The 230,686-nt window shown below is 42.6% G+C and carries 201 protein-coding genes, 1 other RNA gene, 1 pseudogene and 2 riboswitches (2 of these 205 running past the window's edge); of the genes and pseudogenes, 29 read left to right on the top strand and 174 right to left on the bottom strand.

Annotated elements, in window-relative coordinates; translation table 11 throughout:
- From uvrA to MAHAU_RS08740, 9 genes are all read right to left on the bottom strand, one after another.
- Positions 1–2,795 carry the 5' portion of an excinuclease ABC subunit UvrA gene (gene uvrA, locus MAHAU_RS08700; RefSeq protein WP_013781356.1) on the bottom strand. 22 nt of this gene lie to the left of the window's left edge, so only the first 2,795 of its 2,817 coding nucleotides appear in the window; the start codon lies at positions 2,793–2,795; the stop codon falls past the left edge of the window.
- Between the two features lie 15 nt (positions 2,796–2,810).
- Positions 2,811–4,778: an excinuclease ABC subunit UvrB gene (gene uvrB, locus MAHAU_RS08705; protein WP_013781357.1), complete on the bottom strand. Its 1,968-nt coding sequence runs from the start codon at positions 4,776–4,778 to the stop codon at positions 2,811–2,813.
- 14 nt (positions 4,779–4,792) lie between these two features.
- Positions 4,793–6,010, bottom strand: coding sequence for a PDZ domain-containing protein (locus MAHAU_RS08710; RefSeq protein ID WP_013781358.1), 1,218 nt, complete (start codon positions 6,008–6,010; stop codon positions 4,793–4,795).
- A 20-nt stretch (positions 6,011–6,030) separates the two neighbouring features.
- A complete protein-coding gene (locus MAHAU_RS08715) occupies positions 6,031–7,239 on the bottom strand; it encodes a S41 family peptidase (protein WP_013781359.1) in 1,209 nt (402 codons plus the stop codon).
- A gap of 88 nt (positions 7,240–7,327) precedes the next feature.
- Entirely contained in the window at positions 7,328–9,562 is a 2,235-nt protein-coding gene (locus MAHAU_RS08720) for a transglutaminase TgpA family protein (RefSeq protein WP_013781360.1), read from the bottom strand.
- Positions 9,563–9,591: 29 nt separating this feature from the next.
- The gene (locus tag MAHAU_RS08725; RefSeq protein WP_013781361.1) at positions 9,592–10,806 is read right to left on the bottom strand and encodes a DUF58 domain-containing protein; all 1,215 of its coding nucleotides are present in this window, start codon (positions 10,804–10,806) and stop codon (positions 9,592–9,594) included.
- The gene (locus tag MAHAU_RS08730) at positions 10,799–11,746 is read right to left on the bottom strand and encodes an AAA family ATPase (RefSeq protein WP_013781362.1); all 948 of its coding nucleotides are present in this window, start codon (positions 11,744–11,746) and stop codon (positions 10,799–10,801) included. Before MAHAU_RS08730 ends, MAHAU_RS08725 begins: the two co-directional genes overlap by 8 nt.
- 72 nt (positions 11,747–11,818) lie before the next feature.
- The gene (locus MAHAU_RS08735; RefSeq protein WP_013781363.1) at positions 11,819–12,676 is read right to left on the bottom strand and encodes an NAD(P)/FAD-dependent oxidoreductase; all 858 of its coding nucleotides are present in this window, start codon (positions 12,674–12,676) and stop codon (positions 11,819–11,821) included.
- A gap of 4 nt (positions 12,677–12,680) precedes the next feature.
- Positions 12,681–13,751 (bottom strand): aldose 1-epimerase family protein, encoded by a 1,071-nt coding sequence (locus tag MAHAU_RS08740; protein WP_013781364.1) that lies wholly within the window; start codon positions 13,749–13,751, stop codon positions 12,681–12,683.
- A gap of 283 nt (positions 13,752–14,034) precedes the next feature.
- Between MAHAU_RS08740 and MAHAU_RS08745 the strand changes: the two genes are divergently transcribed.
- From MAHAU_RS08745 to MAHAU_RS08760, 4 genes are all read left to right on the top strand, one after another.
- Positions 14,035–14,838, top strand: coding sequence for a divergent polysaccharide deacetylase family protein (locus tag MAHAU_RS08745; RefSeq protein WP_013781365.1), 804 nt, complete (start codon positions 14,035–14,037; stop codon positions 14,836–14,838).
- 122 nt (positions 14,839–14,960) lie between these two features.
- Positions 14,961–16,271 (top strand): FAD-dependent oxidoreductase, encoded by a 1,311-nt coding sequence (locus tag MAHAU_RS08750; protein ID WP_013781366.1) that lies wholly within the window; start codon positions 14,961–14,963, stop codon positions 16,269–16,271.
- Position 16,272: 1 nt separating this feature from the next.
- Positions 16,273–16,560 (top strand): ferredoxin family protein, encoded by a 288-nt coding sequence (locus MAHAU_RS16155; RefSeq protein ID WP_013781367.1) that lies wholly within the window; start codon positions 16,273–16,275, stop codon positions 16,558–16,560.
- 97 nt (positions 16,561–16,657) lie between these two features.
- Positions 16,658–17,212 carry a biotin transporter BioY gene (locus MAHAU_RS08760; protein WP_013781368.1) on the top strand — a complete coding sequence of 185 codons (555 nt, stop codon included), beginning with the start codon at positions 16,658–16,660 and terminating at the stop codon, positions 17,210–17,212.
- A 12-nt stretch (positions 17,213–17,224) separates the two neighbouring features.
- On the opposite strand, the gene MAHAU_RS08765 is transcribed toward MAHAU_RS08760, so the two are convergent.
- Positions 17,225–18,172: a uroporphyrinogen decarboxylase family protein gene (locus MAHAU_RS08765; RefSeq protein ID WP_013781369.1), complete on the bottom strand. Its 948-nt coding sequence runs from the start codon at positions 18,170–18,172 to the stop codon at positions 17,225–17,227.
- Between the two features lie 162 nt (positions 18,173–18,334).
- Here MAHAU_RS08765 and MAHAU_RS08770 point away from each other — a divergent pair, with 162 nt between their 5' ends.
- Both MAHAU_RS08770 and MAHAU_RS08775 read left to right on the top strand, forming a co-directional pair.
- A complete protein-coding gene (locus MAHAU_RS08770; protein WP_013781370.1) occupies positions 18,335–18,889 on the top strand; it encodes a flavodoxin family protein in 555 nt (184 codons plus the stop codon).
- Positions 18,890–18,901: 12 nt separating this feature from the next.
- Positions 18,902–19,651 carry a sugar phosphate isomerase/epimerase family protein gene (locus MAHAU_RS08775; RefSeq protein WP_013781371.1) on the top strand — a complete coding sequence of 250 codons (750 nt, stop codon included), beginning with the start codon at positions 18,902–18,904 and terminating at the stop codon, positions 19,649–19,651.
- A 62-nt stretch (positions 19,652–19,713) separates the two neighbouring features.
- On the opposite strand, the gene MAHAU_RS08780 is transcribed toward MAHAU_RS08775, so the two are convergent.
- The 17 genes from MAHAU_RS08780 to MAHAU_RS08860 form a co-directional block, all read right to left on the bottom strand.
- Positions 19,714–20,103, bottom strand: coding sequence for a CoA-binding protein (locus MAHAU_RS08780; protein WP_013781372.1), 390 nt, complete (start codon positions 20,101–20,103; stop codon positions 19,714–19,716).
- Positions 20,104–20,225: 122 nt separating this feature from the next.
- Positions 20,226–21,179 carry an alcohol dehydrogenase catalytic domain-containing protein gene (locus tag MAHAU_RS08785; protein ID WP_013781373.1) on the bottom strand — a complete coding sequence of 318 codons (954 nt, stop codon included), beginning with the start codon at positions 21,177–21,179 and terminating at the stop codon, positions 20,226–20,228.
- 30 nt (positions 21,180–21,209) lie between these two features.
- Positions 21,210–22,130: an ROK family protein gene (locus MAHAU_RS08790; protein WP_013781374.1), complete on the bottom strand. Its 921-nt coding sequence runs from the start codon at positions 22,128–22,130 to the stop codon at positions 21,210–21,212.
- 26 nt (positions 22,131–22,156) lie between these two features.
- Positions 22,157–22,600 carry a ribose 5-phosphate isomerase B gene (gene rpiB, locus MAHAU_RS08795; protein WP_013781375.1) on the bottom strand — a complete coding sequence of 148 codons (444 nt, stop codon included), beginning with the start codon at positions 22,598–22,600 and terminating at the stop codon, positions 22,157–22,159.
- A gap of 3 nt (positions 22,601–22,603) precedes the next feature.
- Complete coding sequence (gene rpe / locus MAHAU_RS08800; RefSeq protein WP_013781376.1) at positions 22,604–23,278, bottom strand: ribulose-phosphate 3-epimerase; 675 nt, start codon at positions 23,276–23,278, stop codon at positions 22,604–22,606.
- 12 nt (positions 23,279–23,290) lie between these two features.
- The gene (locus MAHAU_RS08805; protein WP_013781377.1) at positions 23,291–24,301 is read right to left on the bottom strand and encodes a LacI family DNA-binding transcriptional regulator; all 1,011 of its coding nucleotides are present in this window, start codon (positions 24,299–24,301) and stop codon (positions 23,291–23,293) included.
- A gap of 411 nt (positions 24,302–24,712) precedes the next feature.
- Positions 24,713–25,207, bottom strand: coding sequence for an ureidoglycolate lyase (locus MAHAU_RS08810; protein ID WP_013781378.1), 495 nt, complete (start codon positions 25,205–25,207; stop codon positions 24,713–24,715).
- Between the two features lie 11 nt (positions 25,208–25,218).
- Positions 25,219–28,527: a glycosyl hydrolase gene (locus MAHAU_RS08815; RefSeq protein ID WP_013781379.1), complete on the bottom strand. Its 3,309-nt coding sequence runs from the start codon at positions 28,525–28,527 to the stop codon at positions 25,219–25,221.
- A complete protein-coding gene (locus MAHAU_RS08820) occupies positions 28,514–29,683 on the bottom strand; it encodes a uroporphyrinogen decarboxylase family protein (RefSeq protein WP_013781380.1) in 1,170 nt (389 codons plus the stop codon). Before MAHAU_RS08820 ends, MAHAU_RS08815 begins: the two co-directional genes overlap by 14 nt.
- Before the next feature lie 19 nt (positions 29,684–29,702).
- Positions 29,703–31,835, bottom strand: a complete 2,133-nt coding sequence (locus MAHAU_RS08825) for a type 1 glutamine amidotransferase family protein (protein WP_013781381.1) — start codon at positions 31,833–31,835, stop codon at positions 29,703–29,705.
- A 13-nt stretch (positions 31,836–31,848) separates the two neighbouring features.
- A complete protein-coding gene (locus tag MAHAU_RS08830; protein WP_013781382.1) occupies positions 31,849–32,772 on the bottom strand; it encodes a carbohydrate ABC transporter permease in 924 nt (307 codons plus the stop codon).
- Complete coding sequence (locus MAHAU_RS08835; protein WP_013781383.1) at positions 32,766–33,722, bottom strand: ABC transporter permease; 957 nt, start codon at positions 33,720–33,722, stop codon at positions 32,766–32,768. Before MAHAU_RS08835 ends, MAHAU_RS08830 begins: the two co-directional genes overlap by 7 nt.
- Positions 33,723–33,778: 56 nt before the next feature.
- Complete coding sequence (locus MAHAU_RS08840) at positions 33,779–35,380, bottom strand: extracellular solute-binding protein (protein ID WP_013781384.1); 1,602 nt, start codon at positions 35,378–35,380, stop codon at positions 33,779–33,781.
- Positions 35,381–35,468: 88 nt separating this feature from the next.
- The gene (locus MAHAU_RS08845) at positions 35,469–37,523 is read right to left on the bottom strand and encodes an alpha-amylase family glycosyl hydrolase (protein WP_013781385.1); all 2,055 of its coding nucleotides are present in this window, start codon (positions 37,521–37,523) and stop codon (positions 35,469–35,471) included.
- 214 nt (positions 37,524–37,737) lie between these two features.
- Positions 37,738–38,898, bottom strand: a complete 1,161-nt coding sequence (locus tag MAHAU_RS08850) for a UxaA family hydrolase (RefSeq protein WP_013781386.1) — start codon at positions 38,896–38,898, stop codon at positions 37,738–37,740.
- Positions 38,895–39,182, bottom strand: a complete 288-nt coding sequence (locus MAHAU_RS08855; RefSeq protein WP_013781387.1) for a UxaA family hydrolase — start codon at positions 39,180–39,182, stop codon at positions 38,895–38,897. Before MAHAU_RS08855 ends, MAHAU_RS08850 begins: the two co-directional genes overlap by 4 nt.
- Before the next feature lie 21 nt (positions 39,183–39,203).
- Positions 39,204–40,097, bottom strand: coding sequence for a dihydrodipicolinate synthase family protein (locus tag MAHAU_RS08860; RefSeq protein WP_013781388.1), 894 nt, complete (start codon positions 40,095–40,097; stop codon positions 39,204–39,206).
- Between the two features lie 151 nt (positions 40,098–40,248).
- Here MAHAU_RS08860 and MAHAU_RS08865 point away from each other — a divergent pair, with 151 nt between their 5' ends.
- The gene (locus tag MAHAU_RS08865; protein ID WP_013781389.1) at positions 40,249–41,517 is read left to right on the top strand and encodes a nickel pincer cofactor-dependent isomerase, group 22; all 1,269 of its coding nucleotides are present in this window, start codon (positions 40,249–40,251) and stop codon (positions 41,515–41,517) included.
- Positions 41,518–41,525: 8 nt separating this feature from the next.
- Here MAHAU_RS08865 and spoIID read toward each other — a convergent pair whose 3' ends face one another.
- The 3 genes from spoIID to MAHAU_RS08880 form a co-directional block, all read right to left on the bottom strand.
- Entirely contained in the window at positions 41,526–42,560 is a 1,035-nt protein-coding gene (gene spoIID / locus MAHAU_RS08870; protein ID WP_013781390.1) for a stage II sporulation protein D, read from the bottom strand.
- A 36-nt stretch (positions 42,561–42,596) separates the two neighbouring features.
- Positions 42,597–43,883 carry a UDP-N-acetylglucosamine 1-carboxyvinyltransferase gene (gene murA / locus MAHAU_RS08875; RefSeq protein ID WP_013781391.1) on the bottom strand — a complete coding sequence of 429 codons (1,287 nt, stop codon included), beginning with the start codon at positions 43,881–43,883 and terminating at the stop codon, positions 42,597–42,599.
- Between the two features lie 78 nt (positions 43,884–43,961).
- Positions 43,962–44,696: a YwmB family TATA-box binding protein gene (locus tag MAHAU_RS08880; RefSeq protein WP_013781392.1), complete on the bottom strand. Its 735-nt coding sequence runs from the start codon at positions 44,694–44,696 to the stop codon at positions 43,962–43,964.
- A gap of 133 nt (positions 44,697–44,829) precedes the next feature.
- Here MAHAU_RS08880 and MAHAU_RS08885 point away from each other — a divergent pair, with 133 nt between their 5' ends.
- From MAHAU_RS08885 to MAHAU_RS08895, 3 genes are all read left to right on the top strand, one after another.
- A complete protein-coding gene (locus tag MAHAU_RS08885) occupies positions 44,830–45,039 on the top strand; it encodes a ferredoxin (protein ID WP_013781393.1) in 210 nt (69 codons plus the stop codon).
- Positions 45,040–45,069: 30 nt separating this feature from the next.
- Complete coding sequence (locus MAHAU_RS15070) at positions 45,070–48,597, top strand: glycoside hydrolase family 130 protein (protein ID WP_013781394.1); 3,528 nt, start codon at positions 45,070–45,072, stop codon at positions 48,595–48,597.
- Between the two features lie 96 nt (positions 48,598–48,693).
- A complete protein-coding gene (locus tag MAHAU_RS08895; RefSeq protein WP_013781395.1) occupies positions 48,694–49,860 on the top strand; it encodes a glycosyltransferase family 4 protein in 1,167 nt (388 codons plus the stop codon).
- Between the two features lie 5 nt (positions 49,861–49,865).
- Here the strand turns inward: MAHAU_RS08895 and MAHAU_RS08900 are convergent, their stop codons facing one another.
- The 27 genes from MAHAU_RS08900 to MAHAU_RS09030 form a co-directional block, all read right to left on the bottom strand.
- On the bottom strand, positions 49,866–50,666 hold the full coding sequence (locus MAHAU_RS08900; protein ID WP_013781396.1) for a L,D-transpeptidase family protein: 801 nt from the start codon (positions 50,664–50,666) through the stop codon (positions 49,866–49,868).
- A gap of 67 nt (positions 50,667–50,733) precedes the next feature.
- Positions 50,734–51,216, bottom strand: coding sequence for a GNAT family N-acetyltransferase (locus MAHAU_RS08905; protein ID WP_171804974.1), 483 nt, complete (start codon positions 51,214–51,216; stop codon positions 50,734–50,736).
- A gap of 97 nt (positions 51,217–51,313) precedes the next feature.
- A complete protein-coding gene (locus MAHAU_RS08910) occupies positions 51,314–52,438 on the bottom strand; it encodes a Gfo/Idh/MocA family protein (protein ID WP_013781398.1) in 1,125 nt (374 codons plus the stop codon).
- An 18-nt stretch (positions 52,439–52,456) separates the two neighbouring features.
- Positions 52,457–53,254, bottom strand: a complete 798-nt coding sequence (locus MAHAU_RS15075) for a polysaccharide deacetylase family protein (RefSeq protein WP_013781399.1) — start codon at positions 53,252–53,254, stop codon at positions 52,457–52,459.
- Between the two features lie 9 nt (positions 53,255–53,263).
- On the bottom strand, positions 53,264–56,263 hold the full coding sequence (locus MAHAU_RS08920; RefSeq protein WP_013781400.1) for a glycosyl hydrolase: 3,000 nt from the start codon (positions 56,261–56,263) through the stop codon (positions 53,264–53,266).
- 114 nt (positions 56,264–56,377) lie between these two features.
- Entirely contained in the window at positions 56,378–58,045 is a 1,668-nt protein-coding gene (locus MAHAU_RS08925; RefSeq protein WP_013781401.1) for a response regulator transcription factor, read from the bottom strand.
- A complete protein-coding gene (locus MAHAU_RS08930) occupies positions 58,038–59,645 on the bottom strand; it encodes a sensor histidine kinase (protein ID WP_171804975.1) in 1,608 nt (535 codons plus the stop codon). The genes MAHAU_RS08925 and MAHAU_RS08930 overlap by 8 nt, the downstream gene beginning before the upstream one ends.
- A gap of 219 nt (positions 59,646–59,864) precedes the next feature.
- Complete coding sequence (locus MAHAU_RS08935; RefSeq protein WP_013781403.1) at positions 59,865–61,301, bottom strand: ABC transporter substrate-binding protein; 1,437 nt, start codon at positions 61,299–61,301, stop codon at positions 59,865–59,867.
- Positions 61,302–61,512: 211 nt separating this feature from the next.
- Complete coding sequence (locus MAHAU_RS08940; RefSeq protein ID WP_013781404.1) at positions 61,513–62,511, bottom strand: carbohydrate ABC transporter permease; 999 nt, start codon at positions 62,509–62,511, stop codon at positions 61,513–61,515.
- Between the two features lie 19 nt (positions 62,512–62,530).
- The gene (locus MAHAU_RS08945; protein ID WP_013781405.1) at positions 62,531–63,436 is read right to left on the bottom strand and encodes a carbohydrate ABC transporter permease; all 906 of its coding nucleotides are present in this window, start codon (positions 63,434–63,436) and stop codon (positions 62,531–62,533) included.
- 1 nt (position 63,437) lies between these two features.
- On the bottom strand, positions 63,438–65,750 hold the full coding sequence (locus tag MAHAU_RS08950; RefSeq protein WP_013781406.1) for a DUF5696 domain-containing protein: 2,313 nt from the start codon (positions 65,748–65,750) through the stop codon (positions 63,438–63,440).
- Between the two features lie 13 nt (positions 65,751–65,763).
- Positions 65,764–67,848: a YIP1 family protein gene (locus MAHAU_RS08955; protein WP_013781407.1), complete on the bottom strand. Its 2,085-nt coding sequence runs from the start codon at positions 67,846–67,848 to the stop codon at positions 65,764–65,766.
- Positions 67,849–67,865: 17 nt separating this feature from the next.
- Positions 67,866–68,717 carry a carbohydrate ABC transporter permease gene (locus MAHAU_RS08960; protein WP_013781408.1) on the bottom strand — a complete coding sequence of 284 codons (852 nt, stop codon included), beginning with the start codon at positions 68,715–68,717 and terminating at the stop codon, positions 67,866–67,868.
- Positions 68,718–68,759: 42 nt separating this feature from the next.
- Complete coding sequence (locus MAHAU_RS08965) at positions 68,760–69,704, bottom strand: carbohydrate ABC transporter permease (protein ID WP_013781409.1); 945 nt, start codon at positions 69,702–69,704, stop codon at positions 68,760–68,762.
- 31 nt (positions 69,705–69,735) lie between these two features.
- Positions 69,736–72,642, bottom strand: coding sequence for an extracellular solute-binding protein (locus MAHAU_RS08970; protein WP_041644521.1), 2,907 nt, complete (start codon positions 72,640–72,642; stop codon positions 69,736–69,738).
- A 157-nt stretch (positions 72,643–72,799) separates the two neighbouring features.
- Positions 72,800–75,712, bottom strand: coding sequence for an ABC transporter permease (locus MAHAU_RS08975; protein WP_013781411.1), 2,913 nt, complete (start codon positions 75,710–75,712; stop codon positions 72,800–72,802).
- A gap of 118 nt (positions 75,713–75,830) precedes the next feature.
- The gene (locus MAHAU_RS15080; RefSeq protein ID WP_013781412.1) at positions 75,831–82,397 is read right to left on the bottom strand and encodes a fibronectin type III domain-containing protein; all 6,567 of its coding nucleotides are present in this window, start codon (positions 82,395–82,397) and stop codon (positions 75,831–75,833) included.
- A gap of 301 nt (positions 82,398–82,698) precedes the next feature.
- Positions 82,699–84,078, bottom strand: coding sequence for a right-handed parallel beta-helix repeat-containing protein (locus MAHAU_RS08985; protein ID WP_013781413.1), 1,380 nt, complete (start codon positions 84,076–84,078; stop codon positions 82,699–82,701).
- 10 nt (positions 84,079–84,088) lie between these two features.
- Positions 84,089–84,787, bottom strand: coding sequence for a deoxyribose-phosphate aldolase (gene deoC, locus MAHAU_RS08990; RefSeq protein WP_013781414.1), 699 nt, complete (start codon positions 84,785–84,787; stop codon positions 84,089–84,091).
- Positions 84,788–85,011: 224 nt separating this feature from the next.
- Positions 85,012–85,911, bottom strand: coding sequence for a carbohydrate ABC transporter permease (locus MAHAU_RS08995; RefSeq protein ID WP_013781415.1), 900 nt, complete (start codon positions 85,909–85,911; stop codon positions 85,012–85,014).
- Positions 85,912–85,929: 18 nt separating this feature from the next.
- Positions 85,930–86,886: an ABC transporter permease gene (locus MAHAU_RS09000; protein ID WP_013781416.1), complete on the bottom strand. Its 957-nt coding sequence runs from the start codon at positions 86,884–86,886 to the stop codon at positions 85,930–85,932.
- 69 nt (positions 86,887–86,955) lie between these two features.
- Entirely contained in the window at positions 86,956–88,701 is a 1,746-nt protein-coding gene (locus tag MAHAU_RS09005; protein WP_013781417.1) for a type 2 periplasmic-binding domain-containing protein, read from the bottom strand.
- Positions 88,702–88,843: 142 nt separating this feature from the next.
- Positions 88,844–90,472, bottom strand: a complete 1,629-nt coding sequence (locus tag MAHAU_RS09010; RefSeq protein WP_013781418.1) for a response regulator transcription factor — start codon at positions 90,470–90,472, stop codon at positions 88,844–88,846.
- Complete coding sequence (locus MAHAU_RS09015; RefSeq protein WP_013781419.1) at positions 90,457–92,211, bottom strand: sensor histidine kinase; 1,755 nt, start codon at positions 92,209–92,211, stop codon at positions 90,457–90,459. The genes MAHAU_RS09010 and MAHAU_RS09015 overlap by 16 nt, the downstream gene beginning before the upstream one ends.
- Before the next feature lie 84 nt (positions 92,212–92,295).
- Complete coding sequence (locus MAHAU_RS09020) at positions 92,296–93,561, bottom strand: glycoside hydrolase family 140 protein (RefSeq protein ID WP_013781420.1); 1,266 nt, start codon at positions 93,559–93,561, stop codon at positions 92,296–92,298.
- A gap of 19 nt (positions 93,562–93,580) precedes the next feature.
- A complete protein-coding gene (locus MAHAU_RS09025; protein ID WP_013781421.1) occupies positions 93,581–94,462 on the bottom strand; it encodes a MurR/RpiR family transcriptional regulator in 882 nt (293 codons plus the stop codon).
- Between the two features lie 11 nt (positions 94,463–94,473).
- Positions 94,474–94,806 (bottom strand): FGGY-family carbohydrate kinase, encoded by a 333-nt coding sequence (locus tag MAHAU_RS09030; RefSeq protein ID WP_041644035.1) that lies wholly within the window; start codon positions 94,804–94,806, stop codon positions 94,474–94,476.
- A gap of 109 nt (positions 94,807–94,915) precedes the next feature.
- On the opposite strand from MAHAU_RS09030, the pseudogene tnpA reads away from it, so the two are divergent.
- The 3 genes and pseudogenes from tnpA (at position 94,916) to MAHAU_RS09045 (ending at position 96,966) form a co-directional block, all read left to right on the top strand.
- A pseudogene (gene tnpA / locus MAHAU_RS09035) lies at positions 94,916–95,326 on the top strand (IS200/IS605 family transposase).
- 4 nt (positions 95,327–95,330) lie between these two features.
- Complete coding sequence (locus MAHAU_RS09040; RefSeq protein ID WP_049783356.1) at positions 95,331–96,662, top strand: RNA-guided endonuclease InsQ/TnpB family protein; 1,332 nt, start codon at positions 95,331–95,333, stop codon at positions 96,660–96,662.
- A gap of 7 nt (positions 96,663–96,669) precedes the next feature.
- Positions 96,670–96,966, top strand: coding sequence for an SDR family oxidoreductase (locus MAHAU_RS09045; protein WP_041644037.1), 297 nt, complete (start codon positions 96,670–96,672; stop codon positions 96,964–96,966).
- A 68-nt stretch (positions 96,967–97,034) separates the two neighbouring features.
- On the opposite strand, the gene MAHAU_RS09050 is transcribed toward MAHAU_RS09045, so the two are convergent.
- The 13 genes from MAHAU_RS09050 to MAHAU_RS09105 form a co-directional block, all read right to left on the bottom strand.
- Entirely contained in the window at positions 97,035–98,237 is a 1,203-nt protein-coding gene (locus MAHAU_RS09050; protein ID WP_013781423.1) for an enolase C-terminal domain-like protein, read from the bottom strand.
- A gap of 82 nt (positions 98,238–98,319) precedes the next feature.
- A complete protein-coding gene (locus MAHAU_RS09055) occupies positions 98,320–98,655 on the bottom strand; it encodes a cupin domain-containing protein (protein ID WP_013781424.1) in 336 nt (111 codons plus the stop codon).
- A gap of 27 nt (positions 98,656–98,682) precedes the next feature.
- A complete protein-coding gene (locus tag MAHAU_RS09060) occupies positions 98,683–99,765 on the bottom strand; it encodes a uroporphyrinogen decarboxylase family protein (RefSeq protein WP_013781425.1) in 1,083 nt (360 codons plus the stop codon).
- Positions 99,766–99,851: 86 nt separating this feature from the next.
- Positions 99,852–100,613, bottom strand: coding sequence for a sugar phosphate isomerase/epimerase family protein (locus MAHAU_RS09065; protein WP_013781426.1), 762 nt, complete (start codon positions 100,611–100,613; stop codon positions 99,852–99,854).
- A 586-nt stretch (positions 100,614–101,199) separates the two neighbouring features.
- Positions 101,200–101,373, bottom strand: a complete 174-nt coding sequence (locus tag MAHAU_RS15765; protein WP_171804977.1) for a hypothetical protein — start codon at positions 101,371–101,373, stop codon at positions 101,200–101,202.
- Positions 101,351–103,114: a DUF4091 domain-containing protein gene (locus MAHAU_RS09070; RefSeq protein ID WP_013781427.1), complete on the bottom strand. Its 1,764-nt coding sequence runs from the start codon at positions 103,112–103,114 to the stop codon at positions 101,351–101,353. The genes MAHAU_RS15765 and MAHAU_RS09070 overlap by 23 nt, the downstream gene beginning before the upstream one ends.
- Before the next feature lie 39 nt (positions 103,115–103,153).
- Positions 103,154–104,626 carry a sulfatase family protein gene (locus MAHAU_RS09075; protein WP_013781428.1) on the bottom strand — a complete coding sequence of 491 codons (1,473 nt, stop codon included), beginning with the start codon at positions 104,624–104,626 and terminating at the stop codon, positions 103,154–103,156.
- 74 nt (positions 104,627–104,700) lie between these two features.
- On the bottom strand, positions 104,701–106,170 hold the full coding sequence (locus MAHAU_RS09080) for a sulfatase family protein (protein WP_041644530.1): 1,470 nt from the start codon (positions 106,168–106,170) through the stop codon (positions 104,701–104,703).
- Positions 106,171–106,195: 25 nt separating this feature from the next.
- Positions 106,196–106,966 (bottom strand): alpha/beta hydrolase family protein, encoded by a 771-nt coding sequence (locus MAHAU_RS09085; protein WP_013781430.1) that lies wholly within the window; start codon positions 106,964–106,966, stop codon positions 106,196–106,198.
- A gap of 122 nt (positions 106,967–107,088) precedes the next feature.
- Positions 107,089–108,777, bottom strand: coding sequence for an extracellular solute-binding protein (locus MAHAU_RS09090; RefSeq protein WP_013781431.1), 1,689 nt, complete (start codon positions 108,775–108,777; stop codon positions 107,089–107,091).
- Positions 108,778–108,883: 106 nt separating this feature from the next.
- Entirely contained in the window at positions 108,884–109,774 is an 891-nt protein-coding gene (locus MAHAU_RS09095) for a carbohydrate ABC transporter permease (RefSeq protein ID WP_013781432.1), read from the bottom strand.
- A 19-nt stretch (positions 109,775–109,793) separates the two neighbouring features.
- Positions 109,794–110,753 carry an ABC transporter permease gene (locus MAHAU_RS09100; protein WP_013781433.1) on the bottom strand — a complete coding sequence of 320 codons (960 nt, stop codon included), beginning with the start codon at positions 110,751–110,753 and terminating at the stop codon, positions 109,794–109,796.
- 221 nt (positions 110,754–110,974) lie between these two features.
- Positions 110,975–113,311, bottom strand: coding sequence for a helix-turn-helix domain-containing protein (locus tag MAHAU_RS09105; protein WP_013781434.1), 2,337 nt, complete (start codon positions 113,309–113,311; stop codon positions 110,975–110,977).
- A gap of 267 nt (positions 113,312–113,578) precedes the next feature.
- On the opposite strand from MAHAU_RS09105, the gene MAHAU_RS09110 reads away from it, so the two are divergent.
- Both MAHAU_RS09110 and MAHAU_RS09115 read left to right on the top strand, forming a co-directional pair.
- Positions 113,579–114,421, top strand: a complete 843-nt coding sequence (locus tag MAHAU_RS09110; protein ID WP_013781435.1) for a fumarate hydratase — start codon at positions 113,579–113,581, stop codon at positions 114,419–114,421.
- Positions 114,422–114,433: 12 nt separating this feature from the next.
- Positions 114,434–114,961: a Fe-S-containing hydro-lyase gene (locus MAHAU_RS09115; protein ID WP_013781436.1), complete on the top strand. Its 528-nt coding sequence runs from the start codon at positions 114,434–114,436 to the stop codon at positions 114,959–114,961.
- Between the two features lies 1 nt (position 114,962).
- On the opposite strand, the gene metK is transcribed toward MAHAU_RS09115, so the two are convergent.
- The 27 genes from metK to MAHAU_RS09250 form a co-directional block, all read right to left on the bottom strand.
- Positions 114,963–116,156: a methionine adenosyltransferase gene (metK, locus tag MAHAU_RS09120; RefSeq protein WP_013781437.1), complete on the bottom strand. Its 1,194-nt coding sequence runs from the start codon at positions 116,154–116,156 to the stop codon at positions 114,963–114,965.
- 106 nt (positions 116,157–116,262) lie between these two features.
- A riboswitch (SAM riboswitch) is annotated at positions 116,263–116,367 on the bottom strand.
- A gap of 59 nt (positions 116,368–116,426) precedes the next feature.
- Entirely contained in the window at positions 116,427–117,344 is a 918-nt protein-coding gene (gene murB, locus MAHAU_RS09125) for a UDP-N-acetylmuramate dehydrogenase (RefSeq protein ID WP_013781438.1), read from the bottom strand.
- 16 nt (positions 117,345–117,360) lie between these two features.
- The gene (locus MAHAU_RS09130) at positions 117,361–118,320 is read right to left on the bottom strand and encodes an ROK family protein (RefSeq protein ID WP_013781439.1); all 960 of its coding nucleotides are present in this window, start codon (positions 118,318–118,320) and stop codon (positions 117,361–117,363) included.
- A gap of 20 nt (positions 118,321–118,340) precedes the next feature.
- Positions 118,341–119,069: a phosphatase gene (locus tag MAHAU_RS09135; protein ID WP_013781440.1), complete on the bottom strand. Its 729-nt coding sequence runs from the start codon at positions 119,067–119,069 to the stop codon at positions 118,341–118,343.
- Between the two features lie 23 nt (positions 119,070–119,092).
- The gene (locus MAHAU_RS09140; RefSeq protein ID WP_013781441.1) at positions 119,093–120,163 is read right to left on the bottom strand and encodes a bifunctional phosphoglucose/phosphomannose isomerase; all 1,071 of its coding nucleotides are present in this window, start codon (positions 120,161–120,163) and stop codon (positions 119,093–119,095) included.
- A gap of 15 nt (positions 120,164–120,178) precedes the next feature.
- A complete protein-coding gene (gene hprK / locus MAHAU_RS09145; protein WP_041644039.1) occupies positions 120,179–121,108 on the bottom strand; it encodes an HPr(Ser) kinase/phosphatase in 930 nt (309 codons plus the stop codon).
- Between the two features lie 19 nt (positions 121,109–121,127).
- Complete coding sequence (locus MAHAU_RS09150) at positions 121,128–122,813, bottom strand: bifunctional diguanylate cyclase/phosphohydrolase (protein WP_013781443.1); 1,686 nt, start codon at positions 122,811–122,813, stop codon at positions 121,128–121,130.
- 23 nt (positions 122,814–122,836) lie between these two features.
- Positions 122,837–124,705 (bottom strand): excinuclease ABC subunit UvrC, encoded by a 1,869-nt coding sequence (gene uvrC / locus MAHAU_RS09155; RefSeq protein ID WP_013781444.1) that lies wholly within the window; start codon positions 124,703–124,705, stop codon positions 122,837–122,839.
- Complete coding sequence (locus tag MAHAU_RS09160) at positions 124,702–125,241, bottom strand: 2-oxoacid:ferredoxin oxidoreductase subunit gamma family protein (RefSeq protein ID WP_013781445.1); 540 nt, start codon at positions 125,239–125,241, stop codon at positions 124,702–124,704. Before MAHAU_RS09160 ends, uvrC begins: the two co-directional genes overlap by 4 nt.
- The gene (locus MAHAU_RS09165) at positions 125,238–125,993 is read right to left on the bottom strand and encodes a thiamine pyrophosphate-dependent enzyme (protein WP_013781446.1); all 756 of its coding nucleotides are present in this window, start codon (positions 125,991–125,993) and stop codon (positions 125,238–125,240) included. Before MAHAU_RS09165 ends, MAHAU_RS09160 begins: the two co-directional genes overlap by 4 nt.
- The gene (locus MAHAU_RS09170) at positions 125,993–127,066 is read right to left on the bottom strand and encodes a 3-methyl-2-oxobutanoate dehydrogenase subunit VorB (RefSeq protein WP_013781447.1); all 1,074 of its coding nucleotides are present in this window, start codon (positions 127,064–127,066) and stop codon (positions 125,993–125,995) included. The genes MAHAU_RS09165 and MAHAU_RS09170 overlap by 1 nt, the downstream gene beginning before the upstream one ends.
- A gap of 13 nt (positions 127,067–127,079) precedes the next feature.
- Positions 127,080–127,292, bottom strand: coding sequence for a 4Fe-4S dicluster domain-containing protein (locus MAHAU_RS09175; RefSeq protein WP_013781448.1), 213 nt, complete (start codon positions 127,290–127,292; stop codon positions 127,080–127,082).
- A 17-nt stretch (positions 127,293–127,309) separates the two neighbouring features.
- Entirely contained in the window at positions 127,310–127,987 is a 678-nt protein-coding gene (locus MAHAU_RS09180; RefSeq protein WP_013781449.1) for a P-loop NTPase family protein, read from the bottom strand.
- Entirely contained in the window at positions 127,984–129,198 is a 1,215-nt protein-coding gene (locus tag MAHAU_RS09185) for a CdaR family protein (protein WP_013781450.1), read from the bottom strand. The genes MAHAU_RS09180 and MAHAU_RS09185 overlap by 4 nt, the downstream gene beginning before the upstream one ends.
- Positions 129,167–130,027: a diadenylate cyclase CdaA gene (cdaA, locus tag MAHAU_RS09190; RefSeq protein WP_013781451.1), complete on the bottom strand. Its 861-nt coding sequence runs from the start codon at positions 130,025–130,027 to the stop codon at positions 129,167–129,169. The genes MAHAU_RS09185 and cdaA overlap by 32 nt, the downstream gene beginning before the upstream one ends.
- Before the next feature lie 209 nt (positions 130,028–130,236).
- Entirely contained in the window at positions 130,237–132,060 is a 1,824-nt protein-coding gene (locus MAHAU_RS09200) for a heme NO-binding domain-containing protein (protein WP_013781452.1), read from the bottom strand.
- Between the two features lie 189 nt (positions 132,061–132,249).
- Positions 132,250–132,600, bottom strand: coding sequence for a type II toxin-antitoxin system PemK/MazF family toxin (locus MAHAU_RS09205; protein ID WP_013781453.1), 351 nt, complete (start codon positions 132,598–132,600; stop codon positions 132,250–132,252).
- Positions 132,601–132,608: 8 nt separating this feature from the next.
- Positions 132,609–132,881, bottom strand: a complete 273-nt coding sequence (locus MAHAU_RS09210) for a CopG family ribbon-helix-helix protein (RefSeq protein WP_013781454.1) — start codon at positions 132,879–132,881, stop codon at positions 132,609–132,611.
- 75 nt (positions 132,882–132,956) lie between these two features.
- The gene (locus MAHAU_RS09215) at positions 132,957–134,504 is read right to left on the bottom strand and encodes a bifunctional ADP-dependent NAD(P)H-hydrate dehydratase/NAD(P)H-hydrate epimerase (protein ID WP_013781455.1); all 1,548 of its coding nucleotides are present in this window, start codon (positions 134,502–134,504) and stop codon (positions 132,957–132,959) included.
- Positions 134,505–134,515: 11 nt separating this feature from the next.
- Positions 134,516–134,980: a chemotaxis protein CheX gene (locus MAHAU_RS09220; protein ID WP_013781456.1), complete on the bottom strand. Its 465-nt coding sequence runs from the start codon at positions 134,978–134,980 to the stop codon at positions 134,516–134,518.
- Between the two features lie 211 nt (positions 134,981–135,191).
- Positions 135,192–135,543, bottom strand: a transfer-messenger RNA (tmRNA) gene (gene ssrA / locus MAHAU_RS15400).
- Positions 135,544–135,549: 6 nt separating this feature from the next.
- Positions 135,550–136,017, bottom strand: a complete 468-nt coding sequence (gene smpB, locus MAHAU_RS09225) for an SsrA-binding protein SmpB (protein ID WP_013781457.1) — start codon at positions 136,015–136,017, stop codon at positions 135,550–135,552.
- Positions 136,018–136,118: 101 nt separating this feature from the next.
- Positions 136,119–137,594 carry a stage IV sporulation protein A gene (spoIVA, locus tag MAHAU_RS09230; protein ID WP_013781458.1) on the bottom strand — a complete coding sequence of 492 codons (1,476 nt, stop codon included), beginning with the start codon at positions 137,592–137,594 and terminating at the stop codon, positions 136,119–136,121.
- Positions 137,595–137,675: 81 nt separating this feature from the next.
- Positions 137,676–138,272: a glycerol-3-phosphate 1-O-acyltransferase PlsY gene (plsY, locus tag MAHAU_RS09235; RefSeq protein WP_013781459.1), complete on the bottom strand. Its 597-nt coding sequence runs from the start codon at positions 138,270–138,272 to the stop codon at positions 137,676–137,678.
- Between the two features lie 13 nt (positions 138,273–138,285).
- Positions 138,286–139,599 carry a ribosome biogenesis GTPase Der gene (gene der / locus MAHAU_RS09240; RefSeq protein ID WP_013781460.1) on the bottom strand — a complete coding sequence of 438 codons (1,314 nt, stop codon included), beginning with the start codon at positions 139,597–139,599 and terminating at the stop codon, positions 138,286–138,288.
- Positions 139,592–140,902, bottom strand: a complete 1,311-nt coding sequence (locus MAHAU_RS09245) for a DUF512 domain-containing protein (RefSeq protein ID WP_013781461.1) — start codon at positions 140,900–140,902, stop codon at positions 139,592–139,594. Before MAHAU_RS09245 ends, der begins: the two co-directional genes overlap by 8 nt.
- A gap of 2 nt (positions 140,903–140,904) precedes the next feature.
- Entirely contained in the window at positions 140,905–142,059 is a 1,155-nt protein-coding gene (locus MAHAU_RS09250) for a glycosyltransferase family 4 protein (protein WP_013781462.1), read from the bottom strand.
- Positions 142,060–142,295: 236 nt separating this feature from the next.
- Here MAHAU_RS09250 and MAHAU_RS09255 point away from each other — a divergent pair, with 236 nt between their 5' ends.
- On the top strand, positions 142,296–142,655 hold the full coding sequence (locus MAHAU_RS09255) for a Fur family transcriptional regulator (protein WP_049783401.1): 360 nt from the start codon (positions 142,296–142,298) through the stop codon (positions 142,653–142,655).
- 25 nt (positions 142,656–142,680) lie between these two features.
- On the opposite strand, the gene MAHAU_RS09260 is transcribed toward MAHAU_RS09255, so the two are convergent.
- From MAHAU_RS09260 to MAHAU_RS09270, 3 genes are all read right to left on the bottom strand, one after another.
- Positions 142,681–143,541, bottom strand: coding sequence for a hypothetical protein (locus MAHAU_RS09260; RefSeq protein ID WP_013781464.1), 861 nt, complete (start codon positions 143,539–143,541; stop codon positions 142,681–142,683).
- Between the two features lie 64 nt (positions 143,542–143,605).
- On the bottom strand, positions 143,606–143,797 hold the full coding sequence (locus MAHAU_RS09265) for a hypothetical protein (RefSeq protein WP_013781465.1): 192 nt from the start codon (positions 143,795–143,797) through the stop codon (positions 143,606–143,608).
- Between the two features lie 267 nt (positions 143,798–144,064).
- Positions 144,065–144,259: a hypothetical protein gene (locus MAHAU_RS09270; protein WP_013781467.1), complete on the bottom strand. Its 195-nt coding sequence runs from the start codon at positions 144,257–144,259 to the stop codon at positions 144,065–144,067.
- 278 nt (positions 144,260–144,537) lie between these two features.
- On the opposite strand from MAHAU_RS09270, the gene MAHAU_RS09275 reads away from it, so the two are divergent.
- Positions 144,538–145,833: a S8 family peptidase gene (locus MAHAU_RS09275; protein ID WP_013781468.1), complete on the top strand. Its 1,296-nt coding sequence runs from the start codon at positions 144,538–144,540 to the stop codon at positions 145,831–145,833.
- Here the strand turns inward: MAHAU_RS09275 and MAHAU_RS09280 are convergent.
- The 12 genes from MAHAU_RS09280 to MAHAU_RS09335 form a co-directional block, all read right to left on the bottom strand.
- Positions 145,830–146,246: an acyl-CoA thioesterase gene (locus MAHAU_RS09280; protein ID WP_013781469.1), complete on the bottom strand. Its 417-nt coding sequence runs from the start codon at positions 146,244–146,246 to the stop codon at positions 145,830–145,832. The genes MAHAU_RS09275 and MAHAU_RS09280 overlap by 4 nt on opposite strands.
- 16 nt (positions 146,247–146,262) lie before the next feature.
- Positions 146,263–147,240, bottom strand: coding sequence for a 6-phosphofructokinase (pfkA, locus tag MAHAU_RS09285; protein WP_013781470.1), 978 nt, complete (start codon positions 147,238–147,240; stop codon positions 146,263–146,265).
- Between the two features lie 62 nt (positions 147,241–147,302).
- Positions 147,303–147,536 (bottom strand): trp RNA-binding attenuation protein MtrB, encoded by a 234-nt coding sequence (gene mtrB / locus MAHAU_RS09290; protein WP_013781471.1) that lies wholly within the window; start codon positions 147,534–147,536, stop codon positions 147,303–147,305.
- A gap of 52 nt (positions 147,537–147,588) precedes the next feature.
- Entirely contained in the window at positions 147,589–151,071 is a 3,483-nt protein-coding gene (locus MAHAU_RS09295; RefSeq protein ID WP_013781472.1) for a DNA polymerase III subunit alpha, read from the bottom strand.
- A gap of 3 nt (positions 151,072–151,074) precedes the next feature.
- Positions 151,075–151,473 (bottom strand): HPr family phosphocarrier protein, encoded by a 399-nt coding sequence (locus tag MAHAU_RS15085; RefSeq protein ID WP_013781473.1) that lies wholly within the window; start codon positions 151,471–151,473, stop codon positions 151,075–151,077.
- Positions 151,454–152,437, bottom strand: coding sequence for a DNA-binding protein WhiA (gene whiA, locus MAHAU_RS09305; protein WP_041644534.1), 984 nt, complete (start codon positions 152,435–152,437; stop codon positions 151,454–151,456). The genes MAHAU_RS15085 and whiA overlap by 20 nt, the downstream gene beginning before the upstream one ends.
- 4 nt (positions 152,438–152,441) lie before the next feature.
- Positions 152,442–153,302 carry an RNase adapter RapZ gene (gene rapZ / locus MAHAU_RS09310; RefSeq protein ID WP_041644536.1) on the bottom strand — a complete coding sequence of 287 codons (861 nt, stop codon included), beginning with the start codon at positions 153,300–153,302 and terminating at the stop codon, positions 152,442–152,444.
- 153 nt (positions 153,303–153,455) lie between these two features.
- On the bottom strand, positions 153,456–154,487 hold the full coding sequence (gene mtnA / locus MAHAU_RS09315; RefSeq protein ID WP_013781476.1) for an S-methyl-5-thioribose-1-phosphate isomerase: 1,032 nt from the start codon (positions 154,485–154,487) through the stop codon (positions 153,456–153,458).
- Positions 154,488–155,063, bottom strand: coding sequence for a class II aldolase/adducin family protein (locus MAHAU_RS09320; RefSeq protein ID WP_013781477.1), 576 nt, complete (start codon positions 155,061–155,063; stop codon positions 154,488–154,490).
- Positions 155,064–155,086: 23 nt separating this feature from the next.
- Entirely contained in the window at positions 155,087–155,875 is a 789-nt protein-coding gene (locus tag MAHAU_RS09325; RefSeq protein ID WP_013781478.1) for an S-methyl-5'-thioadenosine phosphorylase, read from the bottom strand.
- A gap of 83 nt (positions 155,876–155,958) precedes the next feature.
- A complete protein-coding gene (gene ubiB, locus MAHAU_RS09330) occupies positions 155,959–157,632 on the bottom strand; it encodes a 2-polyprenylphenol 6-hydroxylase (protein WP_013781479.1) in 1,674 nt (557 codons plus the stop codon).
- Between the two features lie 72 nt (positions 157,633–157,704).
- Entirely contained in the window at positions 157,705–158,010 is a 306-nt protein-coding gene (locus MAHAU_RS09335) for a phasin family protein (protein ID WP_013781480.1), read from the bottom strand.
- A gap of 118 nt (positions 158,011–158,128) precedes the next feature.
- Here MAHAU_RS09335 and MAHAU_RS09340 point away from each other — a divergent pair, with 118 nt between their 5' ends.
- Positions 158,129–158,344, top strand: a complete 216-nt coding sequence (locus MAHAU_RS09340) for a hypothetical protein (RefSeq protein WP_013781481.1) — start codon at positions 158,129–158,131, stop codon at positions 158,342–158,344.
- 34 nt (positions 158,345–158,378) lie between these two features.
- Here the strand turns inward: MAHAU_RS09340 and rnr are convergent, their stop codons facing one another.
- From rnr to MAHAU_RS09365, 5 genes are all read right to left on the bottom strand, one after another.
- Positions 158,379–160,499, bottom strand: a complete 2,121-nt coding sequence (gene rnr / locus MAHAU_RS09345; RefSeq protein WP_013781482.1) for a ribonuclease R — start codon at positions 160,497–160,499, stop codon at positions 158,379–158,381.
- 11 nt (positions 160,500–160,510) lie between these two features.
- On the bottom strand, positions 160,511–161,059 hold the full coding sequence (locus MAHAU_RS09350) for an HDIG domain-containing metalloprotein (protein ID WP_013781483.1): 549 nt from the start codon (positions 161,057–161,059) through the stop codon (positions 160,511–160,513).
- Positions 161,060–161,145: 86 nt separating this feature from the next.
- Complete coding sequence (gene secG, locus MAHAU_RS09355; protein ID WP_013781484.1) at positions 161,146–161,385, bottom strand: preprotein translocase subunit SecG; 240 nt, start codon at positions 161,383–161,385, stop codon at positions 161,146–161,148.
- A 64-nt stretch (positions 161,386–161,449) separates the two neighbouring features.
- Entirely contained in the window at positions 161,450–162,454 is a 1,005-nt protein-coding gene (locus MAHAU_RS09360; RefSeq protein WP_049783357.1) for a carbohydrate kinase family protein, read from the bottom strand.
- Complete coding sequence (locus MAHAU_RS09365) at positions 162,412–162,822, bottom strand: RDD family protein (RefSeq protein WP_041644052.1); 411 nt, start codon at positions 162,820–162,822, stop codon at positions 162,412–162,414. The genes MAHAU_RS09360 and MAHAU_RS09365 overlap by 43 nt, the downstream gene beginning before the upstream one ends.
- A gap of 498 nt (positions 162,823–163,320) precedes the next feature.
- Here MAHAU_RS09365 and MAHAU_RS09370 point away from each other — a divergent pair, with 498 nt between their 5' ends.
- From MAHAU_RS09370 to MAHAU_RS09380, 3 genes are read left to right on the top strand one after another with little or no spacing between them, the layout of a single operon-like run.
- Entirely contained in the window at positions 163,321–163,875 is a 555-nt protein-coding gene (locus tag MAHAU_RS09370; protein ID WP_425357408.1) for a LemA family protein, read from the top strand.
- A gap of 12 nt (positions 163,876–163,887) precedes the next feature.
- A complete protein-coding gene (locus tag MAHAU_RS09375; protein ID WP_013781487.1) occupies positions 163,888–164,700 on the top strand; it encodes a TPM domain-containing protein in 813 nt (270 codons plus the stop codon).
- A gap of 3 nt (positions 164,701–164,703) precedes the next feature.
- Positions 164,704–165,612: a radical SAM protein gene (locus MAHAU_RS09380; protein WP_013781488.1), complete on the top strand. Its 909-nt coding sequence runs from the start codon at positions 164,704–164,706 to the stop codon at positions 165,610–165,612.
- Between the two features lie 32 nt (positions 165,613–165,644).
- Here MAHAU_RS09380 and MAHAU_RS09385 read toward each other — a convergent pair whose 3' ends face one another.
- From MAHAU_RS09385 to ruvC, 16 genes are all read right to left on the bottom strand, one after another.
- Complete coding sequence (locus tag MAHAU_RS09385; protein WP_013781489.1) at positions 165,645–167,252, bottom strand: complex I subunit 5 family protein; 1,608 nt, start codon at positions 167,250–167,252, stop codon at positions 165,645–165,647.
- Positions 167,249–167,596 carry a sodium:proton antiporter gene (locus MAHAU_RS09390; protein ID WP_013781490.1) on the bottom strand — a complete coding sequence of 116 codons (348 nt, stop codon included), beginning with the start codon at positions 167,594–167,596 and terminating at the stop codon, positions 167,249–167,251. Before MAHAU_RS09390 ends, MAHAU_RS09385 begins: the two co-directional genes overlap by 4 nt.
- A 4-nt stretch (positions 167,597–167,600) precedes the next feature.
- Positions 167,601–168,002 (bottom strand): MnhB domain-containing protein, encoded by a 402-nt coding sequence (locus MAHAU_RS16160; protein ID WP_425357399.1) that lies wholly within the window; start codon positions 168,000–168,002, stop codon positions 167,601–167,603.
- The gene (locus MAHAU_RS09400) at positions 167,986–168,264 is read right to left on the bottom strand and encodes a Na(+)/H(+) antiporter subunit B (protein ID WP_013781492.1); all 279 of its coding nucleotides are present in this window, start codon (positions 168,262–168,264) and stop codon (positions 167,986–167,988) included. The genes MAHAU_RS16160 and MAHAU_RS09400 overlap by 17 nt, the downstream gene beginning before the upstream one ends.
- Entirely contained in the window at positions 168,245–168,799 is a 555-nt protein-coding gene (locus MAHAU_RS15090) for a Na(+)/H(+) antiporter subunit B (RefSeq protein ID WP_013781493.1), read from the bottom strand. The genes MAHAU_RS09400 and MAHAU_RS15090 overlap by 20 nt, the downstream gene beginning before the upstream one ends.
- 75 nt (positions 168,800–168,874) lie before the next feature.
- A complete protein-coding gene (gene mnhG / locus MAHAU_RS09410) occupies positions 168,875–169,174 on the bottom strand; it encodes a monovalent cation/H(+) antiporter subunit G (protein WP_013781494.1) in 300 nt (99 codons plus the stop codon).
- On the bottom strand, positions 169,174–169,434 hold the full coding sequence (locus MAHAU_RS09415) for an MrpF/PhaF family protein (protein ID WP_013781495.1): 261 nt from the start codon (positions 169,432–169,434) through the stop codon (positions 169,174–169,176). Before MAHAU_RS09415 ends, mnhG begins: the two co-directional genes overlap by 1 nt.
- 4 nt (positions 169,435–169,438) lie before the next feature.
- A complete protein-coding gene (locus tag MAHAU_RS09420; RefSeq protein ID WP_013781496.1) occupies positions 169,439–169,918 on the bottom strand; it encodes a Na+/H+ antiporter subunit E in 480 nt (159 codons plus the stop codon).
- A gap of 204 nt (positions 169,919–170,122) precedes the next feature.
- A complete protein-coding gene (gene rpsI, locus MAHAU_RS09425; protein ID WP_013781497.1) occupies positions 170,123–170,515 on the bottom strand; it encodes a 30S ribosomal protein S9 in 393 nt (130 codons plus the stop codon).
- 15 nt (positions 170,516–170,530) lie between these two features.
- Positions 170,531–170,965: a 50S ribosomal protein L13 gene (gene rplM, locus MAHAU_RS09430; RefSeq protein WP_013781498.1), complete on the bottom strand. Its 435-nt coding sequence runs from the start codon at positions 170,963–170,965 to the stop codon at positions 170,531–170,533.
- Positions 170,966–171,431: 466 nt separating this feature from the next.
- A complete protein-coding gene (queA, locus tag MAHAU_RS09435) occupies positions 171,432–172,460 on the bottom strand; it encodes a tRNA preQ1(34) S-adenosylmethionine ribosyltransferase-isomerase QueA (protein WP_013781499.1) in 1,029 nt (342 codons plus the stop codon).
- Positions 172,461–172,488: 28 nt separating this feature from the next.
- The gene (locus MAHAU_RS09440; RefSeq protein WP_013781500.1) at positions 172,489–172,710 is read right to left on the bottom strand and encodes a DUF2905 domain-containing protein; all 222 of its coding nucleotides are present in this window, start codon (positions 172,708–172,710) and stop codon (positions 172,489–172,491) included.
- Positions 172,707–173,261 carry an epoxyqueuosine reductase QueH gene (locus tag MAHAU_RS09445; RefSeq protein WP_013781501.1) on the bottom strand — a complete coding sequence of 185 codons (555 nt, stop codon included), beginning with the start codon at positions 173,259–173,261 and terminating at the stop codon, positions 172,707–172,709. The genes MAHAU_RS09440 and MAHAU_RS09445 overlap by 4 nt, the downstream gene beginning before the upstream one ends.
- A gap of 13 nt (positions 173,262–173,274) precedes the next feature.
- A complete protein-coding gene (gene ruvB / locus MAHAU_RS09450) occupies positions 173,275–174,276 on the bottom strand; it encodes a Holliday junction branch migration DNA helicase RuvB (RefSeq protein WP_013781502.1) in 1,002 nt (333 codons plus the stop codon).
- Between the two features lie 12 nt (positions 174,277–174,288).
- Positions 174,289–174,873 carry a Holliday junction branch migration protein RuvA gene (gene ruvA, locus MAHAU_RS09455; protein WP_013781503.1) on the bottom strand — a complete coding sequence of 195 codons (585 nt, stop codon included), beginning with the start codon at positions 174,871–174,873 and terminating at the stop codon, positions 174,289–174,291.
- Positions 174,867–175,355 carry a crossover junction endodeoxyribonuclease RuvC gene (gene ruvC / locus MAHAU_RS09460; RefSeq protein ID WP_013781504.1) on the bottom strand — a complete coding sequence of 163 codons (489 nt, stop codon included), beginning with the start codon at positions 175,353–175,355 and terminating at the stop codon, positions 174,867–174,869. Before ruvC ends, ruvA begins: the two co-directional genes overlap by 7 nt.
- Positions 175,356–175,431: 76 nt before the next feature.
- Here ruvC and MAHAU_RS09465 point away from each other — a divergent pair, with 76 nt between their 5' ends.
- From MAHAU_RS09465 to argH, 3 genes are all read left to right on the top strand, one after another.
- Positions 175,432–176,238 (top strand): lipid II flippase Amj family protein, encoded by an 807-nt coding sequence (locus tag MAHAU_RS09465; RefSeq protein ID WP_013781505.1) that lies wholly within the window; start codon positions 175,432–175,434, stop codon positions 176,236–176,238.
- A 63-nt stretch (positions 176,239–176,301) separates the two neighbouring features.
- Positions 176,302–177,513 carry an argininosuccinate synthase gene (locus tag MAHAU_RS09470; RefSeq protein WP_013781506.1) on the top strand — a complete coding sequence of 404 codons (1,212 nt, stop codon included), beginning with the start codon at positions 176,302–176,304 and terminating at the stop codon, positions 177,511–177,513.
- Entirely contained in the window at positions 177,510–178,901 is a 1,392-nt protein-coding gene (gene argH / locus MAHAU_RS09475) for an argininosuccinate lyase (RefSeq protein WP_013781507.1), read from the top strand. Before MAHAU_RS09470 ends, argH begins: the two co-directional genes overlap by 4 nt.
- Here the strand turns inward: argH and MAHAU_RS09480 are convergent.
- The 16 genes from MAHAU_RS09480 to MAHAU_RS09555 form a co-directional block, all read right to left on the bottom strand.
- On the bottom strand, positions 178,883–183,166 hold the full coding sequence (locus MAHAU_RS09480) for a PolC-type DNA polymerase III (protein WP_013781508.1): 4,284 nt from the start codon (positions 183,164–183,166) through the stop codon (positions 178,883–178,885). The genes argH and MAHAU_RS09480 overlap by 19 nt on opposite strands.
- A gap of 18 nt (positions 183,167–183,184) precedes the next feature.
- A complete protein-coding gene (ispG, locus tag MAHAU_RS09485) occupies positions 183,185–184,243 on the bottom strand; it encodes a flavodoxin-dependent (E)-4-hydroxy-3-methylbut-2-enyl-diphosphate synthase (RefSeq protein WP_041644055.1) in 1,059 nt (352 codons plus the stop codon).
- 4 nt (positions 184,244–184,247) lie between these two features.
- Positions 184,248–185,261, bottom strand: coding sequence for an RIP metalloprotease RseP (rseP, locus tag MAHAU_RS09490; protein WP_013781510.1), 1,014 nt, complete (start codon positions 185,259–185,261; stop codon positions 184,248–184,250).
- 6 nt (positions 185,262–185,267) lie between these two features.
- Positions 185,268–186,428: a 1-deoxy-D-xylulose-5-phosphate reductoisomerase gene (locus MAHAU_RS09495; protein WP_013781511.1), complete on the bottom strand. Its 1,161-nt coding sequence runs from the start codon at positions 186,426–186,428 to the stop codon at positions 185,268–185,270.
- 3 nt (positions 186,429–186,431) lie between these two features.
- Positions 186,432–187,490 (bottom strand): sporulation integral membrane protein YtvI, encoded by a 1,059-nt coding sequence (gene ytvI / locus MAHAU_RS09500; RefSeq protein WP_013781512.1) that lies wholly within the window; start codon positions 187,488–187,490, stop codon positions 186,432–186,434.
- Between the two features lies 1 nt (position 187,491).
- Positions 187,492–188,298, bottom strand: coding sequence for a phosphatidate cytidylyltransferase (locus MAHAU_RS09505; protein ID WP_013781513.1), 807 nt, complete (start codon positions 188,296–188,298; stop codon positions 187,492–187,494).
- 16 nt (positions 188,299–188,314) lie between these two features.
- Positions 188,315–189,055 carry an undecaprenyl pyrophosphate synthase gene (locus tag MAHAU_RS09510; RefSeq protein ID WP_013781514.1) on the bottom strand — a complete coding sequence of 247 codons (741 nt, stop codon included), beginning with the start codon at positions 189,053–189,055 and terminating at the stop codon, positions 188,315–188,317.
- Between the two features lie 25 nt (positions 189,056–189,080).
- The gene (gene frr / locus MAHAU_RS09515; protein WP_041644541.1) at positions 189,081–189,617 is read right to left on the bottom strand and encodes a ribosome recycling factor; all 537 of its coding nucleotides are present in this window, start codon (positions 189,615–189,617) and stop codon (positions 189,081–189,083) included.
- A gap of 42 nt (positions 189,618–189,659) precedes the next feature.
- Positions 189,660–190,367 (bottom strand): UMP kinase, encoded by a 708-nt coding sequence (gene pyrH / locus MAHAU_RS09520; protein WP_013781516.1) that lies wholly within the window; start codon positions 190,365–190,367, stop codon positions 189,660–189,662.
- 109 nt (positions 190,368–190,476) lie between these two features.
- A complete protein-coding gene (gene tsf / locus MAHAU_RS09525) occupies positions 190,477–191,094 on the bottom strand; it encodes a translation elongation factor Ts (RefSeq protein WP_013781517.1) in 618 nt (205 codons plus the stop codon).
- A gap of 18 nt (positions 191,095–191,112) precedes the next feature.
- Positions 191,113–191,946: a 30S ribosomal protein S2 gene (gene rpsB, locus MAHAU_RS09530; protein WP_013781518.1), complete on the bottom strand. Its 834-nt coding sequence runs from the start codon at positions 191,944–191,946 to the stop codon at positions 191,113–191,115.
- 162 nt (positions 191,947–192,108) lie between these two features.
- On the bottom strand, positions 192,109–192,432 hold the full coding sequence (locus MAHAU_RS09535) for a hypothetical protein (protein ID WP_013781519.1): 324 nt from the start codon (positions 192,430–192,432) through the stop codon (positions 192,109–192,111).
- Positions 192,433–192,577: 145 nt separating this feature from the next.
- On the bottom strand, positions 192,578–192,958 hold the full coding sequence (locus MAHAU_RS09540) for a phage holin family protein (RefSeq protein WP_245543910.1): 381 nt from the start codon (positions 192,956–192,958) through the stop codon (positions 192,578–192,580).
- 200 nt (positions 192,959–193,158) lie between these two features.
- Positions 193,159–194,709 carry a sensor domain-containing diguanylate cyclase gene (locus tag MAHAU_RS09545; RefSeq protein WP_013781521.1) on the bottom strand — a complete coding sequence of 517 codons (1,551 nt, stop codon included), beginning with the start codon at positions 194,707–194,709 and terminating at the stop codon, positions 193,159–193,161.
- Positions 194,710–195,351 (bottom strand): endonuclease III, encoded by a 642-nt coding sequence (gene nth / locus MAHAU_RS09550; protein ID WP_013781522.1) that lies wholly within the window; start codon positions 195,349–195,351, stop codon positions 194,710–194,712. It abuts the gene before it with no gap.
- Between the two features lie 87 nt (positions 195,352–195,438).
- On the bottom strand, positions 195,439–196,434 hold the full coding sequence (locus MAHAU_RS09555) for a glycosyltransferase family 4 protein (protein ID WP_013781523.1): 996 nt from the start codon (positions 196,432–196,434) through the stop codon (positions 195,439–195,441).
- Between the two features lie 198 nt (positions 196,435–196,632).
- A riboswitch (cyclic di-AMP (ydaO/yuaA leader) is annotated at positions 196,633–196,768 on the top strand.
- A 27-nt stretch (positions 196,769–196,795) separates the two neighbouring features.
- Here MAHAU_RS09555 and MAHAU_RS09560 point away from each other — a divergent pair.
- Positions 196,796–197,509, top strand: a complete 714-nt coding sequence (locus MAHAU_RS09560) for a CAP domain-containing protein (protein ID WP_049783358.1) — start codon at positions 196,796–196,798, stop codon at positions 197,507–197,509.
- Between the two features lie 46 nt (positions 197,510–197,555).
- Here the strand turns inward: MAHAU_RS09560 and MAHAU_RS09565 are convergent, their stop codons facing one another.
- Positions 197,556–198,203 carry a hypothetical protein gene (locus tag MAHAU_RS09565; protein WP_013781525.1) on the bottom strand — a complete coding sequence of 216 codons (648 nt, stop codon included), beginning with the start codon at positions 198,201–198,203 and terminating at the stop codon, positions 197,556–197,558.
- A gap of 159 nt (positions 198,204–198,362) precedes the next feature.
- On the opposite strand from MAHAU_RS09565, the gene MAHAU_RS09570 reads away from it, so the two are divergent.
- The gene (locus MAHAU_RS09570; RefSeq protein WP_013781526.1) at positions 198,363–199,655 is read left to right on the top strand and encodes a hypothetical protein; all 1,293 of its coding nucleotides are present in this window, start codon (positions 198,363–198,365) and stop codon (positions 199,653–199,655) included.
- Here the strand turns inward: MAHAU_RS09570 and MAHAU_RS09575 are convergent.
- From MAHAU_RS09575 to MAHAU_RS09655, 17 genes are all read right to left on the bottom strand, one after another.
- Positions 199,647–199,898: a putative Se/S carrier protein gene (locus MAHAU_RS09575; RefSeq protein WP_013781527.1), complete on the bottom strand. Its 252-nt coding sequence runs from the start codon at positions 199,896–199,898 to the stop codon at positions 199,647–199,649. The genes MAHAU_RS09570 and MAHAU_RS09575 overlap by 9 nt on opposite strands.
- A gap of 5 nt (positions 199,899–199,903) precedes the next feature.
- Positions 199,904–200,917: a glycosyltransferase gene (locus MAHAU_RS09580; protein ID WP_013781528.1), complete on the bottom strand. Its 1,014-nt coding sequence runs from the start codon at positions 200,915–200,917 to the stop codon at positions 199,904–199,906.
- Between the two features lie 48 nt (positions 200,918–200,965).
- Positions 200,966–201,829, bottom strand: a complete 864-nt coding sequence (locus tag MAHAU_RS15095; protein ID WP_013781529.1) for a DNRLRE domain-containing protein — start codon at positions 201,827–201,829, stop codon at positions 200,966–200,968.
- Positions 201,830–201,840: 11 nt separating this feature from the next.
- On the bottom strand, positions 201,841–203,643 hold the full coding sequence (locus tag MAHAU_RS09590) for a glycosyltransferase family 2 protein (protein WP_013781530.1): 1,803 nt from the start codon (positions 203,641–203,643) through the stop codon (positions 201,841–201,843).
- A gap of 99 nt (positions 203,644–203,742) precedes the next feature.
- Entirely contained in the window at positions 203,743–204,474 is a 732-nt protein-coding gene (locus MAHAU_RS09595) for a DUF6385 domain-containing protein (protein ID WP_013781531.1), read from the bottom strand.
- A 188-nt stretch (positions 204,475–204,662) separates the two neighbouring features.
- Complete coding sequence (gene miaA, locus MAHAU_RS09600; RefSeq protein ID WP_013781532.1) at positions 204,663–205,589, bottom strand: tRNA (adenosine(37)-N6)-dimethylallyltransferase MiaA; 927 nt, start codon at positions 205,587–205,589, stop codon at positions 204,663–204,665.
- Positions 205,589–207,328, bottom strand: coding sequence for a DNA mismatch repair endonuclease MutL (gene mutL / locus MAHAU_RS09605; RefSeq protein WP_013781533.1), 1,740 nt, complete (start codon positions 207,326–207,328; stop codon positions 205,589–205,591). Before mutL ends, miaA begins: the two co-directional genes overlap by 1 nt.
- An 11-nt stretch (positions 207,329–207,339) precedes the next feature.
- Positions 207,340–209,988, bottom strand: a complete 2,649-nt coding sequence (gene mutS / locus MAHAU_RS09610) for a DNA mismatch repair protein MutS (protein WP_013781534.1) — start codon at positions 209,986–209,988, stop codon at positions 207,340–207,342.
- 15 nt (positions 209,989–210,003) lie between these two features.
- Positions 210,004–211,335: a tRNA (N6-isopentenyl adenosine(37)-C2)-methylthiotransferase MiaB gene (gene miaB / locus MAHAU_RS09615; protein ID WP_013781535.1), complete on the bottom strand. Its 1,332-nt coding sequence runs from the start codon at positions 211,333–211,335 to the stop codon at positions 210,004–210,006.
- Between the two features lie 73 nt (positions 211,336–211,408).
- The gene (locus tag MAHAU_RS09620) at positions 211,409–211,852 is read right to left on the bottom strand and encodes a GatB/YqeY domain-containing protein (RefSeq protein WP_013781536.1); all 444 of its coding nucleotides are present in this window, start codon (positions 211,850–211,852) and stop codon (positions 211,409–211,411) included.
- An 18-nt stretch (positions 211,853–211,870) separates the two neighbouring features.
- Complete coding sequence (rpsU, locus tag MAHAU_RS09625) at positions 211,871–212,047, bottom strand: 30S ribosomal protein S21 (protein ID WP_013781537.1); 177 nt, start codon at positions 212,045–212,047, stop codon at positions 211,871–211,873.
- 119 nt (positions 212,048–212,166) lie between these two features.
- Positions 212,167–212,997, bottom strand: a complete 831-nt coding sequence (locus MAHAU_RS09630; RefSeq protein WP_013781538.1) for an alpha/beta hydrolase — start codon at positions 212,995–212,997, stop codon at positions 212,167–212,169.
- A gap of 109 nt (positions 212,998–213,106) precedes the next feature.
- Positions 213,107–214,951 carry an asparagine synthase (glutamine-hydrolyzing) gene (gene asnB, locus MAHAU_RS09635; protein ID WP_013781539.1) on the bottom strand — a complete coding sequence of 615 codons (1,845 nt, stop codon included), beginning with the start codon at positions 214,949–214,951 and terminating at the stop codon, positions 213,107–213,109.
- A gap of 130 nt (positions 214,952–215,081) precedes the next feature.
- Positions 215,082–215,876 (bottom strand): metal ABC transporter permease, encoded by a 795-nt coding sequence (locus tag MAHAU_RS09640; RefSeq protein WP_013781540.1) that lies wholly within the window; start codon positions 215,874–215,876, stop codon positions 215,082–215,084.
- Between the two features lie 3 nt (positions 215,877–215,879).
- Positions 215,880–216,605 (bottom strand): metal ABC transporter ATP-binding protein, encoded by a 726-nt coding sequence (locus MAHAU_RS09645; protein WP_013781541.1) that lies wholly within the window; start codon positions 216,603–216,605, stop codon positions 215,880–215,882.
- Positions 216,606–216,609: 4 nt separating this feature from the next.
- Positions 216,610–217,494 (bottom strand): metal ABC transporter substrate-binding protein, encoded by an 885-nt coding sequence (locus MAHAU_RS09650; protein ID WP_013781542.1) that lies wholly within the window; start codon positions 217,492–217,494, stop codon positions 216,610–216,612.
- The gene (locus MAHAU_RS09655) at positions 217,491–217,916 is read right to left on the bottom strand and encodes a Fur family transcriptional regulator (protein WP_013781543.1); all 426 of its coding nucleotides are present in this window, start codon (positions 217,914–217,916) and stop codon (positions 217,491–217,493) included. The genes MAHAU_RS09650 and MAHAU_RS09655 overlap by 4 nt, the downstream gene beginning before the upstream one ends.
- 237 nt (positions 217,917–218,153) lie before the next feature.
- On the opposite strand from MAHAU_RS09655, the gene MAHAU_RS09660 reads away from it, so the two are divergent.
- Together MAHAU_RS09660 and rsmA are read left to right on the top strand one after the other, a co-directional pair.
- Positions 218,154–219,323: a resuscitation-promoting factor gene (locus tag MAHAU_RS09660; RefSeq protein WP_013781544.1), complete on the top strand. Its 1,170-nt coding sequence runs from the start codon at positions 218,154–218,156 to the stop codon at positions 219,321–219,323.
- Between the two features lie 263 nt (positions 219,324–219,586).
- Positions 219,587–220,486, top strand: a complete 900-nt coding sequence (rsmA, locus tag MAHAU_RS09665) for a 16S rRNA (adenine(1518)-N(6)/adenine(1519)-N(6))-dimethyltransferase RsmA (RefSeq protein WP_013781545.1) — start codon at positions 219,587–219,589, stop codon at positions 220,484–220,486.
- A gap of 10 nt (positions 220,487–220,496) precedes the next feature.
- Here the strand turns inward: rsmA and MAHAU_RS09670 are convergent, their stop codons facing one another.
- The 3 genes from MAHAU_RS09670 to melA all read right to left on the bottom strand — a co-directional run bounded on the left by MAHAU_RS09670 (position 220,497) and on the right by melA (position 222,884).
- Positions 220,497–220,787 carry a PDGLE domain-containing protein gene (locus MAHAU_RS09670; RefSeq protein ID WP_013781546.1) on the bottom strand — a complete coding sequence of 97 codons (291 nt, stop codon included), beginning with the start codon at positions 220,785–220,787 and terminating at the stop codon, positions 220,497–220,499.
- Positions 220,787–221,473, bottom strand: a complete 687-nt coding sequence (locus MAHAU_RS09675; RefSeq protein WP_013781547.1) for an energy-coupling factor ABC transporter permease — start codon at positions 221,471–221,473, stop codon at positions 220,787–220,789. The genes MAHAU_RS09670 and MAHAU_RS09675 overlap by 1 nt, the downstream gene beginning before the upstream one ends.
- A gap of 115 nt (positions 221,474–221,588) precedes the next feature.
- On the bottom strand, positions 221,589–222,884 hold the full coding sequence (gene melA, locus MAHAU_RS09680) for an alpha-glucosidase/alpha-galactosidase (RefSeq protein WP_013781548.1): 1,296 nt from the start codon (positions 222,882–222,884) through the stop codon (positions 221,589–221,591).
- Between the two features lie 115 nt (positions 222,885–222,999).
- On the opposite strand from melA, the gene MAHAU_RS09685 reads away from it, so the two are divergent.
- Positions 223,000–223,827 (top strand): AraC family transcriptional regulator, encoded by an 828-nt coding sequence (locus tag MAHAU_RS09685; RefSeq protein WP_013781549.1) that lies wholly within the window; start codon positions 223,000–223,002, stop codon positions 223,825–223,827.
- A 3-nt stretch (positions 223,828–223,830) separates the two neighbouring features.
- Here MAHAU_RS09685 and MAHAU_RS09690 read toward each other — a convergent pair whose 3' ends face one another.
- The 4 genes from MAHAU_RS09690 to MAHAU_RS09705 all read right to left on the bottom strand — a co-directional run.
- On the bottom strand, positions 223,831–225,927 hold the full coding sequence (locus tag MAHAU_RS09690) for a heavy metal translocating P-type ATPase (protein WP_013781550.1): 2,097 nt from the start codon (positions 225,925–225,927) through the stop codon (positions 223,831–223,833).
- A gap of 191 nt (positions 225,928–226,118) precedes the next feature.
- Complete coding sequence (locus tag MAHAU_RS09695; protein WP_013781551.1) at positions 226,119–228,041, bottom strand: oxidoreductase; 1,923 nt, start codon at positions 228,039–228,041, stop codon at positions 226,119–226,121.
- A 217-nt stretch (positions 228,042–228,258) separates the two neighbouring features.
- Complete coding sequence (locus tag MAHAU_RS09700; protein ID WP_013781552.1) at positions 228,259–229,614, bottom strand: TrpB-like pyridoxal phosphate-dependent enzyme; 1,356 nt, start codon at positions 229,612–229,614, stop codon at positions 228,259–228,261.
- An 89-nt stretch (positions 229,615–229,703) separates the two neighbouring features.
- Positions 229,704–230,686 carry the final stretch of a UPF0182 family membrane protein gene (locus MAHAU_RS09705; protein WP_013781553.1) on the bottom strand. It continues 1,741 nt past the right edge of the window, so 983 of the gene's 2,724 nt are visible here — the last part of the coding sequence; its start codon lies off the right edge, out of view — the gene reads right to left on this strand; the stop codon is at positions 229,704–229,706.

Here is a 230,686-nt window from a genome sequence, read left to right on the forward strand (position 1 = left end):
ATTCGTTCAGCCAATATATCTTTTAAGAATTGGCCGGTGTAGCTTTCGGGATTTGTCGCAATCTCTTCCGGCGTGCCCTGCGCCACTATCTCCCCTCCACGATCTCCACCTTCGGGACCGAGGTCTATTATATAATCGGCCGACTTTATCACGTCCATATTATGTTCTATGACCACGACGGTATTGCCGGCATCGACCAATCTCTGCAACATATCGATCAGCTTATGCACATCGGCCATATGCAGCCCCGTTGTCGGTTCATCCAGTATATACAGCGTTCTGCCTGTGGCACGGCGGCTGAGTTCGGTAGCAAGCTTTACTCTTTGGGCCTCGCCTCCGGAAAGCGTGGTGGCCGGTTGCCCTAGTTTCATATAGCCGAGTCCGACATCATACAACGTCTGGATTTTGGCCTGTATGCGCGGTATATTCTTAAAGAATTCCAGCGCATCCTCTACTGTCATATCCAGCACATCGGCTATGCTCTTGCCTTTATACTTCACCTCCAGCGTCTCCCTGTTATAGCGCTTACCTTGGCACACCTCACACGGGACGTATATATCTGACATGAAATGCATTTCTATCTTTATAACACCATCACCATGACAGGCTTCGCACCGGCCGCCTCTAACGTTGAAGCTGAAGCGCCCCGGCTTATAGCCGCGCATCCTGGCCTCCTGCGTCTGAGCAAATACATTTCGTATTATGTCAAATACACCGGTATAAGTGGCCGGATTAGAACGCGGCGTACGTCCTATAGGCGATTGGTCGATATCTATAACCTTATCCAGATATTCTTCGCCTTTTATAGCATCGTGTTGACCTGGGTAGGTATGCGCGCCGTTTAAATCCCTGGCTAATTGTTTATACAATATTTCATTGACCAATGTACTCTTGCCCGATCCCGACACGCCTGTTACACATGTAAATGTACCCAAAGGTATATCTACATCGATATCCTTGAGATTATTTTCACGCGCTCCTATTATACTGATCCATTTATTGCCGCCACGCCTTGTTCGCGGTATTTCTATCGACCTCTTGCCGCTTAAATACTGCCCTGTCAACGATTCGGGACAAGCCTTTATCTCCTCTACCGTACCGGTTGCCACCACGTATCCGCCATGCGCGCCGGGGCCTGGCCCCATATCTATTATATAATCGGCCGCATACATCGTCTCTTCATCATGTTCTACCACTACCACGGTGTTGCCAAGATCCCTCAGGTTCTTCAATGTGTCCAGCAACCTGCCGTTATCGCGTTGATGCAACCCTATACTTGGTTCATCGAGTATATATAATACGCCTACCAACCCCGAGCCTATTTGCGTAGCCAATCTTATGCGCTGGGCCTCACCACCAGACAATGTAGTAGCCGATCGCGAAAGTGTAAGATAATCCAGACCCACATTCAATAAAAACCCAAGCCTGGCGTTTATCTCCTTGAGTATCTGATCCGCAATCATATGCTCTCGTTCGGTAAGCAATAAAGCGGCAAAAAATTCATCAGCCTCGCGTATCGACATATCGGATACTTCAGCTATCGATTTGCCCCCTATAGTTACGGCAAGGCTTTCTTTTTTTAGGCGGGCACCGTGGCAGTCGGGGCATAATGAAGCCGTCATATAGCTTTCTATCTCGGCCTTTATCCATTCAGACTGCGTTTGTGCATATCGTCTCTCCAGCAGCGGAATAATACCGTCGAACTTGATGTTTCTCTTAGGCACAGCCTTGGTTGCCTTTGTCCCGTAAAGCAACAAATCGATTATATCCTCTCCGAGGTCTGCTACGGGTACATCGGTTCTGAAACCATAAGCATCGGCCAATGACCTGATAGAGCTATTAGCATAATATCCCTCTACAGCGAAATTCCACGGCTCGATAGCACCTTCATCCAATGACTTTTGTTTATCAGGAATAAGAAGCTCCGGATCCAGTTTCATCAACACACCGAGTCCCGTACAAGTCGGACATGCCCCGTAAGGATTATTAAACGAAAACAAGCGCGGCGTTATCTCCTCTATGCTTATGCCGCAATCCGGACATGCGAAATTCTGGCTGAACAGCATCTCCTGGCCATCCACAACATCGACCAGCACCAACCCGCCGCTCAGTTTCATAACCGTTTCTAGCGAGTCAGCCAGGCGGCCCTCTATGCCCGGGCGTATGCTCAACCTATCTACAACTATTTCTATATTATGTTTTTTATTCTTGGCAAGCTTTATGTCCTCTACAAGATCCATCACTTGTCCATCTATCCGAGCACGCACATAGCCAGCTCGCCGCATATCATCGAGTACCTTGACATATTCTCCTTTCCTCCCGCGCGCTATAGGCGCCAACAACTGTATCCTCGTACGCTCCGGCAACTGCATTATGCGGTCTATTATCTGATCCAGCGTCTGCTGCTCTATCAAGCGACCGCAGTTCGGACAGTGAGGTACCCCTATCCTGGCAAACAGCAATCTTAAATAATCATGTATCTCGGTGACAGTACCCACGGTGGAACGCGGATTATGACTAGTGGTTTTCTGGTCTATGGATATAGAGGGCGATAAACCCTCTATATAGTCAACATCCGGTTTGTCCATCTGCCCCAGAAATTGCCTGGCATAGGCTGAAAGCGATTCTACATAACGCCGCTGGCCTTCGGCATATATGGTATCGAAGGCCAGCGATGATTTACCCGAACCGCTTAAACCGGTTATAACCACCAGTTCATTGCGCGGTATAGTCACATCTATATTCTTAAGGTTGTGCTGTCTGGCTCCCTTTATAATAATAGCATCTTTAGACATAAAATCTTATACTCCCTATAGCTTGCTTTTCAACTCCAACATTTGATCTCTGTATTCAGCGGCTTTTTCAAACTCCATCGCAGCGGCCGCTTCTTTCATCTTGCGCTCTAACTCATCTATTATATCGACAATCTCCTGCCTGGTCAACTTGGTCTTGGCAGTATAAACCTCTCGTTTCTCAGCTACTTTTGTAATCTCTATTATATCGCGTATGCCCTTTTTAATAGTTTGAGGCGTTATGCCATGCTTTTGGTTGTATTCTATCTGCAACTGACGACGCCGATTGGTTTCATCTATAGCGCGCTTCATTGAACCCGTTATGTTATCGGCATACATTATTACTTTGCCTTCAACATTGCGCGCCGCACGTCCTATAGTCTGTATGAGCGACGTTTCGGAACGTAAAAATCCTTCTTTATCGGCATCCAATATAGCCACCAATGAGACCTCCGGCAGATCCAAGCCTTCTCTTAGAAGGTTTATTCCGACCAACACATCGAATACACCCAAGCGCAGATCCCTTATTATCTGCATACGCTCTATTGTAGCTACGTCAGAATGCATATAGCGCACTTTTATATTCAATTCTTTCAGATAATCGGTAAGATTTTCAGCCATCCTTTTGGTAAGCGTGGTAACCAACACGCGCTGACCTTTTTCAACGCGCTTCTTTATCTCGGCTATGAGGTCATCGATCTGGCCTTGAACCGGACGCACCTCCACCTCGGGATCAACCAAGCCGGTAGGTCTTATGATCTGCTCTACCACCTGCTGAGAATGTTCCATCTCATAAGGGCCGGGCGTAGCGCTGACAAAGATGATTTGATTGATATGCGCCTCAAATTCTTCAAACGTCAGCGGCCTATTGTCATATGCAGCCGGCAACCTGAAACCATACTCTACAAGCGTATCCTTGCGGGAACGGTCGCCGGCATACATGCCGCGTATCTGCGGCAACGTAACATGCGACTCATCTATGAATATCAGAAAATCATCCGGAAAATAGTCCAGCAACGTATAGGGCGGTTGACCAGGTTGACGACCGTCAAAATAACGCGAATAATTCTCTATGCCCTGGCAGTACCCCACCTCACGCATCATCTCTATATCAAAATTTGTACGCTGAACTATGCGCTGGGCCTCCAGAAGCTTGTTCTGAGCCTTGAATTCGGCTTCTCGTATAGCCAGGTCGCGCTCTATCTGCTCTATGGCCCTATCCAACGTATCCTGCGACGTAACATAATGCGATGCCGGAAATATAGCTACATGATTCAATTCAGCCGTTATTTCGCCAGTCACTATATCAACCTCAGTTATACGGTCGATCTCATCGCCAAAAAACTCCACCCTGATAGCCTTATCGCTCGATGACGCCGGAAAAATTTCCACCACGTCGCCATGTACCCGAAACGTACCACGTACAAAATCTATATCGTTACGCTCGTACTGTATCTCTATCAAACGGTGCAGCACCTCGTCGCGATCCCTCTCCATGCCAGGACGCAGCGATACCACCATCGACGCATATTCGTTCGGATTACCCAAACCATATATACATGACACGCTGGCCACCACTATAACATCGCGGCGCTCCAACAACGCCGAAGTAGCCGAATGCCTCATTTTATCTATCTCATCGTTTATAGCCGAGTCCTTCTCTATATACGTATCGGTAGTCGGTATATAAGCCTCGGGCTGATAATAATCATAATAGCTCACAAAATATTCTACAGCGTTATTGGGAAAAAACTCCTTAAATTCTCCGCATAGCTGTGCTGCCAGGGTCTTGTTGTGCGCTATGACCAGTGTCGGTTTTTGTACCTTTTGTATTATATTTGCCATGGTAAAGGTCTTACCTGAACCGGTGACACCTAGCATGGTTTGAAACTTCAGGCCATTCTTGACACCATCAGCCAACTTTTCTATAGCTTGTGGTTGATCGCCTGTAGGTTTATACTCCGATATTAAATTAAATTCTGCCATCGTTTATCAATCCTTTAACTCAGCCGGCTGCTATTCATAATGTTCCTAAGCGGATCATTATCATCGTGCATATTTATAAAAACAGCAGACCGTTTGGGCATTATAATAGCGCCAAGATTGCTTATTCCATCTGGATAAAATCGATGCTCGCAGCTTTTTGTATGTCCTTTTATATCTACACCGTCTACCCACATAAAATGCGGATAATCCCTTAATATTTCATTCAACATATCCTCGCTGTTTACATCGCGGCCATTAACCGATAATATTGTATCTCCGGCTTTAAGCCCCATGGTCTCGGCAGGCGATAGCGGCAAAACATCAAGCACCATAAGCCCGCGTCTCGGCGCAACAAATATCGGCTCGCCTTTCTGTTGTACCCAAACACCATATTTTATCACCAATTCATGAAGCACCGGCATAGCTATGGCTCCTATATATGCGAATACCTTATAGCGCGATGCGGCATAGGATAAAACCAGCAGCGTTAAGCTATATAAGCCTAGTCTGAACGCCGATGCATGCACCCTATCCTTAACCGGTTGGGTTATAGCGATATCACTGTAACCCAAAGCAGCTATCATGGGAATAAGCATAAATGATGCCGCACCGCTTGCTGATTTAAGCAACGGCCACCACGACGGCATATCCACCGCCTGTCCCACGACTATCATATCGGTGTAAATCAGAAACGCCAGAGGCAACGGCCAAAACTTTTGTATGGCAAACGCTCCTATCACTTCATGCCGGTTATTTTGCACCAACATAGGCAACGGGTCATGATCGCCCTCCATCAACATGAGCATGCTCTCCATAAGATGCAGTATACCCACCAATGCTATTATGCCCGGCACATATGCCTCAGGCCACCCGAATAAAAGGCTTATCATCGCTATTATGCCACCTGCATAAGAGAAGCATACAAACCTCGGATCAAATAGGAGCAGTATGAGGGCCAGCGGCCATATAAGCATTATGGAAATCTCGTCTATAGAAACGCCGATCCATAGAGCCACTATGCTGCCTATAAAACCCGCTACCAATCCGTATAAGCCACTATTTATAACGCGATGCCATATCGACGCCCTCGGCGCCCCCAACACTCGCTCTTCCAACTCCGCATATCGTTTGCTTTGAAAATACAGTATGAATATTACCAACGGGAAGTATATATTGAATATCGATTTTATAAAGACCTTAAATATAAGATTAACCGTATCTAAAAACAACATCAAACCTCACCTTGATATTTTTATTTTATTTTCGACTTCAATACCTCTACAGCCTTTTGCAACTGTGTATCATCCTCCGGTTTTATCTGCAGCGAGCTCTGGTATCCCTCGGGCATCTCTACTACCACATCCGGCTGTATGCCTGTGCCGTGTATGTTTCGGCCTTTAGGCGTATAATACTTGGAAGTCGTAAGCTTCAACGCCGAACCATCCTTAAAGTCGCGTATGCTCTGCACTATACCTTTGCCGAATGTCTTTGTCCCTACCAACGTGCCGCTGCCGCTGTCCTGCACCGCTCCGGATACCACTTCCGATGCGCTGGCGCTGTTTTCGTTTACCAGAATAACCAACGGTACATCTATCTTATTTGCATCGGATGACCAGGACTGCTTCTCGCCGTTTTTATCCATCGTATACACTATCAAGCCCTTCGGCATCAATCTATCCGCTATCTCAACGGCAACATCAAGCAATCCTCCCGGATTATCGCGCAGATCAAATATAAGGCCTTTCATACCTTGTTTGGAAAGGGCATTTAATGCAGCATCAAACTCTTTTACCGAGCCTTGATCGAAAGTGGTAAGCCTTATATATCCTATGCCGCCGTCCATCATAGAATATTCTATTGTCTGTATATTTATTATATCGCGTACCAATTCAAACTCCAACAGTTGAGCTGAACCTTCCCTCAGTATGGTAACCTTTACTTTGGTACCTTTATCGCCTTTCATCATGGCTACAGCTTTATCCAGAGAACTACCGTCCACATCCTGTCCGTCGACTTTTACCACCTTATCGCCCGGCTTTATGCCAGCTTTAGCGGCCGGCCCATCTTTGAAGGCATTTACCACTTCTATAAGGTTATCATCCGGATTAACCGTGACCAATAAGCCCACACCGGCATATTTGCCAGTGGTATGCTCCATAAACTCTTTATACTCATCTTTATCGAAATACTGCGAGTACGGGTCTCCCAAAGCTGCCACTAAGCCTTTTACCGCACCATCCATCAGTTTACTTTCATCATAAGGCAAGGCGAACTGACTCTCTATTGTCTTTTTCACTTCTGCCAGTTTGCTCGTGCTTACCAGCCACTGGTAATCTTCTCTGGAAATCGTTACCTTATCTCCTTGATAAACCTGCCAATAGTCATTTATAGCTAATGTCAACGTAGAAGAAAGTATAACAGCTATTATAACTATAATGATGGTCTGCTTCTTGCTAATCATCCAATTAATACTCCCTAATATCTATAATGTCGTTCTATTTATATCTATTATAACACCTAATCGCCATAAAGAGAATATATTTTCTGATTTATATTGCATTGAGCACATATCTGCGCCATATATAACTTATATAAGTTTTAGGCTGTTCACGTATGGACTCCAGTATGCGCTCATAATACTCTGACATTTGTTCCAATTCCGCTTTGGTCATAGATTGCTGACTATAACGCGCTCTCTGGAATATATCGGTGAGCTCTTTAAAACGCTGGCTACCCATATACCTGCACACCCTGTCAGCGTACTCCGCAGGCGTTTCGCCCGGCCACATGCTCAACCCCCAATGTTCCAACAAACGGCATATAATATCATAATATGTCAGTATACCATCGCGGTATTCGCTTCGGCGCCATATGTTCCGCTGGCGCCATTTAATGATCCATACATACGTTATGCGCATAAGCAAAGCGGCTATAAGTGCTGCTGCCGACCATAATACAGTTGGCCACCAGTTCGTTTCCGGTGGTTCTGCCGGCGCCACCACATCAATCTGCGCAGACGGATCATAGTTGCCGGTCGTTTGATTAAGTTGATTCATATAATCCATATATTGCTGATAATAATCGTTATAATTTCCAGCCGCTACAGCATCGCCTGTTATGGTTTCTCCGAATTGGCTTGCCGCATATGCCGGCGTTGGTTCAAAAGGCAACCACCCGAATTCACTGAAATATACCTCTACCCACGAATGTGCCTGTGAATTCGTTATTTCATAACGATCGCTTTCGACAGGTTCATCCGGCATAACGAAGCCTGTAACATATCTCGCCGGTATACCTATAGAACGCAACATAACAGCCATAGCTGTGGCATAGTATACACAATAACCCTGTTTTTGTTCAAATATAAAATAATCTACAAACTCCTGTCCTCGCGGTGTATAAGATACATCCAGAGTATATGGAAACTGCCTTAGATAGCTTTCCACCGCTTTGACTTTGTCGTAAGGGTTACTGTATTTCTCAGTTATCTTCATGGCTTCCTGCTTCAACCTATCGCTTATGCGGTCTTGAGGCAATTGTAAATATCGATTCATTATAGGTAAAGGATAATTATACCCGCTGGCTTTCAATCTATCCACATCGACTATAGGCACTATGGACTCTGCGGTATACGGCTCTCGCATACGGCCTTCAGGATTCATAATCTCATAAGCATCGCTACCATAATACTGGCCCCCATCCTGCTTATAAATTGCCCAGGGCTGCCACGGAACAAATAACGTATTGCTATGAAGATCAGCCGGCTCTACGGTTATTTTTATTTTATATGTTTCTACATCGCGCGCAAAGCTATTGTCCATTGCAGCGCCGTCGTTATATGCATACCATTTGGACTGAGATCTCTCCCAACCACGACCATCATATATATCATAGGCCACCGCTCTCAGATATGTTTTCTGAGGTGAATGCACTATCAGCGCTACAGAATCGTCTTGTAGGGCCGGCCCTCCCAGAAATTTTTGGCTACGCTGCATCCCCGTTTCTGATAAATCAAACGTACCGCTCAAATCTACCGATGTGAGCGGATGAGCCCTGTCGCCACCACGCCATTCCCTTACCACGGGAAAGGTCTGCACTATTTTATCATTGAGCCACTGCCACGAAACGGGTTCTATATCCATCGGCATAATCATGGTCATAGCAATAGCAGCCGCTGATATAATACCGCCCATACTCACCCAATTGCTCAGCGCATCTTTGCTTTTTACCCTTTGCTGTCGCTCATATGTGCGCAGAGCCATTAAAACCACAGCAACTGCCGCAAATACCACCATATAATATATAGCCTCATCTACAAAACCGTACCACTGTACAACGAAGACTAGCAGTCCTGCCACTATAGGTATAAAAGTCTGTTTCCAACGGATTATCAAGAACGGCATTATAAAACCCGTCAATATATATATACAAAAAAGCAATATCTGAGCATATGCCGCAGAATATTCAACCGAATTATTCATATACAGGCTTGCCCATATCGCCATATTTTTCACAAAATCCACCGCAGAAATCAACTCTTGCTTGTCGCGTATATATACAGCCACTATAATGGCTATAAAGGCCGCGAGCACTATTATATCTATCTTCTTGTAAAAAGCCCACAGCGAAAAAAGCAGCGTTATGATAACCGTCCATATTATGGTCCTATAGAAAGGATAAGGAAAATCGAACCCGTTTGTTATAGAAAGATTCAAGCATAAAACCATAAGCACAGCGACTATAATATATGTCAATAAATATCTTTTACCATGTATATCCTTCATAAGTTTCCCTCCCGGCAAACAACCATCGGCTAAATGGCCATCAAAGCCGAAGATGCGTTTTCGTTAGTAGAAAAATCCATTATCTGTACGCCGCATTCCTTAAGATATGCCAATGCATTGGCCTGTTCATTATCATGTTTATCGCCGAAATATACACATCTTATCTCATATCCCATATCTTTCAGGGATACCATGGCAGACAACGTATCGCTGGCTAAAAGCGGCACCAAAACCAATACCGCGGTACCCCATGGCATTGCCGCCATATCTTTCAACAGCACGTCCGACAATGGCCTTTCACCCTGCATTTTTGTCATTATTATAGAATCCATAAACGCCGTGAATGTCGAAAGATTATTACCCCATAACATTACATGCTCGCGTTCATCATATATCAATCCCGTATGCATTTCGCTGTTGAGGCAGTAATATAATATGGACGCCGCGCATTCAGCCATCCGTTCGCTTAATTCCGCAGTATTGCTTTCAAAATCAGGCTTATAGGTATCAATAATCACGCATACCTGCGTATTGGAATTAAATACAAAGTCTTTTACCAGTAATTCATCGCGTTTAGCAGACAGTTTCCAATGCACGCGTTTTATGCTATCCCCGTCCCTGTATTGACGTATACCGCCTATGTCAGCGAAATCCTCCATAATACGGTGCTTACCGGATATATTGCCCATTTGCTGATAAGACGATAACGATAAGCGATTCAAATTATACCATTTAGGATACACGCGGAGTATCAAATGAGAAGCCAATCGTTTATTTACAGCAAATATGCCAAAAGCGTCCTCTACCCTTAACGTTATGGAATCCATGTCATAAAAGCCGTAATGGCCACATTGCAGTATATCTTCGAAAGACACCTCATGCCTTGGACCCAAACTTATATGGCGCGAGATATGCTTCTGAGCTAACATATCAGATAATAAATCCGCACCTATGGCAACATAAGGTATCGGCAAAAAACTGGGATTCTCTATATCCATACTTATTTGAATGCTATCTCCCACAACAACGCTTTGCTTATCAACTTTTATACTCGTATACAATATATTGACCGAAATAATGGCCCATAAAAACGAAAACAGCATTGAAAACCCATATATATACAATATCATATACGGCAGGCTTCCGCCTGTAAACAATGCTACAAAAAACAGGATGAGCAAAAACGAAACTGCTATTATAGCCTTAATACCAGTTGGTTTTATGCTAAAACTCTTATCACGCATAATTCCTCACCGCAGGAACATTCAAATTAGCCAGTACATCTCGCACAGCATCTTCAGCCGTTTTATTCTGCAATCGATATTCCGGCCTGACTATTATGCGGTGGGCTAAGACAGGTACCGCTACATTTTTTATGTCATCAGGCAATACATATTCCCTGCCACGAATGAAAGCCAACGCTTGAGACGCTTTTAACAACACCAAAGATGCTCTCGGGCTCGCACCCAAATAAATGTCTTTGCTATTGCGCGTGCGATTGGCTATATTCACAATATAATTATACAGGCTATCGTCCACATACACCTGCGATACCGCCTCCTGCATCTGAATAACATCATTGCCATGGAGCACCGGTTCTAAGTGGTCGACTATATTATCGTTTTTATAACTCTGCAATATCGCCTTTTCATGGACAGGCTGTGGATAACCCATATTTATGCGAACGGTGAAACGATCCAATTGAGCCTCGGGCAACGGAAATGTTCCCTCGTATTCTATAGGATTTTGCGTCGCTAATACCATGAACGGTTCACTCACATTATAAGTCATGCCGTCTACCGTAATCTGCCTTTCGCCCATAACTTCCAATAAACTGGATTGCGTTTTAGGCGACGCTCTGTTTATTTCATCAGCTAATATTATATTGCTGAAGATCGGACCTTTTTTAAATTCAAAGCGCTGGTCCTTCTGATTATAAATAGATATACCGATTATATCTGAGGGCAATAAATCCGTGGTAAACTGTATTCGGCTGAAACTACATTGTATAGACCTAGCAAGAGCTTTAACCAATGTTGTCTTACCTACACCGGGCACATCTTCTATCAACGCATGCCCTCTGCATAACAATGCTACCAAGACGAGTTCTACTGCATCAGATTTGCCTATTAAAGCCTTTTCTATATTGTCCTTAAGTACTTTTGCCGATTGATGGAGATCCAAATATACCACCGCCATATAAATATTTGTTTATACGTTTATTTTATATTTAGCCGCAAAATTTGTCAATATATATTATTTTTTCAGCCTGTCGACATATCTGGCCGCTGCCAGAGCCGCCACAGTACCCTCGCCTACAGCTTTGGCCACTTGGTACGGCCAACCAGTGCAATCGCCCGCCGCATATACACCTGGTATATTGGTCTCCATGTCCCTATCCACTTTTATCAGCCCTTTATCCATCTCCAGACCGGGTATAAGCTGCTCCAAAGGCGTAACCTTCTTTAATACAAACACGCCGTCCACCGGCAATGCGGAATTTTTAAGCTTTAATACGCGCACCGCTTCATCGCCTTCTATAGCTATAGGCTTATCATTTATAACCTCAACCCCTTGCTTTACCTCCACAGGCTGATTATACAGTGGTATATAATAAACCTTTTGGCATATGCCGGCCAGATAATCAGCTTCTTCCTGTCCACTGACTTCTTCCGATATTATGGCTACCGTCTTGCCTTTATATAGAGGTCCGTCACAGGTAGCACAATAGCCCACTCCTTTACCCAAAAACTCCTGTTCACCTGGCATAAAACGCGTCTTGGGAATGCCTATGGCCAATATTACCGATCGGCTCTCATAAAATATATTGTTTGCATTTATCATAAAACTCGTGCCCATTGGCATGACATTGGTAACTTTTTCGCGTTTTATCTCCACTGCTTCATGTTGTGCTATATGATCGCGAAAACGCCGCATCAATTCCATACCGTCAGTATTTGGAAAGCCTAGATAATTGTCTATATCAGGGGCTTTGTCCATATAAGTGGTCTCTTCCCTGCCCGCGAATACCACCGTTTGCTGATTTCGTATATCCGCATTAAGGGCCGCAGCCAAGCCTGCCGGACCTGATCCGACTATAGCTATATCGTACATTGCTCTATTTATTTCCTCCCATATCATTTATGAATTCTTGTATGCTTTGTTCCCCGCTCAGCACTGCCAATTCTATATCCACATCTTTAATCTCGCCAGGCTGTATAAACTGCAGCCTGCCATTATTGCGGGCAGCCGCTCTGCCTTCGGGTATACAGTTACCTGGTTCTAAACCTACGACATAATCCTGCTGGCCCATCATCTTCCACTCAGTAAAATACGGCAATTGATTTATATTAAATTTTATGTAAATGCCCGTATTTATTTCTTTATTTATTATACCCACAGACGTATAGCCATCAGCGTCTGCTCTTAAAGAATGGAAAAAGACCTGTTCCGCATAACCTTTGGTGGGCATCTGAAAGCTATCATATATGCCGATACCAGGTTTAGCTGCCTCATCCCTCGCTGCTACTGAAATATCATCGGCATAAAGCCTGGAATATTGGCTGACTATCGGAAATCCAAAATTCATATGATATAGCAGCATAAGCGGCGAAGGTTGATAGCCGATATTTTCCACCTGATCGTGAATATATAGTTTAGAATCTCCCAGTACAGCCTTTATCTCCCGTGTAAGCTTGAGATTTTCGTTAAATGTACAGGCCTCCACCATACTGCCTCTGAGTTTCATTATATATTGTCCACTTTGCCAATAAGCATCCATGTTTACGTGCTCGGCAGGTATATTGCCTATACGCCCATGCTGCCCCAGCATCTCACCTTGATCATCACATGGCGCGCCAGCCTGTGTAAGGCCACAAGTAGTCAGTACTCCGCCAAAAAAACTGCGTAACCACGATAGTCCCTCAGGCTCGTAATACTGTGGAGCCACAATGCCCGATTTGGATATCCATCCCAGCGGTATGCCATTATATTCCGCCCACGCTATATCCATCGCCCTGCCCGGCAGTACAGTGAATTGAAAGCCAGAACCAGTCTTAACATCCACAGCTTCCACGCCCTCAGCGCGTCCCCCGCACAATATATGCCGTTTCATACCGGCCACCTGAGACATCTGCCCTATGCTCTCAATAAGTTGTTTTTCGCTCAATTCCATGCCAAATAGATTCACTATACTTTCATCCCTTCTAGTTGTTATAAATCATTTTTTAAATATAATACGAAAGAACACCTTGATAATTTAAGAATATACCGAATCTCTATTGTTATCTTCACTTATTATATCACAGCTGTATGTTCGGGGAAAGGCAGTAGGGCAAAATAATAGATATATACACCATGTTTTAGTAACTATTCAACTATACCACAGGCTTGATAACTGAATAGATAACATGTTTTGTATGCTTATGTCATTATATGTTGCACAGTATCATATACTTTCTAGGGTGATAATTATGTGGATTGTTATCAATAAAAACAAATTAATTGTATTTATAATATCGGCGATTACTATAATATGCATTCTGTCTATAGGAATATTCGCTAATGCTGCACATACGCCAAAGACACACTATATTGCGATTATTATAGATGATTTTGGCAACAACGGTGATGGAACAAAGGAAATGCTTGAATTGAGCATACCTCTGACAGCGGCAGTTATGCCCAATCTCCCCTATACTGAGCATGATGCAAATATGGCTCACGATGCAGGCCTTGAAGTAATCATGCATACCCCCATGCAACCAATCAACGGCAAACCCAGTTGGCTCGGCCCAAAGGGAATAACCACCGATTTACCCGATGATGAGATAAAAGCGCGTATAAACGAAGGCCTCGAGCAAATAAAATGGGCTATAGGAATGAACAATCACATGGGTTCAAAAGCTACCCAAGACAAGCGCGTCATGAAATCCGTCCTGGAAATAGCTAAGCAAAGGAATATGTTTTTTGTGGACAGCAAAGTTACTGCTAATTCCGTAATAGATGAAGTAGCTTCGTCTTTAAATGTACCGTGCGTTTCTCGAGATATATTCCTGGACAATTCAAAAAACCAGCATGACATACAAAAGCAGTTGGAAAAACTAGGCAATATAGCCGTCGAAAAGGGATACGCCATAGGAATCGGGCATGTAGGACCTGAAGGCGGAGTAGTTACGGCAAAAGCTATAAGGACAGAAATACCGCTTTTGGAAAAACGAGGTATACAATTTACATATATATCAAAAGTTGTAGATATTGCCATGAGCAAAAAATAAGGTTTAACTTATTTTTCCCGTTGAGTATGGGATATTTTCGCCTTTGCCACGGACCTTAAAATAAAATTATAAATATAAAGCAATAATATACACATAAGCATAAGTATTAAGGAGATAAATGCATGAGCTCGGACAGATATGATGCTATAGTAGTAGGTGCCGGCCCTGCCGGTTCATCGGCGGCTCTAACCATGGCTCAAAATAATCTTTCGGTAGCGCTGTTGGAACGCGGCGATTACCCAGGCAGCAAGAACATGTTCGGTGGCACCATATATACGGCGCCTACTGAGGAGATAATACCGGCCTTTTGGCAACAGGCACCGTTGGAACGGCCTGTGGTCAGTGATGAACTGTGGTTTGTGGATCACGATTCAGCGGTAAAGATAGGCTTTACGGGTTTAAGATTCGCTAAGCCGCCTTTTAATAAGTTTACGGCACTGCGAGCTAAATTCGACAGTTGGCTTGCTCATAAAGCTGTGGAAGCCGGAGCTCATCTTTTGACCAAGGCTTTGGCTACCGATTTGGTATATGAACGGACGGGGCTTATGAGTAAAAAAGTAGATGGAGTGCTACTGGATAACGGCGATGTGCTGCGAGCCGACGTTGTCGTACTGGCAGAAGGCGCACCGGCTTATCTTGCCCAAAAAGCCGGCATGCGCGGCAACATGGAGACCAGCAGCATAACCCTTTACGTTAAGGAGATACTGGATCTGCCGGCTGGCAAGATAGAGGAGCGTTTTAATCTGGAAAGCGGCTGCGGCACCAATATAGCCTTTATAGGCTATCCGACGTCTGGCGTTGTAGGCAAGGCCGGTATATGGACTAATAAGGATTCGATATCGCTCATAGTGGGAGGATATTTAAACCAGCTTATAAGCAAAGGGCTGAACCCTTTTCAACTTTTAGAGCGCACAAAGCAGCACCCCATAATAAAATGCTTGCTGGACGGCGCTAAACCGATAGAATACATGGGCGCTACCATACCCAAAGGCGGCTATAAAAATATCCCGCAGTTGTATGGATATGGCATACTGGTGACCGGCGACGCTGCTATGATGATAAGCGGACGGCAGGGTACAGACTTGGCCATGTTAAGCGGTAAATACGCTGCTGAAGCAGTGTGTCAGGCAAAGGCTAAAGGCGACTTCTCTCCTGACATACTCCAAGCATATGAGCGGCGAATCGACAGCAGTTATTTTATGAAGGATATCGAGGACCATAAAAACGTCGGAAATTATTATAAAAAGTACCCTGACGCTGATTACCTTATAAATAAGATGCTCAACGATGCGGCTTATGAGTATTTTAAAACCGACCTTGAACCGGGTAGCCAAAAAATCGATAAAATAATTCAACAGATAAGAAGTTTCCAGCATCCGTGGAAGACTGCAAAAGACATCTACCACGGCATACGAAATTGGGGTGTATTTTAGCGTGGGTAATTTTATAAAAAGCGAAGAGAATCCTCTAAAATACACTGTTATCAAGCCCTATAAAGAATCGCATATAAGTATAAGAGACCAAGGAATATGCGCATCCAGATGCGAGAATAAGCCATGCACATATTATTGCCCCTCGCGAGTATATTGTTGGTCGGACAATGCCATACAAGTAGATTACATGCGCTGCATCGAATGTAAGGCCTGCCCTTTCGGCTGCCCATACGGTAATATCGAATGGCATTATCCCAAAGCAGGATACGGTGTTATATATAAAATATGATATACTCTGTTGACAAAGTGAAGGCAAGCGATATACAATATAATTGTTAACCAAATAAAGATATTGGTTAACAATTATATTGCAAAAGGAGTGTATTATGAAAACTCGCGATATGATACTGGCGGCACTGTTCGCTGCATTGACCGCCATAGGCGCATTTATAAGGATACCCATGGTACCTGTAGCCATTAGCCTGCAGCTTTTCTTCGTAATGTTAGCCGGATTAATACTTGGCCCAAGGCTGGGAGCGCTATCTCAAATAATATACATAGTAATAGGCCTTATAGGTATACCCATATTCACCGAAGGCGGCGGGCCGGCGTACGTATTGAAACCATCATTTGGATATCTGATAGGATTTATAGCCACAGCCTATATATCAGGATGGCTGAGTCGACCTGCAGGCGATAAAAAGGTTGGATTCACCCATACCATGGCGGCGCTGATAGCTGGCATACTGGCCGACTACATAATAGGCGTACCTTATATGTACCTTGTGGTAACATATTATATTGGTAACAATATGACAATAAGTGCAGCTTTAACCAGCGGTTTCCTCATATTTTTGCCCGGCGATATAGCCAAAGCTATCGCAGCATCTTTGATATGGACAAGCATAAGAGGGCGCTTACCGATGATGCGGCGGAGCTGATAACCCGCTGCATCAGTATGCCCTATGCTTAAGGTAATAATCATGTATGAGCATATAGCTTTCCAGCGGCATACCTTTAAAAGCCACATTGGATGTAGAAAATATATATCCTCCCCCTGGCTTGCCATGTTCCATAGCATAAGCTGCACTGGCCAATATTTCCTCTTTAGTGCCGGTCTGCATAAGAGCGCAATTGACATTGCCTATAAGGCATACTTTATCGCCGTACATTTTCTTTATAACCGCTATATCTATGCCCCCCTGCGGGTCTAGGGAGTGCAAAGCATGCGGCCCGCATTCCACTATCTGATCTATAATGGGCATGATATCGCCATCGGTATGCTTTATAACATAAGCGCCCATTTTACGTTGACCGTCTATAAGCCGGGCCAAATATGGCGTTATGAATTCCCGGAACATAGACGGCGACAAAAACGAGCCTCGGTTAAACGCATAATCTGAACATAACGCAAAACCATCAAAACCACCGTCCATTAATTTGCGGCACCTCTCAAGCTGGTCATCCACCATCTTAGCCGCGCGCTCTTTCATTTCATCCGGATGATCATTTAAGGCATATACGAAGTCTAGCATGGTATCGCCGTCAGGTATAGCATAAGTGGCATCGCCATGGCATACAAATAGACGCTCTTCTTTAAGATACTCTTCAACTTTCTGCCGTATCGCTATCAGTGTGTCAGTATTGCTCTGGTCATCAAACTGCGGCACACCGTAACATATCATAGCTACGGCATAATCGAGATAATCGAATACTTTGGCCATTAACCTTGAGTTATGGTCTATGATCTCTTCCTTCGATATACCATCAGCCACCTCCCTACCGCTATAATAGCTCTCACCGAACAGTTCCTCGACCAACTGAAATTCCAACTCCATTGTAGGCACATAATCCGGTTGTTTTAACGTAAGCGCCATTATAGCCCTTTGTTTTGGTGTCATTTATATTCCCCTTCCATTTTAACGCTTTATAATAACCATATTTCATATTATCACCTTGCCGGATGTTTATCCATGTATTTTTTTGCTCAATCACTCGATTTTGCATTCGCAATAGTGTATAATATGCATGGCGTTAAATAAACACAACTTGGAGGTAGGATTATGAAGGTGATGATAATAACCAGCAGTCCAAATATCGACGGCCTTACAGCCGCATGTGGGCAAGCAGCCAAAGAAGGCGTCGAAACCGCCGGTGCTGAAGCTGTTATGGTACGCCTAAACGACCTCGATATAGGCAAGTGTCACGCATGCGATAACGGGTGGGGTACATGCAATAAACAGCACACTTGTCAGGTAGAAGATGATTTTCAAAAGCTTCATGCATCGGTAAACGAGATGGATGCTTACATATGGGTAACGCCAGTATACTGGGGTGAGATGAGTGAAGCTGCAAAAGCTTTCTTTGATCGCCTGCGCCGATGCGAAGCCAGCAAGGAGAACAATACCGCTATACAAAATAAGCCTGTTATATCGGTGGCGGCGGCCGGCGGCAGCGGTGGCGGTACGTTGACATGTTTGTCGTCCATGGAACGATTGGTACACCATATGAGAGGCATTGTATTCGACCTGATAGGCATAACACAGAAGAGCAGAAACTATAAGATTTCAACTATACGCAGCGCAGCTCAAACCATGGTGGAAAGTTATAAAAAATAAGGAGGGTGTTTTATGTATAAAATAGGTTTGCAATTATATTCGATCAAAGAGGAGACGGAAAGGGATTTTTTTGGAGCCTTAAAAAAAGTGGCCGACATAGGTTATGATGGTGTAGAATTCGCGGGCTATTTTAATACACCAGCTCTGGATTTAAAAAATGCTTTGGGTCAATACGGTTTAGATGCAGCAGGCAGCCATATAGGTATAGACCTGTTAACCAATGAGCTCCCATCGGTTATAGAATATAGCAAGACTATAGAAGATCCATTTATCATATGCCCATGGCTCCCCGAAAATATGCGCGATAGCAAGGAAAGTTGCAAACGCACCGCTCAACTGCTCACCGATATAGGCCGTGAATGCAACAAAAACGGCATACAGTTTGGCTATCATAATCATGACTTTGAATTCAGGACAATAGGCGACAATTTGATATTCGACCTGTTATTCGAGAACAGCGATCCCGAAGCCGTAAAGATAGAACTCGATACATTCTGGGTGGAATATACCGGCTATAAATCCGTAGATATAATAGACAAATACGGCAGCCGTTGCATATGCCTGCATATAAAGGATATGAAGAGTTGGGAAGAAAGGGTTAATACCGAAGTAGGCTGCGGCGTTATGGACTTTAAGAGTATTATAGCCGCTGGCAAAAAATATGGCGTAAAATGGTATACAGTGGAACAAGAAGAATTCGAACGCCCGTTGTTCGAAAGCGTAGAAATAAGCTGCAAAAATTTAAAACAACTGCTGGCATAACATTCGTCGCAAATACAGGGACCATGCTATCACTATAAGCTATGGCCCCTGTATTTACATGATTAACTTCTATTTACTTCAAACATCGCGCAAACGTTGCTTATCGTTTTTAGCCCTAAATCCTGAGATAGATTTATCAGATCATCGCTTTCAGCCCCAGGTTGAAACCATATGAACTCACAGCCAAGCGCAGCCGCCTCCCTGACAAAAGCCTCGGATTTATCAGGCGATATTATCACATCTACGACTTCAGGTACCTTTGGCAATGAAGAAAGGTCTTTATAGCACTTTTCTCCGTCTATCTCATCATAAAATGGATTTACTGGATAAACCTCATACTGGTGATCTTTCAGGGCTCTATAAACCTTATATCCAAACTTTTCTTTGTTTTGCGTCGCTCCGATAACCGCCCATATTCTTTTGCTCAATGCTGCATTAACTAAATTATCCACCGCAAAGATCCTCCCTCTAATAGTGTTTTAAAGCTTTAAGCCGTCACATGCATATTATAGCCCTTTCTCAAAATGTTTTGCAAGCGCTGGCCTCTTTTTGCCACAAGCAGCGAAGACAAAAGCTAAATACTGCAGCGAACAAGCGCTTTAATAAAGCCCTTAGGTTTATTTTCCATGTCTGCGTTTGCCTGGTCGAACTCCTCCATAGTATAAATATTATTGGCAAGGCCTTTAAACTGCCACAAACCGGCAGCAAGCAAATCCAGTGCATTCTGGCAACAGTGCACTTGATAAGCTGTGCGGCGTTCGTGCGCGTTGATGACGTTAATTGCTTTAAAATTCCACTCCATAAAATCAACAACCCTATCAGTATCATTATGATAACCGCCGACGCCAAGCGTTCCATGCGCGCAAACCATATCTCCAGCCAACCGAAGCGCGCTCTCGGTACCCGCAAATTCCATAACAGTGGAAAAACCATTGTTAAATATATCGCCCATATGATCCATAGTAACTTTATAATTCTCGGGCAATTCTTCAGGCGAATACACTTCGGTTGCACCAAATCTCAAAGCGTTTTCCCTCGCTTCTTCACGAGGATCAACAGCTATAATCCTACCTGCTCCCCTTAAGCGGAAGAGAGAAATTGCCCCAAGTCCCATATAGCCAGCACCTACAACCGCAACCGGGTCTCCCGCTGTAACAATCGGCATCCTGCTAACAGCGCTGACAATGCAGCTTAATGGCTCAGCTATCGCATCCTCATCAGCTAAAACATCAGGAACATGCACGGTATTTTGAGCCTCCATAATGCAGTATTCCGCATACCCTCCGCCAAGCCCTGTCACCCTGTCGCCAACATGAAACCCCTGTACATTCGGCCCTACCTCTGCCACCACCCCTATAGGCTCATGACCGAATTTATCCCCGGGTTTGGCAACAGACCAAGGATACCATTCCGAATGGCACATGCCCGTATAAGTAAGTTTTACGAGCAATTCCCCATCCTGGGGCCTCGGGACTTCGACATCAATAACTTTGCTTTTGCGCGGGCCTTCCATAATAATCGACTTCATATTTCCACCTCCAAATTTTATATATTTAGTTTATTGTAAATTTTCCCCATAAAGCAACGCCGCTCCTATCATAGGCGCGTCTTCACCGAGATGAGCTTTCTCTATAGCTACCCTCTGCACCGCAAGGCTGTATCCATGTTCCTTAACAAACCGAATTATGGGCTGCACGAATAATTCGTCCTCCATACTCATACCGCCGCTTATAATAATCTTCTGCGGACTTAAAAGGTTCAAAAGGCTGACTAGGCCCATACCTATATATTGCGTAGCATCTTCTATAAGTCGGATGGCATATTCATCACCTGCTTTCGCCATAGCGAATATATCTTTAGTTGTCAGTGAAACTCCTAGGTCCTCGCTGGCTATTCTGGCCATAGCCGCTCCACCGGCATAGGCCTCCAGACAGCCCCTTCTACCGCAATTACAAAGCCGACCACCTCTTTCAACAACTATATGCCCTATTTCGCCGGCAGTATTGAGCCCGCCCCTGTATATATGTCCGCCTATTATTATACCGCAGCCCACGCCTGTACCCAACGTTATACATGCCATTTCGGTGCAGCCGCGTCCCGCGCCTGATAAAAATTCACCCCAGGCTGCAGCTTGCGTATCCTGTGAGATATATACATGATAGGGAGAGCGTTTTTCAATATATTGCACAAGTGGTATATTGGCCCAGTTAAGATTGGGAGCGAAAAGCACTGTGCCTGTACTGCGATCCACGGTACCCGGCACGCCAAATCCTATAGAGGCTACATCGGTTTGCTTTAAACCGCTATTACCAAGCATATCATCCACACAATCCAGCACTTTATCTAAAATATCCTCATAGCTTAATCCTGCAGCAGTAGGAATTTTCATTTTGGTCAGTCTTTGACCCCTATCGTCCATCAAACCCATATTGATCTTCGTACCGCCTATATCTACCCCTATATGGCAATGTTCGCTCATATGGCTTAACCTCCGTAATTTTACCGTTAATCTTGATATTTCTCAATTTCGGCGATCATATCCAGTCTTCTTGCATGCCTGCCGCCATCAAATGGCGTGTCCAGCCATATGTCAATGATCATCTTGGCCAGTTCCGGCCCTACAACCCTTGAACCCAGCGTCAATACATTGGTATCATTATGCTGACGTGAAAGCTTGGCAGAATAAGGCTCGCTGCATACAACGGCGCGTATGCCATTTACCTTGTTTGCGCTTATGCACATGCCTACACCGGTACCGCAAAACAGCAAGCCCTTCTCACATTGGCCGGATGCAACAGCCTTGGCCACTACCTCCGCAATAGCCGGATAATCCACCCTTTCTTTTGAGAAACAGCCGAAGTCATTATATTTTATACCCTTCTCATCGAGATAACCTTTTATTTCCTCTTTGAAATCAAATGCTGCGTGATCTGATCCTATAGCTAACATTGTTTAACCTTCCTTCACTGATAAGATTTGTTTTAGTTTATAAGCAGCCTCCAGCTTGTCCATATCGGCATTGAATATACTCGATGTACCAGCGACAAATATATCGGCCCCGGCTGCTAACATCTTAAACGCATTTTCAAACGACACATTGCCATCCACCTCTATTTCGGCTGATGCACAGGATTCTTGTATCATCTCTTTTACTTCTCTTATCTTGCTTAAAGTAGACGGTACAAGCTTCTGCCCTGCGAAGCCTGGATTCACCGTCATCACGAGTACAACATCCGCTTCGTCTATAACCGGCTTTATCATTATAGCGGGCGTTGCCGGGTTAACAGCAACACCAGTTTTGGCCCCTGCTGCCTTTATAATCTGCAGTGTGCGTTCCAGGTGTACTGTAGCCTCCTGATGTACGCTTACGATGTCCCCCAGTCTAGGTTCAAAAAGGTCTATATAATTCTCAGGCCTTTCCACCATCAGGTGTATATCAAGTGGTATATCGGTCAATCGGCGTATAGACCTAGTGAGATCCGGCCCGATAGCAAAATTAGGGACAAAGTGGCCGTCCATTACATCGATGTGTAAATAGTCCACTCCAGCTTTTTCAAGAATTCTTATTTCATCTTCCAGACGACCGAAATCGGCGCACATCATCGAAGGGGATATTTTAGCTTTCATAAACATGCTCCTTTACGCAATCATTAATTGACGAACAGACTGCCTTTCCACTAATTCGGGAATAAAATAATGTATCTTTTCGTTTATTTGTTCGCCGTTTATAAGCCTTATTATAACATCCACCGCATGATCGCCCATATCGTATATGGGTTGTTTTATAGTAGTCAAAGGCGGATCCATCAATGTCGATAAATAAATATTATCATAGCCTATTATCGAAATATCATCGGGTATACGTAAATCATGTTCTTTTATAGCCCTCGCAACGCCCAAAGCTATAAGGTCATTGCCGCATACTACAGCGGTAAATTGACAGCCGCTGTCCAGCAATGCGCAAGCATCGTTATATCCGCTTTCCACATGGTATGTACCGATGCGTACTAATTTCTCGTCCCTCTCCATACCATAATCGCCCAGCGCTTTATAATATCCTTCCAATCGCTGATTCGGTATTTTAAGCATAACATCTCCGCCTATATAGGCTATACGCTTATGCCCCTTCTTTATAATATATTCGGTAGCTATATATGAGCCTTTGAAATTATCCAGAAATACGCTATAAGTATCGTCATCTATATATCTATCTATAGCTACAAACGGTGTATTACTGTCACGCAACTTCAATATGTGTTGGTTATCCGAAATCGCACTCGACGTTATAATCACTCCATCAACATTGTATTGCAGCAACACGTTTATATAAGCAGCTTCTCTGTCCATATCATCATCAGTATTGCACAGTATTACGTTATATCCGCACTTAGCGGCCTTATCCTCCACGCCCTTGGCCATTTCTGCAAAAAACGGATTCGTAATATCCGATACTATGAGGCCTAATATATGCGTATGATTGCTTACCAAACCCCTGGCCAACCGGTTAGGCACATAATTCATCTCGCGCGCTATTTTCAATATTTTTTCTTTTGTGGCCTCGCTAACGCGGCTGTAATCGCCGTTTAAGACCTTTGACACCGTCGCTATAGAAACATTGGCTTTTTTGCTTATATCCTTTATTGTAACCATCAATATTTTAAAACCCTCTTTAACATGAAATTCGCATAGCCGATTTAATACATATAATCTTAGCAGGCTCTGTTAATTTTATCAACTATATAAATCCATAACTGTGATTCGTAATATGTAACTGAAACGGGTGGCATAAAGCGATGCAAACGATATAAAGCCGGAGAACGCCTTGAAATATTGCGTAGGCGTACTCAATGAGTGCAGCGTAGAGCAAGCGTAGGTCGGGCATGGACGCCCGACCAGCCGGCACTGAGCATGGACGCGAATTGCCGGCGTTAGCTTGCTCAAGCGAAACGAGTTGTAAGTACGCCAGCAATATTTCATGAGCGGATGTAGGCTTTATATCATTGCATCGCTGAATTTGCCATATTACGAATCGAAGATCCATAAGTCACCTTAATATATATTTCATAATATCACCCTAAAGTTTACGTCATCTAATTCTATAATCTCAGTATCGCTTGTCGAAGTAGATTCTTTAAACAATACTAGCACATCGGCACTATCAGCCAATGTCATGGGTGCCCTGTGCAGTACGCCTGCATCAAATGCCACTATCGTATGCCTCGGCACCCAGAATGCCGCAAAGTTATCCGGCCTGCACACTCCGTCGTTTAATGCGTCTGCATCACCTACTACCACGATAATATCATTATTCAATGGCACTAATGCCTCAATGCTCTGCTTATGCCGCTCAAAAATATTCTGGCAAAAATCGCCTGTGTATTTTGCCCTAACCATACCCAGCGATGCTTTACCGCCAAAATCCAGCAATGAGAATTCATTCCACCAGTCGAATGAATTCTCGGAATGGGCCGGCGTGCCCACCGGCCCATCCAGATATATACCATATGGTGAGAAAGCATCTTTGTTTATTTTCTGTAATTTCAAATCGTAATTCATATCAAATTCCCTCACAGTGTAACCTCGTAGCTGTTATATGGTACGATGCGAGCATCGAATATGCCCGATGGCTTTTTAACCCCTTCCAATACGTTGATCAATGTATTGGTCACCTTTAGTGAGATTTTATTCCACCCGGCTTGCACATAAGGCGTGATATCAAATTCATAGGGGTGCCATGGACGCAAGCCAACCCTCTTATCGTTTACATAAAGCTCTGCCAAATCGGTGCCGCAGTCGATCTCCAATTTGAGCACATTGCCTATATAGCTTTCATCTATAAATATATTCTGTGCATATTGGCCGGTGCCTGAGAAATACGGATACCCCTGCTCCGCCCAATCGCCGGTACTAATACTGGATACTGTCTGCCCTATGGCATAACCGCCTTCAATAGACTTGAGAGTAAAATCCCCGGTTATTTTCAATAAATCCAAAATACCATCGGTTTTACCTGAAACCAGAAGTCTTACAGCTATAGTATTTTTGCCTTCTTTAAGATAATCTTTTATATCGATCTCGCCTATCTCGGCATCCAGCCAACTTCTAACAGGTTTGCCGTCGACCCGTCGGCCGTTTATGAATATATCATACGTTTCACCCTTAAATCCATCTATAAGAAGGTTTATATTTTCAGGCACTTGTTCTACATCAAAATATGTTCTATACCACAGATTTACCGGATAATTTTTGGAATCCCATTCAACCGGCAATTGCATCTCCCATGCACCCATCTTAAAATCCATCCAGTTGTTGTCATCAAAAGTGCCTTTGCCATATCCTTTATTAAAGCCGTCATTGTCTTTATCCACAGCGACCTTCCATTGATCTATCAACAAAGCGTTATAACCGTCAGCAGCAAATTCCCATGTGCGGCCAAATTCTATAGGATTTAGAGGATCGGATGCCGGCACGGTGATGCTCTTTTTTTGCCCGTCTTTGACCATCACTAGGTGCGCATCATTTTTAATCCTGCCGTAACCTTGCACTTTATTTTCATCTATACTGGTGATAACCAAATCGCTATGCTCCGCATGTACCTCTCCTTTATACGGGGCTAATGATACGAGTGCCGAACCGTATGGTTGCATATATAGCTTAAATTGGATGCTATCCCCTTCTATTTTATAGCAATTCATTGCTGAAACATCGCCGGTTTCCATATCCCAGATCTCTGGTATACCTTTAGCATGAATAGTTATGGACACATCGCTGCCCTGTTCCACAGGATTCACGATGAAATAAAAATCTTTATCATCTTTCACACGATGCAAATAGAATATCTCAGGATCATCTATTTCTATATCTGGCTGTATGCATTGGCGTATGGCCTGATCCAACAATTCCATAGGCTTATTCGCATTCAGGCCCGGCCCTTCTATGAACAGCGCTTTACCGTTTCTATCATTGGCATTAGCTTTAATTGTATATTTATCTTGTAGCCGTTCTACAAACCTTTGCTGCTCTAAAACGGGATCAACGCCAAACAAGGCCTTTATCCGATCTGTAAAGCCGTTGGCTTCGCCTTCCACGCACCCGTGCGGCAAAAGTGCGTCGGCCAATATACAACCGCCGTCGGCATAGAGCTTTTCCATAATATCTAAGGTGCTCTCTTTTATGTGGGTCACAGGCGGCAATATGAGCAGCGAATAGCTCTCATCGCATATGGATATGTTGCCATCCTTTACTTGGGCATCTTTGAGCACATCCTCATCTATATAGTCGAAGTCCATATGAAGCCTCAACAAAGTATCGGTAAGATAATTGAAGTCCGCTTCTATAGTATCTCCTATAAGTGTATGCGATTGAGGCATATAGTTCGTCCATATGCTGTTTATTGGATAAAGCACGGCTATCTTGGCTACATGACGCCCACCGCTCAACATATAGCTCAAGCGTTTTATATAATCATTGAATACTCCGTAGTGCCGCCACCAAGTATGATGATAAAATTGAGACGGCGGCCAATCGCGTTTACGTTCCCCTTCTATGGAATAATGAAATCCATGGGGATTAAATAGATTGACGCCCAGCACATACTCCCAATCGGCGATCCATTTCATCCGTTCCATGGTAACGTCCCAATACGACCCGCCCAGAGACTCGCACAAAAGCCTCGTGCTGCCGAACTGATGAGCCGCCGAACTGGCCACTTTAAGGGCTACATGCTCATCGGGCATTTCACGCGTTCCTATGCGCGGATAAAGATGATCCACTCCGGTAACATCCAGATGCTTCAGATAATTAAATAAATTGCCGCTGGCACGTGCATGCTTTCTCAGCCATTCTTCAAATAAAAGGTGGCCGGTAAATATCACGCCGTTTTCATGACACCAGTTCTTTATTTGCTCGAAATATGCCTTTTCATACTGTCTGGTCAATGTGCTCCAGAAATCGTAGCGTACCTGTGCTGTATCCCCGCCCAAATCATAATACAATTTTGGCAGATGCGGTTTCAGATCATAGCCGTGATCCTTCTTAAACAACTCAAATATTTTCTTTGACCACGGTATAACGTAATTATCCTTGCCCACCTCGAAATAGTGCATAGCTGGCTCATCGGTATAGAAGCCCTTTATATTGCCGGTAAAGTCATTGTCCATGGCTTTTTTATAACGTTCATGAGTAAGTTCCAAGAATTTCTTAGTCGAATCCTCATTCAAGGTATCTATATACCATGAGGCTTTGCGCTCTATAAAATAGAACAATTTCCACGGGCCTTTAGGGGCCTCCCAGGCGATAACCTTATCAAAGCATAGATTGGGCATAAGGTCTATGAATTTCGGCACACCGTTTTTTAAGTCTTCTTCCAGTATTGCACAGGCATAAACCGGTTCGGACTGCTCCATATCGACATACCGTGAGTCGGTACCCTCTAAAAAGGTAAAAAATTGCCCTGGAATATCCATTTCAACCAGTTCAAGGTATCGTTCGGTGAGCTCCGGATCGACTGCCATAACCTGCTGCCCTGCCGTACCGCTGGGCCAGTTATATTCATCATACACCCATACCTGCAGCCCTATCTCTTTGGCTTTTTTTACCGTAAATTTAACCCTGTCAAACCATTCATCGGAAAGATAAGGCATATAATTTTTTATGCCGAACCTCGCATGTATAAATATGCCAGGAATACCTTTATCGTAATATTCCTTAAGTTGATATTCCATCTCTTTATAATCCATCTGGCCGTTCCAGAACCAGAATGGCATTATACCAAATTCTCGTGAAGTATTTTTAAACTTTTCTACTGAAAGGCTTTCACCGCTTATAATTTTATTTTCTTCCATCTCTCCGCCTCCGCTGTTTTCAATAACGTCCATATGTTCTGGCCACCTCTATCATCTTGAATATATTCTCCTCCGGGGTATCCCGACCGCATTGATCGCCGGTGGAGAGTATAAATCCGCCGCCCTCTGCCGCATCGTCTATAGCCTGTTTGGCTGCCCTTTCCACATCTTCCACCGTACCCATGAGCATAACCTCCGTGGTATGAAGGTTGCCCATAAGCGCTATCTTATTGCCAAATTGCGCTTTGATATCCCTCAAGATACAGTCACCCATCGGCGGTTTCTCCAAGGGGTTTATACAATTAAGATCCGTCTCATCAGCTAACATTTCCACGAGTTTGCGCGCCTTGCCGCAGCTATGGAGCATAGTCGGAACGCCAGCCTCTTTGGCCATACGCGTTACCTTTTTTATGGTGGGCAGGCCCAATCGTCTGAAAATATCCGGCGATTGCAGCGTTATGGTCCCAGACCCTCCCAAGAACAATACGTCCGGCTTTGCATCGAGTATCATCTCGGTTTGTCTGCATATAAACCTATCCTGTACATATCTCCATTCATCCATTATATCCTGATGATCATAATAGGCATATGTCATAGCCTCTAGGTTGCCGTTAAAAATGAATATCCAATCCTGAAAGCCCGGATATCCTATCATATAACAGAATATACCTTTGTCTCCCAGCTCCTCGCGTATGGGTTGATCGAAAGAATCGTCATATCCAAGTATATCGGGATAGAAATACTTTACCTTTTCAAAATCTTTTTCTATATCCTTGACTACCTTCTCGGTCCTTGTAGGGGAATTATCTCTATAGAATACGTCTTGCTGTGTCAGTTCACCTTTAGGCGTAATGTATACCGTACGCATTATTATCCTGTCGTCGGTTTTCGATATTATCTCCATATGACTGCTGACCTGAGAGTTGGTCTTTAAATGCAATCCGCCATACATATACCAGCCGTCGAACTTAAAATGATCCAACGCTTTAAGATAAGCCCTTCCCAATGCCGGATTGGTAAATTCACTGGTGGGATTGGGATTCTCGTATAAGTGTATATCCCAAAACGGCTTACCCGTAAGCTTGCACGGAATCATGCTGGATATATCCGGTGTCACCGGTACCATGTCCGGCTGTCCGAGGCATATGGCCGTCAACAATCTTTCTTTTGATGTCATCTGTTCTTTCATAAATAAGACTCCCTATGCATTACTGCGATATTTCAACTATGGTATATAATGGTACATTATATAGTTCGATGTCCATGCCAATGTCCGTATTATCAACATTATACTCAATCGGACGGCCGCCGAGGACATGTACCGTTACGTTTTTGCCGATAATGTTCCGTACGGTTAATTTAAGCCGTTCTATATCGGCAACCCTGTCATTCTCTTTGGAATAGTTATAATTTATAATGTGGACCGCTGTGCCGCTATCCGTTCTATGCATTTGTATGCCTACATTTGGATCATCCGCTTTGATGCGCCATACGCCGTCATATATGGGCTTAAATGTTTCGTAGAACTTGGCAACCGCAACTGCCTTACTTTGGTCATCCGGGCAGTATATCGCCGCATCTATATCCTTTGGCGCTCTACCAAAAATCAGCAGTTTACCATTTTCTTTAACATAGCGTTCAAGCACATCCATCTGATTCTGCGTCAATGCGTAACAATCAGGCAGCACGATGATATCATAGCCGATCAGATCGTTTAAAGCAAAATCATCGATGCGCAACTTGCCGTCTGCCATGAATTTGACGTCATATTGTACCTGGTGATCGGACAATGATTTTATAATCTCCCAAAAAGGCAGCCTGGGCCCATTCGGGTCATCTATATCAGCCACGCTGTACGATAATATGCCTTCCTTGTTGTCCAATATGCTGTCGGAATATCCGGCCACAGCTTCGCGCCAGTAATAGCTCGGGAAACTGTATAGGACCAAGACGTTAGCACCGGAGCGCTTAGAGTATAATCTATCGTTATCCGCCAAGAAACTTTGCACCTCTTCGGTAACATTGCGCGGAGGCCAGAAAGCATCCTTTATGGTATTTCCCATCCACGCGCCGTATGGTACGGCCATATTGCAGCCGTATGCCGCCGCCTCGATCAGGAATATCCTGTATAAGTCATATGCTTTGCCATCATTGAGCATTTCCACCAGCTCAGGTACTATACCGCCATAAGGGTTTTCAGCCACCACTATGGGTTTTTCTCCTGCAAATCCTGCCGCATACCGATACCAATATGGCTGTTTGAAAAGCGTCTGCTTCATCTCGGTTATGATGACATCCACGTCCGGTTCCATGGGATAGTACTGTGGCATCAAATTGAAGAAATTACCCGATACCTGAATATCTCTGCCTTTACTGCGACCATATGCTTTGGCATGTTCCACAAGCTCATGAAAGTATTTCTTTATGGCGTGCATCTGGAATTCCCAATACTCCTTGAACAGCGGTACGCCGTTCAAGTCATGTGGATAGGAAACATTGCGTTCCTTCAGATATTGCCCGTAATTAAATTCATCCAGATTTACACCTGATAATTCGGGTGGCAACTGTCCTTGAACTTTCAGTTGCTTTAAGTATTCATTGAATTGCTTCATGCAATCCTTGCAAAAGCAGCCACCATAACGTATGGACGTCATAGGTAGTTCACATTCGTCAAGCTGTATGCCGGCCACGCCCGCATCTATCTGTATCTCCATTATCTTTTTGAGATATTGCCGCCATACGGGATTGTTGCGGCACATCTGATATGCTATGTGCTCGTGTCCTTTTACTTCTACCCACGCCGAATGGCACGGCACGCCGTTATAGTCCCTTGCGCAGCATTCTTCCCATATATCGGTTACTTCCTGACCGTCGCTGTTATATAGGCCTTCGGGGAAGTAATCATGCAATTTTTTGCCAAAAATCTGGTAGTATTTATCCTGCGTAAACTCTCTTAATCCGTACCAATCATGTTCTCCTGCTTGGCGCAATACGTTAAGTCCCAGAAAAGCCCTGCCGTCGTCACTTATCAACGTTGGAAATTCCCAGCCCTGGACCTCGAACACTATACCGAATACCTTTATACCGCGCTTATTGCACTCAGCTATAAACTCCGAGTCATTCATATAACCGTAAAAACGCAGCCTCGGATCGACATCTCCGTAAGCCTCATGCTCCAGATACGGCAATGAAATAGACCCTCCGCCAAGCGCCGACCAAACCAGTATATCGGCCTTATAGCGCTCCAAATCTTCTATCATCTGCATGCTGCGCATGGGCAGGCTGGGATGATAACAGTGATTGTTTTTGTACCAGCCGTCGAAATATATTCCTCTTTTCATTTTAACCCCCTGTTTATCCTTTAACAGAGCCTATTATCAGGCCCTTGACGAAATAGCGCTGCAAAAACGGATATATTACAAGTATCGGCACAGTAGATACCATGACCGCAGCCATCTTTAAGCTTTCAGATGGTGTCAATCCAGCTGATGTCGTAACCTGCTTCCTGCCGCCGCGAGCTGTGACCGCCAAAGTCGTAGTGGACAATATCTGCCTTAAAAGAAGCTGCAGCGTATATAAGCTTCTATCGGTTATAAATATGAGGGCTGAATACCATTCGTTCCAATAACCTACAGCTATATATATGATCATAGTCGCCAATATCGGCAAAGACAGCGGCAATATGATGCGAAAATAAACCTGAAAGTCATTGGCGCCGTCTAGTTTCGCCGATTCCTCCAAGCTGTCCGGTAAACCCATGAAGAAGTTTCGTATTATCAACATATTCCATGCGTTGATGGTAGCGGGAACAAATAATGCAAAGAACGTATTGACCATGCCCAATGATTTAACTACCAAATACCATGGTATCAATCCGCCGTTAAACAGCATAGTTATAAAGACAAACATAGTCAAGCCATTCCTATATGGCAAATACCTTCTGGACAATACATAAGCGCCCATAGATGTCCAAAACAATGTATTCGCCGTACCTACCAGCGTCAACAAACTGGTAACCTTAAAAGCATCTATAAATTGGTCACTCGATGTAAAGAGATATTCATAGGCCGAAGTCGTAAATCTCGAGGGCCATAAGGTAAACCCTTTAGCTATTATATCTTCCTCAGGCATAAGAGACGCTGTAGCCACCAGCCAAAACGGTATAAGAAATACCAAAGCAAGCAATATAAGAAATATAGCGTTCAATATTCTAAACCAGAGTGGCGCCGCTGTAGCATCGTAATTCTTTATTCGCCTGCGCGAAACCGTTCTTACCATATCCCTTCACCACCCATCTTTTTAGCCAGATAGTTCGTAGTTACCACCATGATGAACCCCACTATCGATTGGAATAACCCCAATGCCGTACCTATGCTGAACCTTCCACCTTGCATACCCACGCGGTATATATAGAAATCCAGCACATCAGTGGTTTCATACAACGCTGAATTGTAGCCAACCAAAGCATATATCTGGCCGAAATCGCCATACATAAGCCCACCTATACCTAATATGAACAAAATAGAAACCGTGGGCATGATACCCGGTATAGTTACATGCCATGTCTGTTGCCAACGGGTAGCACCATCAACAATTGCAGCTTCATAAAGCGTAGGGTCTATACCCGATATGGCAGCCAAATATATAATAGAACTATAGCCGATTGATTTCCATATATTAGTTATAACCAATATGCTGCGCCACAGATCAGCTCTCCCATACCATTGTACAGGCTCCATACCCATAGATTGAAGCATATTGTTTATTACCCCAAAATTGGTATTTAACAGATTATACATTATACCGCTGACCACTATCCATGATATAAAGTACGGAAGATACGATATGGTCTGTATGGTATTTTTAAAATACTTATTTTTCACTTCATTAAGCAATAATGCTAAGATAATGGGAGCAGGAAATCCCCATATAATCTTATATATATTTATCAGCAGTGTGTTTCTGATCAAACGCGGAAAGTCAGGGCTGGCTAAAATAAACTTAAAGTTATTCCATCCCACCCATTTGCTTCCCCAAAAGCCTTGCCACGGCACATAATCCTTAAAGGCCAGTATAACGCCCCACATGGGCAGATAATTGAATAAAATCAGACATATTATTACAGGTAAAAACATTATATATAGATTGCGATAACGTTTTATATTATATATAAATCCCTTTTGAGATGAATTGTTTTTACCAAGATCGATTTTATTGAGGTCTACCACTTGTTTTCCTCCTCTTTTTTATGTGGGGCTCTATGATCATAGGGCCCCATCACCTTTTATTTACCTTGTTTAGCCTTCCATTCCTGGTATTGTTTTGTCAATTCGTCATACATTATCTTAGCACCACGGCTGTTATAAAAATCGTCGCAGATCTTTTGCCAATCGGATAGCGGACGCGCTTTAGCAGCTATATTATACATGTCAGCCCATATATCCGGCGCCGGATCGGTAGCCGTCATCTCCATCACTTTGGATAAATCTGGATGGAAACCGTATAGCTTCGGTGTTATAACCGACAAGCTCTTGTAATAATCGTCTATCTCCTTATTTATAGGAGGCTCATCCGAACGCAGAGGTATCAGCGCCTCATAGTCGAGCGGCGCAAATACATCGAAATAACCGCGCTTGGTCGGATCCCCGCCTGCTGCTTCAGGCAACTTCCACATCTCTCCGTCTTTAACCCAGTTCTCGCCTTCTATACCTAGTTTGGCCAATGTATAATGCTCTTTGTCTCCCACCAGCCAATCGAAATACTGTACCACTCTCTCAGGATGTTTTGTGTTCTGATTGATCCATACTATCCTACCCACGCCGTTATTCATAGGGAAAGCCGGTCCCCCCGCAGGTCCGCTGGGTACGTGTAGGAAGTTCACCTTTGCGTTTGGATCGGTCTGTTTCAATACACGTTCATAACGATCGGCGTTATGAGGGTCAGTAAACAGGATACCTATCTTGCCGGAACAGAAAAGCTGGTCGTTTTGGGTATCATCTGTAACAAGAAAATCCTTATTCCACCAACCCTTGTCTATCCACTTGTTATATAGCTTCAAAAATTCTTGATACTTGGGATGCGTGAAGGAATTGATCACCCTTTCTCCGCTTTCATCCAATGTATCCCATTCAAAGTTTGGGCTAACATCACCAGTTAAAGCTGACATAAGGACCGGCTCCATATACCATGACTGACCACCGGCTGGAACTATTTTGGAATCCATCTTTTTGAAAGCCTCCATTATGGCCTCAAGCTCATCTAATGTTTCAGGCATTTTTAACCCTAATTTATCTAGCCAGTCCTGCCTTATCACCGCTCCTTGCCAATAATAACGCGCATATGCCGGTATACCCATAATTTCGCCTTTGCTGTTGGTCACGGCGTCCCACGCCTCTTTTGGTATGAGCTCCTTTAAGTGTTTACCGTATTGATCCAAAAGATCATTCAATGGCATGACCAATCCGGGTTTCATGCTCATCGACGACAAATCATCCAGATCTCCTACTCCGGCATCTAGCTGTTCGCCGCCTACCAACAATGTATTGAGCTTTTCTTCAAAATTTTCTCTCGGTATTATAACCCAGTCCAGCGTAACGTTCACGGTATCTTTCATAGCATCTTCCAGGGCTTTTTTGACCTTTTCTATGCCTTCTGGAGTGGATTCATTGGCAAACGGCATGAATATTACCGTTTTTTCGGTAGTGTCATTTTTGACATATTCCCCTTGCTGCTCCTCAGACGTTTGCTCACCTTGCTCCTGTTGTCCTTGCCCAGATTGCTGACCATCGGTAGTATCTTCCTTCGTACCACCGCACGCCGCCAGTAAAACCATTATCATTAAAATAGCCAATGCCAAAGACAAAATCGATTTCCATTTCCTATACATTTAAACACCCTCCTATTTTTTAATCCACATGTAATACGAAATACAAAATTCTTTCAACGTCATATGCCATTCATGTTAATCCCCCTCTCTAACCTTTTATATTAATTATGGCATAACCATAACCTTCCATAGTTATTTTTGAGCCATTTATCTCGCAAGAACCATAAACAAGGCTATTATCTTTTACAAGATCCAATTCGCAGCTTTGAATATCAGGTGAAAGGTTTATTAAAATCAATCTGCTCTTATCCTCGGCGCTCCTCTTAAATGCCATGATAGATGTATTTGTGTATATATACGCAACGTCATACTGATTACCCAACCATTGCTTTCTCGCCCTAAATAAATCTTTAAAAAATCCCCTTAGCTCTGGGCTATGCCCGCCATATATGGTTGGGTCTTCATCGCCTTGGTATATCATAGGCATACCATCTATAAAGCTTATAAGCGCCCATAAAGCTTTAGCCTTATCCACACCATATACATCCACCGCTCGGCTTGCCTGCCATGTCCAGGATACGGTGTCGTGATTGCCCAGAAAGCGTAATTTAACTAATCTTTCAGGTGTGCTAAGCATTTCGGCCTCCAACCAATGTGTCAGACGGCGTACATATTCTTCATCTGTAATATTTGCTTCATCCAATTCCATAAGTACTCTATAGAACGGCATATCGTAAAAAACATCGGTATAAGTATAATAAAATGGAAGCGGATTAAAGTTTTCCGGTAGAATTAAAGGTTTCTTGTCCTTTTGTATAAAAGCATCCCGTATAGCCCTCGTTATAGATACCCCGCCTTTCAAATTCGAACAACTGGGTCGGTTCCCGGGATAAGGATTCCAGTTGGATAAGCCCCCCATAGCGCAATCTATACGGCTTCCGTCTATATTGAATCTATCTATGTGTGTCTTGACCATTTCGGCTATATAACGCTGGTATTCAGGATTAGCCATATCGAAAGACAAACAATCCCATTCCGTCTTATAACGTCCTTCTCTATCCACTGCTGCCCATTGCATGTGTTGTTTTGCAAATTCATCATCCATGCTCGGTCCATGGGGAACAAAATCGAACAACAATGTCATACCCAGGTCATGAAGTTTCTTGCTGAAATATTTCACCCCATCATCTCCGCCATAGCGCTCGTCTATAATTGACATATCGCCAGGATGATATACTCCCCTATCATCATGTTCGAATATCGGAAGAAGCCATATATGATCTATTCCCAAATCTTTTAACGCTTCCAATTCTTCTGCATATTCGAACAAATCGCGTTTAAGAGGAAAGCCCGAGTCCATCGTGCCGGAAGGGTGACAGGAATACATCACACCATCAGTTATGCCTTCAGACGGCGGTACCCAGTTATTTTTAGTATACAATTCCCTTACAGCCAAATACGGATTGCTTTTACCTATCAATTGGACGAACATATCACCGCAATATAACGTCTGACCTGGAGCCAGATAGCTCTCTACCGCCGCCAGATTTATATATTTAATTTTATTATAATCCGTTCTAAATACACCTGTAGACCATTTCTCCTCAGGGTCTAAAAATATTACGTTATAATGGCCACCTTCAGAATATGTATGAACAAATGCAGCTATCTGGCCACTTTGTATAACCTTATTTGTTTGCAAGTCACTTACTTTGAAAATATTATGCGGTACATTGCCGGGGAATTCAAACTCAGCATCATCATCCACCTTAGAGCTCATTTCAAACGCTATACCGTTTATTATGCGCTTATGATCTCCCTTGTTGGAAACTTCGACACCTATTCTTACTACACCGTTTCCCAAACTGTACAGTATAGAAATGTGCAAACCATCAACCTGATAATTAGCTACTAAAGTACCTTCTCTCTTATCAAAGCCCATAAAATTTTTGCTGCTGTCAGAACCTACTTTAGGTACGATAGCAGGTACTTCCCATGTATGCAAATTATCCAACTCCTGAAATGCCAATGTATTCCACTTAAATTCGCCATCGCAGCCTACATCTATGTCAAACGTACAATTATCTAATTTCATCTCTGCACCCGACATAGATATTAAACGACCCGAAGCCTTATCAAAATTGCAATTTATATTGTTATCAAATAGCACGATGACCTTTCCGTCATCTTTTACCTCAGCCATATATCTTCCTCCACATCTTTTGCTCAGAGCCACTCATTGATTAAACGTTTAACCATCAGGGCCTTTTTAACCCTTTACGATAACATCGTTATTTAAGTTCGTAATATTTCACAGAAAAAATGCCTACAATCCTATTTTGCCGTCGCTTATGGTTAAACGTTTTACTATATACATAGTACTCTTTAAACTTGAGGCTGTCAACTACTTTTTTTATTCACACAGAGCAAGCTATTTGATATATACCAGCCTCGCAAAAGCCGAGCATTTCGGCCTTTGTGAGTTTACCGCCGGCTACCTTAAGTATTTCGTCGTATATTTTCAAGCCCATGCTTTCTATAGTATCTTGCCCTGTTAATATAGTACCTGCATTTATATCTATATTATCGAGCATTTTTGAATAGATATCCGGGTTACCGGTTATCTTTATGACAGGTGCTACGGGATTACCTAAAGGCGTGCCTAATCCAGTCGTAAAAGCAATTATCTGGCACCCTCCGGCCACCATACCTGTGACCGCTTCTACATCATAGCCCGGTGTATCCATTATATTCAAACCTCTTGCAAAAGGCGCATCAGCATACCCTATAACATCTACTATAGGCGATAAGCCGCCTTTATGTATGCATCCCAACGACTTCTCTTCTATGGTGGTTAAACCTCCTTCCATATTGCCTGGAGAAGGATTACCGCCACGCAAATCAACACCCAATCGCTTTACCTCTTGCTCAACATTAGAAACTATTTCAAGTATTTTAGCTGCTACCCTTTTATTTATCGCCCTTTTGGCCAATAAATGCTCGGCACCTATAAATTCCGTCGTTTCTGAAAGAATTGATGTGCCTCCGTCGTTAACTATCATATCGCTGGCATAGCCTAGTGCTGGATTAGCAGCAATACCCGATGTGGGATCGGAACCGCCGCATTTAGGCCCGAGAATCAATTGCGAGCTGTCGCATTGAGTCCTCTGCTCCAGCGAGGCCTGCTCCACCATTTGGTATGCATATTCCACGCCTTTAGCTATCGCCCTTACAGTGCCACCCTCCTTCTGTATAATCACCGTTTTTACAGGCTTATGTCCCCTATCTTCTATTTCCTGGGCTAATATATATGGTTGAGCTGTCTCGCAGCCAAGGCCTATCAATACGACCCCGTACACATTCGGGTTTATACCCAAGCCCACCAGCGTCTTTATGGTTTGTTCGGCATCATTTCCGATCTGCCCGCATCCGCGAACGTTGGTAAATGTTGTTGTGCCTTTGACTTGATAGGAGATCATTCGAGCTGTTTCCGAAGAGCATGAAACGGCAGGCAGTATTAGCACATGATTTCGCACCCCTACCCTGCCGTCACTCCTTTTATAGCCCATAAACATCATGATTCAGTGTACCCCCTTAAACTTCTGACATTATGAACATGCACATGCGCTCCAATCGGAATGTTTTGCGTAGCCTCGCCTATAGTTTCTCCGTATTTGATTACCTTCTGTCTTGCCGGTATACTCATTATGGCAAATTTATGATATTTGGGTATGGCTTCTATAACTTTATAATACAATACGTCTTCTCCACATCTTATATCCACAAGATCATCAGCACTTAAGTTATCCAATGCAACAGCCACATTATCGTCTTTGTTTATAATCAACGCCTTATAGTTCATATATATTCCTCCACCCACCTTTTACAAGTATGTACGCAAGATCGTTTTAAGTTCATACAATTTATCGTACGGCATCCTGCCTGCTGGTATGCGGTCAGCCATATTATCCTCACTTATTATGTTGGCAGCTAATAATGCCTCCTTTATGACGGTAGAACCCGGTCTCCACAATCCGTATAGCTTCATCAGATGTGAAAGCGTTCTGTTTTGGCGCTCTATCCCAGTTATATTGCCGTTTCTATACTCTTTGTACAATCCGACCAATACATCGGGCGCAAAGTTCGATATGCCACCGATAACCCCACTCCCTCCCAGGCTTAATGTGGGTAAGAGATAATCGTCAAAGCCGCAAAATACATGCACCCCCCGTTGCACACTTTGAGCCACATCTATAATAGCCCTTATATGGCTTAAGCTATCTATAGTATCCTTTATGCCAACCACCGCCGGTATGTGTTCTATGATATTTTTGAAAATGCCTGGGGTAATACAATAACCTGTAAGGGCTGGATAATTATAAATCATTATGGGGATATCCGAATTATTGGCTAAGAACTCATAGTATCGGTAATATGTGTCATCTTCATAATTAAAATAGTAAGGAGTTATGACCATAGCATAATCGGCCCCTGTTTTGGAGGCATATTGGGTTAACTCAAGCGATTCTCGGCCATATGTGGAGCCTGTTCCCACCAGCACCTTTACGCGATGATTGACCTGTTTAACAGCAAAATCAATGAATTCTTTGCGTTCATCCATTGAAAGATATGGAAACTCGCCAGTGCTACCCATAAACAATATTCCGTTTATGCCCTTGCTTAACAAATATTCTACGAGATGCGATTCTGCATCATAATCAACGTATCCCTGTTTATCAAATAGGGTTACTATCGGTGTTATGACCCCTTCGAGCACGTCTTTATCCTCCTTTTTATCCTCTGATTATCTGTACTTTATTACTTTACAGTAATATTGTCAAGAGCCAACAAAAATTGCTTCGCAATCACCTTGACAATAGGCATTTATATAGATAAACTATATACAACACGAAGGGAGCGATAAAGCTATGTCGTTTATAGACGAAATACTAGAACCTATATACATACCGCCGTTTTATAAGGTTACTCAGCATTTTCCCAGGCCTGTTTTATCAGACCTTGAAGATACAATATCCGACGAACTCAAAAAGCCCGGCACTATCGACAGAATATTGCCCGGCCAACGCATAGCAATAGCGGTAGGCAGTCGCGGCATAGCCAATCTGCCCACCATTGTAAAAGTATTGGCACAGTATATCAAGCAAGCAGGTGCATATCCGTTTATCATACCTGCTATGGGCAGCCATGGCGGGGCTACCGGCCCTGGTCAACAAAAAGTGTTGGAAAGTTTGGGCATTACTGAAGCTTCTGTCAATGCCCCCATAATCTCCGATATGGATGTCATGGAAATAGCCCAATCCGAATACGGCCATCCCGTATACATGGATAGAAACGCTTTTAACAGTGATGGAATTATTATAATAAACCGGATAAAACCTCATACGGCCTTTCGTGGGATTTATGAAAGCGGCCTTATGAAAATGATAACCATAGGCCTGGGTAAACAAAAAGGCGCCGAAACGTGCCATGCTTTGGGCTTTAAGTATATGGCTCAGTTCGTGCCAGCTATCGCGAAAGCTGCTTTGTCAGCAGCAAATATATTATTCGGATTGGCTGTACTGGAAAATGCATATGATGAAACATATAAAATCATTGCTATACCGGCCGAAACCATCCCCGATATAGAACCACAACTGCTCAATGAAGCCAAGGCACATATGCCTTGCATAATGTTTGATCCCATCGATGTTCTTATTATAGATGAAATAGGCAAAAACATCAGCGGCGACGGTATGGACCCGAATATCACCGGTCGTTACCCCACTCCATACGCAAGCGGCGGCCCATCGGTTAGCAAAATGGTGATACTAGATTTAACCGAGGCTACTCATGGAAATGCTAACGGACTGGGAACGGCGGATATGACCACCAAGCGCGCATATGAAAAAATCGATTGGGAACAAACCTATCCTAATGCCCTTACATCTACGGTAACCGGCCCGGTAAAGTTGCCTATGGTGTTAAAAAACGATCGGCAAGCCATACAGGCTGCTGTGAAAACATGCAATGCGCCTGTACTGGAGAATGTACGCATGGTGCGTATAAAGAACACTTTGAAGCTCGAAGAAATATTGATATCACAGGCATTGTTGGATGAAGCCCTGTCCAATCCCAAAATAGATATAGTCAGCGGACCTTTTATGCTCCCCTTCGATAGTAACGGAAACTTATTATAATAGCCATACTACTTTTGGGTATATACACTGGCTATATCTTTTATCTCCACACCGGTATAATAGTGTTTAAGTATCTCCTGATAAGTGCTTCCATTTTTAGCCATGCTATTGGCCCCGTATTGGCTCATGCCCACGCCGTGGCCATAGCCTATGGTTACTATTTTTATGTTGTTACCGTTAAAATATATCTTAAAATTGGTAGAATTAAGATCGTATATGCTGCGAAATTCTGTGCCTTTTATTGTAACGTCGCCTACTTTTATATCCTTAACCCGGCCGCCTTCGCTGGTATCTAAGATGCTTATGGAGTTTTTGATATTTTTTGCATTAATGTTAGCGTTAGGATAGTGGGTTTTAAAGCTGCTAATAAAGTTTTGAACAGATATATCTTTTTCGGCGGTAAACTTGGGCGCGCTCTCCTCCCCATCGCTTGTAACGCTTTTCAGGTATGGCAGGTTCTGCGACCATACGTCACCTGAGTTTTCGGTTTTCCCACCGCTTATGGCATGGAAAGCAGGTAATATAGGTTGATCATCGTATGTAATTATCTCACCCGCCGTATCATCCACGGCTTGGGCTATCTTTTTACTGTATGCGTAATAATTTAACATACCCCATTTCTTTTTTTGTTCGTCCACAGATTCCCACGCCTGGCAATGCGCTGAGTCACTGCATATATCGGCTCCTGGATGTTTATCGCAACCCCCTTTGCCGAAAATTTTCATTTTATTTACCGCATACGTACGCGCTGCTACTGCTTGAGCCTTTAGAGCTTCCGGCTCGAACAACGCCGGCATTTCCGCTGCCACCACACCCTTAATATACTCCTCCAAAGGTATCTCTTCAAGCTTTCCGGCTTTCTCGTTATAAAAGTTTATTTTAATAGACTGAATGTCATCCAGCGACATGCCTATTTTATCATCGTCAGCTCGGTCTTGTTCGGCGGGTGTGAAATGGTTTATAGATATATTAACTATAATAAACGGAAATACGACCGTCGCAATAATGACCAATACAACAACCCATAATATTATTCTTCCCAAGTTTATCCTCTCCCATATAATCATCGGTATTTAATATTATATGATAGATGCTGCGGATTTAACATGAGAAATTTTTATACGCTCTATATCGGCCCCCAGCTCACGCAATTGATCTTCTAAATTCATGTATCCCCTATCTACATGATATATGTCGGTAACCACGGTCTCGCCCTCCGCTATAAGGCCGGCTAATATGAGCGCAGCACCAGCGCGCAAGTCGGTAGCCTTGACTTCGCTGCCGTTCAGCGACTGTACCCCCTCTATAACGGCCATATTACCGTCTATTTTTATATTGGCGCCCATCTGCCTTAATTCGTTGACATGCATAAATCGATTTTCAAATACTGTCTCTACTATAATACTGGTACCAGGAGTCACAGCCAATAGACTAATCATCTGAGCCTGCATATCGGTAGGAAATCCCGGGTATGGCAACGTTTTTATATCTACGGGCTTATAAGGGGGATTCCCCGCAACGCGTATGCTATCCTCCTGCTCTATTATCTGTACGCCCATCTCTTCGAGTTTGGCTTGAACCGCCATTATATGCTCCGATATTACATTGTCTATTATAACGTCTCCGCCGGTGATAGCGGCGGCCACCATAAAGGTACAAGCTTCTATGCGATCGGGTATTACACAATGCCTCGTCCCTCTAAGTTCCTCCACCCCTTCTATCTTTATGGTATCGGTGCCGGCACCTGTAACGCATGCCCCCATAGCGTTGAGGAAATTAGCCAGATCTACTATTTCCGGTTCTTCAGCAGCATTGGATATAACAGTGCAACCATCAGCTAATGTAGCAGCCATCATAATATTTTCGGTAGCTCCCACACTAGGGAAATCCAAATATATTTTAGCACCTTTCAATCGTCTGGCCCTGGCTTCTATAAATCCTTTATCGTTGCTTATCTCAGCTCCCATCGCAGCTAATCCTTTAAGATGTAAGTCTATAGGCCTGGCCCCTATGGCACATCCTCCCGGCATGGATATCCTTACCCTGCCGAGACGAGCAAGTATAGGCCCCATTACCAAAAAAGATGCCCGCATCTTTTTAATCAATTCATAGGGGGCCTGATAGCTGACCAGGTCCCCCATATCTATATAAAGTACGCTGCCGGACAATTTTAAGCGCGCTCCAAAGTGCTGCAGCATTTTCATCATAACGCGCATATCATCCAGCAGAGGTACGCCCTCTATAATGCTGCGGCCCGATGACAGCAATGACGCTGCCATAATAGGCAGGACAGCATTCTTGGAACCGTTTATCTTTATTCTGCCCTTCAAAGGCTGACTCTTGTGAATAACGAACGCATCCTCCACTTCTCGATGCCTCCCAAACTTTATTGCAAGTTTTAAACCCACTAATCATTATACGCTATTATCGCGCCTTCGGTTACTTTAATACTCTACTGTAATAAGCGGCATGCCCAGCCATACGTCAGTACGGTTATCATATGAGTTATATCGCGCAGCAAGCTGCATATTGGCCTTGCGTCCCTTTATATCCACATAATGCCTTATAGAAGGACTATAAGCGGTCGTACTGTGCAGCTTTTCGGATTTTATGCCCTCTACATATTGTGCATTCAACGACTTAAAAGCAACGCTATTCAATCTATCGAGCGTTTGCTGTCTGGCCTCGCCTTTAATATACCCTTTCAACGCAAGGCTCATATGAATATTTTCGCTATACTGCTTCAGTCCTTTTTCTATAGATTTTACAATATCATCCAACTTAGCGTTTTGAATATCGCCACAGGCATTTACGGTTATATAACTTTGCGTATCGTCAACATCATCCGACATTCGAACCGATACGGATACATTATCGCTATATATTTTTATCCAATGTTGTGCCTCATCGTCTACGACATCACATCTATAAGGCGATTTTATGATATCTATAGCTTTTGCTACATCATTGCCCAACTGCCTGATCTGCGTACCATCGTGTTCCTTATTATTTACGTTAATCCACGCATTGATACTATAAATTTCTGGCATTATGTCCATATTCATAAATGCTTTTTGTATTTGTGCGACATCATCGGCCCATGATGTATTTACAGACGCATAACCTGCCATAATAAGCGTCATGAGCAGTGCGATTGCCACAAAAATAATGTTGCGCATTAAATTCTCCTCCAACCATAGTGTATATAATGAAGTATTGCCACGAGATGGCGTTTTATACTGGCATGAATTTAAGCGATGAGTTTTTGATACACTACTAAAATAATATTAGCATCAGAAAGGCGTGATAGATGTGAAAGCAAGTGTCGATCCAGAATTATGCATAAGTTGCGGCGTATGTATAGACATATGCCCCGAAGTTTTCGATTGGGATGATGACGGCCTTTCCCATGTCATAGTGGATGAAATCCCTGAAGAATTGGAAGATACCGTTGATGAGGCCGCAAATCAATGCCCAACCGAGGCCATTTTGGTTGAACGTACCGCGTTTAGTCGTAAATAATATATTTTACCCAGGAGGTTATACCGCTAAATGGAGTCCAGTTTTTCGGCAGAACAATTGTTAAATAATATCATATCTCAACAATATATAGTCTCGGATAAAAGCAGGCCTATAGATATTGTGGTAGGCATACCGTTTCATAACCAGAAAGAATCGGTATGCTCTATAATATCCAGTGCTATAAACGGCTTAAAGAAGTATTACAGTGACTTAAACTGCATCATAGTTTGCGTCGGAGCTTATGATGATGAAGATATAATAAAATCGATAGGCGATAAACCCGACGACAATATAGCAATAGTACCCTTTGTTATGCCTGAAGAATTATCGGGTAAGGGATGGCAAGTACGTGCGATACTGGAAATAGCTCGAATGTATCGAGCCGATGTATTAATGTTCGAAGATGACCTTATGCGGCCAACACAAAAAAATACCGCAGAGAATCATCCCGAGTGGATAAAGATGATGCTTGAGCCTATACGTTATGGAAATTACGATATAGCCATAGCCTCTTTCCAGAGAAATTATCCTGATAATGCCATATCGTTCTATATAGTTAAACCGATCATAGCCGCATTATATGGGTTCGACATAGATGACCCCATAAGCGGCGTATGGGCCGTAACCTGCGATATAGGGGACAAATTGGTTCGACAGATAGGAGAAACATGGCATACCGATATGGCCGGTTATGGCATAGATACCGTGACGGCATGTATATTCGCCACATCGCGCAGCAACATCTGCAGCGTCAGATTGGGATGGCGACCGGATAAACCTATGCTTCATGAAAGCGATGTTATACTGCGCGATACGGTCGTAACCCTGTTTGAACGCATAAAACACGATGAAGATATTTGGAGAACCCCTCGTTTATTTATAGAGCATCCAGATACCTATGGATTCGGTGACGGACAATGGTTTGTCCAGCCTACGGCAAAATCCGACGATATATTGCGAACATTCAGAAACAACTTTATGCATTATCGTAATATCTGGCCTCATATATTGCCTGAGAGGCTTCACGAACAAGTAGAGCGATTATCTATATCCGAATCGGCTAACTTCACATGGGATGAAGATTTGTGGGCCAGGGTTACATATGATATTATACTGGCATATCAGCGTGGCGGAACGCTGTCGCCTGACGAAGTAATTTCATCTTATATGGTGCTTTACAGCGGTTATTTGGCTAGCCGCCTTCAACAGATGGAAACTATAGCCTCGCCGGAACATCTGGAGATCGCCGCCATGGTAGCAGAACGCTCCAAACAGCTTCAAACCGACGCTTTTGTAAGATACAAGGATGAATTTATAAAAGGTTGGAAACAAATCCAGTCCAGAAGGCTACCACTGCTACCGCGCATAAACTACATGGAGTTTATACCCAATATGCCCATAATACTGCCGCATGAGATACAATACAGACAAAACCGCAGCGCCAATACCATAATCATATACCAGAATCTTCTGCATAGCTATTCCGATCGATTTTGCAATTGGGTAAGTAAACGTCTCAACATATCTCAAATAGCCGATTCGCAGCAGATAGGCAAAGCCATAGCCGATCTGATGCAACGAACCGAAGATACTGTTATACCGTCTTGCATAAACGGCGATATATATGCCACAGATACTTTACAATCCTTCATGGATTCAATAATGATTGCCTTTCCGCACAATAAAGTTTTTACGCTTAAAAGCGATATAATAAAGCAACTTTTAGAGATGTTCCCTCCTATAAACCTTATGGTAAACAGAGGCTACGATACCGTAGCCGAGCTGTTGCATGATATGGAACCTGCCGACGCCATGGCTTTAGCTTCATTGACCGATGAACAATTATTTGCATCTATATCCGAATGGATAAAACAAAATGTTAGGCCCGAATATTTCGCATGGAACGATATAAAAATGCTGGCCGTTAAACCGAACGAATGCCCAACGCTTAAGTATACTTTCGTAAATAAATTGACAGGCAGAGTGCTGGCATGTTGTATACCAAACGGTACTGGCGGGCTTTTCCCGCGGTTGCGATATTTTATTCGATTATGCAAACACATGGTGGAGTTGACGCACTGGTCATATATATGGTCGCATTTTGCCGATGAACGAAGAAAATTTGGTAAAAAGATAATCAATTCCATCTCTTCCCCTCGCGGAAAGGATTTATTATCAGCCTTTAACATACTGGAGGACTGGCATCAGATTGATGTAGCCTCCGGCATAGCTTATATGGCCGGCAAATCGCAAGATAAAACTTCGGCCGATATTTTAGGAAGTATAGCCGAGGGGTACAGATTGGGCATAACCCTGCCCGACGCAACTTTCATGCCATGCTCGGCTTGGACATGGTCGAGCTATAGCTTCAAGGGAGGTAAAAATATACCCTCGCCAGCGACGCTGCATGTCGAAAGAGATGCTTTTACTCACGAATTATTGCAGGAGATATGTCGCGCGTTAAATATGAAACCTTCTTCTATCATAGATTGCATAATCGAAATGGCCGGTCGTGGAGAAACAGACAAAGATATATCGGAGGTTTTATTCGATATCAATCCTGGTACCGAAGCCGACATAGCCACGGCGCGCAAAAGTATATACATGCCCCAGCCTCCGGCTGCGCAGCTTACTCGCTATAACGACAATCCCATACTTACGCCGTCGGCTGATAACGATTGGGAATCTCGCTACACCCTAAACGCTGCTGCTCTGCGCATAAAAGATAGCGTATATCTCTTATACAGGGCGGTGGGAAGCGACGGTATATCGCGTTTGGGCCTGGCCGTAACGGATGGATTCAAGGTGCTGGAACGTTTATCACATCCTGTATTCTATCCTGTATTGGTCGAGGAACAACGCGGCTGTGAAGACCCGCGGCTGACCATCATAGATGGACAGATATACATGACGTATACGGCTTACGACGGTGTGATAGCTCAAATAGCCACGGCTTCCATAAGCATAGATGACTTCATATCGGGCAAAGCCGACGCATGGCAGCGTCACGGTATGGCATTCCCCAGATTTGCAGATAAGGATGCCATAATATTTCCCGAGAAAACAAAATACGGCTATGCTATATATCATCGTACCGAGCCTAGCATATGGTTATCCTATTCACCTACCCCGTATTGTCCGTGGCCGCGCGAAGGACATCGCATAGTAGCTGGACCGCGTTCCGGCCTCATGTGGGATGCCAGAAAGATAGGAGCCGGAGCTCCACCTATAAAAACAAAATATGGATGGTTGTTGATATATCACGGCATAGATAAGAATTTAGTATATAGGTTGGGGACGCTGTTGGTAGATATAAGCGACCCTTCACACGTCATCTATCGCTCGCCCAATCCTATACTTTCCCCGGAAGACAGTTACGAAAAAGGAGAGAGCGGAAAGAGCTGGGTACCGAACGTAGTCTTCACATGCGGAGCAGTGCCTATGCAAGATAAAGAAGTATTGGATATAAACGATGAGATCATCGTTTATTACGGGGCTGCCGACACCGTATTATGCGCCGCCGTCGGACGCGTAGGACCGCTCATAGGCATGGGTTAGATACTTTCATGTATGAAAGCTCAAGCCAGTGGCTATAATAGCAAAATGCAGTCACATTATGAATCCTTAAATAAATGCAGAAAGAAGGTGCAAGACATGTATAAAACAGTTTTTGTAAGCACGTTTCCTCCGCGTCAATGCGGCATAGCCGCATTTACATCCGATGTCATGAAGTGGCTGAATAGAGCAGAACAAGCTCAAAGCACAGCTATAGCCGTAACCGATATAGCAGGCAGCTACAATTATGATAACAGAGTATGGTTTGAAATAAATCAATTTGATAAAGACGATTATATAAAAGCTGCTCGTATAATAAACAGCAGCGATATTGACATAGTGGTGATAGAGCATGAATATGGTATATTCGGCGGCCCTGATGGTATATATATCTTGAGCCTCGCCGAGCGATTGAGCAAACCGTTTATAGTAACCTGTCATACGGTGCTGCCACAACCCCGTGGTTATCAACGATATATATTGAGTCAACTCGGTGAACTATCGGCAGGTACGATTTGTATGTCCTCCCATAGTAAAGAATTGTTGAGCGATATATATGATATAAGCGAAAATAAGCTCCATATTATACCCCATGGCATACCTGTATTCGATAGGCTTTCGCGCAAAGGATTAAAAAAACGATACGGATTTGCAGATAAGAAGATAATATCCACATTTGGATTGATAGGACCCGGTAAGGGATTGGAATACGCTATAGAAGCCATGGCAGATGTATCTAAAGCATTCGATAACGCTCTGTATCTGATACTTGGCCAAACCCACCCGAATCTGAAACGCTACGAGGGCGAGCGTTATAGGGAGCACCTGGTAGATATCATAAATAAACTCGGTATCGACCAGCATGTGCTCTTCGTCAATAAGTACCTCAGTATCCAGGAATTAAATGATTACCTATCCATGACCGATGTTTATGTGACACCTTACCCAGGTAAGGATCAGGCGGTAAGCGGCACGTTATCCTACGCTATGGGCGCTGGTAAGGCTATAGTATCCACGCCGTATATATACGCGCAGGAACTGCTGGCTGACGGCAGAGGATTGATAGCCGAATTCAGTGACCCCAAATCCATAGCCGACAATATAATAAAAATACTAGCTGATTCTGCACTACAGCACAGCCTTGAGGAACGGGCCTATGCATATGGCCTTCACATGCAATGGCCTATCATAGGCCAGCAATACGATAATCTATTGCGGCACATGATTATATCTAAAGCACGGGAACCCGAGATCCTGAAAGCCTGAGATTGTCAGTCGAATTTTAGTATATTCAACGTTTTATATGTTACAGCATCTACGGTGTGGGTATACGGCAGCCCATAATCCTTTTTAAATTTTAACAAGGCCGCTTTCATACCCTCACCGTAAATACCATCTAAAGAGCCGTTATAATACCCTAGCTTTTTCAGGCGTTTTTGCACTTCCATTACCGCCGAATTCCTATCGCCTGGATTCAGCAGCCTCAGATCGGTACCAAATGGCCCATATGGCCCGCCGTATACATAAACCGGTGTGCCTACTTTGACCAAATCAAACAACTCCTCAACATGCTTGTTCTGCATTCTGAAGCACCCATGAGATGACGACCAACCAACCGAATCGGGTTTATTGGTACCGTGTATGCCATACACCCCCCAAGGCACATTAAGGCCCAGCCAACGGGTACCGAAGCCGCTGCCCCAATCCGTTCTCTTCGAAACGATTTGCCATGCTCCTATAGGCGAAGGCGTTTTGTATTTACCCTCAGCCACAGGATATTTTTTCATAACCTTATTGTCTTTTAGCAGATACAGTACATTATCCTCCAGATCTATAAATATCTGCTGACCGTCGCCGGGCGGTTCAACTGCTACGGCATAAGACGCGCCTTCTATTATCAATCTATCGCTCATGGCTTGTTGCGTCGGTTGTTCGCATGTCAATGCGTGCTGTATATCGGCTCTTTCCTCCCATAAAGTATACTCCGAGGGCGCCGTAAAATGCCACCATAGCGACAAAGCAGTGATACAAGCAATCAATGCAAAAAGGATTATGCGACGTAACCTTAACATTTACCACCCATCCCAATATACATTTTCTCATCTATATATATTGAGTATTGGTATGAAAAAAGAACATTTATTTATCTTCATCGTTTCCTACTTCAGGCGTAAAACCGATGGAAAGATACAATTTTATAGCAGGTATTCTCTCGGGCTGTGTTATAAGCAGCACGTCCTTAAATCCCATTCGTTTCATCTCGTGCAATGTATACAATACTATAGCTTTCCCTAGGCCCTCGCCTCGATAATCGGGATGTGTTGCTACCCAATGCAGTTCAGGCGTCTCACCATATTCAGGTACAATATGAATAGCTGCCGTAGCTACCAATTTACCATCGTGTTCTATGCCATAGACAGCCTTTACCTGAGGATTATCAAGCATTTCTTTTATTACCCACTCTGGCGTTTGAAAATCAAAGCCAAAGGCCGCATTATATAGGTTTGAAAGAGCCTCGGCATCGGCAACTTCAAGCTGTTTGATTACGCATCCCTCCGCCAGGGATACTTTATCGATACTATCCAATTTCCTCTTCATCATTATATTTACACTATCAGACATAATGTTTAAGCCTTTCTGATTTTTATAGAGACCATTCTCCATATGAGGCCTATTTAAAGGAGTGAAACTTATTGCTCCTATACGACGCGAGCAAATACTATATTTTTAATATTTTATTCTGATTAGACAAATTGGCCCGGAATTTAGGCATATCTATAACCTTCCCACCATTCATCACCGATAACTCAGACAGAAACGCTACTGCTGTCCATTCACATGCATCATACACATCTATAGCTGGCTTATCGCCGTTAACTATCGCATCTACAAAATCCTGTACTACAAAATAATCTCCACCCCAATGGCCTGACGATTTTTGTTCTTCGGTTACGTTTTTATACCTGTCAGGCAGATAATCGTAAAATTCCCTAAGCGGGCGCCACTTGGCTTTATCAGTGCTATCGTCCATACCCTTAAGCCATATTTTGTGATCATCGCCCATGCCGCGAGGAGCCTCATAACACCCATTAGTACCTTGTAGTGAATAATACGCCAGATTATGTGGCCGTTCGGAAATGCAGTCTAATCTAAGTTTTATCAATCTTCCACTCTCCATCTGGCACAAAGTGATAGATGTATCTTCTTGCGCGAATTCAGGAGCGGTATGCCATCCACTACCAACACATATTACTGATTTTATATGATCATCTCCAAACCATTGCATAATCGGGCCTAGGCTATGTGTTGGATAAAACATGCCTCTCCTCCCTAATTGCCAAAATCTTCTCCACGAAGTTTTACCGTTAGGATAAGTAGCCAATCCTTTGAGCTCATGCAAGTATTCTCCTTCTCCAAAATATAAATCGCCAAAAAGCCCTTTATTCACCATGGATTTTATCAATTGATTCTCTGGTATATAACAATAATTTTCAGCCATCATGTATACTTTATTATACTTTTCTACACATTCTATTAGCCACCATAGCTCATCTATGCTTACACCCGCTGTAACCTCGCTTAATACATGTTTACCTGCTTCCAATGCTGCTACAGTCTGTGGCACATGATACTGCATTGGCGTAGCTACTACTACCGCATCTATATCTGATTCCAGCATATCATCGAATACCCTATAGGTTTTAGGAATAGAATATTTTGCAGCCTGTTCTCTCAATAAATCCTCATTTAAATCGCATAATGCCTCTACTTTTACACCATCTATTGCGTTAAAACCCGCGATAGTGCTTAAACCCCTGGCACCGGCTATGCCAATCTTTAGCATCGTATACACCACCTTTCTTTAAAATAAAGCCCTCATATCAGCTATATCACTCCATGTTACCGGTTTTATGCCCAATTCATCAATGATATCAGCCGTTTCATCATCCATAAACACCATATAATCCATATATCTTTGTTGCCACGACGGTATTATAGCTTTGATCTCCGGCGTCTCAATTACAGGATGTATAGTAAGCTGCGTCAATCCAGGAGAAATGCTTTCGAGAACATTGCGGAGATACGCCTTTTTCATCTTATAATCCACGTAATCACCAGCTGAGATCATGTGATCCAATTTGGGGGTAGCTGAAGCATTCTTAGCCTCATCCCGGCATATCTGCGGTGGTACTCCATGTTGCTTAGCTATAGTAATATATCGTTGAAAAAATTCCGGCGTAGCTGTTACTCCCCACATATGCCTATCCACATGTGTTGGTTCTAAGCCCCAATATTTAGCCAAATTAATCTGACACCGCATCTCATTCTCCACTTCATCGCCTCTTGCTCTTTCGACAACCTGATTTACTTTTCTGGGCATAAAAGCTTCGTCGTCCAGCAAACCAGGTACATCCTTTTTATCGGAAACAGGTCCCCATCTGCAAGCATCCCATTCACATGTAACGGTAAAATGCACGCCAACGTCATACTGCTTATGATTGCTCCACCATTTTATAAAATCATGAGACCATGAACACGGTATCAACAGGCTGGCGCTTGTAACTATGCCCCTCTCAAATAAGCGCGTGGCAGCCTCGTTGGCCGCATAACTCATACCTATATCATCCATGTGTATTATCAACAGCTTTTCCTTTATCATTACGGCACCTCACCTATATATCTCTACAACCGCTCGGCCGTCAAAGCCGCTGGCGGCAAACCTTATGTCATCTTCATCGTAAAATGAACCTGGGGTTACTATACCTTCATAATTTTGATGAGGCCCCAAAAGATTTTGAAGAGAATTCATAACTTCTACAGTTATTTCATTGCTGTCTTTCCTAACAAGCTTAGATATATCGACATCGTACGGTTCCCATCCCAGTATTGCGGCCTCCTGTCCGTTAACCGTTACCCTGACAGCAGTGCCGTACCATTTGCCCAAGCATAGTTTCACGATAGCATTATCGGGATTATCTATAACAAAGCCTGATTTATACACAACTTTGCCCGAATAATACGGACATCCCTGCTGCGTCCAATCCCCCAGCCTTAAGCCCTCATCCACACACAGCTCCCAGTTATGGCCGTTTCTTTTTACGCTGAAGTCACCTACAATGTATATGCTTTCCAACGTTATCAAGGGACTGTATTGATCAGTATGCAATATCACCTCGTTCATGCCTTCGTTCACATATCCTTTTATGTCGTATAAAACAAAAGCCCTATCCATAAACGTATTGCCATTTGGTTTTACATTATGTCCATTAACATATACAGTAAATACATCTGGCTGCTCAGCCGCCAGCAGTATATCACCTTCCTCCGGTTTCTCCGCTACGCAGAACATATACTTGGCGCTGACCGAAACTGTACTATTTCGTTCCTGCTGTGTATACATCCAGGGCTGGCGCACGAATATATTTCCGCGTTCCATACCAAGGCGGTCCTTTAATTTATCATCCATAGCGAGCACGTTGCATTCGCGTTCCCATTCGCCATTCGTCAAAGCAGCGCTGCAGCGTTCTATAGGCAAGGCATTATACCCCGATCTGATAACATGCCAAGCATCCAAAGCAATAGAATCCTCGAGATGAACATCTATACTATCAGCGTTTTGGCCCCTTTGGCTTTTATCTATGACTAAGAGATGTGAACCAGCTGGATAAAACGATAATTCCACTACATCGATATCATTTATTGCATACGGCCGGAGCATTTTTATCTCACCTGTAACGGCATCCCATTCCTCCACACAGCATCCGTTTTCCACTTTAAGCCGCACTTTGTGGTGCTGCGTTCGGCTGAAGTTGCATATAAATATAATCTCTTGCTTGCCACAAAGCCTTCTGTGCACATAAAGGTCGTCGGCGGAGCCTCCGTCCATATCTATGAGATCAAGCATCTGATTACCCATAGACGAGAGCAGTGCTTTTATATCAGCAGCATTTTGCCGGCATCTTATGACAGCATCGCCGTTAAAAAAGTTTTGCAGTTCCTTGTCCTCTATCCCTTCCAACATCGTAGGTGTTATGCCGGTAGCTATTATATGGCCTCCCTGCTGCGCAAATTCTCTAAGCAGAGTGAAAGTGCTGCGCCTCATCACTGTCATATCAGGCAGTATAACCATACTATAAGCCATATTGCCGATTATAAGCCGTCCATTTTGCACATAAGAGTGATTTTCTATTATTTTATCGTCACCAAGATCGAAAGAACAATGTATTCTATTTAGCGTCTTAACAAGATTCTTAGCCGAATTACCTATATTCCCAAGCCGATCATCGCTGCCTTGTATATCGTATTCAGCCCATGTGGAACTAGAAGGATGAAGCACCACTATATCGGCTATAAAATCGCCTTGAGTCAATGCATAGCTCAAACGGCCTATATAGTCTCCAAGGAGCTTATAACAATTCCACCACGGCTGATGTTCCATAAATGATAACGGAAAATCCCTTTTCCTATAGCCCCTCAAAGAATACAAGACCAAATGCTGACATATCAAATTTACTCCCAGAGCAAATTGCCAGTCGATTACGCGCTTTTGCTCGGCAAAGCTCAAATCCCATCCCGAAGCGCCGTGAGTTTCAGAGAGCACTCTTTCTTTCCCCAATTGGTGAGCAACGCCGGACACTTCTTTAACTATAAAATCATTGCCCACCTGGTCTCGCTCTTCTGGAGTATTAAAAAGCATATCTATACCCGGATAATGCATAAACTCGTAATTCAGCATAACACTGGCATTATGAATAGGCAATGGGAATTCGTGTTCCCAATAATGCCCGGTAAACTTAACCCCATTTTGTTCGCACCATTCATATATATTTCTAACGAAAGCATTTATGAACATATCCGATAATATATCCCAATAGTCAAATCTTATTTTTTTATAATCCCCTACATCCAAGAACAGTGACGGTAAATGATCGGTTAATATGTATTTCTTTTTATTGTAAAATTCCCGCTCTATATCGCGTCCCCATGGTAATAAAGCCCTCCCCCTCATAGACACATGAAAGTCCGGTTCATCTGTAAATATGCCGGGGATTGTTGCGCCAAGATATGGCTGTAAGCTTTCTTTATACCTTTCGTGTGTTTGATGTAGGAATTCATCGACGGCATCTTTACAAGTCAGATCCGCATAGCTGTTGTTATTCCACAGCGGCTGAGGAGGCATATGAATTATTTTGAAAAGTGTAACAGGCACTTTCAAAGCCATTATATCCTCTATAGCCCACCGCGTCACATCTTTATAACTATCGTTATAAACAGCATATATTTTCAGCACGTCACCATCGATTCTTATCTCATCCAAACTATCATACCGCAGCATTTCCAACGCTTTCTGTTCGAAATCGGGATTGCTCGCGGCCACCCTGCCGGCAGCATTGCCGCTGGGAAACCTATCTTCATCATACAACCAGGCTTTCATGCCCAGCCTTTCCGCTTCATCCACGCACGCTTTTATCATTGACATAAAATGCTGCCCCATATATTCATCCGTAAGGCCGCCCCGCGGATGCATAAAAAAGCCACCCATGCCCTGTTCATACATCTCATGTATTTGATGCAACAATGTATCCCTTTCCAGTTTATCATTCCATGCCCAGAATGGAGCACTTCTGTATATGGAAGATGGAGTTACAAAAACCTTCTTATCCAGCATGACTTTCTCCTCTCACCGCAATATACGGTTTATCCCTTTATATTATCGCCTATAATTACGGTAGTTTCAATAACACTTTCTTATATTATATGTTCTTTTCATTACTTCTTGACCCTAAACCATACTATTCGTCAAAGGGTTAATAGCAAATATTTTATCCCTATATTCCTGAGGTGTCATATTGGTGTTTTTTTTGAAAAACCTCGCAAAATAAGATGGCGTATCAAAACCCACTGATTTAGCTATTTCATTTATTCTCACATTTATATCGCTTAAAAGTTCTTTTGCTTTTGACAACCTCAAATCAGAGATATATTCAGAGATGTTTTCCCCTGTCACCTGCTTATATAGACGCGATAAATAAGAAGCGTTGAAATGAACCAGATCCGCAAGTTTTGTTAGAGATAAATCGCTGTCTAGATTCTGCTGAATATAGGCGTTGATATAATCCACCACTCTTATATTGTTAGCAGTATACTCATATTTCCTTTGTTCGAATATATATTGGGCTATATCCTTAAAATATGTTGATATATCATCCCACGAACCATGTTTATCCATGTTCATAATATCAGTTAAGTCTATATTAATGCAAACATCATTAAGCGTACTGTTTTTGTTAAAATAGGATAGGAATGTTAAAGCTATGGAGTAGTATACTTCCTGCATTAATTCATAACTGACAGGTTGAACTCTGGAGACAGCATCCATAATGGAAGAATACAGACCCATAAAGCGTTCTTGATGTCCGCTTTCCAGAAATGTTGCCAGAAGCGGTATTTGTTTTAGTTGTTGCCTTATAGCCACTGCTCCTCTATCTCCCTTGTATAATTGCTGGGGATTTTCAGCCATAACAAACAATTCACTGTCAAATACTCCTGTTCTGTATAGCGTCGCCTTTAACAAATCAAATTGTGCTGCAATCATATCCCATGTAACCATATCACTGCTTACGATAAAAGAAACAGGAGTACAGAATACGTTTCTGGATGTAAGCTGCACGCGTTCCAGTATACTGCTGACAAAGTTCTTGATATAATTTTGATCTATGCAGTTCTTGTCTTTGGATTGTATAAAGATTAAAAACTTTGAACGGCTATAGTCAACGGTTAAAACGCTCATGGAATCTGCAAAGCATTGTTCCACTGTGTTTTTAACGCCGTACATGATCTTGGTTTTCTGAGCGATACTTCCAGCCTCACCCCAATGGTCTATTTTCCCTATAGCCATTAAAACGGGTTCATTATAATCAAATGGCATATTGCACTCTGCAAACAGCCTTTGTCTTTCCTCCGACGTATATTCAGCACCATTCACCATTTCTATAAGATACTTAGACTGCAAGATAGGCAGCGCGCGCATCATACTAGCTTCCGCCTGCTCTATTAATCGCTTGTCCCTCATCTCTCTGTCAAGTTCATTAACCGCTTTCATAACCGCTGCTAATATAGCATCGTCGCCTTCCATCTTCAGCACAAAATCAGATATACCGTTTTTTATAGCCGATTGTGCGTATTCAAACTCATCAAAGCCCGTTAAAAAGATGGTTTTACAAAACGGCCACAGAGATTTTATACGTTTCTGCAATTCTAAGCCAGTCATGCCCGGCATGCATATATCGGTCAGCACTATGTCTATACTGGCAGTCTTCATAATATCTAAAGCCTCTTTTGCACTGTAAGCTTTATAAATATTAAACCTAGGTTCATCCATATCTTGGAATAAATCAACGAGGCCGTCCACGATTATAGGTTCGTCATCTACAATAAGCAGTTTAATCACTTCTATCCCCCTCTTCATACCTTATATGTGCTCTAACGCACATTCCACCCATTTTTCCTCGTAAAACTTCTATACCACTATTACTGCCGTATTTTAGCTTTAGCCGTCGATGTACATTGAACATTCCCGTACTCTTATCAACATCATCGCTCGCTAACATTTTACTCAATTCCTCAATCATTGAGTCTGTGACTTCATCACCGTTATCTTCTACCGAAATTATAACCTCGTTACTCGTGCTCTCCACATTTATTTTTATTATACCACCATCGATTTTATTTTTTAAGCCATGCGTATAAGCATTCTCTACCAATGGTTGAATCGTTAAACGAGGGATTTCGAGGTCTTGACATTGCAACGGTAAATCTGTTATTTCCACCTTTATACGCTCGCCAAACCTTATGCTCTGTATAGCCACATAGTTTTTAACATGATCCATCTCATCTTGTAGCGTCACCTCATCATTTGAAGCCCGCGTAATAAATCGGTAAAAATTTGCCAAATGTTGTGTTAAAAGCATTATGCCGTCACAATCGTTCATTTTAGCCATGCGATATATTAGAAAGAAACTATTGTATAAAAAATGGGGATTTATTTGATATTGAAGCTGTTTTAGCTCAGCATGTTGAGCACGAAGCTTTTCTTCATAAGCTTGTTGAATAAGATCCTGCATCTTTTTTATCATTTCATTAAACCTCGCGTATAAATAACTCAGTTCATCTTGAGGTTCGTATGACACCGCCACGTTTACGTTGTTTCTATCCATATCTTCGAAAGCGCCTATGAGCCTGCTTAGTGGTTGCACTATCATATATCTGAGGCCATAGGAAAAAGCAATTATCATACATGCGGTTAAAGCAGATACAAACCAAAACCATTTATTGTACTTCTCCAACGAGCCAAACATGTCGCTTTCTGGTATATATGCTATTAGGGCTGTATCCAAGGAGTCTGACTTTTTATATATGATGGAATAGTTTTGCCCATCAATAGTCAGAAATTTTACGTCTTCCATAACATTATTTATATCTTCTTTTATAAAAAAATGCCGCAACGAGTTGACTATATACCGAGGAGTACCATCGGTAACTTCTATACCGCGCCCCCTCGTCAATAATATTGCCCCTCCCCGCTCATAAGTCAAAAACTGTTTAAGTGTATCGGATAGCATGGCCGTAGAAATTCGGATGCTGATAATATACTTAGGTATCTTCGCGCTATTCCTGGTATAATATACCACCGTACTGATATAGAATTTCTTGTTCAATCGCATGAATGGATGAATATCATTACGATCTAATCTAGCTAGTCCTTCAGCCTCATATTTGGGCATAATGCTAACAGAGCTGGTAGAAATTTTTTTATTTATGATAGGTATATAAACATTTGCTTCTTCCACATAGTCAGTAAGCCTTTTTAAACGAACTAATTCGCTCTGTATATGCAGTATAGCTTCGTTTCTTTCAAATGAATCCATATATATCTTACCGGAACTTAATTTTTCAAGGTCTTTATTATCGGCAATTTCCTTTTGGAATCTTTTAATGTTGTCTATATTATTTTCAAGGGTATTTAAATAAAACCCTATCTTAGATTGCATAGAACACTCAATTTCTTCTCTGACATCATTACGACCCATCAGTATAATCTGTAATGTTAAAATATAAATAGGAAAGATTATTATCAAAAAAATTATAAACACTTTAGCAAAGATAGAAAGATTATTTTTTTTCTTTATTATCTTCATCTCCCAAGCACGCTTTGCATAAAAGACTTAAGGTATATTTTTACACCTTAAGTCTTTAGGAAATTATGCGATTTACTGCCCTGCAGCCTCCGCCTGCTTCCAGATGTTATCTATCTCAGCCTGGGCTTTTTGTGCAGCAGCCTTGATAGCCTGCGCTGGCGTTTTCTTTCCGTCCATCACGGGATTCTCTATCTCGGTACCTATTATATCACCGAGCTTGCCGTATCCTCCAACCTCGTCTATTACAGCATTCTCAGCTGCCTCTAAGAATACCTGGTAAACTTCCAGGCCGCCATAAAGATCAGCCATTTTCTTCTCGTATGCCTCTTTGCTTTCGGGATCAGAGACCGATGACCATTTCAACCAAAGTGCCGCTAAATCAGGTTCTTTAGAGCAGGCAGCTATGCCACACCCTATACATTCAGCTACATCGGCAGATTTCTTACCCGGCTCCATATCGGGACCTATTGGGAACGGAACCATACCCAATTTATCGCCCATATTCTTTTTCATATTCTCCATTTCCCAGTAGCCCCAATAATCCATCGCTATTTCTCCCTTCCAGAATCTGTCCTGAGGACCTGGATCCCACCACACCTCGGGCATATACTTATATTTATGTATAGCATCGTATCTGGCCTGCAAAGCCCTTTCTGCTTTTGGGTCATCCATGCCAAATTTAGGCTTGCCGTCGACCCACTTTATCAATTCTACGCCGTTAGTATAATACCATTGCCTGGTTATCCACGATATATAACCCCATTGATCTATCTTGCCATCGCCATTGGTATCCTGCGTAAGCTCTTGTGCCAACTCTATAAATTTATCCCATGTCCATTGACCGTTTAGATAAAGTTCATAAGGATCCTCCAAACCATTTTTTTCAAACAAATCCTTGTTATAATATATCCTTGCAGCCAACTGCACACCGTTAGCCCCATATACTTTGCCGTTTAATGTATAGAAATCTATCACGCTTTTTGACCAGCCGGTATTTTTCATAAACTCTTCATCGTTAAAGTCTATATAATCCGACAATGGTAGCAATAGCTTCTGGAGCATCCATGTAGGTTTTTTATCAGGACCAAACCAAACTATGTCCGGGCCCGTACCCGCGCTTATAGCGGCTATAACTTTTTTGTCATAATCTTCACCAGGCACCTGCACTATCTCAACTGTAGCCCCGCTAATCTGCTGGAATTCCTCCCTGCGCTGCTTCTGTGATTTACCGCCATAATCCGATTGTACATCCCCCTCCTCAGGAAAAGTCTGCCAAACGGATATTTTTTTACCTTTCCATTTGACAGGGTCGACTTCTACAGTATAAGGTTTTTCTTCCTCAACAGTACCCGTCTGTGAAGACTGTTCAACATCATCTATATTTGTAGATTCCTCAACCCCTCCTCCTGTAGAACCAGTAGTGGGTGTTCCACCGCCGCAAGCTGTTAAAGACAATACAAATACAGCAACAACCAAAAATACAATGGTTTTTTTACTATGCTTAAACATCAAATCATCCTCCTCTTAGAATATACCCGTTGTTCCATAGCCAACTACATTTTAATCTAATTAAGTCATAACTGTTCACTCCCCCATTTCATTCTTCATACCTTTAGAGCTGTTAAATAGAATCGACCCACCTTTTATGACTAAATTATATAAATAAACTGGCCATATATCTATAATACTTTGATTACTTTACTTATCTTTTTTTTACCTGTTAACCCACGATACCTGTACGCTCGACGCTTTCCACAAAGTAACGCTGGCCTATTATATATAGTATAAGCATGGGCAGCATTATAAGTATTACTCCCGCATCTTTGGCCGGCAACGCAATCAATACGTCCTTTGTTCCTTCATACCCCCCTATAAGTGCATCTATGCTAATAAGCTTTAAGGACAAGGGATATTTTGAAAATGATTGTATATACATTGTCGGCTCAAATACATCATTCCAGTGCCATACGAAAGAAAACAAAAATACTGTCACTATAGCCGGTATAGTATTAGGTAGCATTATTCTTATATATGTCTGCAAAGGACCGCAGCCATCTATATAAGCGGCATCTTCCAGTTCTTGGGGCATGCCCCTGAAGAATTGCCTAAATATATATATGAATAAGCCGCTCTTTAATCCCAAGCCGAAAAACGTCGGTAATATAAAAGGTGCATAAGTATCCAGCAAATTTAATCCCTTGCCGCCGTTGAGCAGAGATATTATGCCTAGTACATCAAAATTGCTATAATGCACGTATTGGGATATAATGGTAGTCTGCGGCGGTATTATCAACGTCAACATAACCAAAGCAAATATAAGGTTCTTTTCTTTAAAATTAAATCTGGCAAAACCATAACCTATAAAAGAGCACGTTATTACTTGAAGCACGGCGGTAGACAGCGATATATTAAGACTGTTAATGAAAGCGGGTACATATTGTATTGCATTCCATGCCTCCAGGTATCTGGATAAAGTCGGGTGCTTCGGAATCCATATCGTAGTAGGATCTACCATGTCTTCGTAAAACTTAAGGCTGTTGCTAAACGCCCACAACAGTGGATACAACAAAATATATATAAGAGCTGCAAATAGAATAAAACGAAATGCCGATATGGCAATGCCTTGCACTCTACTGGTCGTTAATAAGCTGCCCGGTTTGCTCCATGCCGATATTACCTGTGATTCCTTTAATTTTTGCACATGTACCTCATTATCCATTTTTTATTACACCTCCATTTTACTCATTGATATAAAAGACACGCCGAGATGATATTCCTAGTATTACAAGCAACACTATACCTATAAATCCAAAATAAAGCCATGCTACAGTTGAAGCATATGAGTATTGCACCTTCCCAAAAGCAGTATCTAGTATATACCTGAGCATACTATTGCTGTAATCGGTAAACGAATCTATTATAGTATATATAATAGTTAGTACGGTAACAGGGGATAGGAGAGGAAATGTTATCTTCCAAAAAGCTTCCCATGCCGTGGCTCCTTCAACATCAGCGCTTTCATACAGAGTCGGCGATATGGATTGTAAACCAGCCAGGAACAACAATATCTGCACGCCAGATTTCCATATAACGTTAAATACCCTATTCATAGCGCTTATAACAGGAGCAACTAATGAAGAATTATTTGTCAATCTCAATAATAGAGCTCCAAAGTCCAGATTCTGAGCCATAGGCAAAGCTGTTTGTGACCCACCACCTGTAAGTTGACTCAACATATCTGCCTGCAAGCTATATAACAAAGCCCCTGAACCTATAACGACTGGTAGGAAAAACACCGCTCGGACAAAAGTCCTTCCGTAAAATTGCTTATTAAGCAATACCGCCATAAATATACTGAACATAACTATCAATGGTACATCTAATACTATACCTACAGCAGAGTCAGCTAAACTTTCTAAAAATACAGGATCCTTTGTAAAAGCGTACAAATAGTTATAAAAGCCGACCGGTTTTAGTACATATCCCCCTCCTTGTGTTATTTTTAATTCGTTGAATGTAAAGACAAATGATTGTATAAGAGGCTCCGCAAAAAATAGTAAAAAGCCTATTACCCATGGATATACAAATAGGCGGCCTGCCATGGCTTTCCGACTTTCTAAAGCGTTCCTTTTTTTCAACCCCATTTTATTCCACCCCTTGCACAATATAATTATGAGCTTTTACCACACGAGCATTAACAATATAGTCCTCACCCGTATAGTTAACTACAACCGAAATATCGCCTTCATAAATCGTCCTGTATATGCCCTCGTGAAGTTTTTCATGGCTTATTATCCTTTTGTCATATGTGCCTTTGTATAGTTTTTTCACTTCGTTATATTCTTTTACTGCATTATCCACCCAGTCATGGTAACACATACTAAATAGATCGTCGTAATCAGTACGCTTCAAGACTGAGGATTGTTCATAAATCCACTGATAATGCGGAATTGCACCGTACTCCACCATTTTTAAAAACTCATCGCTCTGGTCATGCCTTAAATTTGATGGTGGAGCGGTATAAGGTATCAATCCATGAACTACCATTTCATAAAACGGTACTTGTTCAGTTTCTATAAGAAATTCGCTAGTATCGAGGGGAGCATTCCATACTTCGGTAATATATGGCAATGTATAAGCGTTGCCCCCGGTTACAATAACCCTGTTCATTTGTTTAGCAAGGTTACCCAACACATCTTCCCATTTTGTTTTTACTTTATCTCTAAAGGCTAACTCGTTCTTCTTATATTGAGAATATATCATATCTCCTATTGAATCCACAGCTACATTCACTAAATCAAACCGCTGTAAACTGTCCTTAAATTCTCCACTAATATTAGGTAATCTTGCAGGGGAAAGAAGAAAATATCCCTCGCTACCAGGTTCTCTTCGGCCACTTACTATATCCCATTGCCATTGAAAAGCAACTGCATTATTAGCTAGTCTTACAGCATCTTTACTTCCCGAAAACCCGTTTCCCTCCTTATAAATCTCTAGAAACTCACCATTCGGAAATAGCGCTATATTATTTTCTACTGTATAATGTATGAGATCCTTCAATCCCCTTGTCCCGCCCAATTCACCAGCAGGCCTTATTTGATCGGTGATTTTATACTTATACCCGCCGCTATTAATTCCCATATATCTAACACTTATATCATTTATACCCCTCTTTTTAAGTTCCTCGATTATTATACGTGCTTGTTTAAATGTCGTTAATGGTTCCATCACTGTGCGAGGTATTCCCCATACAATCTTCCTTTTTTGAACCCCACCTATCAACGAAAGGGCAAAATACATATCATCGGGAATTGGTGCTATTCTAATCTTTTTTTCATTGACCAAATATTGTCTGTATGTATTTGCCATGCCAGAATAGCTGGCATTATCATACTTCAATAGATAATAATGTACTGTTATATCAGTACTCAGTGAAACCGGAGACATTTTATAAACAAACCTCTCGCTTATGCCTCCGAGAGATGTAGTTGTTTCACCTGTCTGCATACCGCCCTCAAATAACATAAATTTATTGATATCCCTATATATAAAAGCAGGATATGTTCTAAAATATCCACATAGATTCCCTGCTATACCGGCATTTATAGCAGAGGCTGCATCTCCTCCATCTATTATACCCAATACGGCAGTGTTATCTTTCTTTATCCCAAATACCGGTAACCTAAACGTTTCCTCTAGAGGTGGCATTTCTCTTTGTTCTATGGCTTTGTCCCATCCGTATACCGGCTTAGATATTTCAGCATAGTTTCCGAAGTTATCGTCAAATCTTATAAGTGCACCGCTTCCGTCGGGTATAAGTATGTAACCGTCGCTTGATTTTGCTGCCGCACCAAAAAAAGGCAATACTTTTATCTGGTTTAATTGAATTATATCTTCTTCCGCGGGCATTTGAGCCACAGTATTACTTGACTTAGTTTGCTGATCCTTTATCTTTTTTTGACCAAAATCTTGTCGATCTTTTATCGAATTAACTGGTATTTTCACGTCCATACCATTCTTTGTCAATCTAAATTCTATAGCAATGCTTATACCCTGTTGTTTAAACACATAATTTACCCTGATTCCATCTTCAATTTTTTTATATTGGAACGTTTTCTTTTTTACACACGAGGAATAACTGTTGTATTCCTCGCTTCTCCCCTTATTATCGAAAGTGGATATCATTATATGAGATGCCAGATTATTTTTAGCAAAGCCCTTGGAAAAATCTTTTTCCCACTCAGGTGGTATCGTATTCCACATATAGCCCGACATTTTGTCCTTTATGGCTACATCAGCATTCTCTTGGTTAAAATACATTTCAAAATTTGCATTTTCGGTTATCATGTCATAGCCAGGTATATCAACATTATCCGCCTTGATCTTTAATGGCCACATAAAAGTTACATTTAAAACCAGCGCCAAACAGAAGCCAACTATAAAAATTTTTCTGAACACTGTCATTTCCCCCTTACAACACCATGTACTTTATTTCTAGATATAACGTGGTTATAAACTTGATAAGTTGCTGCAATGCGCTGAAAAACACCATGCCAAGGAATATTACCGCCAATATCCCAAATACGCTAAAGCACGAAACTGTTACTGTTTTACCCATCGTATAATCCTGCACCGTCATATTACCTATAATTGTCAAAGCCAGTGTCCATATAATGGCTACAGCATCTATAAAATAATAAAACGTTCCTTCTTCTATGGTTATAAAATTGCTCAGTATTATTTGAAATGAATAAAGCAGTATAAGCGGGGTAAGAGCATAGCAACTGCTTATCCATATATGTTTCATAGTGGCCTCTCCATCCATCAATGTGCTTATGCTCCAATTTATCACCACCCAAGCTGTTAATGGCAGTAATATCACTGTAATTTGGGTTAATATATTCATTTCTTCCGGTACTGTAGAATTAAATAGAAAGCTCGTCAATGCCATACGGAGCATAAATATTATAACAGCCAAGGTTAATATTATAACAGAAGCAGTTCCTGCTTTCTTTTTATAATGCTTTAAGTCCCAAAAACCGTCAAACGGATGTATTATAACGTATAGGGCATATAATACGGTGTTCATCGTTCCGTCTTTGCCCATATATTCCCTTATACTTTTCGATAAATATACCCCATGTCTATGAAGTACCTTATTAAGGACATACAAACCTGCTATAATGAAACATAACAACGTCATTATAAAAGAGAAATTTTCCCTTAATACCTGCGTTCTATATTCCTTCAAAGCCTCCGAATAACCCTTTCTATAGCGAGCCAATTTGAAAACATCCATGGCCTGAGCATATTTCTCTTCTTTTAAATAAGCATTTCCTAAACCGACATATGCTAAATCATAATTAGCATTCCGCTTTAAAACTTTTTGCCAGGGTTGCAAAGCGTCTTCATATCTCCCTTGCATATAATAACTATTAGCTTTTAGAACATCATTGCCAAAGTCAGTAATTTTAAGAATGGTTAAGCTATTTTTGCTCCCATCTACGACAAATATCTTCCCATTTTTCTGCTCGAGCGCTACGGGATTAGCAAATAGTCCTTTTTGCTCTCCGCGTCCACCGATAACAAAAAGCATATCTCCAAGAGCACTATATATATAGATGCGCCCGCTGCTATTTTCTAATGCAAATATATTGCCATCAGTGTCCACAGAAATGTCCAAAAACTGAAATGGCTCATTAGTCGGCAGTATATCGCCGTAACGATTGCCCAATCTTTCGCTATGTCTTATTATGTTATCTCCTGCCGCATTAAGCCTTTTTATTTGATCCTCGGTAGCATTTCGTGTAGATGTATATAAAAAACCATCATGATCAATATAAAGATTGGAATATTCTATTGGAACGAATAGCTCACGCTGTGCCACCTGTTCTCTGGTAAGTATGCGCCTCCATAAAAGCTCTACAGGATTTGCTTTAACGCGATTGCTGCCAAAGAATCTGTTAAACTGTCCATCCGGAGTAAACTGCAGTATACCTTCTACTACGCCGCTGGCTACCACATATATTCTACCGGCTTTATCTGCCACGACCTTTTGTGGTTTGTAAGCAAAATCACTTGGAATTATATCAGATACCGGTTTACCAATAATTTTTATCAGATTGCCCTTTTTATCCAATATTATAATCCTTCCGTTTTGGGTATCTGCTACATATATTTCCTCGTCGTTGACATATACACCTTCCGGCAATTTAAAGTTATCCTGCTTGCCAAGATTTATAAATCCTTTTATGATTTTTTGTAATTTTAATTGTGAATTCAGTACTATAATTCTATTATTCCCGGTATCAGCGATATAAATTTCGCCATCAGGCGCAATACAAATATCCTGCGGTGCATTAAACGCTTCAATTCCAAAGTCAGCCCCTATCAATACGTCGTGAGGTAGGTAGCCTGCCGGAGATGGTGCTGCTTCCAAGGCATTATCATAAGTATAGGTAGGATATGGCGGTGCCGCGTAAGCACTGACAGAGCCATTTAATAATATCAATAATACTATACTTATAGCTAAAATATATCCATTAATTTTACTCATTATATCGCCTTACCTCCCTATTCTTTCAATCCCGACGTTTTCATGGTTTCTATAACGTTGCTCTGGGTAAGTATAAATATAAGTATGGGAGGAAGCATCATCAACAAGCCCACTGCGGCAGATGCGCCAGCCCTCGCTAAGCCTCCAGCCTGGACATATGACAATGCAAGAGGCAATGTCTTTAAAGATTCGGTATGAATATATAGTGCCGGCGAGTTTGAATCGTTCCAGAAATCCTTGAACGCTAAAAGGGTCAGCGTAAGCCATGCAGGTTTAACCATCGGCATGACTATACGCCACCACGTAGTAAGCTCGTTGGCTCCGTCCACTTTAGCTGATTCCAATAAACTATCGGGAATTTGTTCCATGAATTGCCTCATAAGGTAAAGTCCAAGCGTACTAGACATCATGGGAAAAATAAGTGCTTTATAATCGTTCAGCCAACCAAGCCCGGATAAAACCATAAAGCGCGGAATATTGGTAACATATGCTGAAAACATTAAAGAGAAAACTATTATATTAAAAAGCAGATTACTGCCTGGAAACCTATGCTTAGCCAACGGATACGCAGCCATAGAGGCTAGGAGCACATGACCTACCGTACCTACAATGCTGATGAATAAACTATTAAATATATATCTGCTAAAAGGGACATATGAATTCCCCATTAAGGAAAACAAATCTGTAAAATTCTTAAAAGTAGGCCGACGCACAAAAAAGCGAGGAGGAAATAAAAACAGCTCATCTAATGGCTTAAAAGCCATCGTAATTGTATAGACTAGCGGTAATGCCATAAATACGGCTACGGCTGCCAATATCAATGTGATAAGAATGTTGCCGCCTGTAGATCTATAAGATTTTACTCCCATACAAAAAGCTCCCCTTTCTTTTAACCTCTAACTTATCTTTTATTAATCGGGTTTAAGGAAATGCCTTACTAATTGATTTATTGTCACCGTTATTAAAAACAATATAACGGCTACTGCTGAAGCATAGCCCATTTCATAACGTATACTGCCATAATCCATCATGTGCAACACGATGGTATGAGCGGAATATAGTGGGCTTGGAAAGCCGGCAAGCTGGCTACATACATCGCTAACGGCAAAAGTAGCGGTTACCTGCATTATAGCACCAAATATGAGCTGCGGTTTCATAGCGGGTAGCGTTATATGATATAGTTCCTGCCAGCGATTTCGTATACCATCTATAGCTCCGGCTTCATACAACGTCTTATCTACACCCTGAAGGCCTGCTATAAAAGCCAAAAAACTGGTCCCCAGGCTCATCCATAACTGGACTAACATTATTATGTAAAGATTTATATTTGGGTCCTGTAACCATAATACCGGCTTATCGATAAGGCCCAAACTCATAAGCACGCCATTTACCAAACCATAGGCATCCCCTGAAAATATATAGGACCATATGAAGAAAACATTTCCTGCTATAGAAGGCGCATAAAACAGCAAAGTAGCAAACGACCTTAACAGAGGTTTAAGCTCATTTATAAACCACGCAAAAAGCAAGCAAGCAAAGTAGCTTACCGGTCCTGTTATAATAGCAAACTTAAAGGTGTTTTTAAGTGCTATCAAAAATACATCATCATCTAACAGCAGCAGTTTATAGTTTGACCAACCTATAAACTTTGGAGGTTCTATAATATTATAATAGCTAAAGCTTAGCACAACTGATACTATTACAGGTAATACTACAAATAATATAAACAATATCATATAAGGTGCCATGAGATAATAAGATTCCCTATTCTTTTTTACCTCTTGCCACGTTTTTCTTAATTTATAAGGTAAACCAGCATTAATCCCATTTTCAACGCTTATATTAGTACTGCTCATTCCATTACCTTACCTTTCTATATGCCCATGATTAATCCAGCCCAAATTCCTCACGCTTTTTCCTTATCTCCTTATTTATCTCTTTCACGTATTTAGTTAAGGCTTCTCTAGGAAGCTCTCCATTAACTACTACCTCTCTAAAGGCATTATCCAAATGGCGTGATGTGTAATAGCTGCCAGGAATTATAGGTATTTCTTTTAAATAGTTCCACTGCTTCATGAGTTTTTGATAATCGCTGCTCGACCATGGCAAACGTTCTACAGCTTTAATATTAGCAGTATTATACCTGGCTGCCGGACCTAATATGGCTTCTAATTCTCTGCCATAGCGCGTCTGTACATCAGCGCTCATCCACCATTTAATGAATTCCCAGCCTTTTTCCTTTTTATCACTGTTTTTCAGTAACACGCATGCCGTGCCTCCCCCGCTTATAGTCTTATCTATTGTTCCATCAGGCATACGAGTACCAGGTAAAGTGGAAATATCCCATAAGCCTTTTATCTCAGGTGCAGCTACTGAAAGCTGATTATACATAGTGTAGCTGGCTATCCCTATGGGCATTTCTCCTGTCCTGAATCTATTATAAAAATCAAAATACATCGGAAGACCGTAAAGCAAATATAAGTTGGTCCAATCTTCAAAGGCTCTTATCCCTTCAGGTGTATCTAGAGCCGACCGCTTATAATCATCCGTATAATATTTACCGCCATTTTGCAGCAGGAAGGCATTAAATGCATCCAACCCAGTCATCGGCGCCGCACCTCCAGGAGGAGAAGCAGTAATGCCGGGGCCGAATTCAAGATTATGCTCTTCCAATATCCCTATAGATTCATAAACATCTTCCCATGTTTCAGGTACACTCATTTTTAATTCACTCAATATATCTTTTCTGTAAAACAGCATTGGGAAATCCTGTGTCTGAGGCAGCGCAAATACTTTGCCATCATAAGTATATGGTATCAATGACGCAGGGGTAAATTGTGATTTAACCTCATCGAATTGAGGCATTGTATTCAATGGAACTAGAGCGTTTCTTACTCCATAATCCACGGGCAATGTACGGGACACATTCAATGCCACATCAGGAGATTCTCCAGATGCTACCGAGTAGAGCAGCACCTCTTCTCGCTGAAGCATATCCAGATTTACTTTAATACCGGTTTTAGGAGTAAAATCGTCTTCTATTATAGCTTTCAAGGTATCCGCCTGGTCTCTGCCCAGTAAAGCCCATACATTTATGGCATCAGCATCGTTATATATGCTGCCCACCCCTTCATAGTTTTCAGTGAAAGAAGCTAATAACGAACGAGCAGTTCCTGCAGCTCTTGTCCATAGTGATGGTTTAACCGATGGTAGAGCACTGTCAGGAGAAGCAAGGATTATATAATCAATATCCAATGGCTGCTCCTTAACCGTCAAGCTCCAAGATGAAAGTGATGAAAGATTATCCTTAAAGTTAGTAAGACCTTTTGATATCGTTTCCGGTTTTTTAGCAAAGGTTTCTAATTGTATGGCTACAGTCTGCAGCGTGGCTGTTTGGCTGCTAGATTCAAAGCCATATGTTTTCTTTAACCCTTCTATTTCGTTTCTTATAATGCGCGCATTCTCTGTCAAAGTGGGTATAAGCTCTTTTATTCTTTTATCCAGTTGATAGTCCCTGTAAGGATCAGGATTTACCCCCGTAAGCATGACTATTTTACTATACAGTTGAGTCAAATCTATGGCACATTGCTGAACTTCTCTAATAGGTTTTGCGGTGGCTCCCATGCATACTTGCATGGTGAGCGTATGCTCGCCTTTGGGCAGATAAAGCAAATAAGGCGTGCTATTATTTTCTCCCAATACTTTAAGTTGCCATTGAGAATCATAGGTAAATTCTATGTTATTTAATTCTTCAAACGGTACTTTGCCATCTATTTTTATTTTTCTATTCGACGGTAAACCATCCATATAGTTTTGCCTGAATTTTATGCCCACTTTATACAACCCATCTTCGGTCACATTAAACTTCCATGTAATCCATTGGCCATTAATTCTCCAATTATATCCTCCTATTACATTCAGGCGTATTTTAGCAGGGTCATAAGGTTCATTTAATGGATTTGAGCGATCCATAAAGGGATACAAGGTAGGATCGGACTTTAGATACACATTTTCTCCCTGTATTTTTATAAATTGACCTTTACTTTGTTTGACTATTTTCCCATCATAATCAGCAGCTACTTCGGCATAGGGTAAAGGCTGTTCGTATTGAAATACTTTTATATATTCGATCGCCATAGGTTCCTTTATAGAATTTAATCTAAGTTTATGTACCCCTTGAGTAAGATAAAACTTAAATGGTTCATCATATAGGCCTTCCGTATCGCTCAATACGATCTCTTGCCACATCGGATTTTCTACCTGACCAGGCCTTATATCATTTCCTCGATTATCCTTACTAAATTCATTCCCCTCTACCTTATCTCTCCATACCCTGGAAAACGATAGTGTACGACACTCATTAAATGGCCTTTCTCCGTCTATTAAAAGTTCTCTTTCAATGCTGGAGCTTTTGCCTTCTATAGGGAAATATTTTATTGCTATATTGTAAATACCTGTTTGAGGAATATCTATATTCCATTCCACAAAACCCGTATCGTTCCACTGCAGCACAGGCATTGATGCACCTTCGAAATCTCTAAGAGTTCTTAACTGCGCATCATAAGCAAGAGAATATTCGGTAGCGGGTATAACTATATTTACATCTGGCTGTCGTTGCGTTTTATATTTCTCACTATAAGCAGCGTAACTATTCGATCTTTCCATAAGATCAAATATAAGTGCTTTTTGCTCTCCTTCATCCCCACTCCCTTTTTGAGCATAAGAGGATATGGGCAAAACAAGCCCTATTGAAATAAGTACACTAAAAAGGATTAAACTCCACCTTTTCCCCAAGCTTTCCTCCCCCTTTACATTATATCTTGACAGCTTGATAAATTCAAAGCTCCCTAATAATATTTCTAAATTAACTGCTTTCATTTCTCATCTAAAATTATATATTCCTTAAAGGTAGTTGGTCTACAGCACAATTATTACATCCATTATCCTTTCTTTACTCTTCGCCCATTTTTATTGCTTGCCCTATCTTTACACCTTTTAACGTACGCCACATTACAACAAAACCTGCTAGTAAAATTACTCCCATAGCAAAATAAACTTTTAAATAATCATTTACATCAGCTATAACTTGAAACGGTGGTATGTGATTCCCATAAACTGTTTGTAAAATCGGTATAAATAATCTACTGGCTATATTGCCAACCGATATTCCAATTATCAAGGACGCTCCCGATGTCAACAATTGTTCAAATATAACCATACCGACTATTTGAATAAGCGGCATGCCCATGGCACGGAATACACCGAATTCAAAGAGTCTGTTGCGCATAAATAACAGGCAATATATTAAAAAGCCGAGGAATGTTATAATCAATGATATAATGAAGCCCAACGTTAAAGCACCGTTTACGCCCATTTGAGACGGTTCTTTCTTACTTTTTATTATTTCCTGATTAGCATCCCGTATGTCTGAAATCGCAATGCCTTTATCCTTTATATCTTCGTAAAGGGCCTGGCTGGCGGCAGCCGTTTTCATTTTCAACCATACCTCATAGGGTTCCAACGCCAAATGATTTTGTATATATGGTAAGTTAGCCACTATAAGCATGGGGTTTTTCTTGCCTTCATCGCTGATTGAGTGATAAGCCAGGCCTTTGTGGGGATCCCAACCGGGCCAGTAGTCTACTATTTCATATACGATAAAATTCGCTCCTTCCACCCCTCGCCAGCTCATTCTCAAAGTATCTCCTTTTTCAACGCCGTATTCGTCGCTGAAGGATCTGGATACTAGTATAGCGCTAGGTTCATACGATAATAAATTCAGGTATTCATTTATATGATGCGGCCATAATAGGTCTGACCGAAACCACAACACTTGGCCAAATTCATAAGGTTCAATGGCTATCAACTGCACCCCGCTTCCTCTTTTGCCTGCAACATCCACATCCACCATATCCTTTATAAAGACCTTCGCAGCGTGTTCCACACCATTCAAACTCTGGTAAACAACAAATGGAGGCTCGAAATAGTGAACAGCCTGTTCCTGAGTTAGTTCTTCTCTCTTTTCCGCATTAGATACCTGGGAGGGCAAGTCCAAGTGAAGCTGAGGAGGTGCGCTTACAGCAGGAGCATCGTTATCCCATATAGGCCTTAGGGCCACATCACATCCTATATGATAATATATTTCATCCTCAATATTTCGATTGAGCGTCCTGGCCGTATTAGCACCGAAGATGCCGGTGCTAATTGTTAATATGAGAAAAATCATAATAAACTGATAGCTTGTCATCGACCTACTAACCCGAATTAAAGCCGCATATAAAAAGGACGGCCACCATTTCATGCCTAATTTATAAATTATGTTTAGTAATAAAGGGTAGATACGTAAGATGAAAAGGCCTGCACCCAATATAAAAATAGTAGAGGCCACAAACAAGAGTTGATTTGACTGTAGCCCCATCACGTTGCCCAATCTCATTATTATCTGCTGCTGCTGATTAAATAAATATAAGCAGTATACAGCTAAAAGAAGCAAAATAAAATCTACGTACCATCTTTTCCACCATGGTACATTGTTCCTTCTTGCCAACTGCGTTTTAAAGCTTATAATAGTAGTTTTAGATATGGTATAGGATAAAGTTAACAGTGCTATTAAAAATATGATGGCAGCTATTATGCTTAACTGATAGGCACTACGGCTTAAAGTAACGGGCAGGGCCTTTCTATTTACAAACTCTAAAAAGCCGCCGGACATACCCATCATGCGGGCTGAAACGAGGCCAACCACAGGAGCAATAATAACAGCAAAAACAGATAACAGTGCCCCCTCTACAATATATTCGCTCATCACCTGGATGCGATCTGCTCCTCGGCTGTTAAGAACCGCCATTTCTCCCCTATCATTATCTATAACCATAGAAGATACCATGAGCAAATAAAAGCACAATAATAGCAGTACAGGCATATTTAATGCCCATAGTAATGTTGATATTCGATTCGCTTGAACACTGTATTTGCTCACAATACCAATCATAGGTGCATTAACATTAAACCCTTTATATAGCTCATTCAGCTCCTTGTTGATTCTATTGTGAGCCTTTATCAGCGACCCTATGTTCTGAACCTTAATTTTATGATAATCTAAAGCATAATACCATTCTATATTTTTAACAACTAATTTATTATGCTCAATAAATTCTTTGACAAATAGCTGATGATCGAGCAATAAACTATCGCTATAACTGGATATATTTTTAAACCAATAAAGGTCACGCTGGTATTTAGGTGCAAACACACCTACTAGTTTTACTTTAATAGGAATATCAGGGATGTTTTTATCTGATCCTGGAAAGTCCATTATAAAGGTTTCACCAAGTACTACGTCCAATTTTCTCATCGCGGCTTCAGTAGCTAAAACCTCATATATCCCATTATAAACATCCTTGGATGGTAACCTGCCATCTACAATTTTTATATGTTCTTCTATGTCGCTCAAACTTTGCAATCTGGCAAACCGCTTAATAGAAGGATCTGCTTTTGACGGGTTCGCAGGTTCTAACTTATATACATCTGAAGAAGCATTGGTTACAAATACTTGAGGCGCCAACCCCAAATCGGACACTATTTTTTTAGTGATATATCTATTTAAACGTTGATAAACATCCTTTTTTTCAATCTCCCCAATATCCGGCTTGAATGAAACGACTACTTGATAATCTCCTGGATATTTATTAGAAGAAGCTTGATATGACTCCAATTCACTGGTAAGCATTTTTTGTAGAACGCCGCCGCTATAAATAGGTACGCTGCTTACCAATGCCACTGCTAATATAAGTCCAAGTGTCAGGCATGCTACCAACCATTTGTTGTTAAGTATTTTCCTGATCACTACAATTAGCAACAACAAATTAAGATGCCCTCCTCTTTAATAACCTTCACCACAGTTCAAATCACTTTAATTGTCTGGTGAAGCTATATAGCTTCACCAGACAATTAAAGTGGATAACATGCTATCCATCCAAATCTCATCTATTTTTAACTTCAGGTTTATCACGCATTTCAACTACGGGAGATTCACCAGACACTTCGGGCTGCCTTAAAAGGTCCAGAGCCTGATTTTCGTATATTGGTGACCCTTGAAAGTTATAAAGCTCTTCCATCGAATGAGTAACCTTCAATACCTCAGGCGCTTCTTGCAAATCTCCGCGCCTGTACATCAAGGCAAAGGCTGGGAACTGTCCTAGCACAGACGGCACCATCACTGGCCATTTTTGCACACTTGTCTCCCAGTCAGCGGTATTGACAGCAAACAGATGAATGGCATCCATCCCTTGGAGAGCCCCGTAACATGCCCACATGGGTACTGATTCTCCATGATATTTGTTGGGATTAGTCCACGCGGTCTCGGTAATCATATGGGGGTAACCCGCGACTTGCACTATCTGCGTTATACAAGAGGCCGGATTGGTCATCACGGAAATATCCTTATAAGTATCGCCGACCCTTACCGAATAACTAGCAGCCTCACCTTTATGATCGCACTCAAAGTATCCATGGCGGTCGATTACATCGCCCTCTGTGTAAGTATAACGTTCAAGTGCGTCTAAAGTCACTGGGTCCGCAGTAGTCCAGTTACTACAGCTTATCATGCTTTGCGTGCCTATTTCATTTTTGAAAAAAGACACCATATTATTATAAAAGCCCTTTTGCATTTCTGTAAGAAACCGCACCTGATCACTCATACGATTTTTAAATGCACCTGTGCCGCAACCATCTTTAGTCATAAACCAAGCATCTTTAAGTTCCATTCTGCCTTCAGCAATATTATCCAGAGGCTGAGCACTTCCATCTCCCCATGCGGCTAAAGCTGCATCTAAAGAGCCGTACTTCTTTATAAGCCAAGTGGCAAAGCGAGTTTCAAGTTTATTTATTTGTATCTCAGGTATATTATTTCTTCCAAAAGTCCAGAAGAAATAACTATCCTCATTCTGAATTTCTATTATAGCTACTGCCGGGTCTTCCGCAAGCGAAACTCCGGTATAGGGGTTTACTGTTTTGAAAATAGTCCGTGCCCAATTTTTATATATTTTCTGAAATTCGGGATCGAACTGAAGCAATGCAAAAGGATGCTTGTTGCTAATGGTCTCATATCCCTCCAAGCCATACTCAGGTCTGACATTTATCCACAGAGGAAAATAGAAGCTTATATTGGTATATATACCTTCCTTCTTCATCGCTGATACAAAATAATGCAGCTTATCTAGTTTTTCTTTATCAATAACCGATAGGTCGACATTATCCTCATCAAACAGGGCACCGTGTACACGCACCATATTGACACCATATTTGGCAAGACGCCTTGCCATATAATCTATGGTTTCATGGTCTTGATACATTGTGGCATTCACTGCCCAGAACCTGACCGGTGTACCATCGCCAAGCACAAACCCATCTCCATCACGCTTTACATAACCAGATTGGCCGGCAACCGCTTCATTAAGATTGCGAAGATCCATCCATGCCTCCTTGAAGGGATCAATATCAGGTTCAAAAGCAAAGTAACCTTCCTCGTGATTACCGGTTTTTTCCCCAGGTTTAAGCTCACCTCTGGGAACAAATAGATCCGGTGTAAGCATGAAACAGTCGAAGCCTGATACGGTGCTTTCACCCTCCGCCGCCGTAAGCTCGAATTCAAAAACGTGCGTCCCGGCAGTTAAGTTCACTTTGCCTATATTGACCCAGTTTGCGCAAATAAACGTTCTCAAGTCAACATTGTCGGCCAATGAAACATCACTGCCAACATAATTCCACTCTTGATTGTCAAAACGCCATCTAAATGGACCATGTTTCCAAAACTTTCTTACCCAAAAATTATATTCTCCATCAGCCGGTACTTCCAATTGATATTTAGCAAAATAAGGATCTTGGCCAGCGGCTCTTTCTCCATCACTGGTAAGCCAGTTGTCTCCGGAGAGAAGCTCCCATTCACCTTCCGTGCTTATATCGAAATCAGAGTGTTCGGGGTAGTTTGTCTCTATGGGCGATTCACCTTCCCACCAAATATAGTTGCCTGTCGCAGAATAAGGCTTTTTATCCTTACTATGTCCAGTATCCAGAGCCACTGTGAATATAGCGTCGGAGGCTAATGTAATAGTAGTACCGCTCATATCTTTTTTAACTTTAAGCTCGCTTTTTTCATAACCGTTTTCATCTAAAGTAATAACCCTATGAATCTGGCTTTTGCCTTTGAAAGTCACCTTGGCATTAATATTTTTTACGTTTAAAGGAATGCTCCCAAGGCTTGTAATTTTACCGTTCACGGTTTCTGCTCCATAGAATTTGTCCTCGGTCATAGCCTGTATCATTATTCTTTTAGATGATTTTAGCGGCTTATTATCGAGAGAAACTGCTACAATAGTAGCATAATCATTGCCTGATTCTATAACTATATCGCCAAGATCGATAGCTTTGACTTTGTTCAAAAAACCAGTTGCGCCTTGTGTATTAGGCGTGTCAATCTTCATAATACCATTGTCATAATCCCATAAAAGCTCACCGGTCATACTTGTTATAGTTTTTCCTTTGGTATCGATATACCGAGATAAATCCACCGACTCAATATTTGATTCAGTATCAGAAAATGATCGCGTTACTTTGCCCACAAAAAAGCCTAAAGATTTAAGAAGCTTATCTCGTGCCTCATCATCCTCACCATTAGATGCGTTTGTGGTAAATGCTGTTATAAATTCGCTCCTAGCTGATATATTGCCTGCAGCATCCCTTGCAGCCACAGAAAGTTTATATTGCGTATTCGGAGAAAGCCCCGTTATTTTAAAAGTTGTATTGGTTATATCCGATGTATTCATTTTTATATCTCCCACATAAATATCATAGCTTTTAATTCCTGTATTATCTATCGAAGGCTGCCACGAAAGGGTAATCGTAGTGTCCGTCTTTTCCGTAACCTTCAGCCCAGTAGGTACGGACGGCGCTTTATAATCGCTATTCGTGTAGTCTCCATATAATGTGGTCACACTATTGGGAGGTACCACAAGATCTCTAGTAATATCTTCCATTCTAGTGCATATCCTGTGATTTGACGTCATATAGCTCATAAAACCGGCCGGCAAATTATCGCCATCGATTTTTACGGAATGGGAAACGCTGTCTTTATTTATTACAACCACGCTTAATTTATTGCTGTGATCGTCTTTGAAAGCTAAAGTCAATATATTATCGTTTGAAGATATAGCTTCCACGCGCATAGCTCCTGGCTTTATAAACTTATAAAACTGCTTAGAAACACCGTAAAGTAATGATGGTTTATTGTTCAGAATCAACCCATAGGCCCCGGTACTACCGTCTCCAGAATCCATAAATGACCACCAGATCCATGAACTTATATTTCCATACCTGATGGCGTTATATATATTTCCTGCCAGCGTCATAGCTCCATCGATATTATTTATATGGCCCGAAGTCTCGGACATCCATGTAACCCTTTGCTTGCCCATTTGAGCCCAATTGTATATATCGCTCCATGTTTTGGCGCCTGCCCCTCCTACGTGTATGCCGTCTTCGTCATAATTATGGATAGCGATTATATCAACATATTTCCCGGCCTGTGGATCAGAAGCTATAGAATTTATATAATCATATACATGGCCCTGTGCAGGCAAAACTTCAGGCATAAATATTTTTGTTTTTATGCCCTCTTGCTCAAAGAGTGGCCCTACTACTTTTATTAGCTCCTTATACTCATTCCACAATAATACTGCCGAATCATACGGTTCATTGAATTCGGGTTCATTTTGTAAGCTTATAGCGTACAAATCAATACCGGTTTCTGCTTTTATTGTTTTTATCATACCAACCAATTCTTCAGCGTATTCTCTGTAATACCTCGGTTCCAGCACATTATTGGTAGCCCAGCTGTTCGCTACCATGCTTTTATTGCGTTTCATCCAGTAAGGAGGGCTCCATACCGTGAGAACGAATTTATCTATACTGGATTTATCCTTCAGTTCTCTCATTAATTCCAACGATAAATCATCGAGGTTAAAGGAGCCATAGTCAGTAATGGCCGGATTGCTATTATCGTTAATCCATTCAAAATGGCCTCCACCGCCAAATCTGGCAACGGTCAAGCCTATATCGTTTACCCATGGTATCATAAGATCTATTTTTTCTCTATCTATCTTACCGGCACCCAGGAAAGCGCCAAAGCCATCTATCTTTTGATATGTTTCAGAAGTATTTATGTCAACATTTACAGAATCAGGCCCAGATACGTCTAATACATCCACCTTGAATGAGATGCTCTTACTATCTGACCCACTCGCTGAAACGGTTAATGTTATAGTAGTACTTCCAGTCACTCCGCGGCAAGGTATCAACCTAAGAGATGCTTTACCACCTACTATCTCGCTTATTTGTGGATCAGGTATTAAATTAGTATCAGCACTAGTGGCTTTTAATGATACGTTATCGTTATGACCAATTCCATCTGAAATACCTGTTAAATTGACGTCAATGGCATCGCTATTGATTTTAAGTGCATAATCGGCAACCGGATCAATTGTGCAGGCAGGTACAGTCAACGGTCTGTGGGCTTTGCTTCCCACCCGCAGATCATCGAAATAAAATGTGCCTGTAAACATTTCACCCGGAGCAAAATTAAAAAGTAAGGCTTTAATCCTTGAAAAATCAACCTTCTGTCCATCTCCCTGTAAATCCTTACCTGTAAAATCAAAGTAGTATTCAACATACTCATCTGTGACTACTTGCTGAACGGTGCCGGCAGTATTGTAATGATCATAAGCATCCCATAAAAAAACCAGCATTTTCGTCCCGGGTTTATCCGTCTTCATTCTGATACTTATATATGGATACTGGCTGAGATCCAGTTCTTCCGGAATAGAAAACCATAGTCCAGCCCATACGTTGTTGGTTATAGTTTTATCAATATATATATTAAGTGCTCCATTCTCTTCGCTACAGAAGTGGCAGCCTTCACCGGAATTGAGCCAACGGGGGTCTGTGACACCATCATTAAAATCATCTTCAAATCCTGTTATCGGTTTTGCTCTAACAGTGATCTTGAATGTTTTTTCTGTAAAAGCATCACCATTGTTATTAGACCTCCCACCATCATCGCTCAATTTTAGCGTAATGTTAGTTTCCCCGATCTGTCCGGCAGTTGGTTTGAACTCTAGCACAGCATATGCGTTTCCTTGCATATACTCCACTGAAGGGTTAGGTACAACAGTAGGATTAGAGCTTACAGCTTGAAAGCTAAGGTTTTGTATAACGCCGTCATCACCGTCATCTATACCGGTTAACGACACAGTCTGTTCGCCGCAGTCTTGAAGCACTGCAACGTCTTTAATATTTCCCATTTGAGGAGCTTTATTAACCTCTTCATAAATACTCACATTAAAAGTCGTCTGAAATGTATCCTTACCCTCGGCAATGGTCCCGCCGTTATCTTTTAACGTAAGTGTAATGGTATAATTACCTACAGCCTCCGGCAAAAATCTCAAAGAACCATATCTGTCATCTGAGGTATAATTAACCGAAAGGTCTTTTATAGCTTCAGCATTAGACACTGTAGCGCTTATATCTATATTCTGCCTGGCATTAGGATTCCCATCGTCTATACCTTTTAAATCCACGCCGGCATATTCCCCTTTTTTGACTATCTGATCCGGTATTGAAATAATCTGAGGTGGATTGTTGCCTTCTACTGAAACATCGAATAAAACCTCTTCAACATCCGTACACTTAGACGATGTAGCTGTAATTTTGATAGTGCTGCTACCAATCTTATCCGATGTTGGTTTATATTTTAATACTGCCGTACCGTCCCCATTGCTAATAATTGTGGGAGTAGGTATGAGAGAGGTGTTAGAACTTGAAGCAGTTAGCTCAACGGCCGCATTTGGATCTATGGCGTTTTTTATGCCCCATACATTGACTGTTTGCTCGGGCGCATTTATATATGTCTGCTGATTTGAGATACTGGTTACATTAGGCACCAATAAAGCATCGGCACCTATTTTCAAATCATCAAAAAAAGCTGTGCCACTGCAACTAGGGTTATCAGGGTTAAATACAAAATTGAGCTTCTTTATTTTGGTTAGGTCCACATCTTTTACATTGCTAAAATTGAATGTATAGATTTTAAAATACTTCGATGATACCACTTCATATTCATTAGTAACATCACTGTAAGCATAGTGATCAGCACTATCCCAAACTGAAAAACTTAGCCTAAAGTCGAAATCCGATCGAACTTTAATACTCACATATGGTTTCTGAGATATATCTATAGATTCAAATGAGTATGTAAAGGAAGCCCAGGAATTATTGGCCTTATTAGCCTCGATCTTTAATTCCCCATTAGCCTCGGTTAGCTTATAATTAGCATCGCTCCACCACCCGGTTAAAGTATTATCATTGAAATCTTCTACAACTCCTCCACCTTGAGCAAACGCATCTTGAGGCGTTATCGGCATACACATGCAAATAAGCATGACAAACACCATAACCTTAGCACATAATCCTTGTTTCAATTTTAAATTAATACTCATCTACTAAGCCCCCTTAACTTAACTCTTCTTATAGGTAATGCATTAACTTGTAGAATAGCTGAGATACTATATGTTTTGTTACAGTGCGTATCTATTTACACCTCGGCTTATTTTTATTATAAATTAGTACAAGTTATCTTTCTACAATACTTTCTTTACATTTCTCGTACTATCTTTACTTTTATAAATGTAACTTTATCCTGTTCAAATTTATCACTGCAATTTCCATATCAGTTGTGCCCTAAACGCCTTTTCTGTAAAGAAAAATGTGCCTATGTCAGTCTTAGAACCATCAGCATCGTTATAATCGCTCGCTACCAAGGTCATCATTATTTATAGCCAACGATGGCGGTTTTAGATAGAAATTACCTTTTGCCTCGTCTGCAAATTCAAGAGGCCATTCAACAAAACTTATACCGTTATATGGATATACATAGGCGAAATTACCAGTCCAGCCGACATATATAGGATATTCTATATCGTTTCTGTCGTAAATAAGATTGTGCTTTATATCGATTCCTTTTTCTCTAAAAATAGTCTCTATGTCTTTGCCTTCCTCTAAGTATAGATCGGAGTAGCCTATTTGAAATGCTCTATTATCGCCTACGACATTATTGGATATATGCACATCATTTAAATTAGCAGAAAATAAATATATGCCTCCTGTAATCCAAAATAGCTCTTTATGTCCAGGATAGCCATACCCATTATGGACTATAATATTATTGTATATATTTACATTCTTCCTGGGCCCATCGCCTCCCCATCTGCCAAATAATATACCGGTCCCATAGTTGTTATAAATCAAATTATGATGTATTCGGACATCAACTAATATTTGACCGCCCTCTACAGATATAGCCATACCGGCGCCTCGACACTCAGTAACAACGTTATGATCAAATTCCACATCCGTTAATTTACCAAACCATGAGTCCGCATAAAGTCCCTGACGATCGACATTATGTATATAATTGTGATGTACCCTACCATATCTGCTGACCTCTTTAACATCAATGCCTTCTTTATCACAGTTATATACATGATTATATGCTACTTCAAAATTTGATGCACCCGCTATGCTAATCGCTTCATGAGGCGGCTCATTGCCACGTTTCATACCTTTTGGTATCATATCCCATGTATTGGCTTTTATTACCGTATTACCTATAATCCTATTGTTATTGCAATGCTGTGCGTCTGTATCGGTATCCCACATAGCAATGCCGCAGGCAAATGTATTTTCTGTAGTACAATGGACAACCTCTATATTATTAGAATTTTTTATATGGATACCTTTAGCATGGGAGTTAGCAATTTTTATATTTTTTATACATATATACGCTACATCATCAAGTTCAAAAACTCCCATATCTATTGAGAACGAACTGGCATCGCTGTCAAAGCTACTCGCGTCTATTACAACTTTTTCATCATTATAGCCGCTATAAATAATATAAGCTTGCTCAGTGCCTGAATTCTTAGGCACTACTGGAGAATTAACCTTGTATACCCCTCCGCGTATATAAGCAGTATCACCTTTTTTTAATATTGAAGCAGCATGTTGAATGGTAGCCCATGGTTTGTTGATTGTCCCAGGATTACCGTCATCACCATCGGTTGCTATATAGTAGATATTACTGCTCGTATCACCTTGATTTCCCATAAACGATCTATTCATAGAACCCTCCTTAATATTCTAAAGTCCCATTATTCTGGCGTCTTATAGCTTCTTCCATTATAACGCTCGTAGCAGTAGCACCGATTCTTTCAACCCCCGCTTTTTTAAATGCCAACAATGCATCCAATGTGCGTATCCCTCCAGCAGCCTTGATTCTAACATTTTGGGTAACCGTACGCTTCATGAGTCGGACATCATCTAATGTAGCACCGCCGCTGCCATAACCGGTAGATGTCTTGACATAATCTGCACCAGCTCTTTCCGCTATACGGCACGCCTGCTCTTTAAGTTCATCAGTTAGATAGCAGTTCTCCAATATTACCTTTACTATGGCATTTCGCGCATGGGCAGCATCCGTTACAGCACGTATATCATGTTCAACATATTCAAAGTCCAGTGAACGTAATCGCCCTATGTTGAGTACCATGTCCAATTCCGTTGCCCCTTCATCTATAGCTGTATTTGCTTCAAAAACCTTTATATCGGTCTTATTGGAACCATGAGGAAAACCTATGACCGCAGCAATTTTAATACTACTTCCCTCAAGCTGTTCTTTAGCGAGTTTCACATCACACGGTCTCACGCATACCGCTGCTACGTCGTATAGTTTCGCTACATTACAACCTTCTATGACATCTTTTATCGTTAATTCAGGTTTAAGCAAGGAATGATCTATCATTTTTGCTATATCCTTAACAGTAAGCAACATATAAATACCCTCCTTTTAGACTCTATTAAAGTTAAAAAATATTAGAAGTAAAGGCATCACCAGATCCCCACAGTATTACTTCGGTTTCTATAATCCTGATTATGTGCTACCATACCTCATAATTCCCACTTCATAATGATCAACTCACATAAATTTATTGTCTTAATCTTATCAGCTATAAGCCTATACATCTATAGAACTTTCTTTACAATCCTAATAATATATCAACCTTTCACACTTCCCAGCACCAATCCTGTGGTAAAGTACTTCTGCAGGAACGGGTATATGCATAAAACGGGTATGGCCGTTATAAATACCTGGGCGGATCTTATGGTTTTTGGTGACAGCTTAGACATAATGTTTTGCTGTTCGGTGGTTAAAAACCTCGATACATCTATGGTAAGGAGGGACTGGAGATATGTCTGCAAAGGATAATGGTAGGATTTCTGCATATAGAGCATGCCGTCGAACCATGAATTCCAGTGCCCGACTATGGTAAATAAAGTTATAGTGGCTATAGCCGGTTTGGATAGCGGCACAACGATCCTCCACAATATTTCCCAGTGGCCCGCACCATCTAAAAATGCTGCTTCCTCCAATTCCTTAGGCAAACCCCTAAAGAAATTGAGCATCAATATAATGTTCCATGTATTTACCGCACCAGGTATGACCAGCGCCCATATGGTATCCAAAAGCCCTGTATAGTAAACCACCAGGAAAGTCGGTACCAATCCACCGCTAAAGAGCATCGTAAAGAAAAAAATCCACACATACGTCTGGCGAGCCTTGAATTCTTCTTTACTCTTTGACAGAGGATAAGCGCATAATATGGTCAATACAACGCTTATGGCAGTACCCAGTACCGTTCTTTCTATAGATACAAACATAGCTCTCCAAAAATCACCTGATTGCAGCACGTACTGATATGCCTGCCATGTAAATTCCTTAGGCCACAGCCATACTTCACCCGCCGTAGCCCTCGCCGGACTGCTGAGCGATATAGCCAGAACATTTAACAGCGGTACAATACATACGGCAGCCGCCAAAAATAAAATTATATAGTTGAATATTGTAAACACCTTATAACCAGGGGTATTGAGATAAAATCTGTTACCTGTTTCCAACTTTTACACACCTTCTCACTAAAATACCTGATAACCGGCAAATCTATCTGCCAACCAGTACGATATAGATATCAGTATCATTGAAACGACCGATTTAAATAATCCCACAGCCGTACCGAAGTCGTACTGTCCACCAAGCATGCTTATCCTGTAAACCAGCGTATCTATTATATCGCCGGTTTCGTAAACCGGTACGCTGTACAAATTGAATATTTGATCAAACCCGGCGTTTAACACGTTACCCAAAGACAGTACCAGGGATAAAACTATTATAGGCATCATGCCCGGTATGGTCACATGTATGGTTTGCTGAAATCTGTTGGCGCCGTCCACCACAGCCGCTTCATATAAAGAAGGGTCTATACCCGTGATAGCCGCCAAATATATAACCGTCCCGAATCCGAATTCTTTAAGCGTGTCGGTAATTATCATAAGCCAGGGAAAGAGCTGCTTGTCCCCCAGCCAAAACTTCGGCTGCAAGCCAAACAACTGCGCCAACATATTATTCAGCATGCCATCGGGAGCAAGTATTTCTTTCAACACACCGGCCATTATCACCCAGGACAAAAAATGCGGCAGGTAAACCACCGTTTGTATGGTGCGTTTATACCAACTTACTCTGACCTCGTTGAGCAAAAGCGCCACAACTATAGGAACAAAAAAACCCACTACTATTTTGCCCGAAGCAATGAAAAGCGTGTTGCGCAAAGCGCGCGTAAAGTCAGGGCTGCTAAATAATCTTCTGAAGTGGTATAACCCAACCCATTCGGATTCCCAAAACGCCCTGATGCCCAAACCAACATTAAAATTTTGAAAAGCTATCACTATGCCTATCATTGGAAGATAAGCATATATAAACAATATAATAAGGCCGGGAAACAGCATTAAATGGAGTGAACGCGTACCCAGGCGCAGATTATTGCTTTTATTTTTGTTACGCGTACCGGTTTTTACGGCAGCCTCATTCCTTATCACCTTATCACCATCCACCTTCATATAATTCTTTGATTAATAAGGGGAAGCATGTGCTCCCCCTGTACCATCCTACTGATTTTTGCTTTTCTGATACCATTCGTTGGCTTCTTGCGTCATAAGATCTCCGCCGTTATTATGGAAGTATTTGACCCAGGCATCGAAGTTCTCATCCACATTGCCTTCCATAACGGCTTTTATAAAGTACTCCTGAGATTTTGTAGCTATATCGCTGCCATACTTAGCCATAGCCGGCGTGTCGAGGCCGCCGAAAGCATCATAATACCAATATTTATCGGGTTCTGCGGTAGCCATCTTATGCGTTATGAGATCCGAGCCATTCTCAGCATTAAACAGCTTATACATGGCCCAGTTGACATCGAAGTTGGGCGACTTGGTGCCTTCTTTTATCCAACTATTCATCTGCTCGAACATAGTCTTAGCATCTACAGGAAGATCCGAGCCATCGCCGCCTTCGGCTATCTCTTTATTGACCATTTCGGCCACCTTGTAATTTTTGCCTATATTATCAAAGCTCACGACAGCATTCCAGAATTCCATATTGCCGCCGGGAGAGGTATCCCATACAGCGCTCGTAACATCCTTTAAGAAGTCGGGCTTGTTTTCAGGCTCGAATATAGCCGTTTTAAGATTTATCATCTTCATGATGGCTTCCGGATGTTTGCATTTATAGCTTATCACGTTGAAGTCATTGGCCCTGCTGGTCGCATATTGCTTGGCAGGCTGATTTGGATCGTTCGCCGTGGGTATCAGTGACCACTCTACATCGGCGTCGGGATTATTTTTCTTCAATGCCCTGCCCGCTCCTCCGTTCGGCAAATGCGTGCCATCGAGCATTAAACCCACTTTGCCTGCAGCTATGTCTGCCTGCAATTCATTGTTTGGATCTTTAGTAGCGAAGTCCCTCGCCAGTATCCCCTCTTTATACCATTCATGCATCCTAGCTAAAGCGGGTTTAATCTCCGGCTGTATTAGCCCGTATTCCAGCTTGCCATCCTTTTCTATCCAGCCATCACGCGCTCCAAACATACCTTTTACAAATTTCAAACCGCCGAAATTTTTATCAGCCGCTATACCATAAGTATCTTTTTTACCGTTGCCATCCGGATCATTGTCTCTAAAAGCACGGGCTATATTTTCTATATCCTCCAATGATTTAGGCGGCTGCAAATTCAGCTTTTTAAGCCAGTCACTTCTATACCATACCACATTATAAGTACCGTCCAAAGCGCCCGGGTTAGGTATGCCTATCATTTTACCATCATACATGGCACTCGTAAGAGCACGACCGTCCGCATAATTTAGATACTCCTTCACCAGCGGCGACGCCCATTTATCTACCACGTCCTTTACATCCATAGCCTTGCCGGCCATAGATATTCTCTGCGCTAACGAACCATACACAGGCATAAGATCGGGCAAATCATCGGTGGCTATGCACGTTGTTATCTTGGTTTCCAAAGGTTCTCCCCAGTTGGGAGCCGTCCATACTACATTAAGTTTTATATTGAGTTGATCCAGATATGTTTCACTCCACCAATTGTTGTTTTCATCCTTTCCCTCATCAAAGCCCATCCATGATGTCTTAACCCTGCACGCCGTGATCTCGATCGGCTCTGGATACTTGCCGAATGGATCTACTTGCGTATCACCTTCTGTTGTTCCCGCATCCGCCGTCTCGCTTTGCTCGGGCTGCTGTTTATCGCTTTCATCAGCGCCCTCAGGCATACACCCGACAAGTGTAAAGCTCAAAAGCAATACCAGAGCTAAAGACCAGGCAATCCATTTCTTTCCCATGTATTTACTCCTCCTCTTTCTGTTTGTTTATAACAACAAATATATTGTAATATGCCCGGGGCAGTATATCCATTAACTTTAATAACCTTTACTTTCACTTTTATAACATTAAAAAAGCGGGTCGTTAACCCGCCCTTTTATGCTATGTCAATGCTTGAACACCGCTTCTATACTCCTGAGGAGACATATTCATGTGCCTTTTGAAAAAACGCGTAAAATATGAAGCGTTATCGAATCCAAGAGTCAAAGCGATGTCTGCAATCTTGATTTCATTACGCATCAGCATCTCCTTTGCCCTATTCATTTTAATTTCGGCAATATAATTGGAAAATGTCATTCCTGTAATCTGTTTAAATAACCTGGATAAATAGAACGGGTGATAGTGGAGCATCTCTGCAAAACGGCTAAGAGATAGATCCTCATCTATGTGTTCCGTTGCATAATTATTTACAAAATCCAGTATTTCATTTGTGCCCGCACAGCCGCTTTCCTCTTTTTTCTTGAACAATTTATCGGCTATATCCGAAAAATATGATTCTACTTCATCCCAGCTTTGAGCTTCCGAAGGAACTTTTAAAATCAAGTCACCGTCGGCATTATTCATTTTGTTTATAACCGATAAAAAGTGAGATGTAAGGCTGAAAATGGCTTGCTGTTTTATGCTGTTATATCCTGGCGGAAGCTTTTTTAACGCCGCCATAATATCATCAAACATATTAAAAAATTCGCCGCGATTTCCATCGGATAGATGCACTTCAAGCGACGCTATTCTTTTAATAGCCAAATACGCCTTGCTTATAGCTTCTTTATCATTACAATTGCTTTCACTGCAAATTTGACTGATCGTTATAACGCTATTATCGATAAATGGACTTGCAGCCATAGAGATATCTAATTCTCTGAATGCATGTGCCAGATCATGCCATTGAACCGGATATTGAGCAACTGAAAACGATATATTTATGTCCAGCATTTCCGCGCACATCTTCTGTATGCTATCCAACCTGCCGATAAGCTTGGTTATGGATTGGTTCCAGACAGACACATCTTCTTCCAATGGCTGCAAAAGCCATAAAAGCCTTCTCTCATAAAGCAATGACGTGCAACACATGCTCTCCTTAAAGTACTCTTCTATCAAAATCTTGGTTTTGTATAATTTATCATGGGATATAACAGTGGTACTGCTAGAAGCAGGCTTACCTATTATAATAAAAACCGGCTTTGCAGGGCTAAGCGGAATTTCTACCTCTGAAAAACGCGATAATAGTTCATTTTCTTCATATTGATGACCATCCAGAATATCCGTTAAAAGGTTTTCGATAAACACAGATTTAATCAGCTTTAAGTTTTGAGCCGCACGTCGAACAATCTCGCTGTTTTTTATCTCGTCATCCAAAGCGTTCACGGCTTTTTTCACAGAGACTATAAATTGCTCTTCGCCCTCGGCTTTCAGCACATAGTCTATGCTATCATATCGCATTGCAGCCTGGATGTATTCAAATTCATCGTAACCGGACATCAAAACCACTTTAGTATCAGGCCAAAGCTCTTTTATCTTCCTTAAAAGGTCTATGCCGTTCATACCTGGCATACTTACATCGCTCAGCACTATATCTACATTTCTATTTCTCATTACATCTAAAGCTTCGAACGCCGATGTCGATTTCATAACATTCAGCAAACTCTCACCTAGCATATCCGAATTTATAAAGATGTCAGCTATATAATCGGCTATTATAGCCTCGTCATCTACTATCAGCAAGTTGTACATACCGTTTGTTCATCTCCTGTATAAATAACAATATCAGCTTTAAGTCCTCCGAGAACGCTTCTGCCCACTTTAACGCCGCTGTCCCGGCCAAAGCGTATACGCAGCCTATCGTTTACATTCTTTATTCCAGTACCTGCTACTTCTATACATTCAGGCTGAGATAGTTCATAACGCATCTCATCCAGTACTTGATCGGTCAGCTCTTCGCCGTTGTCTTCAATAGTTATATGCACATAATTCTGCTCTTTACAAAATGATACACGTAGCAAACCGCCGTTTAATTTATTTTTTAAACCATGCTTATAAGCATTTTCCACTATAGGCTGGAGTATTAGCCTGGGAACCCGAATATTTTTAATACATTCATCCGCTTCCTGGATCTCACACTTGATCCGTCCCTGAAAACGTATATTTTGTACCTCAGTATAATTTCTTATATGCTCGATTTCCTGTTCTAATTTCACGTCTCCCGGCAAAGCCTTTGTAATATATTGATAATAGCCGCTCAAATGCCCTGTCAGTTGAACGGCAGCATCATTATATCCAAATTCTATCAAGCCTTTTGCAACCAATAAGCTGTTATACAGAAAATGTGGGTTTATTTGATACTGTAATTGCTTAAACTCTGCATCTTTTAACATCAATTCCTTTCTGTAGACGTCGCTTATCAATTCTTTCAATTGGCCAACCAAATGATTGAATTGCTTATAAATATAACCGAATTCATCATTTTTCCCATAATCCACTTGAACATCGATGACTCCGTCCTCAACCTGCCTAAGCGCAGCTATAAGTTTCTCCAACGGCTTAGCTATCATGCCCCTTATCCATACACTAAACACCATAACCAGAAGCACCGTCAAGGCAGATATAATCCATATCCAGCCGCTAAAAGATTTAAGCGTTTGCATAAATCCACTCTCCGGCATATATATAACAAGAGCGCTGTGCAAAAATTGTGACGGGCTAAAAAAGATTTGATATCCTGTGTCGTTTATATCAACCTCACGGGCGATATCTCCATCAAATGGCCAAGCAGCGACCGCATCCCTTAATGCATCTTTTACATCACCCGATGATATATCCAATCCTCGGCCATCGCTTATCAGCAATGAGCCACCTCCTTCTACGCCCGCTATACTGACCATACTGGAACTAATAGCCTTTTGTGATATACGCGCGCTTACCAACAGCATATTGTCAGATCTATAAGGCATAGTTTGGCTGTAAAACTCCGGTGTCATATTAATATAATAACATCCATCTATATTACAAAAAGGCAAATTTTCGACAACGGTATTTTTTAGAAATATGTTGTATTCATTCATGTCGATAGGCATGATTGTTTGCGTTGTCACTTTTATGTTTTGCGATGGTAAATACACCGTTATTTCTTCTATATAGTCGTTCATATTCGCAACATTTCTCAGCGTATCCCTGACACGGTTTAACATTATAACTCTATCAACCGGCGATATAGAGGTTTCCGACCTGTTAAGCGTGGCTATGTCCGCATCGTTGAGCACATTGAGCTGAAGGCGCATAGCATTATACAATTGAGATTCTAAAGATGATATATAAAACTTACCTTTGGATTCCGCAGCTTTCAGCAGCTCATCCCTCACGCTGCTTTGCCCCTTCATAACAACGTACACGCCGGACATATACATTGGAAATATCAGCAATATAAACACCAACAATACTTTCCAAAAAACAGACAAGCGATGTACGCTTGGCATTGCATAATTACCCCCTATAGAACTTCTTTGCATATTGTGTCCGAGAACCCTTGCATAGCAGGTAGCCCTCGGACGATAAATATATTATTTCACTCCTATAAACAGAGCATCCGAGTTAAAATCGTGCATCTTTATAACAGATATATCGTCTCGAACTTCTACATTCGGTTTAGCAAACTTCCTGGTATAAAGCTCTATTAGCGTCCAATCATACCCTTCCAAATTCATTGCTATCCTTATATCTACATTATATGGCGCATATATAACAACTTTATTGGAAGAAGCCGACATTCTTATCTCGTGTGTATCGTTCAATATAGCTTCTTGTCTTGGGCTTAAATCGAACAGCTCATATATTTCAAAAATCTGTTTAGCAAAAGCTATATCCCATGCCCCTGGGAAGCGCAAAGCCGTCTCCCAATCAAAAGGCGTCCCAGAAAAACCCTCGCTACCGAACGATTTGCCTTTCTTATGCCATGACCATATACCATGTGCGCCATAAGTAACGCCTGCTTTAGCGCCGGATAGCAAGCTCTGCCATACAGCTCTGCGCACTTCAAAGGGTGAAAATCTGCCGTACCGGTTTCCATGAGCATGGCCCTCGTAACATGGTTCCCCGTTGACTATAGGGCGTTTTATTTCTTTGGCATAGAATTGTTCGGCCAATTTATATGCTAGATCCTGGCTCTCCAGCATATGGCTGGACTGATACATATAAAAGTCCAGATTCGGGTTATTTGCAAATGCATCGGTTATTACCTTCCCTCCACCCAAGTGCATGGTGGTCAATGCATTCTGGCTTAACGCTTTTATGGTATCAAGCGCTGTTGCATAATACCAACACGCCGTATCAGAATCCAAATCGGTATCGCCGCTTACAATATATACCGGATCGTAACGGTCAAATACATACACTATATGTTCGACATATGGCTTTACGGCATCTGCGGGCATGATATGCGCCGGATTGAATTTGGAGGCCCATGTATCCGGCACATAGTTACACCATAGCACCACTAGGGCGGGCATAAATCCACGTTCAACTGCCATTTCTATCATGGATTGAGCCCTGCCGAAATACTCTCCATTCGGCTTGAAAAAATCCCATTGACCATTCTCGTCCAATTCAAATGGCTTCACTCCTATATCGGATTGACTGGCATCCCACTGAGGTAAAATATCGATTTGCAGCGCATTAAAACCCTGAGTTTTCCTATAATCCAAATACTTGCCCCATTCTTCCAACGTAGCATTGGTAAAAACGCTCCAAACCGTATCCGCCAGATAGAAGAAAGGCTTATCGTTCATTATAAAATAATCTTTGGTAGGTGCAATTTGAATTTTGCTCACGATCAATTCCTCCTCATATTCATAATTTATTTATTTCAACTGCTAGATTGGCCTTATCGAGATTATATCCCAGCTTATCGCTTTGCCTGAGCAAAATATTCACATATAAGCTTTCCAGCACACACAGTTCTGCCAAGCGCTTGGACATAACCTCTCCTTTCACATATTCCGCGAAAGCAGCGGTCTGCAGCACTATGTCAGCGTTTTTGGCCAGCGGTGATATGGGATAATTGGTTATACATATTATAGTAGCTTGGGATATTTTAGCATATTTTGCCGCATCCACAACAGTTTTAGTTCTCCCCGAATGAGATATCGCTATAAACACATCGCCTCTAGCCAGCTGCGAAGCCGCTATAAGCTGGACATCGGGATCGGCTGACACATGCACATTAAGGCCAGCTCTGTAAAATTTTTGATATCCGGACTGTGCCACAGCGGCGGCGTCTCCGGTTCCGCATAACATGATCTTTTGCGCGTTGCATAAAGCCTCTACAGCCAAACCATATTGCTTTTTGTCCAATACATTTAGCGTATCTGTTAAGGCCTGTATCGACGATTGGAAAACCTTCGATACTATGGTGCTGTCATCATCGTTTACTTCTATATTCTCATACAGATGTACCGGGTCTGAGCTTTCTGTTTGAAGTAAATGAGCTTTAAGCTCCGGATAACCGGCATAACCAAGCTTCTTAGACAGTCGCACTAATGTCGCTTCGCTGCATCCCGCGCGTTGCGCCGCTTCTGTTATGGTAGCGTGGGATATGAAATCAGGCTGTTTCAACAGCAGATCGGCAGCTTTTTTTTCGGCATTTTTAAGCGAGTCATATACGGACTGTAATCTGACCAAACAATTATGAGGTATACTTTCCGCCGTAATCGAATCGATATCTAGAGGCATTTTCTCTCCTTTTATAATTGTCGATTTATACTCTTCAATGTATGGTATAGATCTTTATAGATATTATACCTTTTGTCATAAATATTGCAAGCCCTATAATTTGGCATATATACCTCGTTTATTGCTACCGTACGTTCCACCCCTTCGTCTACCGACCTATACGCTCCACATGCGGTACCGGCCAGTATGGCAGCGCCTAAACACGCAGCTTCCCTTATTTGTAATGTACATATATTGTGTTTTACTATATCAGCTTTAAGCTGAAGACCTTTTGGAGATTTCGCTCCACCTCCCACTGCTCGTATCTCGTTTATGAACATGCCGGCTTGGCTCATATATTCCATAATAAATTGGAGAGATGAGAGCCGCTTTTTAATTATATTGGATACTATATGGATACGATAAACTATATGAACACTTGTATTTACGCGATATCTGTGCTATAGTATATGCATGGATAAGAATAACTTAATTTATGCCAGAACATGCGTATATAACGTTAATTATCATATTGTATGGTCGGTTAAATATAGAAAGCCTGTTTTAACTGAAGATATACAGGAATTCCTTAAAGATCAGTTTACAAAAATAGGCAATGAAAAGGGATTCTCCATAGCTGCTATGGAGGTAATGCCTGATCATGTCCATGTATTTGCTTCAGCACATCCCCAAGTTGCGCCTTCCTATATTGTTAAGATGCTCAAGGGCATTAGCGCAAGAAGAACACTGATGCAATTCCCGCATCTTGCGCAATAACTGTGGAAAGGGCATTTATGGAACTCGTCGTTTTATATAGAGACCATAGGTTCAATATCCGAAGATGCAATCAAAAAATATATCGAACACCAAAATACAAGGGGGTGAAATAGTGAGATTAAAGAAAAATGAACCCGATACAAAGCAGAGGGTTATACAATTCGAGTTAAATCCCAATAAAGAACAATGCATTATATTAAGCGCTCTGACATATGCCTCATCAAAGCTTTGGAATGTGGCAAATTACGAGCGAATTACCTGGACGAAAGAAAGCGGCAATCCCTATCCGGACTGGTATGAACAAAAAGCGAGGCTAAAGGAAAGCTTTTGGTACAAAAACCTGCCATCGCAAACAGCTCAGGAAGTGCTCAAACAGCTGGACGAAGCTTGGAGCTCGTTTTACAAGCTGAAAAAGACCGGCGGTATAGAAAATCCAAGGCCGCCTAAATATAAGCATAGCAACTTCAATATACGGTACCTGAACAAAGGGTTTGTTATATCAGACGGAGTTATCAGGCTTACAGTACCAAAACAGCAGAAGTTGTATATGAAACAAAAATACGTTCTGGACACAGACTTTCTGTACATACAAATACCTGATAGATATAAAAACTTTACTGGCAAAGCAAAAGTCATCGAGATAATACCCATACCCAGGAGTAACAAATATAAGATTAATATTATCGTCGATTTGCCAGCAACCCAATATCAACAAGATAACGCAATATACATGGCCATCGATTTGGGAGTTAACAACCTTATGACATGCTATACGTCCACAGGCAAAAGCATGATCATATCGGGTAGGCAATTATTGAGCATAAACCGCTACTTCGACAAAGAGATAGCACACCATCAGTCGATAACATATGCGCAGCAAGCAGCGTCTGGGGCAAAGCACAAAAAGAGCAGCAGGCGGATACAACAGTTATATACAAAACGCAAAAAGCAGGTCCATCATCTTCTGCATACAGCCACCAAACAGGTTATAGACTTTGCTGAGCAAGAAGGGGTGACTGCCATTATTATTGGTGATTTATCGCATATTCGAGATGATAAAGACATGGGTAAAGTTAACAATCAGAAAGTTCACAAATGGCCGTTTAAGAAAGTAGAGGAGCTGCTTACATACAAAGCTGCTGACAGAGGCATATTTATTGACAAACAAGAAGAGAGCTACACCAGCCAGTGCAGCCCATATGCAACAGAGGTATCAGAAGCGAGCGCCCAAAAGAGCAATCGTAAATACAGGGGCTTATATGTGGTAGACAGTAAGGCCTACAACGCTGATTGTGTTGGAGCGTACAATATACTGAAGAAGTATCTGTGTAGGGTTGGCAAACCCAACCCAGCAGTAGTGGCGTTGGACACGCCGGAGATGTACCGATGGGATGGATATAGTTTCATCGGGAATCCGAAGCTCGCCAATTTATTGGCGATGTAGTTCACCCATGGCCACCGAGAGCATGGCCTATGAGCTGGCGCCTCATGGAATTCGCGTTAATGCAATAGCTCCCGGCTTAACGCTCAATGATGAGCAAAAGAACGAACATAAAGCTTTTATTGAATTAATAGAAAAATCCATACCTATGAGAAGAACAGGGCATGTCAAAGATATAGCTCAAGCCGCGGTATGGTTGGCATCAGATGAGGCCGATTATATAACCGGCATTACCTTAAGGGTAGACGGCGGATTGAATCTTCCAATGATGCAAGCATTAATAGAGGGGCGGCAAACCTTCATATAAAAACATGAATATAGGAGCTGTTTTTGATGTTATGCAGAAACAGCTCCTATGCTCCAAGCGATGCGTTTCTATGGCCGCACCGATGTACCGTCCGGTGTACGTGCCAGGGTCCACTGAGGTAATTCAGTGGAACATGGATATTTGGCTGCCAGATTCTCATCTATATCTATCCCAAGACCCGGCTTGTCATTAGGGTATACATAACCGTTCCTTACTTCTGGACAACCCGGGAATACCTCGAGCAGCTTGTCGGATATACCGCTCCATTCCTGTACGCCAAAGTTCGGTAAGCTCACATCTAGATGCACATTTGCTGCATGGCCTACGGGCGATACGTCTCCCGGTCCATGCCAGGCCGTGCGTACTCCGAACGCCTCGCATAAAGCAGCTAACTTTTTTGCCGGCGTTATGCCACCTATCTGGCTTATATGAACCCTTATAAAATCTATGAGGCGATGAGATATAAGCGGCACCCATTCCTGAGGATTATTGAATAATTCGCCCATAGCTATAGGTGTGGAGGTCTGATGACGCATCATCTCAAACCACTGCACCTGCTCCGGCGGCAGCGCATCTTCTAAGAAAAATAAACGATACGGCTCTAGATTTTTAGCCAATCGAACAGCCTCTATAGGCGACACACGTTCATGCACATCATGCAAAAGCTCTACGTCGAAGCCCACTTTGCTGCGCAAATATTCAAATAACCTCGGTACGCTTCGGGCATAAGCATCCGGATCGAAGTAAGCTCCGGGCAGCGCTCCATCCGGTCTGTGCACATCTTTACTGCGACCGCCATATCCGCCCATTTGACACCGTATATAACGGTAACCTTGGTCCATATATGCCCTGACGTTATCCTCCACTTCAGCCTCATCGCGACCATCCGCATGCCTATATACCGCTGCCGCTTCGCGGCACTTACCTCCCAGCAATTGATATACCGGCATGTTTGCCAATTTACCTTTTATATCCCAGAGCGCCATATCCACCCCGGATATGGCGTTATTTAACACAGGGCCATTGCGCCAGTAAGCGCTATTCATCGACGATTGCCACACATCTTCTATTCGTTGAGGGTCCTTGCCTATAAGAAATGGTTTCATATAATCCTCAATCGCTGAACGCACTGTTAAAAAACGCTGCGTGAACGTGGCACATCCCAAACCATATATCTCGGGCTCGGATGTCTCTATCTTTACAACTACTAACGGTATGCCTTCGGGTGCTGTAAGTATAGCCCGAACATCCCTTATGGTCAACTGTGACATCTGTTTAATATCCTCCATATTTTTACATGTTTCATATATAACCGCTATGCTTTTCAGAAGGTTATAGTACCAATATTTCGTCTTAACAGTCCACTTTATCTTCAGGGGCATAGGGATACTTTATAAATACCAACTTGACAGACTCATCAGTATCATTGATTATATCATGGGTATCGCCCGGCTCAACGCGAAAAGCATCGCCTTCTTTAACATGATACTCCACATCGTTAACATTTATAACAGGTATGCCTTTCATAAAATAAAATGTCTCTTCCACATGGTTATGATAGTGCTTTCCCAATGTCTCTCCAGGCTTTAGCAGCAGCACGCCCCAGTCTATATTTGGACCGCGAAACAAATATTTAGGACCGGAATCACCGTTGCGAAAGCTCAAATCATATTCATTGACCAATTGCATTTTATTTTGCCCCCTTTGAAATAACTCTCAATATTTGCCCAGCTCGAGACCCCTATCAACAAAATAGCGATAGGTCTCATAATTTACTGTATCAGGTATGGAATGATCGCTATGAAGTGCATAACCATATTTCCCTTTAACTATAGGTATTTTTGCTTCCAATTCACTATCGATCTTCTTTTTATCATTGGTATATAATACTCTTACATCTACGCCGCCCATAAACGACAATACATCACCGTAATTTCTATATAAACGCAATAAATCCATGCCTGCTTTAACCTCTATAACCTGCAAGCAGTCCATACCCGCCTCCAACAATCCTGGTACTAAAGGTTCTACATAGCCACACGAATGAATAATTACAGGAAGCCCATGACTTTTAGCGAATTGAAACGTCCTTATGTGCCCCGGTTGTATTATTTCTTTATACATGGCGGGTGACATAAATGGACGTTCCTTAAAGCCCATATCTTCATAAAACCATATACCATCTGGATATCCTTCTTCTGAAAAAAGGATTTCCTGTAATTGCACAGTCAGATTGGAATATGTATTAACCATATCTTTTACCCACTCCGGATCCAACGCCATGCCCATCAGCATGTATTCATGTCCGCACACCGGATGCATGAGTTCGAATACATTTACTCCGGACCATACAAAAAAGCGGTTTTTATCAGCGGCATGTTTTTTAGCCTTTCTGTAAGCTTCAAAGTTTATTCGCCTTCGGTCAGGCTTAAGCAAAGGTTTTATGTGCTCTTCCCATCCTTGCCTGTCTTTTACCATAAAATCAATATGTTCCGGGGTAGTATCATGCAATTTATGATGACGTAAAAGAGCCCCGTTCCCATCTCTCATCGATACAGTTTCTTCTGTTTCTTCTACTACCTCAGGGATAAAATCGAGATCGGCCGTCATGTTAAAAGGCCAGCATTCATCCATATCAAAGCCGAAATGATCAGCAAGATTCTCTCCGTTTTTCAAGTGACCCTCTTCAGTCCATTTTTTCTGAGTATCCCCCCAGAAGTGCTCGTACAGTCCTATACGATCTACGGGCCTGCGTTTCAATATGCTAGCCATGCGCTCAACGCCAGTCATGCTATTCATAATTATTATCTCCCATCTTATAATACATGTAAATATAGCCAAGCTTTTTACGCCTGGCTATATTTACATGTTTGCTCAATATGCGATCACCAGTATTTTTTTATCAGCTCTATAGTTCTTCGAACGCCCTCATATTGATCACCGCGGCCTTCGAACTCCACTGACAGGCAACCGTCAAAACCGCTTTCTTTTAATATATCCAAACATTTTTTAAAGTCAAATTCGGCTACTTCGCCATTTTCATCAAAATCATAGGTTTTGGCATGAGCTATATCAGCATACTTGGCAATTTTTTGCAATCCTTCATAGCGAATATCCGGTGCGAAATTTCCAAAATCAGGGCACGAACGAAAATAAGGAGAATTAACTTGTTCAAATAAGCCCACTATATTATTGGGATCAGCAGACAATCCACCATGATTTTCTAATAGCACCTTTACACCTACTTTCTCTCCATAGTCCGCCAGCTCTTTATAGGAAGCCGCCGTTATAGAAAGATCATATGGCGGTTCCTGCATGCCGGTATTAACCCTGATAGATGGACTTCCTATGTATGCGGCTATATCCATCCACAACTTTATCACTTTTAAATCAAAGTTGCGCTTTCGTTCTTCGCGATTGGATATATTGCCAGTATCTACCGGCATATTAACTACCGAAGCTTGAGCCTCTTGTAATTCTCTCTTTATCTCGTCTAGATAAGCTGAATCAGTATTGCGAAAATGCATAGAGCACAACTCTACGGCGTTGACACCATACCTGTCCTTAACAAAGCCAGCCATCTGCGGAAGTGAAAAATCCTTGTTGACATGGTCTCTTAAACTCCATGATGAAACTGCAATATACATACCTACCCACCTCTTTCTTAATTATGAATATACTATAACACCCTCTATTATATGCGTCAAGCACATATTTACCAAAACCTTCGATTCGTAATATATAACTGAAACGGGTGATACAAAGCGATACAAATGATATAAAGCCGGAGAACGCCTTGAAATATTGCGTAGGCGTACTCAATGAGTGCAGCGCAGAGCAAGCGTAGGTCGGGCATGGACGCCCGACCAGCCGACACTGAGCATGGACGCGAATTGCCGGCGCTAGCTTGCTGAAGCGAAACGAATTATAAGTACGCAATCATTACGTGGCACAAGGCTTGACATATATACCTCGCTACGGCTGTGAAGCTGGACCACTGCGCAATCAAAGATTGCTGTGGTCCTACGCTTCAAAAGCCCGCTCAGCATATATGTCAAGCCTGTAGCGGGAGTAAGATTTATATCCTTGCATCGCTGAATTTGTTATATTACGAATCGCAGTTACCAAAACCTCAATCCATAATATGGCAAGTTTAGGATCTAAGCCCCATCTATTGTTTTATCGCTTTAACGATCTCGGGTTCCCTTTCACCTGCCTCAACCATCCTGTGTTTTAATATCTCAGCCAATTCATCACAGCACATACCTGGCTATAAGCGAGGTCGCCTATAAGATTGTGCTGTTCATACGGATCGACCTCCAGGTCATAGAGATATTGCTCTACATATACGTTGCTGCAGCTATCTTTCCAGCCGTTTTTATTCTTATTTACAGTTTTGTATCTCATCCAATAGCAACGCTTTTATAAATGCATAATCATCGTAATCCAGGCTATAAAGATCCTGTGGACTTTTGGCCATAGATGGGTGAAAATCCTTGATATCCTGAGTCCTTAAAATCCTTGCCCATATCGTCTCGAGTATTGTTTCCGCTTCAGGATGTACGGCTTTTAGCATATGTATCAGCTCATAATCATCTATGCCCCGTTTTAGATTTTTATACCTCAATGTAAGCAATGGCCTTCCATCCCATGCGGGATATACAAAATTAGTATCACCTGCCTTCCAGTTTGGATATCTATATGAAATCCTCTCCCTCGGTTTTTGAGGCCATACGGTATAGTTCCACCTCAAAAAGCCATCAAAATCCATAAAGGCCGTCAATAATCCCATAAGCCGGCTTTCCAGCAGCGGCGAGCTTATAAATGTGTTTGGTAGCGGCGGCCAGCAGCAGACATACCACAGCAACCTTCCCTGAATTTCATTCTTAATACTCTGTAACGTTTGCCAGCCCTCGCATACACATGGCAATATCGGCACAAAATCCTGCACCTCATCCTTGAACTCGTCTATAAACTCAACATGGTTTATGGCCGTTTTATACTTAAACATCGGAGCTATACGTCTAAGCGTGTTCAACCGTTTTTTATATAGTTCCACATCTGCCGGCTCATCAGCCATAACCAAAACCCTGTCGATTAAACCCTTATCTATGAAGAACGCCTCAACAGCTTTTATATACTGCTTTATGCCATCAGCATTCTTTATATATTTATAGCAGCCATCATCTTTGTCCAAATACCGCACCCTTATGGCATCAGGATAATCCTTTGCCACGTAACCATACCCGTATTCTTCATCTATCCATATATTGGTGAGGCCAAATACCTCTATTTCACGATCTATACCATATTTGAAGCATAGATTTATATACCTATCCACAATTGAAAAATCATAATAAAACTGACCATCTTCGTCTTTCTCCACCTTCGCCATATTGTATTCGAATAGATCCGACAAATAATTGGTTGTCCTAAAGCAGCGCTGACCTGACCAGGGTATTTCTGACACAATAATAGTAATGGCTTTCTGCCCTAATGCGGCCAAGCTCTTCACATATTCTTCTATAATTCTGAAATGAGCATCGCTCCACAATGGCGTTTCATGTTTGCGCGCTATATTTGACAGATGCTGCCAAAGATCGAGGTGAAAACGGCGATCTCCGTTAACTGGTAAGGTCACATCCTTAACATTCACACAAAAATCAAGTGTGCCGATCTCGTCCTCATCATCAAACATGCTGTGGGCATAAATCCTAACCTTCCCATCATACATGCCGGGCTGCATATCTTCAGGTACAGCAATTTCCACCCATATAGGCTGCACTCTATTTTTTTCAACGTATATCGTTTCATCATGAAGCAGTATATCGGCCTTATATACTCGGTCATCGTCCTCCACAAATCCTATATGATACATGTCGACAGCATCCTTCGAGAAACCCTCTAATTCTACCGCGACCCTGACCTGTGCCAATGGGCCTTTAGGCGAAAATGCGGCACTATCTCCTACAGTTGACATGATATCCTCATCAGCCGCCACCAGCACCTGAAAAGCAGCCCAATCCCTTTTGCCTGTTGTCAACGACATATGCTTGCACTCAAACAATGCTGAATTATCTTTAGAATCGTCGACGCCAAACTGATGTTTATAGCTTTCCTCCTTCAACCCCGCAATCACATTTACCACTCTTAATATCTCCCCTTTCCGCCAAAAGACAAGCGTATCTTATGCCAATCCCAATCGCTCAAATTGTTCCGCCGGAGCATCGTTGGCTTTCATCAATTCAACCATATGCTCGATCATCATTTTCTCTACATCCGGATCATTTATAGGGTTCTCCTGTTTAGGATCGCTTTCCAAGTCAAATAGCATATTGCTCACCGTCTCTTTATCTGCCTTGCTCAGGTCACGACCCGGCACTTTTATCTTCATAGTCCTGCAGCCTTTGGTAAATGCAAATGGCGATGCAAGTTGTATATCCTGTAGCTCTTCGGGGTAAAATGTATGCCTCATGTGCGTCGGCATAAGCGTGTATTCATACAACGGTTCATTGTCAGCGGTAACCGGAGCACGCATATAGACATATCTACCATCGGTACAATTCACATGGCCTCCGTGTATGCCGAATAACGCCGCCTCCCTTATCTTAGCATCGGTAGATATTGTATCCTTTAATGCTATGCCCTGCATATTTTCAGGAATATTGACATTAAAGAAGTCTAATAACGTGGGCGCTAAATCGATCGTTTGCACAAGGGCTTGGCGCCGCTCACCTTTTATACCGCATCGAGGATCCCATATGAACAGCGGAATATGGGCGACCTCGTTGTAAAAAGGCATTGCACACTTGGCCCACCAACCGTGTTCCCCCAATAGGAAACCGTGATCGGTATTCACTATGAGCATAGTATCATCCCACAAATCCAGCTCATCCATCATATTCAGCACTTTACCCAGGTATTCGTCGCACATGCTGACCAAGGCGGCGTATTCATAACGACAATGCTCTACCTGTTGCTGCGTTTCTTGAACGCGCCTGTATGGCGGCCAATCAAAATGAGTGCCATCATATTTATGGGGATAAAGGTCCTTATATTTCTTTTGCGTAAAGTATGGCTCGTGCGGGTCAAATGTCTCTATCTGCAAAAACCAGTTATCCTCAGTATAATTCGTCCTGATAAATTCCAATCCAGCAGCAAATGTTTTAGCCTGAGGTTGATCCTCTTCTTTTGGCATATATTTTCTGTTTACCCAATCCTGCCGCCACAGCTTTCCTCCTTGACCGGGCAAAGACTCCGGAATATATGGGTCTTTGACCTCGCCTTTCCAGGGATCTCCTTCTTGCCCTCGAAAGGCCTCCCACGTGTTATACCGCGTATGATATGTGCAGCCGCCTTCTTCCCAATAGTGGTAATGGTCGCTTACCAGATGCGTATATACCCCGCTGTTTTTCAGGATCTCCGGCATCGAGTCGTCAAATGGTTCAATCGGCCCCCAGCTCCTGTGCAGAAAGTTATACCTGCCCGTATGAATTTCCCTTCTGGCTGGCATACAGGGAGCGCTTCCTATATAACAATTATCAAATGTTACCGTACTAGCCGCCAAACGCTCAAAGTTCCGCGCTTTAACCCATTCGCAACCATACGGCGGCAGCATATGGCGGTTTAACGAATCAAACATAACCATTATTGCTTTCATAATGCATACCCTTTCCAGTGCATACTCCTATAAAATCCTATATATTAATATTCGGCATTGATTTAATAAATCCTCTATCTTCTATCGGTTTTAAACGGCACTACATCGCATGTTTCTAAATAAAAAGTAAGCATTCTCTCTTTCAGGGTCGTCAATACACCGCTAAGCGCGAGATCACCGATGCGGTTATGCAATTCCATGGGGTCTTCTTGAAGGTCGTATAGTTCATCTTCCTCATAAAGCCGCCTTACATATTTATAATGATGAGTACGTATCATCACAGCCTTTGTATGCTCAGGGCCTTCGCTGACCTGCAGGCTCTGACGAGGCCAATACAAGCCCTGCTCCGGAGCCCCTTTATTAACGCCTTCCCATTCCATGCAATGTGTCTCTCCATGCAGCCGGCCACCTTCGCAAAAGACAGCATCTCGGTGGCAATCCGTTTCTCCTGCTATTATAGGTAACAATGAGCGCCCGAAATGCGTATGCTTTGGTTTTATGCCTGCCAATTCTTCAACGGTTGCCGGAAAGTCTATAAGCTCGACCAATGCATCGCTTACGCGCGGTTTCACTGGTATCCATACCGGCGGCTTTACTATAAACGGTACATTGGTTAGATCATCTTCGAATGTATTCTGATTTTTCTCCACCAATCCGTAATCCCCCGTAAAATCCCCGTGATCGCTGAATGCAAATATAGCCGTATCGTCATATATGCCGGCTTCTTTCAAGGCTTTGACCAATAATCCGAATTGATAATCCACGCGTGCACACATCCCAAGATATGTAGCCCGCATCTCCGTCCATCGTTCTTCGCTCCATCCCCGCAAATGCTGATTTTCATATATGCCCTTTAGGATGCTCGGCTTGCCTTTCCAACCGTCGGGCGTAGGTATTCGCGGCGGTATTTTATTTCGATCTATCATGCTGTACCACGGTTCTTCCACGCCATATGGAGGATGAGGATATTGAAGCGGCAAATATATGCATATGGGTTGATCCTTAGGTGTATTGCGTATAAAATCTATAGCGCCGTATATACAAGCCCAATCGGCGTCATAATAGACCTCATCATCGCCTTTATTGAGCTTGCCGGCATAAAACGAATAGTAATTATCGCCATCCGCAGGTCCTCTCCAGCTTTGTTCAATATGCAGATTGGGCTTGAGCGGTCGGTTCGGTTTGTAACGCACATCGCAATACGGCTCTATTGATTTCTGCCCCGGCGTAAGGTCGTTTTTGCCGCCCCACCATACAAAATACCCTTCATCTTTAAGGGTTTTGAGCAATACCGGCTCATCTTCCTGCATCATGTAAAACATGCTCCTGTGACCGCGTACATGCGGATACCAACCGCTCATAAAGCTACAGCGGCTGGGAGTACACACAGGATTTTGACAAAAGGCGTTGCTGAATGACACGCCATCTGTTCGGCACATCTCGTCAAAATTCGGCGTCACGGCAGCTGGATTACCCAGATGCCCCAACGCATCAGCTCGGAATTGATCTGGATTGAATATTAATATATTAGGTCGCTTATCCATATCACTCACTATACAGGCCTCCATATCAAAGATACCTTTCAAACCATTGTATCATATCCTGTACCATATTGAAATTAACCGCGTGGCCGACACCGGGATATTCTATCATCTGGATGGTGTCAGCATCGTAATAAATCGACTTCATAAAATTATAAAATTTTCTTACGCCTTCTATATCTATCAGAGGGTCTGCCGTACCGTTCAAGATAAGAAGAGGTAAACCATTCATATTCTGATAATACTTAGCGGGCTGGAGGGATTCCGCCATCTTCAATATCTCATCCAAATTGCTGCCGTTATCATGTGGGTTAATCCCAGCAGCTTTAAATAGAGCCTCTTTATTGGGCGAATTAAGCGCCGCTAATATATCCGGTGTGCTTATAAGCGGAACAGCCGCTTTTACCCTGCGATCTTTCTTTATAATGTACGAATACGTGATAATGCCGCCCATCGAAGCTCCGGCAAGGCCTATGTGCGTTATATCGACTCTACCGTCATTCACATAGTTGTCTATCAATGTATTAATATCGTTGACTGTTATAGTTACCGCGTTCATAAGCGCAGACAAGGGATTATTGGGTGCATCGGTTTTCCTTTCTCCATGCCCATAAGCATCAGGTGCTATGACAAAAAAACCACTTTGCGCCAAAAGATAAGCATGAAAGAGCATGTTCTCTTTCCTGGCGCTCCAGCCATGTACTATTATAACTATGGGCTTGTTGCTCTTGCCATCATCCGCCGATACCTCCAGAAAGGTTATATCGTTTATTTTACCTGGATTTATTGTAACATTCATGTTGTTCGCTCCCTTTTTATTTAAAAAATTTGATTTGACTACTTAGTTATAGAATAACAGCTTAACATATATGCCCTTCGGCATATATGTTAAGCCTTTAGTCATCAACCTAATCGCAGGTACTATTTATTACCATACTGTCTATCGTAGGCTGTTTGCGTAAGCTCAAGGTATCTGGCAAGTCCAAGATCGTCCAACTGGCTTATATAATCTTCCCAATCCTTATCTATATTCATATCGCCTGTAACAAACCTGGCTATACTCTCCTTAACATAATCGTTTATAGTTACCTTGAGTTCATTATACTCCGTAGCCTCATCCGCCGTAAATGCCAACGGCGGAAGTATTATATCGACAGGCGGTTCAAAGCCATCATACTTTTCCTGTGTCTCGACATACCATCTTCTCTCCGGATTATTAGGATCTCCATCCCATGCCTGACCACTTTGAAGCCTATCAGGCGTGAATCCCGGATTCTCAAATTGCCAGTGCGAATTCTGTATGCTACCCCACTTCAATATAGGCACTATGACAGCTGGTTTGCCATTTATACCTAATTCGCCTTCTTTAGGTTCCCGCCAATCCACTCCGGGCTCACCCCAACGCGACCATATGGAAGCTTCCTCACTGTAAAGTAAATCCGCCCATCTATATGCTACTTCAGGGTACTTACACGCTTTGGTTATTACAAACTTGTTTTGCGGTATCGGTAGATAATATCCCGACAGCTGCACGCCCTTAGGACCTTTAAGAGGAGGAACAGCCGCGTAATCAAGCCAGCGTTGATTGGCTATATTGGAAAAACCAAGCGACGTCCCTGCAGGAGCAGCGCCCAATATGGGGGCATCTGGATTATCGGCCAGTTGAGTCAATTGAGCATTGTCCTGCGTAAAGCTCACAGGGTCCAAAAGCCCCTCTGCACATAATTTCGCCATATATGCTAATCCATCCCGCCATTCCGGTTTATTATATACGATGTCCACTTTGCCATTATTCACGACAAATCGGCCTGCGCTGTCATTATATATAAACGCGTTCATGATAAATCCATCTATATTTGTATGCCAACCGGTTATCGCGCCGGCAAGGGGTATTTCGTCGGCTTTGCCGTTACCATTTGGGTCTTTCTCCTTAAACGCTTTCAAAGCATTGTAAAAATCGTCTGTCGTCTTGGGCATATCCATCCCCACGGCCGAAAGGAATTTTTCGTTGATCCACATCTTTTGGCCCCATCTGACATTATAGGGATCGGACACTTTGGGTAAAGTGTAGATCTTGCCGTCAGCTGAGGATATTTCCTGGCGCAGACTCTCAAACCCGGGATACTCCAAAACCTTCTTAAATTCTACTCCGTATTTATCTATATAGTCATTGAGCGCCACGAATGTTCCTTGGGACCCGTATTTCACCAGCATATCGTTTCCCATCTCTATGCCCATAAATATGTCTGGGAGATCCTGATTGCTGGCCAGCACAAGGTTTACCTTAGTCATAGCATCTTTTTGCGGCACCAAGTCCCATTCGATATGGACATTTGTCTTATCTTCCATATACTTGGTTAATTTGTTGGTATTATAATCTTCCACCATCGGACTCTGAATGGTAAGGATTCTGAATGTTATCTTATCCTTAACCAAAGGAAATGTACCTGCAGGAGAAACCGTGACATCGCTTCCCGTATTTGCGGTATTTTCACCGGAAGTTTCGTTTTCGGTTTCAGCGTCGGACGATGGTTGTTGCTGAGAACATCCTACCAATATTACGCCTATCGCTAAAGCCATACATAAAACTATCGACAATACTTTCTTCATAATCTCCATACCTCCAAATTTTTATTTCCTTTAAATAGTACACCCTAACCATATAATGCACCTATGTCATGATAACATTCAATAAGATCACCTCCTTCATAATAGGTCAACCTTTAATAGCGCCTATCATAACGCCTTTGACAAAATATTTTTGAACAAACGGGTATATACACAATACGGGCACACTAGCTACGACGATAAGGGAATATTTAAGTAGATCGGCAAGACCCTGCTTAGCTACCATGAGCTCCGTATCTGCAACCATGTTGGGATCAATGGAATTCATAATCAAAATGTCCCTTAAAACGATCTGCAATGGATACAGTTCCTTTTTGCTAAGATAGATAAAAGCATTGAAGAACTCATTCCAGTGCCCAACTCCGTAGAATAATACCAACACAGCCGTTATCGCCTTAGATAGCGGCAAAACGACGCTCCATATAAACTGGATATCGCTGCATCCATCCAATTGAGCCGCTTCAAGGAGCTCATCCGGTATGGTATTTTGATAATATGTTCTGGTTATGATCACATTCCATACACTGATAGCTCCGGGGATTATCAATGCCCACCTTGTATTGATCAATCCAAGTTGGCTAACCAACAAATATGTCGGTATAAGCCCTCCATTGAAGATCATCGTAAAAGCGAACAGAAACATAAACGCATCGCGACCATAAAAATCCTTCCGCGATAACGGATAAGCCGCCAATACAGTCATGACCAGATTGACCGCCGTGCCAACCACTGTATAAATGATTGTATTGCCATAACCGGTAAGTATATAGTCGTTCTCAAAAACCGCTTTATACCCTGCTAATGAGAAATCCACCGGAAACAGCCATACCTTGCCGGATGTTACCGCCTGAGGAGAACTAAACGACGCGCTTACTATATAAATGAGCGGATAAAGCACCACGATAAGGCAAATTATTAAAAATGTGTTGTTAACAGCATTAAATATCACATCCGCCCTTGTTCTCTTGATTTTTCCCATAAATCTCGCTCCTTTCCGTTCACCATAGACTTACTTCGCCAACCCTTTTGGCTATTTGGTTTACTGTAACGATCAATACAAAATTAACCACTGAATTAAACAATCCTATGGCCGTCGAGTATGAAAAGTCTCCTGCAGATGATGCTAGGCCCATTTTATATACATAAGTGGATATTATCTCCGAGGATCTCAAATTCAGAGGGTTTTGCATAAGGAAAACCTTCTCAAAGCCGATATTCATTATCTGCCCGGCATTCATTATAAGCAATATTATGGCCGTTGGCATTATGCCAGGGATATCTATATGAATAATCCTTTGGAATCTGCTGGCGCCATCCACTATCGCAGCCTCATGCAGTGACGGATCTATCCCGGCCAATGCCGCAAGATAGATAATCGAACCCCATCCAGTACTCTGCCAAACTCCAGACCACACATATATAGAACCGAAATACTGTGACTTGCCCATAAAATCAGTCGGAGTGCCTCCCAATATTTCAATGATTTTATTTATAATGCCGATTCGCGGGGACAAGAATTGCATAACAATACCTACCATTACAACGGTCGATATAAAATGCGGTGCGTATGTGATGGTCTGCACGGATTTCTTGAACATACCGTCTTTAGTGCTATTTAGCGACAAGGCTAATATAATAGGAATAGGAAAACCCGCTATCAATTGATATACGCTGAGGCTTAGAGTATTACCTATAATCCTCCATGCGTCATGCCTGCGAAAAAACCTTGCGAAATTGTCCAATCCGACCCACGGGCTACTCCAGATACCCTTAGTCGGCATATAGTCTCTGAATGCGATTTGAGCACCGTACATTGGGTAATAGTTAAACACTAAAATATAAATCACAGGAAGCAATATTATCAAATATAATTGAGAACTCTTTTTCATAAGCTTCCAGCGATTTTGTTTTTTGTTCGGTAATGCAATAGTACCTGAACTTTCAACTTTTGCCGTCATGATTAAATCAATCTCCTCCTTCTACAACTAATAAATTCAACAGATGTTCTGGATATAATATATTATTGGCCTTACTATAAATAAAGTTGAAATCCATCCCGTGCGATGATTTGTTCCGCATTTTAAATGATGAATCTGTGAGAAAGAATGATTTTATCCCGATGAGCAGCAAAAAAACCCCTTATCGGGGTTTTTAGCGTAGAGTTTTGATATTACAATCTTTAGTCATGGGAAATGGTATTCTCCATTTTATGTTGCCTATAAACGCTCGGGCTTACGCCGTATATCCTTCTAAAAGCCTTATAAAATGTATTATTGTTATTATATCCCACGTGACTTGCAATATCGGCAATAGGTAATTTACTCTCGATTAACATCTCTGCAGCATTTTCCATCCGAAGTCTTTCCACATATGTTGAAAGATTTTCACCTGTGCGGTCTTTAAAAAACTGAGACAAATACTTTTCCGTTAAACCGAATTTCGAAGCTATACTGGCCAAACATAATCCATCGTCGATATAATTAACTTTTATATATTCTATAATCTCTCTTAACATATCGTCCCGACGAGATTGTTTTTTTTGTTGGACATAAGCACATAGGCTTTTGAATATACTTATTATACTCTCAGATATATCTTCGATCGACTGATACTCATTCATTTTCTCCATCAATCCGCTTATGCCGATCGCATCTTGCTCTTGTTGGGTTAGAATCTCATTTTTTATTTTAGTTATAGTACCGCGGATTTCATAGATAAAATCTTCCATATCCTGTTCAGACAAATTATCTCGCGTGAAATTTTTAGCCAAAAGTTCGTTGAGCAAAGATAGTGCCTCTTCTTCTTCACCTGTTTCAGTAAGATTTATTAGGCGCATTTCCGTCTCTATAGGATAATGATACCCCAAACCAGGCAAGGCTATATCCTTAAACCAGGCAATTCTTTTGACTTTTCCCCCATATCTGTAATAATCCAATGCCTTAATGGCCTCCCTAAACGATTTGTTTATACCTAACAGATCTGTGCATATATTTCCTATGCCGAAAGACACAATAATATTATAATTCTGCTGCAGCTCATCGACCAGCGGCTTTAGAACATCTTCAATTTTATCATCGAACTCCTCTATATCGTTATGGCTTAAAGCTGTTAAGACAGCTACTTTATCTTGATCAACATCATGCAAATAATTCTGCCATGGTAACCTCTCAGTTACCTCTTTGGCAGCCACCACCCTTTTCACATTCGTTTCATTTGAATTATTCATGTCGTTTTCCATAGCAAAGCTATTTAGTTTCATAACCAAAACAATAAAATACTCCCCTTTAATATCTATTCTCGCATAAGAGGATGCGGCCTCAATATCCTTCAATTGGCTAAAGCCACCGCGAAGAAGTCGTTCAAAGAAACTTACTCTTAAAAACGGGACTTGTTTTTCCAAATATTCTCGCAAATCTTTATTGTTTCTAACTAACTGAAGTACCGTATCTTCTATAAAGTCATATTCATTGGATGTCGGACTATTGTTACCAACCGCATTTTGCAACCTTTTTATAAGTCTTTTTATAGGCATACTGTTTCGGCTGGCCAAAATAAATGCGGTAATAAGCCCTATAAGTAAGGTCGCCATAATGCTGATAACAAATATTCCTCTAACACCGCTGACTTGTTCCCGGAATATTCCAGACGGCAATACGGTTATATAAGTCCAATCCCTGCTGAATGACTCAGCATACAAAACAACCACATCTTGACCGTTCACCATTTCCTCTTTATATCCCGCGGACAATTCAAACGCCATATCAATGCTATTCAAATCATCGACTTCCATATTTGCGGAGGTAATTATCCTGTCAGAGCTATCCACAATACATGCCCAACCATCATTGGCTATATCTGGTGTCATAAGGTATTCTAACACTTTATTTTCATCGATCAATACCATAATAGCCCCTTTATAATTATAAGGCTCTCCCATAGGAATAGATTGTACATATGTCAATTCCGGTTTCGGATTATAGCCCTTTATAACCGAGTGAGCCGGCCAAATATCTTTATAATGATACGTACCTAGAATCTCATTCTTCCATTCCTTATAATCCATATTCTCATAGCTTAAAGATTCTTTGTAGAAACTTTGTGTTCTTACTGACATAGCATTGGATGAAATCAAAGCCTCCGTATTTTTTGAGAAAATATAAAAATCATCGATGAAACTGTTGATAATATTATAAGATGGTAGCTTCAAAAAGGCGCTGCGAAGCTTATAATAATCTTGGGTCTTCATAGGATTTTTTATATTCAGCATGTTAATAACTTCCTGATTCATCGCTAATTGATCTATCATATTATCGACTTCCACAAAACGCGCTTCGAGCACATCCCTGCTTTTCTTAAGAGCACTAAGACCATCTTGAATGGCATCCTCCTTTGCCATTTTTAAAGCCTCGTTATAAGCAAGGCCCCCTATCGAAATGGTCAAACCTAATATAATCAAATAAGATACCATAAATCGCATGAAACTATTTGTCTTACCCCTGACTTTGCGTTTCAACAACTGACAGTGTCTCCTCCCCCTGTTCAAATACTCATCTATATTATAACATCCTGATGAGAAAAGATAAATATCGTCGTAGCCCTTAGGCGTATAACGCCGTATCATTTTAATTTCATTTATGATAAAATGTATTATAATTGTTTACTGCTTAGCTTTCAACGTACATAGGCGAAGATAACGATCAGCTTTCTAGCTCATATCTTATCAAGCTCATAAGATGGTGCACAGTAAGTAGTAACATAGAGTATGCCAAAAGGTGGTATTATCATGAGAGAAATAGATGCAAAAATTATAACCGATACGGTGGAAAGCCTGTGTATAGACGCGGCCTGCGGTCTCGGCCAGGATGTCGAGCAACTTATACGGGATGCTGCTAAAAAAGAATCGTTGCCGCGAGCTCAATATATATTGAACCAGCTAATCGACAATATAAAACTAGCCCGCGAGCAGCAAATGCCTATATGTCAGGATACCGGCATGGCGGTGGTCTTTGTGGAAATGGGCCAGGACGTGCATATAACCGGCAGTTATATAATCGATGCTATAAACGAAGGGGTGAGGCGCGGTTATCGAAAAGGCTATTTGCGAAAGTCGGTGGTAAAAGATCCTCTTGAGCGCGTAAATACTGGCGACAATACGCCGGCCATAATACATGTTGAAATAGTACCCGGTTCATCCTTATCCATTACTGTCGCCCCCAAGGGATTCGGCAGTGAGAACATGAGCGCTCTTAAGATGCTGAAACCCGCTGACGGTATAGACGGTATAAAGGCATTCGTGCTGGATACGGTAAAAGCAGCCGGCGGCAATCCATGTCCACCGGTTATACTCGGCATAGGCATAGGCGGCACTATGGAAAAGGCTGCGTATATAGCTAAAAAAGCCTTATTGAGGGATGCCGGCCAACCCAATTCAAATGAATCTGTAGCTTCACTGGAGCAGGAATTGCTCCATACCATCAATGCCCTTGGCATAGGTCCGCAGGGGTTAGGCGGAGCGGTTACAGCCCTGGCTGTTCACATAGAAACATTCGCTACGCATATAGCAGGATTACCGGTAGCTATAAATATGCAATGCCATGCTTCCAGGCATAAAACCGCTGTTTTATAGGAGGATTGAAATATGGAAATTAAAAGCATAATAAGCCCATTGTCAAAAGCCGCTATAGATGAGCTTAATGCCGGCGACATGGTCAAAATGACCGGTATAATTTATACAGCCCGCGATGCAGCTCACAAGCGTATGATACAGCTACTAAATCAAAATCTACCTTTGCCCTTTGATATAGCCGGCCAAACCATATACTATGCCGGACCGTGTCCGCCTAAGCCTGGTCAGGTCATCGGTTCCGCAGGCCCCACAACCAGCAGCCGCGTCGATGTATATACACCGCCGTTACTGGCACACGGTCTAAATGCCATGATAGGCAAGGGTCCCAGAAGCCGCGCTGTAATAGACGCCATGGTAAAATATAAAGCCGTTTATCTGGCTGCCACAGGGGGTGCCGGAGCTTTAATAGCCGACTGCATAAAGAAAGCCGACATAGTGGCCTTTGAGGATCTTGGACCCGAGGCCATATATCGGCTTGTTGTAGAAGATTTGCCGCTCATAGTCGCCATAGATTGTCATGGCAACAGCCTATATTCTTGAGCTATATCATTGATTTTGCTTGTTCAAGCAATATACCCGCTTTATCGGTTTTTTCCCACGGCAGGTTCAAATCGGGGCGGCCGAAATGCCCATATGCCGCTACCTGCCTGTATATCGGGCGCCGTAGGTCAAGATTGTTTATAATAGCAGCCGGCCGTAGATCAAAATTGCGCTTGACTAGATCTACGAGGACGTCATCTGTTACTTTGCCTGTACCGAAAGTATCCACCAATATTGATACCGGATGAGCCACACCTATGGCGTAGGCCAATTGCACCTCGCATTTTTTAGCCAAACCAGCCGCTATTATATTCTTGGCTACATATCGCGCCGCATAGTTGGCCGAGCGATCCACTTTGGTAGGATCTTTACCTGAAAATGAGCCACCTCCATGCCTGCCGTATCCGCCGTAAGTATCTACTATTATCTTTCGTCCGGTCAAACCTGAATCTCCCTGCGGACCGCCTACTACAAATCGACCTGTGGGATTTATATAATATTTCGTGTTATCGTCAAGCAAATCGGCCGGTATAACCGCCTTTATGACATGTTCTATTATATCCCTTTCTATGGTATCATGATCGACTTCCGATCCGTGCTGTGTGGATATAACCACCGTATCCACCCTTACCGGTCTATCGTCCTGGTATTCAACTGTCACCTGTGACTTACCGTCAGGCCTTATATATGGCAGTATATCGTTTTTACGCACATATGCTAATCGACGGGTTAGCTCATGAGCTAGTGCTATAGGCATAGGCATAAGCTCAGGGGTTTCATCACAGGCAAAGCCGAACATCATGCCTTGGTCTCCTGCCCCTATAGTTTCATACTCTTCCGTTGAAAGACCTTTCTTTATCTCCAATGCCTGGTTTACACCCAACGCTATATCGGGCGACTGTTCATCGATGGATGTTATGACTGCACAGGTATCGCCGTCAAAACCATACTTTGCTCTGGTATACCCGATCTCTTTTATAGTGTTGCGCGCTATCTTAGGTATATCGACATAACAGTCAGTAGATATTTCACCCAACACCAAAACCAAGCCTGTAGTAACGGCCACCTCACATGCCACCCTACCCATAGGGTCCTTGGACATTATATCATCCAATATGGCGTCAGCTATTTGATCGCAGATCTTATCGGGGTGACCCTCAGTAACCGACTCTGAAGTAAAAAATCTTTTGTTCATGCTTTTATTAGTCCTTTCCTTTCTGCTCTACACCAAAGCCTTTTGAAACATTACATATGCAATAAAAAACCTCTTCTGAAATGAAGAGGTTTTATTCTATCACATACCCTCATCTTTCAGAAGGAAATACCTCCTGCAGGAATTAGCACCGGACCTAATGGCCGGTTGCTGGGTTTCATCGGGCCCGTCCCTCCACCTCTCTGGATAAAGGCTTTGCCGTATTTAATTTTCATAAATATAGTAACATAATTGGCTTTCAGCGTCAATAGGCTAATTCTCCTCGCCTACTACTTGTATCTCCAACTCCAATTCTACAGCGAACAGCTCTTTTATACGCTGCTTGACGATGTTTATAAGCTCCAGTACATCCTTTGCCGTAGCATTGCCGCGGTTTATTATAAAGCCGGCATGTTTCTCCGATACCTGGGCATCGCCCACGCACATACCTTTTAAGCCGGCTTGTTCTATCATCGGGCCCACATAGCAACCACAAGGTCTTTTGAATACGCTTCCTGCGCTCGGGTATTCCAGCGGCTGTTTTGCTCGACGCCTCAGATTCAAATCGTTTATATTATCCATGCATACTTGCGGTTCTCGCGGCTCAAGGCATAGTTTAGCCTCAAGCAGCGTATATCTCCCGTTCCGAAATATGCTGCTTCGATAACCGTATTTCAATTCTTCAGATCGAAACCATCTATCATTCCCATTTGCATCAATGGCGTGGACGGACTGCACCACATCTTTCATCTCACCGCCGTAAGCACCGGCATTCATGACCAATGCACCGCCCAATGTGCCTGGTATCCCCGCTGCGAACTCCATACCGCCTAATCCACGTTTGGCTAATACCCTGCACAACCTGGACAACAGTATCCCGCTTTGAACGGTCACCAATGTGTTCTCTATATCCACTTTAGCCCACTTATGAGCGATCTGCATGACCACACCTCGTATGCCGCCGTCCAGAACAAGCAAATCAGTGCCGTTGCCCATAACAAGCAACGGCACTCCATGCTCACCGCATATTCTCAATACGCCGTATATCTCATTTAATTTATCCGGAGTAACAAATATATCCGCCGGCCCGCCTATCTTAAAAGACGTATGAGCTTTCATAGGCTCATCTACTTTTATATTTACCGGATCAATTTCCGTACATAATAGGCGGTATATTTGTTCCTTGTCCAAAAGTCATAACCCCTCGCTAAATGAAATATTTATCGGTAGCCAGCATAGCTGCACCGATTATGCCGGCATCATTGCCCAATTCGGCCAACCTTATATCAGCAAAATCCAATTCTTTATAGAATATATGCTCCTTTACTTTTTCGGTCAAAGGTTTTAATAAAAAGTCGCCGGCCCCGGATACGCCTCCCCCTATTATTATCATTTCAGGATCGAAAGCGTTTATAATAGATATTATGCCCATGGTAAGATAATATACATACTCATCGAATACTTCAGCCGCCACGTTGTCACCTGCTCTGGCCGCGTCTTCTATGGTTTTAGCCGTTATTTTTTCCGGATCCCCACCAGCGAATTTCAATATCAGCGAATCGGGGTATTTAAGCACAGCTTCTTTACCTGCCGTTATAAGCGCCGTAGCTGAGGCATATTGTTCCCAGCAGCCCCGGTTACCGCATGTACATTGACGACCGTTTATCTCCACTATCAAATGGCCCAATTCGCTGCCCACATGATGGCTTCCGCTGTATATATGCCCGTTTATTATAATGCCGCCGCCTAAACCGGTGCCGAGCGTCAGCGTGATAGCATTCTTAACACCCTTGCCCGCGCCATAAACGCTCTCGGCTAATCCAGCTACTGTAGCATCGTTTTCCATATAAATAGGCAAATCAATATATTTTTGCAATTCACTGCGCAACGGCACATTATGCCATCCGAAATTATTGGCAAATATAACTATGCCATTGGTGTTATCTATGGCACCCGGTGAGCCGATGCCTATACCGCTTATGTCATCTATGGCGTAACCACCTTTTTGTATAACAGACAGTATCAATTTAGCCATATCGGCCGCTATAACTTCAAACGGCCTTTCGCGGCCCGTCGGCATGGTATCGCGAACCAATATTCGCCCTTCGTCGTTTACTACGCCGGCAGCCATTTTTGTCCCGCCTAAATCTACACCTACATAGAGCATATGCTATAGCCTCCTCCTCGTCAATCAACAGATTCTATTTTTTTGCCTTTTTGTTTTAAGAAATTCAGCAGCTTATATACGGACGTATTTATGACATTATCCTCTGTCATTCCTGCTTTAGTCACTATATCCATTGCATCCGTAAAATTGCCTATATCATAACATATATGCGCATCGCTCCCCAGCGCTACCTGCCAATCCAATGCTTTAACCCTTCTGGCTATGTTCAGGCAATTATCATAGCTGCCCTTGCGCGCTGTAAATGAATGATTATTGATTTCTAGCAACACATTATATTGCTTTGCTGCTTCTACTACTTTTTCTATATCGATAGCAAACACAGGATTGCCGGGATGCGCTATTATATCCACATAGGGGTTTTTCATAGCGTTTATAATAGCCCGCGTATTGTACTCCACATCGCCTGGCCGTATTGTCACATCATGAAGACTGGCTATCACTATATCCAATCTGGCAAGTAAATTGTCCGGCAAATCGAGGCGACCGTCGACATCCATAATATTGGCTTCTATACCCTTCAGTACTCTAACACCGCATATATTAGAGGGTACCACGCGTATATTACTAAAAAAATATGGTCTAGTAGTCCCTGGCATACTGGGGCCGTGTTCCGTAATAGCTATAAGCTCTAACCCTTTGTTCGCCGCTTCCTCCGCTATTTCCTTTATGGTGCTGTACGCATGCCCACATGCTACCGTATGGGCATGCGTATCCAAAACCAGTTTCAAATCCTACACCTTCTCTTCCTTCATCACATCTTGGCCAGCTTATTTTTCAGCAAATCTATCTTCTCGACGGTCGACGGATCGACGCCGTTCAATAAGGCCAGATATACGCTGGCGTAATCGCCTATATAGATAAGTGAAAATATTCTGGCTATATCGCCGTTACCTCTGGACCATATTTCGGTAACTCCGCCTTCCACTTGCTTTAATATCTCTTTTGTTATATCTATGCGTTTTTGTATACGCGGATGGTCATTTTTGTCCCTAAGCATTATGACTTGGAACCTCTTCAACAGATCTATAGGTACTTCTGTACCAACTAATTCATTGTGGTTCCACTCCGGGAATATATTGTAATGAGCAGGCGCTTTGGCATTCTCGCATATCTGCCCTTTCCAACGTTGAGCAACGACTTCGCTAGTACCTACAACACCATATATCACAGGCAAGTTATTATAAAATTTTCTGGCCAACTGTTTAGATAAATTATCAGCTTCAACTTTAGACGGATTTAATTCGTTTCTCATAATTTTGAGCAATTCTATAGCTTCGAGTATCTGGGGCTTTACATCATTTTCGTCCAATAAGCCTATTTTCGCCAAAGCCATAACAAGCGGAACAAATGAAACCCCTATAGCAGCCCTCGGTTGAAGTCCTGCCGGTATATTTATAACCGAATAGCCGTCGGCTTGAGCTTTCTTGAATAACTGGCCACCGGTAGTTATGGCTATAATCTGAGCACCTTTAGCTTTAGCTGTATCATAGGCTGATAACGTTTCTTCAGTATTGCCGGAATAACTAGACGCAAACACCAGTGTATCCTCGCCAACGTAACTGGGCAATACATAATCCCTATTTACAGCCATTGGTATATTCAACCTGCCGGCAGCGAATACGCGCACCAAATCTCCTCCTATGGCTGATCCGCCCAAGCCGGTTACTATTATATTTTTTATGTAGTTTTTATCGACATTTAACTGCATGCTTTCTGCTATGCTTAATGCTTGCTCCATTTGTTCCGGCAAACCGTATACCGCATCCAACATATTGCTCGGATCGGCTTGTTTTAATGCTTGTACATCATCGATGTTTATCATTTCCATCTGTCCTTCCTATTGTTTTTGTTCTATAATATTTTCCAAGCGCTGATTGAGCTCTTGAGCCGCATGATAGCCGCTGTTTTTAAGGCGAAAGTTCATAGCTGCCACCTCTACTATAATAGCCAGATTCCTGCCCGGTCTTACGGGTATGGTTATCTTCGGCAATGTAACGTCCAGGATATCCATACTCTCCTCTACCAGCCCCAGCCTATCATATACCTTATTATTATCCCATATTTCCAAAGCTATGACAAGGTCTATGGACTTTGTATTTATAATGGCACCGGCCCCGTACATTGCGCGAATATCTATAATGCCTATACCACGTACCTCCATAAAATATTTTATAAGATCGGGGGCCTCTCCTATCAACCGGTTATCGGTAACACGCCTTATCTCCACAGCATCATCAGCTACCAGCCTATGCCCGCGCTTAACCAGCTCCAACGCCGTTTCACTTTTGCCTATGCCGCTGTCCCCCATCAACAGTATACCTACGCCATATACATCCACCAGCACGCCATGGCGCGTTATCTGCGGCGCTAATACGCTCTCAAGATAATTCATGGTACGATTTATAAACTGCGTGGTGCTCTTATGTGTGCGAAACAACGGCCTTTTATATGTCTGAGCTATATCCATAAGCTCGGTCGGTATATCCATACCGCGCGACACTATAACACATGGTATAGGGTACTTGAAATAATCATTTAAGCGCTCATTTCGCGTTTTAACGTCTATGCTCATCAAATAGGTCATCTCTACCCTGCCTATCACTTGTATGCGTTCATAGGCAAAATAATCGAAAAAGCCCGCCAATTGAAGGCCAGGTCTATTAACATCCGATGTGGATATATTTATATATTTGCAATCGTCTTTGTATAAAACCTCCAACTGCAAATCTTCTACTAACGTTTCTATAGGGACAGAGAGCAAATTCATACACCTCTATTATATAATATCACGCATCTATTGTAACACTAAACGCATCGTTTGGAAATAGGTGTTGCAAATTATAGGATCGTATAGTCTTGATAAATATATCCACTAAATCAGGATCAAAATATGTACCGGCGTTGCGCATAAGGCATTGTACAGCACCGGCAACGCCTCTACAATCAGGTTCATCTGGCCATCGACCCATAAGCATCATATCGAAACCATTTGCAAGCGCTACTATTCTAGCTTCTAAAGGTATGTCCGTACCTTGCAGACCATCGGGGTAGCCCAAGCCATCCCAACGTTCATGATGGTGCCGTATAATCGGCACTATATGCGCTAATGATTCTACAGAACCGACTATATCAGCACCCCATATAACATGGTTCTTGAATATATCATCTTCAACCACTGATAAAGGCTGAGTTTTGACCAATATAGGAGTTGGCAGATCTATTTTACCTATATCGTGCAGATATGCACCGAACTTTACATCATCTATGAACCGCTGATGCATATTCAAAGCTCTGGCAAGCATATCAGCATAAGCAATAACCCTTTGAGTATGCTCATATGTAAAATGATCGCGAGAATTTAACATATTTATGAATACCTGCATGACGCTCATGCCTTCCATATGCACCATATGAATAGGATCGATATTATTATAAATAAGCTTTGCGAAATTTATATCATCAACGGCCGATTTTATCATTTCTTCCTTGGTTAAACCGTTCATAGGATAGCCCGCTATACCTGCATATACGCTTATCACGCCGCCAGGCATATTGTCTTTACCATAAAACGGATAATTCTCTATATTTCTTTTAATACGCGATACTATATCTTTTACATGCCTTAAACTGCAATCTGTAAAGATCAATCCGAACTTATCGTCCCCGTATCTAGACACCAACTGCGCACCCCTCGCCCCTTCGGATATAATAACTCCAACTTGAGTTAAAACGGCATTGCCCATGGTGTAACCGTAAAGTTCATTGTATCTCCTGAATTCAGCTATATCCAAAAGCGCCACCCACACATTTTCATAGCGCTTATTATCATTAGTCTCTTCTATATATCTAAGCAGACTTTCATGAAATATACGGTTGTTATATAAACCTGTCAATTCATCCGTTGTGGCCATTCTAGCCATATTATCAAAATCCTGTTTTTGGCTCATCGATATATATCCCATTATGAAGGCTAACACGAAGAAACTTACTATCAACAGCATGTCCTGCTCTAAATAAGCAAAACGCCTCAATTGTTCAAGCTTGGCTACATCGCAGAATATAACACTTGCTGACGATACGCCGGCCGACATAAAACCATATTTCATATCGAATCTGAAAGCATTGACCATGATTATAAATATATATGTCAATTTGAATATGCTTGTTTCAGGTTGGCTGGCACATAATATCCACGTTACAGCCACGATGTAAAACAGCGATTCCGCACAATCGGCCAGCCGCGGTTGTTCCCATAACCGCGGCTGATTATTTGTTGAAAGCCATTGCCACCACGAAATAGCCATAGTACCTAACACGAGCATTATTCGGACTTGTACGCATCGTATATCCAGTGCTATTATATTAGATAAAATGCTGGTAACGGCTATGCCTATAAAAACTGTACACATAACCTTCATAAGCGCTATTATTATACTTAATTTTGCCTTTTGTGCGTCCTTTGTGTTATTCACATTACGGCCCCCATATATAATCGCTATATACTATGAAAATACTCGTACACCTTTTTAGCTGCCGATATATTCATAGCCTTAATTGATGCCAACTCTTCTACACCGGCTCGTTTTATACTTTCCACAGAACCGAAATACTCCATCAATGCCTTTCTACGCTTATCGCCTATGCCTGGAATATTATCCAATACCGATTGGAGAGCGCTCTTCCCACGTAAGCTCCTATGATAGGAGATAGCAAATCGATGCGCTTCGTCCCTTATACGTTGGAGAAGCTGAAGTGCAGGGCTATCCTTGGGTAACACCAGCGGTTCGGATCTGTCTGGTATATATATCTCTTCATTTTCCTTAGCCAAACCTATAATCGGTATATAATCCAAACCTAAACGCGCCAACACCTGCCTCGCAGCATTTAATTGCCCACGTCCCCCATCTATAAGTATCAGATCCGGAAACGCAGAAAATTTGCCGTCCTTTATATCCAACCCTTTAGCTGCAAGCTGTCTCTTTTCGGACAATCCCTTGCTATACCTCCGATCCACAACCTCCGCCATACTGGCAAAATCATCGTTTTGAGGCATACTGATCCTGAATCGGCGATAGTCGCTGTTCTTCGGCCGTCCTCCTTCGGCAACCACCATGGAAGCCACAGTATCAGTGCCTTGAATATGAGATATATCAAAAGCCTCTATGCGCCACGGCATCTGATCTAATCCGAGTATCTCAGCCAATTGTTCCAGCGCTCCTTGCGTGCGCTGTTTATCAGCTTTTATCTTCAGGCTGAAGCGCTCTAAGGCTTCTCTGGCATTCTCTTCCGCCATTTCCACAAGTTCACGCTTCTCTCCTTTTATCGGCACTTTAAGCTGAATCCTTAAGCCTTTTTTATCAGACAACCATTTTTCTATAGTTTGCCCATCTTCGGGCCACACCGGCAACAATACTTCACTAGGTATAAAGTTTATTCCCGAATAAAATTGTTCCATAAATGACGCCAAGAGCGACGCCGTATCATCATGCCCTGTATCTTCCAATAAGAAGTGCTCTGCTCCTATCATCCTTCCCCCGCGAATAAAAAATACCTGAACCATGGAATCCTCATCCTGCTGGAAAACACCTATTACATCCTGATCTATGAGCTCTGTGGACACCACTTTCTGTTTCTCCTGTAAGCTCAATATGGCGTTTATCTTATCGCGCAATACGGCAGCTTTTTCAAAGTTAAGTGCATCTATAGCATTCCGCATTTGCTCTTTTAATTTATCTATAATATCTTCCTGGCGACCGTCCAAAAAATCGCATACCTGTCTTATGACATCGGCATACTGCTCGGCAGGTATGTCTTTCTGGCACGGCGCCATACACTGGCCTATATAATAATCAAGGCACGGCCTCTCCTTCTTTTTGCTATTTAGGTTGCGTTTGCACGTACGTACAGGAAACAGCCCTTTAAGAGTCTCTATAGTTTCTTTTACGGCAGCGCTATTCGGATAAGGGCCAAAATAGCGCGCTCCATCAGGTTCTGTCGATCGCGCCAACATTATACGCGGATACGGTTCGTTTACCGTGATCTTTATATACGGATAATGTTTGTCATCGCGCAGCGATACGTTATACTTGGGGTGATACTCTTTTATAAGGCTACACTCCAGCACCAGTGCTTCCACCTCAGAATCAGTCAATATATACTCGAAATCAGCGATATGCGCTATCATTGACCGTATCCTGGGGGAATGGTTTGTAGAAGAGCGGAAATACTGCCTAACGCGATTTTTAAGCGATACCGCTTTGCCTATATATATTATCCGCCCATCTTTATCTCTCATTATATAAACACCCGGTTTATCCGGAAGGTCTTTAAGCCGCTGTTCCAGATCGGGTATATTATCTATCATTTGTCGATGAGCTTCATCCCTTCATGTAAGGCTTTACGATTTATATCTACCATATGAGCCTTAGACGGGCCCAGCATTTCCTTAAAACAGCGCTCCACCACATCTACCGGTGCTATATCAGTACAAGCCAAAAATGCACCGAATATTACCATATTGGCCACACGCACGTTACCCAATCGATTGGCCACGTCGTTGGCCGGTATATAGTACGCCTTTATATCAGCTCTTTTTACTTCGCGGTCTATAAGCGAGCTGTTCACAAACACCGCTGCTCCGGTCGCCGCTATCTGCTCGAATTTATCCAGAGAAGGCCTGTTCATTATTATAAGGTCGGTAGGTGACGCAACCAGCGGAGAACCTATGAATTCATCAGAAACTACAACATGACAAAATGCTGTACCGCCACGCATCTCTGGCCCGTATGATGGATACCATGACACGTTAAAGCCGACTTCCATGGCAGCATGTGTCAATAATTGCCCTATCGACATGACACCCTGGCCACCAAAACCTGCCATTATAACTTCGTGCGTCATCGGCTAATCACTTCCTCGCCATCCACCTTAAGTTCTCCCAGCGGATAATACGGTATCATATTATCCTGCAGCCACTTAAGCGAATCTGCAGGCGTCATACCCCAGTTTATAGGACATGTGGATAACACCTCTACTATGGAGAATCCCTTACCTTCCATCTGAGTGGTAAAGGCCTTTTTTATACTGCGTTTAGCCTTGGCGATGTTCTTGACATCATGCACCGATACACGCGCTACGTAAGCTGCTCCTTGCAGCGTGGCTAAAAGTTCGCTCACACGTATAGGGTAACCGGCGCTGCCTGCGTCGCGGCCATACGGAGATGTGGTGGTGACCTGCCCAAGCAACGATGTCGGCGCCATTTGTCCACCCGTCATACCGAATATAGCGTTGTTTATAAATATGGTGGTTATTCTCTCCCCCCTAGCAGCGGCATGCACTATCTCAGTCATACCTATGGAAGCCAGATCGCCGTCGCCCTGATAGGTAAATACCACTCTATCCGGCCACACACGCTTTATGCCGGTGGCTACTGCCGGAGCCCTGCCATGTGCTGCCTCCTGCACATCTATATCAAAATAATCATGTGCCGATACTGCACAACCCACTGGCTCCACCCCTATGGTATTGGCTTGAATGTCCAATTCATCTATAACCTCGGCTACCAATCTGTGTACCAAGCCGTGGGTACATCCCGGACAATAATGAAACGGTTTATCAGTGAGCGAACGCGGCCTTTCAAATATGATCGACATCATCGCACCTCCAGTACATCGCATATATAATCCAATACTTCATTGGGAGATGGTATCATACCGCCCGTACGGCCATAAAAATATACCGGTTTTTTTCCGCTTATACCCAATTTCACGTCCTCCACCATCTGTCCTGCACTCATCTCTATCGAGAATACTGCCTTAACATTCGGTATATCGCCTATAGCAGCGACAGCATCATATGGAAAAGGCCACAAAGTTATAGGCCTCAGTATTCCAACGCTTATGCCCAATTCCTTGGCTTTTTTTGCTACCGTCCTGGCTATCCTGGCCATGGTACCGTAAGCCACCAACACGGCATCAGCGCCTTCGATATCTATTGATTGGTATTGCACTTCGTTTTGTTCAATACGTTTATACTTATCTATGAGTACCAGGTTCCGCTGCTCCAATTGCTCCGGTATCATAAACAGCGAATTTATCACATTCCTGGGGCGGCTACCATCGCACCCAGTAGTAGCCCAATCCTTTGCCGGAAGCTGTCTTTCTATTCGCTTTTTAGGCTCCAATACCACCGGCTCCATCATCTGGCCCAACATACCATCGGCCAATATCATGACTGGATTTCTATATTGATCGGCTATATCAAACCCCTCCACTATGAGGTCTATCATCTCCTGTATAGTAGACGGCGCCAGCACTACTAACCTGTAATCACCATGACCGCCGCCTTTTGTGGCCTGGAAATAATCTGCCTGGGATGGCTGTATACCACCCAGTCCGGGCCCACCGCGCATAACATTGACTATCAGACATGGCAATTCCGATGCAGCTATATAGGATATACCTTCCTGCATGAGGCTTATACCCGGGCTGGATGACGATGTCATCACCCTGGCCCCAGCTCCTGCTGCACCGTATACCATATTTATGGCAGCCAGTTCGCTTTCCGCCTGCAAAAAGCACCCTCCTACCTGGGGCATGCGTTTGGAAATATATTCGGCCACCTCGTTTTGAGGCGTTATAGGATAGCCAAAAAAATGGCGGCAACCAGCCATGATAGCCGCTTCCCCTATGGCCTCGTTTCCTTTAATAAGCACTTTTTGAGCCATAATACTCCCCTTTCTATGAAACCTTTTCTATCCTTATAGCTATATCAGGACATATCCGGGCACAAAAAGCACACCCCGTACACTTGGCCTCATCGGTGACGCCAGCCGGATTATATCCGCTGGCATTGATTCGATCTTTATTTATAGATACTATGCCTTCAGGGCATACAGATGTACATAGACCGCATCCCTTGCATATGTCTTCGAAAAATACTATATGGATCATTTCATTCTTCCTTTCGGTTACTGTTCCCAAGGAACGTGTAAAAATATTTTTATAGGCATGGCCTTGTCTTTATATTCATCCGGCAGCTGCTTTAAGACATCGGGCAAACCACATATTTTAACGACCGGTACACCAGCTTGTCGCGATAGATCTTCTACTAAAGCCTGCCCATACATTATATCATATATTGTGGTTTCTGAAGATAAATTCGTATTATTAATAAGGCCGGTTACTTTTAACCCTGATGTTTGCTCAATAGAATGCAACAAATTGCCGACAGCCGATATATCGGCTGAAAGCGGTCTTCTAGCGTTTATTACATACAACATATCGTATGTACCATCGCTTATATGGTCGCGCAGGTTACCCAATATCTTTGCTCCGACCTCATCTCCTCCTATATCCAGTACTACATTAAAATTCGTATTATCAAAGGCGCTGTAGACAGAGGCTGGAATAGATGGTACGTCCAACGCCGTACCGGCAAAATTCGGCGCTATAACCTTTATTTCGTTTTGTTCCAGATAATCCTTTACCTCCACCGTCCTAAAAAATGGATTTACTATATCCAGATCGACTATCATGGTTTTTAATCCCCGCCTTTGCAGGCCCAAAGCATAGTTTATAGATATCTCGGTCTTGCCGCTGCCAAAATGCCCTACGAATATGTTTATACGCTTGTCTGATAACATCATTTTAACAACACCGACACCGGCTGTGGTTCCACTTTTATAAGCTCGATACCTTTCGGCAATACTATAGTAGGTGTTACATCATAGCGCCCGCGGCTCATACCTTTAGCATTAACCACTACTTTTATATCGCTTGGCTTTAGGTTTTTTATAAGACTATACGGTCCTTTTACTGATAACGTTATACTACGCGGTTTATCGCCTACTTCAAGGTCTTCTGCCAAATTTTCTATTACTAAATCTGTCACAGCTACCTTCCCCTGTACATCTTGTTCTTTTACAGTTATATCAACCATGACGGGTTCCCCTTCTATGACCTCAATGCCGTCGAGCGATATCAATTGTGCCTTAACAGTACTGGTGGCTTGAACCTTGGATAGATCAATGGGTTCGGTTTCGATTACCGTCACCTTCGAAATATCATCGTCGGAACCAGCTACAGTCACATTACTAGGTTGAGCTGCAATGCTAACTATTTCCAAGCCATCAGGCAATTTTCCCGACGTATTTACTTTTACAGGTACGGCCTTAACAGCCCTTATCTTTTGATAAACCCTTACAAAATCAGCGCTCAAATTGAGGTCGTCTGTTATCTGTTTTTCCCGTTCATCATAAAGTATAATTGGCAATGAACGCGTTATATCGTATTTAGCCTCAGTTACATCCATCCGCACCACTGCCGAACGCACCTTGGAAACCAGGCTGCGCGGTCCGGTAACTATAATCTCATCCGGCACCAGCTCGGCTTCAAGCACCCTATGATTCACTGCTGGTTGACCCTCTAACTTCAATTCTACAGGCAATTGATTGTTCACTATATCTTCCACCTCTACTTCAATATAGGGTGGGGAAATATCGATTATATTTATATTGCTCGGAACATTTATGACTTTAACCGGTATTCGCTGCTTGCCGCTACTATTTATCGAACCTATATCGGCTACAGCCCTTATATCATATGGTTTAAAAGCGGCCACATCGCTACGGCGTCCTTCTATTTTTACGCTTACTTCTTGTATATCTGTATTCATGCGTATGAGATTTTTGTTTTTTAAAACCGACTCATTTTGTATCTCAACCGGTATATTACGTATGGTTCGCGCTATATTGGGATTTTGATCGCTGGCAACGTAAGTCCAAAGTATTATAGCAAATACTATAGATATTATTTTTTGCGGTAAATTACTTTTCATCGTCGCCCATATTTTGTCCATGCTTTTCCCTCCATTCCCTCCATATGCGCCAATTGAAAGCTTTTGTTTCGTGACTCGGAGCATACATTTGAACCAATACGTCCCTTAACATTTTGGAATCCAGATATCGGGTAAGCTTACCTTCACGCGCAATAGATATAACGCCGGTCTCCTCCGAAACCACTATAGCTAATGCATCGCTGACCTCTGAGACACCTATCGCCGCTCTATGACGTGTACCGAGCTGTTTGTTTATATCCTGCCTATCAGTCAATGGCAAAAAACATCCCGCCGCTATTACGCGATCATCTTTTATAATAACAGCACCATCGTGTAAAGGCGTGTTAGGCACAAATATGTTACTCAACAGTTCGGATGAGACTTTCCCATCCACCCTGATACCTGTTTCTATGATCTCATTCAGGCCCGTTTTGCCTGCTATGATAATGAGTGCTCCTATTTTATCCTTGGATAAACTCTGCACGGTTTTGACTATTTCTTCTATAGTATCACCATAATCGTTCTCACTGGGCATAAACGACGAAATGTTTATAAGCCCAGCTCGACCTATGTGCTCCAACGCCCTTCTGAGCTCGGGCTGAAATACTATAAGCAGGGCTATAACACCGACAGTCATAGCATTTCTAAGTAACCAGTTTACAGTATTAAGCCCCAACCATTCGCTTAATTGGGTGGATATTAGCAATATAACGAGGCCCTTGAGCACCTGCTCCGCCCTCGTTTCTTTTATGAGCATAAGTATCCTATATGCTATATAGGCTATTATCAATATATCTATAAGGTCTCTTATGCGAAATAATGATACCGCATTTAAGACTTGTTGCCACATCATAACACCTCATACTAATTGCAGGTACTATATACACTTTAATCTAGGATATACCAAAATAGGCATATATACGGTATAAACTGCGCGATGCAATCCAAGATATCACCGTTTGCTTCAAAAGCCCATTCGCCACAATCAAAGCATACACACTATAACAGCGATCCAACCGTTCTGCTACTATTATAATATATATATCCTTTTTGAGCAAGTTAGATACGATATTCTTCAAGCTGTTCTTTGAAACTGGCCGTGAGCTCCTCAAGCTGATTTATATAGTCCATCAATTCCTTTATCTTATTGGAATATGTAGTAACATTAGCGCTCATTTCTTCTGAAGAGGCAGAATTTTGCTCGGCTATAGCAGCTAACGATTGTATATTATCAAAAACCTTGCTTAACTGTTTGGTCTCGTTAAACAACCTATCTACTAAAGAAGCAATCTGCTGCGATACAGCCTGTATATTATCGGCGGCGTTCATAGTATCGCTGGAAGCATCTTGCAGCAACTCATTGCTTTCATCGATCTGATGAAATTGAGCGGCGATCTGCTCTGCCAGGTTATTGATCTGTTGCACAAACAGTTGTAAACTGCTGCTTATGCTTTGAGCCGAACGCTTGGATGTTTCCGCCAATTTCCTAACCTCTCCGGCAACCACAGCAAAACCCTTGCCGGCTTCCCCCGCCCTTGCCGCTTCTATAGAAGCATTCAATGATAATAAGTTAATTTTCTCGGCTATATCCTCTACAGCAGCGCTTATCTGTAATATATCATCGGCACTTTGAACCAAATTCGCACTTTGTTCGTTCACCGCTGAGAAATTATCCTTTACTTCCACCAATACATCCGATACATGACGAACATTTTGCGATGAAGTCTGAATGTTTTCTACGGCCCTCTCCAATTGTTCTCTACTGTTCTCTTCTTGTTCAGCCAATTGGTTTATATCCCTTATATCGTTATCCAATATACCAACGGCATTAACCGTTTCGTCGGCTTGGTAAACCGCTCCGTTGGCTACGTCCTGCACTACATCCGATATAGTATCGGAAACGCCTTTCATATCCATGGCTATATCAGAGAAGTTCCTGGCGAAATTATACATATCATCAGTACCGCCCTTTAAGAATACCATATCTTTGGTTATATTAGATTTAACTGTATTTATTTTATCCATTAAGCGCTGAAAATTATCATGGCTATGCAACAACACAGCATGGCTGAAATCCAGTTGTGCTAATTTATCCATCTCATCTTCTATGAGTTTCATAGGACCCATCACTATACGTGAAACTATGTAACCTATTACTGCCATAACAATCCCATACATAACCCTTTGCCCAACAGATAACCCGGGAAATAACCATGATGTAGCAAAAGTTGCTATACCTGTAATAAACCCTGATTTGAGATTTACGTCATTGAATATCCCAAATGAAAGGAAACGGCTTATATTATATGATTTTATCTCTTCATAGTTCTTTTGGAATTTCAACCTAACCTTCATATAATGTAGATCATTCCTTTTGCCAGTTTCTATTATATTGAAGTCCAATTGTTCATTAAAGAAAGCGGCGCTGCCTTCTAATAAGCCCAGAAAATAATCGAACAATCCTCTTTTAGATATATACTCCATATCAATCTGATCCGGCGTTATCTCTGTACATATTAGACGCGGAGGTTTGGCACCTCGTATCATCTTAGTCAACTGGGCATGGACGGCATCCATCATCAGTAAAAAGCCCTTTAAGCTGCTGCGTTCGAAATACGATGGAAACCATTTGGAAAATGTGTATATATTATGACGCCCTAAATCGCGCCACACATTTGCGGGCTCTCTGCCCACATCATGGGCTACATGCTCTATGATCGCCTTGGCTTGCTCATCAGCTATATCATCCAAAGGAGCTATGATCCTATTTGCATCCCAGCCAAGCCGCTCTAAAGCAGCGTTTACGGCGTCTTCACCGTATAATTCCCTTAGCGTGGATATCCACGTAGATACGACAGTACCCTTCATATTATTGAGGCACATAAAACGTATGTGCCCTTCCCTCCTCTTTTGAATTTTATTGATTGCCTGCAGGTTTTGTTTCAAAGCGAAGAACCTTTATTAATAATTATCGGTTAAAAAGATATGTTTCATTATATCTACAATATGTATAATGCATATCAAAAGCCCAAGATAAAAAAGTCGACCGACCATACGATCAATCGATTTCAATCATAATTCTATAAGGCCAAAGCTTATCTGTAATGCTTCGTCCACTTTTTTCATAGTCTCAGCCGAAAGATAGCCTATTTTTTCTCTTAAGCGTTTTTTGTCTATGGTACGTATTTGTTCTAAGAGTATTACGGAATCTTTAGGTAAACCGTAATCAGAAGCGCTTATTTCCACATGCGTGGGCAATTTCGCTTTATTGATCTGCGATGTTATGGCTGCTACTATGACAGTAGGGCTATATTTATTACCTATATCGTTCTGCACTACCAACACCGGCCGAACTCCGCCCTGCTCGGAACCAACCACAGGGCTTAGATCGGCATAAAACAAATCTCCTCGCTTTACAATCATCTAATTTTTCACTCTCCGCCAATAAAGCTTTCATACGCGTTAAGGGCATAATTGTCGGCCTTGACACCGATCTCGGCCATATCCTCATTTATCCTGGCCATATCCTGATAACCCTTAATCATTTGCTCTTTTATCTCTATCTTCTGCCTTTCTCTTATATAAAGCTTCATAGCTTCTCTTATAAATTCACTTCTGTTCTTCTTCTCCATAGCCACAATCTCGTCTACCTCTTTCAATAGACTATCGGGCAGGCTAACTAGTATCTTTTTGGAAACCGACATTTTCAGAACCTCCTCAAAAAATATGTAAGGAAGAACATAAACACTATGAATTATACTGCATATTTAATCCATAAGTCAATGGTTATAAATGTATTTTATGGCTGCCGGTATCATTTCTATTATGTCTCCGGCCACCAATCCATGCATTCCTTTGTTCTCAACGGCTTTATCGCCCGCCAACCCATGTATAAATGCACCAATATATGAAGCTTTATCAAAGCACCGATATTGGCACGCCATAGCTGCTATAACGCCGGTCAGTACATCTCCGCTGCCGGCCGTAGCCATACCTGCATTGCCGGTGCTATTTATATAAGTCCAACCGCTCGGGCAAGCTGTTACGGTAGCTGCGCCCTTCAGCACCATTACAACATTATGTTGACGAGCAAAATCCCTGGCTATATCAATGCGCTGGCATTGGATCTGCCCAATAGGCAGACCGGTCAGACGGCTCATCTCACCCGGGTGTGGTGTCAAAATAATATTACCTTTACTGTTCTTAAGCAAATCTTTTTGTTGAGCGATGGCGTTTAATCCATCGGCATCTACTATTATAGGTATATCAATAGAGTCGATAATATTCCTCAAAATACAAAAAATTTCATCATAGACCTGCATACCTGGACCTATAACCATGACATCGGCTTTTTGTGCCAAGGTAAGTATGTCAGCTAAAGCTTTGGCGGAAATTCTACCCACACCATCATCAGTTACAGGTTTTATCATAACCTCCTGTGCCGAAGCCGCTGCCGCATTGTATATACCATACGGTACAACCGCAGTAACCATACCCGCTCCACTTCTCATAGCAGCTTTAGCGGCCATGATCGGCGCGCCGGAAAACCCAACAGAACCTCCTACCACCAGTACGTGACCGTAATCGCCTTTATGACTGTCAGCTTCACGCACAGGCAAAGCTATATCATCGACAGTTATGTATCCAGCGCTTATATCCTCATCATCTATAGCAGCCCTCGGTATGCATATATCAGCTATACTCAAACGCCCCACATGCTTTTTACCCGGATAGACAATCTGGCCTATTTTGGGCAATACGAACGTTACGGTTTCATCGGCTATCACCGCACATCCGCATACCTCGCCGGTATCACTGTTTATGCCCGACGGCATATCGACGGATATCACATAGCCGGATGATTCATTTATGGCGTTTATTACATCGGCAGATAAGTCCGTTACCTCTCCTTTGATACCAGTACCGAATATTGCATCGATAATCACGTCGGTATTCTTTATATCGGCGTAAAATTCATGCAAGGCATACTCATCGTCTAATTGCATATAAGGTACGCCCGAATTCTTAATGATATTAAAATTTACAGCGGCATCGCCTTTAAATTTAGAAGAATTGGTCAAAAGATAAAGCTTCACGTTTAACCCATGTTGATGAAGATGCCTGGCTACTGCTAAACCATCGCCTCCATTATTGCCCCCGCCACATACAATGGCAGCGCGACGGTCGTTATGATGTTGAATACGTCTCATCACCCTGTTCACAACAGCCAAAGCAGCATTTTCCATAAGTACTATACCGGGTATACCGTAACGCTCTATTGCCGTTCTGTCTATAGAGCGCATCTGTTGAGCCATCACAGCTTTCATATTATCAGCTCCTATTGTTCTATGGCAGCTATTACTATCTCCATGCTTCCAAAGCGATCCAGATCCATTGGCACGGATATAGCAGGCGTTTTACTGGAGATTTCGATGCTATCCCCCGTCAGTATAGTAGGCGGCGTTATGTCTATTTGCAGTCCTTTCTGTGCATATATAGTGCTGGTATTGCCCATCACCATATTGCCTATTTCCCCTATTGCGCTTACAGCTATCTCATCTAATTCTTTTACTTCCATACCACCCATCATATAAGATGCTATACCCTTTGCATCCTCCTTAGATAGAAGAAAGTGTACTTGGCCTTTTATCTTACCGGTTATACCTATAATTATTATGAGATCATTTGCCGAAAACGGTGAGGTCCTAAGATATATTTTCCCAACTTTAGGTTCAATGCCGCAAACCATGGACAACACCATATGTCCTGCTTCTAAAAACGGATTGATATATTCTGCTTTCATCAGTATTTTCTCCCGTACATATAATTATAAAAATAATGAAATTATCCGTTTCCAATGATACCACATAATTTCATTATGGGCAAGAATTTAATCCAAAATGGGCATATGGTAAATATTGTAACATTAAATATGAAAAAAGTAGAACAGTAAAATAAGAGAAAAATGCGGTTATACTTGGGAATAAGCTCAGGTTCTTAATAAACAGGAATATTGGTGGAGGCGAGGGGAATCGAACCCCTGTCCGAAGATATGGCCTCGACAGTATCTCCGAGCGCAGTGATCGTTTTAATATTCGCCTCATGCATCTCCCGATCACAGGATATGCAATCAGCTAGCTTCATATAATCCCATCTGCCGCAAAGCTTAGGCAGACTGGTTCCCCGCTACATCGACGCCCGGATCTTACGCTGCGGGAAGCGTAAGTCGGACGTTAGCTGCATTAAGCAGCTAAAGCTAATTCTGCGTTATTGTCCGCAATTACTTTTTGTTCGGGTTTTATAGTGGTCCCGGCCACTGCTCGCTGCTCTCGACACCATCATCCCCGTCGAAACCAATACGCCCCCATGTTATCAATAACGCTGACGCTCTTTAAACTCCTTCTCAATATCGAGCTTGGCGTCGCGTTGTGCTATAGCCTCGCGTTTGTCGTATATTTTTTTACCCTTAGCCACTGCCAACGCTATTTTGACCAGACCATTTTTTAAATATACTTCCAAAGGTATAAGCGAATAACCCTTTTGCTGCACATATCCTATAAGTTTATTTATCTCGTAGCGATTTAACAGTAACCTTCTGGCACGTTCAGGATCAACGTTAAATATATTACCCTTTTCATATGGGCTTATATGCATCCCCAATAACCATACCTCACCGTCACGCACTACGGCATAGCTATCCTTTAAATTGAGCTTGCCCATGCGTATGGACTTTACCTCTGTACCTGTCAGTGCGATACCAGCCTCATATACTTCTTCTATGAAGTAATCGTGGCGGGCCTTTTTATTCTGAGCCACTGTTTTAACGCCTTTATCGTTCATCGATCATACCTTCCTCTTTAGGAAACAGAACCCTACCTGCATAGCACAGATAGGGCTAATTCCTATTATTATTATACACTTTTAATGCACAATGTCAAGGGCTACAATATTATGCATATCAGGCTGCCACTGCCTTCGTTTATGATACGTTGTAATGTTTCCTGGAGTTTCATCCTCGTATCCTCCGGCATACGCTGCAATTTATTATCCAATCCTTCTTTGACAAGATCGTGCAGCGATTTGCCGAATATATTGGTTTCCCATATCTTTGCCGGATCATTTTCGAACTCTTTCAGCATATAATTGACCAGTTCTTCGCTCTGCCTTTCTGTGCCCACTATAGGCGATACCTCAGTTTCTATATTGGCCAAGATCATGTGTATGGAAGGAGCCTCGGCTCTTAAGCGTACACCGAATCGGCCGCCTTGCTTTACTATCTGAGGCTCCTCGAGCGTCATTTCCTCTAACGTGGGTTCTACTATACCGTATCCCTTTTCGCGCACGTCTGCAAGGGCTTTAGCGATCCTGTCATATTCCCTTTTTGCGTGGGTTAATTCTTTCATAAGCCCTATAAGCTGATAATCTTCATTTATCTCATAACCGCACTCATCGCTCAGTATTTTATAGAACAAACCTTCCTTGGGCAATAACTGGGCCAAAACCCTGCCTTGACCCAAAGATATATCTTTTAAATCAATGCCCTCTATATCGTTCATATCGGCAAACAATAAAGAAATTTTCTGGGCATCTCTCACCGTATCTATATCGTCTAGATGTTGCCTGAGCCTATTGATTATACCGCTTATAAGCCAATTTTCTTCTCCCAAAGCCTCCAGCCATTTTGGCATCTGAATATTTACCTCAGTCAACGGGAATTCAAAAAGTAGCTTTTCTAATATTGTCTCTATATCGGCCACAGTCATATTCAGCACATCTATGACCAATACCGGCGTATCGTACTTCTCTTCCAGCGCATCGCGCAGTTTCTGCGTATCCTGATCACCAGGTTTGGCTGTATTAAGCACGATCACGAACGGCTTATGCGCCTGCTTTAAAGCATCGACTGATTTTTCTTCAGCTTCTATATAGCTGGAACGCGGCAACTCGGTTATACTGCCGTCAGTTGTCATCATGATACCTATAGTAGCATCTTCTATAACCTTCCTTGTACCAAATTCGGCTGCTTCCTCAAACGGAATAGGCTGATCAAACCACGGCGTCTTTACCATCCTGGGAGCATTATTTTCTATATGTCCCAAGGCTCCTTTTGCTAAAAATCCCACGCCGTCCACCATTCTTACTTTCATTTTGGCCACATCTTTAATGGCTATCTCGACAGCCTCGCTGGGTACAAATTTAGGTTCGGTGGTCATTATTGTCCTGCCGGCAGCACTTTGCGGCAGTTCATCCTTCGCCCGTTCCCTTTTATGCTGATTTTCTATATTGGGCAAGACCAATAGTTCCATAAAGCGCCTTACAAATGTCGATTTGCCGGTCCTCACCGGCCCTAACATGCCTATGTAAATATTACCCTCGGTCCGTTCTGCTATATCCTTATATATATCGAAACTTTCCATTCACCCGCAACCCCCTCGATAAAATGTGGCTTGTATCCAAAATTCATCTAGGGTATATATATGGGCAAATGAAATTTAATATTACACTTTTTTTGCCTTTTCTCCTAATTTAGATTCGCTGCCGCTCAACAAGCGCTTTATATTGTTGTTATGTCTGGCTATTATCATAATGCACGTAAATATGGAGAACAGTATAAGCCACGGATCCGGGCTAATTATCAATACTAAAATAGGGTATGCTATAGAGGCTATAATCGAACCGAGAGAAACATAACGCGTAACCAGTATTATTACACCTGCTATAAGCAATATAAGCAAGCCTATAAGCGGTGATATGACAAGTGCAGCCCCTAACGTGGTGGCCACACCTTTACCTCCGCGAAATTGAAAATAGATAGGCCAGTTATGCCCAGCCACAGCGGCCATACCGGCCAATACTGCTCCCCACTGACCGCCCAGCCATTGGCCTATAAGCACAGCTATGACACCTTTTAAGAAATCGAAGACCAGCGTAATGGCACCGGCCCGCTTACCCAACACTCTGGCTATATTTGTAGCGCCCGCATTACCGCTGCCATATTGCCTGATATCAATATGGCCCAGCATTTGGCTGACTATAAGCGCAGTGGATATACTGCCTATTAAATAACCTATTATAACAGCGATAACTATCCCCATAGTTTCTCCTTTTCTATTCTTTGCGTGCTCTTACAGCTATCCTTATAGGCGTGCCCTCGAACCCAAAATTGCGGCGTAGGTAATTCTCTAGATAGCGTTCATATGAAAAATGCATGAGTTCCGTATCGTTCACAAAGAGCACAAAAGTCGGCGGCCTCACAGCTACTTGGGTCGCATAGTATATCTTGAGCGAACGGCCTTTGCTGGACGGAGGAGCAGATATAGCAACCGCTTCCCTTATCACATCATTTAGTACGCCAGTAGATATTCTCATACTGCTCTGCTCAAATACATATTTAACCATCGGAAGTATTTTATCCATACGTTGGCCAGTTTTTGCCGATATGAAAAGGACCGGAGCATATCCTATAAACCCTAACTTTTCTGCTATATCCTGCTTGTATCGGCTAACAGTCTTATTATCTTTTTCTATTAAATCCCATTTATTCAACAAAACAATAAGCCCCTTGCCCTTCTCGTGAGCAAAACCAGCTATTTTAGCATCTTGTTCGGTAACACCTTCTACCGCATCTATAACCAGTGCGGCAACGTCACTGCGTTGTACGGCTTCAAGCGCTCTGGATACGCTGTACCTTTCAACCGCTTCATTTATTTTAGCCTTTCTTCTCAACCCTGCCGTATCTATTAAAATATATCTGTCGCCCTCATGCTCGATAAGTACATCTATAGCATCACGCGTAGTACCAGGCTGGTCGCTTACTATAACGCGTTCCTGCCCTAACAACCGATTAACTATAGACGATTTGCCAGCATTTGGTTTGCCTATGACCGCTATCCTTATAGTTTCCTCATCTATTATATCCACCGAAACATTTATATGCGCCACTATTTTATCCAGTAAATCCCCAATGCCGAGGCCATTACCAGCAGATATAGGTATAGGATCACCTAAACCCAATTTATAGAAATCGTATAATAAGTCCTTTCTGTTGAAATTATCCACCTTATTACATACAAGCAATACTGATTTATTGGACCGCCGCAATATATCGGCTACCTCCTCATCAGCAGACGTCATTCCCTCATTGGCATCCACTACGAGTAAAATCACATCGGCGGTATCAATCGCATATTGAGCCTGTCGGATCATCTGATTTACTATGCTATCCTTGCCGGAAAAATCTATCCCGCCTGTATCGACCAATGAAAATATCTTGCCTGTCCATTCTACATCGGCATATATTCTATCTCTGGTAATGCCAGGCGTATCGTCTACTATAGAAATACGCCTACCGACTAAGCGGTTAAAAAGCGTTGACTTGCCTACATTTGGCCTCCCTATAATAGCTACCGTTGCCTTATCTATATTTCATCACCTCTCTTAAAAATGCTTCTCCATCGACATCTACCACCCGTATGCGCGCATTTAGTGCTTGCCGGACTTCGTCTAACGTCATATCGTCTAAAAATACAGTTTCTCCTTCCCGTAACATACATTTAGGTATCAATAAGGCATCTCCCAAATCCACGTTTCTCAATTGTTCTATTATATCCCCACCTACCACCAATCCGGCTACTGTGACCGTCTTGCCAAAATAATTATTTTTTATGGGATAAACATTAATATTTATACCATAATCGTCGGCCAACTTATGGCTAAGTTCTTGCATAAAATCGGCCGCTGATAAACCGGTAGCCACAGATAAACGAACTTTGGTATGAGTATCGATTTTATATTTTTCAAGGCCCTTATAAAATTGCTTTTCGAACATTGCCAGCAATCCGACGCCGTTTTCCAACTGAGGAAAGTCTTCATATGACTCATATGGCGGCCAATGCCTTTGCGCTATAAGATAAAGTTCATCGGCCGCAAAGACCCAGCGAGTGCCCAATCTATCAAAGCACAGGCTTTGCCACTTCTCTATCTGATCCAATACGGACACCGCAGTATGCTGCTCATACATTCTTAAAGGATAAAGCTTCTGCCTGTGCTCGGTGAGGCCCACTGGTACAACTGCAAGCGATTGAAGCGACGGCCACAGCTCCATAAGTCGCTTTATGCTGTCATCCAAGACATCGCCATCGTTTATGCCCGGGCATAGCACCATCTGCCCATGCACCATTATATTATGCTCTTTGAAGCGTTGCAATATATTCATTATATTATCGGTTTCCGGTATGCCGAGCATAAAAGAGCGCACCTTTGGATCTACCGCATGTATAGACACGTAAAGCGGGCTTATATGCATCTTTGTGATGCGGTCTATATCGTGTTCGGTAAGGTTGGTAAGGGTAATGTAATTACCATCTAAAAATGATAACCTCCAGTCGTCGTCTTTATATTTTAATGTCGGGCGAACGCCTTTCGGCAATTGATCTACAAAGCAGAATATGCAACGATTTCGGCACACCCTCTCTTTATCCATAAGAGGATTATCAAATACCAAGCCTAAGTCCTGGTCATAATCCTTTTCTATAATAATATTTCTTACCAAGCCATCCTTCCCTTTTATCTCCAATTCAACACGCTCATCGGCTATGAGAAAGCGATAATCAAGCACATCCTCTATAGGCATGCCATTTATAGTTAAAATAACATCTCCCGACTTTATATCGTATAATTTAGCCAGGCTACCCTCCATCACATCCGCTATATAATGACCCTTCACGATTATATCAATACCACCGTTCCATCTTCTGGTTGCTTTAATACGCTATCATATGCTTGAAGCAAAGTCTCAAAAACTAAATCCCAAGTAAGAGTTAATGCATATTGTCTAGCATTATAGCTCATACGCTTGCGCATATATTCGTCCTCTATAAGCCTGACTACCGCAGAAACAAATTGCTGGGCATTATCCGAATGCACCAAAAATCCGTTGTATCCGCTTTCCACATTATCTTTCACACCACCAGCTGCGACTGCCACAACCGGTAGTCCTGAAGACATGGCCTCCAGCACCACATTACCAAATGTCTCGGTAAGCGATGGAAAAACAAACACATCTGCCGATGCATAAACTTCGCTTAGTTCTTCGCCGAAAATATATCCCGTATATACAACGTTATCCGGCATAACGCGTTTAATATGCTCCAAATAAGGACCGTTGCCAGCCATTATTAGCTTTATAGAGTCTTTATACTGGCGGTTAAGCATATTCATAGCCTCGACCAACAAATCCATGTTTTTCTCTCGGCTTATTCTCCCCACATATAAAAGCCCTACTTTATCCTTTAGTCCATATTTCTCACGCAAGCCTTCATTTCTTTTATCGGGACTAAATATATCTGGATGTATACCGTTGGGACACACCTCCACATTATATATACCGTGCTTTAATAACTCGTTTTTGGTCTCCTGCGATGGACATAAACTAAGTTGGCATTTGTTATGAAACCATTTTATATAATCCCATAAGCCCATTCCTATAAAATTGGCATAATAATACCTCATATACTGTGCATAATTTGTATGGTAAGTCGTTACCATAGGTATATCCATCTGCTTACCGCATAACAATCCGCACAACCCTATGGTAAACGGCGTTATTATATGTATAATATCGGGATTAAAGTCCTTTAATAGTTCTTTCACCCTCATATAATTGGGCACCGATACGCGGCATTCTTTGTAAAATATAAAGCTCATGCTTTTTAATCGAATTATCTGCCCTTTGAATCCGCTATCATCGACACGGCTGTATCGTGGCGCAAATACCATATACTCTATATTATGGGCATCAAAGTATCTCAGTTGCTCCTCCAGTACCTTCGTTACGCCACTGACCTGAGGCAGAAAACTATCGGTAAATATAGCTACTTTCATAAAAATGATGAACCTCCCTTCCTCTGGTCAAGTTCTACATTTATATTATACCATATACTGCACGCTATATCACAATAATTCTTTTTATCTCATTGACAATGCAATTATTTAATGATATTCTATGCAATATGATAATGATTATTATGAAATAATTGAAACGAGGGATATGTTTGAGCAATACAGTGTCTATTCTGGAACTTTTTAAAAAATATAAAATAAAAGCAACTCCCCAGAGAATGGCTATCTATGAAATGTTGAGAGGCACAAAACAACATCCAAGCGCAGAAATGATCTATAAAACTCTGGAGAATGATTATCCTACCATGAGCCTAGCTACCGTTTATAAAACTATAGACATACTAAAAGACGCAGGTTTGATTCAGGAATTAAAAGACATGACATCTACTGGTAGATATGATGCCAATACAGCACCACATCCGCATATAATATGTATAAAATGTAATAAGGTAGATGATCTTGATCTAGACATATCATTTGACGATGAGTTGCTGCACAAGGCGAAAGAAGCAAGCGGCTATGATGTATTGTACAGTCAGGTATACTTCTATGGTTACTGCCCTGATTGTCGTATATAAGCATAGCACAGATATAGGATCTGTGCTATGCTTGCCCTTCTTGTGCCATTTCCATGCTGTCATTATTATCTTGATTATCATCATCCAAATTAAACTCCTGTGATCTGGACATCATTTCCGCAAGCATCATGAATTTATCCAGCGATTCTTGCTGTTCTTCATCCATAAGCGGTTTTATAACATTAATCACAGACTGCATCTGTTGGCCTTTTGATTGGCTATCGTCGGTTATAGTATCGATACTGTTTATAGCCTCAAAAAGTTTGAGCTTTTTTAAGAGATTGTTTATCTGATTTTGTTTGTCCTCCGCCATTAGCGGCTTCACAGCCTCAATAGCACACCAGATTTTATCTTTATAATCCGCATCTTCAACAGCAGATGGTTGAAAAATATCCTTTATCTGCTTTACAGCTTCATGGAGTTTAACTATCTCATCCAATATTTTTTTCCCATTGTCGTCGACATGCTTTTTAAGTTCTTCCAATATGGCTCTTTGACGTTCATACAATGTCATAGAAGATGTAGATGGTTCTAAAGTAGAATCATCCGATTTACCAATATTTATAAAATTATCGATATCCTCTATAAACCTGGCCATGCAACAAAAACTGTCTATAGGTTTATGAACATCTTTAGGCATATAGGGCTTTATCCCGCTAAGCAATCCGGATAGATCAGTCATGTTGTTTTTAAGTATGGTTAAATCTAACGGTTTACTTTCCTCCCCATCCTCCGGGGGAGGAAGGTCAGGGACGTTGATATCATCATCCTGACCATCCTGTGGTTGTTCAATTTGTGTCCACTCAGTATATTCATCTGTAGGTTTTGTACTTTTGCTATGTACGGCCTTTAACAATAGCAGCAAAATTATAAAATACTGAAACATAAACAATCCTCCTCTGGTTTTTTATGTATAGGCAGGCCATAAAGCGGCCTGCTTATGGGACTCGTCAAGCTGTCTCGCCACAAATACAACCTTGATATATTATGACTAACAACAGGAAGAAGAAAAGCAAGCTCTCATCAACTCCAGATGCACCTGTAGCAGCAACATCATCATTCTTGCCGAAGCCCGTAAAGAGAAAAAACAGTATTATAATCCACAACCACGCACCTCCAAAAAATCCGCTTCCAGTAGGCATAGTCTTTATCCTCCTTTCCAATCTAAAGCATCGCTTCTATACAAAGCTTTGCCTATGTAACAATAAACGGACGTCGATTTACAACCTCTAAAATCAAGAGAAAAAACAAAAGCTCGTCATCATCAAATCGCGCATCGGTTATAAGCGTCAACAGTATAAAAAAGAATAATAAAGAACTCCCACTCATCGCCTTCATAGCCTACTTTTCTATTTTTTACATGCTGCAAGTAGTTATACTTGCAGCATGTAGCACATAGCCCCTGTATCTTATTTGACCGTGCCGCACCCGCACTGATAGAATAAAACCAGTAGCAGGAAGAAGAATAATAAACTATCGTCGTTATTCCCACATCCGGGCCCACCTCCGGGTTTTTTCCCAAAGCCGCACGAATCAAACAGGATAACAAGCAGTAGGAAGAAGAACAGTAAGCTTTCATTATTACCGCCGAACATTTCGCTCATAAGAATACCTCCTAAAAAATAATGTTGTAAGCTTGCGCTCTACTCTATATTACGCTGCAGATATAAAATGTGTTACTTATCTGTGATTCGTAATATGTGACTGAAACGAATTGTAAGTACGCAATCATTACGTGGCATAAGGATTGACATATATGCTGAGCGGGCGTAGGCTTTATATCATTGCATGCGCTGAATTTGTCATAGCACGAATCGAAGTTACTTATAACATTTAGCGCGCTTATAACATAAGATGAATTATAATGAAGGGAGGTACAATAATGAGCCTTTGGTCCAATGTTTTAATACAGCGTAAGGTAGATCCTGATATTCTCATGCATATGATGCGGACAGATAGCATGGAGCAAACCGTATCGGTCATAATATTCGCAAAAGATTTAGCAAATAAAGTTACCGAAGAAGCTATATATAAAGCCAATGGCAGGATAAAATATAAGCTCCCACTGATAAAAGCTTATGCGGTGGAACTTTCTTATAAGCATATAAAAGACCTAGCGTTATTGAAAGATGTCATATATATATCCAATGATGCAAACGTTAAGTGTTTTTTGGATATTGCACGGCCTGAGGTCAAAGCACCCCAGTGTCATAGAGCAGGGTATACCGGCAGCGGGGTAACCATAGCCATACTGGATACCGGGATATATCCTCATCCAGATTTGATACAACCCAAAAATAGAATAATAGGGTTTAAAGACCTAATAAACGGTATTAACAGACCATACGATGATAATGGTCACGGTACCCATGTAGCAGGAGATGCTGCTTCCAACGGTATTTCTTCCAATGGCAAGTATAAAGGCATAGCTCCCGGGAGTAATTTGGTTGGCGTAAAGGTGCTGGATGAAAATGGAACCGGAAATGTGTCCGATATAGTGGCCGGTATGCAGTGGGCAACCGATAATAAAGATAAATACGGTATAAGAGTAATGTCCATGTCTTTAGGCAGCAATAAGGTATTTGCCGGTATAGACCCGATGATGGTAGCGGTTAAAGCCGTATGGGACAGCGGCATTGTAGTAGTAGCCGCTGCAGGCAACAGCGGCCCTAAAGATAATACCATAGCTTCACCTGGTATCAGTCCCGTTATAATCACCGTAGGGGCCGCCGACGACAAAGGCACCCCGACAATCGACGATGACATCGTTGCCCCATTTTCCAGTCGCGGGACATTTCGAAGATGTCGCAGAGTTGATAAGCCTGATATAGTAGCGCCAGGCGTAAATATAACCTCTCTGGCGGCCGATATCGATTATTGCCCTGATAACATTGCAAGCAACGAGCATCGATCAAACGATGCAGCAACTGTCGGAACACATAAAAAAAGCATGAAGGTAAGCTCGGCCAAATATAAAACCATGTCCGGTACGTCCTTTGCTACTCCCATAGTATCCGGAGCTATAAGCCTGCTCTTGCAAAAAAGTCCATCGCTTACACCCGATGAGGTAAAAAAGATCGTATTATCATCAGGAAATCCGCTTAAAGGTCAACCCAGAAATGCACAAGGCAATGGAATAATAGATATAGAAAAAATGCTGGCTCAAGTAGCGCCTTAAGCCAAGCATTCATATAACAAATTGTAGAGGTTCTTGTCGATCTTCTTTACGTTTATAGGCTTCATATCCTTGTTTACAAAGGCATGCACAGTATAACCCTCGGCTATCAAAACCTGCTCAGGTTGCTTGAGAACCCGGTAGCCGAAGGTTATCCTAACACCCTTTATCTCTTTTACATATGTACGTATTATAAGCCGATCCTCATAATATGCCGGTTTTTTATAAACACAATGGCTTTCCAACAACGGCAGCAAAAACCCGTCCTTTTCCATCTGCCCGTAGCTCCTGCCCAGCGAAGCCAGAAAATCCGTCCGCCCCTCTTCGAACCATGGATAATAGTTTGAGTGATGCACTATGCCCATTTGATCGGTCTCTTTATAACGCACCTTTATATGCGTGTCATAAGAATACAAAGTAAAGCCTCCCAGTCTACATTGACAGGATCTGCGCTAATCGATATAGATCCTGATTAAATGAGCGTTTCATAGTCAAAGCTTCTTCTACTTCAACGTCCACTATATGATTATTTCTTATACCCACTACTCGATTGCCTATACCCTGCTTCAACAATTCTACTGCTCTGGCACCCATGCGGCTGGCCAGTATTCTATCGAAAGCCGTAGGACTACCACCGCGTTGTATATGGCCTAATATGGTTACTTTAACTTCCAAACCTGTTTTAGCCTCTATTTCCTTACCCAGCTCGATAGTACCGCTTATTTCTTTGTTTAATACCACCCCTTCAGCCAATACGATGATGCTATGTTGTTTGCCCCTGTTTCTGCCTTGTATTATGCGCCTGCATATCTCATCTGTCTCAAACGGCAGCTCGGGAACTATAATGCTCTCGGCTCCGCCGGCTATACCGGAATAAAGAGCTATATCACCGGCATTACGGCCCATCACTTCTACAATGCTTATTCGGTCATGTGAGGAAGCAGTATCCCTCAGTTTATTTATGGCATCGATCACGGTATTAATAGCGGTGCTGAAGCCTATAGTATAATCCGTACAAGCTATGTCATTGTCTATAGTTCCCGGTAACCCTATGGTAGGCACGCCCAGTCGGCTCAAATCTCTGGCTCCTCTGAATGAACCGTCGCCTCCTATTACCACGATACCCTCTATTCCATATTTCTTTATAATTTCCATCGCCTTTTGCATACCGGCTTCGGTTTTAAATTCTTCGCTGCGAGCGGTCTTTAAGATGGTGCCACCCCTATGCAATATATCGCCCACGGCTGATATATCCAACTCTTGAATCTCATCGTGAATAAGGCCGTTAAATCCCCTTATTATACCTAAAGTCCTCATATCGTTGTATGCGCCGGTACGCACTACAGCCCTTATAGCCGCATTCATGCCTGGCGCATCTCCACCGCTGGTTAAAACGCCTATTGTCTTCATATGTACCTCCACTTTATAATATCATGTCTAAGTTTAACTAAAATTTCTTATTACGTCAAGCATCAGTCGCTGCTAAGCTCGCCCATTTTCGTAAGTATTGTGGCTTTGCCTCTGATTTTTATGGCAGCGGTATTCTCAGTAAATTGGGCTATCATTACCTCTCCCTTATCCAGTTTCTCGGTATGATGAAATTTCGTATCTCGCCCTCTAGTCAAACCTATAACGGTTACGCTGTCTTCTAATGCTTTAATGCATATATAATCTCCCAATATTTCATCCAATTTATCCTGTTCCATTTTTTAAGTCCTCCTTAATTCTCAAATACGTGTTGTTAAAACACGGCCAACATTATATCACTTTTACACACTCACGGCCCAGAAGCTCTTCAAGCCTGTTTAGCAGCTCCGGCGTAAGTTCTATCCAAAGTTTCTTATCAGCCATAAACCGATGCTTAGATGCTTCATCATACAAATAAACGGGTACTTTGCCGCTGTAGCATTCTAGCAACGGCTTTATATCCTCTGCCATACTCACATTCTTTCCTTTACCTATAATAAGATAAAGACGATGGGCTTTACTCGATTGCGGTAAAGGATTGACTTCATCGCATATAAGTTTCGGCTCTTCGCCTTCGCGCGCGCTTATACGACCGCGTATCAGCACAATGTTATCCGGTTTCAGCATGGACAAATAACGGTTGTACACTGTAGGGAAGACTAACACCTCTATAGCCCCGTAAAGGTCTTCCAGCGTCATAAAAGCCATTAAGCTATCGTTTTTTGTAGTTTTGGTCTTTATAGCACTTATTATACCGCCCATTACCACACTATCGCCATCTTTGACCGATACCCCATCTTCTAAAATATCTTCATCGTTCTCATCTATTTTCAATGCCTTTATATGCGCCGTGTTAGCGGTGCAGCAGCTTTCCAGGACATCGCTGTGCTCTGCAAGGGGATGACCACTAACATATATGCCCAACGTTTCTTTTTCCATCGCCAGTATATCTTTAACAGGATATTCGGGTATATCAGGCAATTCATCGCTTTCACTTGAGACTTGTCGCGTTGCAGCCTTATCGAAAATCGATACCTGACCATCCAGATTCTCCTTTTTATTGCGCAACGTACTTTCAATAATACGCTCGTAAACCTTCAACAGAGCAGAGCGCTTTATGCCCAATGAATCGAACGCTCCGCATTTTATAAGACTTTCCATCATCTTTTTATTTATAGCATGCATGTCGATTTTACGGCACATATCGGTGAAGCTAGTAAATAAGCCCTGGCTTTCTCTAGCATTTATTATAGCATTTATAGCATCTTTGCCTACGTTTTTTACGGCGGCCAGTCCAAATCTTATTGTATCGCTCTCAACGCTGAATTTGGCATTACTATGATTTATGTCCGGAGGCAATATTCTTATGCCTATGCGCTTGGCTGCTTGTATATAATAAGCTATTTTATCGGTATTATCCATAAAGCTGTTCATCATAGCTGCCATAAATTCAATAGGGTAGTGGCACTTAAGCCATGCTGTTTGGTACGCTATAACTGCATAGGCAGCAGCATGGCACTTGTTAAAGGCATAATTAGCAAATTCCTCCATCTCATCGAAAATCGCACTGGCGCTGACTTCATCTATGCCTTTGCGCACCGCGCCGGGCACTACTATATTGCCCTCCTCATCTACTACGCCATATATGAAGCTTTGGCGCTCTTTTTCCATTACGTCAGCTTTCTTTTTGGCCATAGCTCGGCGTACAAGATCAGCTCTACCCATGGAATAACCGGCAATATCCCTAACTATCTGCATAACCTGCTCCTGATAAACCATACACCCGTAGGTCACCTCTAAAATGGGACGAAGGCACGGATGCGTATACGATATGTGCTGAGGATCTTTTTTGCCTGCCAAGTATCTCGGTATTTGTTCCATAGGCCCCGGCCTGTATAACGATATGCCCGCGATTATATCCTCAAGGCAAGATGGCTTTAACTCCTTCATGAATTGTTTCATTCCCGCGCTTTCCAACTGGAACACGCCATCGGTATCGCCCCGACCTATCATATCATACACTGCGGCATCATCAAACGACAAGCTATCCAAATCTACATCGATATGCCTGTTGGATCGTACCATATCCACAGCATCCCTTATAACCGTCAGCGTTCTCAAGCCCAGAAAGTCCATCTTAAGCAGGCCTAATTCTTCCAGCGTTCCCATGGTAAACTGTGTGGTTATCACATCATCATTGCGCTGAAGGGGTACATATTCCGTCAATGGCTTTTCTGATATAACTACTCCTGCAGCATGCGTCGAAGCATGTCGCGGTAAACCTTCCAAGGCTTTAGCCGTATCTATCAGGCGCTTTACTCGCGCATCCTGATATGCCTCGCGCAATTCGCCGCTTATGCTCAAAGCTTTATCAATGGTCATGCCCAATTGAAACGGTACCATCTTGGCTACAGCATCTACTTCGGCATAACTCATATTAAGGGCACGCCCTACATCGCGTATAGCCGCCCGAGCTGCCATGGTTCCGAATGTGATTATCTGTGCCACGCGGTCATAACCATACTTATGAAATACATAATCTATAACCTCCTGGCGACGCTCGAAACAGAAGTCGACATCTATATCCGGCATGCTAACCCGTTCAGGATTGAGCAAGCGTTCAAAAAGCAGGCCGAACTGCAGCGGGTCCACATTTGTTATATTCAATGCATATGCCACAAGGCTGCCTACGCCACTGCCCCGACCTGGACCCACCATTATGCCATTGTCCTTTGCATATTTAACAAAATCCCATACTATGAGGAAATAGTCGACATATCCCATCTGGCATATAACGCTCAATTCATACTCCAGCCTATCCCTTATCTGCGGCGTTATGTCGCTGTAACGCCGTTTAATTCCCGTTTCACATAATTGCCTAAGATACTGTTCTGATGTAAAACCCGATGGTACATCGTACTTTGGTAAATAACGCTTGCTAAAGTCAAAGGTTACATTACAGCGATCAGCTATTGCAATACTGTTGGTTATAGCCTCCGGTATATAATCAAAGGATTCATACATTTCCAATGGCGACTTAAGATAAAATTGATCTGTTTGAAAACGCATTCTATCAGGGGTATCTATAGTCTTACCAGTTTGTATGCACAATAGGACGTCGTGAGCATCGGCATCAGCCTTGTCCACATAATGGACATCGTTAGTCGCTACCGGCGGGATGCCGGTACGCCGCGATATCCTTATCAGCTCCTGAAGCACACGCTGCTCATCCTCTATGCCGTGATCCTGCAGTTCAAGATAAAAATTACCATCGCCAAATATATCGTTAAACTTCAACGCCATTTGTTCGGCTTCTTCATAGCGCTGCTCGAGTATAAGCATAGGTATGTTCCCAGCAAGGCAGCCGCTTAAAGCTATAAGCCCTTCATGATATTGCTGCAGCAACTGCATATCCACCCTCGGCTTGTAATAAAACCCGTCTATAAACCCCGCCGATACCAGTTTTATAAGGTTCTTATAGCCGTCATTATCCTTAGCTAATAACGTCAAATGCGCATATGAATCATCTATATGAGGCTGTTTATCGAACAAAGACCGTGGAGCAACATATACTTCACAACCGATAATCGGCTTTATACCTACTGCACTAGCCTCTTTATAAAAATGAACCACACCGTACATGTTGCCATGGTCAGTAATAGCTATGCTGTCCATACCTAGCTCTCGGCATCGGTTTATCAGATCTTTTACACGCCCTGCGCCATCTAACAAGCTATATTCTGTATGCACATGCAAATGGCTAAATTTAGGCATACATCACTCACCCAGCGCCGTCTCTTCATTTGTATGTTTGCCTTGATCCTGAAGGGCTTGCGGGTGTTCTTTACGCCAACGCTCCATTTCTTCCGGATCATTATGATTGGGCATGGCTTCCAGCATCTTAGCATACATCGATGCATCAAAAGGCATGCGCAGAAAATCCACCAAATGCTTAAAAGCCTCTTGTTCGTCATCGCCTGATACCGTAATCTTCACTATACTACCATCATAAACGCCCATAGCCATTAATCCTAGTATGCTTTTACCATCTACCTTTTTATTATTGATCTCCAGCCATACATGGGCTCTGAATTTGTTGGCTATTTGAACAAACGTGGCCGCAGCTCTGGATTGAAGACCGATTCCGTTGGTAACCTTAACCTTTTCTTGTATCATTCTGTACCGCTCCTTTCCTCGCCTTTAAATCTTCCGCCAGCTGCTCTATCTTCTTCAACCTATGATTAACGCCCGATTTACTTAGCGGAGGATCTAACATTTCGCCCAGTTCTTTTAGGCTGGCTTCTGTATACTCCATACGCAATTGCGCCAGCTGTTTTAATTGCTGCGGCAAAATGTTTAATCCGACCGTATCCTTTATATATTGTATATCGCTAACCTGCCGCCAAGCAGCATCGACAGTTTTAGTCAAATTCGCAGTCTCACAATTGACCAGCCTGTTTATATTATTACGCATATCTTTATATACCTTTACATTTTCTATCTCCAACAATGAATTTGTAGCACGAATTATATTTAGAAAGCGAATTATTTGCTCGCTTTCTTTTAAATATATCACATAACTGTTCTTGCGTTCAATATATTTAGCATTTATACCAAAATGGTGTATCAGTTCGACCAGACTTCGAGCATACGTCTCGTCGCCGGCTACCAATTCCAAATGATAGTCTTTTTCAGGGTCCGTTATCGAACCTATACCCAAAAATGCCGCACGCAGATATGATTTTTTGCAACAGCGTTTTTTTACCACATCCTGATCTATATTATAATTTAAAATATTATTCGCCTGCGCATCATCGTACAGCACACCGGTATCTCTCATAATATGAGTAGCATCGGCACTATCGGTAACGGTTAAAGTATAACCGTGCGCTTTTTGAAAGCGCTCATTGCGATATACGGTAAGTTCAGGTACTATATCATAAAGGCTTTTTATCAATTCATATATTCGACGCGCTATAGCTGCATTTTCAGTATGAAATTTAATACTTATATTATTATTCCCTTTTATGTTTACAATTCCTATTGTTTGTAAAAAAGCCGCTATCTCAGCCCTTTGGCAGCAGGCGTTTTTTATCTTTTGTCGACAAAGTTCATCTTTAACGTTATGGGAAAAAGACAATGGCTCACCTTCTCTCATTTATATCTCTATGTTCTACCATTACTTTATATCCTTGAGCCATCAAATATTCCTTTATAACCTCTGCTATAGTCACCGAGCGGTGCATGCCTCCGGTACATCCTACAGCTATAACCAGCTCGTTTTTGCCTTCTTTTATATAACCAGGTATCAAGAAACTCAACAAATCCTTTAACTTGGATATAAAAATAGGAGTTTCCGGCTGTTTGAGTACATATTCGCGCACGCTTTCCTCCAAACCTGTATGCTCCTTAAGACTAGGCACATAAAACGGATTCGGTAAAAATCTTACGTCAAATACAAGGTCGGCATCCAAAGGAAGTCCATACTTATACCCGAAGGATATTAGAGATATTGTCATACCTTCGTATCGCTCGTTCTCAACAAACAGATGATGCAGTTGTTCTTTAAGCTGTTTGGGCAATAGATCGCTGGTATCTATTATATAAGTAGCCTTCTCTTTTATATATTGAAGGCGACTCCGCTCTTCGGCTATAGCATAAGCCACTCTTCCCTCACTGGCTAGTGGGTGGCGGCGTCTGGTTTCTTTAAAGCGTTTTATTAGTACCTGATCCGAGGCTTCCAGGAATAATATTTCATACGGGTAACCCTGTTGTTTCAGCACTGATAAGCATTCGGCCATATCATTGAAGAATTGGCCTCCACGTATATCGGTAACCACTGCTATTTTATCTATATTACCTCTGGATTGAAAACACAATTCTGCAAATTTTGGGATCAACAATGGTGGCAAATTATCCACGCAGAAAAAACCGAAATCTTCCATAAAATGAAGTGTTTGGCTCTTTCCTGCCCCTGATAAACCTGTAACTATTACAAATCTCATATCATACATCCCTTCAAATGCATTTAGTATATCGCTCACCATCAATGATATAGCACTTGTTTACCAGTTACTGCTCTGCTATCCTATAGCCCTGATAACTATTAATCTCTAGTTAATATACTGTGGATACCGTTTAAATTTATGAATTAGGGGTTAAGCATCGATATTCATTATATTATAAGGTGGATATAAAATGCCTTTTTCCGTTATTATAGCTGAAATATAATCATGTGGAGTAACATCAAATGCTGGATTGATAACCTTTACATCATCCGGCATTATCTGCACGCCGTTGACATATATCATTTCCTTGGGATCCCTTTGCTCTATAGGTATATAACTGCCATCAGGCAAGGTCTTGTCTATCGTAGACACAGGGGCAGCTACATAAAATGGTATTTGATGATGGTGCGCTAAGACCGCCACGCTGTAAGTACCTATCTTATTGGCAGTATCCCCATTGACAGCTATTCTGTCAGCCCCTACTATTACTTTATCTATTTTGCCGTTTCTCATGAGGTATCCCGCCATATTATCGGCTATAACCGTTACATCTATGCCATCTCTGGCTAATTCCCACGCCGTCAAGCGCGCTCCTTGTAGGAACGGCCTCGTCTCATCAGCATAAACCGATATCTTTTTGCCATGAGCTACCGCCGCGCGGATAACCCCTAACGCTGTACCGTAACCCACCGTAGCAAGAGCACCGGCATTGCAATGCGTAAGCACGCTATCGCCGTCATTTAACAAAACCTGCCCAAATTCTCCCATAGCTTTGTTGGCTTCTATATCATCTTTGGCCATTTGATCTGCTTCTCGCTGCATGGCCTCTTTTATAATCTCAACAGAGCTAGTTTTAGAAGCCTGCTGAGCCACTGTAAGAATTTTGTCCACAGCCCAAAACAGGTTAACGGCCGTGGGCCTGGTAGATTTTATAACATCTGCTATATAATTGAGGCGTTGCATAAAAGCGCTGGCATCGGCTGTTTCTATCCCCATAGCGCCTAACACCATGCCGTACGCCGCCGTAACGCCTATAGCTGGCGCCCCGCGGACCTTCATGGTTTTTATGGCATCAGCCACATCTTCATAACTGCGGCATTCTATTATTCTCTCTTTCAATGGCAGTACAGTTTGATCTATAAGCTTCAGACTGCTACCAGTCCATTCCAGCGTATTCGTCATTTATACACCGCCTTTGAGTATTCTCAAATAAAGGTTCATAAGAGCCGTTTGCTCTACCAGCTCTGTAAGGTTATAAGCGGCATATAGGTCCTCACCCAAAGCCACTATACCATGGCGCTCCAATATAAGGGCATGGGCATTCATCGCCGCCTGCCCCGCCGCATTAGCCAATTCAGCGCTGCCAAACGGATAATAAGGCACCGTTATCATGTTAGAAAGATACTGCATGCTTTCCGGATTAATAGGTATTATCGGTTCTCCCGTATAGGCGAATGCAGTAGTAGCTGCAGGATGCGTATGCACTATACCGTTTACATCCTCCCTAGCCTTGTATATCTCAAGGTGAAGATGAGTCTCAGACGATGGCTTATGCACGCCAAAAAGCACATTACCGTCCATGTCTATAACCACAAGGTCATCCTCTCCCAATTCGGCCAATGCGAATTTCGTCGGAGTTATAATAACCTTGTTGCCAATACGCATGCTCACATTGCCGCCATATGCGGTAATAAGGTTACGTTGGTTCAACTTCTGGCATATGTGTATAATAGTACTGTTAGGAGCAGTTTTTTTCATAATATTAAATATAACATTCCTTTCTATTGTGCAGCATCATGGCAGCTGCAATGAACGCTTATGTCCATGCGCTCTATCATATTATATATAAGTTGTTTTACCTTATCATTGTTTTGATCAAATACGCGCAGAACCTCCTGCTCGGTCACCGGTTTTATATCATCGCGGCCCTCTAAACCGGCATCATAGTCGGTTATAAGCGATATATTTACATAACATATACCGAGTTCTCTGGCCAACATGCATTCAGGATATTGAGTCATATTTATAACATGCCAATCCATCTTATGAAACCACTGACTCTCCGCTCTAGTGGAAAAACGAGGACCTTGTATTATAACTATGGTACCCGCCTCATGTACCGTTATGCCCATCTCTTTCGCCACATCTATCGCTAGTAGGCGCAATTGTGGACAATATGGGTCCGCCGAGCTTATATGCCGAGTTACCGGACCGTCATAATAGGTATCCTTCCTTCCCCATGTCCTATCCACAAATTGATCGCATACCACGAAATCGCCCGGTTTTATATCGGGCTGCAGACTGCCTGAAGCCGTAGGCGCTATGATCTGCTTAACACCCAATTGTTTCATAGCGTATAAGTTAGCTCTGTACGGTATCATATGTGGCGGATAACGATGGTCTTTGCCGTGTCTCGGCAAAAACGCCACCTTTTTGCCATTCACCTCTGCTATAGCTATGGCATCGCTGGGGCGCCCATAAGGCGTATCGAGCTCCACTTCCTCAACGTTATCTAAAAATGTATAGAAACCCGAACCGCCAAATACGCCTATATCCGCTTTAGGTTCCATATCGCAATCATATCCTTTCTAAATCTGCATAAACTCGTCCTATTCTTCTATTATAGCAAAAACTGCAGCATATACAATAGCTATCACATATGTCCGGAACGCAATATATCAATCAGCAGCCATATACCAGCTATCCCGGCCACTATAAACCCTACGGTGCCTATAGTGGATAAAGGAACATAGATGCTGCTGCCCTCTACTCCCACAATAACGGCTGAACCTATTATGACAGCAGAGATGATCAATGCATTTATAAGCCTGTTTACCATACGGTTAAAGCGCGATACCGCCTTATCCAATCCTTCCAGTTGAAATTTCACTTCGGCTTCTCCTTTGGATAGCTTGTTCAATACATCCAAAGCTACAGGCGATATCTTGAATAAAGAATCTGCGCTATCGTATATTTCATCCAGACGTTCCTTAACAGCCTCCTTCGAAAAGTGCCTTTTGCGCATCATATTGGTTACAAAAGGCCTGGCTAATTCAAATACGTTCACTTCAGGGTATAATTGCTTTGCTACACCTTCTATGGTCATCAATGATTTATCCAACAGGGTAAATTGCGACGGCAAGCTTATGCCATATCGGAACGCCATACTTACGGTTTCATTTATCAATTCACCCATATTTATCTCGGCCAATGTTTTTTCATAGTACTTTTCTAACAATTCCGTAACATCTATATAAAACCCGCGCAGATCCACGTCTTTGGATAGCACTCCTATATTAAAAAAAGCTTCTATTATGCCATTTACGTCCCTATTGATTACCGCTGATATAAGATCCACCACATGCTCCTGATCCTCTTTTGTTAATCTGCCCATCATCCCAAAATCTATAAATGCTATACGGCCATCGCGTATTATAAATATATTTCCCGGGTGAGGATCGGCATGAAAAAAACCGTCTTCAAATATCTGTTTCATAATGGCTCTGGCACCATTTTCGGCTATAGTTTTGCGATCTAAACCCATAGCATCTATCTTTTCTATTTCATTTACTTTCACACCATCTATATATTCCATTACGAGCATGTGCTTTGTGGTATACTCCCAATACACTTTAGGCACATATATTTCGGTGTACCCTTCAAAATTACGTCTAAAATGATCTATGTTCATGCCTTCTCTTACGAAATCCAGTTCGCGGCGTATCGAACGCGATAATTCGTTTACTATACCCATAGGCTGATAACGCCTGCTTTCAGGCATCCTAGCCTCCATTAATCCGGCTATTTCTTTTAATATCGCCAAATCAGCCTCCACTATGTCATCTATGTCCGGACGCTGTATTTTTATTATAACCTCGCTGTCATCCTTAAGTATCCCCTTATGTACCTGTGCTATAGAAGCTGCCGCTATAGGTTGAGGATCTATATATGCGAAAATATTCTCTATCGATGAACCGATCTCTTTTTCTATAGCCGTTTTTATCACATCAAACAGCAATTCCGGACCTGCATCCTGGAGTTTGCTTAATTCCCGTATGTACTCTTCAGGTATCAGATCCGGCCTTACACTGAGGATTTGCCCAAGCTTCATGAAAAGGGGACCCATTTCTTCCAACATAAGGCGAACTCTTTGCGGTCCGGACAAAGTGCTTATCTTAGTACCTTTAACGCGATTTCGTATATTGAACAATATACTGGTTATACCTATCCTATCGGCTATGAAACCAAAGCCATACTTAAACAGCACATTGACTACTTCTGCATAGCGCCGCCAATGCATGTATCGTTTTTCCAGCGGATTTTTCATCCTAAACAACACCCCTTATTTAATAAAGAAAAAAGGGGCGATTACAGCCCCATTTAATCCATCTAAAGGCCTTTATTGAGGACCATCGTTCAATTTACGCTCTATAGCGTCCAATCTTACTTTTATTTCCTCTAAATCCTTTTTTGTAGCCAGGTTCATCTTATCCAGCATTTTGCTCAATTCCTCTTTGACCTTATTGCTCATATCCTGCTGATTAGCCTTAACCTTCTCCTTATACTCATCGAGTATCTTCTTGCCCTCTTCAGCAGTAACATCCCCTTTAGCTACCAGCTCGTCCACCAACTCGTCTATCTTCTCTCCTGTAGCCGCCATAGCACCTATGCCGATTAAAAATGCTTTTTTTAGTTTATCTTTCATAGCTATTGTGCCTCCCTTATTTTTTTATTGTAACTAATGCTATTATACCATATCTTTCTGCGTTTGATTAGATTTTTATTTAAATCTTGTGGAAATATTATAGTCAGGAGGTGTTAGTATGTCTAAAAAAACTTATAAAATCAAAAAGGACGATGAATTAGAAGATGCTTTGCTAGATAAAAGCGCATATGGAGAATTTATAGCTAATTTCAACCACTGGACAGGCTTAGAGGGCAGTAAAGAACGGGCTCAATATCTATCCGAAGTAGCTGAAAAAACCAGCGGCAAAGATAAACGACAAGGTGATGTACAAAATTACAAAAAAGAAGAGTAAAAGATGAAATAAGGGCGTCTGAAGCTTAGGCGCCTTATTCCCCTTCGTCCATGACAAAGTCTATATTGCGCGTTGAAAGATCCACCTTGGCTACCTTTACCCTGACTTTATCGCCTAAACGATATATCTTTCTGGTATGCTCTCCTATAAAACAGTAGTGTTTTTCATTATATACATAATAGTCATCATCTAAGGCGCTTACATGTATAAGACCCTCTATGGTGTTTTCCAACTGCACATACATGCCGTAATGGGTGATACCGGATATAATACCATCAAAGGTTTGGCCTATTTTGTCCATCATATATTCGGCTTTCTTTAAATCCTCAGTATCCCACTCAACCTGCTGTGCCACCCTTTCCCTCTGCGATGATTGTTGAGCTATGGACGGTAATACTTGAGCAAGATGTTCCACACGTTTAGGTGTGAGCCTGCCATACAACATATCCTTTATTATACGATGGATCATCAGGTCCGGATACCGCCTTATAGGCGATGTAAAATGCGTATAATAACGTGCGGCCAATCCAAAGTGCCCTATATTTTCAGTATCATATCTCGCTCTTTGCAACGATCGCAATAACACGCTGTTAACTACCGCTTCCTCCTCGGTGCCTTTCACCTCATTTAAAAGGTCTTGGAGCGCTTTGGGATGTATTTTGCCTCCTATGCCCTTTAAATGATAACCTAGATTGTGTATAAAATCGTTAAAAGCCAGTATCTTTTCCGGATCGGGCTCTTCATGAACTCGATAGATAAAAGGCACTTGCGTCCAAAACATGTGCTCAGCCACCGTTTCGTTGCACACCAGCATAAATTCTTCTATTATCTCATCGGCTATACCACGCGAGTGTAGCAAGACATCAGTAGGTTTACCGCTTAAATCCAGTTTTATTTGAGCCTCATCTATATCGAAATCTATGCTTCCCCTTTCCCGACGCCGCTGCCTCAATATGCCTCGTAATTGTTCCATTAGCTTAAAATCATCAATGAGATAACCATATCTGTCCATTAACCCATCGTCCGGCTCAGTAAGCAGCTTTGTCACATCAGTATACGTCATCCGTTCGCAAGTTTTAATAACGCTGGTGGTAAACCTATGTTCGACCACATTGCCCTTACTATCTATTTCCATAAATACAGAAAGCGTTAAGCGATCCACACGCGGATTAAGGCTGCATATACCGTTGGACAAAGCCGGTGGAAGCATAGGTATGACGCGGTCTACAGGGTACACGCTGCATCCTCTGGATAACGCCTCTTTATCGAGCGCGCTGCCCTCCTTTACATAATGGCTGACATCCGCTATATGAACACCGAGCAAGAAGTGGCCATTTGGCAACAATGATATGGATACGGCATCATCTAGATCTTTTGCATCTTCTCCATCTATAGTAACTATATGAAGATCTCGTAAATCCTCCCTGCCATGCATGTCCTTTTGGGAGACAGCTTGCGGCACAGAAGCGGCTTCCTCCATCACTTCCTGAGGAAATTCTTCTGGCAATTCATATTGACGTATTATAGATAAAATATCTGTACCGACATCATCCTTGTGACCGAGAACCTCTATAACTCGCCCTTCAGCCCCAATGCGTCCACGCGGCCACCTCGTCACCTGTATCACCACTTTATAGCCATCTTGAGCCCCATTCAATGCATCGTCTGGTATGAGGACAGTCGTATGCAACCTCGGATCATCTGGAACCAGAACTGCAAAATGCTGGCTTTTTTCTATAGTGCCTACTATTCTCTCGTTGGCTCTTTCAAGGATTTGTACTATTTGTCCTTCGCGCGAGCGATCGCCATCGCTGAACAGTATTTTAGCCATTACGCGGTCGCCATTCATGGCACCGTTTATATCATCAGCTGATACATATACGTCTTTCTGACTACCATCATCCGGTATTATAAACCCAAATCCCTTAGCATTAGCTTGAAACCTTCCGGTAACATATCCCAATCTCTTGGGCAAACCGTATTTTTTAGTTTTGGTCCTTACTATAGAGCCTTCTCTCTCCATAGCATCCAGCACAGATAGAAAGCTTTTTTTGTCTGCCCTCTCTATTCCCATAATATCCATTAATTGAACTGCCGTCTTGGGCGTATAATCGGATTGGCCCATAATCTCTAATAGTTTTTCTTTTATGTTCATTATTCACCTCCTCATGCATTTATGTTGACCATTTGTCGCATAGCATCCAACGATATCTCTATAAATTCATCCAAAGTAATGCCCAATTGATCGCAGCTGTTTATCTGCTCCCTGCTGGCACCTCGGGCAAAAGCTTTATCTTTCAATTTTTTCTTTACCTGTTTCACGGTTACGTCAGCTACGTTCTTGCTAGGTAATACTAAGGATACAGCCGTTATAAAACCAGTCATAGGATCAGCTGCATACAGTGCCTTGTCCATTAGTGTTACCCTATCTATACCATGGTATTCATTATGAGCCTTAACAGCATGCACTATATCAGCATCCATGCCTATGCCTTCCAAAAGATCGGCGCCTACTATACCATGCCTGGCCGGGTCCTGATCCACTTCTTCATAATCTATATCATGTAACAGACCAACCAAGCCCCATTTTTCCTCATCCTGTCCCAGCTTTTTAGCCAGTGCCTTCATTATAGCCTCGGTCGCCAACACATGTTTTAAAAGATTTTCTTCTTTAATGTGCTGTTGTACCAGTTCTAAAGCCTCTTGTCTCGTCAAATTCGACACACCCTTTCTAAGTATTATATAAAATTAGCCCGGCGTTATTCTATTCGCCGGGCTTTCATATCTTACCTTATGAATCGCTATTGTAGCAATACCAATACAAGCGACAGCACTATAAAAACTACAGCAGCATACTTGGTCAGGCGCTTTAATTTTGCATCATAAGTACGTGCCTTGTTTTTGCCAAAGAATGTTTCGGCTCCACCTGCGATACTGCCCGATAAACCAGCCGTCTTGCCCGACTGCATCAAAACGACAACGATTAAAACAATACTGGCGATTATATACAACGCCATAAGAACATTCTTTAATATATCCATCTCACTATATCGTCCTTTCATCAATACTCTCGATCAATAACGATGATAATTATAACTCATCTAATCAACCAATGCAACTTATTATTTCATCCAGCGTCGGGATCGAGCTTATTGCGCCTTTCCGCATAACGCTTATAGAAGCGGCCTTGTTAGCAAAATCTAGCATCTCATACGCCGCATCTTTGTTTATAGAGCATAAGCCCTCCAAATTATGCAATAGCTTATACAAAAACGCCCCCGTAAAGGCATCCCCGGCACCGGTAGTATCGACGACCTCTACCTTTCGGGCGGGCACGGATATATTAAAATCTTTTGTATAAAGCTCGGCACCCTGAGCACCTTTAGTATACGCTACAACCTTTACATCACCTACAAATAAAGACGCTATGGCCTTTGGCTCTTCGGCTATACCTGTTATAAATTCAAGCTCCTCATCGCTTATCTTTAAAATATCCGCATATGGTATAAAATCGTTTATAGTTTCTCTGCACCGTTGCGCATCATCCCATAAAGCAAGCCTTACATTAGGATCAAAGCTTACCAGGCCGTCTTTTGATTTAATGCTATTTATCGCTTTTATATGTGCATACTTAACAGGAGCTTCTATAAGGTCAACGGAACCGAAATGAAGTATATCTTTTCCTGAGAACCATTCGCTATCAATTTCATCTCCGGATAATAACATATCAGCGCTCGGATTCCTATAAAACATGAATTCCCTATTCCCATCGGCCTTGAGACTTACAAAAGCGAGTGCAGTATTGGCTTGATTCGTTCTACTTATATAGTTTGTATTAACGCCAGCACTATTTAGCGTATCCAGAAGAAAATCTCCAAAAGCATCAGCACCAAGCTTGCCTATAAAAGCGCTGGTACCTCCAAGCCTGCTTACCGCACAAGCAACATTTGCTGGAGCTCCACCAGGTGCCCTTTGAAACATACTAACCTGCTTAAGCGGCACACCTCTTTCATCCGGTATAAAATCTATAAGCGCTTCACCTATAGTATAAACCGTTGCAGCTTTGCTCACGATGCTTTTTGCACCTCTACCACCTTGGTCCCTGCCCATACATCACCATAGCGCTTCCCTTCGGCATCATTCATAGCCTTAACGATCTCAACCACATATATTATTACTCCAATGATACCGCCTATAATCTGTCCTATAATCGGTATGATCATAAACAGGCTTGGTATGGCGAAGATTATATTTCTTTTAACAGAATCGCCATATGTAACGGCACCATGGTCAGTCACCACTTTAATGTCAAGCAACTTTTTGCCAATACTTTGCCCGTCTAACAGACCGTCTCTTAAAAGCATGTAGAAAAAACCAATAACGCCACCTATAAACGGTATTAAGGCCACCAAATAGGTTATTGCCACATCGATTATAAAGGCAAAGGCCCTGCGCACATTATCCGCTTTTTTATACATAACTCATACCCCCTAATCAATAATCTAATATAATTATATCAATTGCTCACAATAAACACAAGCAAAAACACCATTCCATCTGCGATTCGTAATATAACAAATTCAGCGATGCAAGGATATAAATCCTACGCACGCTCATGAAATATTGCTGGCGTACTTACAATTCCTTTCGCTTGAGCAAGCTAACGCCGGCAATTCGCGTCCATGCTCAATGCCGCCTGGTCGGGCGTCCATGCCCGACCTACGCTTGCTCTGCGCTGCACTCATTGAGTACGCCTACGCAATATTTCAAGGCGTTCTCCGGCTTTATATCATTTGCATCGCTTTGTATCATCCGTTTCAGTTATATATTACGAATCGAAGGCCATTCCATGTTCTTGTTTTGCTTGTACCATGCATAGTTTATACTGTATAATAGACATAGATTATTGATGTATAACCCGACAATAATTGCAAATTTATCGAAGGAGAGGAAATAAAACTTTGAAACGTTCAACTATAACATGGATTGTCATAATAGCTGTAATATTGATATTGGCTATTGTATTGATAAGCAGCTATAATAATCTGGTCAACATGGAAGAAAACGTAAATAGCAACTGGAGCCAGGTTGATAATATGCTGCAGCGGCGAGCTGATTTAATACCCAATCTTGTGGAAACAGTCAAAGGATATGCGGCCCATGAACAGGCTGTATTTGACAGTGTAAATCAGGCCAGAGAAAGCCTCTTGGCCGCTCAAACGGCAGGTGAAGCAGCCCAAGCCGATCAGGCATTAAACAGCGCTTTAGGAAGATTACTTGCCATAGCGGAAAACTATCCAGAGCTTAAAGCCAATCAAAATTTTATAGCGCTGCAAGATGAGTTAGCCGGTACAGAGAATCGCATAGCAGTATCCCGTCGCGATTATAATAATGCCGCCCAGCAATACAATGCTGCTATACGTCGTTTCCCTACCAATATAATAGCAGGCCTATTCGGCTTTGAGCAGAAAGAATATTTCCAGGCCGAAGAGGGGGCTCAAAAAGCTCCCCAGGTGGATTTTTCCGAATAAGAGGGAAAGTCAATGGTAATTTTTAAACGCATATGGGTGTGCTTTTTGGCTTTTATGCTGATACCTATTGCAGTATCAGCAACGCCTCCTATACCACCCAAGCCATCCGAGTTCGCGTATGTATATGACTATGCCGATCTCATCGATGCCGAAGACGAGCAGCGCATCAACGAGTTGGGTGCTGCTATAGACAATGCATCCGATGCGCAAATAATAGTAGTGACCGTAGATAACATGGGAGATTACCCCATAGAAGATTATGCACTGGAGTTGTTCCGCAACTGGGGTATAGGCGATAAAGAGAAAAACAACGGCGTTTTGCTGCTGGTAAATAAACAGCGCCTTATGGATAATCAATCCGGGAAAGTGCGCATAGAGGTAGGTTATGGTCTGGAAGGTGCCATACCGGACAGTGTAGCCGGACGTATATTGGACGAGTATGTGCTCCCGCAATGGAATCAGAAGGCATATTCCACAGGCATAACAGACGGTTATATGGCTATAGCAACGCGTGTAGCCGAGGAATATGACATAGATTTGAACAGCATTGACGGCTATACACCCATAAGCGTTGATACAAGCGCTGAAGAGCAAGATTCAAATGACGCTTCATGGAGCGGTGTAATATTTATATTGATCGCCATAGCATTTATTTTCTTTAACATCAAAAGCGGCGGGGGGCGACGCGGCCGTTACAACCGCTGGGGCGGGCCACCATTCGGGGGCGGCGGCTTTGGTGGCGGTGGTTTTGGTAGTAGTGGCGGGGGCTTCGGTAGCGGCGGATTTGGCAGTGGCTCATCCGGCGGCGGAGGTGCGAGTAGGTAACGCATGAATGACTTTACTAAATGGCTGAGCGACTGCCGTCTATGTCCGCGACAGTGCCGCATAAACCGTTTGGACGGCCAATGCGGCATATGCCGTGCCGGTGCATTGCCTAAAATAGCATTAGCCTCGCTGCACCGGTGGGAAGAGCCATGTATAAGCGGCACCAGAGGGTCTGGTACGGTATTCTTTTCCCATTGCAATTTGAGCTGCCTTTTTTGCCAGAATTATGATATAAGCCAAAATGATTTCGGCAAAGAGATAAGCATAGACGAGCTGGCTAAGCTATTCATAATGCAACAACAACGAGGTGCCCATAACATAAATCTGGTTTCACCAACATCGTTTATGCCGCAAATAGCAGAAGCTTTAATAAAAGCTAAAGAACATGGTTTGGCAATACCGGTGTTATATAATTCTAATGCTTATGAATCAATAGATGCATTACATTGTATGGATGGCTTAATCGATGTATATTTGCCGGATTTGAAATACTTCAGCGACGAGTATGCTGTAAAATATTCAAAAGCACCGCATTATTTTGAACATGCTACGGCCGCTATAATGGAAATGCATCAACAAGTCGGCTCGCCTCAATTTGACGACGAGGGTATAATAAAAAGAGGTCTCGTAATACGGCATCTTATGCTCCCTGGATTGATCGAGGATTCCAAACAGATACTGTTATGGATAAGAAACAATCTCCCTATAGAGGTTTATGTAAGCCTAATGGCACAATATACGCCTATGTATAAGGCCAAAGAACATGAGAGGTTAAACCGACGTATAAGTCGACGTCAATACGAGGATATTATAGATTATTTCTTCGATATAGGATTGGAAAACGGCTATGTCCAAGAGCGTTCTTCGGCTAAAAGCACATATACGCCCGATTTTGATTTAAGCGGGCTATAGATAATAGCGTTTATGCTTAAGCGAATCTGAAATTAGACGACTACCCCCGCATATTTCAGATATATCAAAATAAGCAAAAAAAAGCTTATGATAGAAAAACACATACTGTTAAAATCGAGTTCCAATTCTCTTACTCGGGATAAAATGTTAGATTTTTTTATCACCAAATGATATGCTAAGAATCCTATCAGAAGGCTAGTTAGGAAAATCATGATTTTATTTATGTAAGACCCTGGAGTTATTACCATATATTGATCGAATAAAAACCTCATCAACTCATTTCCTAAAATTCCCCCTCCCAAACACGCAAACCCCATTGCTAAAACAATAAATTTCCTATTAAGGCCCATGTTTATCCTCCCCGTCTCACCATCACCAAAAACCATAGTTGAATACCTTACAAAAGAAATAATAGTACCAAGATTTATTAATACAATACCGAACTCAGCCAAAGATCCCTGGGCGCCGTAAGAAATCCAATACTTCGATATACTTCCATTAAAAAACGGTGTCCCAATTATTCCCATTATGGCCATTATCATAGCTATTGATACTGCCGGCATGCTTTTGAATAAACCTCGGATTTTATATAAGTTTCTCGTTCCGTATGTTTCAGTTATAATACCTGCTGTTAAGAAAAGCGTAGATTTAAATATAGCATGATTTATAATATGATAAATCGCCCCCCAATACGCCTGGATATTACCCATATTAATGCCCATCATTATGAGACCTATTTGTGAAACGGTACTATAAGCCAAAATTAACTTTATATCTTTCTGGGAGATGGCCAATACGACTCCGATAATCGCCGTCAGAAAACCAATTAGCAAGAAAAAATCCATAGTATTAATATGAGTTTCAAAAACTTTTTGCATTCTGATAAATAAATAAACCCCATTTTTTACATATAGTCCAGATAAAATAGCAGAAACTATCGATGGAGCGCTAGGCGTTCCATGAGCTTTGGGCAACCAGCTAAAAAGCGGCATTAATGCTGTTTTTAGGGCTATAGCCGTCATTATAAAAGCATAGGGTAAAATCAAGCTTTGAGAATTATGTATAAATGCCATTCGTTGTTGGATTAAGGTTAAATCCAATACTCCAAAAGTTTTATATAACATCCCTACTCCAAATAAAAAGAACAGCATCGCAACAACATTTATCATCATATATAACATGCCGTCATATATGGCACGACTATCTTTTTTAAACATTATCAGAATACTCACGATTATAGTCGAAACTTCTATCATAACGAAAACATTAAACAAATCGTTAGAAACAAATATACCAATCATCATGCCCTCTAATGATAAAAATAAAAATATAAATAAATTATTCATGTAAGTTTCTCTATAATCAAAAATAACCATGGCCAAGAATAATGTAGCAGTTAAAACAACCATAACCCCCGATATTGGATCCAGCTTTAATGTTATTCCAATACCGTGACTCCAGCCACCCAATGTTTCCATATAAGTATTATGTTGCTTTACATGCAAGAAATTAATAATGGCCATCGCTAGGATAAAGCACTGAAATATAGGGATTATAAATCTATGTCTCGGTTTAAAAAATAGATAAAATATCATTCCCACAAGAATAGGTGCCAATATAAGAAAAAATAAAGGTATCATTTATTTCTCCTTTTTTTCATGGCCTTTTGCCAATTTGTCGTTCCATATTTATGATACATATGAATAAACATAGTCAACGCCACTGCAGAAACAGCTATACCGATAACGATTTCGGTTATCATCAGCGCCTGAGGTAATGGGTCCGCCACTTTATCGGCGTCAAAGGGAACTATTGGCGGTACGCTCCCCTCAACAAAGGCGGAAGATATAAAATATAATATTATAGCTGATTCCATAATCTCCACACATATTATAGTTTTAAGAATATTTTTCCTCGACAGTAGACCGGCAAAGCCTATGAAAAATATAATAATGCCAGCTATTTCGCCATTTATATATCCCAAAATTTTACCTACCTTCGTGAAATATAAATCTCAAAAATATTATAGTCAAGCCACAGCTAACTTTCAATCCTATGAAGATATTCATAGATATTAAATATATTAGATTGATATAATTATGCAAATAATCATTAACATACCATTGTTGAAAGAGAACTAATATAGGAAATAAAATTATACATATAAACAATATCTTTTCTATAAGTTGCAATGATTCAATGCGAAAATCGTCTGCAGGAAAGGCTATATAACGGCTGATAAAAACCGATGCAATGATCGCTCCGCCTTGGAATCCTCCACCGGGAGTCAAATGACCGTTAACTATTACGTATATACCGAATACAATAATGAAAGGGTATAATAAACCAACCATCCTTGTTATAATTTCAGAATTAGAACTCATCGTCATCCCTCTCCCATGATAAATGTATTACTGCAATAACGCTTAATAGTAACAATAAAGCTTCAAATATAGTATCAAAAATCCTATAATTGAGATAAATAGCTGTGACGGCATTTGACGCTCCCGTATCACTTTGAAAGGATTCCAGATAATAATCATATACCGGCTTATCTATAGTTTCCATATTGCTGCAATATGAAATTATTATCAATACTGCAAAAGTTCCACACACAAGTATTAAAGGCAATTTACGTATCATTGTCTTCATATCCTCGCATCCTTATAATGGATAGATTTAAATGATTATATCTATTACTATTTAAAAAGTTTTCTAATTCTTCGAATTGATAATTCTCTAAATTCCCATATATTATTATAGAATCGCCTTTTTGATTAATCACCATATCGTAATTATGTGCATTTAAAATATTATCTATTTTCTCGGTTGTATAAACCGCCTGGGGTTCTAATTCGCGTTCTGCCAAAAAGTCCTCAATATCATTTAATATTTGAATTTTGCTGTTACCTACATAACTATCATTAAAATTCTTATCTTCCGCATGAACAACACATATGGTAAAGACTTTATATTTCTTTAAGGCGACCAAAAATAATATTGTCGCTAATGCACTCCCAATGACAGCCTCGGCCATAGCAACGTCAGGAGCGCCGTAATATATATAAACAAAGGAGCTTATAAGAGAAAAAGTACCCATATAAACTATCGCTCTTCTTATCTTTGATGTCTGAACCGTAATTAACGCAAGTACCAACATTAGCAAGAGAAATATATTCTCCAACATATGGTTTCTTACCTTTCTATATTTCGCAAATATATTGCCACGCAATGATTATTGTAATAATAATCATTTTTCAATTCACTCATCGTAATGATCATTTACTCTATAACCACTTATATATGCCGATCTAGCTATAGCATGAGTAGAAATAGGATTTGTTATAATAGCTAGAATTATAATAAAAAGTACTTTCAGACTAAAGAAACTCATCCCTGCTTTAATCATTATTCCTATCATCAAAGTAATAAATCCCACTGTATCCACTTTTGATGTAATAAGGATACGAGAATAAAAATTTTTAAATCTAAGGATCCCGTAAACGCCAAAAAAAATAAAAATTAAACCTATAACAATCAACACATTTCCCAATAATTGCATCAAAGATCTCCTCGTCTTTCTATAAACCTAGCAAGTAATACCATTCCTATAAATCCTATAAGCGTATATGCTATTGCAATGTCAAGCAAATAGGATTTGTCTAATATAAGTGCAAAGACAACTATTGCCATTATAATCTTTGACGAAATCAAATTCATCCCAAGCATTCTATCCCATATAGTTGGACCTAATATAGTTCTTATAATACCACCTACCATAAAAACAGCAATGATGATAATCAAATATTGTTGAAAATCCATTTATTTATGCCTCTGATAAAATATCTTCGAATTTTAATTTAGTAACATCATGTAAATTTTGATTTCTAGAGTTCCCTAAGCAAAGCACTTTAAGTTTTTTCCCATTTTTATCAAGAGTTACTGTTCCAGGTGTTAACGTAATTGAATTGGCCAATATACCTATCGTAAAATCTCGTTCTAATTTAGTTTCCATATCTATTATATATACATTTGTTTCATTTTTAATAATACGATAAATAGAAATAATGCCTGCCCGATAAATTTCAAGCATAAGATAGGTTATAAATTTGACAACCGTCCATAGTTTTAAGCTGTAAAAATGCTCATAATCCCCCAGAAGCAAATAATTATTAGTAAAGATAATGGTTAATACACCCACAATCATTCCCGCTAAAATTTGCTTAAAACTAATTTCTTCAACCAAAATCACCCAAAATACCAGAAGTATTAAGATTATCCTTCTGTAATACAAAAATCTTCTCATAAATACACAGAACCTCCCATCCAGGCATAGAAAAGGCTTTCTCAATGAAGATGAATATATAGCTTTTTCTTCCCACCACAATTTCATATCCTAGCCGATGAGCTCACTCTCCCAGTATTCTTCCTATATACATTTTGATCAAATTCAATTACCTATCCGTTAACGGATAGGTAATTGATAAAGAAATCCTCTCGCAATATAAAACTATCTCTTTGAGAACTGAGGCGCACGTCTGGCAGCCTTCAAGCCATACTTTTTGCGTTCTTTCATTCTTGGATCCCGAGTAAGCATGCCCGCCTTCTTAAGCGGCTCACGCAGCTCTGGATCCACTAATTGCAGCGCACGAGCTATACCATGGCGTACCGCTCCTGCCTGACCTGTAAAGCCACCACCGCTTACTTTCACCACCACATCGAATTTGTCGGCCATATTCGTCAGTTCCAGTGGTTGACGAACCTGTATTCTTAAAGTTTCTATATTGAAGTATTCATCGGCATTTTTGCCATTCACGGTGATATTACCCTTACCACCTGGTATTAATCTCACTCTGGCTACTGAGGTTTTTCGCCTTCCAGTAGCATAATAATGTACTGCCAAGAATTACCCTCCTCTTTATATATTCAATTCCAAAACTTCAGGTTGCTGGGCCTCATGTTTATGCTCAGCGCCTTTATAAATCTTCAACTTCTTTATCATATGACGTCCCAAGCTATTGTGCGGCAGCATACCCTCTACAGCCTCATAGATGGCTTTCTCCGGCCTTTGTGCCAAAAACTTACGGTACGGAGTCTCTTTCATGCCACCTGGATACAAACTGTGATGTCTATACATCTTCTGATCCAATTTTTTACCGGTCAATACTACATTCTGCGCATTTATTATAACTACATAATCCCCTGTATCCACATGAGGGGTGTATATAGGTTTATTTTTGCCGCGCAATATTTTAGCCACTTCGCTGGCCAAACGGCCTAAAGGCTTGCCTGTAGCATCTATCACATACCATTTGCGCTCTATTTCATAGGGCTTTGCTACAAATGTATCCAATCCTTTCCCTCCTCGCAAGATTGTGTCTTTACTTTATTCGAAAATCATAATAATCGATATTGTTTTACGTCAATGTCCGGGACTTCCACAATATACTGTATTATTCTAACCCATACGCATACAGCTGTCAATAGCCAAACGCAAATTCTACGTGACTATTCAGCTGGCTTGGTAACGATTAGCCTCCGGCTCATATGTTCCGGATATCGGTGAAACTAGAGCTTGTTTCAGGAATTTCCAACCACCTGTTTAGAGAAGGCTTAATATATATGCTGAGCGGGCTTTTGAAGCGTAGGACCACAGCGATCTGTGATTGCGTAGTGGTCCAGCTTCACAGCCGTAGCGAGGCATATATATTAAGCCGTGTCCACACTTCGCTAAGTTTCACCAGATATCCTCCACAAAATCGCCTTGAGGCTAATCGTTACCGTCGCCTATGCACAACTGTACCTGAGCAGTCACAGTTCTACAGTATCAACATTGCGTCGCCGAAACTAAAAAAGCGATAACGCTGTTCAACAGCTTCTTTATAAACGCGCAATATCTCTTCTCTGCCTGCAAAAGCGCTTATGAGCATGAGCAACGTGGATTTTGGCAGATGAAAATTGGTTATCAATGCATCTATAGCCTTAAACCGATAACCCGGATAAATGAATATATCGGTCCAACCATCGCCCGCATGGGTTGTGCCTTGCTCATCGGTCACAGTTTCCAATGTGCGCACGCAGGTGGTACCGACCGCAAACACTCTATGCCCGGCTTTATGCGTATCATTTATAGCATCTGCCGCCTGTCGGCTTACCTGATAATACTCTGAATGCATCTGATGCTTGGTTATATCATTTTCTTTAACGGGACGGAATGTACCCAATCCTACATGAAGGGTTATATGCACTATATTCACGCCTTTATTCTTTATACGCTGCAGCAATTCATTGGTAAAATGCAGTCCTGCAGTGGGAGCAGCCGCTGACCCTTCATTCTTGGCATATACCGTCTGATAACGTTCTTTATCGTCAAGTTTTTCTTTTATATACGGCGGTAGAGGCATCTGACCCAATTTATCTAGTATTTCCTCGAATATGCCGTCATACATAAATTCCACTATGCGCCCACCCTGCGATGTTTTCTCCAGTATACGGGCTTTCAGTTCGCCGTTTCCGAATACGAATACAGTTCCTATCTTGGCCCGACGACCCGGGCGCTCTATTATCTCCCATTTATCAGCCTCCAAGCGCTTGAGCAATAGAAACTCTATCTTCCCGCCGGTATCTTCCCTATAACCTATCAGGCGCGCCGGTATAACCCTGGTATCGTTTATCACCAAAGTATCTCCTGTTTCCAAGTACTCTACTATATCATGAAATATCCTATGATCTATAGATTTTGTCTTTCTATCATATACCAATAGCCTTGACATATCGCGCTGTTCTAAAGGTTTTTGAGCGATTAATTCCTCCGGCAAATCATAATCGAAGTCTTCTAAACGCCACATTATATATAGTATTATCTCCTTTATAAAGCTACTTAAATTTTCCCATTATATAAAAAAGCAGTGACAGCACCGCGCTTACAACCAAACATGTCACTATAGGAAAGTACAGCGTAAAATTGCCGCGCCTTATCACTATATCGCCGGGCAAGCGACGTATGCCGGTTCTTCCAATAAGCCATATAAATCCGCCTACAATCATAAACAGGAGCCCTATGGTTATTATAATCTTTCCCATCTGTTGCAGATTCATTTATAAAGTTCACCCTTTTTCTTGGATATATACCGCTCCATCTCGCTGTATATACAGCCGCAATACTGTTGTCTGTACAGCCCCATGGCTTTGGATATTTCAACGCCTTCTTTATAACCCTCCCTGAAATCCCGGTATAAAAAAGGCACGCCGTATTTCTCGCCGGCCTCCCGGCCTATCTCCTTCACCCATTCGTGCTTTTGATACGGACTGACCAGCATAGTCGTGGTAAACGCATCGAAACCACCGTTTCTAGCCACGCTAGCCGCTCTTTCCAGCCTCATGGCATAGCACATCCGGCAGCGCATGCTTTCCCTGAATGCCGCATTGCGCAAAAATTCCACCAGGTTATACTCATCTACGGTTATGAGCTTAAGACCAGCAGCCTGAGCAAATTGCCGCGCCGTTTCCATGCGCTTGCTGTATTCGGTATATGGCTGTATGTTAGGGTTAAAAAATAACCCGTATAGTTCTATATCATCATCTTGTTGCAATATTTTCGTCGGATACGTGGCACACGGCCCACAGCAAATATGCATTAAAAGCTTCAAATCCTAGACCACCTCATCTATCTTCAAATGGTATGCCCATATGTTCATAGGCTAGGCGTGTGGCTATCCTGCCACGCGGTGTGCGGTCAATGAAACCGAGCTGCAGCAGATAGGGCTCATATACATCCTCTATTGTATCGGCCTGTTCGTTTACCGCCGCCGACAGCGTATCCAAACCGACCGGTCCGCCTCCGAATTTGTCTATCATTATACTCAGCATCTTTCTGTCCACCTCGTCCAGCCCTAATTCATCTACTTCTAAAAGATCCAATCCTGCCTTTGCCACATCATAGGTTATTATACCGTCGGCCTTTATCTGAGCATAGTCCCTGACGCGTTTGAGCAGCCTGTTGGCCACCCTGGGTGTGCCTCTGGCGCGCCTGGCTATTTCACAGGCGCCTCGTTCATCTATGCCCACTTTTAAAAGATACGCCGATCTTATCACTATTTCCTTGAGTTCATTTATGGCATACATCTCTAGACGATTTATAACGCCGAAACGATCGCGGAGCGGTGGCGTCAAAAGCCCTGCCCTTGTAGTAGCGCCTATAAGCGTAAAATGCGGCAGGTCTATACGCAGCGAACGAGCCCCCGGTCCCTTACCTATAACTATATCCAGCGCATAGTCCTCCATAGCGGGATACAATATTTCCTCTACTGCCCTGTTGAGCCTGTGTATCTCATCTATGAACAGCACATCGTACTCGGCCATATTGGTCAATATAGCTGCTAAATCGCCGGCGCGTTCTATAACAGGGCCCGATGTTATCCGTATGTTCACGCCCATCTCATTGGCTATTATATTAGCCAATGTAGTCTTGCCCAGCCCCGGCGGTCCATACAGCAATACGTGATCCAATGCTTCATGGCGCTGTTTTGCAGCATCTATAAATATGCGCAGCTTTTCTTTGACACTATTCTGCCCTATATATTCGCTCAGTGTCCTCGGCCTTAAGGCTGTCTCCAACTCTATATCATTTTGTGCAAGCTCCGCCGCTATTATCCTGTCTGACATCATGTCCTCCAATTAAAAACGCCTCAGCGCTTCTTTAATTACTTCTTCCAAGCTCCGACCATCAGTGGTCACGCCTTCTAAAACCCTGGCAGCTTCAGCCGGTGCATAACCCAATGATATAAGGGCCTCTACGGCTTGTCCGTACGTGCTTTCGTCTATTCGTTCACCTATATCGCTCGATTTTATTTCCCTGGGCATATGCAGCTTATCCTTGAGTTCCATTATAATGCGCTGCGCTGTCTTAGCCCCTATACCCTTGGCCCGACTCAGGCTCTTTTCGTCTCCCTGTACTATAGCCAGCAGTATCTGCTCATAGGAAAGAGCATCCATTAATGCCAGAGCTCCCTTAGGGCCTACACCCGATACCGATATGAGGCTCTCGAACATATCCACCTGCTGTTCCGAGGCAAATCCAAATAGCGCCATATTGCCCTCGCCTATATGCCAGTGGACATACAACCTCGTCCGGCTTTTGACATCGGGCATATCCGCCAATATCTTTGTAGTGGCATATACCTTGAACCCAATGCCATTCACATCTATTATAACATAATTCGAGCTTTTGTGTTCAATTAAACCATCCAAATACGCTAACATATATTCACTCCCATTGCCTCAGAATAGCAACAACATATGGCCGCTGCCAGCGCATCGGCAGCATCATCCGGCTTGGGTATATCATCCATGGATAAAAGCAATTTAACCATGCGCTGTACCTGCAGTTTTTGAGCCATACCATACCCTGTTATGCCTTGCTTTATTTGCAGCGGCGTATACTCATAAACAGGAACGGCATTATTAGCCGCCGCCAATATAGCCACTCCTCTGGCATGTCCTATGGTCAATGCCGTTTTGGCATTCTTGTTGAAAAATAGTTCTTCCACAGCACAAGCGCGCGGCTCATAGCGTTCTATCAAAGCCGTCACATCATCGTATATGCTTTTGAGACGCTGCGGCAACGGCATATCAGGCTGTGTGGTCACAACCCCGTAATCGATGAGCTTTAATTTATTTTTATCATAATCCACCGCACCATAGCCCAATGTAGCCAGGCCTGGATCTATTCCTAATACAATCATCTGACTTCCTTCTTTACTTATGCTCTGTTTTGGAGTATATTAATTTGGAAAAACATATAGCAGAGGTTAATATTCCATGAACAATTATAGCAGAATAATGACGGTTTGTATATTGACCATGATAATACACAGCATCGATACGCTGTCATATTCCACACGAATAGCCGGCATACGCACCAAACGCTTGGCCGTAGCTTTATCGTTGTTTAATATAATAGTGCTGGTATCGAGGACATCCAATATGATACAGGCTCCTTTGGTGGGCAGTATAGTGGATCATGCAATAAAATACGGCAGCAGCGGTGTGCTTGAAGATTTTCGGCTTATAATATTTTCCGCCACAATAGGCAGCATAGTGGGAGCTATTGTTATACCTACTTTCATAAACATATTTTCTTATGCCATCAACCGTTTAGAGATAGCTGGTTCGGTGCCTAATTTATTAGTACAAACATTGTCCATAAAAACGCTTAAGCGTGTCAAAAAAAGCATAACCATACCAAAGCCGCAGTATTTGCATGAGTTTCGTCACTCTGGCATACCTATTAATTTAATACTGTACCATACTATTATAACATCTATTTACACGGTCGGTGTCCTGGCTTCTGTATATTCCGGGACAATAATACCGGAATATCGATTGACAGCCAGTCAATTATCCGGGATAATAAATGGTATAGCAACTATATTGTATGCGGTAGTGGTAGATCCCACAGCAGCTATGATAACCGATCAAACGCTTCAAGGTAAAAGACCGTATAAGGATGTTAACTTCATGGTCACATTGCTCGTACTCGGCAAGATAGGAGGTACATTGCTCGGCCAGCTTATATTCCTACCGGCAGTTGATGTGATAGTAGCTATAACCAAGTTTATAGCCTAATATATTGCATAAATATGCACTATGATGTATAATTATTTATTATAACGATATGGAGGTAAAAATATGAGCAAGGAAAAAGTAGTATTGGCATATTCGGGAGGCTTGGATACATCCATAATAATCCCGTGGCTAAAGGAAAACTACGATTACGAAGTGATAGCGGTGGCCGTCGACGTAGGCCAGGGCGAAGAACTGGAACCGCTACGTGAGAAAGCTATAAAGACCGGAGCCAGCAAGATATACATAGAGGACCTGAAAAAAGAATTCGTAGAAGACTTCATATTCCCTACGCTAAAAGCTGGCGCAATATACGAGGGCAAATATCTGCTGGGTACATCCATGGCACGTCCTCTCATAGCCAAACGCTTGGTAGAAATAGCCGAGGCTGAAGGCGCACAGGCTATAGCTCATGGCGCCACGGGTAAAGGCAATGATCAGGTACGCTTTGAGTTGACCATAAAGGCTCTCAACCCGCACATAAAGATAATAGCACCATGGCGCATATGGGATATAAAATCCCGGGATGAGGAGATCGAATATGCTCAAAAACGCGGTATACCAGTACCGGTTACCAAGGAACATCCGTACAGCATGGATCGCAATCTCTGGCATCTCAGCCATGAAGGCAGCGATTTGGAAGACCCATGGAACGAGCCTAAAGATGACGTATACCTTATAATAACGCCACCAAATAAAGCCCCCGACAAACCGACCTATGTGGAGATAGGGTTTGAACAGGGCACACCCAAAACAATAAACGGCCAGGCTTACGATTCGGTTGAACTGATAGAAGAATTAAACCGCTTAGGCGCTCAAAATGGCGTTGGCATAACCGATATGGTGGAAAATCGCCTGGTAGGTATGAAATCGCGAGGCATATATGAAACGCCCGGCGGCACCATACTCTACCTTGCTCACAGGGAATTGGAATCGCTTACCTTGGATCGCCAGACAGCGCATTATAAAGAGATGATAGCGACAAAATTTGCAGAACTTGTCTATGACGGATGCTGGTACACGCCGCTTCGAGAGGCTTTGTCGGCTTTCGTTGATAGTACTCAGCAGACTGTTACCGGCACTGTACGCATGAAGCTATACAAAGGCAACTGCTCGCCGGCTGGTGTAAAATCCGATTACTCTCTGTACGATGTAGATCTGGCCACTTTCGGTGAGGAGGATGTGTATAATCAAAAGGACGCAGAGGGATTCATAAATTTATTCGGTCTACCGCTTAAGGTCAGGGCCCTCATGATGGAAAGGAATAAGAAATCATGAAGTTATGGGGCGGCAGATTCGCCAAAGAAGCCGATCGAGCTATGGAACGATTCAATGCTTCCATAGCTTTCGATAAACGCCTTTATAGGCAGGATATAGAGGGCAGCATAGCACATACTAGTATGCTGGCTAAATGCGGTATAATAAGCGAGCAAGACGGACGAGTCATAATAGAAGGGCTTAAAAATATATTAAACGATATAGAAAGCGGACAATTGAAGATATCTGAAGATATCGAGGATATCCATACATTCATAGAGCAACAGCTCACCGATCGCATAGGCGATGCAGGCCGACGCCTGCATACTGCCCGAAGCCGTAACGATCAGGTAGCGCTGGACATGCGCATGTACATGAAAGAAGCCATACGTGGAATACAGCGTTCGCTATTATCGCTCATGCAGATCATAACAGATAAGGCGCAGGACCATATCGATGCTATAATGCCAGGTTATACGCATATGCAGAGGGCTCAGCCGGTAACACTCGGTCACCACTTGATGGCATACTTTCAAATGCTTAAGCGCGATTACGAACGTCTGGACGATTGTTACAAAAGGACCGATGTAATGCCTCTAGGTTCTGGTGCGCTGGCTACCAGCACGTATCCTATTGACAGGGAATATGTGGCCCAACAGCTTGGCTTCGGAGCTGTATCAGAGAATAGCATGGATGCCGTATCGGACAGGGATTTTGCCATAGAATTCTGCTGCTGTGCGGCCATGATAGGTATGCACTTGAGCCGTTTTTGCGAAGAACTTGTATTATGGTCATCGGTCGAGTTCAACTTCATAGAGATGGATGATGCATTCAGCACAGGCAGCAGCATCATGCCTCAGAAGAAAAATCCCGATGTAGCTGAGCTGATACGTGGCAAAACCGGCCGCTTATACGGCGATTTAATGACGTTGCTCACCGTCATGAAAGGACTGCCCCTAGCCTATAATAAGGATATGCAAGAGGATAAAGAAGCCGTTTTCGATGCTGTGGATACATTAGCAATATCCATTCCGATATTCAGCGCCATGCTGGATACTGCTTCATTTCACGAAGATGTTATGTTGAAAGCCGCACAAGGTGGATTTACCAATGCTACTGATGCCGCCGACTATCTGGTCAAAAAAGGCATGCCCTTCCGCCAGGCTCATGAAGTGATAGGCCGCCTTGTGGTCTATTGCCTGGATAACGGCAAGGACTTATCCGATTTGTCGCTGGAGGAATACAGGGGTTTCTCAGACCTTTTCGACGAGGATGTCATGCAAGCCATATCTCTGGATACTTGCGTGCAAAACAGGAAGGTGTACGGCGGGCCGGCGCGTCAAAGCCTGTCCGTGGCCATAGAGCATGCCAAAGCATTCATACGGCAGCATCAAAATAGCGACAATTGAGCGGTTTCAGGTAATCCTCTAAGGCAGCCGTGATTTTTCATTATATCTACTACGGTGCGGCTGACCTTGGCTCTTTCTTTTAAGTCTTGTATAGATGTGAATTGCGCCTGCCCTCTGGCAGCAACTATATTACGGGCAGCATTCAAACCCACTCCTTGCAGAGCGGTGAACGGCGGCAATATACCGTTATCGGTCACTATAAATCTATCGGCCTGAGACTTGGCTATATCGACCGGTAGCACCTGTATACCGCGCGCATACATCTCTCGTGCCACCTCCAATATGGTTAATAGATTCTTCTCCTTGGCAGTGGCATTATTGCCCTTACGTTCTATCTCATGCAAGCTATCCTGCACAGTATCCGGGCCCTTAGACACAATATCGGCATCAAATTCATCGGCCCTTACGGTAAAATATGCAGCATAAAAGGCCTCAGGATGATACACCTTAAAATATGATATACGAAAGGCCATTATAACGTACGCAACGGCATGTGCCTTTGGGAACATATATCTTATCTTTTTGCAGGAATCTATAAACCATTGCGGCACACCTGTATCATGCATAAGTTGCTCATCTTCGGGCTTTAGGCCCTTACCTTTGCGCACACTTTCCATGATCCTGAACGCCTGTCCCGGCTCCACCCCCATATGAATAAGAGAAAGCATTATATCATCGCGCGTCGCTATAACTTCCGATAATTTGGCTACGCCCTGTTTTATAAGATCTTGAGCGTTATTTAGCCACACATCGGTACCATGTGACAAACCGCTTATCCTTATAAGTTCGGCAAACGTGGTCGGGCGGGTATCCACCAGCATTTGTCGTACAAATCTGGTACCGAATTCCGGTATCCCTATAGTGCCTACTTCGCTACCTATCTGCACTGGTTCAACGCCAAGAGGCTCCGTGGAAGAAAATATCTTCATGACGGTTTTCTCCCCTATTGGTATGCCTTTGGCATCTATCCCTGTTATATCCTCCAACATGCGTATAACCGTGGGATCGTCGTGGCCCAGTATATCCAGTTTGACTAATCGGCTGCTTATGGAATGGTAGTCAAAGTGCGTGGTTATAACGCCGGAATCTTTCTCATCAGCCGGATACTGTATCGGTGTAAAATCCAATATATCCTTGTCTTTAGGTACCACCATGACCCCACCCGGGTGCTGACCAGTGGTACGTTTGATCCCGGTGCAATTTTTCACCAACCGATTCACCTCGGCATTGTGAGCCACAAGCCCCTTTTCTTCCAAATAATTTTTAACAAAACCATATGCCGTCTTATCAGCTATAGTAGCTATGGTGCCGGCACGAAAGACATGCCCTTCTCCGAAAAGCTCTTCAGTGTACTTGTGCGCTCTCGGTTGATATTCGCCTGAAAAGTTAAGATCTATATCAGGGACCTTGTCCCCGTTAAACCCCAAAAAAACCTCAAACGGCGTATCATAACCATCCTTTTTAAGTGGTTTACCGCAAACTGGGCAGTCCTTATCGGGTAGATCGGCCCCGCAACCATACTCATCCACATCTATATCGAAATCGCTATAATGGCAGTGAGGGCATACATAATGCGGCGGTAGAGGATTAACCTCAGTTATACCGCACATCGTGGCTACAAACGACGAACCCACTGACCCTCTTGAACCTACCAAATAACCGTCCTCCAGCGATTTTTTAACCAATTTTTGGGCTATAAGGTATAATACCGAAAATCCATTCGTTATGATAGCATTTAACTCCTTATCCAGCCTTTGCTTAACGATAGGCGGCAGCGGATCACCGTATATAGCCAAAGCATTGCTTAGAGCCATATTCTGTATCTCTTCCTCCGCTCTATCTATATGCGGTGGATAAAATTCATCGGGTATGGGCTTTACGAATTCTATCATTGACGCTATTGCATTGGGATTGCTTATGACCACTTCACGGCATGCATCATCGCCAAGATACTTAAACTCTTCGAGCATCTCATCGGTAGTTTTGAAGTATAACGGCGCCTGCTGATCGGCATCGGAAAATCCCTGACCGTGCATGAGTATGCGCCGGAAATACTCATCATGTGGGTCCAGAAAATGCACATCGCCCGTGGCTACAACCGGCTTATCGAATAATTTACCCAGCTCGTATATGCGCTTGTTTATGTCCATAAGCTGTTGCCTGTCAGCCACCTTGCCCTCTTTTATGAGGTGAGCAGCATTATCCAGCGGTTGTATTTCCAGATAATCATAAAATGCTACTATATCTTTTATAACCGAATCAGCTGCCGACTTAATGAGCGCCTGATACAATTCTCCCGCATCGCACCCCGAGCCTATAATAAGATTATCCCTGTATTGCACGAGAACGCTCTTAGGTATACGCGGTTTCCTATAAAAGTAATCTATATGAGATACCGATATGAGTTTATATAAATTCTTTAAACCGCCTTGATTTTTTACCAGTATAACAGCATGGTACAACTCGGAATTATTGGATATACTGCTGCCGAATACCCTATTCAGATCGCTTAAGAACTGGCAGCCCATTTCAGACAGCTTATCCATACATCTGAACAATATTTCTGCCGCGGTACGAGCATCATCCACAGCACGGTGATGATTATCCATATCTATATGCAGATGATGAGCCAGCGTATCCAGCTTGTAATGCTTGAGCCCCTTAAATAGTTGCCTGGCCAATGTTAATGTGTCCAAAACCGGATTAGCAAATTTTAGATTGTATTTCTGACCATGCTGCCGTATAAAGCCCATATCGAATTGGGCGTTATGCGCTACCAATACAGCATCCCCTGCAAACTCCATGAAGCGTTGTAAAACGTCGCCTTCATCAGGGGCATTGGACACCATATCATCGGTGATGCCAGTTAGATTGACTATACTAGGCGGTATGGGTACGTGAGGGTTTATGAAACTGCTGAATTCATCTTTATACTTACCATCTTTTATCCTGACAGCCCCTATTTCTATTATTTTATCAGTACCGGCATTTAAACCAGTAGTTTCTATATCCAGTACCACCATATCGCTGTTTATAGGTCTATCATCGGCATCAGTAACCATGGCAACGCAGTCATCGACCACGTAAGCTTCTACACCGTATATGACATTTATGCCGTACTTGCGGCCTGCCTCATAAGCCTCAGGAAATGCTTGTACCACACCATGATCGGTTATGGCTATAGCTTTATGTTGCCAATAAGCTGCTCTTTTCACTAGGTCCGCCACTTTGCTTACTGCATCCATAGCGCTCATCTGCGTGTGTAGATGCAGTTCCACCCTTTTCTCGGGACATGTGTCCTGGCGTATCGGCGCAGGTATCTGGATTATATCCATAGCCATCACTACTAAATCCCTCTGGTATTTATCATATTGGCACTCACCGCGCACTTTCACATATAAGCCGGTCTTTAATTTATCCAATAAAACTGTTGCCTTTTGTGTATCAACAAACAATTTTACAGTAATAGAACTCGTATGATCGGTGATATCGAAGGTTATTATCTTTTTGCCATTCTTGGTATCCCTTATGCTTATATCTATAACCTCGCCCTCTATGGTAACACGTCCGGAATCTTCAGCCACAGAGCTTATAGGATGACTATCTTTTGAAATAGGCGAACCGTACAATATACAAGGTTTTTTATCGTTATTTTCCGATGAAGTAGATTTTCCTTTATTATTAGAGCTCTTTACCATTTCAAGCAGAATTTCATCTTCGAGCTGATCCCGCTCCTGTTCGACCTGAGCACGCCACGCCGCGGCTTCCATAGCATTATCGTTTATTTCGATGCGCACCTTATTGCCTGTACGTTGCTCGAATAATTCACCGAGTGCCCTATCTATACCCCTCTTATATAATACAGGCACTATATGCTCATCACCTATATTCAAAGTAAAAACGCCCGCTGCCTCATCCAAGTTATACGACGCAGTCGTAAGCCAACCCTTGCATAGAGGCTCCATATCTATCATCAATCGCTGCATCTCAGCCCAAATTTCATCTATCGATGCATTGTCGGTAAAAGCCTGTTGTATAACCTTTATATTTACAGCTGTCAGCGACGGTACAACAGACAGCATGGCACTTTCTACATCGCTTATATAAGCTTTATCTATGCTATCTTCTGAAAATACTTCTATAGTCCATTGGGCTTTCTTTCGATTGACTAATATTTTATTCAATGTAATACGAGAAAAAAAATCATTCAGCTTTTGTGCTGTATTCTTATCCGGAAATTTATCTAACGGTAACGGCTGTATCATAAGTTCGTCCTCTCCAAGTTAAAGCAAATCTTTTATAGCCTCCATGAGCGCATCCACCAGTTTATCCTGTGGTACTTTTTTAACTATATTGCCGTTCTTAAATAGCAAGCCCTCTCCTTTGCCGCCAGCTATACCTACGTCGGCCGCTGATGCCTCCCCCGGCCCATTCACGGCACAACCCATAACAGCTACCTTCAACGGTTTTTTTATATACTGCGTGCGCCGTTCGACTTCATTGGCTATCTCGATGAGGTCTATATTGCATCGGGCACATGTAGGACATGATATTATCTCAACGCCTTCTTTACGAAAGCCCAAAGCCTTGAGCACGGCTATACCGACACGTACCTCTTCCACAGGATCGCCGGTCAGCGACACGCGCAGCGTATCGCCTATACCCTCGGCCAGCAGCGTGCCTATTCCCACGCACGACTTTATGGTACCCGACCATACGGTGCCGGCCTCGGTAACGCCAACATGCAAGGGATAGTCCACCTGCTGGCTTATCAGGCGATATGCTTCTATAGTGTCCATTACATCAGAAGATTTTATAGATATAACTATGTCATAAAAGCCCATATCCTCGAGTAATTTTACATTATTCACAGCGCTTTCCACCAACGCCTCCGACGTGCGCCCTTCGTATTTCGCCAATATATCCCTCTCCAAAGAACCGGAGTTAACGCCTATACGTATGGGCACATTGTGTTCTTTAGCAGCGTCCACCACCACTTTTACCCTTTCAGCACTCCCTATATTACCCGGATTTATGCGCAATTTATCGGCGCCGTTGTCTATAGCCGCTATGGCAAGGCGATAATCAAAATGTATATCAGCCACCAATGGTATGTGTATGCGCTGCTTGATAGCCTTCAATGCGTGGGCCGATAGCATATCAGGTACCGATACGCGGATTATATCGCACCCCGCCTCTTCCAACGCCAGTATCTGACATACGGTAGCATCGACATCCGATGTGTCTGTATTAGTCATCGACTGGACTGTTATCGGATAACCTCCGCCTATATACCTATCGCCTATCTTTACCGGCTTTGTCTTGTTTCGCTTCAAATACATCCCTCTATCTCATTATATCGTGGAAGGTAACCGCTATCATAAACAACATCAAAATGACAAGCCCCGCAAAGTGTATCATACCTTCCTTCTCTCTGTCTATCGGTTTGCCGCGTATGCCCTCTATGGCAAGGAAAACTATTCGGCTACCATCCAAAGCTGGAAAGGGAACCAGATTTATCAAGCCCACATTCAGGCTTATAATAGCCACCAACCATAAGAGGTCCACAGCGCCTTGGCTCGCGGCCTGACCGACTATTTCCACTATACCGTACGGACCCATAACCTGGTCAAACCCTTGGCCTATTAATAGCTGGCCTATACCTACTATCATCATCTTGGTCATATTATATACCTGCACAAAGCTGTAACCCACAGCCTTGAAAAACGATACCTTTTGCATTTGACCCTTAAAGGTTATGCCTATCTGAGCCGTTTGCGTTTCAGCATTGTACTCCGGTGTTATTTCAAGCTCCAAGCGCTTGCCATCGCGTTCTATAACGGCATCCAGAGCTTCCCCAGGGTTAGCTGACACTATAGCCCTAGCGTCATCGGCGCTTTCCACTGCCTTTCCTTCTATGGATATAAACCGATCTCCGGGCTGTAAACCGGCTTGCTGAGCCGGCGTATCAGGTAGCACTGTGTCCACCACCGGCAGATAAACCGCTATGCCCACCATAAAAGTGATGATAACAAGAAGCAATAGGGTCAATACAAAATTCATGATAGGACCTGCAGCAATGACAGCTATACGCTTTAACACCGACTGGTTATTAAAAGCTCGCTCGTCATCTGACTGTTCATCCTCTCCCAACATCCTTACAAAACCACCTATAGGCAAAATGCGTATAGCATAATCGGTCTCTCCCCTGTGAAATTTATATAAAGCGGGACCCATACCTATAGCGAACTCCTCCACCTTTATACCTACGGCTTTGGCCACTACGAAATGGCCGAATTCATGAAATATGATGAGCACACCAAAGGCTATTATGGCAATGATTATGGTGCTAGGTGTCAATATACATCATCCTTTTGCTAAATTATTTACAAACATTCTGGTCTGTGCATCAACGCTATGTATCTCTTCCAAAGATGGATTAGGCAACGGTACATGAGCCTGCATAGCACGCTCTATTATATCGGCTATATCAGTAAAGGCTATAGACCCATTGAGGAATAAAGCTACGGCCGCTTCATCGGCAGCATTGAGCACCGTCGGCATACTACCGCCTGTATTCAATGCATTTTTAGCCAATTTGAGGCATTTGAAAGCATCCATATCCGGATACTCAAATGTCAACTTGCTTATGACACTTAAGTCCAAATCCCCTACCCCGGTGGTCAATCGCTCCGGATACGAGAAAGCATATCCTATAGCCATGCGCATATCCGGCAACCCCATCTGTGCTATTATGCTGCTATCCACAAATTCAACCATCGAATGCACTATGCTTTGAGGATGCACCAATACATCGATTTGATCGGGCCGCACATTGAACAACCATCGAGCTTCTATTATTTCAAAGCCTTTATTCATCATGGTAGCCGAATCGATCGTTATCCTCTTGCCCATATTCCAGTTCGGATGCTTCAGGGCTTGTTGTGGTGTAACCTGTTTTAAATCTTCTACAGGCCAACCCTTGAATGGCCCACCTGAAGCTGTAAGCAATATCCTCTTAATCTCGCGGTCCGGATTATATGACGCTTTAAGGCACTGAAATATGGCCGAATGTTCGCTGTCTACCGGTATAATGTAGCCCTTGCTGCGCTTCAGCTCCGATTCAACGAGGTGCCCTCCTGTCACCATCGCCTCTTTTGTCGCCAATGCTACGATTTTATTGTTCTTTATAGCGGTTAATGTCGGCTCCAATCCGGCAATGCCCACCACTGACACAAGTACTATATCAGCATCATCGAGCGATGCCAAATTGTTTATACCCTCCCGGCCGGTGCGTATATCCTTGTCGGGCATACGCTGCCTCAATAAAGATGCCTTTTGCGTATCCGACACCGCTATATAAAGCGGGTCAAATTCCTTTATTTGCAGCTCCAAAAGGTCTATATTGCTATAAGCGCTTAAGCCTACAACCTCATACCGGTCGCTGTGCATCCTTATGATTTCTAAGGCCTGCCGGCCTATAGAACCTGTGGAACCCAGTATTACAATACGTTTCTTTTTTAGCATATATTATGTTTCTCCAAAAGAAAATAGGCCATTTTTTATAGCCTGAACTATTATAAGGGCTATAAGCGGCCCTATTATGACGCCTATAAAGCCGAATATCTGCATACCGATATAGAGTGCCATCAGCGATACTAATGGATGCAGGCCTACATTATCGCTTACAAGCCTCGCCTGCAATACCTGGCGCGATATACTCATCACAGCATACAATATGGCTAAACCGATACCCAGCCATATATCGCCTACAAAAAAGCAGTATATTATCCAAGGTATAAACAGTATGGTAGGTCCTACTATAGGTAGTATATCGAGCAGACCGCTGATTATTCCGAGTATCACCGCATAGTTGACATTGAGTATGAAAAAACCCGTGATGGTAATAGCGGTGCTTATGAGCACTAATAAAGCCTGCGTCCACAATAGCCGCCATGCAGAACCGAGCACATCGGATTGCAGCCTATAGGCTTGCTTGCGCCATTTCTCCGGAACAGCATAAGAAAGCGTCCGACCTATAACATGTTTATCCTTGCTTATAATATATGTAGCCAACACGGAAAAAACTATAAAAAGCGTGGCACCCGGTACAGCATTAAACATCTGTATAATCCAGTTCATAGCAATCTGCAATATCTGTTTTAACCACTGATATAATTGATTCAATGCCTGATTTATTATACTTATGGTTTCCGGCGACAATTCGCCATACCATTGGCGTATGGCATCCATAACATCAGTAAACCATACCTGTATATCCGAATAATAAGAGGGCAATCCATTTATTAGATTGCTTATCTCGGAAACGATAGCGGTTATGCCCAGCGACAGTATGAGGCCAATGACGACCAATATAAGTATCAGCGCTATAAGCGAGGATATAGCCCTTGGTATTTTAAGCTTCTCAACCATAACATTTACCAGCGGATCCATCAACAAAGCTGCTACAAATGCCACTACAAAAGGCCCTGCATATTCGAAAGCCAGGACTAACAAGAAATAACCGCCTACAATAGCGGCAACGAACAATCCGATCCTAATCGCAAAGACCTTGGTTCCCTTATCCATTTTACCTCCCAAGTAATATCGCGGTATAAACATATACCAACGGCATAACATACACTATGCTGTCAAATCGGTCTAACACCCCGCCGTGACCAGGCATGAAATTGCCAAAATCTTTTATGCCGTAATAGCGCTTGACAGCCGATGCTGCGAGGTCGCCCAACTGGGATATAATTCCTGCAAGCAGTGCTATTATGATATAATTATACCATAAAACATCGGCATATACCATATTTTGAACGAGTAATCCATATATCAAGCCTAAAACAGCGCTTACAACAACGCCTCCCACAGAACCTTCAACAGTCTTTTTAGGGCTTATGCGCGGGCATAAAGAATGCCGTCCAAATAAATAACCAGAGAAATAAGAGCCGCTGTCGCATCCCCAGGCAAAAAGCATACCGCCTATTATCATTATAAAGCCTATCTCAGACGGTATATGATTCAAAGCTATAATGGATACGAAGCCAGCTGACGGATAGATCAGGCTGAATATCGTTGACTGCACGTCCAAAGCACTGTAGCGTTCCGAAAAAACTGGTAGCAGCATAGTCAGCATAGCAGCGAAAACCAGCACAAAGAACAGATATTGCATATCAAAAAATACAACCGTCAATGCCAGAGCCACAAGAGAAAGTATGCTTATAACGAACACAAGATAAGTGCCCTTTAAAGCAAACGCTTTATGTAATTCCAATATCCCCGCTGCACTTAGGATTAACATAGCTATATCCAGCACAAATCCGCGAAAATACAATATAATGATCAGTGCCGCTATACCTATAGCGGCACTGATAATCCTTTGTCTCAAAATAATTACCCCCATATCATATAGCGCCGTATCTTCTGTGACGGTTCTGATAATCCATTATCGCCCTCAAGTATTCGGCATCATCGAAATCCGGCCAATATACATCGGAAAAATACATTTCAGTATACGCTATCTGGTACAGCAAAAAATTGCTTACACGCCGTTCCCCACTGGTTCTTATGAGGAGATCGGGATCGGGTATGGAGGCCGTATAAAGATAGCTGCTGAAAGTATTTTGATTAATATCAGCATCAACAGGCAGCTTGCCAGTTTTTATATCGTTGATAACAGCATTTACGGCATCCAATATTTCGATACGACCGCCGTAGTTCAATGCAAGATTCAGCGTTAAACCAGTATTGCCGGCAGTATAATTCATAGACCTCACAAGCTGCTCGTATGCTACTTGTGGCAACTCACTTATGCGCCCTATAGAGGTTATCTTGACGTTATTCGTGTTTAATTCTTCCACTTCCTTGTTGAGGTATTCTACCAGCAATCTCATCAGGAAGTTTACCTCTTCGCCAGGTCGTTTCCAATTTTCGGTGGAAAAAGCATATAACGTCAAAAACTTTATGCCCAATTTGGAACTCATCTTAACTACGTTCCTTATAACTTCCATACCAGCCTTATGGCCCATAATCCGAGGCAATCCGCGCTGCTTAGCCCACCTGCCATTGCCATCCATGATTATGGCAACATGTACAGGCAATTTATCTTTATCTACTGCCCAAAAAAGATCATCACCCGAGGCCATGCTTATATCAGCTGCCTTTCCGTGATCATACTATCATTATATCCTTTTCTTTCTGTTCGATGATGCTGTCGATTTCATTTATTTTGTTGTCGGTGAGTTTCTGTATGTCATCCTGTTGGCGCTTTTCCTCATCCTCGCTTATATCGCCATCCTTTTTTTGCTTTTTTAAATGATCTATAGCCTCTCTGCGTATATTCCTTACAGCCACCTTGGCTTCCTCACCCATTTTTCTAGCCAGTTTGACCAATTCTTTACGTCTCTCTTCGGTTAATTCTGGAATGACTAGCCTTATTACCTTGCCGTCATTGGATGGATTTATACCGAGATCGGACTTCTGAATGGCCTTCTCCATATCTTTAATAATCTTCGGATCCCATGGAGCTATCACCAACAGACGAGGCTCTGGCGATGTTATGTTGCCCAGCTGAGTTATAGGAGTAGATGCCCCATAATAATCCACCGTTATATTGTCTAAAATCTGGGGATTGGCCCTGCCTGTCCTCAGCGTAGAGAGCTCTTTCTTTAAAACATCTATAACCTTATTCATTTTTTGTTCGGTCATTTTATGCAATTCACTTGCAGCCAATGTTATCCCTCCTCATCATCATTTTATTACGGTGCCTATTTGCTCTCCTTCTACCACCTTTTTAATGTTATGCGATTTATCCAATCCAAACACTATTATAGGTATCTTATTATCCATACACAAGGATATAGCGGTAGCATCCATAACACCTAGACCCTTGTCCAACACCTCTATGTAATTGAGACTATCGAGCTTACAAGCATCTTTGTCTTTTTTAGGATCGGCATCATATACGCCATCTACGTTTTTAGCCAGCAAAATAACCTCTGCATCGATTTCTGCCGCTCGCAATGCCGCTGTTGTATCTGTAGAGAAGTATGGATTACCGGTACCACATGCAAATATAACTATGCGTCCTTTTTCAAGATGCCTCACCGCCCTACGGCGTATATACGGCTCCGCTATCTGACGCATTTCTATAGCCGTCTGAACCCTGGTCTGCTCGCCTTTGCGCTCCAGTATATCCTGAAGGGCCAGGGCGTTTATTACAGTAGCAAGCATTCCCATATAATCTGCCGTGGTTCTATCCATCTCTTGATCATTTCTTCCTCGCCATATATTACCTCCTCCTACTACTATGGCTATTTCTACTCCCATATTTTTTACTTCTATTATCTGATCGGCCACAATATTCAACATGGTTTCATCTATTCCATAGCCTTTATCACCGGCTAATGCTTCTCCGCTCAGCTTTAGCATAATACGCTTATATTTTGGAGACGACAAATCTAACTTCCTCCTTAATTTTTATGACTATTTTACCTTATAACCGCGCCATTCTTAAAAAAAGGAACACAGGTGTTGTGTTCCTTTTTTTGTTTCGCATCTTTCAAAATTAACAGCTAGCTACTTTTTCCAAACCTTCGCCCATTTCATACCGAGTAAAACGGCGTATATTTATATTTTCGCCGAATTTGGTTATCTGTTCCATAACAAGATCCTTTACGGCGTGATCGGTATCACGTATAAACGGCTGCTCCAATAGACATGCTTCTTTATAAAATTTATCTATGCGGCCCTCTATGATTTTATCTAAAATATTTTCGGGCTTACCTTCATTGATAGCTTGCTGCCTTAATATCTCTTTTTCTTTTTCCAGGACATCGGCCGGCACATCCTCTTTGGATACATACCGTGGATTAGCTGCCGCTATTTGCATAGCAATATCATGCACAAAAGAACGAAATTCTGCAGTGTTAGCCACAAAATCGGTTTCGCAATTAACCTCTACCAGTACACCTATCCTGCCACCGCCGTGAATGTAAGCATCCACTATGCCCTGAGACGCTACACGACCGGCTTTTTTTGCCGCCGCTGCCAATCCTTTTTCTCTTAATATCTCAACGGCACGGTCCATATCGCCATTGGCTTCTATCAATGCACTTTTACAGTCCATCATACCGACGCCTGTTATTTCTCTTAACTCTTTTACCTGTGAAGCTGTTATAGCCATTTTATCCTCCTCATACGTTTATAGGGTTTCAGGTACATCTATAAAGTCATCTGTTTCATCTATTTCATTTTTTGTAATGACATCTTTTTCTGGTTGATCGGCACTATAATCATCCGTGACATCCTGCTCGGGTTGTTCCGGGGAAGACGTCTCCTCATCACCCAATTGCTCGCCTTGTCTTGCTTCCAGTACAGCATCGGCTATCAGCTGACTTATAAGCTTTATAGCACGTATAGCATCATCATTACCGGGTATTACATAATCCACTTCATCCGGATCGCAATTGGTATCTACGATGGCCACTATCGGTATACCCAATATGCGGGCTTCGCTGACCGCTATATGCTCTTTACGGGGATCAACAACGTACATAGCTCCTGGAAGCGATCTCATATTTTTTATACCGCTCAGATTTTTCTCCAGCTTTTCCTTCTCTAGCCTTAGCTTTATAACCTCTTTTTTGGGGAGCATATCGAATGTGCCGTCCTGCTCCATATTTTCCAACTCAGTCAAACGTTGAACCCTCTGACGGATGGTTTTAAAGTTGGTAAGCATCCCACCCAGCCAGCGCTGGTTTACATAATGCATCCCGCAACGCTTGGCTTCTTCCTCTATAGCCTCCTGAGCCTGCTTTTTGGTGCCGACAAACAGTATATCCTGGCCGCTTTCGGCTACCTCTTTTATAAATTTATAGGCTACGTCCAAATTCTTTACCGTTTTCTGAAGATCGATAATATATATGCCGTTCCTCTCGGTAAAGATATAAGGTGCCATCTTTGGATTCCACCGGCGTGTCTGATGACCAAAGTGTACGCCGGCTTCCAAAAGCTGTTTCATTGATACTACTGACATTATATACCTCCTGAATTTAGTTATGCCTCCATCCGGTCATATTCTGCGACAACTTTATCACATAAAGCACTTATCGCCGAATCGCGGATGTGCGTATTTCACGATTAGTAGTATAACATAAAATATTCACCTTTTGCAACTACATATTTTTCAAGGCAAAACTCAACATGCAAACCTTATGTCTACACTGCTCAGTAACACAGTTATAACGCTAAGTACATTATCATGCATCTCGCATACATATATGATACCTTTATATTCCCTTATCTCACGGCCGCTGAATTGCGCCAGAGCTATTAACCGGCTATGCTCTATATCCTCCATTATATTGTTGACAGCAATCTGCTGACTGACAGGCCTTATGCGTTCACGATACCTTTCCACAGCATGATCTGTAACGAATATAGACATTCCAAGCAAGCAATCGCCTTTCTCCGCACGCTTTTGTTTACACTGGCGCCGCAATGACTTTGCTTTAGAATGCACCTCCGCCCCTCCTCTTCTCGATTTATATATTTATAGAAATATTATACCTTTATTTTTAACGTATGGGAATGGTTAGTTAACATCATTTTTTTATGCACTTATATCAAAAAAGCGCCCGAAGGCGCTTTTTTGATATATCAATTGTTCACATTATGCGTGATGGAAGTATAAGGTCCATTAAACCTATTATCAAAGCTGCTATGATGGCAGCAAACAATGTTATGCTCATACCCGGTACCAAAAATTGTGTAAGATATATAATAGCTGTCGCTATTATAAACCCTATTATCCCTCTTCCAAAAGGTGAGGCATCGAGCTTGAATATCTTCTCAATCAAAAAATCCATGATGGCTATAACGATAGCGGCTATCAAAGAGGTGCCTACTCCCATATTTTTGAAACCGGGCACCAACCAAGATGTAATCATCAATACCACCGTCGCTACCACAAACCTTACTATCAAGCCCCACCAATTGATACCTTCATCTTTAGGTTGTTCGGAATTATCGTTCATTTCGTCAGCCAACAAAAATCACCTCCGCATATAGAATATCCGCGTTGGCAATTATTATTCAAAAACTTTTCAAAAAGTTAATATAGAATTTACATTAACTTAACATATGGCCGATATAAGTATGCTATACTTATAACTGTAAGAACACCACAGCCAATACCAAAGCAACAAACCAATATTTCTTAATCTTCCTCCTTTTTATATAACCCCTTTCACGAGGGGTTTATACTTTTTTCACCCTTATCTCCCACAGCCAGACAAACCTGATTCTTACCATGCTCTTTAGCCTGATATAGAGCCTTGTCTGCTTGCCTCAACAGCTCGCGCGTAGTCCAACCGCATTCGGGGTATGAAGCTATACCGAAACTTATAGTAACTGAGATATCATGTCCCTCTTCAGACACCGTAAGCATCTCTATGCGTCTGCGCAAACGTTCCACTATATTATAGGCCTGATTCATGTCGACACCCGGCAGTATAATAACAAACTCTTCCCCACCATACCTGGCTATTATATCGCCCTGCCTCAAATGGTCTTTTAATATAGATGTTACGGCCTTTAATACTTTGTCACCGGCTATATGGCCATAAATATCATTTATCTTCTTGAAATCGTCTATATCGCCAATTGCTATGGTTAAAGGGTATTTGCCTTTAGCTTTGTGTAATTCTTCTTCAAAAGCTTCTTGAAAATACATCCTGTTATGCACCTGTGTAAGGCCGTCCAATATAGCCATTTTATGCATCCGTTCATATAATCTGGAATTCTCCAAAGATATGCCTAAATTATCGGCAATTATCTTAAGCAGTCTCAATTGATCCTCAGTCAAGGCATCAAGGCGCTCTTGCTCCACCAATATCATACCGCAGCGTTTGCCTCGTATAGACAATGGCACACATATAAAAGAGTTTATGCTAGGATCACTTAATGTAAAGTCTCGATTGAATTTGTGATTTTTAAGTATCGCACCCTGCTCCTCCAGACAAAGCCAAAGCACATGACTATCATTCTCAAGGAAAGCCTTTATTTTATCCGGTTCCATGTTACTGGCTTTGACCGATAATGAATTTTTTTCTTCATCGAACAACAGTATAGAAGAATAAGTAGGACCTATAACGCCTAATATGACGTCATTTACCGTATTGAGCAAGCGATCGGTATCAAGTATGGAGCTTATAGCGGTATCCACTTGCTGTAACATATAAAATTCGGCTATGGTTTTGCGCAATTGATCGTTCGTCTGCTCTAATTCATGTTGCTTATTTTCATAGTTGCTTACTATCCTTAAACTGAAAATAGCTATAGAAGCCGTCATCAAAATATAAAATAAAGCTGTGACTAATTGAATCAACATACCCGGTTTAGCGCTATAGTGGGATAAAAATACCATTATGTAAAATACCATGCTTATGCTCAATACCGCATAACCTATTCGGCTGCCCATAGCCATAGCGCTGGCTAATATCAATATCGAATAGAAAAAGACAAACGGGGTTTGATAACCTTCGATGAGCATAAAAACGGCTATACACGCCGCGTCAATCACGCGCATGCCTAAGAATAACGCTTTGCTGTCTGTAGTCAAATGTCTGCTCATGCGGCTTTTCAGTAAGGCTGATATCAATACAAGCAATATGGCCCACATATAATAGTCAAATTTTACGTTGCCACGCAACGCAATAAAAGCATATATAAAGGCCACGGCCATTATATAGAGTTCTATTAGTATAATCCTATTTTCTAATCCTCTAAGCTCATCCATCTATAACCCCGCTTCGCTATTATAAAAATCACAATACTGCCTCAACCTACATTCATCGCATTTTGGCTGCCTAGCTCTGCAGACATTTCTACCATGATATATAAACCAGTGATGTGCCTGCGACCACAATACCCGGGGTATACATGCCATCAATTCTTTTTCCGTACCAAGAGGCGTAGAGCTTTTTGCCAATCCTAATCTGTGTGTTACTCGAAAAACATGTGTATCCACTGCTATAGCAGGCCTGCCGAACGCGTTGCTCACCACTACGTTGGCCGTTTTGCGTCCCACACCGGGAAGCTTTTGCAACTCATCCGGATCACTCGGCACCTGCGATCCATATCTTTCTACTAATATCTTGCTCATATTTATGATGTTTAGGGCTTTAGTCCTATAAAGACCGCAACTCTTTATTTCCTCTTCCAGCGTTTGAGGCTCCAATGCCGCAAAATCTTCCGGCGTTTTATATTTCCCAAATAGTTTGCCGGTTACTTTATTCACCTGCTTATCGGTACTTTGCGCTGATAATATAGTAGCGATCAGCAATTCAAAAGCATTGGAATATACCAGAGCCGTTTTTGCCTGAGGATAGCAGTCAGCCAGTATATCCAGTATATGCTCTATATCATCTCTTGTCTTCAAACTTTAATCTCAACTTCCTTCTGTTGCAAAATGCAGCAATATATCTAAGTTTCATTATACCATAGAAATATATTAAAATGGTAGCGTTTATTTCAATATTTTATTATATGCCTCCAATGTTTTTTGAGCGGCCTTATCCCACGTAAAATGCGACAATACATGCTCGGAAAGCCTGTTGCTTTTAGGCGTGCTTAGTGCATCCAGCAAAGCTGCCTTTATACTATTTATGTCGTTCGGATTACAATACCATGCCATATCGTTGAAATACTCGTTGGTGCCACCGCGATCGGTGATCACTATATTGCATCCGGCCATAGCTGCTTCAAGGCTGGCCAACCCTGGGGTTTCAAAAAAGCTGGGCTGCGCATGCACCTTAGCCGCGGCATATGCCGAAGCCAATTTCTGCTGTGGCATAAATGGCATATAATAAACTTTATTTCCGGCCGAAAGGCATTTCTGGGCGTAGCCGCCATCGCTTACTGAGCCTATGAGCACCAGCGGTATGTCTATATCCCTCATCGCTTTTATAAGAGCCAATTGATTTTTGCGGGGCGACAAGCGACCAACACATAATACAAAATTATATACGGCATGGGCATTTACAAAATCCGATGCGTCCGCTTTGGCAAAAGCAGCATCGGCTCCATTCGGCACTATCTCATAAGGCGTATTAACGCCATATTGTTCCTTTATTAATTGCATTTCAGCCATCGAATTAGGCAACAAAATATCAGCTTTATCCATGGCATACTTTCGCAATGGGTAAGCTCTGTTCCATATCTCCAGCTTGCTTTTAGGCGACCCGGTATTATTATAGTATTCGCTCATGTCCCAATATATAGTTGACAACGCTATAGACTTATGCTGTTGTAGAGCGTTTAAAACAAAATTATACGTCTCGGCTATACGGGTTGTGTTGAAGATATGCACTACATCATATGTTTCAAGATAAGCATTTGTATCCACGTTTATATCTACATCCACTCCCAATTGTTCCAAACATTTTTTTGTATTTAGCAATTGGATGCTATCGCCCGCGACATTGTTCTCGAAATCCGGCCTTATTTGAAACAATACTTTCATGTTAGCCTCCTAATACACCATGCTGGTGAACTATGGTATCCATATGCACCATTGATTAAAACGATTAAAAACATAATATATCATACTGTATTTCAATCTATTTAAGCCATAACATATAATATGCCCGGTTGCGGCTCAAATAGACATTTGCTGTATCGTTTAATAATTGTTACAATTATGTTAAAAATATTAAGCAATTATTGCGAATCGCTTAATCCGCGCATACGCGCGGAGCGGGGGAACCAATTTATACAGGGGCTAATCCACTAATGTGGTAGGGAATCCTTTGTCCCGAACCCGTCAGCTAACCCCGTAAGCGAAGAAAGGAGAGATTCTCATTAAATCTATAAAAAACATATTGTTGTCCGCCGGCATAGCCGGTGCCATGGCTTTATTCGCCTTTATGCCGGCGTCTAAAGCAGCCCAGACCTACACGGTGCGATACAGTGCTCCGTCAAGGTATCATATAACAACCGCCGATAATATCGCTTCTGTACGATATGCCGTCATACGCAACGTCAATGAAACATACAATACAGCAATACCGGATTCGTCGAGCACAAAGCCTGTTGCCCAACAACCGCTTACTGTATCGTACCCCAATACATCGAGCGCTCCAAAGCCATCAACGCCTGCCGCACCTGCTGCTGGTGATACCGAGTCCACACCGGTGACGTCCGATGAAGACTATGCGCTGACCTCGGAAGAGAACGAAATGGTAGGATATATAAACGAGGAACGCGTTAAATCCGGTTTAAAAGCCTTGGCCATCGACCCGGAGTTGGCTAGTGTAGCGCGATTAAAAGCACAGGACATGAGGGATAAAAATTATTTCTCCCATACATCGCCTACTTACGGCTCACCCTTTGATATGATGAAACAATTCGGTTTAACCTACCGCACAGCAGGTGAGAATATAGCCAAAAACAGCAGTGTTTTAAAGGCTCACCTGGCTTTTATGAATTCGGACGGTCATAAAGCCAATATACTAAACGGCACGTTCACGCATGTAGGCGTAGGTATAGTGGACTATCAAGGCGGTAAAATAGTGGTAGAAATGTTTATAGGCAGATAATCGGCTCAAAGGCGGAAAGCGTGCTTTCCGCCTTTGATACCTTCCATTATGGCTCTTCGTACGGTTCACCGGTAAACTGCGGGGGGAAGAAATCCGGCAATGGCTGCGTCATAAAATCGGCGCAGATATCATCCGGCGATATCTCCTCGCATTCTCTGGGTGCCGGGCAAAAACCCCTAGCTACAATCAGCAATTGGACCTTGCCTATCACTTTGACAACCACAAATACACCTATGGCCAATATCAGGCTGCCATTTACCATCTCCGCCCTCAATATCTGTGAACGGGTTTCTATAACGATATCAAAGCTGAATTCATCAGATGACGTCGGTATATACATAGCAATATCCTTGCTGAAATCCACCGATCCGTTCAGCTCGACATTAGTCGCCGGGCAGGCGCAGTCATCGCGCAATATCGCTGTAAACGGTACTCGGAATACAAAGCGTACCCTTGCGAAGTTAGGCCTGCCGGTGATTGGGGTTATGGTGAGCGTCCCATCTACTATAAAACCCGATTCAAATCGAGTATAAAGATAGGTGAAGGGACCTCCGGTTGGGAGCGCCAGACTGACAGCCGGCTCACATTCCCTCTGGAAACATGAATCATATACTTTATCCGCTATTATGCATTCTGTTGGAAGCCCCTCGTAGGGTTCCTGCATAATAGTAAATAAATCGTTTTTATCAGGCATGTATTATACCCTCCCTTTATGGATTATGTTTTCTATGATTAATATACTCCGCCAAGCATATAAGTGTTACAAAATTTATCCTAAATCTTCGCTTATTCACATATAATTCTTATGTGATTACTTATTCACGTCGCATAAGCAAGAGAGGAGGAAATCAGCATGGGGATACAGAATGTCACCAAAGCCCTAATAAAAACCGATGACCGGTTATGGTATATCTACAGCGATAAAAATCGTTTGGAATACCGGTCTGTGGATAATGGCCAATTATCGGCACAAGCCGGGACTATTATTCAAGACGTGCCGCCGGGATTTTCAGCTGATGTAGATGTTAAAGGTCATATACATCTTATATGTCAATCGTCGTCGGGGGAAATATTGTACTTTCATTTCGCCGGGCAACAGTGGGATAAACAAGTGCTTACAAAATACGAGCCTTCGCGTTATTCTATAAAGTATCCAGTGATAAAACTCCTAGGCAAAGACATACATGTATTTTTCGCCATGGGCAATCTATACAACAGCATCGACTGGACGTTGTACCATTACTTCTGGCATAATGGTCAATGGAAGACGCTTAAAATAGGTCATATCAATCTCGGCCGTCTTATGAGCCAGTTTCAGGTGGATTTTGACCTCAACGGTAATATACATATAATATACCGGGATAAGGATCAAAAGAGCTACGCTATATATCATGCGGGTTTCGATAATGAATTCGGGATATGGTCGTCACCCGAAGCCATCACATCAGGTGACAAAAGTCCGGGCTATCCTGCCTTTTTGATACATGGCAATATGATGCATATTGTATGGAATAACGTATATAAAAACCATATATGCGTAGAGTATGGTTCTATAGATTTAGACAGAGAAAAAAACAAGGTTATAAAAAAATCAAGCGTTATATCGCCTGAAGGCATCGATGCCATGCGTCCCATTATATCCTACGCTGACCAAAAGCTATGGATTACGTGGTTAAACGGCGGGGATATATATAGCGCCTGCTCGGACGACAGCGGGAACACATGGCAGTATAACGATACGGTACATTTACCGGAAAACACTCAGATCGAATATTTTGCATATATAGACAAAAATCTGCCGTATTTGAACCTTGTTTACGGATATATGAACGGCACAATAAACTCCGTCCCGCCCATATCGTATCAGCAAACGCATGAATATCTATCGGAGGATAAACAGATACGAGCAAGCGCTTTGGATGACACCACAGTCATAGATATGGTCATGGAAAGGATATCGGCACAAGTAAACGAAATAAAAACGCGACAAGCCGATCTGCTTCAATTATTGGTAAACGCAGACCGGCAATATCAGCAAATTCTCGATGCCATAGAACCGCTGGAACAGCTTAATAACGACATAAAGGCCAAAACTTTGCATAAGAAAGGAGTAATAGCTCTATTGAGAAAATGGTTATCAATATGATACCTTAAACCAGCGATTTAAGTTGTCTTTTTGGTAAATACCTATTATCTCTATGCCCAATGCCTTTATAGCCGATGCTACAAGAGAGGTGTCCTTGGCGTAAAACCATAAAGATAAACTGCAACCTTTACCCAAACCTACCGGCGTAGAAGCAATGGCTGCTTTTATACCCCTGGAAAAAAGATAGTTTTCCAGGGCAAAAGCCTGTTGCCTTGAACGCACGACCACCACGCGGTCCATCATAAAGTTCACCTCCGAATCATACCGTCTAAAACATCCGATACCCTTTTTGCCCTTTCGGCCCATGAATTAGCCCTTGCGAATTCCCTCCGTTGCTTTACATGCTCCTCATCATTGCTTTCAATCCAATAAGTTATATTTTTAACAAATTCGTCTGTATTTTTGGAAACCGACACAAAAGGTATATCCTCCAATTCATATATATCGGTACTCACCACAGGCTTGCCGGCGCTTAAATACTCATATAATTTAACCGGATTTACCGCATCGGTCATGCCGCTCTTGCGAAACGGTATCACGCACACGTCAAAGCAGTTTATATAGCATGGCAACTCTTCATACGCCTTTCTCCCAAGGTAATATATATTGCTACCGTGCGCCACATCGGAAAAATTAAAATACAAAGGGCCTATAAAGACAAAATCCCATTGTTTGCATCTATCGGCCACGGATTTTATAAGCTGCCAGTCCAGCCAGGAAGCAATGGCACCGCTGTACCCTATCACAGGTCTTTCTCCATTGGGCATATCACCAGGCCTAGGGTTTTTACCATTTGATGCAAAATGATCATAATCGGCCCCGTTTGGGCATAGATAAACGTGCGGATGGCGTGTCTTATATTCATCACATAGTTTTTTAGACGTCGCAAATATCACATCAGCACGCCGCACCAACTCCGGTATACCATGGGCCCATCCTGCAAAATCCTCGCTGGCATCATCTATAGCGTCAAATACCACCAATCGCTCGCGCAATTTGTCTATATATTTTATATTTGGCGGATAAGTTATCCATAATATTGGTCGTTCTTCCAGTTTGCCTATATTTATACTCACCTTTTTGGTACATACATAGAAATTGGGCTCCACTTCCTGTATGGGTTCATGCTGAGGTATACAAACTGGGGCATTATAAAAAATCACCCTATATTCACCAGTTCGGCATAAATATTTTAATAACTGCTGCGGCCGTTGGTAGAGCCAGTAATAATCTATAGTAGGCGGATATATAATTGTATGCATATTTCCCCTCCTAATCGTATATGTAAAAGGAGGGATGGCATACAGGCTCTATAGTTGAGCCTGATAGCATATATGCAACGATGTGGATTCGGCTATATTTACCGACCGATATGCGACGCGAAGATATCGCCCAAAACGTGCAGGCACCATGGCTTTCATCATGCCCGGCGCTAAGACATCCTCATCGCTGTCATCTATATATGAGCTGTCGTCGGGGCTTATCTGTAGCTTAACCATGGCATCGTTAGCACCGTCATTTTTTATAAAAACCGTGACAATGCTCTGCTGCGATACGTCAAAGGCCTCCGAATATCGCCATTCATCGCCGCTATCTGTCGATAAATATACATTGGTAAAAGCACGCTGAGCCAGATTTACAGAAATAACGGATTGATAGCTGACCTCCAGTATAGGGCGCAGCATCGGGTCATCTGTAGCCTCTTTGCTATATACCCGCTTGGTTTCAAACTGTGTCGACTCGTCGCTTTTGAGCAACAAACCGTAGTTGGGATATAAGCCCATATACCAACCTCTTACCAGCGCCGTCACATCCCATTCGTACCAGCCCGGGCCAAGCACGATAGACTGGCTACCATATACGGTAGGATCAAATGACGGCTGATTATTCCAGGTTACAGTCATCTCATTCCATAACGCGGTAACCCTATAAGGCGTGAATATGCCTTTTACATCCATTCTAGTGACCTCAGCCACATAGAGTCGCATCACGGCCGCTGTTATCCACGTATCAGCCGGCAATGCGGATAGATCAAACTGGATCAAAAGACGATAACGCGACGGCGGATAATATAGTCCCATCCATATAACTTGATCCCAACCTGTATTTGTATTCGGCCTAGCTGTCTCCAGCCCGGCGTCCTTTAACGAAGACTGTATTATAATACTCGGCATATCCCAACACCCTAAACCTTTTGTCCAAGCAACGATTTAAGCATATCCAAGCTCTCGCCGTCGTAAACCTCAAAAGCCTTTATGGAACGCAACAGCTCTTCTCTCGCCAGAACGCTATAGCCGTACCTATAATAGAGCTTACCGAGTTGCATCAACACGTCGTCGCTGTCTATAAGGTTAAGCAAATTGAGGGCGCGTTCAAACAGTTCAAATCTTTTAAAGCCCAGCAGCCTATCCAGTATTTCAAAGATGATTTTTTCATATTCACGAGATGACTCGTCGCCACCGGACAATGCCTGTATCGCATCGCTCTGCTTTAAGATGGCAAAAAACGCCTTATACACATCTATAATGTGGCTGGGCAGCGATTGCTGTTCCATAAAATATATGGCTACTTCGGCATCCTCCCATTGCTGCTGCATCCAGAAACACCATACTATATCCTTCAATGCCGCAGGATAATACGGTATATCGGACGGTATATCGATCAAGCACCTATAGGCCTCTTCAAACCTATCCAAATGCATGAGACACTGCGCTTTCAAATAAAGGAATTTAGGAGAAAGCTCTATATCTTGAGCAGCTTTTTCGATATAATCGATAGATATATCGTATCGATGCTCGCAAAACAGTATATCTGCTAAAATCAACTTCGAATTAGCCGTACTGTCAAAATATTGTTCTAATTTATTCAATGCCTGCTCAGGCTCCAGCAGCAAGAATAATATATGACCTATTCTATAGATCGGCTCAAGAAAATCCGGTTTTTGCTGTAGTGCGTAAAGATAATGCTTATATGCCATCTCATAATCCTTAAGCTCCTCATATATTTCACCCATAGCGGCATAGGATCGATATCCTCCGACGCCGAGCAAAAATGCGTAAAGCAGTGGGGCCTCGCCCATGTCAACGCACTGTTTAAATCCCCTTAAAGCTTGGGAATACAATCCTAACTGATGATATATATCCGACTTAATATATACGAGATCTGTAAGCTTCGGGAAATCTTTAAGCCCCTTTTGGATTATCTCCAAAGCTTCACCATATCTACCCAACCTTTGGAGACACAATGTCGCTTGTATATATATCTTGGATGCATAGCCCAGATGAGGGTTTAAATCTTTAAGAACCTCCTTATATAAATTTAAGGCCTTCTCATAGTTGCCTAAAGCAAAATATTCATTACCAAGATTATACATAATAAACGCTTCACCCGGATAACGTACTAACTGTTCTTCCAATATGGCTATATTTCGCTGCCTTTTATGCTGCTTTTCCACATTATAGCGCAAATAACCGTAATGGTATACCCTTACATCGGATATTCTAAGCTTAGCCTCCGGATTAACACGCGTGATCACAGAGGCCAATTGTTCGTGTATAGCACCTATAAATCTGTATTGTTCGCAATTTCGCACTAATTTCAGGTTCAGGTTGCTGACCACATCGGAACCGGCGTACTCCCCTATATAACTCAGAACTTGAAAGAAATAACCTTCGGCGTCCTCATGCGTCAGACCGATTACTTTTCGGCAATCCTCTTCGACCAGCTCCTCGTCAGCGTCCATAAGCAATATCCATTCCCCATTAGCTTTATCCATAGCTACATTTCTCGCTTGACTGAAGTCATTATTCCAAGGCACCTGATATACTTTACATCCGAAGTCCCTGGCTATATTTATGGTGGTGTCCGAAGAACCGGTGTCTACTACGATCATTTCATCGACAATACCTTTAACACTGGTAAGGCACCTGGCAAGGCTATCCTGCTCATCCTTTACTATCATGCAAAGGCTTATTAATGGCTTTGACATAAATAAACCCCCAATAAATCCTTCAGGGGATAGCTTTTATCCCCTGAAAGTCAATTTATCCTCTTTTTATACTATATGGGAAACTGTTTTATTAAGTGATTAAACCTGGCCATTAAAATAAAATTCGGCCGTAGCGGTGTCCGTGCCACTATCATAATAAACCCTCGTATAGCGCAGGAAATTCTTTGCCACCAATACCGCTTTTTGACCGGCCTCTACGCTTACAGGACCGCTGCCATCATCGACAAAGTAGGCGTCTGTCTCGGTAGGGCTTATTTGCAACTGAACCGTTATGGCAGCCTCACCGGTATTGTTGACATAAAAACTATACAGCGAATACTGCGAGGTGTCTGTCTGCAACACCGTACCAGTACCTACCACCCCATCTATACCAGTATTGGTTTCGGTAAAAGCCCTGGCTCCCAGCTCTACGCTGTCAGCGGCAGCTGTCAACGGACGTATATCGAAGTCGGTAGCCGTCACTGTCACTACATCGGCGTCTGTCAGTGGACGTATATCAAAGGCTATGGCGGTTACCGTTACCACATCGGCATCTGTTAACGGACGTATATCAAGGTCGGTAGCCGTTACTGTCACTACATCGGCGTCTGTCAGTGGACGTATATCAAAGGCTATGGCGGTTACCGTTACCACATCGGCATCTGTCAGCGGACGTATATCGAAGGCTGCCGCAGTCACCGTTACAGAGCCCAGATCCAATCGCCCATCCGTAGCGGTTAATATAGGCCTGGCAATACCGCCGCCATCCACACCGTTAATAGTGGTCTGCAATTGGCTGGCCACATTGTTGAATACAAGATTATTGGGCATATATTCTCATCACCTATCATCATAAATTAGATATACCGCTGTCATGTCAAAGGGACGGGAGGGTATTACTCAATCCAGCAGTATATCTAATATATATATATGCATAAGGATATAAAATGGGATATACTTTACGCAAAAAATTTCACTGCCTCAGAGATATAGTTAAAAGAAGGGTATTTTACCGATATTCAAACGATATATTCTAAGATGTGCTCCACCAGTTCGCCTTTTGATTCAAACTCATCTACATTAAACCAACGTATGTTTTTATCCCTGTTAAACCATGTCCATTGGCGCTTGGCCAGCCTGCGCGTATTGCGCTTTATCAACATAACCGCCTCATCCAATGTGCATAATCCCTTCAAGTACGCCAACAGCTCTTTATAGCCGACTGCCTGCATAGCCACCGGATTATCAGCATAGCCGTTAGCTTTAAGCCACTTTACCTCTTCGAGCAGCCCTTTTGCCATCATGGCATCGACGCGCTGCTCTATCCTGTTGTAAAGACGTTGGCGGTCCATAGTGAGGCCTATCATAACAGCATTATAACGCGGCGGCACGCTTTTTGAACGCTGCTGATAATACGATATCGGCCGTCCCGTCTTATAGTATACCTCCAGCGCCCGTATTATCCGCTTAAGATCATTGCGGCTTATTCTTGCTGCCGCATCGGGATCTACACTGGCCAACTCGTCGTATAAGGCATCAGCCCCGTATTCCCGAGCTTTATGCCGCAAATTTTCCCGCAATTCCGCATCAGGCGCACCTTCGCTGAAATCCAGATTATATACCATAGAATTTATATACAATCCTGTGCCCCCCACCAGCATAGGCATGCGTCCATGGGCTATTATTTCATCTATGCATTGTTCGGCCATGCGTTGGAATAGTGCAACGCTAAAAGCCTCGTCGGGCGTTACCACATCTATCATATAATGCGGTATACCCTTTCGCTCCTCCGGCGTCGGTTTAGCCGAACCTATATCCATATATTTATATACCTGTGTCGCGTCGGCCGATATAATAGAACCGTTTATCCTTTGCGCGACTTCTATGGCAACGTCGGTCTTTCCCACAGCGGTAGGCCCCACTATAACTATCAACGGTTTTTGCATTACTGAACCCTCTTGAACATTTTCTCCAACTCATATTTGCTTATGCTGCGCACTATGGGACGCCCATGCGGGCAGGTAGGCGGCACGTTGCCAGATAATATCTCGCCCGCAAGACGTATTATTTGGGATTGATCCAAATGGTCATGCGCTTTAACAGCACTCCGACAGGCCATCATCATAACCTCTTCGCGGCGATAGTCGTAAGGGCTGTGCGCATCAAATAATCTCATACCATCTATTATATCCTTCAATAGGCCTTCGGCCCTGGGCCGGCCGAATAACACCGGCACCGCTCTCAATACATAGGTATCGGAATCGAATTCCTCTATTTCAAAACCCATCGAGCGCAATAGCTCCATATTATCCTCCAAGAGCTGTCGCTCTTGAGGCGTAATGTCCAGCACCAACGGTGAGACCAGATATTGGAGCTCTAAATGCTGTTTTTGCAGCATACTCATATATTGCTCGTATAATATGCGTTCATGAGCCGCATGCTGATCTATAATATAAAGTTGGTCGGTTTTTTCTATTAACAAATATGTGGAAAACAGCACGCCTATCACGCGCATAGAGGGCGCCTCATAAGCTCCTCTGTCATCGTTAACTTTATCTATGGATGCAAAATTCTGTTGATGATAGGAACGCCCGTTGTCTACCCATGGCAGTACAGGCTGTCGATCAAGGTTTCTCTCAGTCTGGGCTTGTTGTCCATCTTCTCGCACAGGTTCAATAATACCATTATCCTGATCCTGTTCACTCGACATACCGTCGCCACTCAGTGCCCGCTTTATGGCATGGAAAAAAACCGCAGCTACCCGCCTATCATCCGTAAAACGCACCTCGGTCTTGGCAGGGTGTACGTTTACATCCACATCATGCGGATCCAGCGTTATATTGATGACACACATAGGAAAACGGTTGACCATTATTAGCGTGCTGAAGGCCTCTTCCAATGCTCTGGACAGAAGCGGCGAACGTATATACCGACCGTTTACAAAAAACGTTTGAAATGCTCGGTTGGCTCGGGCCGTATCGGGAGAGCCTATATAACCGTTTATCTCTATACCTTCCCATTCGTATTGCACAGATATCATCTTTTTAGCTGTTTCATGACCATATACGGCTGCTATGGCCTCATCGAGATGGCCGGTACCCGGCGAATACAGCACCTGCTTGCCGACACTCAAATATCTGAATGATAAATGTGGGTATCCTAGTACAAATCTGTCAATGATATCCTTTATGCGCGACGCTTCGGTCTTAGGACTTTTTACATATTTAAGCCGCGCAGGAGTATTGTAGAACAAATCAGATACCGTCACGGACGTACCTCCCGGCCTGCCTATTACTCCTTGAGATATGAGCTTCCCGCCCTCGATCTCCACAAATGTCCCTTCGCTGGAGCCCTGCCTTACCGTTTCCATTCTGACCTTAGACACAGCCGCTATGCTGGCCAGCGCCTCTCCCCGAAATCCAAGCGTAAATATAGCCTCAAGGTCGTCGGCTCGAGCTATCTTGCTGGTAGCATGGCGTTCAAAAGCCAAAACAGCGTCCTCCCGCTCCATACCTTCTCCGTTATCGGTAACGCGTATAAGAGTCATGCCCCCATTTTCTATCTCTACGGTAATGGCTGTGGCAGCGGCATCTATAGAATTTTCCACCAATTCTTTTACCACCGAAGCAGGGCGTTCCACTACCTCGCCTGCAGCTATTTTGGAACGCGTATCTTGATCCAGCACGTGAATATATGCTATAGCGCCTCACCCGCCTTTTTATCATATATATCCAACACCTGGCTCTGTATATCGTGCAGAACATTCAAAGCCTCTATAGGCGTCATCGAGTTTACGTCTAATCCTTTTATATACGCCATTATACCGTCTATTTTATAAGAGAATATATCCATTTGTTGCTTCAACTTAAGCTTGGGTCTATCTTTAACGCCCAGTATATTACCGCTTATTGATTTTTTATTTATATCGGAGGCATTCAATATATCCAGTATCTCTCTGGCACGGTCTATGACATCCTGAGGCAAACCGGCCAGCCTGGCGACTTGTATACCAAAGCTCCTGCCGCTGCCCCCACGCATTATCTTCCTTAGGAAGATGACATCATCACCATGTTCTCTCACGGATATATAATAATTCTTAACGCCCGTCAATCTGCCTTCAAGCTCGGTAAGCTCATGATAATGAGTAGCAAAGAGGGTCTTAGCGCCTAAGCGCCCAGGGTCGGCCACATATTCTATAACGGCCCATGCTATACTTAAGCCGTCGAACGTGCTAGTTCCACGGCCTATCTCATCCAATATGAGTAGGCTTTTTGCGGTGGCATTATGGAGTATATGGGCTACTTCGGTCATCTCCACCATAAATGTGCTTTGGCCGGTGGACAGGTCATCCGACGCCCCCACCCGCGTGAATATGCGATCGACTATACCTATTTCGGCCATATCAGCCGGCACAAAGCTGCCTATCTGAGCCATAAGCACTATCAACGCTACCTGTCGCATATATGTGCTTTTGCCTGCCATATTGGGACCGGTAATTATACATACCATATCCTCGCCATTATCGAGCAGCGTATCGTTGGGTACAAATGTATGAGGCGGCAACACTTTCTCCACCACGGGATGTCTGCCATTTTGTATCACTATACGCTGCCCTTCATTTAACACCGGCCGCACATAATGATTTTCAATGGCAGCATCGGCCAGCGAACACAGGCAGTCCAGCTCGGCTATTGCAGATGCGGTCTGCTGAACGCGCTTTATATGCCCCACCACCGTATCGCGTATATCGGCGAATATCTGATACTCTAAGGCCACCAATCGTTCTGATGCGCTGAGTATCTTATTCTCCATCTCCTTCAATTCCGGCGTGATATAGCGCTCGGCATTGGCCAGCGTTTGCTTGCGTATATAATCGGCCGGTACCATATCGTAATACGATTTAGTTACTTCTATATAATAACCAAATACCTTGTTGTAGCCGACTTTAAGCGACTTTATGCCGGTCCTGTCGCGTTCCTGCTGTTCCAGACGACTTATCCATTGACGGCCATTATGCGATATATCGCGCAATTCATCGACCGACTGGTCATACCCATCTTTTATTATATTTCCATCTTTTACAGATAAAGGCGGATCATCGGCTATAGCTTTATCTATAAGGGTATAGATGTCATCCATAACATCTATGCGCTGCCCCAATGTTTTCAACCGCGCCGCCTTGCCTTGTAGCGCAAGCTCATTCAAACGCGGCAATCTGCCAAGAGACTGTTTGAGCGCTATAAGGTCGCGGGCATTTATATTGCCATATACCGCTTTGCTCATCAATCGCTCTATATCGTATATGCCGGATAATGCCTCTTTTATATCATCCTTCCACAATGGCTGATTTGCCATGGCCTCTACGGCCTCCTGCCGTTCATTCAATGCATTTATGTTCAAAAGGGGCTGCTCTATCCAAGACTTGAGCATACGCCCACCCATAGCCGTAGACGTATGATCCAACACCCACATAAGTGTACCCTTGTGGCTGCCGCTGCGCATAGTCTCGCATAATTCGAGGTTGCGGCGGGTAGCCGCATCGAGTATCATATATTGCTGAATATGGTAAACCTCTATCCCGCCTATATTGGCAAGAGCGGTCTTTTGTGTTTCTATAAGATATGATATGAGCGATGCCAGGGCGCATACCGCCTGCGGCATTTCCTCTTTGGATACGTAATCCAAAACGTCGGCGCTCATATTGGCCTCCAGCATGGCATAGGCCTTATCGACATCGTCAAATTCAACGCTGCAATGTCCCGGCTTTATATCTAGGCGCTGTTGAACGGTCTTGAGCATACCGGCCTGATCAAAGAAAGGCTCATTGGCCATCATCTCGGCAGGTTGTATACGCGCCAATTCATCAGCCAGGCCAGCCGTCTGCAACTGCGTGATGCTGCACCGACCGGTAGATATATCCACAAAGGCTATGCCGCAGTTATCGCCATTGACATGAGCGCACAAGAGATAGTTGTTCTCCTTTTCATCGAGCATAGAACCATCTGTTATGGTGCCCGGCGTGATTATGCGTATGACATCGCGCTCCACCAACCCTTTGGCTAGCGCTGGGTCCTCCATCTGTTCACATATGGCGACTTTATAACCTTTCTCCACCAGGCGTGCTATATAGGTATCGACAGCATGATACGGCACGCCGCACATGGGCGCCCTCTCCTCCATGCCGCAATCACGGCCGGTAAGCGTCAGCTCTAGCTCTTTAGAAGCCAACACAGCGTCGTCGAAAAACATCTCATAGAAGTCCCCCAAGCGGAAAAACAACAGACAATCCTTATAGCGTTCCTTTAGCTGTAGATATTGCTGCATCATAGGCGTAAGCGAGGCCATCAAGCATCATCCCCTTTATTTGACATTCATCAATCGGCCATTCAAAAACCACGTAGACGGTTCTGTTATGAGCACATCGACCAACTTGCCGATCAACGATGCATTTCCTTCGAAATTAACCACTTTATTGCCGGTAGTCCTGCCCATCATCTGGCCCTTACCGTTTCTACTAGGTCCTTCGACCAATACCTCCACCACCGCACCGTTTAATCGTTGATTTTTCTCGCGCGTAATAGCGGTTTGCAGATCTATAAGGCGCTGCAGGCGCTGCTGCTTAATCTCCCTCGGCGTTGGGTCTTCCAGTTTTGCCGCAGGCGTGCCGCTACGCTTTGAATATATAAACGTATAGGCCAAATCATATTGCGCCCGACGTACCACATCCAGCGTATCCTCGAAATCCTCATCGGTTTCCCCGGGAAAGCCTACTATTATATCCGTAGAGAGCGCTATATCCGGTATATTGGCCTTTATCTTCTCCACCAATTCCAAATAGCCTTCTTTTGTATAATGGCGATTCATGCGCCTTAATATCCGAGTGCTGCCCGACTGCACCGGTAGATGCAGTTGATGGCATACTTTTTTGCAGTCCCGCATGGCATAAATAAGGTTATCCGAAAGGTCTTTTGGATGAGAAGTCGTAAATCTTATACGCTCTACACCTTCTATATCATCGAGCATCCTAAGCAAATCGGCGAACTCCACTTTCTCATCCGAATCTTTGCCATAGGAGTTGACATTCTGCCCCAGCAACGTTATCTCTTTATAGCCCTGATCGGCCAGCTCTTTTACTTCGTTTACGATATCATCCGGCCGGCGGCTGTGCTCACGGCCGCGTACGTACGGCACTATACAATAGGTACAGAAATTATTGCATCCGTACATCACTGTTACCCAAGCCGATACTTTGCTAGCACGCCTTATAGGCATAGACTCATCGAATTCATGATCTTGCTCGTGTATATCCACGACGGTAAATCTCGAGGCTTTAGCCTCATCTATCAGCTTGGGCAGTTCATTCAGATTGTGTGTGCCGAATATTATATCGACAAAAGGAAATGTCTGAGCCAGCTTTTGCGCCATTCCTTCCTGCTGCATCATACAGCCGCACACACCTATTATAAGATCGGGATTGACCTGTTTAAGAGGCTTGAGCATGCCTATATTGCCGTATACCCTCTGCTCTGCATGTTCCCTTACACAGCAGGTATTGAACAGTATTATATCGGCCCCTGCTTTATCCTCTGTCCATTCGTAGCCCATATCGCTGAGAATACCGGCCATTTTCTCCGAATCATGTTCGTTCATTTGACAACCATATGTGACTATAGTAAATTTCTTGTTATCCAATAATCATCCCTCATTACAATTAGAATAAAACACATCTATCTATATAAAAAGAGACCTGTAAACAGGTCCCCTTTTATTGTAATCTAGCTTTAACCATTTGATTTACGATCGCCCCATCGGCCCGTCCTCTGATACGCGGCATCAATACCTTCATTACGGCACCGATATCCTTGACGCTCTGAGCGTTTACCTCTGCTATAGCGTCATCGATCAAACGGCTTATCTCTTCAGATGAAAGTTGCTTAGGCATATATTCATTTAAGATGGCTATTTCAGCCTCCAGCTTTTGTACCAGATCCGGTCGGTTACCCCGCTCGAATTCAGGTATAGCATCCTTTCTGGATTTTATTTCTTTTGCCAAGACATCTATTACGCCATCATCATCCAATTGAATCTGCTTATCTTTTTCTACCTGTAATATGGCCGCTCTAGCCATGCTTATGGTGGTCTTGCGGAGGTTATCCCTGCTTTTCATAGCAGATTGCATATCTTTAAGCAACTGTTCTTTAAGGGACATCTCACATATCCCCTTCCATTAATATTTCCTCTTTCTAGCCGCTTCGGATTTCTTCTTTCTCTTTACGCTCGGCTTATCATAATGTTCTCTTTTCCTTATCTCCGACAGTACACCGGCCTTGGCACATTCTTTCTTAAAACGCCTTAATGCGCTGTCCAAGCTTTCATTTTCGCCTACCACTATTTCTGAGGCCATTCGTTTCCCTCCCTCCGCTTTTGCAACTCTGTGTTTACGTTATCTATTATACTATCCGTAGCCATACGCTGTCAACAGCAGAAAAAATATATGGCAGAAAAAGTTATTAAAGAGTTGATTCATGTTTTATTCTCAAAGATTTCGGCCAACCATTCCTTGCACAGTTTCATCCATATAGCGACATGCGGATACACACCCATATTCTCGGCAGCGGTCTCTTCAGTCGCCAAGGATAATCCATGAGGACCATCGGGAAAGATATGAAGTTCAAATGGTATATTATGCTTACGCATGGCTTGCGCAAATAACATACTGTTTTCTACAGGCACAGCATCATCTGCATAAGTATGCCATATAAACGCAGGCGGTGTTTTGTCATTTACTTGCAACTCTAAGGACATTTCATCAAGCAAACTTTTATCGGCATCACTGCCAATAAGATTTTCTATAGAACCTCTGTGCGCGAATTGTCCGGACGTTATAACCGGATAACCCAGTATCAACGCATCTGGCCTGTTCATACCCTCTTTTATGCCATCCACATCGCTCAAATACGGTTCAGCCCAATGTACTCCCAGACTGGCAACCAAATGACCCCCGGCGGAAAAACCACAAACAGCGATTTCGTCGGCCTCTATATTCCATTCTTGTGCGTTATCTCTTATGATGCACATGGCACGCGACAGGTCCAGCAGCGGTTGAGGATGCCTTCTCGGAGCAACGCTGTAATACAAGACAAATGCGTGGAAGCCGGCAGCATTGAATTGCAAAGCTATTGGTTCGGCCTCTCTGTCCGATGTAAAGGCATAACCGCCACCAGGACATATCAGCACGGCCCCTCGCTTACGCTGTCCCGCCAGTACATATGTAGTCATAGTAGGACGAAAATCGTCCGGTCCCTCACCAGCATATTTATACGGCTTCCATATATCTATAGTTTCATTTATCATGCTATGATACCCCTCTTGTTTCAATTTATATTGTATATTATACTATGCGAGGCGCAAATTGGCAAATTCGCGCCTCGCTATACCGTACAGTCGAGCGGCCGGTTCTTTGTTACAATATGCTTACATGATAATCCGTCAACCATATGTTTATCTGAATCAGATAGGCCAAAAGCTGCGGTCCGGTCATAAGCTGCCCAAACCACGGCAAATCAAAAGTATCCATGTCCGACTCCAATATGCTCCGTACCATTTTGACGTCTATAAGCGGCAAGATGGGCGACGAATGGTCGTCCAGTATATCCGACAGCCATCGCCGTATTGTATTCAGATAGGATGGATTTTGGGTTTTAGGATAAGGGCTCTTCTTGCGCCATAATATATCTTCGGGCAGTATGCCTGTCAACGCATAGCGCAGTATGCCCTTTTCCCTTTGGTCATAGTATTTCATGTCCCAGGGAATATTCCATACATATTCGACGATGCGATGATCACAGAAAGGCACGCGCACCTCCAGGCCGCTAGCCATGCTCATACGGTCCTTGCGGTCCAATAAGACCGGCATCCAGCGCGTAAGATTAAGATAAAACATCTCCCTCATACGCGATTCTTGGGCATCATCGCTGTCCAAGCGCGGCACCTCTCCCAAGGCTTCTCGATACCGATACTCTATATATTTCTCCGACTGTATGAGCTTAAGCACATCGGGTGAAAATACCGAGCAGCGCTCTTTAACCTTTACGGACCATGGAAACGTGTCGGCATTCAACGCGTCTTCCCTATAAAACCACGGGTATCCGCCGAATACCTCATCTGCACATTCTCCGGATAAGGCCACCGTAGCGCCCTTTTTTATCTCACGGCAAAATAAATATAAGGACGAATCCACGTCGACCATACCGGGTATATCTCGGGCATGTACGGCAACTGTCAATGCTTCCGCTAGTTCCGGCGTATCTATGAATATATTATGATGGCGCGTACCTAAAAAAGCCGATATAATCGGCACCCAGTCCGAATCGGAATTTGGCTGAAAGGCACTGCGCTTAAAATAACGGTCATTATTAACATAATCTACAGAATAAGTATCGATCGAATCGAGGCCGTTCTGCTTAAAAGCGGCTGCTGCAAAAGCAGTCAGGGCGCTTGAGTCTAAGCCGCCCGACAGCAACGTACATACAGGCACATCGGATACCAATTGCCGTTCCACCGTATCCTTGAGCAACCAGCGTACAGTATCGGCAGTGGTATCCAAGTCGTCGTTATGGGCATGGCTGTCAAGCGCCCAATACTGGCATATTTTCATGCCATCGTGATTGTAAGTCATATAATATCCCGGTCGCAGTTCCTTTATGCCACGGAATACGCCATGTCCGGGCGTGCGGGCCGGCCCTATGGCCAATACTTCGGCCAGGCCCTGCGCATCCACTTCGGGCTTTATGGCCGGATGAGCCAATATGGCCTTTGTCTCGGAGCCGAATATAAGGCCATGCTTCAATTGGGCATAAAACAACGGTTTGACTCCCAATCTATCCCTGGCCATAAAAAGGCTTTGCTTACCATCGTCCCATATGGCAAAGGCAAATATGCCATTTAAATGCCGCAGGCAGTCCGGGCCCCATGCTATATAGGACATAAGAAGTACCTCTGTATCCGAACGCGACTGGAACGAATAACCTAGATATTTCAGTTCGTGCCTCACATCCTGGGTATTATACAGTTCGCCATTGTATACTATGACGTATTCACTGCCGTCAATCCTGCGTATCATGGGCTGACCGCCGCCCTCAGGGTCGACTACTATAAGGCGGCGATGCCCGAAAGCGGCATGTGGCGATAACCACATACCTTCATTATCTGGCCCCCTATGTGTCAGCACGGCAGTCATATCAGCTATAATGCGTTTTTGATGTACCAGATTTGCCTCCCAATCTATCCAACCGACTATTCCACACATATATAAATTCCCCCATGTAAATCAATTAAGGCAACGACGTCCGGATATCTTTATCCAGGCGCCGTTGCCTTATAAAATAACAGCAGTAAAGCTATTACGTTTATAATATATGCCGATTATGACAGAACGGTTAACGCCTTTTTATAATGTTGACGGCAAGCATGATTATAAGCGAAATAGCTATTATAGTGCCGCCGGGTGATAAGTCTAAATAATAGGACAAAAATATTCCTGAGAATACCGATGAAAATGAGAATATTATAGAATATGCGATAGTCTGTTTAAAACTTTTAGCTATGCGTAATGCAGTGGCCGCAGGTATTACCATAAGTGCGGACACCAGCAAAGCTCCTACAACACGCATGGATAAAGCTATTGTTACAGCTATCATAGCCGTGAACAGTGCATTTATTGCATTTACAGGTATGCCTGATATAGCGGCTGCATCCTCATCGAACGTTATAAAGAGGAGCTCTTTAAAAAGTAGGTATACAACAGCAACTATCATAAACCCAAGTACCGATATCGTGATTATATCGTTTCGTGTTACAGATACAAGGCTACCGAAAAGAAATCCCATTATATTCATGCTACTGCCTTTGGAAAGACTGAATAATATGGCGGCCAATGCCATGCCTCCGAAGGTGGCAGCCGCTATGGATATCTCAGAATAGCGCGCATATGCCCTACGTAGACGTTCTATGCCCAGGGATGAGGCGAGAACGAAAACTACGGTGCCTATGGTCGGGTTTATACCTATCAGCGCGCTGCCCGCTACTCCAGCCAATGCTAGGTGAGACAAAGTATCGCCTATCTGAGACAATCTCCTTAATACAAGGAAATTGCCAACCAACGGACATATAATAGCAATAATAGTACCGGCTGTAAATGCCATTATCATAAAATCATATGTAAATATCTCCATTTTTTAACTCCTATGCACATGGGATTCAAGCTTTATAGGGTATCCATAGAGTTCGCTCAACATATGGGCATCCATGTTATCCAAAGAGCAGTTTGGGTATATATGACCATTGCCCATGCATATAACGCGATTCACCTTATCTGTGATGACCCATACATCGTGAGTTACCATAACTATGGTTATACCTCGTTCTTTATTAAGTTTCTCCAAAAGATCAAACAAGGCTTGCTGGGATTTAGCATCTACACCTACAGTAGGCTCATCCAAAAAAAGTATCTGCGGATCGGAAACCAATGCTCTCGCGATGAACACGCGCTGCTGCTGTCCACCCGACAAGTGCCCTATTAGCTTGTCTTTATAATCCAGCATATCCACCAACCCCAATGTGTCATACACTTTTCCCCAATCTGATTTTTTCAAGCGGCGGAACAAGCCTACCTTCGTGTATAAGCCCATGGACACCACTTCTTTGACATCAGCTGGAAATGCCTGATTAAACGCGAAGGAACGTTGTGGGAGATAGCCTATGTTATGCCCTGCTATCCGCACACTACCACTATTTGGCGTTAAAAGGCCTACCATTATATTGATCAATGTGCTTTTGCCGGAACCATTCGGGCCTATTATGGCGCTGAATTCCCCTTGTTCTATCGTCAGTGAGATATTCTCCAATACAGTTTTATCTTCATAGGCAAATGTTACATTACTAATTTCAATTGCGCTGCTCATATATTTACTCCAAAGCTTTCTGTAAGTTCTCTAGGTTTTCTCGCATTATAGAGATGTAATCATCCCCGCTTTTTTCTTCCTCCTCGGTTAATCCGTCCAGAGGATTCAACGTCAATACTTGCGCTCCAGCCTCATTCGCTAGAGTTTGCATAGGCTTAGGCGTAACCAACGGTTCGGCAAATATGTATTTGATCCCGTTAGCCTTGCAATAATCTATAACTCGGCTTATCTGAGCAGGACTGGGTTCTTGCTCATCATCCAACCCTATAACAGTTATCTCTTCTAAACCATAATCCCTAGCTATATAGCTGAATGCCTTGTGATATACAACAAATGATTTCCTAGGAGCATTGCTCAGAGCTTCACTATATTGTCTATCCAGTTCTTCCAATCGCTGTTTAAGCACATTATAATTTGCTTCAAAATATGCGCTATCATCGCTCTGATCCATGCTAATCAAAGCTTCTTTTATATTATACGCCACTATCAAGGCATTTTTAGGCGATAACCATACATGCGGGTTTACGGTATTACCTTCCTTTATCGGTTCTATGTTTTCAGAGGCCTTACAATAGATGGCATTTGAATCGCCGTTTTGAGTTTTAAGTATCCACGAATCCAAATCCAATCCAATGTATATTATCAAATCAGCTTCGTATAAGCGAGCCATGTCGCGCGTGCCGGGTTCCCATTCGTGTACGCTTATGCCAGCTGGTATTATGTTGGTAACATCGACCCTATCGCCGCCTATTTGTTTGGCCATAAAGTATAGAGGATATATAGTAGTATATACCGTAGTCTTACCGGTATCGGCAACTGATTGACGCTTACATCCCACAAAGGACAAAGCTAATATCATAACGAGGGCGAGCCCTATAAATCGTTTCATCTATCAGGTTCCTTTCTGTCGGCGCATTTATTGCAGTATCCTAAAATTTCTATGTGATGTTCCACTACTTGAAAGTCTTTTATGCGGTTTAAACAGTAATCTAAAGGGCATATATCTAACTTTTCGACTTTGCCGCACATTAAGCATTTCATAATATGAGTATGTGCATCTCTATGCATCTCATATACCATATTGCTCCCCACGTTTGATTTATCCACAATACCAATAGAAGACAAAATCTCAAGGTTCCTGTACACGGTATCCGGACTTATGCATGGCAGCTTTCCTTTTACACGCTCATATATATACTTTACCGTAGCATAACCGTCTATAGACAGCAAAGTATCCATTATGATGTCGCGCTGAGGCGTAAGCTTATAATTATGTTCGCGCAATACATCTATAGCTTGTTGCTTAGTCACATTATCACTTCCAATTAAGAATTAATTACTAGATAAGATAATAATACGAAATATCAAATTTGTCAATGCTAAAAAATAGCAAGATTTTTGTATAAGTTTTGATGCTCTAGCGCATAGTATAAAAGAGCGATGTTTTACCTTAAATATTATCCATATAGTGGCAAAAAATTTGACAGCTTATATATTTGAGTGTAAAATATCCATAATCCGCGATTCACTAAGAAGGAGGATAAATCGATGGAATCAAATAGCAGCTTTCATCGACGGCCTTTGCGGCCGTGGATGATATGTATACTGCTAATAGTGGCAGTAATCGCCGCAGCCGGCTCCATACACGAGATACTGGCTAAAGATGTGACGGTTACGGTAGACGGCCGCAAAGCCTCAATTGCAACAAAGGAAGATACAGTAGAACAACTGCTGAAAGTATATGACATAATATTGGGGCCGGCTGATAAAGTAGTGCCTGCATTGGATACTACATTAAAAGACGGCATGGACATAAGCGTTATTCGTGCTACATTGGTAAGGGTCAACGATAACGGGCATATCAAAACGATCTATACTACAGCTTCTTCAGTAAATGATATGCTTAAAGAAGCCGGTATTTCGGTGAGACAAGAGGATAATATAGAACCTGCCGCAGATCAAAGCATATATCCTGGTTTATATGTAAATATAACTAGAGCTGTGCCTGTTACCATATTGGCCGATGCTCAGGTTAAAAAGATATATACCACATGCACGTCTGTAAGCCAGGTATTAGCCGATGTCGGCATAAAGCTTGCACAAAAAGACAAAGTAAATCCCGGATTGAATACTGCAATAAAGAGCGGTACCACGATAGAAATAGTTCGAGTAAACGAGACTTATGAAACCGTTGAAAAACCTATACCTTACAAAACCATAATCCGAGACAATCATGACATGGCTAAAGGCGTGCAAAAGGTAGTCCAACCAGGCCAAGACGGTCGCATACAACGAAAAATTCTAGTTGTATACGAAAATGGCAAAGAGGTTTCGCGCAAGGTAGCATCTGAAACTGTAGTAGCACAACCCAAAAATAAAATAGTAGAACGCGGTACTGTACAGAGCTTTGTGACCTCACGTGGTGCTTCCATACGTTACAGCAAAGTGTTGACCATGAGCGCTTCGGCATATACCGCCGGATATGATGGAGTAAACAACACAACAAGCACCGGGCAAAGCGTACGACGGGGAATAGCAGCAGTTGATCCGAGAATAATACCATTGGGTACTAGACTATATGTAGATGGTTATGGTTTCGCAGTAGCAGCTGATGTAGGCGGAGCCATAAAGGGAAACAAAATCGATCTATATATGGAAACGCTATCCCAAGCCAGAGCTTTCGGCCGAAGGACGGTAAAAGTGTATATACTCAAATAAGCCGTCATACCTACATAGGGAGTACAGCATGTACTCCCTTAATTTCATACTAATATTTACAGCGAACTTCATCCCAATATAATACTATACGATAAACAGCAGTTAAAGGACATACTAGAGCTTACTTTCGCTCGTGCTAATCTAGCGCCGGTCTTTCGCTAGTAATAGCATTAGGCCTTATTATTTACAAAAAGCTTAAATTAAACATTTACGTATTAATATATAACTAATTAATACAATTTGAGAAAAGAAGGGATCAGTTTATGGATAAAACAAAGGACCTTTCGTCGAAATCCGCAGTGCAAAGGCTTATCGATCGGTATAATTTTAAACCTAATAAAGCAATGGGACAAAACTTTCTCATAAACAAAGAAGCATTGAACGCTATAGTAAATGGAGCTGATATATCAGCCGAGGACGAGGTATTAGAGATAGGACCGGGATTAGGAACATTGACCCTCAAACTTTCAGAGCGAGCAGCTCACGTTACTGCGGTGGAAGTGGACAAGCGTATTATACCATTGCTAAAACAAACGCTACAGGATGTAGGCAATGTAAGTATAATAGAAGGCGATTTTTTAAATCCAATGGTAGCTGAAGAAATAAAGGAATGCCTAGCAGGAAAATCGGCTATAGTAGTGGCTAATCTGCCATATTATATCACTACACCGGTGCTTATGGATATTATAGAAAATTATATCATGATCAAAAGGGCTGTGCTTATGATGCAAAAAGAGGTTGCATATAGGGTTGTAGCTCAGCCTGGCAGCCGATTGAGCGGATCAGTAAAGGATTATGGTGTGCTGTCGATATCGGTTCAATATTATATGGATCCGCAGATATTACTTGAGGTACCGCGATCTGACTTCTTGCCATCTCCCGACGTAGATTCGGCTGTAGTTAGGCTAGACAGACGCGATAAGCCGGCTGTAGATGTCCAAGATGAGCGAATGTTTTTTTCTCTTGTAAAGGCTGCATTCGGGCAAAGGCGCAAGACCCTATTTAATGCGCTAGCTGGGGGCCTAGGATATCCATTGGGTAAAGACGGACTAAAGCGCGTTCTTGAACGAGCGCACATAGACGGCAATCGCCGGGCTGAAACTTTGTCGCTGCAGGAATTTGCCGATATAGCAAACGAGCTATTTTATACCATAAACAGCTAACATCTTCATATCACCTCATATTCCGCTTATGAATGCGCACAGCTTTATCTATCGCCCAAAATATCAGCAGCAATACGACAACTCCTATAATGCCAGCTATAATGGTAGATGCTGCTCCATCTTCTACAACAGGTATTGTATAATCTGGCATAAGCGATATGCCAGCGTCCCTTTCAAGGGATGTAAAACCAAGATCATCAGCCACCCTTTCCAGGCCATCTGGGAACGATGAGGCAAACGGTGTTAAAACCAACAGTAAGACAACCAACAACCATGGCCACAGTTTCTTTAATTTATTCATTATTCCTCGACCTCCTGTTTTCGCCACGGCTTTAATACTGTTACTTTTGCCAGGAATGGCACAGTCACTGCCGTAATAATACCTTCTATTATACCTATGATGGCATGCCATAGCAGCATAGGCCATACAACGGCATCAAATGGTACTGTTGCCGATACGCCGAGTTCTACGGATGCCGCAAATGCCGCCAACTCTATCGATAGCCAACCGCTAGCAAACAATGAGACTGGTTTGATTTTTCCACCGAATGGAATACGCTGCACAGCATAAGCCACCCAACATCCCAAAACGGCCATATTGAGTACGTTTGCCCCCAATGCCATAATCCCGCCATCATGAAATAACAGCGCCTGCAGCGCTACCACAGCAGTCATTATAATCATCCCGGCTGCCGGACCAAACAATGCCGTGACCAACGCCGAACCCAAAAGATGGCCCGATACTCCGGGAGCTATTGGAAAATTAAGCATTTGCGCAACAAATACGAACGCGGCCATCATACCCATCGAAGGAACAGGCTGTTCGTCAAATGCGCGTTTTATATTCCTGTTACTAATGGCTATAACTGCCACGCTAACCGTCGCAGAAGCGATCATCGTTTTGGTATCCAAAAAACCATCAGGTATATGCATATATGTATCCCCTTCCCTCAAATGATAACAAAAAGGCAGCTTGGAATATCTCATCCAAACTGCCTCCATGGCAATCTTATTATAGGCAGCTTTGCTGCCACAAGGTCTCCATGACCTCGATCCGCGTATATCATAACATATGTGCTGGGCCTATTGCAAGTAGGAATTTCTATTTATACTTCGGCAGCCAATCGCCATGCGCTTCTATGAGGTCATCGCACATAGCCCTTATCTCATCTATAGTAAGTTCCGCAGCGGTATGCGGGTCCAGCATGGCAGCCATATAGATATAATCGCGTTTTTGGGCAAGAGCTGCTTCTATGGTTACAAGTTGCACGTTGATATTGGTGCGATTTATAGCGGCTAATTGCTGCGGTAATTCTCCCACATAGCACGGATTAACGCCATTTCTGTCCACTAAGCACGGCACCTCCACCACAGCATCCTGCGGCAAATTGGTTATAAGGCCGGTATTCATGACATTACCGTGAATGCGGAATGGTTTATCGGTTTCTATAGCTTCCATAATATAAGAGGCATACTCGTGTGTGCGGCTGTGCTCTATATTTTTATTTTCCACAAGATCCTCTCGCATGGTTTCCCAGCGTTTTATCTGTTCCACGCACCGACGCGGATATTCATCCAGTGGTATGTTGAAACGCTCTATGAGCTCAGGATTCCGGTTCTTTATAAAATAAGGCAGATATTCAGCGTTATGTTCACTGGATTCGGTTACGTAATAGCCAAACTGCTTCATTATCTCATAGCGTACCATATCATTATGAGGCGTCGGACGTGAAAAGGCTTTTTCTTTGATTTCCGGATATAGATCCTTGCCATCTTTGGTTATCTCTAACAACCATGCCTGATGGTTTATGCCGGCTATCCTCCACTGCACACCTTCGGGATCCATACCCAAAGGCTTCAATAAACCAGGCACACAACCCTGCACGCTATGGCACAAGCCTACCGTCTTTATAGCGGTAGCCTTGAGCATAGCCCCTGTCAACATAGCCATCGGATTGGTATAATTCAAGAACCATGCGTCTGGACATACCTCTTCCATATCCTTGGCAAAGTCCAACATAACCGGTATAGTCCTGAGGGCGCGGAAAATACCGCCTATACCAAGTGTATCGCCTATAGTCTGGCGTAAACCGTATTTTTTGGGTATTTCAAAGTCGGTTACTGTGCAGGGCTCATATCCGCCGACTTGTATGGCATTGACCACATAATCAGCACCTTTTAGCGCCTTTTTGCGATCAGTGTAAGCTACAATTCTGGCATGTCCGCCATTGTTTTCGTTGATATTATTGAGCATCTTCTCGGAATCGCTGAGCCGCTGAAGATCGATATCATATAAAGCCAGCTCAGAATCCTGCAATGCTGGAGTCAGTATACAGTCGCCCAGTACATTTTTGGCGAAAACAGTACTGCCAGCACCCATAAATGTTATTTTAGCCATATCGAATTCCCCTTTCTGATTTTCATAATTCAATTATAACTTGTACATACACAAATGGAATGATACAATGCTATGAAAATATGGTATAATGTTAGATATAAAAGGGGTGAAATGTATGAACGATTCATATTTTCCGGATGCCAAAGAAGGTATAGATGTGAGCGTATACCACTGTGGTATAGAACAATGTCAACCGGGACATTCATATGGTCCGGCTATAAGGGACCATTTCTTGATACATTATATACTGGATGGCTGCGGAAGGTTTTTTATTGATGGTAACGAATACTATTTGCATAAAAATCAGGGATTTCTTATATGCCCGAATATAGTGACATATTACGAGGCTGACAGTCAAAACCCATGGACTTATACATGGGTGGGCTTCAATGGCGTAAAGGCTGAACAATATCTGAAATACGCCGGTCTCGATCGTTTTGATCCAATTTTCACTTATGATAAAGGCAGCTTCGTAGCTCAATGCTTTTCAAGGATGATGGATGCACGCCAGTTAAAACGCGGCGACACCGTACGCCTTCAAGGGCTTCTTTATATATTCCTATCGGAATTAATAGAATCCGGCGAGCCCAAAGCATGGAACAGTAAAAGCCCTACGGAGTTATATATAAGAAAGGCTATGCAGTATATACAGGCAAATTATTCGCAACATATGAGTATAAATGAGCTAGCAGCTTATATAGGGCTTAATAGGAGCTATTTCAGCGCTCTCTTTAAGCAATACATTCACCTATCACCTCAAGAGTTTATCGTACGCTTTCGTATGGATAAAGCTTGCGAGCTTATGAGCAACGCGGAGCTGTCTATAAGCGACATATCCAGGTCGGTGGGTTACGACGACCCATTGAATTTCTCAAAGATTTTTAAAAAGATAAAAGGGGTATCTCCATATCAATATAGAAAAGGGGTTATGACCAAATCATAACCCCTATCTTCCAACCCGTATGGAATTTAACACCGCCAGAATGGCCACGCCTACATCAGCAAACACCGCCGCCCACATCGAGGCCATACCTGCAGCGGCTAATATCAGAACCGCCGCTTTTACTCCCAAAGCCAGTATTATGTTTTGCTGCACTATGCGTTGGGTGCGACGGGCTGTATCGATAGCACCCAATATACGCGACACATAGTCATTCATCAGCACCACATCGGCTGCCTCAATAGCAGCATCAGAGCCCAATGCTCCCATAGCCACACCTATATCAGCCCTTGCCAGTACAGGAGCATCGTTTATGCCATCGCCTACAAATGCTAGCTTTTGCCCGACAGCAAGATCTTTTTGCAATTGCTCTAATTTTTCTACCTTTTGATCGGGCAACAATTCTGCAAAATATCCGTCCAACCCCAATCGGTGCGCAACCGCTTTGGCAATAGGCTCTCGGTCGCCGGTTAACATCACGGTTTTTATTCCCATATTCTTAAGTTTCCTTATGGTTTCGGCAGCATCATCCTTTATTTCATCAGCTATAATTATATATCCGGCATATCGGCCATTTACAGCAACATACACTATGGTACCGGCTTCATCTATCATAGGATGTTTTACGCCATATCTATCCATAAGCGCGACATTGCCCGCTAATATCTCGCGATCGCCTAATACAACCCTAACACCTTGGCCGGCTATTTCTTCATAAGCCTTTATGTCCAGGCCTTCCAGCGGTCGGCCATATGCTTCTATTATGGATTTGGCTATGGGATGGTTGGAATGGCTTTCAGCCGCTGCCGCTATCCTAAGCAGTTCATCCCTGTCCATGCCGTCAGCCGGTTCGATCTTAGTTACCTTGAAGGTGCCCTTGGTCAGCGTCCCTGTTTTATCGAATACAACGGCACCTACGTGATTCAATGCCTCGAGATAGTTACCGCCCTTGATCAATATGCCGCGTCGCGACGCGGCTCCTATGCCTCCAAAGAAACCCAACGGTATTGATAAAACCAAAGCGCATGGACAGGATACCACCAAAAACACCAATGCCCTGTACACCCAATCAGCAAATACAGCCTGTGGGATGAGCAGTGGCGGGATGACAGCTATGGCTAATGCCGCAAAGACCACTACTGGCGTATAGTAGCGCGCAAAGCGCGTAATGAATTTTTCAGTAGGAGCCTTTCGGCTACCGGCCTCTTCTACCATTTTCAACACCCTTGACAGCGCCGACTGATCAAACGGTTTATTTACTTCTATCTCTAACAACCCAAATGTGTTTATAAAACCAGCCAGTACTTCATCGCCGGTTTTCACCGTCCTGGGTACAGATTCACCAGTCAAAGCGGAGGTATCCACCATAGAATCTCCTTGACTTATGGTACCATCCAGCGGTATCCTCTCTCCCGGCTTTACAACTATAGTATCGCCTATACTAACACTTCGAGCGTCCACTTTGCTTACCTTATCTTTAACCTTTAAATTAGCATAATCCGGCCTTATATCTATAAGCTGTTTTATAGAGCGCCTCGAACGATCCACCGCCCTGTTCTCAAAATACATGCCCAATTGATAAAACAGCATTACCGCTACACCTTCTGCAAATTGCCCTATGGCAAAAGCACCTAACGTAGCTATAGACATGAGCAAACTCTCGTCAAAAACCATACCTTTGAATATATTCATCACAGCCCTAAATAAAACATCGCCGCCGGAAATGATATAAGCAGTTCCGAACAATAAAAACTTTAACCATGTAATATCGGGCACTAAAAACGCCGCCGCATATACGATCCCAGCCATGATCAGGCGATACAAGGAGATATCCTCTTCGCCCTCTTCATCATTACCTTCCTCAGCATCATTCAAAGAACGCATATTAACCTGAGGCTCTATATCGTTTACTATATTCTGGGCCAGTTTTATAACGTGCCCTTTGTCATGCCCATCATCCACGTCGATGGAAAGCCGGCGTGTCGCGAAATTTACCGATGCATCGCATACGCCGTCTATGCGTTTTATTCCATCCTCCATTTTAGCCGCACAATTAGCGCATTCCAAGCCATCTAGTATGAATTCTTCTCGCTGCTCTGCCACAAATATCACTCCAGTCACATCAATATATGCTCAATTGTTCATATGTTAATTATATTATATACCTTTCTGCAGCGAAGTCAATATCAGGTTTTATATTAATATTATATCAACCAAGCTATTTCCGCCAAATATTAGTAATAATTTAAAATTAAAGCAGGCGTGTATGATCATATACGCCTGCTTTAATTATCTTATACTGCTAATCCCGCTCTGTAACCAGCTTCAACAGCCTCCAAAGCCTTGCATACTTTGACCGCATCGCCTATAGCTATAACCTGAGGGACCTTTCCTTCAAGCTGCTCAATCAATGTATTCACAGATCTGGCTCCTACGGCCATTACTATTGTATCCGCTGGACCTATTTCGGTTTCCGCCCCGTCTATCTCAACTATGACGCCGTCGTCTAGTATCTCTTTTACAGGTGCATTGACATATATCTTCACGCCATTTTGTTCTAAATCTTTCATCAAGAAGTACCTTACCGCAGCTTCTTCATCCTTTGCAATCTCCGGCAACATCTCAACTATCGTAACCTCTTTGCCGTGGTTGGACAAATGATCGGCCGTTTCGGATCCTACCATGCCACCGCCTATAACTATCACCTTGTGCCCAACGTTAACCTTACCCAGCAGCACATCATTTGCATTGACCACATTGGATCTGTCTTTACCTGGTATATTGGGCACCAGCGGTTCTCCGCCCGTAGCCACTACCACAGCGTCAGGCGCTTCTTTTTCAACGATATCTACCGTCAGTTCGGTATTAAAGTGTATATTTACACCATATTTTTTTAACTGGTTATATTGCCAAACAATAAACATATCCACTTCGCCTTTATTTGGCGGTATAGCTCCTATAGCATATTGCCCTCCCAGTCGATCGCTTTTTTCGTACAGGTGAACCTCATGGCCGCGCTGCGCTGCTACTATAGCAGCCTCCATTCCTGCCGGACCTCCTCCTGCCACAAATACCTTTTTCTTTTCTTCAGCCGGTTTTATAACAAGCTCAGACTCCCTGCCCGTTACAGGATTGACCAAACAGCCACCCGGATTCCCCCTATTCAGGCTGCCTATACAGCCTTGCAGACACCCTATACAGTAATTGATATCATCAAATTTTCCCGCAGCAGCTTTATTAGGAAGCTCTGGATCGGCGAGCGAGGCCCTGCCCATAGCCACGAAATCAGCTTTGCCTGAAGTAATGACAGTTTCGGCCATTATAGGATCATTAATTCTACCGACAGTTATCACCGGTATAGAAACCACTTTCTTGACCTCTGCAGCAAAATCGGTGATCCAGCCATGACGTACTGCCGCCGGCGGTACTATAGCTTGCATGCTGGCATATACACCTGCAGAAACATGGATAGCATTTACCCCGGCATGTTCGAGCAATACAGCTATGGTCTTCGTGTCTTCTATAGTTCTGCCTCCAGGTACAAATTCATCGCCCGAAATCCTGAATATTATCGGAAAATCATTACCTGCCTTAGCCCTTATATTGGATATGATCTCTAAAGGAAATCTCACTCTGTTTAAGAGACTACCACCGTATTCATCGGTTCGTTTATTAGAATAGGGAGACATAAATTGGGCTATGAGATAGCCATGCGCCCCATGTATTTCTACGCCGTCAAAGCCCGCTTTTCTGGCTCTCAATGCACAATCACCGAATTCCTCGACAATTTTATGAATCTCGGCTACGGTGAGTTCATGTGGTATCTCTTGGTTAGCCGGACATGGTATCGGCGATGGAGCCACTGGTTGCATGCCTATAACGAAATGATTTGTTTGCCTGCCGGCATGGTATATCTGCGCTACTATCTTACTGCCATACCTATGTACCCTTTCTGTCAATTCGGAATGTCCTTCTATCTGAGCGTCATCCCACAATCCCGGAATACCAGTAAAGCCTTTGCCCCTGGGATCAACAGCATAGTCTTCGGTGATTATGAGTCCCCAACCGCCTTTTGCTTTTGTTTCGTGATAAGCTATAAACTTCTCAGTAGCAGTGCCATCGCTATTACAAAAGTTCATTACCATAGCTGGCACAACTAATCTGTTAGCCACTTCCATTTTGCCAATATGCATAGATGAGAAAACGTTTTTCAACATGCTATATATCTCCTGTTTCTTTCATATTTCTCGTCAAAAACAACGAGTGCACACCACAAGTACTACTATTCCCAGATGTATTGATAATATTTTATCATAAACACCGCTGAAAAACAACACATCTCTCACCCATAAATATACAAGTGAGAGATGTAGATGATTATTCAGCCTTAACACAAGCCTGCTGACTGACTAGTCACTATAAACTACTATACTTTTATACCTCAGGCAATGCCTCCAATGCTCGTACCAATTCGTCCTCCGATAAAGACGAATCCTGCAACCGGCCAGACAGATACGCATCATAAGCGCCCATATCGAAGTAGCCGTGACCACTTAGGTTAAACAATATAGTTCTCGATTTTCCAGCTTCTCTTGCTGCCAGAGCTTCATCTATAGCCGCTTTTATGGCATGCGACGATTCAGGCGCCGGTATTATGCCCTCATTCTGGGCAAAGAGTTTGGCAGCATCAAATACCTCACGCTGATCATAGGCTTTAGCCTCTATTAAGCCATCATGCATTAGTTGGCTTTCTAAAGGTGAGGCACCATGATAGCGCAATCCACCCGCATGTATACCCGGCGGCATAAAATCATGCCCTACCGTATACATCATCATCATAGGGGTCAACTTAGCGACATCACCGTAATCATAGGCAAACCTGCCCTTGGTCAGGCTCGGGCAAGCCGTGGGCTCCACAGCCATTATACGGGTATTTTTACCCTCTTTTATCTTATCGTAAACAAAAGGCATGGCTATACCGCCGAAATTGCTGCCGCCACCCGAGCACGCTATTATCACATCAGGATAGTAGCCGGCCTTTTCCATTTGCTTTTTGGCTTCTAAGCCTATAACGGTTTGATGCAATACCACGTGATTGAGCACGCTGCCCAGAGCATAATTGGTGTCGCCATGGTTAATAGCATCCTCAACAGCCTCGCTTATAGCTACACCCAGGCTGCCCATAGAATTCGGGTTCTTAGCCAATACATCCCTGCCAGCCTGTGTCTTATCACTTGGACTCGGTATAACAGAAGCCCCAAATAGCTGCATCATTGAACGCCTGTATGGCTTCTGCTGGTAACTTACCTTTACCATATAAACCGTACATTCCATCCCGAAGAAATTACACGCCATAGCCAGAGCGCTACCCCATTGACCCGCTCCGGTCTCGGTGGCCAATCTCTTTATACCAGCCTTTTTATTATAATAAGCCTGCGGTATGGCAGTATTTAGTTTATGGCTGCCGGCCGGGCTAGCACCCTCGTATTTATAATATATTTTGGCCGGTGTATCCAAAGCCTTTTCTAATCGCTGAGCCCTATATAACGGTGACGGTCTCCACAACCTATACAACTCGCGCACCTCTTCAGGAATCTCTATCCATCGCTCGACGCTCATCTCCTGCTTTAAAAGCTCCATAGGAAAGATCACCGAAAGGTCCTCTGGCCCAGCCGGTTGGCCGGTTTTGGGATTAAGCGGTGGTTTTACCGCATTTGGCATATCAGCCTGGATATTGTACCAATGGGTAGGTATTTCGTTTTCATCAAGCAATATCTTAATATCGCTCATCTCAACTCAACTCCTCTGTTCAAAATTATGACGGGTACATTATACCATATCCCCTTATAGGCTTACAATAACAATTGTGCGGCAGCATATTATCTCTCACCTATTGCCTGCTCTAGCACATCCTCGAGTTGTTTCAAATATTCACCGTAGGCGGCCCAGTCTCCACGTTGCGATGCATCCTTAGCCTGCTGCAACAGATCATTAGCCCGCCTTACGAGATCCTGTTGCCGGGGTGTACCGGGAGATACAGGCGTTGTAGGCTGCGTTTGTTGCTCTTCTTCTATGCCAAATATTCGATTTAATGCAGCTTCAAGATTATCTTCCATAACCAGTTTATTTTCATAGAACATTATAATTTTCTTGACCTCGGGCAGGCTGCTCTCGGTGGCCGAGCGTATATAAATCGGCTCCACATAAAGCAGTGAATTCTCTATTGGTATGACCAACGTATTGCCTCGCACCACTGACGAGCCCTGCTGATTCCACAGCGTTAACTCCTTCGATATATTCGTGTCCTGATCAATGCTGTATTCGACCTGCATAGGCCCATATACCAGTTTGTCTTTGGGAAATCGGTATACAATAAGCTTGCCGTAATCGTCTCCATCCATGCGCGCAGCCATCCATGCTGTCATATTATCCTTCTTTACCGGCGTAAACGGTACCATAAGTATAAATTCTGCTTTATCCTCTTCCGGTAATTTCATTATTATATACTGCGACTCTATCTCCTGTATCTCATTGCCATATTTTTCATTAGCTATATTCCATGCATCTTCGCCGCTGTAAAATACTTGCGGATCAGTCATATGATAACGCCTATATATTTCAGCCTGTACATCGAATAGAAGCTGAGGATACCGCAGATTATCCTTAAGCCCATCGGGCATATCATCAGCATCTTTGAAAAGCTTCGGAAATATTCCTTTATACACATTGGCTACAGGATCGGTCTTATCCACAAGATAGAAATCCGTTTTGCCGTTATAGGCATCTATAATTACTTTAACTGAATTGCGCATATAATTCACGCCTAAATTCATACTATCCGGTTCTGAATACGGATATCTGT

Source organism: Mahella australiensis 50-1 BON, assembly GCF_000213255.1.
GTDB lineage: Bacteria > Bacillota > Clostridia > Mahellales > Mahellaceae > Mahella > Mahella australiensis.

Excerpts from the sequence above, each read along its gene's own strand:
- uvrB (WP_013781357.1), bottom strand. The coding sequence starts at position 4,778 with ATGGCAGAATTTAATTTAATATCGGAGTATAAACCTACAGGCGATCAA.
- MAHAU_RS08710 (WP_013781358.1), bottom strand. The coding sequence starts at position 6,010 with ATGTTGTTTTTAGATACGGTTAATCTTATATTTAAGGTCTTTATAAAA.
- MAHAU_RS08715 (WP_013781359.1), bottom strand. The coding sequence starts at position 7,239 with ATGATTAGCAAGAAGCAGACCATCATTATAGTTATAATAGCTGTTATA.
- MAHAU_RS08720 (WP_013781360.1), bottom strand. The coding sequence starts at position 9,562 with ATGAAGGATATACATGGTAAAAGATATTTATTGACATATATTATAGTC.
- MAHAU_RS08725 (WP_013781361.1), bottom strand. The coding sequence starts at position 10,806 with ATGCGTGATAAGAGTTTTAGCATAAAACCAACTGGTATTAAGGCTATA.
- MAHAU_RS08735 (WP_013781363.1), bottom strand. The coding sequence starts at position 12,676 with ATGTACGATATAGCTATAGTCGGATCAGGTCCGGCAGGCTTGGCTGCG.
- MAHAU_RS08745 (WP_013781365.1), top strand. The coding sequence starts at position 14,035 with ATGTGGATTGTTATCAATAAAAACAAATTAATTGTATTTATAATATCG.
- MAHAU_RS08750 (WP_013781366.1), top strand. The coding sequence starts at position 14,961 with ATGAGCTCGGACAGATATGATGCTATAGTAGTAGGTGCCGGCCCTGCC.
- MAHAU_RS08760 (WP_013781368.1), top strand. The coding sequence starts at position 16,658 with ATGAAAACTCGCGATATGATACTGGCGGCACTGTTCGCTGCATTGACC.
- MAHAU_RS08765 (WP_013781369.1), bottom strand. The coding sequence starts at position 18,172 with ATGACACCAAAACAAAGGGCTATAATGGCGCTTACGTTAAAACAACCG.
- MAHAU_RS08770 (WP_013781370.1), top strand. The coding sequence starts at position 18,335 with ATGAAGGTGATGATAATAACCAGCAGTCCAAATATCGACGGCCTTACA.
- MAHAU_RS08775 (WP_013781371.1), top strand. The coding sequence starts at position 18,902 with ATGTATAAAATAGGTTTGCAATTATATTCGATCAAAGAGGAGACGGAA.
- MAHAU_RS08785 (WP_013781373.1), bottom strand. The coding sequence starts at position 21,179 with ATGAAGTCGATTATTATGGAAGGCCCGCGCAAAAGCAAAGTTATTGAT.
- MAHAU_RS08790 (WP_013781374.1), bottom strand. The coding sequence starts at position 22,130 with ATGAGCGAACATTGCCATATAGGGGTAGATATAGGCGGTACGAAGATC.
- rpiB (WP_013781375.1), bottom strand. The coding sequence starts at position 22,600 with ATGTTAGCTATAGGATCAGATCACGCAGCATTTGATTTCAAAGAGGAA.
- rpe (WP_013781376.1), bottom strand. The coding sequence starts at position 23,278 with ATGAAAGCTAAAATATCCCCTTCGATGATGTGCGCCGATTTCGGTCGT.
- MAHAU_RS08805 (WP_013781377.1), bottom strand. The coding sequence starts at position 24,301 with ATGGTTACAATAAAGGATATAAGCAAAAAAGCCAATGTTTCTATAGCG.
- MAHAU_RS08810 (WP_013781378.1), bottom strand. The coding sequence starts at position 25,207 with ATGAATTACGATTTGAAATTACAGAAAATAAACAAAGATGCTTTCTCA.
- MAHAU_RS08815 (WP_013781379.1), bottom strand. The coding sequence starts at position 28,527 with ATGGACGTTATTGAAAACAGCGGAGGCGGAGAGATGGAAGAAAATAAA.
- MAHAU_RS08820 (WP_013781380.1), bottom strand. The coding sequence starts at position 29,683 with ATGAAAGAACAGATGACATCAAAAGAAAGATTGTTGACGGCCATATGC.
- MAHAU_RS08825 (WP_013781381.1), bottom strand. The coding sequence starts at position 31,835 with ATGAAAAGAGGAATATATTTCGACGGCTGGTACAAAAACAATCACTGT.
- MAHAU_RS08830 (WP_013781382.1), bottom strand. The coding sequence starts at position 32,772 with ATGGTAAGAACGGTTTCGCGCAGGCGAATAAAGAATTACGATGCTACA.
- MAHAU_RS08840 (WP_013781384.1), bottom strand. The coding sequence starts at position 35,380 with ATGTATAGGAAATGGAAATCGATTTTGTCTTTGGCATTGGCTATTTTA.
- MAHAU_RS08845 (WP_013781385.1), bottom strand. The coding sequence starts at position 37,523 with ATGGCTGAGGTAAAAGATGACGGAAAGGTCATCGTGCTATTTGATAAC.
- MAHAU_RS08850 (WP_013781386.1), bottom strand. The coding sequence starts at position 38,898 with ATGATGTTTATGGGCTATAAAAGGAGTGACGGCAGGGTAGGGGTGCGA.
- MAHAU_RS08855 (WP_013781387.1), bottom strand. The coding sequence starts at position 39,182 with ATGAACTATAAGGCGTTGATTATAAACAAAGACGATAATGTGGCTGTT.
- MAHAU_RS08865 (WP_013781389.1), top strand. The coding sequence starts at position 40,249 with ATGTCGTTTATAGACGAAATACTAGAACCTATATACATACCGCCGTTT.
- MAHAU_RS08880 (WP_013781392.1), bottom strand. The coding sequence starts at position 44,696 with ATGCGCAACATTATTTTTGTGGCAATCGCACTGCTCATGACGCTTATT.
- MAHAU_RS15070 (WP_013781394.1), top strand. The coding sequence starts at position 45,070 with ATGGAGTCCAGTTTTTCGGCAGAACAATTGTTAAATAATATCATATCT.
- MAHAU_RS08895 (WP_013781395.1), top strand. The coding sequence starts at position 48,694 with ATGTATAAAACAGTTTTTGTAAGCACGTTTCCTCCGCGTCAATGCGGC.
- MAHAU_RS08900 (WP_013781396.1), bottom strand. The coding sequence starts at position 50,666 with ATGTTAAGGTTACGTCGCATAATCCTTTTTGCATTGATTGCTTGTATC.
- MAHAU_RS08905 (WP_171804974.1), bottom strand. The coding sequence starts at position 51,216 with ATGTCTGATAGTGTAAATATAATGATGAAGAGGAAATTGGATAGTATC.
- MAHAU_RS08910 (WP_013781398.1), bottom strand. The coding sequence starts at position 52,438 with ATGCTAAAGATTGGCATAGCCGGTGCCAGGGGTTTAAGCACTATCGCG.
- MAHAU_RS15075 (WP_013781399.1), bottom strand. The coding sequence starts at position 53,254 with ATGATAAAGGAAAAGCTGTTGATAATACACATGGATGATATAGGTATG.
- MAHAU_RS08920 (WP_013781400.1), bottom strand. The coding sequence starts at position 56,263 with ATGCTGGATAAGAAGGTTTTTGTAACTCCATCTTCCATATACAGAAGT.
- MAHAU_RS08930 (WP_171804975.1), bottom strand. The coding sequence starts at position 59,645 with ATGCAATCTAAGATAGGGTTTTATTTAAATACCCTTGAAAATAATATA.
- MAHAU_RS08935 (WP_013781403.1), bottom strand. The coding sequence starts at position 61,301 with ATGTTTAAGCATAGTAAAAAAACCATTGTATTTTTGGTTGTTGCTGTA.
- MAHAU_RS08940 (WP_013781404.1), bottom strand. The coding sequence starts at position 62,511 with ATGGATAATGAGGTACATGTGCAAAAATTAAAGGAATCACAGGTAATA.
- MAHAU_RS08945 (WP_013781405.1), bottom strand. The coding sequence starts at position 63,436 with ATGGGGTTGAAAAAAAGGAACGCTTTAGAAAGTCGGAAAGCCATGGCA.
- MAHAU_RS08955 (WP_013781407.1), bottom strand. The coding sequence starts at position 67,848 with ATGAGTAAAATTAATGGATATATTTTAGCTATAAGTATAGTATTATTG.
- MAHAU_RS08960 (WP_013781408.1), bottom strand. The coding sequence starts at position 68,717 with ATGGGAGTAAAATCTTATAGATCTACAGGCGGCAACATTCTTATCACA.
- MAHAU_RS08965 (WP_013781409.1), bottom strand. The coding sequence starts at position 69,704 with ATGAGCAGTACTAATATAAGCGTTGAAAATGGGATTAATGCTGGTTTA.
- MAHAU_RS15080 (WP_013781412.1), bottom strand. The coding sequence starts at position 82,397 with ATGAGTATTAATTTAAAATTGAAACAAGGATTATGTGCTAAGGTTATG.
- MAHAU_RS08985 (WP_013781413.1), bottom strand. The coding sequence starts at position 84,078 with ATGAATAGATCGTTTATGGGAAATCAAGGTGATACGAGCAGTAATATC.
- deoC (WP_013781414.1), bottom strand. The coding sequence starts at position 84,787 with ATGTTGCTTACTGTTAAGGATATAGCAAAAATGATAGATCATTCCTTG.
- MAHAU_RS09005 (WP_013781417.1), bottom strand. The coding sequence starts at position 88,701 with ATGGGAAAGAAATGGATTGCCTGGTCTTTAGCTCTGGTATTGCTTTTG.
- MAHAU_RS09010 (WP_013781418.1), bottom strand. The coding sequence starts at position 90,472 with ATGTACAACTTGCTGATAGTAGATGACGAGGCTATAATAGCCGATTAT.
- MAHAU_RS09015 (WP_013781419.1), bottom strand. The coding sequence starts at position 92,211 with ATGCCAAGCGTACATCGCTTGTCTGTTTTTTGGAAAGTATTGTTGGTG.
- MAHAU_RS09025 (WP_013781421.1), bottom strand. The coding sequence starts at position 94,462 with ATGCCTCTAGATATCGATTCGATTACGGCGGAAAGTATACCTCATAAT.
- MAHAU_RS09030 (WP_041644035.1), bottom strand. The coding sequence starts at position 94,806 with ATGGAATATATGAGCCAAGCCGGCATGTTCATAAACGAGATACGAGCA.
- MAHAU_RS09045 (WP_041644037.1), top strand. The coding sequence starts at position 96,670 with ATGGCCACCGAGAGCATGGCCTATGAGCTGGCGCCTCATGGAATTCGC.
- MAHAU_RS09050 (WP_013781423.1), bottom strand. The coding sequence starts at position 98,237 with ATGTCACAGTTGACCATAAGGGATGTTCGGGCTATACTTACAGCACCC.
- MAHAU_RS09055 (WP_013781424.1), bottom strand. The coding sequence starts at position 98,655 with ATGCAATTGGTCAATGAATATGATTTGAGCTTTCGCAACGGTGATTCC.
- MAHAU_RS09060 (WP_013781425.1), bottom strand. The coding sequence starts at position 99,765 with ATGAATAGCATGACTGGCGTTGAGCGCATGGCTAGCATATTGAAACGC.
- MAHAU_RS09065 (WP_013781426.1), bottom strand. The coding sequence starts at position 100,613 with ATGTATATTGCAGTTTCATCATGGAGTTTAAGAGACCATGTCAACAAG.
- MAHAU_RS15765 (WP_171804977.1), bottom strand. The coding sequence starts at position 101,373 with ATGAGATACAAAACTGTAAATAAGAATAAAAACGGCTGGAAAGATAGC.
- MAHAU_RS09075 (WP_013781428.1), bottom strand. The coding sequence starts at position 104,626 with ATGAAAGCAATAATGGTTATGTTTGATTCGTTAAACCGCCATATGCTG.
- MAHAU_RS09080 (WP_041644530.1), bottom strand. The coding sequence starts at position 106,170 with ATGGATAAGCGACCTAATATATTAATATTCAATCCAGATCAATTCCGA.
- MAHAU_RS09085 (WP_013781430.1), bottom strand. The coding sequence starts at position 106,966 with ATGAATGTTACAATAAATCCAGGTAAAATAAACGATATAACCTTTCTG.
- MAHAU_RS09090 (WP_013781431.1), bottom strand. The coding sequence starts at position 108,777 with ATGAAGAAAGTATTGTCGATAGTTTTATGTATGGCTTTAGCGATAGGC.
- MAHAU_RS09095 (WP_013781432.1), bottom strand. The coding sequence starts at position 109,774 with ATGGGAAAAATCAAGAGAACAAGGGCGGATGTGATATTTAATGCTGTT.
- MAHAU_RS09100 (WP_013781433.1), bottom strand. The coding sequence starts at position 110,753 with ATGACGGCAAAAGTTGAAAGTTCAGGTACTATTGCATTACCGAACAAA.
- MAHAU_RS09110 (WP_013781435.1), top strand. The coding sequence starts at position 113,579 with ATGAGAGAAATAGATGCAAAAATTATAACCGATACGGTGGAAAGCCTG.
- MAHAU_RS09115 (WP_013781436.1), top strand. The coding sequence starts at position 114,434 with ATGGAAATTAAAAGCATAATAAGCCCATTGTCAAAAGCCGCTATAGAT.
- metK (WP_013781437.1), bottom strand. The coding sequence starts at position 116,156 with ATGAACAAAAGATTTTTTACTTCAGAGTCGGTTACTGAGGGTCACCCC.
- MAHAU_RS09130 (WP_013781439.1), bottom strand. The coding sequence starts at position 118,320 with ATGCTCTATGTAGGTGTAGATTTAGGCGGGACAAAAATGGCTGCCGGC.
- MAHAU_RS09140 (WP_013781441.1), bottom strand. The coding sequence starts at position 120,163 with ATGATAAACATCGATGATGTACAAGCATTAAAACAAGCCGATCCGAGC.
- hprK (WP_041644039.1), bottom strand. The coding sequence starts at position 121,108 with ATGAATTTGCTCTCTGTCCCTATAGAAACGTTAGTAGAAGATTTGCAG.
- uvrC (WP_013781444.1), bottom strand. The coding sequence starts at position 124,705 with ATGATAGATAATATACCCGATCTGGAACAGCGGCTTAAAGACCTTCCG.
- MAHAU_RS09160 (WP_013781445.1), bottom strand. The coding sequence starts at position 125,241 with ATGACGCACGAAGTTATAATGGCAGGTTTTGGTGGCCAGGGTGTCATG.
- MAHAU_RS09165 (WP_013781446.1), bottom strand. The coding sequence starts at position 125,993 with ATGTCGATCATATTTGAAAGGCCGCGTTCGCTCACTGATAAACCGTTT.
- MAHAU_RS09170 (WP_013781447.1), bottom strand. The coding sequence starts at position 127,066 with ATGGCTCAAAAAGTGCTTATTAAAGGAAACGAGGCCATAGGGGAAGCG.
- MAHAU_RS09175 (WP_013781448.1), bottom strand. The coding sequence starts at position 127,292 with ATGATCCATATAGTATTTTTCGAAGACATATGCAAGGGATGCGGTCTA.
- MAHAU_RS09180 (WP_013781449.1), bottom strand. The coding sequence starts at position 127,987 with ATGATGTTATCAGACAAGCGTATAAACATATTCGTAGGGCATTTTGGC.
- MAHAU_RS09185 (WP_013781450.1), bottom strand. The coding sequence starts at position 129,198 with ATGGACAAAATATGGGCGACGATGAAAAGTAATTTACCGCAAAAAATA.
- cdaA (WP_013781451.1), bottom strand. The coding sequence starts at position 130,027 with ATGTGGCAACAAGTCTTAAATGCGGTATCATTATTTCGCATAAGAGAC.
- MAHAU_RS09200 (WP_013781452.1), bottom strand. The coding sequence starts at position 132,060 with ATGTGCCTCAATAATATGAAGGGTACTGTCGTATCTACGTGGATATCC.
- MAHAU_RS09205 (WP_013781453.1), bottom strand. The coding sequence starts at position 132,600 with ATGATTGTAAAGCGAGGAGATTTGTTTTATGCCGATCTAAGCCCTGTG.
- MAHAU_RS09210 (WP_013781454.1), bottom strand. The coding sequence starts at position 132,881 with ATGTCGGTTTCCAAAAAGATACTAGTTAGCCTGCCCGATAGTCTATTG.
- MAHAU_RS09215 (WP_013781455.1), bottom strand. The coding sequence starts at position 134,504 with ATGAAAGCTGTGATGGCTCAACAGATGCGCTCTATAGACAGAACGGCA.
- MAHAU_RS09220 (WP_013781456.1), bottom strand. The coding sequence starts at position 134,980 with ATGAAAGCAGAATATATCAATCCGTTTTTAGAAGCAGGACATATGGTG.
- smpB (WP_013781457.1), bottom strand. The coding sequence starts at position 136,017 with ATGAACGATAAAGGCGTTAAAACAGTGGCTCAGAATAAAAAGGCCCGC.
- spoIVA (WP_013781458.1), bottom strand. The coding sequence starts at position 137,594 with ATGGAAAGTTTCGATATATATAAGGATATAGCAGAACGGACCGAGGGT.
- plsY (WP_013781459.1), bottom strand. The coding sequence starts at position 138,272 with ATGGGGATAGTTATCGCTGTTATAATAGGTTATTTAATAGGCAGTATA.
- MAHAU_RS09250 (WP_013781462.1), bottom strand. The coding sequence starts at position 142,059 with ATGAAAGTAGCTATATTTACCGATAGTTTTCTGCCTCAGGTCAGTGGC.
- MAHAU_RS09255 (WP_049783401.1), top strand. The coding sequence starts at position 142,296 with ATGGCTATCTATGAAATGTTGAGAGGCACAAAACAACATCCAAGCGCA.
- MAHAU_RS09260 (WP_013781464.1), bottom strand. The coding sequence starts at position 143,541 with ATGTTTCAGTATTTTATAATTTTGCTGCTATTGTTAAAGGCCGTACAT.
- MAHAU_RS09265 (WP_013781465.1), bottom strand. The coding sequence starts at position 143,797 with ATGCCTACTGGAAGCGGATTTTTTGGAGGTGCGTGGTTGTGGATTATA.
- MAHAU_RS09270 (WP_013781467.1), bottom strand. The coding sequence starts at position 144,259 with ATGAGCGAAATGTTCGGCGGTAATAATGAAAGCTTACTGTTCTTCTTC.
- MAHAU_RS09275 (WP_013781468.1), top strand. The coding sequence starts at position 144,538 with ATGAGCCTTTGGTCCAATGTTTTAATACAGCGTAAGGTAGATCCTGAT.
- pfkA (WP_013781470.1), bottom strand. The coding sequence starts at position 147,240 with ATGAAGACAATAGGCGTTTTAACCAGCGGTGGAGATGCGCCAGGCATG.
- mtrB (WP_013781471.1), bottom strand. The coding sequence starts at position 147,536 with ATGGAACAGGATAAATTGGATGAAATATTGGGAGATTATATATGCATT.
- MAHAU_RS09295 (WP_013781472.1), bottom strand. The coding sequence starts at position 151,071 with ATGCCTAAATTTAGCCATTTGCATGTGCATACAGAATATAGCTTGTTA.
- MAHAU_RS15085 (WP_013781473.1), bottom strand. The coding sequence starts at position 151,473 with ATGATACAAGAAAAGGTTAAGGTTACCAACGGAATCGGTCTTCAATCC.
- rapZ (WP_041644536.1), bottom strand. The coding sequence starts at position 153,302 with ATGAGATTTGTAATAGTTACAGGTTTATCAGGGGCAGGAAAGAGCCAA.
- mtnA (WP_013781476.1), bottom strand. The coding sequence starts at position 154,487 with ATGACGAATACGCTGGAATGGACTGGTAGCAGTCTGAAGCTTATAGAT.
- MAHAU_RS09320 (WP_013781477.1), bottom strand. The coding sequence starts at position 155,063 with ATGAAAAAAACTGCTCCTAACAGTACTATTATACACATATGCCAGAAG.
- MAHAU_RS09325 (WP_013781478.1), bottom strand. The coding sequence starts at position 155,875 with ATGGAACCTAAAGCGGATATAGGCGTATTTGGCGGTTCGGGTTTCTAT.
- ubiB (WP_013781479.1), bottom strand. The coding sequence starts at position 157,632 with ATGAAAAATCCGCTGGAAAAACGATACATGCATTGGCGGCGCTATGCA.
- MAHAU_RS09335 (WP_013781480.1), bottom strand. The coding sequence starts at position 158,010 with ATGAAAGATAAACTAAAAAAAGCATTTTTAATCGGCATAGGTGCTATG.
- MAHAU_RS09340 (WP_013781481.1), top strand. The coding sequence starts at position 158,129 with ATGTCTAAAAAAACTTATAAAATCAAAAAGGACGATGAATTAGAAGAT.
- rnr (WP_013781482.1), bottom strand. The coding sequence starts at position 160,499 with ATGAACATAAAAGAAAAACTATTAGAGATTATGGGCCAATCCGATTAT.
- secG (WP_013781484.1), bottom strand. The coding sequence starts at position 161,385 with ATGGATATATTAAAGAATGTTCTTATGGCGTTGTATATAATCGCCAGT.
- MAHAU_RS09360 (WP_049783357.1), bottom strand. The coding sequence starts at position 162,454 with ATGGGCAGGGACCAAGGTGGTAGAGGTGCAAAAAGCATCGTGAGCAAA.
- MAHAU_RS09365 (WP_041644052.1), bottom strand. The coding sequence starts at position 162,822 with ATGTATAAAAAAGCGGATAATGTGCGCAGGGCCTTTGCCTTTATAATC.
- MAHAU_RS09375 (WP_013781487.1), top strand. The coding sequence starts at position 163,888 with ATGGTAATTTTTAAACGCATATGGGTGTGCTTTTTGGCTTTTATGCTG.
- MAHAU_RS09380 (WP_013781488.1), top strand. The coding sequence starts at position 164,704 with ATGAATGACTTTACTAAATGGCTGAGCGACTGCCGTCTATGTCCGCGA.
- MAHAU_RS09385 (WP_013781489.1), bottom strand. The coding sequence starts at position 167,252 with ATGATACCTTTATTTTTTCTTATATTGGCACCTATTCTTGTGGGAATG.
- MAHAU_RS16160 (WP_425357399.1), bottom strand. The coding sequence starts at position 168,002 with ATGACGATGAGTTCTAATTCTGAAATTATAACAAGGATGGTTGGTTTA.
- MAHAU_RS09400 (WP_013781492.1), bottom strand. The coding sequence starts at position 168,264 with ATGAAGACAATGATACGTAAATTGCCTTTAATACTTGTGTGTGGAACT.
- MAHAU_RS15090 (WP_013781493.1), bottom strand. The coding sequence starts at position 168,799 with ATGTTGGAGAATATATTTCTCTTGCTAATGTTGGTACTTGCGTTAATT.
- mnhG (WP_013781494.1), bottom strand. The coding sequence starts at position 169,174 with ATGCAATTATTGGGAAATGTGTTGATTGTTATAGGTTTAATTTTTATT.
- MAHAU_RS09415 (WP_013781495.1), bottom strand. The coding sequence starts at position 169,434 with ATGGATTTTCAACAATATTTGATTATCATCATTGCTGTTTTTATGGTA.
- MAHAU_RS09420 (WP_013781496.1), bottom strand. The coding sequence starts at position 169,918 with ATGAGAAGATTTTTGTATTACAGAAGGATAATCTTAATACTTCTGGTA.
- queA (WP_013781499.1), bottom strand. The coding sequence starts at position 172,460 with ATGTGGCGTTTAGAAGACTTCGATTATGATTTGCCGGAGGAATTAATC.
- MAHAU_RS09440 (WP_013781500.1), bottom strand. The coding sequence starts at position 172,710 with ATGAATCTGCAACAGATGGGAAAGATTATAATAACCATAGGGCTCCTG.
- ruvB (WP_013781502.1), bottom strand. The coding sequence starts at position 174,276 with ATGTCAGACAGGATAATAGCGGCGGAGCTTGCACAAAATGATATAGAG.
- ruvA (WP_013781503.1), bottom strand. The coding sequence starts at position 174,873 with ATGTTAGCGTATTTGGATGGTTTAATTGAACACAAAAGCTCGAATTAT.
- ruvC (WP_013781504.1), bottom strand. The coding sequence starts at position 175,355 with ATGATTGTATTAGGAATAGATCCAGGCCTGGCTACATTGGGCTATGGT.
- MAHAU_RS09465 (WP_013781505.1), top strand. The coding sequence starts at position 175,432 with ATGAACAATTATAGCAGAATAATGACGGTTTGTATATTGACCATGATA.
- MAHAU_RS09470 (WP_013781506.1), top strand. The coding sequence starts at position 176,302 with ATGAGCAAGGAAAAAGTAGTATTGGCATATTCGGGAGGCTTGGATACA.
- argH (WP_013781507.1), top strand. The coding sequence starts at position 177,510 with ATGAAGTTATGGGGCGGCAGATTCGCCAAAGAAGCCGATCGAGCTATG.
- MAHAU_RS09480 (WP_013781508.1), bottom strand. The coding sequence starts at position 183,166 with ATGATACAGCCGTTACCGTTAGATAAATTTCCGGATAAGAATACAGCA.
- ispG (WP_041644055.1), bottom strand. The coding sequence starts at position 184,243 with ATGTATTTGAAGCGAAACAAGACAAAGCCGGTAAAGATAGGCGATAGG.
- MAHAU_RS09495 (WP_013781511.1), bottom strand. The coding sequence starts at position 186,428 with ATGCTAAAAAAGAAACGTATTGTAATACTGGGTTCCACAGGTTCTATA.
- ytvI (WP_013781512.1), bottom strand. The coding sequence starts at position 187,490 with ATGGATAAGGGAACCAAGGTCTTTGCGATTAGGATCGGATTGTTCGTT.
- MAHAU_RS09510 (WP_013781514.1), bottom strand. The coding sequence starts at position 189,055 with ATGGCCTCGGGTGATGATCTTTTTTGGGCAGTAGATAAAGATAAATTG.
- frr (WP_041644541.1), bottom strand. The coding sequence starts at position 189,617 with ATGACCGAACAAAAAATGAATAAGGTTATAGATGTTTTAAAGAAAGAG.
- tsf (WP_013781517.1), bottom strand. The coding sequence starts at position 191,094 with ATGGCTATAACAGCTTCACAGGTAAAAGAGTTAAGAGAAATAACAGGC.
- rpsB (WP_013781518.1), bottom strand. The coding sequence starts at position 191,946 with ATGTCAGTAGTATCAATGAAACAGCTTTTGGAAGCCGGCGTACACTTT.
- MAHAU_RS09545 (WP_013781521.1), bottom strand. The coding sequence starts at position 194,709 with ATGGATGAGCTTAGAGGATTAGAAAATAGGATTATACTAATAGAACTC.
- MAHAU_RS09555 (WP_013781523.1), bottom strand. The coding sequence starts at position 196,434 with ATGAAAGTATTGTTTCAAATAAGGCCGGATTTCGAGAACAATGTCGCG.
- MAHAU_RS09565 (WP_013781525.1), bottom strand. The coding sequence starts at position 198,203 with ATGCCTGATAAAAACGATTTATTTACTATTATGCAGGAACCCTACGAG.
- MAHAU_RS09570 (WP_013781526.1), top strand. The coding sequence starts at position 198,363 with ATGGGGATACAGAATGTCACCAAAGCCCTAATAAAAACCGATGACCGG.
- MAHAU_RS09575 (WP_013781527.1), bottom strand. The coding sequence starts at position 199,898 with ATGATGGACCGCGTGGTGGTCGTGCGTTCAAGGCAACAGGCTTTTGCC.
- MAHAU_RS09580 (WP_013781528.1), bottom strand. The coding sequence starts at position 200,917 with ATGCATACAATTATATATCCGCCTACTATAGATTATTACTGGCTCTAC.
- MAHAU_RS15095 (WP_013781529.1), bottom strand. The coding sequence starts at position 201,829 with ATGCCGAGTATTATAATACAGTCTTCGTTAAAGGACGCCGGGCTGGAG.
- MAHAU_RS09590 (WP_013781530.1), bottom strand. The coding sequence starts at position 203,643 with ATGTCAAAGCCATTAATAAGCCTTTGCATGATAGTAAAGGATGAGCAG.
- MAHAU_RS09595 (WP_013781531.1), bottom strand. The coding sequence starts at position 204,474 with ATGCCCAATAATCTTGTATTCAACAATGTGGCCAGCCAATTGCAGACC.
- miaA (WP_013781532.1), bottom strand. The coding sequence starts at position 205,589 with ATGCAAAAACCGTTGATAGTTATAGTGGGGCCTACCGCTGTGGGAAAG.
- mutS (WP_013781534.1), bottom strand. The coding sequence starts at position 209,988 with ATGGCCTCGCTTACGCCTATGATGCAGCAATATCTACAGCTAAAGGAA.
- MAHAU_RS09620 (WP_013781536.1), bottom strand. The coding sequence starts at position 211,852 with ATGTCCCTTAAAGAACAGTTGCTTAAAGATATGCAATCTGCTATGAAA.
- rpsU (WP_013781537.1), bottom strand. The coding sequence starts at position 212,047 with ATGGCCTCAGAAATAGTGGTAGGCGAAAATGAAAGCTTGGACAGCGCA.
- MAHAU_RS09630 (WP_013781538.1), bottom strand. The coding sequence starts at position 212,997 with ATGATAAATGAAACTATAGATATATGGAAGCCGTATAAATATGCTGGT.
- asnB (WP_013781539.1), bottom strand. The coding sequence starts at position 214,951 with ATGTGTGGAATAGTCGGTTGGATAGATTGGGAGGCAAATCTGGTACAT.
- MAHAU_RS09640 (WP_013781540.1), bottom strand. The coding sequence starts at position 215,876 with ATGGAGATATTTACATATGATTTTATGATAATGGCATTTACAGCCGGT.
- MAHAU_RS09645 (WP_013781541.1), bottom strand. The coding sequence starts at position 216,605 with ATGAGCAGCGCAATTGAAATTAGTAATGTAACATTTGCCTATGAAGAT.
- MAHAU_RS09650 (WP_013781542.1), bottom strand. The coding sequence starts at position 217,494 with ATGAAACGATTTATAGGGCTCGCCCTCGTTATGATATTAGCTTTGTCC.
- MAHAU_RS09660 (WP_013781544.1), top strand. The coding sequence starts at position 218,154 with ATGGAATCAAATAGCAGCTTTCATCGACGGCCTTTGCGGCCGTGGATG.
- rsmA (WP_013781545.1), top strand. The coding sequence starts at position 219,587 with ATGGATAAAACAAAGGACCTTTCGTCGAAATCCGCAGTGCAAAGGCTT.
- MAHAU_RS09670 (WP_013781546.1), bottom strand. The coding sequence starts at position 220,787 with ATGAATAAATTAAAGAAACTGTGGCCATGGTTGTTGGTTGTCTTACTG.
- MAHAU_RS09675 (WP_013781547.1), bottom strand. The coding sequence starts at position 221,473 with ATGAGATATTCCAAGCTGCCTTTTTGTTATCATTTGAGGGAAGGGGAT.
- melA (WP_013781548.1), bottom strand. The coding sequence starts at position 222,884 with ATGGCTAAAATAACATTTATGGGTGCTGGCAGTACTGTTTTCGCCAAA.
- MAHAU_RS09685 (WP_013781549.1), top strand. The coding sequence starts at position 223,000 with ATGAACGATTCATATTTTCCGGATGCCAAAGAAGGTATAGATGTGAGC.
- MAHAU_RS09695 (WP_013781551.1), bottom strand. The coding sequence starts at position 228,041 with ATGTTGAAAAACGTTTTCTCATCTATGCATATTGGCAAAATGGAAGTG.
- MAHAU_RS09700 (WP_013781552.1), bottom strand. The coding sequence starts at position 229,614 with ATGAGCGATATTAAGATATTGCTTGATGAAAACGAAATACCTACCCAT.